Source organism: Vibrio tritonius (genome assembly GCF_001547935.1).
GTDB classification, from domain to species: Bacteria; Pseudomonadota; Gammaproteobacteria; order Enterobacterales; family Vibrionaceae; genus Vibrio; species Vibrio tritonius.
Window position 1 is genome coordinate 1 of the sequence record NZ_AP014636.1, and the last position, 230,686, is coordinate 230,686.

A 230,686-nucleotide genomic window follows, 5' to 3' on the forward strand; every position below is an offset into this window, starting at 1 on the left:
AAATCACATTAAATAGAAAAAATATTAGGTAAAAAATGAACAAGCATGAATTAAGTATACTTTTTGCGCTTTAAAACCTACCACCAACTAACCACATTCCGCCAAAGATTTAAAATGTTACATCGTCACTTATTTACAATGTAAACTGTTCAAACTGAGATTAGATGACTACTTGGCAAAATCTCATTTCCTCGGAACGATTAAGAATAGCACCTAACTTACGGGACCTGCAGTTTCGACATGAAAACAACAAAAATAACGACATCTACGATACCGATTTTAAGCGAACCACCTCCACTAGTGCATGTAATGCCAATGTTAACAAATGACGCCGTATTTAAAGTCAATTCTAGGAAAGATGATCAAGGTGTCTATCATGATCATGCTTCCGAATGAAACACGCTATAAAGGAACGATGATCAAGGAGAAATAGAGATCATTTGTGAAGGCTGTTTCATTTTGATCAAACGATCTTTTCCCGGATCAATGATCAAGTGTTATATTAGTCCGGAAGCATGGAAATTACAGAACGAATTACGGTGTATGTCCGATGAATTCTAGCTTCTAAGCTATAAACTAAGAAACGACTGACAATTCAAACTGCATAAATCGATTTCTACATCGATAGAAATAACCTTGATCATGCTTTCTTTGAATATCTCTCAGTGCAGTGATAACCGTACAGCTCAAATTATTGTTCGTTCAATTTAAAAAGTGATGAAAAAGAAAGCAAAAGTGATAACTTTTACTTACACTTGATCATGCTTCCTAAGACATAAATGCGCAAACAAGAAGAGTAAACATGCTTTTGGGGGGTAATAGCGCATTAAGATAAACAAAATAGTCACTCGGATCCGTTGATCTTGTGGATAAGTTGTGTAGTGATGATGATCATGTTTTGGGGAACACTTTGATCATCTGTTCGAACGTCTCATGATCATTGATCTGTATGTTATTGATCATGCTTTCAATGAGATAATGATCATCGTTACGGACGCACCATGATCATGCTTTTGATCGCGTGTTTTAAAAGACCTTTAAAATCATAACCTTAAACGAACTTTGATGTTCAGATCATAAGATCACTTTAATCAGTATTAATCAATATAATCAAAAAGATCAGTTATTTAAAAGCAACAAATTTTTCTTTATTTATGATCCGATTTTCTTTATTCTTTTGGAATCATGGCAATATTACGGCTAGTGTGATACGGATCTAAACATGACCTCTGAAGAAAAATTATTGATCAAAGCACCAAGAAACCACAAAGATGGACACCTCTTTGAAGTTTCAGAGACAGCTGTTGATTGGATCGAACAATACCAACATTTCAAAGGTGTTACTAAAAGCATCATTGAACTACTCAATCTTATTTCACTTCAAGGTTTTCGCAGTAAAGATGGATTAGTATCAACAACCGAACTTATTGAAGCTACTGATGGTAAATTAACAAGAGCAGCTATTCAGCAACGTTTACGAGCCGCTGTAGCGGTGGGTTTATTTAAACAAATACCTGTTCGTTTCGAAGAAGGATTGGCAGGTAAAACAATGTTGCACTGCTTTGTTAACCCAAATCAGCTAATATCCGTTTTAGGAGCAACGAGTTTAGTCACTGAATCTGTAAAGCAAACGGAAAAACGAAAGCGCTCAAAAGCACTTGCTCAAACTCAAGTAAATCAGCGGCTTCTTCACGAACATGGCTTAAATACGCCACCAGCGATGAAAGATGAAACCGAGCAATTTGTTGTTTCTCCAACCAATTGGGCAGGGATCATTGACCAAGCGCTTGCCCCCCCTAGAACACGGAAAAGCTACCAGAAATCGATGGTGTCGATTTCTGGTACACGAGCTGTGATCGAAACTCGATCTTCAAAGAATATTATGACGGTCGACGATCTGATGACGCTGTTTGCGTTGTTTACACTGACGGTTCAATACCATGATTATCATCAAGATGATTACCATTTGAATGCACGTCAGATGCCGAATAAAACGCCCTTGTACATAACGGATATTCTCCAACTTCGCGGTAAAAAAGACAGTGGTCCGGCACGCGATTCTATTCGAGACAGTATTGATCGTATTGAATTTACCGATTTTCAATTGCACGAGTTAACCGGACGCTGGTTAAGCGAGAACATGCCTGAAGGCTTTAAAAGTGATCGCTTTAGATTTTTAGCCCGCACGATCACGGCTTCAGAAGAAGCGCCAACGGAAGGCAGTGACGGTGAGATCAAGATCAAGCCCAATCTCTATATTCTCGTTTGGGAACCTTCGTTCTTCGAAGAACTGTTAACTCGTGATTACTTTTTCCTTTTTCCTCCGGAAATTCTGCGTCAGCATACTTTGGTGTTCCAACTCTATTCATATTTTAGGAGTCGGATGTCACGTCGTCATACAGATGTCATGCTGCTCAGTGAGTTGAACCAAAAATTGGCTCGCAATATTGAATGGCGTCGTTTCTCGATGGATTTGATCCGCGAATTGAAACGGCTGTCAGAAGGGAAGGGCGATGATCATGTGTTTATGGTCAATCTTTGGGGCTATCACCTGACGATCACTGCGCTAGTTGAAAATGATAAGATCCACGATTATGAAGTTGACATCAAATGTGATGTTGAAGAGGTTCTACGTTTTTCTCGAGCGCGCACGACCAACGCTGGTAAGAGAAATATGGCCCCAACGCTGCCTAACCCGCTACGTCATGAAATGGTATCAAGGCAGAAGCTCGAAGAGTTGGCCGAAGTTATTGATGGTGAATTTGAGCCTATACAGCGCAAAACTTCGTCTCCGCGAGGAAATTTAGGCCGCCGCGTTAAGTTACGTAAGCACCTTGTTGAGATCAATGCTGATGAGATTACCATTACTCTGTCTAAATATACCTCCTCAGAGGCTCTAGAGCGCAGCATAACGGCTTTGGCTGCAATGACTGGACACTCACCTGCATCTATTCGTTCTGAGTGTGTAGAGCTCATTGAAAAGCTTGATTACCTACGAGTAGGTAACGATGTTGTTCCTTATGAGACGTTGAGCAAGCTTATTGAACTTTACAATAACCAATCAAACCATCGTCACCTCTCGATAGAACGTTTAATTTCTGGTTTAGCAGTGCGCCGTAAGGTTTGTAAACAGGTTTATGAGGGGCACCTGGATGATTCGGTGTATCGTACGTTAGATGAATTAATGACCGAAGTCTGAGAAAGTGACTGACGTAATTGACCAAACAAACTTTGAACAGAAGCCTGACGTCACTCTGACATTTACCCTAAGGGTGGCGGCTACTATTTATCTCGAATAGACAACCTTTTGTCCTATCTGATGAATTAATAGATTGGCTCATATTGTTACATTCATTCTGAATAGTTTGCGAGTTCTCCCCAAGAGCTCGCTTTTTTTTGCCTTGAATTTCTCCTTGATCATCTTTCCGTAAATATGATCGCTTTTGACCATTACTGCGTAAACTAAGGGATCCAAGTTCGATTGTACTTCATGATCATGCTTCCGTAACAATGATCAAGTAGGCATTTATGGTGGTAGCTGTATAAGCGTAAGCTATTGGAAGTTCTACTAAAGAGGTATAAAAAGCCCAGCTATTTTTCATGAGCGAATCTTTTAAATGTACAGCTCTATGATGGGCTAATCAAAATGTATATGCCATTGAATGGCACTATCTTTCCGAACTCACGATTGAATCACATTCCTTATCAAAATCTCTTAACAACAAGTACGGCGTTTGCTAAAGAATACGTGTCCCAAGCATGGTTTTGATCGGAGGTGTTTATGTCAATTAATTCTCTTGACCATGATGATATGGCGAACGTTTCGAGTAAGTGGGACTTCACGGATGAAGTGGATACTCAGCAACGCCGCCCTGGTAAAGATTTGAAATCTGCTGAAGCTCGTCGTCGCATAGAGATGCTACGTGAAATTCGCGAAAGTGGATTAACCATTGAAGAAGCAAAAGAGCTTGGTTTACTTCATTAACTCAAATCAGTTATTTCTCTGAAGGGTGGCCCATGCCACCCTTCGCATTTTTAGCCCTTTCTTGATTTATCCTAAGTAAACTCACATTTTGACTCTTAATTTTTGTCGTTCGTATGATATATTGCGCAGCAATGTTTTTAACTAAGAGTGTAGATTCATGTCTTATAACCTTGCTCTGTTAGACGCCAAAGAGAAAAATAAGGTAGAGCTTGATAAACAGGCTTCCTACATCGTTTGGAAGTTAAAGCAGGCAAAAGCGGGACCTGAAGAAATAACTCGCAAGCTTAAATCCATTCGTTCTGAAGAAGAGCAAGAGTGGTTTGAGCAATCTGTTGAAAAATACAAACGAGTGATGGGCGTAGCATAGCGCCTGTATCTTTGCAGGGGGAAATTGAAAAGATCCTCCCTTCTGTTAAAATCCTCCGCAATAAATAGAACCAGAGAGAAAATCCCGATGGGAAGAAGTTTTGAAGTGCGCAAGGCCTCAATGGCAAAAACTCAAGGCGCAAAAATTAAAGTTTATTCCAAATACGGTAAAGAAATTTACGTTTGTGCAAAAAATGGCGGCGCAGATCCTGATGCAAACTTGTCTCTTCGTGCTCTGATCACAAAAGCTAAGAAAGACCAAGTTCCAGGTCACGTTATCGATAAAGCACTAGATAAAGCAACTGGCGGGTCTGGTGAAGATTATCAACCTGCACGTTACGAAGGTTTTGGCCCTGGTGGTGCGAGTGTGATCGTTGACTGTCTAACAGACAACGGCAACCGTACTTTCCAAGACGTTCGCCAATGCTTCGTTAAAACGGGTGCTAAAATCGGTAGCCCTGGCACTGTTGCACACATGTTTGAACACCAAGCGGTATTCCAGTTCAAAGGCGAAGATGACGAAGCGATTTTCGAAGCTTTGCTGATGGCTGATATCGACGTAACAGACGTTGAACTTGAAGATGGTGTGATCACTGTATTTGCACCTCACACAGAATTCTTCAAAGCAAAAACGGCGTTGAATGAAACTTTCCCTGATTTGGAATTGGATGTGGAAGAAATTACGTTCGTCCCACAAACCAACACTGAAGTATCAGGTGAAGATGCAGAGAAATTCCAGAAGTTCCTTGATCTTCTAGATGACTGTGATGACGTTCAGCAGGTTTACCATAACGCTGAAATCATCGCTTAATCACTCTGTGATTTGGTATCATACGCCGAGCACATGCTCGGCGTATTTGTGTCTAAACCTCTATACCTAAGTAACCTCAACAAACCCATTTCTGTGCCCAATGCCGTTGAAAGGGAATGACCATTCCTGCCCATTGAGCACGGCCTGTGCCCGTTGACGAAACTCTGAAGTCTGCATCTTGAGGTCATTTGGGTATAATAACTATTTGCCCAGCCAATTTGCTAACTGCCTAACTTTAGGCAAAATGGTAAGGTTTAAAAACAACGCAAGTGGCCATGCAACACAAAAGCCAGTTTGCCAGTTTTCTTTCCATTGTGGCCAATCAAATCCAATTCGGTAGCCCGATAGCACACCAGACATAATTGTCCCCATCACTAAAGATGAGAAAATGGCGGATAGCCAGAATTGTTTTTGGTTCACTCAATCACACTCTTTACTAAAGTTACTTGCCCAAAACCACTTTATATCGATTCAATAATGAAAAACATTGGCAAGAAATGAAATATGAATTCCATATATGGAAACATCGATGACCTTTACCTATTTTTCTGTGTGGTTGAAGAGGGGTCATTACAAAAAGCATCGATAAAACTGCATCAGCCTATTTCGACGATGTCGCGTCGTCTATCACTGCTCGAGCAACGATTAGGCTTTAGATTACTTGAGAAGCGTGGTAGAGAGCTTGTTGCAACAGAGAGTGGGCATATTGCATTCTCCTCAGTAAAAAGCGTTATGGAGCATTTAGAATACGCTTTTGATGATATTCAAACACAGACTAAGTTGGTTTCAGGTACGTTAAGATTGGCGCTACCCAATAACTTCTATCGAACGTTTGTCGCAGAGGTCGTTGAGCAGTTTATTGAAACTTATCCCTTAGTGAATATCGAGTTGATGCTAAGCCGTGATCTATTAACGCCGGCTAGTGACCGTGATCTGACCATGACGTTTGATTTAACTGGGATGGAAGATATGGTTGCTCGTCCGCTATTCTCATCAATACATCAGTTTTATACCAGTCAATCCTATCTGGATCGTTATGGACCAATAGAAACATTACAAGAGCTTGCTAGTGCAGATTGGGTGTTGACGGATAGTACTGACGTTATAACGGTATATCGAGGCGAGCAGGTCGTTGACGTGATGCAAATCAAGCCTAAGTTGGTGATTAATGATATTAATGCCGTGGCACGAGCTGTTGAAAAGGGCATTGGTGTTACATCGTTGCCAGTGCATAAATTAGCAAAACAGCTGGACTTGGTGCCGATAATGGCCAACCACAACCGAGGAGCAAGGCAAGCTTACTTGGTATATCGAGCTAGAAAATATCAACCCAAGGCACTAGCGCTTTTTATTGAAGCTTTGATTACGGCCGCTAAAACTATCGCCGAAGAAGCTCCGTTGATTGATGGTGCATCTTGAGGTGATTTGAGTGTATTTAGTCACGACTATTTACACTGTAAAACAGAAGTCTCTATTCAGTCTTTATAGCAGGTTGAGCTGTTGCATTTCGCTTTACCTGTTAAGAGCTTAGAAAATCGATAGCGATTACGGGCGAAATAGAGATAGAGAACATCAAAACCTTTACTCCACATTCTCCACCGAGTTATTCCGTACCAGTGACCTTTTTCCACGGATTTCCATGCACAATGTAGACCGTCTAAACCGTATAACATCACTCCATTTTCATTAACAACGTGTATGATTTTTCGTGCTTCAACTATATTGATTTGATTATAAATTGTGTCTTCTAACTGGTTGATATCAATAGTTGTTATTATATTGTGAATATCATACTGTTTAAGTTTGCTCATTTCATATACACACAGAGGACACTGACCATCAAAAAAGATCTTAATTTGTGACATCGTCTACTCGATAAAAAAATGGTTTTAGTCCACAAAAATAGAATTGTTTTTGATCTAAATCAACGGTGAAAGCCTATAATTACAAGCGATTGAGGGGGAATACCTCAATAACGTTATGGAAATGTTTTAATATTATTTCCAATTATGAAAGGTAAGATTGCATTTTAATCTGCTGTGATTGATGGTTTTTGTAAGCATAATGCGCCGGATGTAACAGTTTGTTTTCGATTGTGACATTTGTGTTTTTGTGTGTTGGTTGGGTGTTGGACGTAAGTCGAAGTTTCTGACTAACGTGCGCTCAAATGTTGTCTTCGGAATCGTTGCTACAAGCTCAACACATTATAAAAATCATATGTAAATCCACCGCAGAATCCTAAAGTGCTCACTTTTGTTCTTGGAGTCTGCAAATAATACAGTCGAGAAAGTCAATGGAAGCCTCAAGATATAAAAGCATCATATCGAAGGCAGGGATACTTATGTTAGCCCTTGCACTATCGGGATGTAAATTTGTGCTGCTTGACCCGAAAGGCGATATTGGCGTTCAGGAGAAGGAGCTGATTCTTACAGCTTTGGTCCTGATGCTAATTGTTGTCATTCCCGTGATTCTTATGACGATTTACTTCGCTTATAAGTATCGTGCTAGCAATACAAAACAAGAAGAGTACGCGCCAGAATGGTCTCACTCCAGCAAAATTGAATTTGTTGTGTGGGCAATTCCTATCATCATTATCGCAGTTCTTGCGACTATCACCTGGCGGTCAACCCATCACCTTGAACCTTCAAAGCCTATCGCAAAAGAAGGTCAACATACCATGACGATTGAAGTGGTAGCGTTGGATTGGAAATGGCTCTTTATCTATCCCGAAGAGAAGATCGCAACTGTCAACTACGTTGCATTCCCTAAAGATGTTCCTGTTAAGTTTAAACTTGTAGCAGATAACATCATGAACTCATTTTTTATTCCTCAATTAGGAAGTCAGATCTACGCGATGCCAGGCATGGTAACTCGCTTACATTTGATTGCGAACGAGGCTGGGACCTATAAAGGGATTGCCGCAAGTTACAGTGGCGAAGGCTTTTCGCATATGAAGTTCTCGGCTCACGCTTTGCCGAATGAAGAAAGTTACGCTCAGTGGGTTTCTACTGTGAAAGCCTCAGCGCAAACGATACAAAGTTTTTCTGACTATCAATCTCTCGCTAAGCCATCTATCGATGAGCCTGTCGCCTACTATGCATCGGTCCCTGATGGTTTATTCAATCAGGTTGTTATGCAGCATCCTGGTGGTTCGATGAACGCCATGATGGGCATGGAACATTCCTCAGAAGGGCAGGGTGAAATGCCGTCAATGATGATGGATAAACAAAATAGTCATGAGCCGATGACTGAACACAAGGGTAATTGAGATGTTTGGAAGATTAACTCTAGAATCCATTCCTTATCACGAGCCAATTGTTATGGTGACGCTGAGCGTCATCGCGATTGTTGGTCTGGCTGTCGTTGCGTTGATTACACGCATGGGCAAATGGCAGTACCTTTGGAATGAATGGTTTACTTCGGTAGATCATAAAAAATTAGGTTTCATGTACATTGCCGTTGCAATGGTCATGTTGATTCGTGGTTTTGCTGATGCAGTGATGATGCGAAGTCAGCAAGCGTTGTCTGCTGCCGGTGAGGCGGGGTATTTACCTCAGCATCACTATGACCAGATCTTTACAGCCCACGGCGTGATCATGATTTTCTTCGTTGCGATGCCATTGGTTATCGGTTTGATGAACATCATTATCCCGCTGCAAATTGGTGCTCGAGATGTGGCTTTCCCATATTTGAACAACCTCAGTTTTTGGCTGTTCATTGTTGGTGTCATCTTAACCAATTTGTCGCTTGGTTTAGGCGAATTTGCTCGTACAGGTTGGCTTGCTTATCCACCGTTATCTGGCATTCAGGCGAACCCGGGGGTCGGGGTCGATTACTGGATATGGGCGTTGCAGATATCGGGGGTGGGCACCACATTATCAGGTGTTAACTTCTTCGTTACTATCCTGCGTATGCGTGCCCCAACCATGCCAATGATGAAAATGCCAGTGTTTACATGGGCTTCTCTGTGCTCAAACATTTTGATCATCATCTCATTCCCAATCTTAACTGTGACTATCGCGTTGTTGACGCTTGACCGTTATCTAGGTTTCCACTTCTTCACCAATGATATGGGTGGGAACATGATGATGTACGTCAACTTAATTTGGGCTTGGGGTCACCCAGAAGTTTACATTCTGGTTCTGCCTGTGTTTGGTGTGTTCTCAGAAGTTACTGCAACCTTCTCTCGTAAGAAACTGTTTGGTTACACGTCGCTTGTATGGGCAACCATTGTTATTACGATTCTTGCTTTCATCGTTTGGCTGCACCACTTCTTTACCATGGGTGGCGGTGCAAACGTGAATGCCTTCTTTGGTATTGCAACCATGATTATCTCCATCCCTACCGGGGTTAAGATATTCAACTGGTTGTTCACTATGTACAAAGGTCGTATCCAGTTCACAACACCTATGATGTGGACCATTGGTTTCTTAATTTCCTTCAGTATTGGCGGTATGACCGGCGTATTGATGGCGGTTCCTGGTGCCGATTTCGTACTGCATAACAGTGTGTTCCTGATTGCTCACTTCCATAACGTGATTATTGGTGGTGTAGTATTTGGATGCTTTGCTGCTATCACATACTGGTTCCCTAAAGTGACGGGTTTCACGCTTAACGAAACGTGGGGTCGTCGTGCTTTCTGGTTCTGGTTAATTGGTTTCATTCTAGCGTTCTTGCCACTGTATGCTCTTGGCTTTATGGGTATGACTCGTCGAATCAGTCAAAATATCAACCCAGACTATTTCCCATTCCTTGCTGTTGCAGCATTTGGTACGGCATTGGTTGCGGTTGGTGTTCTATGTCAGTTCGTTCAGTTCTACGTCAGTATCCGTGACCGTGAACAAAACCAAGATGTCACTGGTGACCCTTGGGATGGTCGTACTCTTGAATGGGCGACGTCATCACCACCACCTTTCTACAACTTTGCAATCATTCCTAAAGGGGATGAGCTTGATGCTTTCTGGTATCAAAAAGAGCGTGGTGAACACGACATTAGCAAAGAAGTGAAATACGAACGCATTCATATGCCAAAGAACACACCAACAGGTATGTACGTTTCTTTCTGGTCACTGCTGCTTGGTGTTGGAATGATCTGGTACATCTGGTGGTTAGCTATTATAGGTTTCGCAGGGTGTATCATCACTTCGATTTGGCATAGCTTCAATGATGACGTGGATTACTACGTTGAAGTTGAAGAAATTGAAGCAATTGAAAAAGCGCACCGAGAACGTGTACTAAAGATGAAAGCTGAAGAGAAAGATGCGGAGGTGAATTATGCAGGCTAATGCGCATGCTCATGATCACCATGATGCGGGTAGTAACAAACTATTCGGCTTTTGGATCTATTTAATGAGCGACTGTATTTTGTTTGCAAGTTTGTTTGCAACTTATGCAGTACTACGAGACGCCACTGCTGGTGGCGTGTCTGGCAAAGATATTTTTGAATTGCCATTTGTGTTTGTTGAAACCATGTTACTGCTTCTAAGTAGTATTACGTTTGGTTTTGGCATTATCGCGATGAAACGCAAACAAGTTGGTGCTCTCAAACTGTGGATGGTTATTACCTTCCTGTTTGGTGCCGGTTTCATCGGAATGGAAATTTACGAGTTTCATCACTTGATTGCTGCTGGGCACGGGCCAGATAGCAGTGCTTTCCTATCATCGTTTTTTGCGCTGGTAGGGACGCATGGCTTGCACGTTACGTTTGGTCTGATTTGGTTAGCGGTGGGATTGGTTCAACTGTCTACGAAAGGTCTTACAGACACTATGCAAACACGTTTTAACTGTTTGAGTTTGTTCTGGCACTTCCTTGATATTGTTTGGATCTGTGTATTCACATTTGTTTATCTAGTAGGGGTGATGTAATGAGTAGTCAACACGCCGAATCCAGTGTGAAAGGTTATGTGATTGGTTTTATCGCGTCATTGCTACTAACCATCGTACCTTTCTACTATGCGGGTACTCAAAGCCTGTCTCAAGCAGCAACCTACGCGATTCTGTTTGGCTGTGCAATCGTTCAAGTTATTGTGCACTTCATTTACTTCCTACATATGGAAATAAAGACAGACGAGGGGCGCTGGAACTTCATTTCGCTGATGTTCTCTGCGATTGTTGTGTTGATCGTTATTGGCGGTTCTATTTGGATTATGTGGAACCTCAATATCAATATGGCAATGTAGGCGGGCATCATGCTTAAAGGTTACCTTTCTATCACCAAACCAGGGATTATTGTTGGTAATCTGATTTCTGTAGCTGCGGGGTTTTTCCTCGCAGCTCAATCAGAAGCTGCCAATGGTATGTTGCTGTTGAACACTCTGCTTGGGGTAGCGATGGTGATTGCCTCTGGTTGTGTTGTTAACAACATATTTGATCGCGATATTGACCGAAAAATGGAACGTACTTGCAATCGAGTGTTAGCCAAAGGTGAAGTAAACCCGGATCACGCGTTTATCTTCTCTTTGGTGTTGCTGATTGCTGGTACGGCTTTGATCTACCGTGAAGCTAACCCACTTTCGGCGGTGGTTGTGCTGTTGGGATATGTATTTTACGTATTCTTCTATACCATGTGGTACAAGCGTACTTCTGTGTATGGCACCCTCGTCGGTAGTGTTTCTGGGGCAGTACCACCACTCGTTGGTTATCTTGCTGTAACGAATTACATCAATATTGAAGGTGTGTTGCTGTTTGCTTTGTTCTGCATTTGGCAAATGCCACACTCTTACGCTATTGCGATGTTTCGTATGCAAGATTACCGCAATGCCAATATTCCGGTATTACCGGTTGTGGCTGGGATTGAAAAAGCTCGTAAACATATGATGGCTTACGTTGTTGCATTCAATATGGTTGCGCTTGCGTTGTTCCTTGTTGGTGAGGCTGGCTATGAGTATCTTGCGGTGGCAGGTGCCGTCTGCTTTATGTGGACCCGTGTAACGTTTAAACCGGTCACTCAAGAAAACTATGTGGCGTGGTCTAAATCAGTATTCAAAGTCTCATTGGTGGTTGTCATGGGAATCAGCTCTGTTTTAGGGCTAGAACTGATGACTACAGCGATTTAAATCGTCGAGTTTTCAATACAGTAAGGGCACTCTTTGGAGTGCCCTTTGTTTTTCCATTTCAGTGGCGTTGAGTAAGGTGTTATACTGCGCGCCGTTTTCTCCAACAGAGCTGAATCAAATGAGCTTAAAAACAGAACTGCAACAATTAAATAACCGCTTAGACACTCGTCGTCATAAGTTGGATACGGCTCGTCTTCGTGGCGATCAAGAACTCATTTCTCGCTTTACTGATGAAATTGATCAGCTCACTAAGAAAATTAGCCAGTTAAAACATAAGCAAGAATTCGAAGTGAACAAAACACGTCGTACTTTGAATCAAATGGAATTTTCTCGTGAACTGACGAAAGCTGAACAGGCAGACCTTGGTAAACTGAAAAAGTCAGTGAAAGGTTTAGTGGTAGTTCACCCAATGACCAAAGAAGGTAAAGCACTAAAGTTAGAAGTGATGACAGGTTTCGCTCCTCGTCCGTTCTAAGCCTACTGTTTTACTCTGTGTCGACGGTAGCCATTAATGCTACCGTTAGGCATAGCCCATCATTTCCACCAACTTTTCTGCTGTTGTCAGTGCTTGACGTCGGTTCGAGATATTCAGCTTTTGATATAAGTTACGAATATGCGTTTTCACCGTCGTACCTGCGACATCCATTTCTTGTGCGATTTGTTCATTACTCAGTCCTGAGTAGATAAGCCCCAATACTTGCCATTCTCGCTGCGTCAGTGGGCTCTTTCGTATCATTTCCGGAGTATCCGTGCGATTCATTAGCTGGTGGATAAAATCCTCGTCAAAGTGAATAGAGCGCTTATTTCGCACATTTAACATATTCTGGAGTATCTGGCTGCCTCTATGTCGAGCAATATCGCTTAACTTGGTGCTCTGTAACGCCCGTTCCAGCGCGGGAGCAAGTTCTTCGCTATCGAGCAGATAATTGCCCATCATGCCATTTTGCACCGTCAGTGTGAGTGCGTGTTCCAGTGCTTGAGTGGCTAATGCTTTTTTCTTTTGCCTTTGGGCAAGCCCTGCTTGCACCACCCAGTTTCGATTGGTGTCGGTGGTGAGTTGGTAGTGTTGTGCTTCGTTTTGAATGAAGTCGAGTGCTGCTTGCGCTTGGCTAAACTGTCCAAGTGCCATATGAGCGCGAGCGATATTTCGCCACTGTAGCTGGGTGAAATGGTTGGAGCCATGCGCTGGGCAGTCGGCGTTTTCTAGCCACTGCTGAATGGATTGTTGATCGTCATTATTTTGCCAATAAAGCAGCTGCACTAAGGAAGCGTGCGCGGTCCAATCGACATGATAGGTGGAGGTTTGCAATCGTTGCTGGATTTCATCAATAAAGCGTCCTGCTTTATCCATCTCACCGCGTGTCAGAGCAATAAGCGCCAGTAATGAATAGCAATGTAAGTGCTTACTATTCATTTCATCTCCAAGTACATCGAGCCCTTTATAAGCCGCCTCTTGTGCTTCATCGAGACGATTCCAACACCAAAGTAACTGACCGCGGATACGCAGTAAAAATTCATGCAAGGGTAATTGCTGTAACTGATGTTCTTGGATAAAGAGCAGGGCAGTATCTTGGATATCGTAGGCGGCTTGTGAATAGCCTTGCGCTAATAATATCTCGCTTTGTTGTGCCATTGCCCAAAGTGCTTGTGGATACACCTGATATTGACGAGCGAGTTTTTCCGTTTGTTGCATCATGGATAAGCCGCGACTCAAATCGCCTAACACATGGTTCACCTCACCAACGACCGATGTCGCGACAATGCGGCTTTGATAAATGGTGCTGTCCAAAACACTTAATGCTTGCTCTGCAAGGGAGAGTGCCGATTCGGGTTGGTTTTGGTTAATGGCGATTTGCGCTTTTAAGGCGTTAAATTCGGCTTGTTCTTTTTCGGTTGGATGCACATCTAAACGCTGCATGTGATGATCGGCTTGCTGCAGTAGACTTTCTACTTCGTCATAACGATGCTGGCTTTGGGCGAGCCAAGCTTGCATTAAACACAGTGAGGGTTCTCGGTAGAGGGTGTCTTCATCTAAGGCATTGATCCCATGCTCAAGAGCTTCTAATGCGCCTTGATTGAACATGGCCCAACCATAGTGTTTCAGAATCTCTGTTTGGACTGCTATATCTTGAGCAAAACTGGCATGGCAAAGGGCTAGGTTGGGATTGTGTTCTTCAAGCCAAGCTTGGGCGGCTAAACGGTGTAATTTAGCTTCTTTGTTGGCCATTTTGGCTTTACGTTGATGGTTAAGAAATTCTGCAAAAAGATGATGAAAACGAAACCACTCTTCTTTGCCCCTATGGTGTGCGGGAATGGTCGACATTGGCCATATAAACAGGCCTGAGCGAATTAGCTGTTCAATTTTGCTAAGGGAATCAGAACATCCCGTGATTGTTGACGCCATGCTCGCCGTGAAATATTCCAGTACCGAGCACTGCATCAAAAACGTTTGGGTAGCAGGATCGATACGTGAAAACACTTCTTCCATCAGGTAATCCCACAGATGGGCATGATCTAAAGGTAAAGATTGTAATGAATAGTCTGCCAGTTGAAAGTGAGAGGATCCGGCTGGTGGTGACTTAAGATCGTTTAGCCAATTTGCGGTATTCGATTGTTTGTTTTGTAACGCTACCAATTGCAAGGCTGAAGGCCAACCCTCGATGTATTCACACAACCGACTCGCGCAGTTTTCCGAGAGTTTCTCTCCTGTACGTAACTGCATAAAACGAATGGTTTCGTCGACATCAAACGCCAGTTGCTGGTGATTGACTTCAATCATCTGGTCGCGAACACGTAAATTCGCTGTGCCAAGCGGAGGCAAAACCCGTGAAGTGATCACGATAGTAATATGGTGTGAGACATGTTTGAGGAAAAAACGCATTGCTTCGTGCAGTTCATCATTATTAATTTGATGATAATCGTCGAGAACCAGATAAGCATGCTGTTGAAAATTATCGAGTTCAGCAAGCAACGATGCGAATAAGGCAGTGAGAGAAGCATATTGATGTCGCTCCACCAGCATCTGAGTGTCTAAGCAGCTATTGTTGGATGCCTTATTTAATGCCCTAACGAAATAATTAACGAAGCGATAACTGTCGTTATCACTTTCATCAATACTGAACCAACCTACCTGTTCGTTGTGATTCAACCAGTCCAACACCATGGTGGTTTTGCCATAGCCTGCTGGTGAGCGAAACAACACTAATTTGGATTGGGCAGCCTGGGTTAATAACTCAAGAATGCGGGGCCGCTCGATAGTGTTATTTTGATGTTCTGGTTGACTCAGTTTTGAAGGGATCCACATGATTTATCACCATCATGACGCTTGATCACTACTGATGATCCAGCGTCTCTATCCATAGAGATCGCAAATGTTTGCGTGAAGACGATCACAACCATCGATCATGGGCTGGGTCAGTTAGAATGCTTGGTGATCAACGTTCGCTGATCATTCGGTCTTAAACGGCTAACTACGCCCTATTTATGTGACTAAAATCACTTTTCATTACCGACTGACACGCCAAATCGATTAGTACTTGTACAGGAATAGCTGAAAATCGAACAAAAAATAACTTATTTTTGTGATGGAGTATGCATTTCGTACAGATAAAACCACCTCTCACTGCCTATGCAACGAAAAGCAGAGCTAATGTTATCAGATACACATTGATTAGTTAGGGTGGGAAAGTGTGCTCATTCAACCATCAGTGTGTCACTGGTACGGCATTTCTACGCCTTCTGATCTCCTCCTTGTTGTATCACTGGGAGGAGGAGGTGTCTTAATCAAAAGAGATGCACGATATGTCTCAGATGGATAAAACCGAAAAGTGAGATTTCTCGATGAAACCGACTCAAAAGTACCCCTTTGATAAAGCGCTATTTCAAAACAACGTTAAGCGTCACCTCAATGCAACCTACGCAACGACGGTAGAGCATGCATCAACTCACGCGTGGTATTTGGCAATGGCCCGTGCTTTGGCTGAACTCACCATGTTCAACTTGCTGGAAACGGAACAAGATCCGCAGATCGTCAAAGCGAAAAGCCTCAATTACCTATCGTTAGAGTTTTTGATCGGTCGTTTAACGGGGAATAACTTAATCAGTTTAGGTTTGTATGAGCCGGTCGCTGAAGCGATGGAAGGGTTAGGACAAAACCTGACAGACTTGTTAGAAGAGGAGCGTGATCCCTCCCTTGGTAATGGTGGTTTAGGACGACTAGCCGCCTGTTATATGGATTCTTGCGCGGCATTGGAATACCCCACGGTTGGTTATGGTTTGCACTACGAATATGGTTTATTTAAACAATCGTTTGACCATTGCCATCAGAAGGAATCGCCAGACGCTTGGCAAGGGATTGAAGGGTATCCATGGGAAGTGGCTCGTCCAGAATTTAAGCAAGACATCGGTTTTTATGGCCATGTTGAAGTGACCCATGTCGATGGTGAAGAGAAACGTAACTGGGTGCCAGGTATGCTGATTCAAGCCATGCCATGGGATCTGCCCATTGTAGGCTATGAAAATGATACGGTTTATCCACTGCGTCTTTGGGAAGCAAGAGCCATTGCACCTTTCTCGCTAGAGAGCTTTAACAACGGCAACTATTTTGAAGCGCAGCACGCTTTGATCGACGCCGATAACATTACTAAGGTATTGTATCCCAACGATAACCATGAAAAAGGCAAAACGTTGCGCTTAATGCAGCAATACTTTCACAGTGCTGCTTCTATTCGCGATATTTTACGCCGACATATCAATGCAGGTTTTTCGATTGAAGAATTGCCTGAACATGAAACCGTACAACTAAATGATACGCACCCAACCATCGCAATTCCTGAATTGATGCGTATCTTCATCGATGAAAAAGGGCTTTCATGGGACAAAGCGTGGAGCATTTGTAGTCGTACTTTTGCCTATACCAACCACACTTTGTTACCCGAAGCATTAGAAACGTGGGACGAAGGCTTGATTCAGCGTCTATTGCCGCGCCATATGGAAATTATCTATGAAATCAACCGCCGTTTCTTACTTGAAGTGAGCGCGAAATGGCCGGGGGATGTGTCAAAACAGCAAAAACTATCGATTATTCAAGATGGCTTCCACCGAATGGTACGCATGGCCAACTTATGTGTGGTCGGTTCTTATGCGGTGAACGGCGTTGCCGCTTTGCACTCCGAGTTGGTTAAACGGCATCTGTTCCCTGAATTTCATGAGCTGTATCCAACTCGCTTACAGAATGTGACTAACGGGATCACGCCACGACGTTGGCTGAAGTTCTGTAACCCTGGGTTATCTGATCTGATCTCAGAAAAGATCGGTGACCAATGGCCATCCGATTTGGATCAACTGCAACGGATCGCCAACTACGCCGACGATGAAGCCTTCCAAAAACGCTTTATGGAAGTCAAAAAAGAAAACAAAGAGCGTTTAGCGGCATGGGTAAAAGAGCACATGGATATCACGCTAGACACCAACGCCATTTTTGATGTTCAGATCAAACGTCTGCATGAATATAAACGTCAGCATTTAAATATGCTGCATATTTTGTCGCTTTATCATCGTCTTAAAACCGATCCTACTTTTGACATGCAACCTCGGGTGGTGTTCTTTGCCGCCAAAGCCGCTCCCGGTTATCACTTGGCTAAAGAGATCATCTATGCAATTAACAAAATTGCCGAGAAGATCAATGCAGACACCAGCATCAATGACAAATTGAAAGTGGTCTTTGTCCCGGATTATCGAGTCAGTATGGCGGAAATTATTATTCCTGCTGCGGACGTTTCGGAACAGATCTCTACCGCAGGTAAAGAAGCGTCAGGGACAGGCAACATGAAGCTAGCCCTCAATGGGGCCTTAACCATAGGTACGATGGATGGGGCGAACGTCGAAATTCGCGAAGAAGTGGGCGACGACAATATCTACATCTTTGGTTTGGATATCGATGGCGTGCACGAACTTCGTTCTCAAGGCTATAACCCATACGATTTTTATCAAGCGGATCCATTACTCAAAGCGTCGTTAGATTTGTTAATTGGTGAAGAGTTTACCCCAGGTGAACCGGGCAAATTGCGGGCAACTTACGACAGCTTATTAAACGGCGGTGACCCGTATTTGGTATTGGCGGATTTTGCTTCGTATGTGGATGCGCAGCAACAGATTGACCAAGATTATCGCGACGCGGCGGGATGGGCGAAAAAAGCGATCATGAACACTGCGCAAATGGGCAAATTCAGTTCCGATCGTAGTATCCGTGATTATGTGAATCAAATTTGGCAGTTGACGCCGGTAAAACGTTAGTTCTGCTTAATGAGACACGCTGTGCCAAAGACGATGGATGATTGCTACTCGCTAGCAATAAAAGAAGCGTAAGGATGCGCTTCGGGGTGATAAATGATTGACTTAAATGTATTAAAACAAGCCGCTGAGCAGGTTAATATCGCCGACAGTTACATCAGTGCATGGGGAATACACACGGATGTTAAACCAGAGGTGATAGAAGGCTTGCTTGCCAGTTTAGGCTACGATACCAGCAGTGACGAAGCACTGCTGGCTTCTGTTGAAAAACAACATAAATCAGAGGTGTTAGAGCCTGTTTATGTTCTCCATGATGATGAGCCAATGGATATTGGGTTGCATCTGGCGGTGGGGGGGCGAGAGTCTGATTTTCAATGGTATTTACTGACTGAGCAGGGTGAAACGTATTCTGGTGATGTTTCTCAAACCTTGCAGCGGGACGAGCGAGAAACCAACGAAACGCTTTATTTTCGTTTACCCGTGACGCTGCCTTTGGGGTATCACCAACTTACCTTGACTCGTAAGAGACGCAAAGCTCCGTACAGTGCAACTATCATCGTCGCACCGAGAGACTGTTACAAACAGCCAGCACTACTGCAAGGCAAAAAAATGTGGGGGCCGAGTGTTCAGCTCTACACCTTGCGCACGCAGCATAATTGGGGAATGGGCGATTTTGGTGATTTAAAACAACTGGTTGCCGATATTGCGTCTCGCGGTGGTGATTTTGTTGGTCTAAACCCAATCCACTCACTCTTTCCTGCTAACCCTGAGGCGGCCAGCCCATACAGCCCATCATCTCGCCGCTGGCTGAATATTCTCTATATCGATGTTAGCTCCGTTCCTGAATTCTCTTTAAGTGCTCAAGCGCAGCAATGTGTCGGTAGCCCTGAGTTTCAATCTCGACTGCAAAAAGCCAGAGAAACTCACTGGGTGAATTACACAGAAGTAGCGCAATTAAAAATGAGCGTATTGCCTTTGCTGTATCAGGAGTTTCGTCATCGTCATTTAGAGTTAAATAGCGAGAGAGCACAACAATTTAAAGAATTTGTCGATACTGGTGGTGAGAGCCTGCGCCAACAAGCGGTCTTTGATGCCTTACATGCTTACGTGAGCGCGAAACAAGAACACGTTTGGGGCTGGCCTGCGTTCCCAGAGGAGTATCGACGTTATGAAAACGCCGATGTTCAAGCCTATGCAGAGCAGAATCCTGAGCATGTCGAGTTGTACCTTTACTTGCAATGGGTTGCCGATGCTCAGATTAAAGAAGCTCAGCAACTGGCTATTGAAAAAGGCATGGTGGTTGGTCTCTATCGTGATTTGGCGGTTGGCGTGGCCGATTCCGGTTCAGAAACGTGGTCGGATAACGGTAATGTGGTGCTGGGGGCAAGCGTTGGCGCTCCGCCTGATGTGCTTGGTCCGTTAGGTCAAAATTGGGGCTTACCGCCATTAAACCCAGAAAAATTGCGCGCGACAGGTTATCAGCTTTTCATTCAACTGCTGCGCCGTAATATGCAACATTGTGGTGCACTGCGTATCGACCATGTGATGGGATTACTGCGGTTATGGTGGATTCCACGCGGTGAAAGTGCCACCAACGGGGCATACATGTATTACCCGGTGAAAGAGATGCTGGCAATACTGGCGCTTGAATCTCATCGGCAGCAATGCAGTGTGATTGGTGAAGATTTAGGAACGGTGCCGGAGGAAATGGCGCAATTATTGCGTGATGCAGGAGTGCACTCCTATAAGGTGTTCTTTTTTGAAACGTCCAAAACCGACGGTGGGTATATTTCTCCTGCGCATTATCCAGCGCAATCGATGGCGACTTTATGTACTCATGATATGCCAACGCTGCGCGGTTTTTGGCACTGTGAGGATCTCAAGTTGGGTGGTGAGATAGGGCTCTACCCTGATAAAGAGCAGTTGCAGAAGCTATTTGATGATCGCCTCAAATGCAAGCAAGGTATTTTAGATTCCGTCGCATGGCATGGACGCTTGCCCGAGGGCGTAGGACGAGATGCATTCCATGTCCCGATGGATTCTTATTTGAGTGAAGCGCTGCAATTGCATGTGGCGGCCGGGGCGTCCGCTCTGTTGAGTGTGCAATTGGAAGATTGGCTTGAAATGGATCAACCCGTCAATATTCCCGGCACCGTGAGTGAGTACCCTAACTGGCGCCGTAAATTGTCACTCAATTTGGAACAGATGTTTGCCAAAGAAGAGATTAATCGCATTAGTCTGCATTTAACTGAAACGCGTCAAGGTGCATCAAAGCAATAGCGAGATAAAAATATCACCAGTATATTGAATTAATTGATGAAATAGAGAAGTTGAGTCTAGGTCACTCTTCCTTGCATCAGAGTCCGTTAATATGACTTAGGATGCGTAATCTAATCCGACGATTAGGTGTTGAATCGTGGAGGATTTTTCATTAGATAAGAGAAGTCGTCAGTCATGGAAGAGAGTAGGACCAATGCCAAAGATTCGGTAGAGGTTTAGATTAGGAGTTGTTCTACATTGAATATAATGAAAAAACCGTCAAAGTTGCAGCTAGCGTATCATGCGTTAGAACAGGCCAGTTTCTCTGACTCGTTTGGCTTTCTTGGTCCTTATGTGGCAGATGAGTCAATAGCGCTACGTGTATGGATGCCGGGTGCTGATAAAGTCGAAGTGCTGATTGAGGGCGAACCACGTATTCCACTGGAGTCGGAATGGCTCGGTGGTTTTGTATTGCGTTCCAATCGCGATTTGCGGTTCACGCACTATCGCTTGGCGATTGATTGGGCGGGAACTGAACAAATTCTTGATGATCCTTACCAATATCATGAACTCTATGATGAGTACGAAGATCTGCACACGCCCGTGAAAATGTATCACCATATGGGCGCGCAGTTCGTTTCTATTCAGCGCGATGGTCGAGAAATTCAAGGTACTCGTTTTTTGGTTTATGCGCCCAACGCCTCTGCTTGCAGTGTGATCGGTTCACATAACGAATGGGATGGCCGAAGAACGCCGATGCAGCGTCTTGATTACGGTTTATGGGGCATTTTCATTCCAGACCTCCCTGAAGGTTCGCAATACAAATTTGAAATCAAAGGCCCTAATGGTGAAGGTTTGCCTCATCGCGCCGACCCGTGGGGTTTTTACGCCGAACAATACCCTTCTTTTGCTTCAGTGACCTACGATCACCGCCGTTATCACTGGCATGATCAAAAATGGCAGCAAAGGGAAGTGACGGAAAAACGTAAGCAGCCACTCTCGTTTTATGAGCTGCATGTGGGCTCATGGCGCCGTGGCGACAACAACCGTTTTTTAAATTATCGAGAATTGGCGGATCAACTCGTCCCATACTTGATGGGGATGGGCTATACCCATGTTGAACTGATGCCGATTGCTGAATACCCATTCTATGGTTCTTGGGGCTATCAACCTGTTGGGCTGTTCGCGCCAACCAGTCGTTTTGGTAACCCAGACGATTTTAAATATTTTGTCGATAAATGCCATCAAGCCAACATTGGCGTGGTACTTGATTGGGTGCCGGCACACTTCCCATCAGACAGCCACGGTTTAGCCAATTTTGATGGTACGCCGCTCTATCACGACCCTGATCCGCGTCGTGGCTGGCACCAAGACTGGAACTCCTACATCTACGATATGGGTAAAGAGCATGTGCGTCGTTTCTTAGTCTCGAATGCTCTGTATTGGTTTGAGCAGTTCCATATCGACGGTATTCGAGTCGATGCGGTGGCTTCGATGCTCTATCTCGATTACTCACGCAGTCACGACCAGTGGATTCCTAACGTGGATGGCGGACGTGAAAACTACGATGCCATCGCGATGCTCAAATGGATGAACGAAGAAGTGTATCGCCATTTCCCAAATGCCATGACCATTGCTGAAGAATCAACAGCCTATCCGGGAGTTTCTACTCCGACATTTCTTGGTGGGCTAGGCTTTGGTTTTAAATGGAACATGGGCTGGATGCACGACAGTTTGCAATACATGCATGAAGACCCTATAAACCGTAAATATCACCACAATACGATTACCTTCCCACTGATTTATGCGCACAGCGAAAATTATGTGCTGTCTCTTTCTCATGATGAAGTGGTGTATGGCAAGCAGTCTCTTATCTATAAAATGCCCGGCGATGAGTGGCAACAAACCGCTAATCTGCGTGCGTTCTTTGGTTATATGTATGGCCAGCCCGGCAAGAAACTGAACTTTATGGGGGCTGAATTTGGTCAAACCAGCGAGTGGCAACATGACGACCAGCTGCAATGGTTCTTGCTTGATTTTGCTCGGCATAAAGGCCTCCACAAATTAATGCATGATCTTAACCACATTTATCGTAATGAGCCTGCGCTTTATCAATTAGACAATGAACCGAGAGGGTTTGAATGGCGACTGTCTGATGCGGCTAATGCGAGTGTGTTGGCGCACGAACGCATGGGTGAAAATGGTGAACGGATTTTAATTGTTACCAACTTTACGCCAGTGCCACACGAGCGTTTTAGATTAGGAATGCCGAATGCGGGCAACTATCAACTGATTTTGAATACCGATGATCGTCGTTACGATGGCAGCGATTTTATGGTGCGCAGTCAGTTACAAACTGAAAAAACGGAGAGTGAAGGTTTACCCGACTCATTGCTGTTGCGTTTACCACCGCTAGCGACGCTCTACTATAAGTATCAAGCTTAATTTCTGACGTTTCAGACATTAGATTTCAAACAAAAAAAGCGCGATTTATACTGTAAATCGCGCTTTTTCTTAATCTAAGATAATCTCTAATTTAACTCGGTGACATTATGCTTCATCGCCAAGCAGAGTAAGTTGGTGATAAATGTGATCGGCATGAAAACGTACCTGTTCGGTATCGCCAGTTAGCTTATGCGCAACGTTAAAAGCAAAATCAAATACTAACCCCAGCCCTTTACCGCTAAGTAAATTGCCATCTTCTACTACCGCTGCATCGACATACTCACCGTCGGTTACGCTTTGGTAAAGGTCTCCAGAGCAGACATAGCGACGACCTTTGAGTAACCCGTGACGCCCGAGCACTTTTGCGGCTGCTGAACAAATTGGACAAATCCACTTTCTTGCTTGGTCATGGCGGCGAATAAATTCAATTACATCCTCATTGGCCGTGAGGTTATCCGTGCCTTGCGGTCCACCGGGAATGACAACGGCATCAAACAGGACATCCATTTTTTCACAGAGTAGATCGTCGATAAGTACCTTGATATTGTGATAACTGGTGACGGTCTTTTCCGTGTGACAGGCAATTTTAGTGACCGAGATATCAAGGCGTTCTAATACGTCTAACGCCATAAAGGCTTCTGCTTCTTCAAAACCTGGGGCAAGTAGTAAGGCTACGCGATGAGTCATAGGTTGAATCTCCTCTACCCACAGCGCCGCAGAGCCTATGGGATACGATAATTAAATGGTAAATACCATTGAATCACCTTCACCGCTCAATCGCATTGAAATCCCAGCCAAATCTAGGGGGAGGAGTGGCCCAAAAATCAAGATAGATGAAGGGAAATCATCGTTTGAAGCAGGATCACAGAATCACTTTTCACTCGTTGAACGATCTTTGCCCAGCAAGCAAGATCTTGCTCGACTATAGGCAGCTTATTGCTTTAATAATGGCTAAGTAATTATAAGTAATTGATTTATATGACCTGCTATTTTGGCATCGACTTTGCTCTTTCTTTTACGACACCGCGCTATGCGCATCAACTCAGTTTTTAGAAAGGAATTTGCAATGCCAACTCCATGTTATATCTCTATCGAAGGTCAAACTCAGGGTCTTATCACTGCTGGTGCGTGCACAGCAGATTCTATCGGTGACTCATTTGTTGAAGGTCACGAAGATGAAATGCTGGTTCAGCAATTTGACCACATCGTTACTGTACCAACTGATCCTCAATCTGGTCAGCCTTCTGGTCAGCGTGTTCACAAGCCATTTAAATTCACAGTGTCTTTGAACAAAGCTGTTCCACTACTGTACAACGCGTTAGCTTCTGGCGAAAAAATGTCTTCTGTAACGCTAAAATGGTACCGCACTTCTATTGAAGGTAAACAAGAAAACTTCTTTACTACCACTCTAGAAAACGCGTCTATCGTGGACATTCAATGTGAAATGCCACACTGTCAAGATCCTGCAAAATCTGATTTTACTCAAAATCTAACGGTTTCATTAACTTACCGTCAGATCACTTGGGACCATATCAATGCTGGTACTTCAGGTTCTGACGACTGGCGTAAGCCTGTCGAAGCGTAATTTACTGCGCGAATCGACTCATCGCCCACTCAAAGAGTGGGCGACATTTGAACCTTAAGCACAGGGCATCGTAGTGGTGTTTTGCGCTTAAGGTTTTACTGTTTATAAAAATAAAGGAAAACAGGATGGCTAGGCTAGGTTATTCAATAACAATTAATGGGTTAGAGGACGACACTCTGGTTGTTCGTGGTTTCGAAGGACAAGAGTCGTTATCCGATAGTATGTTTAAAGGCAAGCCATGCTACGGTTTTAAGTACCGCGTGGAATTGGCAAGCCGCAAATCGGATATCCTGCCTGAGCAGATGGTCGATCATGTCGCTGAGTTAACTCTGTACCGAGACGATGTGTTGGTGCAGCGCATAAACGGTGTGATCCGCAAATTCAGCCAAGGCGATATCGGCCATAACTACACCTATTACGAAATTATCCTAGTCCCGGCGCTAGAAAGGTTATCTCTGCGCCAAAACAGCCGCCTGTTCCAACTGAAAACCGTTCCTGAAATCATTTCTACCTTACTCCAAGAAATGAACATCACCGACTTTGCGTTTGATGTGCAGCGTGAATGCGCACAACGTGAGTTTTGTGTGCAATACCGAGAGACTGACCTTGCCTTTCTGCACCGTCTCGCTGCAGAAGAGGGATTGGTGTATAGCTTTGTCCATGAAGAGGGCAAACATACCGTATTGTTTACTGATGCGACGTCTAGCTTGCCATCCATTACCGATGCCATTCCATACAACACGCTGGCAGGTGGTGTGAATGACACACCTTATATTTGGAAATTTGCCGCGCATACGCAAAGTGAAGTTGCCACCACTGCCATGCAGGATTACAGCTTCAAAAAGCCGGCGTATTCCTTTGCACAAAGTGCGCAAGGCACCTCAATGGATTACCAACTGGCGGATTATGAACACTTCGATGCGCCAGGGCGTTTTAAAGATGATGTGAGCGGCAAGGCGTTTACGCAAATTCGCCAAGAGTATCTTCGCCGCAACGCACAAATCGTGATTGGCAAGAGTAATCAGCAACTGATGCGAGCTGGCTATCAATTCACCCTCTCAGACCACCTTAACGAGGCGATGAACCAAAGCTATGTGACCGTGTTGATTCAGCATAAAGGTGAACAGCCACAAGCGGTGGAAGAAGAGGGGGGTAGCGGTTCAACCACTTACGTGAACCAATTTAAAGCCATTCCATCGACGTTTACATGGCGCGCGACACCTCAGCCAAAACCCCAAGTGGATGGCCCAATGATGGCGTTTGTCGTGGGGCCAGAAGGAGAAGAGATCTTCTGTGATGAATTTGGTCGGGTAAAAGTGCATTTCCCATGGGATCGCTATTCAAATGCCAACGAGCAGAGTTCGTGTTGGGTGCGAGTTTCTCAAGGTTGGGCTGGCCCACAATATGGCACGCTGGCGATCCCTCGTATTGGTCATGAAGTGATTGTGTCATTCCTTAATGGCGACCCTGATCAGCCCATCATTACCGGCAGAACCTATCACGCCACCAATACTCATCCGTATACATTGCCTGATAACAAAACCAAAACCGTGTTGCGCACCGAAACTCACCAAGGGGAAGGTTACAACGAAGTGAGTTTTGAAGACCAATCAGGTAGCGAGAAGATTTTTGTGCATGCACAGAAAGACTACGAAGCCTTGGTAGAAAACGACCATATTCAAGTCATCAACCATGACAAACATCTCACCGTGGATAATGATGCGATAACTAAGGTCAAAAATAACCAACACCTGACGATCAAAGGCGAATCACGCACTAACATCAAAAAAAATAACAGTATTAATGCAAGTGGTTCAATACAGCAGAAGGTGGGCGATAAGACCATCATCGACTCTGGTAGTGAGGTTCATCTAAAAGCTGGCAATAAAATCGTACTCGATGGTGGTGATGAACTTACCATCGCGGCATCAGGCAGTTTTATCAAATTAGACGCTTCCGGTGTCACCGTAGTGGGGTCAGCAATCAATCTGAACTCCGGCGGTAGCGCGGGCGCAGGATCAGGCTACGCAGGACTAATCGCCAAATTACCAACATCAATCGCAGAAGCGGTGGCACTAGTGGCCACCGAGGCTGAGAGTGTGGTGGGGCTAACGCCTGCCGATCCAAAACTTTATTCTTTAGCTAATCCCGCATTAATCAGCCTTGAAGCCCTAGAACAAATTTCAGTCGCTAATGTCCCATTAGCAAAAATGTGTCAAAAGCAGGCTGATGGGAGCTGTTTACGTACTGATTGTAAATGTATCCATTCTGAGGAGGGGGCATGAGTCTATTCAGTCAATTAAAAACAGTTCAAGGTCAACAATGGTTGGTTGTTGATAAGGTAAGAGTGCCTGATATAGAAAAATTGGCCTATCTCTATATCCCCAATGTAGAAGTAGTTCAATTGTTTAAAGGTACACCCTTCGAACATTTGAATGAGATCGGTCCCGTAGCGATTAAGTATACGGCAGTAAGCGAGTTTGAGGCATTATTACAGACAAATTCTGATATCAGAACAAGTTGTGTCCTATTCTCGGTACGTGATAACCATGAAGAAGAAAGCTTAATCCAACATTTTCAAGCTTTACACTACGTAATTATTGATGATGCCCCCCTATTTTTCCGATTTTATGCGGAACCTACTTGGGAAATTGTTGAGAGTAACATTAGTGATGAGGATGTTAATACAATTTTGGGACCGTTTGATGCCCTAAGCTGGATAGATAGCAACCTGATTGTTAAATCAATAAAACGAAAAGAAAATAATATAAACAAAAAAATAAAATTACCTTATAAATTAACGTCGAACTTTGGTAAGGAATTAATATAATTATGGCTAGTGAATATAAGAAGTATACTATTGAGAAAGGTGACTGCCTTTCATTATTAGCACAGAAATTTAATGTTACCGTTGACGAGTTAAAAGAACTTAATTCTGAACAAATTAAAAACATCGATTTAATTTACACAGGAAAAGAGATTAATGTTCCTGGCGGTAGTCCAAATCAGCCGATAAAAGATGGAGCTACCACTGACCTTCCTAGCCCTCCATCTGACTGTGCCTCAGGGAATGATCTGTGTAGTTCTTCTCCTGAATATGTTGATATTCTCTATGTACCAGCACATCCTAAAACAGGTAAAAAATGCTACTACGCAATAACCAAAGCTGCTCAAACAGCCATATTGCAGGAACAGAAAACGTTGGTCAGTGCGATACATCCAAATGACAGCGAGAAAACACTTCAAGATCTTAATGATTTAGGAGTGTTTGCGAACTTTTATACATCTCCACATGGTCAATTTTTAGATATTAAAGATCGAGATAGATATGATTACCTTGTTATTGCTTTAAAGACAATACAATCAGGAGCTTATCAAACAAAAGATGGTTTCTTAGAGAACTTGTCTGAACAAGAGCTAAGTAAAGAGGATTTTGCATTTCTATATCATGAACAACTAGAAAAGTATGAGCTACAAATTGAATTAACTAATAATCCTAGTTATTGGGGAATCGCTTATGGAGGTTCTTCTGCAATAGAGCACGTAAAAAAAACGGCTAAACTTGAAAAAAACAAAGAAAAAGCAAGACAGAAAATAAAAGATAAATTAATTAATGACTTAGAAAGAAAAATAAAATCTTTTGAAGATAAAGCACAAAAGAATGCTGCAAGAATAGAAACAGATGATGGTTCTTATTATGTATATGATAAGGATAGAAAGTATTACACGAGTAATACTGAAAAAGAAATTGAGTCTTTATTTAAGTACATAATCAAAAGTAAAATTGATAACAAGATTTACTTTGAATCTTTTACTGATGATGCAATATCACTGTCTTCCCATCGTGAAGCAGATAGAAAAATTAACAATTTTGATAATCTAATGTTCAGTTCACTACCAGATAATCGGGATAAAGATTTTAAAGAAAAGTTAAAATCCCTTAATACTCATGGTTTTGTAATAAAAGAACAATGCTTAACCTATGATGAATTAGAAGGTAGTAACGATGATCTTCGAGGACCTAAAACTTTCAGACAGGAATTTGACGATTGGCGTGCAGAAGGTGCAAAAGGGTCTGGACTACCTATAGAAATTACTGAAGCTGAGAGTCTAATTGATAAACTATTTAATGATATCAGTGTGGATTTTTCCAAAATAAGTAAACGAGATCTTAGCGGTAGGATTACTCTTACGGATGAAGATGCTTTAGACAGGATGCTAAAGGAAACTGGTGCAGATAAATGGGCCTATTATCCGTCAATAGCCTTAATTAAAGTTATTGATTCTACATTTATCAAATGGAATTCTGATATTAAAAGTTTGTTAGAAGTTAATTCTAACCGAGATGTTAATAATGCAAAATTTCCATTACCTAAGATATTCTCTGGTTTACTTTGGGTAAAGAAAATTGCGCAAGAGAGAATTAATAGGATTAAGAAACTAGCTGAGGAAAGGGCTAATAAAAATCAGAATATAAAATTTTTGAAAGATTTTACTGAACCAAAAAGTTCATTTGTTGTTATTTGGGATGATTCAAATTATATAGCAAAGAAAAAACAAACATCTGAGATAAAAAAAGGTAATGATTTTATAAGAGTCATCGAATGTGTCTTAATGTCTGTGGGAACATTAGGTTGGGTTCGTGGTCCTAGTTGGTATTTGCCAGAAACTTATTCTGATTTAAGTAGTGCAAAGGGACATGTTAAAGAAATTACAAAAAATGTTTCAGTAGTTAGTCACTTGTCTGGTAATTCATCACTGAAAGGTAAGCAAGCGTTAACAAATCTAACCAGTGCTATGGACGTAATAAAGTCCGATTTTTCAAGCACTGCCTTAAAATCGATGAAAGAAAATGTTATTGGCGGTAAGTTTTTATTAAATCCATATAATCTAACTAATAAAAAAGAAATTGTTGATAGTGCTTTTTGGTCGAACAATTACCATTGGGAAGATGGGCTAGGTCCTAATAAAATTGATTCGCAATATGTTGTCGATGCATCAGCACAGCTACTGCGTTTTACTGCCAGTTCTCAAGAAAATTTAAATGTTCCACTGAGCAAATTTAAAAGTTTTGAACCGAATAGTAATACGGAATTTTCTGGTCAAATGAACATGTCATTTGATCTCTTTCATAGTCAAATGCGATTTGATGCTTGGTATCCTATACAAAAATACCAAGAAGATAATACTGAAAGTAAAGGGCAAGAGTTTTTACTATATTACAATACCACAGAGAGTAATAAACCAGAGAAGTACTCTTTAGGTTACTTTTTCTTTCATTTATCAGCTGTAATTTATGCAACAGCAGCTGCAAGTATTGCTGTATCGAGAAATATTCAATTTGGTTTTGCTGATACAGCGGATGGCAAAATTGGCGTGAGAGGTAGTGCTTATTCTGAAAGTGATTATGTTTCAGAAGATGGGGCTGAACCTAAATTCAAAAAATACGAAAGAACACGTATCAATGTGCCAAATAGTACCAAAAATACAAATCTAGTAGCAGCAGATGCAAATTTTAAGGTTGATATGTTTGCCGGCGTCGAGACTGGTGGGATGGTCGAGGGAGAGATATATTGGCAGCCTCCACAGGTGAGTTTCAACGGTTATGAGGTTCAGGATAATATCATGCGTTTGGGTAAGCTGTCCGCCCAAGCTGCAGTGAGCTATGGCGCTGGATTATCTGCTGAGTTTCGTATTACACTTCACAACGGTGCGATTTATATGATCGTTGCCGCTACATGGGTTACCGGGCCTGGCGCATCAGGAAAGATCGCAATCGAATTAGATTATCTGAGTATCGATAGGCTTTTTAAACACATTTTGAACGTGTACTACCAAAACGGATTTGAATCGCTAAGTAGTGTTGGTGAGTATAACAGTACCTTAGTGAATAAAAATACCCCACAACTTAAAGACTTAAACAACCTATTAACCAGTGCACTGTTTTTGGGACTTAATATAGGTGAAGTACTTCTTTTACCGGCTAAATTTATAGAAAATAAAAAATATGAGTCACTAAAAGAGGATTATGGGCCGATGTTGGCAAGAAATATTATCGACAAAGATAATCAAAAGAATACCCAAATGTGGGTTGAGCAGCTTTCACCAGAAGTGTTAGCTAAGTTATTGGATTGTTTATCTGATGTGGATGAGTTATCATCGTTAAGTCCAAATAATGCAAAAAGTCTAGTGGAAAAATTGGAAGCAGTAGTTAAAGTACTTAATTGGATTAATGAAAGTGAAGGAGATAAATCAAAGTCTTTAAAACAATATGAACTAACATTATCTTTATTAGGTGGTAATTACACACTGAGCAATAATACATACCTTTATTGGTTGAATATCTACAACGGTTGGATTAAGTTATCAAAAATAATAACCACAATAAAATGGCAAATTGAAATTTCAGCTAAGATAGATGAAAATAATATAAAACGTAGAGTATCTAGCCCTGAAAACTTATTAAATACAATTAGAGTTCTTAATAATGTAAAGGTCAAACCTATTTGTAAATCATATAATGAACTAATAGCTAAGCTATCTTTAAATATTAAAGTATATACAAATAATAGTGATTATGATGTTTATAATTATCTTAAATCAAAATTATCTTATAGCGTTGAAAATCTTGCTGATTATAATGAAGTTATCGTAATTCTAGATCCTGTTGATGGTGAAAGTGGTCAGGTTAAAAAAGATAGAATTGATTTACAGAAAATAATAAATAATGGAAAATGGGAAGAGAGTAAAAAAATATGGTACATTTAATAAGATTTAGAATATATTATGCTCTATTTTTAACTTTATTTTTCATCACGGCGTGTAAAAAAGAAAATAATACATCTCAAAATGAAAATGTAAATGATAGTGTACTTGTTAAGTATGTGCAAAATAATATTGATACTACTGTTGATTATTATTTTACTAGCACATACAAACCTGACAATCCTCTTTATCAACCTGTGTTGGCTATTCAAAGAGAACGATGGGATATAGCTGTCCCATTGTTGGAAAAATTAGTTAAAGAAAACAATCCAGATGCTATGTATTGGTTGGCAACTATATCAGGAGGAAGTGTATTCTCTGGTGATTTAAAAGCTAAACTTTTTGAAAAATCTGCTGAACTAGGTAATCCATATGCAGCACTAAGATTAAATGAAGGTTCAGATGATTGTGAAACTTACTTAAAAGGTATTTGTAGTAGAGAATGGGGAAAGAAGGCAAAGGAGTTATTTGAAAATAGAGCAAGTGAAGGTGATTTAAAATCAAAGTATTTCCTTCAAAAATTGGAAGGGGAAAAAGTTAATAATCTACTTGAAATTGGCATTGAAAATGCGAAGCATGGCTATTTTTATCCATTGTATGAATATGTTTTTTATACTAGAAATCTAAATTTAGATTTAAAAAAGAATTTATATAGAATAATGGTTAAAAATCATTTTACCCCTGTAGCTAATCTCATGTATTTAAACTATAGAATAGATAATCTTAATAATGAATTTTATATAGATATGCTGGATGATTTGGAGATGTTTGACGGGGTATGGAATGCTAAGGTTAGCTTTTATGAAAGTTTTATCGAAAAGAAACCAACGGTAGATTATATTAAAAATTATATCGAATCATCTTTCATATTAGAACTTATTAAAAAAGATAATTATAGTAGTCTTGATAGTTCAATTGACAAAACAAATGTCGATATTTCATATGAGAATAGTATTTTGAGTGAAAATGGATTAAGTTTATTAAATGGTAGTGATATTAATAAAATTAAAAATGATGCAGTAAATAAAATTAACAACTTAAAACCTATAATTTTCATAGATGAATTCTATTATTCTATGGATAAGCTATGATATCGATTTAATTTTATAACTTTGACGATCATAAAGGTCTGCCAATTGTTATTGTTATTTAAATAAATTGAAATCGTAACTATATATTAAGTTCATAATATGAACTTTAATTTGGGATAAATGAATTATTTAAATAAAAATAAAAGATGGTTCCTTCTCAGGGCGAATGCATGAATCGCCTTGGTTTTAAAGGCCTCTAGAAAAAGTTATTTTTTGAAGAGTTATTCGCTTTACCATCATCAAATAAAGCTTAAATCCCAATAATTTAATTGATCATGATGATCAACAAGTTCCTCAAGAAAACCGCATGAACATCCTTGATTTTAAAGGGCTGAACTAGCACGATGGCATTTCACTTTTTTGGCTATTTCAGAAACTGAAATTCCCCGTTCCAAAAGGGGAGGGTTGAAATCTGGTATCTTCTCCCCTCGGTCAACTGCTGATAACTCATAGTAGTACTGCTTGTTTCTTTGGCGAGAAGAGCGTACCACTTTCAGCAGTTGGTTTCCTCGTCTATGCCTTTCCATGAGTGTCGCAGTTATAATCTGAATTCTGGGATAAAGATGATTTACAATCAGTTGACTTACGAATAATGAGAAACTTTTCAAGCGAGTTAACTGTTGATAGTAAGGATTAAAAATGACCAATAGTGTTTTTTTTGCAGGACAGAAAAAAAACAAGTATGTTAAGGGGAGCCTAATTTTAAGCCCTATCCCTGTAAAAACGAACGTACCTATTTATAGTAATGAAGATATTATTATGAATAAGGATGATGTTACTCTAGAAATCGGAGGAACATCAGGTATTATTTTTCATACTCAATTGAATTATTTTCTTTTTATTTTTGCCGCTCTTTTTGGCTGTTTGTTACCACTTTATTTTTTTGGTGGTATTTCTGGTATTGTTGATTCATCAATACATACTGAATTTATTAATGGGGGGTATGAGAGAAAATTTAGTCTATATGACTTTATTGGATTCTTTCTTTTCTGTTTTGGCCCATTTACAGTCTTTACATCAATCAGCCTTTACAACATATTTAGCTTTCACATCATGTCTAGAAGGATCTTGCCAATTCGTTTTAATCGACAACGGCGAGAAGTGATATTTAGTATTTGGAATAAAGAGACTAAGTCGACGGAGTATCGCTTTTTTCCTTGGGAGAGAGTGTGTGCGTTAGTCGGCGGGCAGACTTTTTTATCTACAGCTGGCGTGGCGACATCATCTGGCCTCTTAATTGGTGTGAGTGATGAGCAAAACGAAGAGCAAATGTGGTCTGGGATGAGCTTTAGTGCTATCAGTGAACTTCATGCTGCGGGGATGTGGGAAATGATCCGATGCTTTATGGAAGAACCTAACGGTTATAAAAAAATCGGTAATCCAAGGCCTTATACTCTCGATGGTTTGATCGAGGAGTATTGTCAAAGCCAAAACATAGATAAAAAGAACTTTCCTCTTAGTACTAAGATATGGTGGATGCTAAATGGCACTTATCTTGGGGTACTTCGTATCAAGTGGGAACAAAAATCCATGATGAATCGTGCTGTCAAATTTCCCGAAATTATAGAATGGAGCAAACCTATCCCGGAAAGCGAATGGGCCAAACCCAGTGAAGAGTTGTGTTACTACAATCGGATGCTTGAGCAAAATGATTACGCTATGGGCGACACTATCTTCAACGTCGGAGACCTTCGTGAGAAATATCGTTACAAAGCAAAGTCGTAATTCCTTGGATATTCGACGCTCACGATTCGTTTTCACCATCGGATGTTAAAACGAATTTAGTTTTTCATTTGTAGTGACTTCATAGGATGGATTTGATCTCTTTAATAACGTCATCGTTGTGAGGGGTTTACGCATAGCACCGAGAAAAATGATGGGTTCTAACGCGTTAGTTGAGATGACGATAACCTGATTAAGACTCAGAAATAAACAATAGAAAAAATGGGCCATGATTGGCCCATTTTGCATTTGATTTAAAAACGTAGTTATAGCTGCTCTGCCAATACCCCATCGGCTTCTTTTTGGCGTTTGGTTTTTGTTATGTATGCTATGGCCATTGCGCATACCCAAACTGGCAGCAGATACACTGATAGGCGCATGCCTGGGGTCATAAACATGATCACTAAGATGCCAGCTAAGAAGAACAAACAAATCCAGTTGGTGATTGGGTATCCCCAAGAAGGATATTGTGTTTTCTCGCGCGCTTTGATTTTGGCTAGTTTGAACTTCATGTGAGTAATGGTGATCACAATCCAGTTTAGGACCAAAGCGGATACGACGAGCGCCATTAGGAAGCCAAATGCTTCACCTGGCATAAAGTAGTTAATCAGAACACAACAACCCGTTGAAATGGCAGAAATGAGCAATGCTGCGAGTGGCACACCGCGACGGTTTACTTTTAGCATAGCTTTCGGTGCATTGCCTTGTTTGGCAAGGCCGTACATCATACGGCTGTTGCTGTACACACAGCTATTGTATACCGATAGCGCTGCCGTCAGGATAATCACGTTCAGTACGTTCGCCACCCAATCGCTGTTTAATGCGTGGAAAATCATCACGAATGGACTGCCACCTTCTGCCACTTTTTGCCAAGGGTAAAGAGACAAAAGCACGACTAATGAACCGATATAAAACAGCAGAATACGGTAAATCACTTGGTTGGTTGCACGAGGGATGCTTTTCTCTGGGTGCTCTGCTTCAGCGGCGGTTATCCCGATAAGCTCTAAACCACCAAATGAGAACATGATAGCTGCCATCGCCATGGTCAAGCCACTTGCTCCGTTAGGGAAGAAGCCGCCGTTTTGCCACAGGTTAGCAATAGTTGATGTATCGCTATCGGCAAACACCAAAATATATGCCCCGTAAGCAATCATGCCCACAATGGCGAGCACTTTGATAATAGAGAACCAAAACTCCAGCTCACCGAACATCTTAACGTTAGTAAGGTTTATGGCGTTAATGACCACAAAAAACACCAGTGCAGAAACCCAAGTTGGAATGTCTGGCCACCAGTATTGAACGTAAATACCGATTGCAGTGAGTTCGGCCATGCCCACAAGAATATAGAGCACCCAATAGTTCCAGCCGGATAGGAAACCCGCAAAATCATGCCAATATTTACCAGCAAAATGGCTAAATGTACCGGCGACTGGCTCTTCAACCACCATCTCGCCGAGTTGGCGCATAATAAAGAAAGCAATCAAGCCTGCGACGGCGTAGCCCAAGAGAACGGATGGGCCTGCTGATTGAATGGTTTGGGCGATACCCAAAAATAATCCGGTACCAATTGCGCCACCTAGGGCTATCAACTGAATATGACGGTTTTTTAAGCCCCGTTTTAGCGGAGCATGAGAGTCACTTCCTTGCATTTCTACGATCCTGTCAAAAGTTAAATACCCTCAATATTGTTATATGGCTTCCTTGAGGGAGTAGCATAACGAACAATGTCTAATCAAATCATTCTGTTATAACAATGGAATAGCAAGTCATATGCCATAGCGTTCATTTGCGCTATTTTTTGTGAAAATGCGTGATTTTGTAGAGATTGGCTACAAATCGAAAGGAATTATGCGAAATCTATCGGTTGGATGGAAGAGGTGGAAAATAACACACTGCACTACAATGGGGTGTCGTTGGATCCATTTGGTGCGCTAATTTATTAGATTACGCATGCTAAATGTAGATAAGCATTAATAAATGCAAATTATGATTATTGATTAGCCTTGTTATGCGAGAGATATGTTTGGAAATATTTTTTTCGTTTTGGGTATATATGCTGAAAATATCGCCAAAAGTGGCGATTATCTTCAGCGACCAGAATTAAAACAGATTTAAGCTAGAAAGTACAAAGATACCTATTGTACATGTCAGCAGCGAAAAGACAGTGGTTACCGCGATAATATTCGCTGCTAATGTGTAGTTGCCGCCCATGGCTCGCGCCATCACATAACTTGCTGCAGCAGCCGGCGATGCGCTCATCAAAAATATGATTCCCAGTTCTTGTCCCGAAAATCCACACATAACGCCACCTAGTGTGATAAACAGTGGCGCAAAAATGAGTTTGTTCATGCTTGAGAACCAAGTAGGCCCTTTATCTTGATTCATGGCTTTGAGGTCTAGGGAACCACCCGTGCAGAGCAGAGCTAAAGGCAGTGTCATATTGGCAAAGTAATGCCCCGCATCAGACACAATTTTCGGAATTGGGATTGAAAGTAAGTAACAGATTAGCCCTGCAACAATGGAAATAATTAACGGGTTCTTGCGCAGAGTATTGAGCATAACCTTGAGTGCTTGAGTACCATTACTATTGCCTTTTGGCGTTAGCGTAATCACCGCTTGAATGTTATAAAGCATGGTCGTGGCTGCGACGTAAATTGCAGCAAGTGCAACACCAGAATTACCATAGGCGTTAGCCACGTACGCAAGCCCAACGATAGCGGAATTCGAGCGAAACCCACCTTGAATAATAACCCCTTGGTCGGCCGCATTTTTGAAAAACTTTTTGGTGGTCACCGTCGAAAAGAGAAAGAAAACGATGTTAGCGACCACTCCAAAAATAATGAAAGACATGCTGTTAGAAAAGTCATGCTTTGCTTGGACAATACTTAAAAACAGTAGGGCAGGTAAGGTAACCTGAAACACAACTTTGGATGCCACATCAATGAAATTTTCATTGATCAATTCGATACGCTTAAAAAAGACACCGAGAGCGAGCATGACACAGATTGGACCGGTAATTGAGATAGAAAACGCCAATTGGTCTAAAAACGAGGACATGTAGAATCCTTTCAACAAATTTTGAACAACCCCTCTTTCCCTTTACTCGGAACATAAAAGGCCAAGCCAGTGAAGGGGGATAACAACTCAATAAAGAAGAACTCGATTTTTGCACAGATCAGCAGCCTTTAACATCGCTAAATAGTGATCTTTTATCAATCAAGTAACAATTGGTGATAAAAGCAGCTAGGTGCTCTTGTGGCACGAAAAACACAATAATGGCAAAAATGTGCAATAACATATTTTAATTGTATGAAAAATATAATAAATATTTCCCAATTTTTCTGTCGGTTAAAATTCAATCCATGCTGGTGAGGGGAAAATACCCATAAGATGTGTTAATAAATAGTTACTCGTATTCTTTTTGTCGATATTTTGAGCGTTTTTATTTGTTGCCTGGTTATTATGATGTTAACGAAATGCTATTATCTTGATAAGCTTAACAAACTTAAGGTCATTTTTATTTTATAAATAAGCTGTCTGTGAACCTATAAAGGCAATAAAGCCATCTTCACAAGGAAGCATAATAATGAATAGAAACGACAGTGTCCCTCTACCTACGAATACACGGGAATGGCTAATAAATCGCAATAGCTTGATTGTTATTGCCGATATTGTGCTGTTTGCCGTGCTTTACTTCTCACTCCCATTTGACCCTAAAGTGGTTTTAGGGTTAAGCATTTTGGCCTTTGTGGCGGTGTTATGGCTGACTGAAGCTTTGCATGTCACCATCACGGCAATTTTGGTGCCCGTTATCGCAGTGCTATTTGGCGTATTTGATACCCAAGCTGCCTTAAATAACTTCTCCAATTCCATTATTTACTTGTTTCTTGGTGGCTTCGCTTTGGCGGCAGCAATGCACAAGCAAGGTTTGGATCAAGTGATTGCCGACAAGGTGCTGATTTTGGCCAAAGGCAAACTCAAATCAGCCGTGTTTATGCTGTTTGGCGTGACTGCGCTGCTCTCAATGTGGATTAGTAATACCGCAACGGCAGCCATGATGCTTCCTTTAGTGTTGGGTGTTTTGGCCAAAGTTGATGGAAAGCAGGGACATAGCACCTATGTTTTTGTCTTGCTAGGAGTTGCTTATAGCGCCAGCATTGGTGGTATTGCCACTCTAGTGGGCAGCCCACCCAATGCGATTGCTGCTGCCGAAGTGGGTTTGTCATTTACCGATTGGATGAAATATGGCTTGCCAGTTGCGGTGATCATGCTGCCTATCGCGATGTTCATTCTGTATTTGGTGACCAAACCAGACTTGAGTGGAAGTTTTGAATTGAATCATGAACCGGTCGAATGGGATAAAGGTAAAGTGGTGACATTAGGTATTTTTTGCCTGATTGTTTTCATGTGGATCTTCAGTAGCCCATTGAACAAAGTGCTGGGTGGTTTTAAAGCGTTTGATACGCTTATCGCTCTTGCGGCGATTATCCTTGTTAGCTTTGCGCGCGTGGTGCATTGGAAAGACATTGAAAAAACCGCGGACTGGGGAGTGCTATTGCTGTTTGGGGGCGGTATTTGTTTGAGTAACGTGCTAAAACAGACTGGAACCAGTGTGTTCCTCGCGCATGAATTAAGTAACTTGATCTCAAACTTAGGTGTGTTCTTTATTGTATTAGTTATTGCGGCCTTCGTGGTGTTCTTAACCGAGTTTGCGAGCAATACGGCCAGTGCCGCGCTGTTAATCCCAGTGTTTGCAACCGTAGCTGAAGCCTTTGGTATCAGCCCTGCATTGCTTTCGGTTTTAATTGCAGTTGCGGCTTCTTGTGCTTTCATGCTTCCTGTTGCAACGCCACCCAATGCGATTGTATTTGGTACAGGTCATATTCAGCAGAAAGAGATGATGCGTGTTGGCTTGTATCTCAATGTTGCTTGTATCGCATTGCTCACAACGATCGCGATGTTACTATGGTAGAGACGAATTAACAGAAACGAATTAACGTTAGCCATCACTTAAAATGGTGAAAAAAAAGCGGAACCCATGGTTCCGCTTTTAGTTGTTTGTCAATTTATCCCCAATTCACGCTGAAACAGCATCTTGAAGTTAGTTGGGTATCTAAATTAGTTTTTGTTCAAGTATGCTTTGAAACGTGAGCGAGTTTGCGCATCTGCTTTGTTGTACCAGAAGTGCAGCATCTGTTCTGCTGTATTGTCACCTGGTTTTGCCGCAGGGGCAGGTGCTGGAGCACTGGTATAATTGATTTCAGGTTGAACAACACCCACTGATGCAATACGACCGCTGCGGTTATACTCGTCGATTTCATCACGGAAGTTACGTCCGATCTGCATGCCTTCTTTGATTAACTTGTCTTGTTTTACACTTACCGCGTTACCTGACTCATCGGTAAGAGACCATTGCATGCTCTTAATATTTTTTTCAGCGTCCTTAATATCACGATATTTTGGTAGCTGGAAAGAAAGTGATTCATTGGTTGCTGTAAACGTGGCAACAATAGGATCGCTTTCGGTTGAATAACGTTCTTGTCCTTCAGAAAAAACAGGTTCGTAGCGGAAAAGGATTTGATGTTGACCATCTTCTAGTTCAATTGTCTTTGTCGCAGAAAGGAAACTGCCTGTTTCGTGAGGTTTTGCACCATCAACGACTAACATATCTACGTTGCTTGGAACTTCAATTGATACTTTTGCCGATGCAGAAGCCGCGAATACCATAGCCAAAATACATGGTAACGTCTTGATTGTATTCATTAGTTTTATCCTTTTTATCGCTTACGCGTATAGGGACAAAAGGGTGCCCATAATTGAGAACAAAAGCAAGTGTTGTGGTGTTAACTTAGCGCTAAATTCATCAAAATTTCATCTTCATTCACACTCTTAGCGTTTTTATTGTTAAGACCATTAGATCTCAATGCCTAAATGTGAATTGTTCCGGCAAGATTGAATGCGCACTCGCATAACACCGCCTCTGGCTAAGAAGGGCTGCTTATCTGCATCCGCCTGATTATCAGAAATGGAGCATCATTGGGAACAGTTATTTCGTCGATCTAGCAATTAAATACGCCCAAGCCAATGAACTCATTATTACTTTGATACTCCAAAAAGCATCTTGAGGTCATTTGGGTATATCATGAAAATAAACCTAACACATGGGCCACAGGAGTATTTACACTGTAAAATCTACGCTGTTGAAGGTTATTAAGAAATGAAATTGATGCTGCCATTACTTTATCGTGAATGTACTAAACAAAAGTGGTTATTGAGTGGGCCTCTGTTTTTGGCTGTTGTGCTCGGTATCTTCTTCTTTTTGGCTTCTACACAGGGACAGTTGGCAAACAACGTCACTTTAACGATGAATTATTCTGGCGATTTTGATTTGACAAACTTAGGCCATGGAGCATCTCCAGAAAGTGTCGCAATCAGCTTTGCAGGGATGTTATCGCTTACACTGAGCTTTTTGTATTTGGCTAAAGCGTTATTGACCGCCACTCGGTTGGAACAAGAAGATCCCAAAATGGCGGTTCGTTTACACCTCTTTAAACTGCTGTTTGCTTTCATCATCATTCCTCTGTCTTGCTTGCCTCTACTTGGGGTAATGCACTACCTATTTTGGCAATTGGCGGCATTTGTAGGCAACATTGAGCCGGTATCTTTGTTTCAACAAACGGTGTTTATGTTTGGTCATTACATGGAGCGCATGTTTTTAGCAGGGTTGTTAGCACTCCCTATAGGGCTGCTGGTTCTTTGTGTGTCTCAGCGTACATCTGCACCTTTGATTTTATTACTGGTTCTCGCCTACGCAATCAAATGGTTGTCGCCTATGTTGCTAGGCACTGAATGGTTTAGCCGTTATGTGTCGCTGGTTATGTCCGCCCCTTCCGACGTGATATCGGGTTCTAGTGTCACTCATGCGTTAGCCGAGTTCGGCGCGGTATACGGCAGCCTTTATGTTCTGATGGGAGCCATTGCTGCGTGGTTAAGTGTTCGCCGCCTGCAATTTAAGGAGCAATGTGCGGTTTAAGCCTTATTTTATTTGGCTAACATTCGCACTCTTCTTTTTCTGTTGGAGAGTGCTTTTAATCTATATCAATGTTTACTAATGTTATTGGTTTGTATAGGGAATAAGGCCATTTTTCGTTAATCGAGTCGCATTAATTCACGCTCAAAAAAATATAATAGTAGCAAATACCTAGGTGACATCGTGCCGTTGTCCTCGGTTTCATGCTATTGACTTGTACGTTGATTATTTGGGTATTGACAGAATAACAAAGAGACCCAAATAGGAACGTAGATGTTAAAAGCCATTTCTTTAAGAACTAAGCTCGCAGTTGCGGCTGGTTTTGCCATCATTTTAGGTGCTGTGATTGTTGAGTCACTCTCTTTTCGAGCTTCTTTACAGCGTTTGGATGAGCAGGTGGATCAAAACGTACAAAGTACCATAGCGTCATACAACCAATATGTGACGGATTGGTTGAAATCCAAAGAGCGCTCACTTACCTCTTTATCCAGTGATGTACAGCAAAATCAAATCATTAACCAACTTATTCAAGTCAAAAAAGCCGCGGATTTTGATAATGTATTTCTTGCTTACCCAGATGGTTCGCAAGTGAACGCCAACAATGTGAGCCTTCCACCAGACAATAACGATCCACGTCGCTGGGGCTGGTATATCAACGGTAAAGCGAATCCAGACCGAGTCTTTATGGATAACCCAAGTGTGGCTGCTGCTACGGGAGCGAATGTCGTTTCTTTGGGTCGAGCGATCACCATTGGTGGTAAGCAACTCGTTTTAGGGGCGGATATGGAAATCACCGACATCCTAAATACGATGAAGCAAGTGATTTTGCCGGGCGTTGGGGATATGTTTATCGTCAATAGCCAAGGCAATATATTCACTCATAGTGATACCAAGCTGCTTAATCAAAGTGTTAGCAAATTGGGCATCCGTTATGATGAGATTCAAAGCAGCGTTGCCAAACAAAGTGACGAGCTTGTTGAAATTCAAGGTAAGCCCGTATTGTTATACGCGAGCAAAATTGCAAATACCGATTTAACCAGTGTTGTGATGATTGACCGTGATTCATTAGTTGCACCGTTGTTTGATGCGCTTGGAGGACAAATTATTGCAACGTTGGTTGTGGTATTGGTGTGTGCGATCCTATTCAACTTGCTTTGTAACGTATTACTCCGTCCATTAAAAAATGTCTCTTCAGCGCTACAGGCAATCGCAAATGGTAACGGCGATTTAACAGTGCGAATCCCAGTTGAGAACCAAGATGAAATTGGCCATTTGGCAGAAAATTTCAACCAATTTATGTCAAGTTTACAACAGCTTATTCAGCATATTCGCCAGCAAGCAGATGAACTGACAGGACAAGCGAATGAAGGTTCTCGTAACGCGAATCGCTCGGTATCTGAATTGGGTGTCCAACAGCAAGAGGTGACACTGGTGGCGACGGCGGTGACTGAAATGGCATCGGCCACTCAGGAAATTGCAGCTCATGCAGAGCAAACCGCTCGCGCGGCTCAAGAATCGACAAGCAGTTCTATTGAAGGGTATCAATTGGTAGGCAATTCTCGCCATTCGATAAATAAATTGGCAGAAGAAGTCCAGCATGCAAGCAATGTGATTGCTGAGCTAAATCAACACTCACAAGAAATTTCTACCGTGTTAACCTCGATTCAAGAGATTGCCGAACAGACCAATCTTTTGGCGCTCAATGCGGCGATTGAAGCTGCCCGAGCTGGCGAGCAAGGTCGAGGGTTTGCCGTTGTTGCTGATGAAGTACGAGTGCTTTCTCAAAGAACGCATAAATCAACAGATGTGATTAAATCGACCATCGCAACTTTGCAAAACAGTACGTTAGAAGCGGTAAAAATGATGGAAAGCAGCGAACTTATTGCACAAAACGCAGTAGTGGATGCTGATAAAGCTACTTCTTCTTTAGAACAGATCAAAATGTCAGTGAGTGAAATCAGTGATATGGCAACGCAAATTGCCACTGCTGCTGAGGAACAAACCCATGTAACAGGGGAAATCACGCAAAACATCACAGCGATAAAAGACGTCACAGATCAGTTGGTGACGGGGGCGCAAGACAGTTTAGATCAATCAAAACAATTGCATCACCAAGCTGAAGCGTTACAAGAGAAAGTTGGAATGTTTAAATTGGCGTAATTGTTTGTTCTGATCCACTTAGTGTGACTGTTAAGGCCTTCAGCATTGTTGTGACATGTTGAAGGCCTTTCTTTTTTATCGGTTATAAAACGATCATATTTTGTCATTACGCTTTCTAACCAGTGAAGTTGTATGAATATAGCAATCTGAGAGAATATTGTTCTAATTCTCGCTATATGATAATGAAATCCTTTAATTCAAATTAAATTCTCGTTATATAAGAATAGTGATTTGAGGTGGTGGACAATAAAGGCTAAAAAGAACACATGAAAGAATCCAAAGCTGTAGCTAACCCAGTTAATGAGAAAGCACTGCAACTGCTGATGCAAGTTGCGGTTAATGTAGAGCCGGTGCCGGCAAAAGTACTCAGTGAACAACTTCAAGTTCCGCTCAGTAGCCTTTACCGCCATCTGAAATTGCTCAAAGAGTGGAACCTTATTGAAGAGAGCTCTCACGATAAGACGTTAATCATTGGCCCGGCTGCTTTGCTGTTGATGAGAAGTTACGAAACCAGTCAACATAACTTAGATGAGGTTGATGCGGTATTAACTCGTTTACAAAAGCAAACGGGAGAAATGGCTGCGTACATGGTCCCTGTCGGTTACCGAGCACTTTGTGTGAGCCAGAAAGAAAGTATGCAGGCGCTTCGTTGTAGTTTCGTCCAGGGTCAAAGTCAACCGTTGCTTCGTGGCGCCTCTTCTAAAGTGATGCTGGCATATATGCCTGCTCAGCGCTGTGAAAAGATACTTCGCTATTTCGGTGAAGATAGTCACATGGATAAGTGGGAAACAGAGTTGGATAAAATTCGTCGTCATGGTTATGCCGTGAGTACATCTGAAATTGACCCTGGTGTATCAGGGATCAGTGCTCCGGTAATGAAAGGGAGTAAGTTGATCGGTGCAATTTCTGTGATGGCGCCAGCCCATCGCGTTGAAACTCATAAGCAACGGATCATTTTACATGTGTTGCAGGCCGCTCGCGCGTTGCCACCAGAAAGGTAATTCAGTAAAGGTAATGTCATCATGTTAAGTTTGTTCAAACGCTACCGCTTAAGTCGTCATTCAGTTGCTCACGTATCACCGTTTACGTTTTTAACCGTATGTGAGCGTATTAAGCCGATGTCGTTGGTGGAGTTTGAAATTGCCCAGCAGAGTTTAGAATTTGCGTCAGATTGGTTGTATCAACAGCAAGCAAATCCGCAGTACTCCGATGCCGGTCATATTATCTTGCGTGATGATGCCGATTACCGTTACCAAGAAATGTTAGCGCGACATATGGCAATGAGCTCTGTGCCTGTTGTGCTAGCGAATTGTCATGAACTTCTATTAGAAGCGATGCCTGTGCTTTCTGCGGAAGAGGGAACTCTCGGGTTTATTCACGTAGGTAATAGCTTTCAGCTAAAACAAACATTAGATCCACAGTTAGGTTCAGCCTACCATTTTGTACTGTCTCGTTATTCAAATACCCAATTGTTTTGTATCGGGGTCGATGCAGAACACGAGCCGAGCCATAGTTTTGAATACGCAGAAGATTTGGGGTGCGATTGGTTAACTGCCGATGAAAGTGGTTTTGGATATCGTAGTCAGCTTAAGAGCCAATTAAGTCATTATCTTGACCACTGTAACCAAGTCGTTCTGACTGTGGATCTAGCCTCTTTAGTGCCAAGTAATGGGATTAGTGAGCATAAAACATTAGACAACCAAATGGTGATTAGAACCATTACGCAAGCGGTTAATTCTGGAAAACTGAAAATGATTCAGTTGGTGGGCGCAAAAGATAAATTAATTTACTCTCGTCAAACGAAAGAGATCATTGATGAGCTTTGTCATTTAGCCGCACAAGTGATGCATGTCGGTCTTTAAATAGTTTGTATTGTTATACCCAAGTAACCTCAAGATGCGGTTTCAGTGAGAATGTACTCGCTCATAGTCAAGGCACCGATTTGAATACCTAGTTATTCTACGTAGAAAATCGCATAAACGGGGCAATACAAAAAACTCCCTTATCATGAGGGAGTTTTCATTGGTCTTAAGGGGCCATCATTTGTTGTGCTAGCTCTTTACCGCTGCCCCGTACTGAGTCGACTTTCTCTTGAAATGTCGCTGAAAGTTTCAGAATCTTGCTGTCTGGGTGATCGGCTATAAATACGACTCGTTGTTTCTCATCGTTCATCTCATCCCAGTAGCGGTTAATGTCGCGTGAGAAATGTAATGCATAGGCAAGTTTAGGCGATATTTTGGCTTGAATTGGATCGTCAAAGTGACCAATAGCATCGACCATCTCTTCTGGGAATTTCCAGCTCTTGGCCAACATTGCTCCTAATCTTGGTGAAGATACACCTAATACTTCTTCTTCAACCCAAATGGCGTTTTCACCGGCTTTTACTCGTTCATGAATCACTTTTGCTTGCTCTGGAAGCAGCGAATGAATCATCAATTCTCCAATGTCATGGAGCACGCCTGTTGTGAATGCTTCACTGGTATCTATGCCGATTTGAGCAGCGATATTCTTAGTAATGAGGGCCGTTTCAAAGGTGTTTGTCCAATACTCATCGAGATCCAAGGTTTCAATATCGGCAAAGGTGTTTGAGAGCACAGAGGCGACAACCAATGTTCTCACCGATTCCATGCCGACACGAATCAATGCATCCGACACAGAATGAACGTCTCGTTGTCCACCAAAGTAGGCAGAGTTAGCCATCCTCAAAAGGCGAGCACTTAAGATCTGTTCCAATTCCATTTTTTGTGAAAGCTGTTTGAAATCAATATCTTCTTTATTTACTAAATCGAGCAGATCTTGCAGCACTTTCGATAATCTTGGTAACTCGTTTAAACGAGAAAGTATTTGAGTTTGGATCATGAGTGGTCTCCTCATTTAATGGCTTCTTTAATATAGGTCAATAAATCAACAACTGACAAAATAGAAAAAATATCTAGGGAGAATTTGATGATTTTCGATATGAAATACCTCTAAATGAGCAGTGAAATACTCGGCTAGGAAGAAAGAATTACATAATCTTCGTTATGTGTTGGAGATTTGATGAATATGACAGGGATTTTACACATAGTTGATAAAAAACTATTGGCAGGCGATTTACAATGCTGCCCTTGTCTATGGGGGAAAGTATTATGTCACTACACTGGCGAGGAAAAAGAAACAGTTATGGTTTTTTAATACTTGGTTTTTTTGCCGTTTTGCTGGCCCCTATCTCCTATTTTATGTTTCCAATAAATCTGATGGGTTCTGTGCCTGATTGGCTTGGCGCAACCATGAGTTATGTCTCCCATACCGCGGCTGGCATCGGGGGATTAGGAACCTTGCTTGTGATCTTGATTTGGTCTTTCTGGCGCTCAGGTTACACTCCCCTAGAGCGTATTAACTTTATGCTGCAGCTAGGTGTTCTATTGGCTCTAGCATTAATACTTAAAACAGGTATTAAAGAGTTAACTCAAAGTCCGCGCCCTTTTACACAAACGATGACACAAGCGTTGGTGTTACCTGAACCAAGCCATTTTTATAAGCTAGATGAGGCGCAAAAAGATCTCGCACTTAAACGAATGGAGCGCAAAGTGTCTGAGTGGCGAATTATGAATTGGCATGGTGAGATGAACTACTCATTTCCATCAGGACACACTGTTTTTGTGGCGATTTGCTTAGTTTTTTTTGGGTCACTTTTACTAGAGCAAAAGCGTTATGTAAGTGCAGATATTCTTTTGATTTGGGCTCTGCTGGTGGCGTATTCTCGGTTATGGCTAGGTATGCATCGACCTGAAGATTTGTTTGGTGCCATTGCCTTGGTAGCATTTATTTACTGGTGTGTGCCGAAACACTATCCGGTGGAGCACCCCAAATTACAGCCTATTTGGCGAATGCTGCGCATTCAGTCCTAAATGGGCACCCATATGCAGTTATATAAAGAAGGGAGCGATGATGGCTCCCTTTTTATTTTGATGCTGTTAACGCGCTCATGACGCGTGAGGTTTGTGGCTGATACCTCTATTCATTTTAGGCGATTAAGCTCGATACAACGCCAATTAAGCCGCCAAACACGCCACCCCAAACCACAAGCCAGCCCAAGTGTTCGCGAATCATTTTTTGCACCATCTCTTTAACCAGTTGCGGGGTTAATTCGTTCAGACGCTGTTCAATGATACTTTCGATATTTTCTTGAATGGAGTCTTGGACCGATGAAGAACTGAGCTGCTCTTTTAATGCGTTTTTAACCGTCTCACTTTGGCTGATATCACGCATAGAATCCTGCATTTTTTCCACAAAAGGTTGTTTAAGAGGCTGCAGTGCATCCGTGCCGCCAAACATGGATAACATTCCGCCAAATGAAGATTGGCTGATGACGTCCACAAGTGAATCAAAGGTGGGATTAAAGTCGACACTGGCTATCACCGGCTCTAAATCAAAATTTTTGTCAGCGCCTTCTTTATCTAAAAAGCGTTGAATGTTTTCTGCGGTGAAAAACTGCTCCATCATCAGAGTTTTAATTGCGGCTTTAAATGCTTCAAAGCGCGCAGGAATAACGCCAGAACCATATAAGCCAGGCACTTTTTCAAACAGCATGTGAATCGCAAGCCAGTTGGTGATGGCGCCAGAAAAAGCGAATAAGCCAGCGTAAAGAACGATAGAGTTATGAGTGTAATAGCCTACTGCTAAGAGTATTAGCGAAAGCGCATTGGTGATTAAGCTTTTGTTCATTGTCGATTCTTTTAATGATGAAGAAAAATAATGTTCAAGATTTTATGCAAAAATAGGCGCTGGGAAAAGGCATTCTCAATATGGTTTTCTCTCTAAGAGCAAAGAGTGTTGTTATGATGTATACCCAAGTAACCTCAAGATGCGGTTTCAGCGAGAATGTATTCGCTCATAGGCAAGGCACCGATTTGAATACATAGTTATTCTACGTAGAAAATCGGTAACGCAGCATAGGAGCGAATACAACTCGCCCCTTGGGAGCTCATCAACAAGCCCATTTCTGCGCCCAATTACGTTGAAAGGGAATAACCATTCCTTCCGTCATTGAGCTTGACCTGTGCTCGTTGATGAAGCTCTGAAGTCTGCATCTTGAGGTCATTTGGGTATAGTTATAAAACTCATGATAAGAAAAAGCCGCGAATAAACGCGGCTTTGGTTAGGTACGATCGATGAGATTGGCACAGGACGACGAAGGCCGACACTCATCGATCGTATTGGATGTTTGATTAGTAAACTAACTCTGGTTCAACCATTTTTTGAGTTAGATAGAGAACATTGTCTAAACCTTTCAACTTATTTTCTTTGAATAGCAGGTCGATCTGCTCATCGTTAAAGTTGTCTGTTTTATAACCGATGATGTGCATCACATCACCTGGTTGCAAGAAGTTCGCTTGACCCCAGTCAGTGTAGTTAGGCGCGCCAGTGTAAAGGATGAGCTCTTCTGGGTAACCATGTTTAGCTAGCACAGGTAAAATCTGGTCAAACATACCGTGCTCTTGTTGACCATTGATTGCTTCTACCATCCAAGTAGATAGTGCATCACCAAACAATTTCATTTGGTCGATTTTCAGTGGCTCCGTTGCCATGTGCTTTTGACCATCACGTTCGATGTAAGAGACTAGGCTTAATGTATCTAGGCTCTCCAATTCATTGAGCGACCACCATGTTGGATGGATACCCTTTGAGTTATCTCCCCAAGACTTGCGAGTACTGATTTTTGTTGCACCTTCAAGGCTACGAATAGTGACATCATTACCGATAGTAATACGATGAGGGATCACTTTAGCAACTTGGTTGTTTTCGTACTGAATGGTGTACTGAATAACAAATTCTGGTTCGATGTCCACTTTGCTACCTTGGGCTGGGTAGAACGTGTTGTCACCATGAGTCAACGAGCTTTTGTTGTGATCGATAACGAAGATGCCGCTAGGTACTTCAGATTCGTGAACATTTTCCGCACTAGAAAGGTGGCCAAAGTAATTACCAATGACTCCAATTGTAATAGAACTCAAAATAACTCCTAAAAACTAGATCTTATTAACAACAAAATTCTCTACAATCACGGATTATTTATCTCTGCGATGTAAGCATGATTTTGTCTTGGTTTTAATAAATTTAAATTAACATAATTTTTTTAAATTTTTATTGTTGTACCAATAAAATAAGTGCGTAGATTATCACACAATGGTGTGGTTAAAACGTGCTTTATGACTTTTATGGATTTTATTCTTTTTCTAGGCAATTTTGAGTAAAAAACGCTGAGAGTAAGGTGTTTAAACGCCTTGGCTTGGTAGATTCCCCTATGGTTTTACCATTGCAAGCGCATAAAAAAAGCAAATTTTTTTGTTTCCATTGGGTTTATGTCGAAATTGTGCTTAATAGTAAAATATATTGTCGAATATGATGTGAATATTAATCGTTTATTACTTACTCATTTTATTATGTTAACTCTATTTTCATTATTTGAGAATATGGTATTGACAATGGTTTTATTGGAAATGATATCGCGTTGAATAAGTGAATAATACGGTGATTAGTTGATATACCCAAATGACCTCAAGATGCAGACTTCAGAGCTTCATCAACGAGCACAGGTCAAGCTCAATGACGGCAGGAATGGTCATTCCCTTTCAACGTCATTGAGCGCAGAAATGGGCTTGTTGATGAGCTCCCAAAGGGCGAGTTGTATTCGCTTCTATGCTACGTTACCGATTTTCTACGTAGAATAACTATGTATTCAAATCGGTGCCTTGCCTATAAGCGAATACATTCTCGCTGAAACCGCATCTTGAGGTTACTTGGGTATAGCATATCATGTGCAATGAGTTTACTTGGGTATATGTTCCCCATTAAGTATGCTAGTGGCATCGAATTAGTGTCATTTATGTTAGTGTAAGCGTTTACAGTGATTTTGATAAAATCGCTCGGACGATTGCGTTATTCAAATGTTAATAAAGTGATGTGTGTCACTTTTTTTATAAATCGCACTTTGTGTTTTTATTTTTTAATCCTTTTAAATCATAATCTTAATTGTCATGTTTAACGATGAAATGCCCTTTTCATTGTTGTGACTGATGTTACATTTTGTTGCTTTGGAAACGTTTACAATCCCTGCCGTTACCTCATGACTATTACACCAATAACAACAGGACCAAAATAATGTCGAACATAGAACATGGTTTGGGATTTATCGACATCTTGGTATTTGCCATTTATGTCGCAATTATTATCGGGGTTGGCCTTTGGGTTTCCCGCGATAAGAAGGGCTCTCAAAAAAGTACTGAAGATTATTTCCTCGCGGGTAAATCACTGCCTTGGTGGGCGGTAGGTGCCTCGCTTATCGCTGCTAACATCTCTGCTGAACAGTTTATCGGTATGTCGGGCTCGGGTTTCTCCATCGGTCTGGCTATCGCCTCTTATGAATGGATGTCGGCGCTTACCTTAGTGATCGTGGGTAAATACTTTTTGCCTGTATTTATCGATAAGGGCATTTACACCATTCCAGAATTTGTTGAAAAACGCTTTAACAAACAGCTCAAAACCATTTTGGCTGTGTTCTGGATTGCTTTGTACGTATTCGTTAACTTAACGTCAGTACTCTATCTAGGTGGTTTAGCACTTCAAACCATTTTGGGTATTCCTCTGATGTATTCCATCATTGGTTTAGCGTTGTTTGCACTGGTTTATTCTATCTATGGTGGTCTGTCTGCCGTGGTTTGGACCGACGTTATCCAAGTGTTCTTCTTGGTGCTTGGGGGTCTATTAACGACTTACATGGCGGTTAACTTTATTGGTGGCACCGATGGTTGGTTTGCTGGATTAGATAAGATGATTGAAGCGGCGCCTGGTCACTTTGAAATGATCTTGGATCAAAGCAACCCTCAATTTGCTAACCTACCGGGCATAGCAGTGCTTATCGGTGGTCTATGGGTTGCGAACTTGTACTACTGGGGCTTCAACCAATACATCATTCAACGTACTTTGGCGGCTAAATCCGTTCCTGAAGCACAAAAAGGGATCATGTTTGCAGCTTATCTAAAATTGGTTGTGCCATTCCTTGTAGTACTGCCAGGTATTGCGGCTTTCGTTATTACGTCTGACCCTGCGCTAATGGCGTCCTTGGGTGATGCGGCACTACAAAATATTCCAAGCCTTGCTCATGCGGATAAAGCGTATCCTTGGCTAACTCAATTCCTACCTGTGGGTGTTAAAGGGGTTGTATTTGCCGCTCTGGCTGCTGCTATCGTGTCGTCTTTGGCTTCAATGCTGAACTCTACTGCAACTATCTTCACCATGGATATCTACAAAGAGTACATCGCTCCTGAAGCTGGCGACCATAAATTGGTTAACGTTGGTCGTATTGCTGCGATTGTTGCGCTTATCATTGGTTGCTTGGTTGCGCCATTGCTGGGCAACATTGGTCAAGCTTTCCAATACATTCAAGAATATACAGGCCTTGTTAGCCCAGGTATCTTGGCGGTATTTATGTTGGGTCTTTTCTGGAAGAAAACCACCAGTAAAGGTGCCATCATCGGTGTTATCGCATCCATTCCATTTGCGCTGTTCTTGAAATTGATGCCACTGCACATGCCATTTATGGACCAAATGTTGTACACCTTGCTTATGACTATGGTTGTCATTGCATTTACCAGCTTAAGTACATCTGAAAACGATGATGATGCTAAAGCGATTACGCTAACATCAAAAATGTTCCATACAGAACGCAGTTTCAACCTAGCGTCGTATGTCATCATGATCATCCTAGCTGTGCTGTATACCATATTCTGGTAAACGTTCACTATCTTCTCTACCAAGCCCCAATATACACTATTGGGGCTTTTCTATTTTTATCGGAGGAACTGCGGGATGGAATCCACGTTGTTGCCTAATATTGTAGTGTTTCTACAGAACTTATCGCCTTTTCAACAGCTTCCCAACGAAACACTGGAGAACATTGCCAGTGATATCGATATTCTCTATTTGGGGAAGGGGGATAAGTTAACTAACGATGATTCACATCTTCGCCATCTCTATATCGTGCGAACCGGCTCAGTTGAGCAGCGTTTCCCCGATGGCGGATTACGTTCTCGCCTTGGCGAAAGCGACCTGTTCGGTTTTAGTTTAAATACCGAGGATGACACACCCGCTTATCAAACCATTGCACTGCAAAATACCTTGCTGTATCGCTTGGATTATTCTGCATTGCTAGATGATGTCTCAGATTATCCAGAAGTGACAGAACAGCTTGCGCTAAACGCCAACATGCGTATGCAGTCGAGTTTGCATGTGCAATGGAATCAAACCGACAAAGGACTTTTTTTTGAGCCTATTGCTAAAGTAGCGAGTTCAAGGATAGCCATTGCAACGCCACAAATGACCATTCAGCAAGTAGCGCACTTAATGCGTCATCAGCTCAACTGTACTTGTGCCGTCATTGTAGAAAATGATCAGTTATTGGGTATGATCACCGACAAGGACATGACCAAGCGTGTAGTAGCAGAAGCAATTGATGTTACGCTGCCCATTACCCAAGTGATGACACATCAACCATGGACGGTATCACAGGACGAATTGGTGCTCACTGCGGTTGGCATCATGATGCAACATAACATTCAAAACCTGCCAGTGGTCAATGAACAGCATCAGGTTGTTGGGCTTATCACTCCTCAGCAGTTGGTCTTACAGCACAGTGTGCAAGCCATTTTCTTGATTGAGAAGATCAGCCGAGCGGAATCGATTAGTGAATTGGTGCCGCTCGCACTTGAGCGTCAAGCGGTGTTTGAAGCGATGGCGCACGCCAATCTGCCAGCCAAATTGATTGGTCGAGTATTGAGCATGATTTATGACGCCTTTACCCGCCAAATCATTAAGTTTGCGGAACAAGCACTTGGTAGTGCTCCGTGCGAGTACGCATGGCTTGCGGCAGGCTCTCACGCTCGTGAAGAGGTTCACTTAGGCTCAGACCAAGACAATGCCTTGTTGTTAGATAACAGCGCCACAGAGAGCGACCGAGCCTATTTTAGCCATTTTGCGATGTACGTATGTAAAGGTTTGGATGAATGTGGTTATGCTATTTGTTCTGGTCGTTTTATGGCGGCTACGCCTAAATGGTGTCAAACCCAACATGTGTGGCAGCAGTATTATCGCAAGTGGGCGTCTAACCCTGAGTACGACTTGTTGCTTAACTTAACGGTCTTTATGGATATTCGACGTGTGTCTGGTAGTGAGGTTCTATTTCGACAGTTAGATGAGTTTCGCTTAGAGCAGGTCAACGGCAATGGAAAGTTGATGTCTGCTTTAGTGCGCAACACTCTTAGAACTCGCCCACCGCTTGGCATCTTCAATAACTTAGTGCTAGAGAAAGATGGCAAAAATGAAAAACGCCTAAATATCAAAAAGGCTGCTGTCAATTGTTTGGTTGATTTGGCGCGGATCTATGCCTTAAACGAGGGGGCGAGGAGTCTAAATACCGAAGAGCGTTTTCATGATGCTTGGCAACAAGGTGTGGTGAATGAACATTCGTATCAGGATTTGATAGGGACTTACCACTTTGTGAACCAGTTGCGTTATCGACATCATTTGGAATGCTTACGCAAAGGGGAAGCGATCAGCAATTATCTGTTGCCAGACCATTTTAGTAGTTTTGACCGTCAGCATCTTAAAGACGCATTTCGTATTATCTCAGGCTTTCAAGATGCGATAAAAATGAAGTTTGGGGGCTAATACTTATGTGGCATTGGTTTAAACAAGACGAATATCAGAAATTGGAGTCGTTACACTCGCAAACGGTGACGGAACCTCTGTTGCAGCCTTTTTTTTCTATGCCCTTGCCTGAACGTGATGAGGATATCCGCTGTCGAGATACCTTGGTATTGGATTTTGAAACCTCAGGCTTTGATAGTCAGACCGACCAAGTGCTCAGTATGGGGTGGGTTACCATCACCCATGGCCAAATTCAGCTGAAAACCGCTCGTCATATTCTTATTGCCAACCATCATAAAGTGAATCCGGAAGCGGCCAAAGTCCATCACCTATTACCCGAAAAACTGAACAAACAAGGTGTGAGCTTAGTTGAGGCTTTTTCCGAGCTATTGCTTTCGATGCAGGGGAAAGTTCTGGTGGCCCACGGTTGTGTGATTGAAAAGTCGTTTATTCAAGCTTATTTGCAACGTCATTATGGTGTCGAACAACTCCCCATCTTATGGATTGATACGTTAAAAATTGAACAAAAGAGACAGGCGCTGCGCAAAGACCGACCTGATTTTCGTTTGGCGGCAGTACGTAAGCGTTATGGTTTGCCAGAGTACATGGCGCACCATGCGCTGGTGGATGCGGTGGCGACTGCTGAGCTTTACCTTGCTCAACTGCACGGCTTATTTGCACAAGAAAAAGCGACGGTACACTCTTTATTGACATTTTCTCAGCGTTAAGTTGGTTTGTTATTGGTAATAAAAAAGAGCATTGGTAGCAATGCTCTTTTTTCGTTACAGGACAAGTTCGTTACAGGGAAAGCGTCAAATTATTTGAAGTCGACGTACAGGGTGCGGTCTTCAATTTTAACGTCAGTTTTCCCTTGAATAGGTGTCGATTGATCTTTGTATTTCACTGTGATGACCGCATCTGGCCAGCCCTGTTTATAGAAGAATGGGCGTATCATGTGATATTCCAAGTTAGCGAGATTTTTAAAGGTTCGTGAGCCTGTTTTATCCAGTAGCCAAGCACTCATTTTCTCTTTATCGACCGTCGCAACAATATGATCATATTGGTCTTTTGCATCGATATAATCGTGAGTATCGTTACTGGTTATCACGCTTTCCATTAACGTACGCGTATTGTTGTAGTTGGTGTTATAAAAATTCGTTTGATAAGCCAAAGGAATCAGTAATAACACGATATTGACGTAACGTAACCATGGTGTCTTGACTAAGAAAATCACCATCACAATACCGAGTGGTAATGTGATGCCCGAACGCAGAGGCACATGAACACCCAGTACAATCACACTCGCATAAATCGAAATAATCACCGCCAGTAACACCAGATAATATTTGATGTTTTCTTTTAACGTGATGAGTGTGATACCTAATGCTGGCAAATAGAACCATGCGCTTAAGGCTGAAATGTAGTTAGCGTTTCGAATGAAATCACCCACACTTCTATCCGTGTTGGCAAGTAAAGAACTCAACCCTGTTAGTGGGTTTTCTTTACGCCATGATGCCATTTGCATAAAGTGAGCATTGCCTTCAAAGATCCAAGTGTACAGGTAGACCAAACCATTACCCACGGCATAGCCTAAGATGTAACCCGCCGCCCACCATAGCATGAATATCAGTAGCTCTTTGTAAGTGCCTTTACGTAGATCTGCTAAGTAAATAAGTGGCATAACAAAGTAAAATGCAGGGTAGGTGGCAAAGAGCAGTACGCCCGCTAGCAGCAGCATTTTAGGCACCGAAATACGGTGACGATAATAACTGAATACCGCCAGCATAAAACAGCCTGGTAACAGTGTCATCGGCCATTTAAACAGCATGGTGAAATAAGGAATATTCATCACAGCCATCGCAAAAAACAGCGCTAGCCATTTGTCCTTTTTCATTGCCATTGACACGTTGTAGCCGAACAGTCCAATAAACAGATAGCATAGGGTATTGGCTAGTTGGGCATTTAAATTACGGCTGATCTCAAATAAGGCAAAGTTTATCCAGCGGCCTTCCGATGTAAATTTATCGGTGTAAGTTGCCATGTAAGGTAAAGCGTCGTGTGCAATGTTCACCAAAACAGAGGTGTACATATTACGGGCGGTCACACCGATGCAGAGTAACATCACTAGGGCTCGTAATACGCTATACACATTGATTGTGCGGTTATCATCCATTGCCAAGCTAAACAAACTGCTCAGGTTGAAACCTTTTTTGAAAACTCGTTGGTAGCCTAGATAATTCATAATCATTGACACAAATATGCTGAAGAATTGCCCTATATAAGCGTTTAAATGCAGCCCTGTCACCATTAAGTAGAGTGCTAGAGTGCTTGCACCAAGTGAGGATAAATTAACCAATACAAATGATATAAATTGTCCTGACTGATGCTGACTATTAAAGACAAATCCTCGGTTAAGTAAGAAACTGCACAACACACCAATGCAGTACGCTAAGACAGATGCGAGTAGATAGTTGTGCAACTGCTGGTATATTGCAACGAAAGAGAGGTAAGAAACGGCGGTATTAAAACCGCCAACGATGACGAATCTCATCTTTTGTTGCAAGTTAGTACAAATGAATTGATTAACTTGAGCTAGACGCTTCATCATCTTTTTTCTGCCCTAAGTTTTTTTTCACGATATAGAGTGGACGGTTTTTAGATTCATTGTAAATACGGGCGATATACTCACCCAAAATACCGATGGAAATTAATTGCACCCCACCAATGAACAACAACGCAACCAGCATAGAAGCCCAACCAGATTGCCATTGATCCGTCGCCAAACGCACATAGACGGTGTAGATCAGCATCAACAAAGCAATGCCTGATGAAAGAAAGCCCATCACAATCGAGAGTTTTAGTGGTTTAACAGAGAAAGAAAGAATACCGTCGAGCCCAAATTTCAACATCTTACGCAAAGGATACTTTGTTTCTCCTGCAAAGCGCGCATTGCGTTGATAACGGATAGAGGTTTGATTAAAACCGATCCAACTAACCATGCCGCGGATGAAACGGTTTTTTTCGGGCATCGCATTGAGTTGGTCGACGACTTGGCGGTCCATTAAACGGAAATCACCTGTGTCTAATGGTATAGAAACCTCTGATAAGTAGTTCAAAATGCGGTAGAACCATTTTGCAGAAGCAAGTTTAAAGCGTGATTCGCCTTCACGGTTTTCACGTGTTCCGTAAACGACGTCGTAGCCTTTTTCCCACAGTTCAATCATGTCTTTAATTAAGTGTGGTGGATCTTGGAGGTCTGCATCGATCAAGACAACCGCATCACCCGTCGCCGCTTCAATGCCAGCGGAAACCGCAGGTTGGTGGCCAAAATTTCGAGAGAACGAAATTAAGTGTACCTTGTCATGTTGTTGGCTGTAGTTGAGAAGCTTTGCTTCTGTATCGTCTGCACTGCCATCGTTAACGAAAATCAGCTCAAACTGATAACCTTCGATACTGTTTGTGACATTGAGCAGTTCTTCAACTGTGTAGTCAATCACTTCACTTTCGTTGTAGCAAGGGATGACGACTGAAACCGTTTTTTGCATATTCGTTACCTACATCATTTCCCAATAGGGACGCTAAATAATAACTTGGTAAACAAGCTTTTGAACAGTAAAAACAATGAGTTATATCTGTTATTTTTGGTTTCCTGGTTGACGTTTGTGTATTTTTTGTCAAAGCCTTACGTGAGTTATTTATACAAACAATAAAGAAATATATATCTATTCAGCCAGAAACTACCAGTCTATTTGAGCAATCTAATATCAGGGGAAAAACAGCGCTTTGTTAAGAATCTGCCACGACTTAGCGGTCTTTTTGTTTGATATGTGATTTGTTGTTTATGATGTGGTGATGGGCGGAATGAAATTGATAGCGTTCAATAGTTTTGCTGTTGGGAGAGGGGTGATTCCCATCAATAACAGCGACTTAGGAACTGCAAAATTATTTGGGCTAAGTCGCTGGGTTAAGCGGTTACACCAATCACCATTATTTATTCTCTTGTGAGGAGGTTTGGGCGTTGGGATTAAAATAGAGAATTGACATAGAGACGGGCAGTTGCATCCGTTCTTTCTCAATGTCTTGCGAGAGCTGATTGTGCATATCGTTGGTATCACACAATAACTGCCAACGCTGATCGCGATCGGTCGGCAGGCTAAATCGTGCAGGGGCGCGTGTTTGGTTTATGAGATAAAGGAGTTCTTCACCATCTTCTCCGATGCCTAAATGCAGAGAAACGCTCGACAAGCGGTTCCAATCTTCTTGCTGCATCATCTCGCCGTCAACTCGTCGCCAAAATACTCTATTGTGGTTGCGTCTTTCACCACTAAATGCACGAATAAACGGCACCATGTAGGTTTGTCTTGCGTGAATCAATTTACTTAACCAACGACGAAACGCATTTTTGGTTAACGTTTCTTCCCAGTTAATCCAACTGATATCGTTATCTTGACAGTAGGCGTTGTTATTGCCTTTTTGTGTATGAGACAAAATGTCGGCAAAAAGCAGGTGTGGAATACCAAATGAGAAGAGCAGTGTTGCTAATAGGTTGCGTTTTTGTCTTTCACGTTTGCTTTTTATTGTGACATTGAAGGTTTCGCCTTCCTCGCCATAGTTTTCTGAGCGGTTATCTCCGTGACCATCTCGGTTTTGTTCACCATTCGCTTCATTATGTTTGTGCTTGTACGACACCAAGTCCTGCAGCGTGAAGCCATCATGGTAGGTGATGTAATTTACGGTGAGTTTAAATGGCCAATTAGCTGCGCTGTAAAGATCGCGAGACCCCATAAGTCGAGTGGCGAGTTCTTTTAAATAACCGCTGTCTCCACGCCAAAAGCTGCGGGCGATATCCCGCAATTTGTCGTTGGTTTCATTCCAACCAAACGGGAAGTTACCCACCTGATAACCGTTTGGACCGATATCCCAAGGTTCTGCAATCAGCTTAACCTGTTTTAAGATGGGATCTTGTGCCACGGCTTTAAAGAAGGCGGCATCTTGGCTGAAATTGTCGCCATTACGGCCTAATGTCGCGGCAAGGTCAAAACGAAAGCCATCGATTTGATAGGCTTGCACCCAATATCTTAGGGTGTCCATAACCAAATTTAGCGATGATTGTGACGAGAGATTAACCGTGTTGCCGCATCCGGTAAAATTAGCAAAATGGGTACCGTGTATTAAGTAGTAATTAGAGTCTAACGCTTTCAGATTAAAAATAGGGCCATTTTCGCCCCCTTCTGCGGTGTGGTTGTAAACCACATCGAGGATCACTTCGATACCGGCGCGGTGCAGTTCTCGTACTACGGTTTTGAACTCATTAACCGCATCGCGGTGCGCGTACCTTGGGTCGGGAGCCATAAAAACATAAGGGTTGTAGCCCCAGTAATTGACTTTATCCATTTCCAATAAATGAGGTTCATGCATACAGGCGGCAATAGGCAGTAATTGCAACGTATTGATCTGTTCATCTTTGTAGAAAGTGAGCATGGCTTCACTAATCAACCCAAGATACGTACCTTGATCTTTGGGGGCCACGTCGGGATGCAATTTTGTTGCTCCTTTGACATGAGTTTCAAAGAGCACCATTTCATCGAGTGGACGATTGGGTTTGGGTACGTCTTGCCAGTCAAATTGTTGGTCATCGACCACAACACATTTGGGGAGCGCTAGGCTTTGTTGTGAGTCAAAAGGCGGTTGATAGCTTAAAGCACCGGAGAGTGCTTTGGCGTAGGGGTCGGCTATATAGTGTGGCTCTCCGTTATGTTCAATTAAAAAACCATAACGCTGACCAGCTTGAATATTCTGGACGAAAGTGTGCAACACCCCTGCATAGTTATGTGGGAAATTTACGGTGCGATAACTGTTATCTTCATTAAATAACACCAACTGAATCTTGGGGTTCGCTGGAGCGTAAATCGAAAAATTGCACCCGGTTTTAGAGAGAGTCGCACCCAGAGGGTAAGGACGAGAAACCATATCATTCATACGCTTATTCGATGTTGTTATTCCGTGTTTGTCACTAACGCCAACTGCTACTTCTAGTTAAAGGCTTTGTTTTCAATAGGTCAAGCTCGTTGTCTAAAAATTGACATGCAACCATTAGAATACTGCGTCCATATCACGGTATTAGAGAGCAAATGAAGTAGCAAAAAGATCGTCGTATTGCCTAGGAGAGCGAATACATTCTCGCTGAAACCGCATCTTGAGGTGACTTGGGTATAATATAGCTCATTAACGGCTTGGTTGTTGCGGCCTACGTCTTTTAAGTTGTTAAAGCGTGGAATGTGACATTGTGTTTAGGAATGTTTCTACTGATCAATTTACTGTTTTCTCAAGAATGAAACATCGATAACATAGAGTCTTTGGCCATTCCGACCATTTTTACTTTAGAAGCTTCGTTTTGTGATCTTGAACTGTGAAGAAAATAGACAAGAAAGACGAAGTCTTCACTAGGAAGCAATCAAGTAATATTTAAATGTTAGAAATGATCAAAAATAATCAAATCAAAGCCTTATTTCAGAGTGAATAGATTCTCGCTTAAACGGCATCTTGAGGTCACTTTGGTATATAAGCATTAAAGCTAAACATTAACTAAAAATTGATAACTATTCGCTTCTGCCACTTTAATCAATACTAAGGTAGTATAGAGCGGGTCGATAAATACAACGTCAGTGAGACCAGTCATAAGATGTCCCTCACCGAGTAGAGAAAGAAAACAAGCAGATGAATACCATTGGGATTGCCATCGGGGTACTTGGTCTTTCGCTCATTCTTATTTTTGTTTGGATGATTACGCTATCTATGCGTCGTCGTCGGATGGAAACAGAAAAAATAGCGAAGGAAGAAGCTTATCGCCGAGCACTACAGCGAATGCGGGATCAGGAACGAAAAGAACGGCTGTTTAAGGCTGAGTCTGGTCATATCCCTACGATGCTTTATCTTGCCAAAGAGGCGGAGCGCACTAATTATAAAGAAGCGTTTTTCTGGTATGAAAAAGCCGCGCAAATGGACAATTTAAATGGGATGTATGGATTAGTACGAATCTGTCGTCGCATGAAGGACGATTTGGTGCTGCGAGAAAAGCTACATTTTTGGGAAACTTACATTCGTGCGAATGAAGGTGATTTGCATGCTAAATTGGATGCAGGTAAAGCGCTCATTTATGGGCGTGGAACGGATGTCAATGTTGCAAAAGGCCTAACGTTGATTCACGAAGCGGCCGATCATAATTTGATGGACGCCATTATTTACATGGGAGATTGGAGTGTTTCTAAAGATAACATATCCCAATCACCTTCTGATTCAACTTATTGGTATAACAAAGCTGCCAAAATGGACAGTAAGGTTGGGATGATGAAACTCGGCCTTAACTATTTGAAAGGTGTCGGAGTATCGATCGACCATCGCAAAGCCTGTTATTGGCTTGAACGAGCGTCAGAGCAAGGCAGTGCTGAGGCCATGTATTACGCTGGTGATGCTTGGATGGACTTTGGTGTGAATGGCAATGCTGTGGCCTACATTTGGCTCTTTTTATCCGCCCATTTTGGCTATGAACCTGCCAAATTAATGCGTGATAACGTTGGGACCAAAATTGGGGTTGACTCTGTGGTAGGGTTGCAATCGCTGGCTAAGCCACTGCAAAAGAAAATTGCTTCCGGTGCTGTACATCCTCACTCGATTATTCGAGCGTTAAACAAGCTTTATAAGCGACCGATTCCTATCCCACACAAGGGCGAAGAGGTGGATGATGGCGAAATTATTGAGAGTCCAACAAACGACATTTTTGAATCCATAGATGGGGAAATGGAAATTCCGTTTGAACAGCATGAGCAAGCTGAGGTGGAGAAAGTAGAGAGTACACCAACAGTGAAAGGCCAATATGACGAAGGGTTTCAGCAACAGAAAAGTGTTTCATTCGATTATACACCTCGTTAGCCTCCTGCCATAAATGTAAAAAACCCGAGTTTAAACTCGGGTTTTTTTGTTTGCCCTAGAACAGCAGTGATTAGTCTTCCGCTAACTTATACTCTTTTTTTTGCTGACTTTGGCATACCGCTGCAGTAAATACGACATCCGTTGAACTGTTAAGCGCTGTTTCTGCTGAATCCTGAATCACGCCAATGATAAAACCAACCGCCACTACTTGCATCGCAATGTCGTTAGAAATACCAAATAGGCCACAGGCTAGAGGAATCAGTAGTAATGAACCACCTGCAACACCTGATGCGCCACATGCTGAAATTGCCGCAACTAGGCTCAGTAATACAGCTGTCATCAGGTCAACTTGAATTCCTAAGGTGTTTACAGCAGCTAACGTTAGAACGGTAATCGTAATTGCTGCACCACCCATGTTGATGGTTGCGCCCAGAGGGATAGATACGGAATACGTATCTTCGTTCAAGTTCAGTTTACGACACAAGTTCATGTTGACTGGAATATTTGCCGCACTCGAACGTGTGAAGAAAGCGGTGACACCACTTTCACGTAAACACTGGAATACCAATGGGTATGGATTAGAACCCGTTTTAACGTACACAATTAATGGGTTAACCACTAGAGCAATAATTGCCATTGCGCCAAGCAATACGGCTAATAAGTGCAGGTAGCCTGAAAGAGCTTCGAATCCCGTGGTTGCAAACGTAGACGATACCAATCCAAAGATACCAAATGGTGCCAAGCGAATAATAAAGCGTACGATTTGTGACACACCGTGGCTTAGGTCTTCGAACAAACCTTTTGTACTCTCTGATGCATGGTTCAAAGCAAGACCAAGACCTACCGCCCACGCTAGAATACCAATGTAGTTGGCGTTCATAAGTGCACTGACTGGGTTATCAACCAGTTTGAACAGGAGTGTTTGTAGTACTTCTAAAATACCCTGTGGAGGTGTTGTGCCTTCTGCGCCTGAGACCAATGTAAGTTCTGTTGGGAAAAGGAAACTTAGTACAACGGCAGTCAGTGCTGCAGCGAAAGTGCCCAACAGATAAAGAACCACGATAGGTCGCATGTAGGTGCTTTTGTTTTTATTTTGATTAGCGATAGAGGCCGCGACCAGAATAAAAACCAAGATTGGAGCTACGGCTTTAAGAGCTCCGACAAATAGACTACCAAGTAAGCCTACGCTTTTCGCAAAGTCCGGTGCTACGTTCGCGGCGAAGATACCAAGAATGATACCTGCCAAGATCTGAAGCACGAGGTTACCTTGCACAAAACGACTCAGTATATTGTTGCTTTGCATAGTTATCCCTGTATTAAATCAAATGTCTGTCTTTCTTTTTAGTGCCTGCCACTAAAAGTGGTCAATATTAACGTTACCAGACATTGTGTCTAGGTTTTATTGCTCCATAGCAAAAAAAATTGCCTATATCGATTGTTAAAACATGTTTTCGATGAAAGGTAGGTGAAATTCGGAAGGATTAGCGGTGGCTAAATTAGAGTGAAGGTTATCGAATGAGCGTTGTTGTACCAATGAAGTTTGAGAAAATTACTGAGGTATTTAACTGATGCCAACATGCATAAAAAATCATTCTGTATTTTTTGCTTTCATGTGCATAAAGTCGGTGATTAGGAAGGTGACAGGAACTCTAACAGGCACTTTTTGTCCATCCTTAAAGATCAAGGTGACATTAATATGATCGTTCTTTTCGAGAGGCTTAATCAAGCCAAGTAAAACAATATGTTGAGTACTAGGTGAGAGTTCTAGCGTACTTTGCGGTGGAACTCTAAAGAAAGGGGCGTTCCGAGTTTCGTTAGCACTTCCGCGGCTTACAACCGTACGTAATTCTGCTTTTGATGCAGCATCTGTTTGTGCTGCCACAAGATAACGATCTTCTTTGGTATTGTTGACTAACTGTGCGTAAACGGAAGCGCTTAAATCGTTGGCTCGAGTGACATTGACATAAGGTTGAATGACCTTTATTTCAGCGGCGAACACCGATGTGCAAAATAAACATGCAAAGAGAACGAGGGTTCGGTTGCGAAGAAATGGCATATTGGGTATCCACTAGGTCATGAAGTCAACATTAAACGCCAACATCATAGCATGAACAAAAAGATGTTTGTGTGAGTGAGCATGCAGCACAAGGCAGGGAATCACCCTGCCTTGAATGATAAATCACTATTTAGAAGGTTTTGCTGCAAATTTCTCTAACCCCAGTACCACACCGATAGCGCATAGCATGAGAAGGATTGCGACAAACAATTGAGATGGTTGAGCGGTAACTGATTCAAATTCGAAAGGTGATAAGTTGTGCTGCAGTAGTGGCACCTGTTCACCATGCGAATTGGTTCTCCAAGTCAATGTCTCTTTCCATGGCCATATTTTAGGCAAAGTACCAAGCATCAATCCAGTAAGGAACATTAATGTGGTGTCACGATGGCGTTTAAGAAGCCACGATAGCAAGTGAGAAAAGCTAAGCAAGCCAATCACACAGCCAATTGCAAATAACCCCAGTGTACTGACTTGCATGCCTTTTACCGCGCTAAGAATGGGAGCATACATGCCGAGAAGCAGTAGGATAAAGCTGCCCGAAATGCCAGGAAGAATCATGGCGCAAATTGCTACGGCCCCACAGATTAAAATGTTGATGCTGGTGGGATCCATGGCGACAGGCTTAAGTACCGTGATGCTGTAAGCCAAAGCCACACCAATAAACAAAAAGCCCCATTGCACCCATTGTCTATGTTCTACCTGTTTTAACATGTGATAGACCGATACCAAAATCAGACCAAAGAAAAACGACCAAATCGGAATAGGGTGTGTAACTAAAAGCCACGAGATAAGTTTTGCGAGCGTTAAAATGCTGGTCAAAATACCCGCAAATAGAGACATCAGAAAGAATAAGTTGATGTGTGCACAGACCGCTTTAAAGCCTTGTTGTCGCCAAAGCGTAAATAAACTTGGGTTGATGCGACGGATGCTTTCTAGCAACGTATCATAAACTCCAGTAATAAATGCGATAGTGCCACCTGACACGCCAGGGACAACATCGGCTGCACCCATTGCGATGCCTTTGAGGTAAGTACTTAAGTAATTCATTGAATACCTTAACATGCCAAACTGAGAGCTGCAGTATAACGAACTTTTTTCATAGTGACTGCTTTGTCGTGATGGCTTTGCAAAGAATTTGCGAAACAGTAAGAAGAGATATTTGCAAAATGAGACAGATTGGTTTGCATATTGCAAATAATAATGGGATATGAAGATTGAATTACGCTTTTATGAACAAAAAATAATCAAAAAGTAGTATTAAAAAGTTGGCACGCTTACTGCATATATAAATACGACCCTTATTAAAGCCGAGGGTCACCTAGCCAACTGACGTTGTTAGTGAATAGTATTGTTCACAAAATATCTAAGCCAATCGTACCTTATTTACGATTGGCATTTTTTTTGTCTTGAATTTGGTGGTGGACGTTAAGTCGCTAACCGAAAGAGAGCCTGCTTCCATTAAATCGCAACTTTTTCAGTAGAATTTGTACATTGGTACGCCCTTCTTCATTAAACTGTAATCCATAGAGTAAGTTATGCCCTGTGTGGCCAACATTACAAATTAACCCCTCTAATGGTGGTAAATCATGTTTTATTGCGGATGAATCGCAAATCTCAATAGTTAAAGGTTCTCCCATATAAAACTGATGACCCAGTTTAGGCAGTGAAAACTGACATCCGTTTTTAGATAGATTACGAATTTCACATTCTCTTTGAGTCGATGAGTGAATGATCCTTCCAGTGATTTTTACATCATAACGAGGTTCTTTTCGTAATTGGCGAACTTTCATGGAATGAGGAATGGATAAGGCGATGAGTGGAAAAGGATAACGTTGAATAAACTTGATTTGACTCCGAAAATGGATAACGGCCCCAAATCCTTTTTGGCCGATCGCTTTCGCGTTAAGCCAAAAGCCTTCTTGAAAATAGTCATTCCAGTCTTCAAAAGAGAGTTGTGGTGGCTCAATAAATACAACTGATGAAGAGTGAGGGCCGATAAAGCGTGCGTGACAGAAAAACTTTCGTCCTACAGGTGTGGTAATATTGAGTGTAATGTCACTACTGTGCTCAATGAGCTCAAGAGCTTCGCTACTATGTAATGTCGATTCTTCGGTTAGGGATGGGGTGTTATCAGCTAAATCAGTCAGCTGGGAATCCATGGATTCATTTTCCTTCGTCTGCATGCATATTTTCAAATGCGCCTACAACTTTTATTTCGATTGGCTATTATACCCAAGTAACCTCAAGATGCGGTTTCAGCGAGAATGTATTCGCTCATCAACAAGCCCATTTCCGCGCCCAATTACATTGAAAGGGAATAACCATTCCTTCCGTAATTGAGCTTGACCTGTGCTCGTTGATGAAGCTCTGAAGTCTGCATCTTGAGGTCATTTGGGTATAGTACCTAAAACAAAGTTGGTAAGCCTTTTAGAGAACGTTGTAGGTTACAACTTATAGTTGCATATCATAACGCTTTGATTAATTTATGAAAGGGGAAATTATGTTCAACAGCTATACGCATGGAAAAACGAGCAGCGCTTGGCGAATGATTTAAACTCAATCAGGCTAATTTAACCAACGTTATTTAAGAGGAGTTGCACTGCTAAGAAGTAGGGCTAGGTCATATTGGACGTGGTGTAGTGGTTATTTTAACGATGAATGGGATGAGATAATGCCTAAGTGTTACGTGTCTAGGCATCATCTTAAATGACCTGCACAGTAGCAAGACTCAGCGTACTAGTGCTTGCGAAGCATTTTTCACCTTCTGATCGGGTTTACATCGCTCAATCACTTCAGGGTTACGGTGTATTTGTTCAATTAACTTCCGATCTCTTTGCGAAAAATAGATATTTTCAGCAGCTTGGCCACGCAGTTTCATTGTTTCAACAAAATCTTTCATCATGGTCACTCCAACTCATCTGGTTCGCTAACTCCCTTGATTGGGGAGGAGGATTTCCCGCCATACTGGCTGGCTTTAGACCGAGTATAGTTGCAAACTTGTTAGTTTAAAGTGCTATTTTGTTAAAGAATATTTGCTCTAGAGAGTGGCTTTCAGGGTTAAGCTAACGACAGCATGATCACTGGCATAGGCATCATCATCGAAATTAGGGTTGACCAGATGTTTATCGAGAACTTGATAATGGATGAGCTCTGCGCGGGGAAAGTCAGATGAGCCATGCAGCTCCCAAGAGAGCAATATGTAGTCTAATACATTGCCTTTTGCGCCATGGTAATGGGTGGCAGGTCGCGACCATGGCTCTTCATGAAACCAAATGGCACCTGCATCAATGAGTTGATAAGGCGCGATTTGTGTTGGTTCATCGGTTCTTGGGTGCGCATGAATGTTGAGAGCGGCTAACTCACTATTGGCTAAGCTTTGATTAAAATCCCCCATTAAAACAACAGGGTGTGCGGTTTGTTTTTTACGTTCAACAATTGAATGGTAAAGAAGATGACACTCCCAGCCTCGTTGAACTGTAGATAACCAACGACCGACACAGGCTTGTTGCCACTGATCTAGGCTAGTGGTGTCATTTGATTCCAAATTGAGCGCGTTATCCATTGGGCGTTGAGATTTAAAATGCACAATGTAGACATCAATTGTGCCCAGCTCGGGCAGGGTGATTGTTGCTCGTAAAGGTTGACGACGATAGTCCTGCTGGTTTTGGGTTAGGTTGGATGGGTAGTCGACGGCACACACTTCATCTAAAGGGTAACGGCTTGCAATGGCGACGACAGGAGCGGTGTAAAGATACTCCTCTTCTATCGTAGGATCGGTTACGGTGGCAAAGTGTGGGTAACCGAGTTTCAGAACTTGTTGTTTTAGCTCTTCACTGCTGAATACTTCTTGAAAGGCGATAATATCAGGGCGTACCTGTTCTATTTGCTTTGCGATCCATTGCTGCTTCTTTTGCCACTGTTCACTGTCGTAGATATTGTGAAACGCATAGCAAGCGTTGGGTGGTGCCGCGTAATTGAGTAAATTAAGGGTCGCAAAAGTAAAGTTCATGAACCGATCCTATGGAGATAACAGATGGTGTTAATAAGATGTGACAGAGTCTTGTTAAACAGAAGTGTATACCCAAATGGCCTCAAGATGCAGAATCTAGCGCTTCATCAATAAGCCTTAGTCGTGCTCAATTACGGAAGAAATGGTCATTCTCTTTCAACGTCATTGGGCGCAGAAATGGGCTTATTGATGAGCACCCAAGGGGCGAGCTGTATTTGATCCTATGCTGCGTTATCGATTTTCTACGTAGAATAACTATGTATTCAAATCGGAGCCTTGCCTATAAGCGAATACATTCTCGCTGAAACAGCATCTTGAGGTTACTTGGGTATATTAACCGAAAGGATACCAAAACAACTCGGTTTGCAAAATACGTTTGGTCAGCGCCAACAAGACAATAATCACTAAGGCGGTTAACCAAGCATAGTCGGTTTTAGTCATGGGTTTGAGACTATACCAGGTGCGAGTTTTCTGACGGCCAAATCCTCGCAGTGTCATTGCATTTGAAATGTCTTCTGCTCGGTCAAGGCTAGAGAAAATTAATGGTCCAAGTACCTTAGAGACGTTTTTCATGCGCGTAAAAAACGGTGTATTGGCCGAGAGGTCAACCCCTCGAGCTTGTTGGGCATGCATGATATTGACGAAATCCTTTTTCACTTCGGGCAAATAACGAAGGGTTAAGCTCACCGCATAAGCAATTTTATAAGGCACTCCTAAGCGATTTAAGCTGGCAGCAAATTCCGTTGGATGGGTGGTAAATACAAACACCAACGCAATTGGGAACATAGAAAAATACTTAAGGGTGACTGTAACTAAGTAAAAGAGGGTTTCTTGGGTCAGGCTATAGTGTCCTGGAAGTTCAAGAAGCACATGCGCCGCGTTGAGGTACTGTGAACCTTGTTGTGGGGCAAGCAAATACATGAACAGTGCATTCATTAGTAGCACTGTTCCGGTACCAATTAATAACGGACGATAAACCGACATAGGGACTTTAGTGATTTTTAACAACACTAAACCTACTGCCAGCAGCGAGCCAATTAGACGCAAATCAAATGTTGTGAGTACCACGGTGATCCAAGCGATAAACAGCACAAATTTAGTTATGCCATTTAGGGCATGTAATGGCGAGTCGGTATCAATATAACTGATACCAAACTTCATTTTTTCGCTTTTCATAATGCCGCTTTCTCTTGTTGAATAAAGTGGGTCATAAAATTCAGAGGATCGCTAGTACCTAATCGGCATGAAAGCTCGTAGAGACTGGTAGTGGTTAAATTCGCTTTAGCCAATAATTGTGGTTGAGTGAAGACTTCTATCATGGCTTGGTCGGCTAAAAGACGGCTGTCCGCGATAACGATAGAACGAGTGGTATATTCCAACACTAAATGCATGTCATGGGAGATGATCATGACAGTGATATCGAGTTTGCGGTTAAGCTCTTCAATGAAGCTTAACATGGCTGTGTAATTGCGATAATCCTGCCCTGCTGTTGGTTCATCAAGAATCAGCAGTTTCGGTTCCATGACCAAAATAGACGCAATGGTAACGCGCTTCTTCTGCCCATAACTTAATGCTTCAATTGGCCAATGGCGGAATTTACTTAAACCACAGAGTGTCAGCATTTCATTGACTTTCTTTTCAATGCTAGCTTCATCATCCCCACGATTACGTAAGCCAAAGGCGACTTCATCAAAAATCATATGATGGGAAATCATATGATTTGGGTTTTGCATCACCACGCCGATTTTTTGGCTGCGCTCGAAGATAGAAAGGGTCGCTAAATCGATACCATCGAACATCATACTGCCCGCATCGGGTTCGATAACCCCCATAAGCAGCTTGGTGATGGTGGATTTACCGGAGCCGTTTTTACCCAATATTGAGACAAACTCGCCATGGGCAATATCGAAAGATAAGTCGTCTAGCGCTTGGCGCTTTCCATCGTAGGAGTAGCTTAAACCGCGCACCGATAAAAGAGGCGATAGGGATTTTGCTGCGGTTTTATCAATGGCGTGCACTCCCCATTGCGTCATCGCAGCACGGTATGGCTCAAGATTTAATTGGGCTAATGATTCTGGGTGATGTTCTGCCGCTATCTGACATCCTGCTGCTTTTAATGCCGACAAATACAGGGGTTCACGAATGCCGTGTTTTGATAGTAGGTCGGAGGAGAGCAGTTGGGCTGGCGTCATGTCTGCGACGATTTCACCTAGCTCCATCAATATAATGCGATCAACCGGTCGATGCAGTACATCTTCAAGACGGTGTTCAATAATAATGATGGTTTTACCTGATGTTTGATGCAGTTCATCAATGATTTCAATCGTTCGTTTGCCTGACACGGGATCCAGTGACGCAAGCGGTTCATCAAACAGCAGTGTTTCTACATCGTCAACGAGAATGCCCGCTAAAGAGACGCGTTGTTTTTGGCCTCCCGACAGGTCATCAGGTGCTTGTTGTATAAGTTGTTCTAGATCGACCAACTGAGCGGTTGATTTAACCAGCGGGTACATTTGCGCAGGGCTCAAATTTTGGTTTTCTAGAGCAAAAGCAATGTCTTCACCAACCGTTAAGCCAACAAATTGGTTATCTGTATCTTGTAATACAGTGCCAACTTGTTCGGTGAAGTTATCCATAGAAAAATCGGTGGTCGCGTGATCATTAAAGGTAAGACTGCCCTGAGTCTCACCTTTGATGCTGTGCGGAATTAACCCATTTAAACATTGGCCTAGGGTAGATTTGCCACTACCACTAGGTCCAATGATTACGATTTTCTCGCCTTGCTCTATCCTTAGATTGATGTTTTTTAGCGTCGGTTTGTCCAGTGACGCGTAACGAAAAGAGAAGTTAGAAAACTCGATGGTCATGCCCGATTATGCCTCGGTCAGATTGCGACTTTGTTTGTTACGTTTCGCTAGGGCTTTCAGAATAAAGTAACCTACGATTGCGATCAGTACCGTGTTGCCCACAGCGACAATCGCCATCTGTGTGTACACTTTGGCATCTGGTTCGCCATAAAGAATACTGTCTAGGAATGCAGAACAGCCGTAACCAATTACGTTACCAGCCAGTGCAAGGCCAACAAACAGGATGAAATCACGGATAGGGAATAGTCCTTTCTCTAAGTTTCGTTGAGTAAGGGAAGGGAACATGCCCATCACAAAGCCAACGATGCCTGAGCCTAATACCCAAGTTAACCAAACACCCCATCCGGCAAATAGATCCGTTACCCAGTGGCCAATAAATCCGACTAGGAAGCCAACCAAGGGACCAAACATGACGGAGAATAAAGCCAGCACAGCCATCGCTGGTTTCAGGGTGGTATTAGCGAAAACGGGAATACCAAACATAGGCAGTCCACCAATACCATAAAGAGCAGCACCAATCGCAATCACTACGACAGTTTTCGCGGAGAGATTCATAACGGATCCTTTGTTTAAAGAACGATTATTACAATCGATATTTTTGCTGACTGTAAAATTAGGGGGCGCATTATATACTCATCTACTATCAAGATGCTATTTGTTCACAGAATTTCGCGTATGAAATTTGTTCACTTAACGGCAACTTTATCAGTCGATTCTGTTTATTAAAGATAAATGTGTTCATTTGACGCAATCCGTTGCGTATAAACAGACAGAGTCTTCGGTTTATTCAGAGCAGACTTGGTTGCGACCATTGGCTTTCGCACGGTAGAGCGCTTTGTCTGCACGGTAAAACGTTCTTTGGGTGTTTTCGCCTAAACGATGCAGGGTCACGCCCACACTTACGGTTAATCGTCGTTCACCAAGTACTTCTTTCCAATCCAGTTGTTCTATGTTTTTACGCAGTTCTTCGGCGTGCACTAAAGCTTGGTTTAAGTCTACATTTTCGACTATGACTAAAAACTCTTCACCACCGAAGCGCACACAATGATGACCCGGTCGATTAAATTGCTGCAGAATTTGTGTGGAGACGTTAACGATGGCTTTATCACCGGCAAGATGGCTTAGTTCATCGTTAATGGATTTAAAGTGATCGATATCGACCACCAGAAAAGCAAACTCAGTTTCATGGATTAAAAGCTCTTTTAAGCAACTTTCCATCCAACGCCGGTTTTTTAATTGAGTGAGAGGGTCGGTAAACACATCTTGTTGTAGCTGAGCTACTTCGTGTTTTTGGCTTTCGGTTGTCTCTTTCAGCTCCCGATTTTCCATTTCAGATAGGATCAGCTTGAGTTGCAAATCGAAGCGTGCCAAACGGCGCAGTTGGTTTGCTCCCAAATCCGCAATTGGAATTTGAGAAATAAGGTGAGACTCGGTTTCAAATCCCAATTTTTCGTAAAAGAGTGACTCTTTATACAAACCTCGCTCTGCGTAGATGTCACTGTAGGCTTGGTAAAGCTCAATCTTTAGTTCAGGTTTACTGCGATGTTGTAAACGACGTTGTGCGTTATCGAGTAAGTAAGTTGCGAGGGCTGGGCGAGAAGGAAGTAAACATCGTGCTTGTTCAATCCTACTTTTACAGGCAAACCAGTTAGAACGAATATTACCTACGGCATAGGGAATATTCGCTAATATACGCAAAGCCTCGCTCAAGTTGCCGTGCTGACGATGCAACTGAGATTGGTAAAGCATGATCTGCCCAGTCAATAGCTTATCACTCACCAGAATCGACAGCTCTTCACATTCTTTTAATATTTCGCGTGCCGCGGGCAGTTTGTTCAAGGTAACAAAACAACTCAGTTTGTGCAGTTTGTAGTGTAAGCGCAAGCTGCGGCTGGATAGAGCATGGTCAACGTGATCTATTTTTTGATAATAGCGCAGTGCTCGATTTGCATCTCCAAAGCTTTCACACAGTTTTCCCATGCCCAAGATAGCACTGGCGTAGGTATCTATATCGCCATGCTCAATTGCATATTGAGTGATACTGACGTATTCCTTCAATGCCTGAGCGTAGTCACCCTGAGTGAGGTAGCGTTCGCTTAATGCGTTTTTTGCCATCAGCACCAAATCGGCTCGACGGGCGTAACTAGAGTCAATATTGGTCAGTATGCTAAGTGCTTGATTCAGCTCGTCAATACTTTTCGAAAGCTGTTGTATGCTGAGTTGATGTTCCGAGCTAATGATATGGCAAAGCGCTTGCTCACTAGGTTCAGTTGCCACCTTGATTCTGATTTCATTCCACATCTCGATCGCTTGAACACCTGAAACGGTGGTGATGTCGTAGCCGGCATCTTGTACTTTATTCAGTAGAGCTTCCATTTAACGATCTCCTTGCTGTTCATCTTCTTGTTCAAGCTGTTCGAGGGTAAATGGAAAGGTCAAAAGATCTTGAATCTTGATGGTTGGTAAGTTGGGGGCAATCCCTTTACGTTGCCAAGGGTAAATTGCCATCATTTGGTTTAAAATCCGATACAGTTCTTCTGCAGAAGCGCTTTGCTCATCCACCAACCATCCTAAACGGTCGCTACTGATTTGCGCCAGATAGTCCCCTTGAGTACACAAAGTGTGGGCGATTTCTGCGCATGCATCGATGCAATCAGGGTTTGGGTGACGAATGGTAATGACCGAATAGTTGGCTTTTGTCAGTTGAGTTTTTAACTGGACTAATTGCTCCCACCATAGGGTTTCTGAAATTATCCGATTAAAATGTCGACCAGATTCATGAGCGTGTTGAGCGTGGATACGATTGATCAGTTTTCGAGCTTTTTTCTCTAATTGGTGCTTGGACAGGCGCGCCTTATCGGAGCCTAACTGTAATGTGCGGGCGCGGATATGTTCAATTGAGTGATGACGATACAGTTTAAAGCTGTTGAGCGCTAAATCCATTTGCTCACTTTTCTCATGAGCTAAGGATTGTTTATAGTAAATACGTGCTAAAAGGCTGGCGTAATTAGCATGGCATGCCTTAGCTAACCCTTCTGCTTCCTTCAAGAACGTAAGCGCAAGTTGAGGCTCTTCTCTTAGTAGTTCAATACGAGCTTTACTCATTAAAGCGAGCGTTTTCATCCAAATATGCTGTTGTTTATCAGCTAAGGCATAGGCATTGTCGGCTGCATATTCAGCTTCATCAACATGTTTTAACCCAAGTAAAGCAACCGCTCGAAAATCCCATAACTGCGCTTCTTGTGCATTATTGGGTGTTCTTTTGAGAAGGTCTTCGGCCCCTTGCAATACGGTGAGCATTTCTGCAAACGACTCAAGAAGATGGAGGTCCCATGAGAGAAGGATACGAGATTGAATCTCTAAGTTTTCATTGCGAGTAGCGTTGGCGACGCGAACGGCAAGTTCATGGGCTATTTTTGCTAACCCATACTCTTCAGTTTCTCGCCAGACGTTACCTAATCCGATAAGAGATTCAATTTGGACACTCACACCGTCTGACCATGCGGATTGTTCTAACGATTGAATCCAAAAATGTTGTGCAGAGTAGTATTGTGCTTGATGCCAGTAAATCAACGCATGAATGTGAAGGATTTCAGCAAGATTGTCATCGTTATCCAGTGTTTGTTGAAATTTAAGTGCGGCTTTGATGTGTTTGGTGCTGAGTTTTAAATCGTCGAGTTGCAGGGCTGCACGCGCTGCAATGATCAGACACTGCAACACCGCATCAGGAGAATGCTGCTCTTTGGCGGTGATTAAACAGCCTTGAACATTCGATAACGCGCTTGCAGGTTCAATAGTCAACTGATCGTTCAGTTGCTGAATTTGTTGCTCTAGAGAGAGACTGCAATTACTCAAACTTCAACATCCTATGGCGTAGTGGTTTATGCGTTCCATGCATACACTGGGGTTTGCTGGCCCGCTAATAGCGCTCTATTTGGGCTCAGTCTTTATATCGAAGATTATAGATAACATAAGCGCATATTGCTCCTATGGACTCACCCTTGGATATTCAATATTTAGCACAAAATATGCCAATCACAATTATGATAGTAAGCAAAAAGAAAAGTGCTGAATTCTCATAAGGTTGGTTCATTATATACTGAACTGCCGATGAGATGCCTTAGATTTTTATGCATGTTGTAGAGTATCAATTCGACAAACTATTGACATGTGTTATACCCCCTGTTTTTAAGGAATTATGCATCATATAGTCAATTTAATGACTGTTTCTCACCTAGTGTTGACACCGAAAGCTGTACAACATTTTTTTTTGTATAACTCATTTTTATTGTGCTATATATTATACAAATTAGTTTTTTGTACAATGGTGGTGTCATGGAATCGGATTCTATTCTTATCGGTGTCAGTGCTTGTGTTGTCGGTGATGAAGTGCGTTTTGATGGTGGGCATAAAAGTAATAACTTTGTCTCTAAGGAATTGGGGCAGTTTGTGCGATATGTTCCAGTCTGTCCTGAGGTTGGTATGGGAATGCCCGTTCCTCGGCCCACTATTCGCTTGGCTTATTCTGGGGACGCGATTGCTTTGGTTGAAACGAAGAAACCGAGTAATGATCACACAGAAGCCATGCTAGCGTATTCCCACAAGAAGGTTAATAAATTGATGGAGCAGCCATTATGTGGCTATGTGGTTTGCGCAAAATCCCCCACTTGTGGCATGGAAAGAGTCAAAGTCTATCGAGAAAACTCCGCGGAGAAAGATGGAGTGGGTCTGTATACGCAGGTACTCAAACAGCAGATGCCTTGGTTACCCATTGAGGAAGATGGCCGGTTAAACGACCCTGTACTGCGAGAAAATTTCGTCACACGTATTTTTTGCCTACATGATTTCTACGAATCGATGGGAGAAGTGCCAACCGCAGGAAAAATCGTCGAGTTCCATAGCCGTTACAAATTGACACTGATGGCGCATCACCCTGATTCGTATCGCTCTCTTGGTAAGCTTGTCGCTAATGTTAAACAGTATGAGACACAAGAGTTTGTTGCGCTGTATCGCCTTGGTTTGATGCAAGCTTTAAGTGTTAGAGCGACCCGGAAAAATAACACCAATGTGTTGATGCACATCCAAGGTTATTTCAAACGTGCCTTGGATAAACAGCAAAAGGCTCAATTTACCCAAGTGATTCACGACTATCGTGAAGGGGTGCTACCACTACTAGCCCCCATTACCTTAATTAAACATTATCTTTCTCTTTTCCCTGATGACTATTTAAGTCAACAAAGATATTTAACCCCTTATCCGCAGGAGCTGAAGTTACGTTATGGGTTGTGAATTAAAATGGTATGCCATTCGTGAAGTTGCTGAATTGACAGGTGTTAAGCCTGTAACCTTAAGGGCGTGGCAGCGTCGTTATAATTTAATCAAGCCGCAACGCACGGATAAAGGGCATCGGCTCTATTCAGAGCAAGATATTAGTGAGATTCGACAGATCCAAAGTTGGCTCGCCAAAGGAGTCGCAATTGGTAAGGTGCCACAGCTGCTGGCGGGAGAGAATGCCGACATGTTAGCGGCAGATCCCCTAGCACGACTTGCTGAATGTGAAACGGTGCTGATGAGTCTTGCTCAGTTACAGCGCCAAAAAGTGCAGCAAACGATCTCTTCGGTATTAAAAGAGTACCCGTTGAATATCGCTGAAAACCAGTTTGTAGGGCCGATTGTTGAATCGCTAGAGCAAGTTAAAGCGCCAATAAGAACCTTGCAAAAAGCGCTATTTCAAAGCGTGATGCTCAGTCGGTTGTCTGCCATTTTGGAATCGGAAAACAAGGCGGCCAAAAAGGGGCGCTGTTTATTTGTTAACCTCGATTCGGTGGGGAACCTATTTGCTTGGCTGCATGCGGTAGAAGTGAGTAGCGAAGGCTGGAATGTGACCATGCTAGATGGCGTTGACGAGTTGTCTGCTTTGATCGAGCACGGCTGTTTGGATGACATGAGTTCGCTGGTGTTGTTTTCCAACCGGCCTGTTCCCGAAGGGCAAATGGAGCTCATTGACCAACTCATGACTCGTTTTGGCAGTCATGGCCGAATTGGTGGTGCGTTACACACCTTTTTAAAGAGGGATAAATGATGCAAATTGTCTGGTTACGTCGAGATCTTAGAACGATAGATAACAGTGCTCTTAATAGAGCGATTGCGACACAGCAGCCTACGATAGCAGTGTTCACGGCGACTCCAGAACAATGGGCATCGCATGACATGGCCCCGATTCAAGCCGATCTTATTTATCGCCGTTTGTTTGAGCTTAAAGACGAACTGTCGCAACTCAATATTCCCTTGTGTTATATCCAAGTGCCTGATTTTGTTCAAGCATCGCACTGGGTTGCTCAATTTGCCTTTCAATTGGGTGCTCAGCGTGTATTGGCGAACAAAGAATACGAAATTAATGAAATTCGACGTGATGAGCTTTGTGAGCAGAAATTAGCCGAGCAGGGTATCGACTGGTTAGCGCTAGAAGATAAGTGTGTGCAAGCGCCCGGCTCGGTAAGAAATAAACAAGGTGAATACTTTAAAGTGTTTACCCCATTTAAACGTGCTTGGTTAGCTCAAATGCAACCGATTAAAATTACAAAGACCATTGCCGCGAAGAAAGTAGAGAGTTGGCCGGAGGCTATCTCATCCTGTTTGTGGTCCGATGGTCAAGATTTTGACTACCCTCGGCTCGATAGCAGTCACTGGGGAGTGTCGTTCGATGATATTCGTCAGCAGCTGCGTGAGTTTTGCCGGGATAAGGTGGCCAATTATCAGCAGGAGCGTGATTTTCCTGCATTGGAATCAACCAGCCAGCTTTCTCCTTATCTTGCTCTAGGGTTTATTTCTGCTCGTCAATGTATGGCCAGACTTTATGCAGAAGCTCAGCCAACCGGTTTAACGCCGGGTGCAGAAACTTGGTTGAGTGAGTTAATCTGGCGCGAGTTTTATCAACACCTGCTGCACTTTGAGCCTAAACTTTGTCGCCACCTAGATTTTAATGCGTGGGGAAAGCATGTGCCTTGGTTGAACGATAAAGTGTTATTCCAAGCGTGGTGTGAGGGAAGGACAGGGTATCCGATAGTCGATGCGGCAATGCGTCAACTTAATTCAACAGGATGGATGCATAATCGTCTGCGTATGATTGTGGCCAGTTTTCTGACTAAAGATCTGCATATCGATTGGCGGTGGGGAGAGCGCTATTTTATGCGTCAGCTTATTGATGGAGATTTTGCCGCTAATAACGGTGGTTGGCAGTGGTGTGCGTCTACCGGATGCGATGGCCAGCCCTATTTTCGTATTTTTAACCCTACCAGCCAAAGTGAAAAGTTTGATGGTGAGGGCCATTTTATTCGTCGTTGGATTCCAGAGCTGAAAAATATAGAGAGCAAATGGATACACGAGCCATGGAAAGCCCCGAACTTTTTCTCCTTCGCTTATCCTAAACCGATCATAGATCATAAAGCGGAGCGCGAAGTGGCGTTGGCGAGTTATAAACAGGCGAAGGAGTATTGATTCATAGGTCAAAAGCACAGTAACCTAACTGCAGTGTGTAATACCTAGGATAAAACAATCAATGCGACGTAAATTACTGTTATTCGTCAGTTTAGTGTTGTGCAGTAGTGCATCGTCATCCTGGGCGGCTACCTTCAATTTGCCGCCCAAAGGAAGTCGGATGGTGGGTGGATTGCAATATCATGTGGTGAAACCTCATGAAACTATGGCTCAGATTGCTAAACAGTATGATGTGGGTTTTTTGGCGCTTATGGCTGCTAATAAAGGCGTGGACCCATTTTTGCCCCAAGAAGACTATGTGTTGACCATTCCATCGCAAATTATTTTACCTAATGCTCCGTATCAAGGCATTGTGGTTAACTTGGCAGAATTGCGCTTGTATTACTTTGAACCCGCTCGTGGAGTGGTGCATATTTTCCCTGTGGGTATTGGTCGTATCGGGCGGGATACACCAGAAATGGAGACATCGATTAGCCAAAAACGTCCTCATCCTACTTGGACTCCTCCTCAGTCGATTCGTAATGAATATCGAAAGCAGGGTAAAGAACTTCCTGCGGTGGTGCCAGCAGGTCCAAATAACCCACTTGGAGACTATGCGCTTCGTTTGGCTTATGGTCATGGAGAGTACCTTATTCATGGAACCAACAAAGATTTTGGGATTGGTTTACGGGTCAGCTCTGGATGTATTCGCATGGAGCCTAAAGACATTGATTGGCTGTTTCATCATGTGAAGACTGGCTTAAAAGTGAATATTATTAATGAACCGATCAAAGTGACATTAGAGCCTGATCGCAGTGTTTATGTTGAAGCCCACGAACCGTTAACTCGCAGCAACGGTGTTAAGAAAAAACTGGTTGTACCGATGGAGCTTGGTTGGTGGCTTGATGAATTTGGTTTATCGGATGCAAAAGCAGAGGCCGTCATTAAAGCGCAAAATGGCGTACCAGTAATGGTGGCGGCAACGGAGCGCTAGCTTTGTGAATAACGAACAATAAAAAAGAGTCAGCATTGCTGACTCTTTTTTATAAAACTAATGACTTACTTGGTGTAAGACTGTGCGATGTTATCGATGCGTTCGTTAGCACGAGCGGCTTCTTCTTGGGCTGCGGTTGCTGCATCAGAAGCTTGGTTTGCTTTAGAAGCTAAAGCAGCGTGTTCACTTTTCAATGACGCGACTTCATCGTTAAGCTGGCTTACTTGATTACTCAGCTCGTCCAATTTTGCAGTGGTTGCTGAATCTGGTCCAGACGCACAACCGGCCAGTAGAAGAACCGATGACGTTGCAGCTGCCAGTAACATCTTGTTCATATTGAACTCCTTGATAGGTGGTTTTTTTCCAAAAGCCCTATATCTTTCTTTTCGCAATATAGTGACGAATTAAGTGTAGTGCCAATTTTAAGTGACCCGTTAAGGGATACGTCAAAATAACCCAAAAATTTTATCAATAAAACAATTAATTGTCGTGTGCCGAGTGCAAAAACTCAGAAGTGAGTAATGAATCAAGTTGAGTGAGTCATTTATTTCCAGATGCCATTTCTGCGAGTCCGCGTTCAGCATTTGCCTAAATGATTTACATTGATGAGCAGCTATTTAGAAAATCAGAATATCCATGATGGAATATTTCCGATCTTTTCTATGCTTAAAAAGGCAAATCGCGGTAATATACGCTGTTTTTGATAGCAACCCCTCTCTGCCAATAATAAGGTGGCAGTAATACGTAATTGGAGAATCCTTTGCAGTTTAATGAATTAGGCTTAGATAACCGTCTATTGAAGAACTTAGCCCACTACAACTTCAAGCAAGCGACTGATATTCAGAAGCAAGCTATTCCGTACGCGATTTTGGGCAAAGATTTGTTAGCATCTTCAAAAACGGGGTCAGGTAAAACACTGGCTTTCTTGCTACCTATGCTGCACAAGTCACTAAAAAATAAAGCGTTATCAGCAAAAGATCCGCGCGGTTTGATCCTGGTGCCGACGCGCGAGTTGGCGAAGCAAGTGTATGGCGAATTACGCTCTATGCTGGCGGGGATGAGCTACAGTGCGACATTAATTACTGGTGGTGAGAACTTTAACGACCAAGTAAAAGCGTTGCGTCGTTACCCACGTTTTATCGTGGCAACGCCAGGACGTCTTGCGGATCACCTTGATCATCGTTCCCTATTTTTAGATGGATTAGAGACTCTCGTTCTCGATGAAGCCGACCGTATGCTGGATTTAGGTTTCGCTCCTCAGTTACGTCGCATTCATAATGCTGCCAAGCATCGTCGTCGCCAAACGTTGATGTTCTCAGCAACCTTGGATCACGGGCAAGTGAATGATATCGCGTCAGAAATGTTGAACGATCCACGTAGCATTTCGATTGGCGTCTCAAATGAAGTTCACACTGATATCACGCAGCGCTTCTATTTGTGTGACCATTTAGATCATAAAGAAGCGATTTTGGACCGTTTGATTGAACAAGAAGATTATCGCCAATTGATTATCTTTACTGCGACTCGTGCAGATACGGAGCGTTTAACCAAAAAATTGAATGAACGTAAACTTAAAGTGGTGGCACTCAGTGGTGATCTGAACCAATCTCAGCGTAACACCATTATGAGCCAGTTTGAGCGAGTGGTGTTTAAGATTCTAGTGACAACCGATGTGGCTTCACGTGGTTTGGATATCTCTAACGTAACCCACGTGATTAACTTTGATATGCCAAAACATACCGAAGAATATGTGCATCGTGTTGGTCGTACTGGTCGAGCTGGGGCAAAAGGTGATGCGATTTCTTTAGTTGGCCCTAAAGATTGGGACAGCTTTAAACGTGTTGAGCGTTACCTTCGCCAAGACATGCGGTTTGATGTATTAGAAGGCTTAGAGGGTAAATTTAAAGGTATTAAACCTCGTAAGCCAGTAAACAAGAAAGCGAAACCTAAATATAACGCCAAACCTAAAGCGAAGACAGCAGCACCAAAACAAGCGAAGCGTGATAAGAGCTTTTATCAAAATGTCGCGGTGGGAGATAATGTCTTTATTCCGAAGAAGAAAGTTGCCCCGAAAGTGGATGATGAGTAATCACGTCGGTTATCCGTGTTATTGAAGTAACATCAAAAGACAAAAAGGCAGCTTACGCTGCCTTTTTCATTTCTGTTGTTACCGATAGGCTGAACCTAGGTTCTCACTGAATCTCAGCGTTATACCTACACTTTAAAGTAACTCAGTTCCTGCTTCTGTTGTTCAGCTAAGCTAGACAACTCTTGGCTTGCTGCAGCAGATTGAGTAATACCTGTCACATTTTGGCTAACTAACTCGTACATGTTGCTTAAGTTACGGTTGATGTCACCAGTCACTTGGCTTTGCTCTTCTGCAGCACTCGCCACTTCAGTGTTCATCACACTTAAATCTTGGATCGATTGGTTGATAGAATCTAATGATTGGCTCAACTGTGTGGCGAGATCTTGGTTGTCTTGCAACGTATTTAAGCTCGACATCACGCTATCATTCGCTGCACCCGATTGAGATTGCAGCTCTTCAATAATCGCTTGGATCTCTTTGGTTGAGTCTTGAGTACGCGCTGCCAACATTCGCACCTCATCGGCTACCACGGCAAATCCACGCCCTGTTTCACCAGCGCGAGCCGCTTCAATTGCTGCGTTAAGCGCCAGAAGGTTGGTCTGTTCTGAAATGCCTTGAATCACTTCAATCACCTGACCAATTTTTTCCGATTGGACTTTTAAGCTATTAACTACATCAGCAGCGACACTGAGTTGGTCCACCATTTTGCCGTTGGCGCGATGACTTTGTTCAAACATCGATAAGCTTTGTATCGTTAACTCTTTTGCTTGTTGTGCCGCTTGATCAGCTTGATGTGCATTATGCGTTACGGTAGTGGCAGCCCCCTCAAGTTGATTAACAGCAGAGGCAACTTGTTCTACTTCTTGGCGCTCTTGGTCTGAGTTGACCGTTGATTGTGTCATTACGGCGGCTAGCTCTGTTGCAGCAGAAGCCACATCTGTACTAATCCTTACCAGAGAACCTACGGTATTTCTTAGTTGCTCAATCGTGATGTTCACATCACGTGATAGGTCAGCGATTTCGTTGTTGCCATGCACTTCTGCTTTTTCGAGTAAATTGCCTGAAGCGACATTACGCATGGTTTGTTGCAATTGGCGAATGGGTTTGACAATAACACCCGCCAAAATCCAACTGGAAATCGCGGCGAGTATCAAAATAACGATTAAGCCGATAATACTGCTTTGCATAACTGCAGAGTGACGTTGACCGTTACGTTCCATATTCTCAAGTGCGATATTGTTGAGTTTGGTTGAGAGCGCATTAATTGCTGCCACCATATCTTGGCCTTCTTTACGATACAAAGCGGAAGCTTGCTCATAGCGTTGGTCGAAAGCCGCATCGGTGGTGTTGTTATGCTTGAATTGCAGCAAAGGAATCATGGTTTCTATGGAATAGTTCACATATTCGTTCATTGCACCGCGCAAAGTGTCCACTTGTGGAGATAACTCAGATACGTCATTAAGCGATGTAAGATACTGATTATTCTGAGCTTGCTTTTCCTGAAGTGAAGACTTTAGTTCTGCAACATCTTGCGCACGAAACAAGCTGTATATCGCCTTGATTCTCATACCGTAAGTATTGTCTATAATCTTAATGACTTCTTCTTTATGACGAATTAAATCTTGAGTTGACTTTGATACGTCATGAAACGCGTCCTTTAACGTCGAAGTGCTGTAGGTAATACCGATGATGAGTAGCAGCATCGTGATAAATACCGGCACTACGACTTGTAACTTGATAGACAAGTTACTGAGTAACTGGCGCATAAAGTGATCCTTTTCCCTTTGACATGGAACTGTAATGAAAATGAATATTAATATACCCAAATGACCTCAAGATGCAGAATTCAGAGCTTCATCAACGAGCCCAGGTCAAGCTCAATGACGGAAGGAATGGTTACTCCCTTTCAACGTCATTGGGCGCAGAAATGGGCTTGTTGATGAGCTCCCAAAGGGCGAGTTGTATTCGCTCCTATGCTGCGTTACCGATTTTCTACGTAGAATGACTATGTATTCAAATCGGTGCCTTGCCTATGAGCGAATACATTCTCGCTGAAACAGTATCTTGAGGTTACTTGGGTATAACGAAAATAGCGCTAAATAATAACGGTTATTAATCGGATTTCAACGCAATTTTTCAATTCGTTATAACATTAGATTATATACTCTAACCATGCTCACAAATCACTAATAATCAAGATGTTGAAATAATAGTTATATTAGCTATAGGTAATGTAAGTCGAATTTTATAGGTGTTTTTATTCATATCGAGGGGGACATATTCTCTCAATATGAGGATGATAAATAAAATTCACAATTGTCATATAGGGTTCAATTTTCTGAAACATAACTGTCATATTTCACCCCTAAAGTGGGCATCGTTGATTAAGACAACGGCGTATAGCCTCTTAAAGGAAACATGTGATGAAAAAAACGGTATTCGGTGCTATTGCTCTATTGGGCGCACTTGCTTTTAATCCTGCATCAGCAAACGAAACTATCTCTGCAGTCGGTTCTAGCAGCGTGACTCCTCTTATGGAGTACTTTGCAGAAACGTACATGAAATCTCATCCTAAAGTGTTTATCGAAGTTCAAGGCCCGGGTTCATCTGCGGGTATCAAAGCGGCTAAAAACGAAAGTGCCGACATCGGCATGTCTTCTCGTGGATTAAAAGCCTCTGAAAAAGAAACTAACCTTGTTGAAGAGACGATTGCTCGTGACGGTATTGCAGTTGTAGTTCACCCTAGCAACAAAATTAAGGGGCTAACTGCTGAGCAAATCTCTGAAATCTATAAAGGTAAAATCTCCAACTGGAGCCAAGTGGGCGGCGAAAACAAACCTATCGTTGCTATCACTCGTGATACGGCTTCCGGTACTCGTGGTGCGTTTGAAGAAATTTTGGAATTAAAACGCAAAGTGAATGGCATGACTGTTTCTGCAATTTCGCAACGCGCTCAAGTGGCGAACGGTAACGGTGGCCTAAAAACAATGGTGGCATCTAACCCTTACGCTATTGGTTATATTTCACTAGGCTCAGTTGACAAGTCGGTTCATGCATTGGCGGTTGACGGTGTGGAAGCAAGTGTTGCTAATGTGAAGAACGATACCTACAAAGTAGCTCGTCCTTTCCTAGTGCTTTACAAAAAAGGTAAACCTTCTGCTGAAGCGCAAAAATTCCTAGATTGGATGCTAACACACGATGCTCAAGCGATTGTTAAACAACATGGCTACATCGACATCCACTAATTAAATGACTTTTTTGCTCAGCCTAAATTTGGGCTGAGCTTTTTGTTCTCACTATTTTAACTATAGTTGAGTATTGAATATGACCATCGCAAACAATAGTGAAAAGCTTATGACTGGTGAAAAAGCACCTATCGTTCCATCAGGCCTGCGAGCAAAAAAACGCATTGATTGGAAAGAACGAATTTTCCACGGTTTGTTTCTAACCAGTGCCGTGATTGGCATCGTTTCCTTGGCCGTTATTGCCTACTTTATTATTCGCGAAAGCCTTCCAGCATTTAAAGAAGCCGGAATTACAGGCATCGTATTGGGTGAAGAGTGGCTCCCTCCTGCATTGTATGGTGTCGCAACCATGATTGTTGCGTCCGTTGTTTCGACGTTTGGCGCTGTTGTTTTAGGCGTGCCGATTGGCGTGTTAACAGCGGTATTTATCGCTGAGATTGCACCTAAACGCGTAGCGGATATTATTCGTCCTGCAGTTGAATTGCTGGCGGGGATTCCGTCGGTTGTTTATGGCTTCTTCGGTTTGGTCATTATCGTTCCTTTGATTCAGCAAGTATTTGATGTACCAGCGGGTAACACTATATTGGCTGGTATCGTTGTGCTTGGAGTGATGATTTTACCAACAGTGATTACGGTTTCTGAAACGTCTATTCGCGCTGTGCCTGCCGCTTATCGTGAAGGATCGCTTGCGTTAGGCGCATCGAAAATCTATACCATTTTCAAATTGCTTGTACCAGCTGCTCGCTCTGGGATCATGACAGCTGTGATTCTAGGTATTGGACGCGCGTTGGGGGAAACCATGGCGATTATCATGGTTATGGGGAATGCACCTGCAATGCCACAAGGCATTTTGGATTCGGCACGTACCTTAACTGCCAATATTGCGATTGAAATGTCATACGCTAGCGGCGTGCATGCTAATGCACTCTACGCCACCGGTGTTGTGCTGCTGGTATTTATTATGATGCTGAATGCTGCGTTGTTGTATTTGAATCGTGAGAAAGCGAGGTAATTGGTATGGATCGCGCAAAATTAAAACAAGCTCGTAAGAACAAAGATACATTGCTAAATGCTCTTATCTGGCTTTCTGCCGCACTTACCGTTGGCTTTTTATTCTGGATTATTTGGTACATTCTCTCTAACGGTTTGCGTTTTGTCGATTGGCACTTTATCAGTGACAACTACACTCGTACTGGCGATGAACACGGTATTTTCCCAATGATTGTCTCCACCATTTACATGGTGATTGCATCGATTGCTGTGGCTGCTCCGTTAGGAATTATGACCGCTATTTACCTGACTGAGTATGCGAAAGTCGGCAGTAAATTGGTTAAAGTGATTCGTTTTTGTACTGAGTCACTTGCTGGTATACCTTCGATCATCTTTGGTCTGTTTGGTATGACTTTCTTTGTGGTTATCTTAGGTTTTGGCTTCTCGATTTTATCGGGCGCACTGACATTGAGTATTTTGATTCTTCCGGTCATCATTCGCACCACGGAAGAGGCATTAATGTCGGTTCCACACACCTATCGAGAAGGCTCATATGGTTTAGGTGCTTCAAAAATCTATACTATTTGGCGTTTGATTCTACCAAGTGCGATGCCAGGGATTCTAACTTCTGTTATTTTGAGTATCGGTCGTGTGATCGGTGAATCTGCTCCGGTCTTTTTGACCGCAGGTATGGTGGCACGTATTCCAGACTCTTTAATGGACTCTGGTCGTACACTCACGGTTCACCTGTACAAGCTGACCACGGAGCTTTTTACCGTGGAAGAGTGGAACCAAGCTTATGGTACGGCAACGGTGCTGATTGTGGTGGTGTTACTGATTAATATGATCACCAAATTCATCGCAAGTCGTTTCAATTCTGCAACTTACTAATCACGCAGCGTACTAGACCGAATTTAGAGATAAAAACAATGAACAAATTTAGCATCGAAAAATTGAATCTATTTTATGGCGAGAATCAGGCTCTTAAGTCGATTGAGCTGGCGATTCCTACTCAACAAGTAACGGCACTTATCGGCCCATCTGGTTGTGGTAAATCAACATTATTGCGTTGTTTGAACCGTATGAACGACTTGATTGAGGGCGTTCGCATTACCGGTAAAGTGGCGATGGATGGTGAAGACATCTATGGCGATGTGGATGTCGCAGACCTGCGAATCAAAGTGGGCATGGTATTCCAAAAACCAAACCCATTTCCGATGAGTATTTATGAGAACGTAGCCTATGGTTTACGTGCGCAAGGTATCAAAGATAAAAAACACATTGATGAAGTGGTTGAGCGTTCACTTCGTGGTGCTGCGCTGTGGGATGAAGTTAAAGATCGTTTGAAATCACATGCCTTTGGCTTGTCTGGTGGTCAACAGCAACGTCTGTGTATCGCGCGTACTATCGCGATGGAACCTGAAGTGATTTTGATGGACGAACCGACCTCAGCACTAGACCCGATTGCGACCAATAAGATCGAAGATTTGATGGAAGAGTTGAAGAAAAACTACACCATTGTCATCGTGACACACTCAATGCAACAGGCTCGTCGTATTTCCGACCGTACCGCTTTCTTCCTTATGGGAGAGTTGGTTGAGCATGGTGAGACTGCGCAGATATTTAATGAACCGAAAGATGAACGTACTCGTGGTTACGTGAACGGTGATTTCGGTTAATAGGACGAATTATAACTATAATGCGATGGTAAATTTGCCCCTCCAGTGTGAGGGGCTTTTTTGTTTTTCTAACGAATTTTTAGATAAATAAAGAGATTAGGGAATTTTGTACCGCGGATTTGGTCTATATATTAGTAATATACCCAAGTAACCTCAAGATGCGGTTTCAGCGAGAATGTATTCGCTCTTAGGCAAGGCACTGATTTGAATACATAGTTATTCTACGTAGAAAATCAGTAACGCAGCATAGGAGCGAATACAACTCGCCCCTTGGGAGCTCATCAACAAGCCCATTTCCGCGCCCAATTACGTTGAAAGGGAATAACCATTCCTTCCGTAATTGAGCTTGACCTGTGCTCGTTGATGAAGCTCTGAAGTCTGCATCTTGAGGTCATTTGGGTATATACGCTCAATGCCTTGGTTGTTTGTGCGAGTATTGCGGTATTTCATTCCGCTTAAAGTCATGTAAGGGCCAACAACCTGAGTGAGTTGAGTGTATGCGTTTAAGAAGGGACTCTTTCTGAAGTTCTGTCATTTAACAATGAAGAGATCGATAACGTGTTTGAATCTTTTTTCCCCAAACCTAAGTGGTTCTTCCTTTCTTTTATTTTATGGGCCTTAGTGTGTGTAGTCTCTTGGTATCTACTTATTCAGGGCATCGGCCCTAAGCTGAGTTTAGGTAGCTGGTTTGGCTTTGGTTTTCCTCAACCATTCAAAGAGGGAGCTTCGCCAGCGATTCAAGCCGCATTTGCCGCCCAGCAAGATAAAGCATTGGATGCGTGGTTGTATCAGTACATGGCTGTCTGTTATGCCTTGTTCTTAGCGGTCTGGATGAAAATCAGTACCAATAAATGGGCTAAATGGTCGGTATTGGGTTCGGCCTTAATTGTATTTATCACTTGGTTCCAAGTGGAAGTGAGTGTGATTTTGAACGAATGGTACGGCGAATTTTATAACTTAATCCAAGATGCGCTCGCAAAGCCCAATACCGTAACACTCACGAAGTTTTACAGTGAACTGATGACAGTTGGCACCATTTTAATGATTGCGATTACTGTCGCGGTGTGTAACGCGTTTTTTGTCAGTCACTACGTGTTCCGTTGGCGTATGGCGATGACCGAATACTACACAGCAAAATGGCAGCATGTGCGCCATATCGAGGGGGCATCCCAGCGTATTCAGGAAGACACAATGCGCTTTGCTTCGATAATGGAAAGTCTTGGTGTGAGTTTCCTCAATTCGGTTATGACTCTTATCGCGTTCTTGCCGATTTTATGGACTCTATCAAGTTACGTAAAAGAGCTGCCTATCATTGGACCTGTATCACAAGGATTGGTTTTTGTAGCGATTCTGTGGTCGATTTTTGGCACCTTGTTACTTGCTTTTGCGGGGATAAAACTACCCGGATTAGAGTTTAAAAATCAGAAAGTTGAAGCCGCATATCGTAAGGAGTTGGTGTTTGGGGAAGATAACGAAAACCGAGCGCAGCCGGCAACATTGAATGACCTATTTGAACATGTACGGAAAAACTACTTCCGTCTGTATTTGCATTATGTCTATTTTAATGTGGTACGTTACGGCTATTTGCAGTTTGGTACCTTTATCCCGTTGATTGTGTTAGCACCTTCGATTGTGGGTGGGGTGTTTACTCTGGGCATTATGCAGCGCATCTTAAACGCTTTTGGCAAGGTAGAAGATTCTTTCCAATACCTAGTGAATTCATGGACAACCATTGTAGAGTTGTTATCCATTCATAAACGTTTGAAAGCTTTTGAAGCGACCATTAGGCATCAAGAATTAGATGCCGTTGAGTCTGAAGAGATTGCATAATTTGCTGTCCTGATTTTATAAAAACAAAAGGCGCCCAAGTTTCCAAGGGCGCCTTTTTTGTAAACTCGTCGTCTTTAAAACAGTAGGTTAGCAACCAACACAATCACTGGTAATGTGATCAAGGTGCGAATGATGAAGATAAAGAACAGTTCAAAAATGTTGACTGGAATCTTGCTACCAAGCATTAGTGCGCCGACTTCCGACATGTAAATCAACTGAGTAACAGACATTGCCGCGACGATAAAGCGAGTCATTTCACTGTGAATTGAAGTCGCTAGAATCGCAGGAATAAACATATCAGCAAAACCTACCACGATTGTACGAGATGCCTCGACCGCTTCTGGCACGCCTAGCAGCTTCAAATAAGGAATGAAAGGCTGACCGAGTAGAGAAAATACCGAAGTGTGCTCTGCTATCATCAATGCTGCCGTACCCAAGCCCATAACGACTGGTAGCACACCAAACACCATATCAATAACGTTACGTACGCCTTCTGCAAAAATGGATTTGAGTGATTTGGTTTGTGCCGCTTTATTTAGAGCAAGTTTTAGGCCCCAAGAAAAAGCCGTTTCGCCTTGTGGAATTGCATCCGCATCAGGGCGTGGCTTTGAGCCGTCGATGTAGATGTCTTTTTTCCAGCACAAAGGTGGTAAACGTGGAATGATAACCGCCGCAACCACACCCGCGAGACAAATTGCGCCATAGAAAGGCAAGAACATTTGCTCAAGCCCAACTTGTGCGATAACAACAAGACTGAATGTGATCGATACTGCTGAAAAAGTGGTTGCCACAACCGCTGCTTCACGTTGAGTGTAGAAACGTTCTTCGTATTGTTTACTAGTGAGCAAAATCCCCACGCTGCCATCGCCAAGCCAAGAAGCCATACAGTCAATGGCGCTGCGACCCGGAAGATTGAACACTGGTCGCATGATTTTACTTAACAAGCTACCAAACAGTTCCAGTAAACCGAAGTTGAGCAGTAGTGGTAAAAGTAGGCCAGCAAAGACGAATACGGAGAATAGAGTAGGTAGTAAGTCTCCTAAGACTAGTCCGCCAGTGTTCTCTTCCCAAACCATATTGGGGCCAACATTGTAATGGGTCATAACAATTGCAACGCCGCCAAACAGACGCACAATAAGCCAAATCCATGAAGGGTTGAATAAACCATTCAAAAATGGCTTTTTAGTAATCGCTTTCGGTTGGAAAAGTTTAACTAGCAGGGATGCGACTGCCATGAAGGCTACGATACCAGTAATCATTGGTACAAGGGCATCGCCGAGTAAGGCTTTAAGAGATTTAGCCAATACGGCTACCGGAATGGTATACGAACCTTGGTAGTGTATTGGTGCCATAAACAAAAGAATCCCAATAATAGACGGGATTAAAAAGCGCCATACGGTAGCTGAAGTATGAGTTTGCTCCGTATTTGTTAGAGCTTGGGCGTTATCTTGCATCGTTTATCTCATGTGACTATTGTATTTTCCCTCCATGGAATATTCATTCACTTAATGTCCGTATTTAATCGGAACGCAAGGATAGCTACTTTTATATTAGGATGCAATACTATTCACCATACAACCTTAACTATTCAAATTAATTGTCTTTAAAATGATAAAAGTAAAGGATATGTATTTTATTACACTTTGCTAACAGAACGTGTTTTTATGCAATCGATTACTTTATTTAGCTACTGGCTGGAGTAAAAAGTACTGAGGTATTTCATAAAGATGAGTTCGGTCTAGTCGATAAAACCGAACTCAGAGAAGTGGTGTTGCGATTGTTTTTTTAACGTATTAATAACAATCAATCGGACGCAATATCACGACAGGCGAAGCTTAATGCAGAGTCAAATTGAGCAAAATAATGCTCTTCTCCAATCAATGCCACAATACCAGCACGATGCAGTTTGTGGTCTACGCGGTTATTCGCTCCAGAAATGCATACCTCAACCCCTTTTTTATGAAAACTACGAATAATGTCTTCCAGTGATTGCAGGCCAGTAATATCCATAAAGGGCACCCATTTGAGGCGAATGATCAGAATCTTTGGTGACTCTTGAATCGAGTTCATCACACGTTCGAATGTTTCTGCTGCGCCAAAGAAGAATGGGCCTTCGAGAGCGTATACGGCCACTTCTCGCGGTAGATGAGTATGGCCATTTTTCGCAAGTACGTGAGACACTTCTTCAGAGGCATCCACTTTCACTTCAACACTGGTCGCCATGCGACGCACAAATTGCAAAATCGCGATGATTACGCCGATATTAACGGCGACCACTAAGTCTGCAAATACCGTTAATAGGAAGGTGGTCAGCAAAATCACAACGTCAGCATGTGGGGCTCGACGAACCAGTTTTACGAAATGGCGCGCTTCGCTCATGTTCCACGCCACAACAAATAAGATAGCGCTCAATGTGGCTAGCGGAATATTGACCGCAAGAGGAGCGAGCACTAATAGAATCACCACTAAGGTTATTGAGTGCACTACGCCTGAAATAGGACTGTTCCCCCCATTACGGATGTTGGTTGCGGTGCGCGCAATGGCACCCGTTGCAGCAATACCACCAAACAGTGGCGTGACCATGTTGGCGAGCCCTTGACCAATCAGTTCTTGGTTAGAATCGTGTCTGGTGCCTGCCATTCCATCTGCTACTACAGCTGAAAGCAGTGATTCAATCGCACCAAGCATGGCAATAGCGAAAGCTGGGCCGATAAGCGCAATCATGTCAGAGAAAGTGACATGCGGTACGCTGAATTCCGGTAGTCCTTCTGGAATGCCACCAAATGCAGACCCGATGGTTCTGACACCATCAAACTGCATCACGTATTGTAGTGACGTTACCACCACTAATGCGAGTAGTGGACCTGGTACTTTTTTCAGCCCGGGCACTTTAGGCCCCATCAACACCAAAAATAGCGACAGTGCCGCCAGCAGAGTGGTGGTGAGGTGCAACTGTGGAAAGACTTGGATAAGGGCCAATAATTTCTGGTGGAAATGTTCACCGGTAATGGCTGGTAAGCCAAAGAAGTCGCGCCATTGACCAACCCAGATGATCACCCCGATACCGCTGGTAAAACCAATAATGACAGGGTCTGGGATAAAGCGAATGATGGTACCTAACTTAGTGATACCCAATAGTAGCAGGATGACTCCAGCCATCATGGTGGCAATTTGTAATCCTGTGATGCCGTACTGACCCACAATTCCAGCAAGGATGACGATGAAAGCACCCGTAGGCCCTGCGATTTGGATGCGAGAGCCGCCAAACAGAGAAACGATGATACCGGCAAAAATGGAGGTATAAATGCCCTGTTCGGGTTTCACACCAGAGGCAATAGCGAACGCCATGGCCAGAGGGAGGGCAACCACACCAACAATCACACCTGAGCTGAGGTTTATCAGCCAATTAGAGCGTTTTAGTAGCCCGGCACGGTATGATTCATAAATGGCAAGCATAGTTGATTACCTTATTCATAAAAGAAGGAGAGAAAACGCGGATTCTACGCTCATTCCCCCCTCTGTAAAGTGGGATGTAACCCGCTGGTAAGATCTGTTGATGTTAATCAAAATAGTGGACAAGAGGTTAGTGTTCACTAGCTTTAAATCAACTTACTCATGATGAATATTGTTTGTGTTCGAAAGCCGTTGTATGCGAGCTGGCTCAGTAGCTATGCTTCAAGGTTGAGAAAAAATAGCGCCGATTCATAGAGAAATTCACCACGAGGCACTTCAATATTGTGCATATGGATGAAATTACTTATGATTAAGTTGGTTGGATATTTTCTATACAGAAACGGAGTTTGTCATGATCAACAAGCGCTTTTTTAAAACTAAAGATGAAGTTGAAGTCACTTTCGAAGTAGAAGCACCAGAGACCACCTCTCATGTCGATATCGTCGCTGATTTTCTTGATTGGCAGCCAGAGCCAATGAAAAAAAGAGGCAAGACTCAGGTTTTTAAATTTAAAACCCGTCTCCCTAAGGGTGCCGAGTTTCAGTTCCGTTACTTGGTCGATGAAATTGAATGGGTGAATGACCCTAAAGCGGATAGTTACATCCCTAACGGTTATGGCCAAGATAACTGTTTAGTATCGACTCACGAATAGGCGCTTAGATTCATTTAGCGTTTTACTTATATTTCAATGTTATCAGTGCGTTTAACTCGATAAACCGCAGTGATATTATGCTCATATATATCCAGCGATATTGACAAAAAAGGCACTTATTGTGCCTTTTTTGGGTATTTGGTGACAGGAGCTAGGTGACTTTTTTTTGAGAAACCCGTACTCTTGTCGCAGTTTTATATTGAATACACGGGTCGGATAGTGCAAACAAAATCTCTAATGCTCCGATTTGCTGAACTTTCTAAACCGAAGAAAGCATCAGTTATCGGCTTTCCATTGCTTGGATTGGCAATTTTATCTTCCGCTCTTAATAATAATGGATTGCACAAAAGCGTTCAGATAACCATTCCTGAAAATCAGATTGTTGAATCCATTCTCACGAACAACGCTGAAGTAAAACATGATATTCCAGCGTTTGAGTATGAGATCAAAGAAGGTGATAACCTAAGCACCATCTTCACGCATCTTGGTTTTAGCTATCAAGAGCTGATGAAAATCATGGAAACGGATTTAAACTATTTGGCGCTGGACACCTTGCAGCCTGGTAACACTTTACGTTTTTGGCGAGCAGACGATGGTCAATCCTTGCAAAAAATGGAGCTGGTGTTTGGTATCGCGCACAAGGCAGTGTATAGCCTCAATAGTGATGGCGGCTATGATTTCGATGATATCAAGATCCCTGGCACCTGGCAGGAACGTCCTTTATTGGGTGAAATTCAAGGCAGCTTTTCTCAATCAGCTTATAAACTGGGTTTGAATAGTTCAGAGATTGAGCAGATCGTGAGCTTGCTTAAAGACAAGCTGAATTTTGCGCGAGATTTACGCGCTGGTGATCGTTTTGAAGTGGTGCAATCTCGTCAATTTGTCGATGAGCAACTGACTGGCGATCGTGAAATAGAAGCGATTAAAATTTTCACCCATCAAGGCATGATTGCTGCTTATCTAAACAAAGACGGTCAATATTATGATGGTCGTGGTGAGAGCTTACAAAAAGCGTTTCGCCGCTTTCCTACCACAAAGCATTTTCGTATTTCCTCGCCGTTTAACCCGCATCGAGTTCACCCTGTTACTGGGCGCTTAATGCCGCACAACGGAACAGACTTTGCTGCTCCTGTAGGTACCCCAGTGCTTTCTACGGGGGATGGTGTCGTGATCTTGACCCGTAAACACCCGTACGCCGGGAATTATGTAGTGATAAAGCACGATAACACCTATACCACTCGTTATTTGCACCTCAGCAAAATCTTAGTGCGTAGAGGTCAGCATGTGAAGCGTGGCGAAAAAATAGCGTTGTCAGGCTCAACGGGTCGAGTGACTGGCCCTCACCTGCATTACGAATTAATCGTACGTGGTCATCCAGTTAACGCAATGACAGCGAAAATTCCTATGGCGCGTTCGGTGCCTAAAGGCGATATGAAACAGTTTAAGAAGCGCCGTGATGAGCTGGATAAAATGTTGGGAGATCAAGAGCAACTGCTTGCTGCCAATGAGAAGAACAAAGCGAACGCTAGCTAAAACAAAACCCACCTTTCGGTGGGTTTTTCTATTCTGTTTTATCGACTGCGGGATAAGGCTCGTCATAAAACGGTAACTTATTTGGCATGTCTTGCGGTTTGAGTGGTCGTGAGAAATAAAAGCCTTGAATTTGCTGGCAACCCATTTGATAGAGCTTGTCCAGCGCTTGTTTGGTTTCAACACCTTCGGCTATTAAATCCACATCCAACTGTTTGGCTAATTGAATAATCAGAGAAATAACACGTTCTGAGGTTTGATTAGTGAGCATGTTACGTACGAAAGTTGCGTCAATTTTAATACAATCGATTGGGTAACTATGGATGTAGTTAAGGCTGGAATAACCTGTACCGAAATCGTCCAGTGCAATCGTAAAACCGAGCCGTCGCAACGTATCTAATCGATAGACAATATCGGTGGTTGGCGACAGAAGTACCGATTCTGTAAGCTCGATAGTAAATGAACTCGGGCTGAATTGATAACGAGCTAAAGTGGTCGTTAAAAATTCTATGTAATTGGGTGTGTGCGAAAGTTGCTCTGCTGAGCAGTTAATCCCTAGTTTTACGGGATAGCCTAACGAAGTCTCTAACTCTTTCTTGGCTAAGCAGGCCAGTTCAATGATTTTTTCGCCTAGCTGGATGATCAAACCTGATTGCTCTGCGGCTTCGATAAACTCCAACGGACTGACTTCTCCTAAAAGAGGTTGGTGCCAACGAGCTAATACTTCAAAATAGTTCCAGTGGTGCTCATCCTTTGTCACGATAGGTTGAACAACGACATACAGTTCTTGCGTTTGTTCTAGGGGCTTATTGATTTCTTCTTTAAGTAATTCAATAAGCTGTGTACGACGCATGTATTGCTGGTTGAGATGAGAATCAAACCAGCGAATGACCTCCCCTCGATGAGTTTTGCTATCGTTAAGCGCAATGCTGGCGTTGGCAATGAGCTGTTCTGCGCTGTGTACTTTGTGGGTATAGCTTGCTAACCCCATGCGAGCGCTCAGCGAAATTTTGTGGGGCCCAACATGAAAGCCACGCTCCAATGTATCATGCAGCTCATAGCAGAGCATTGATGGATCATCGTCGGTAAGGATAAACGCAAATTCATCGCCAGATAACCGAAAGCGCTCGTGCTCATTTGGCACTATTTGGCATATTTCTTGTGCTATATGTCGGAGTACTTTATCGCCAACATAATGACCATGTAAGTCATTGATTTCTTGAAAATGGTCAATATCGAGAACCACTAGGATAAAATTGGCTGACTTTGATTCAATGAGTCTCTCCAGCTTGTCTTCCATGTAATTACGATTCATCAAATTAGTTAAATTGTCATGAGAGACTTCATGGCTGAGTTGGTATATCAATGAATCGGTGCGGTCGAGAAGGCGTTGATGCTCAAGACTATGCGAGATAAAAAAGGAAATGACACGATGAAAGTCTAATCTTTCGTTATCAAGCTCTACGTGGGAAGAAAACACCGAAACAAGGGCACCAATAATGTCTCTTGTGGAAGAGCGTAACGGAATAATTAAATAATTGACTGGTGTGTTATCCGTTGTGACTTGAAGTTCCGTATTGGTTCCCCAAAAATAGTCACTGTAGGGTTGAGACAAGGCAACGCTTACCAGCGAGTCGGCCAGAGGGTGGGCATAAAGCGATTCTGCCAATAGGTGATTCTGTGCTAAAGCTAATGAGTGCCCCATTACGCCGAGCCTATCAAACTCGACAAGCTCACTGTAGAGACTGTCACATGCTTTATGGAGTGTGAGTGTTGCTTGCTCTAATATCGATTTACCACGGCACTCAGTAAGAGCGCTTAGCGTTTCGACGTTGATTAAGGGAGTATTTTTCGGTGTTGTTATCATAGCGGTTCTATCTACCTTAACCGACTTTCCTAGAATTAGATTGAGCTGAGGGCTATCCCAACACTGACGGACGCTTTAAATAGGCGCTTAATTACTATGAAACAATGTGTGGTTATTTTCCACTCAATAGCCGGGGCGAGAAAATGTGATACTGGACAAAAACAATGAATTTCAGATTGATAGGTGAGGTGAAGAATATGGACCAATTTGCTTACATGTGACATTGATCCTATATTCTTTCGCTGCGTTACTTGTTCGTGGAATCATCATGAGAGAGCTGCTCTCGCAGATAATCAAGAAACAAACGAGTCCTAGTGTGTTGATAGTCGAGTTTAGGATAATAAGCGTAGACGGTCGCTTGATCTAAGGTGACATCCGGTAGAATACGGACCAGATTTCCCTGACGAATTTCATCTTTTAGCATCACGTCATTGGTGACGATAATGCCCAAACCGCTTTTCCCAGCATAATAGAGCGCTTCTGGGTTGGTTGTCGCAAAGTTCCCACTAAGAACAATGCGTTTCCCTCGGCCTGCTTTCACTTCAGTGTGTGGGCGCTCTCCCCAGCACAACACATTATGCTGCGTGAGTTCTTCTAATGTTTTTGGGGTGCCATGTTCTTCAAGGTAGAGAGGTGAAGCATAAAATCCCGCCTTATGAACAAATAGTGGTGTGGTTTTAAAACTCAACGAATTAAGTTGCTCAATCTCTCGACTGATAAAGAGATCCAAATGCAGCTCCGGCAATTGGCCAGGGGTAGTGGTGATGAGTTGAATTCGAATATCAGGATAACGTTTTAAAAAACCATCTAAATATTGCATCAGAAATTTTGAACCCACTGCGAGCGTTGCGCCGATTTTTAATAAACCTGCGGGGTTAAGGTTAACAGATCTGGTTTCGTCGAGTACGGATTGCCAGCTTTCTATTTGTGCTTTCGCTCGTTCATAAAAAAGGACGCCGGCTTCTGTTTGCGTGACAGAGCGGGTGGTACGTTTTAGCAACTGCACGCCAATCCGTTCTTCAAGCCAATGGATACGCTTACTCACAGCGGAGCTGGTGGTATTAAGCTTGCGAGCTGCACCGTTAAAGCTACCCTCTTCAACAACACGAATGTAGGTGTGGGCACTTTGAAGCCAATCCATTTTTTCTCCTTCTTAGAATCATTCCCTATGGGAACTAATTCATTTCCAAAATCAGTGATTATCAAAATTCGAGCTCCAATATACTATACCAGTCTCGCAACGCCTATTGCTAAACATGCGCCAGTTATTTCCTTGGTCTGGTACTACTTTTCTTTTCTGTTAAGAGCGCACATGAACTTATTGAGCACTGATCGCTTTCGTAAAACCCCTCTTCTTTTAGCAATGATGATCATTGCAACAGGTCAGGTTGGGGTGAGTATCTATTTGCCATCACTTCCATTGATCAGCCAAGATTTGCTCGTAGGTCAGGCTCGTGTTCAGATGTTAGTGACTCTATTTCTTATTGGATTTGGCGGATCTCAGCTATTTTACGGTGCATTATCGGATGCAATAGGCCGCCGCCCAGTATTCTTGTTGGGGCAGGGAATTTATCTACTCGGAACCGTTATTTGTGTGGTTTTGGCAGACCAATTTTCGACACTTGAATTTGGCCGGCTTTTACAAGGTCTTGGGGCGGGCAGTGCTTCGGTATTAGGGCGCAGTGTTCTCCGCGATTGTTACGATGGCCCTTATTTAACGAAAGCACTTTCTTACATGTCGGTAACCGCTTCTATTATGCCGATTGTTGCTCCGGTTCTTGGTGGATGGCTTGCGTATCAACTCAGTTGGCATGCGGTGTTTGTTTTTGTTTTATGCTATATCAGTGCGATTTTCGCCTTGGGGATGTTTATTCTTCCTGAGACGTTACCTTATGAGAAGCACCGTTTTGAGCCAATCACCGTGGTGAAAAACTACGTAAGTTTACTGACCAATGTGCAAGTGATCAGCAGCGCCAGTTACAACTGGATTAGCTACTTAGCTGCGATGGTCACTTTGTCTGTTTTACCCTTCTTAATGCAAATTCAGCTCGGTATGACTGCAGCGGATTACGGCACCTTGATGATTGTTCCTTCGTTGGGTTTGCTAAGCGGGAGTATTGCAGTAAATGTTTTGCATCGTTATTACGGTATTAAACCTATCTTCTGTTTGTCTATTGGGCTGATATTTGCCTCGGCTGCGGTACTATTGCTGGTGCCTTTTTCAGTGGTTGGATTAATTATCGCATTTACGGTGCTGTCTTTTGCCCAAGGCATCTCCTTTCCAATGGCAACAACCATGTTGCTTTCACCACACAAAAAACAAGCAGGCGCAGTGGCCGCTCTGTCTGGCTCGGTACAAATGTGCTTAGCGGGGATATTTGGTGGTTACGTGGTTGAGCATTGGGTCACTAGCCAGCATTCCCTAGGTGTTTTCTATTTGCTGGTTGCTATTGCTACTGGAACTATTTTTGTCACTACCTTCCGTTACCAAAATGTCGCGGCACCGGCGCATGCCGCTTCTTAGCTGTTGCCTATAATAAGTCTCCTTGTGTCGATATTCGTATCCTTGAACGACCATAGCAAGCTCAATCAATTTCAGGGTATAATCCGCGGCGAACTGACTGAGGAACTTTCATGCAAGCAAATGAGTTTGAAGCTTTAGTAAAAAGCTTATGTGAACTAGGGGCGCTCCCTAAAGCACTTGAACAACTGAAACTGAATGAAGATGTGGAGGTCGCACAAGCGGCTCAATCTCTCGCTGGCCAGTTTGTCCTAGCGGAAGTAGAGAACGAGCAGCGTATTTACCACATGACCGTGGAAGCGGATGAACAAGGCGTTGAGCAAGAGTATCTCGAACACGTAATGAACGAAGGCGACGATGTCATCAAGTTTGTTGCTTGGTTCTTTGAGTCATTTTTCGAGATGAAACAGAAAGACGTTTACCAAGCCGCGGGTAAAACATACAAACAACCTAAACGCAGCTAATTCGTAACATTACGAAAAATAAATGTGACCCAAGTCTTGTTTTTGGCTATTTTGGTGCTAAGATCACATTGTTTGGTTATTAATTAACAACAATGTGAGGAGTGCCAAATGGATAACAACATGGGTTCATCTTTATTAGGGCTCGCTTTAGCCAAAGAAATGGTTCACCCAATCGAACAGGCACAGCGCCCTGCAAAAATGTCTGTGCTTGCCATGCTTTGGAATGCGTTGACTCGCTAAGCTATTAAAAAATAGGGCCTTGAGTTTTCAAGGCCCTATTTTTATCTCACTTCATCGTGAGCTTATACGGTTTTTACTGCAAGTTGTGCCTGTTTATTTTCCCATTGAGTAATAAACGCAACCGATAGGACAATAATGGCAGCGCCTAACCACAAGCGACCAGGTGGTACCCAGCCAAAAACAACCCATCCCGCAATGACGTTCATTGGTAGTTTAGCGTGGTCAAACGGCTGAACGAATGAGGCGTCGGCAATAGAATAGGCTTTCACAATCGCCCATTGTGCTAAGGCCGTCAACACTCCTGCCGCAATCAAAATCAACCATAATGAACTATCGGTTGGTGTTTGCCATTCTGGAATCGCCAGTACTAAATTAAATGGGGTCATCAGTACTAAAAGGTAAATCACCATAGTGGATGGTGAATCATCATTGGATAGCTTTTTCACCATCAGTGAATAACACGCCCAGAAGAACGCCGCTCCAACGGGAAGTAGGGATGCCCATGAAAAGGTATCGGACCAAGGTTGCAGAATAATCATCGCACCAATAAAGCCACTTAACGTCGCTCCCCAGCGGGCCATGCTCACTTTTTCTTTAAGAAGCAGCCCTGAACCTATGGTCGCGAACAGAGGTGAGGTCATTAGTAGTGCAATGCCTTGCCAAATCGGCACAGGATAGGCTAATGCCCACAACCAAAGCTGGATACCTATCACGGCCAAAAAGACGCGGAAAACATGTAAGCTAAAGTGAGAGGTGCGCAGCGATTGTTTAAATCCTAAAGAACGCAAATAAGGAATCATCACAATGATGGCAATGCCATATTGAATCAGTGCAACAGTGGTTGAAGGCAGTCCAAAGCGGATACTTGCTATTTGTGTGACGCTGTTGACCACAGAAAACGCAAGCCCAGCGGTTAACATCCAGGCTGCCCCATGGATGGGTTGATGGGAGTTTTGCATAACATTTGCTCAGAATAAGAAACTGATTAAATATTACTCTGCTTCGTTTCTTGCGCCAACTGGCTTTTGTCTGTCAAGTCATTCGAATAAATTGAATATACCCAAGTAACCTCAAGATGCTGTTTCAGCGAGAATGTATTCGCTTATAGGTAAGGCACCGATTTGAATACCTAGTTATTCTACGTAGAAAATCGGTATATAACCTGTTCTTGCTGATGAAACTCTAAATTGTGCACTTTGAGGTCATTAGGTTTATTTGCAAAAAAAAACCTCCCACATGGGAGGTTAAAAACATGAAGTGACCAGTGATTTCTGCCTTATCACTGAAAAGAAGCACAAACGCTGCCTGCATTTGTAGTTTTACTAAAGCAGTAAGTGTGCCAACTATTATTTATAAATAAAAACAGATACTTATAGTGTTTTGTTACTATAGCAGTGGGCGAGATAATGCTTTGTGATGGGGCGCGATTGGCGTAAATTGGTGCAACAGAAATAAAAATGGCCTGATAGCAGTCAGGCCATAAGAAAAGGACATATTAGGACAGTTGGTACTTAGAAGGCGTATTTTAGACCAACGCGGTAAGTATCATCAGCGTTATCAACTTGGTTCAATTTAAGAGCAAGGTAAGTTGATAGGTTAGAGTTAAAGCTGTAGTAACCGCCTAGCTCAACGAAGTCTTCGTTATCGATATCAGATGCACCGTCTGGCTTGTCAGTATCTTTACCGTAGATAGCTTGAACTTTAGTTTGGTCGTTGATTTTGTAAGAGGCTGCGATTTCAATCACGTCGAAGTCTTGGTCGTCAGTGGCAGTATCACCAGTAGAGTAAGTAGCACCAAGGTATAGAGCGTCGATTGAGTAACCCAAACCTAGCAAGAATTGATTTGCTTTTTGGTTACCAGTAGTACCTTCTGCGTCTTCTTGTTCACCAGTGTAGGCTGCACCAAGTTTTAGACCCATTGGCAGTTTGTACACAGCAGAGATGCCGTAACCATCAGCGTTATCGCGGTCGCTAGATAGTACTTGGTAAGTTGCTTGTACGTTAAGTTCATCAGTGATTTGGCCACGGTAAGCAATCACGTTTTCTTCGTGGTCGCTAGACGCAGAAAGTTTTTTCTGGATACCAGTAAATTCACCGATATCAGAGAATTTTGATACTTGAACAGAGGCAGTATCTTGTGAGCCAAAAGAAAGTGCGTGACCGTCGAAATCAAGGCCAGCAAACATGTAACGTTGAGTGAATGTAGAGCCAGCAGAGCCATCTTTTTGTTCGTTTTCGTAACGAGCAAAGCCGCTCAAACCTTCAGAGATTTCGCTTCTACCTTCGATATTTAAACGAGCACGAGTGTTATCCACCATAGTGCCTTCGATTTCAGTGCCGTCAGTTTTAGCATTGAAGTCACCACGGAATTCAACACGACCGCCAACTTTAAGTTGAGTACCATCTGCATCGTACACAGTTGCTGCTAGAGTTGAGCCGGACACTAGTGCGGCGAAGATAGCGCTTGCGAGAACTGCCTTTTTCATTTTATTACCTTATTTATTAGTAGATGAGCATCAATGCTCTAACGTTTTGGTAGGCTCAAAATTAGTAGGATTAAATGACGGTTTCATGACTCGTTCTTGACGTTTCTATGTTGTTTTTATGGCTTTTGTGTAAAAAAAGAGCATAGAAAGAAAGAGTTGCAGCAGATAGTGGAAAAGTAGTAGAACCCTATCAATAACCTAACTTATTGATAGGGAAGATTTTTAATCGTGGTGGCTTTAGGCGATAGTGTGCCCGTTGACGGAAAGATGAACATCAATATTGCCACGAGTCGCATTTGAGTAAGGGCATACTTTATGTGCGGTTTGAACCAATTCAATTGCTTGATCTTCAGGCAGATCTAATTGTGCAGCCAGAGTGACCGAGAGTTGGAAGCCACCGTCTTGATTCATCCCAATTCCTACCTCTGCAGTCACAGGGGCAGATTTCAGCGCTATTTTGGCTTCGCGAGCCACATGCAAAACAGCGTTAGAGAAACAGGCGGCATAACCTGCAGCAAATAGCTGTTCTGGGTTAGTCGAATTGCCATTACCACCCATCTCTTTAGGGTAAGCTAAGTTTACAGACAGTAAACCATCATCAGTTGCTACTTGACCATTACGACCTGCAAGCGCAGTTGCTTTTGTTGTGTAAAGAGTTTTCATCTCGGATTCCTTATTTAAGTTGTGCACAATCTAATTGCTGGCAATCTTATATCGATCTTTACCTCGAAAGCAAGTATATTGTGCACAATTTAATTGCGAGTTATCTAACACCATGACCCAGTGCCAAGTATCAGACCATCAGCCAGATAATCACTCCGATGAGTTATTGCTTCTGGAAAATCAGCTTTGTTTCCCGCTTTATAGTGCAGCGAATGCCGTGGTGAGAGCGTATCGTCCATTGCTGGAGCAGTTGGACCTCACCTATGTGCAATATTTGGTGATGATGGTGTTATGGCAGAGTAACGGTATTAGTGTTAAAACCTTAGGGGAGAAGCTCTATCTTGATTCAGGTACCTTGACTCCCTTGTTAAAGCGTTTGGAAAGCAAAGGTCTAGTTGAGCGTCGACGTAGCGAATCAGATGAACGAGTCCGCGAACTGTATCTCACCGAAAAAGGTACTGAACTGCGTAGTAAAGCGCTCTCTGTTCCTAACGAAATGTTGTGTAAATTCAAGCTTGAGGTAGATGAGTTAATTGCGTTAAAGCAGTTGTGTGAAAAAGTGCTGTCTACCTTAGGCCAATGACCTAAATTTCTCTCTGTCACTATGATTTTTAAGATCAATTTTCAGAAATTAATCTTCTAAACTATTGTGAATTGACGCAATAAGTTACACTCGGCATTCAAACTTTGTTCAAGGAAGAGCCTAATTATGAATGCCATTCGATTTGAAGAGCAGTTGATCACTCCATCAAAAATCCTCTGTGTTGGTCGCAATTATGTGGAGCATATTCAAGAGCTTAATAATGCGGTCCCAGAACAAATGGTGGTGTTTCACAAGCCTAACAGTTCGATAAGCAGTACATTAAACGCGGTACACGAAGAAACGTTGCATTATGAAACAGAAATCTGTTTTTTGATTAAAGACGGGCAGTACCACGGAGTCGGTTTGGGTCTTGATTTAACTAAGCGTGAGCTGCAATCTTACTTAAAGGCGAAAGGATTGCCTTGGGAAAGAGCAAAAGCGTTTAATGGCTCTGCTGTGTTTAGTAAGTTTATTCCGTTAGATGAGCTAGAACTGACCTCTTTGCAATTGGAACTCTACATTAATAGCGTACGAATCCAGTGTGGCGGTGTGCCACAAATGATGTACAAACCGAATGCCATCCTTGCCGACCTTGCCTCTTACACCACCTTAGAAGATGGTGATGTCGTGATGACCGGCACACCTAAAGGGGTGGGTGAGGTTCATAAAGGCGATGTCTTTTTAGGACGCTTAAAAGCGGGTGATGAAACACTTATCGAAATTGAATGGGTTGCTGAGTAGGTGCAATTTGAGCTTGATATAAACGTCTGGCTTACATCATATTATCTGTTTTCAATTGACCAGTTTAATCCAAAAAACAAAGTCCCTGTAAGGGACTTTTTTTGTGGAAACGATCAGGCGTTGTTCAACCAGCCTAGATTCACTCGTTCATCGTTATCACCAATGCACTGATTGCTTATTCGGCCATATTGACAAAGTAGCCTCCCTATTGGTTTATGCAAACACCCACAAATTGAGCACCAAAAATACCACCATGCTAATCACTGTGGTGAGTAACACATTCCGGGTTTTCCAGGCGATGAGCGCGGCTAAGATAGCGGCCCAGAGGTAAGGGTTATGCGTATGCAGTTGTAACTGATGATCGTTGGTAAAGACGATTGGTGCCCAAATGGCGGTGAGAACCGCAGGGCTGGAATAGGTGAGTAGGCGCTGCAGTTTTGCACTCATTTTGAGGGGCAATTTAGGTTCGAGAAACATATAACGGCTGATAAAAACCAGTGCAGCCATGGATAAAATGGAGAGAAGCACCATATTATTTTTCTCCTACCCAAGTTTCGCAGAGGTAGCCAGCAATCATTGCTGCAAGGCTTGCGATCATTAAGCTGCCTTGGACTTGATAGGTTTCTAGTGTGACGGCAAGCACCAATGAGACGAGGACACACACCAAAACAGGAAAGGTTTTGGTATTGGGAATCACAATGGCGATGAAGGTCGCCGCAACCGCAAAATCTAAACCGAGTTGATTTAAATTTGGAATATAGTGCCCAGCTAAGATGCCGACCAGTGAGGCGATGTTCCACACAATATAAAAACTTAACCCCGCTCCGAGAGCATACCAGCGATTAAACTGCTCATCTTTTTGCTGTCCACAAATAGCAAACAGTTCATCGGTGAGCAAAAAGCCCAACGACCAGCGCCAACGTTTAGGTAACGAGCTGATTTTACTGCGCATCGATACGCCATAAAGGAAGTGACGAGAAGTAATAAAAAAGGTGGTCAGCAACATGGTGAAAAGACCGACACCGCTTTTGAGCATGCCGATGGCAACCAATTGCGCTGCGCCTGCATAAAGAATGACAGAGAGCATTTGGCTATCAAAAGGGCTTAAACCTGAATCGACCGCGTAAGAACCTGCCAATAACCCCCAAGGAAGTACCGCGATGCTCAGCGGCGAAATCGCAATAGTGCCTTTAATAAACTGTGTAAACGGTGGAGCGTCATTGTCATTTACATCCGGTTGGGAAGTCATAAGCGTCCTTGATTATGTGCATGTTGTTGAGAATAAATGGGGATGAAAGGTGGTGATTTCAATCAGTTATAGCACAGAAGATAAGATATTAGTTTTGAGTAAAACTCGACATGAAACTTGTGTCTTATCCTGTTTTATGTTGATTTTTTAATATAAATTATTGTTGTGTGGAGTTTTATTGGAATTTTGTTTTGATTTGTTGGCTGTATTTGCGATAGGATGCGCCGTTTTTTCTCAATACCAAAGATTATGATCGACTACACCATTCTTCCCATGTATTTGGTTGCGGTACTTGCGCTTTTGTTAGTTCCTGGGCCAGACATGTTATTAATTTTGAGTGCCAGTCTGAGCTTTGGTCGTCGAGTAGGGATATTTGCCAGTTTAGGGAATGCAACGTCAGGTTTAATTTTGACGTGTTTGGCCGCGGTCGGAGTTTCAGCATTAGTGGCAGTAAGCCCCTTAGCATTAGAACTTTTACATGCTATCGGTGGGCTGTATTTATTAAAAATGGGTTGGGATTGCTATCACGCTGATGTCGGTGATGCGCCAACAGTAACCGAACCGAAAGGGTTGGCGAGCCAGTTTTATCGGCGAGCCATGTTGAGTAATTTGCTCAACCCCAAAGCGCTGTTGTTCTTTGTGATGTTTTTGCCACAGTTTGTCTCAGCCCATATCAGCAGTTCTTCCGCACAGCAGATGTTTGCCTTGGGCATCATTTTGAATGTGCTAGGGTTAAGCTTCAATTTGCTGCTGGTGGCGTTGGTGGGCTCACTTGGTAAAGGGCTGTTGCACAATACAACCTTTAGACGCTACCAGTATAAGGTGATGGGGGCGGTTTTCTTTACGTTGGCAATCTGGTTGCTTTCGGGGCTGCTCTAGTTAAACGCCTGCTGTTGGGGTGTAGGAAGAGCGATACGAGTCGTATCGCTCTTAATTGGCTAGTGTTTGGTATAGCTGATCGGCTAGTCGTTTTAATACACCGGGCGCTGGTTTCGTGTGGGCATATGAGCGTAGGCCATAGATACCCATGATAAAAAACTCACCCAATTGCTGACAGTTTTTGTCTGCCGCAATTTCTTCTCTTTGTTGTGCCAGTTCTAATTGAGTTTGTATGCCATTCTTCCAGATTTGAATGATCTGACATACGGCTTGTTCCACTTCATCATCTTGTTGCGAAAACTCACTCAAGGATTTTTGCAGCAAGCAATCTTTGATTTGTTCGCACTCACATTCGCTGATGATGTGTTCTAAATAGCGACGAAAGCCAGCTAAAATGGTCTCTTCTGCTGAGAATATGCTGGTAAATTCATCTTCTCTATCTTTTGCGTATTGCTCTAATGCGGCCATGAGTAAGCCGCGCTTATTTTCAAAAGCACAGTAGAGAGAGCCAGGGTGTAAACCTGTAACACGTTTTAAGTCTTGCATACTGGTTTTGTTATAACCCTTGGCAATGAACTCATTCATCGCCGATTGCAATACTTGTTCTCGATTAAATTCAGCTACTCGCACTGTATACGTTGCTCCTCGATTCTGATGGCGCTCATATTACCTTGATTCACAGGCAGTGACAAAGCGAGATGTGAATCTAATTTGAATGATCATTCAAAAAATATCTTGAACGTTCATTCAATAATAGGTTAGCATGTTTTACATCAACTGAGTTGGGATAAAACATCATGACTAAAGTATTGTTTGAATCTGTGCCGCTTAATGGCACGTTAACGTTAAAAAACCGCATAGTAATGGCACCACTTACTCGCTGCATGGCAGACGATAACTTGGTTCCAACGCAAGCGATGGTTGATTATTATGAGCGTCGTGCGGATGCGGGGTTGATTATTTCTGAAGCCACGATCATTCGTCCTGATGGTCAAGGTTATCCAAATACCCCTGGTTTATTTACCCAAGCGCAAATTGAAGGCTGGAAGAAAGTTACTTCAGCAGTGCACAGCAAAGGCGGCAAAATTTTTGCTCAGTTGTGGCATACCGGGCGCGTGGCTCATCCTGCTTTCTTTGATGGTGAGTATGTCCTTGCACCTTCAGCTATTGCGTTTGATGGTACTGTGCCACGTCGTCGTGATTTGGTTTACACCACACCTAAAGCGGCGACGAGTGAAGAGATCGCTCAATTAGTTAAAGATTATGCTCAAGCTGCGCAAAACGCGATTGATGCAGGTTTTGATGGCGTAGAAATTCACGGTGCAAATGGGTATCTAATCGACCAGTTCTTGCACTTTGATTCGAACCATCGCCAAGATGAGTTTGGTGAAACACCGGATAACATGGCGCGTTTCCCTCTGCAAGTTGTTGATGCTGTGATCGCCCAAATTGGTGGAGACCGCACTGGTTTGCGTTTATCTCCAGGGGGTTATGCTCATATGTCTGCTGACTCACGCGATCGCGCTGTATTTGATTACTTATTTGCTGAGTTAGAGAAACGCTCACTTGCTTATGTTCATGAAGGCATGTTTGATGATTCGATGGAATTCGATTTTCTCGGCGGACGAGTGTCTGAGTACATGCGCAGTCAATACTCTAAAACCTTGATTGGTGTTGGTGGTTACTCAGCTAAAACTGGCGCTGAAGCTATTGAGGCCGGTAAGTTTGATTTGATTGCAATTGGTCGTCCATTTATTGCCAACCCAGATTACGTGGCTCGCGTTGAGCAAGGCGAACCAGTAAAAGAATACGATGCAGCAATGTTAGATGAGCTGATCTAAGGTTGCTGTGCGTAGCGGACTAGCGTCCGAATTATTCGCTTAACCGATTGAGATGACTTATCAAAGAGATTATTGCTGGTCAGTCTCGATAACCTCCACGGCTGAAAAGTATTCGAAATGGTTGAGAGAATAATGCTTCTCTACGTAATAAAAAGCCTCCGCAAGGAGGCTTTTCTTCATTTTTTGCCGGAAAATTGTACCCAAACCCAAGATTAGGTCGCTTAGTTCAAGCTGTGTTGATGCTCTGCGATCAGCATTGCCATTTGTTCTTCAGCTTGCTGTTGAGCTTGCTCAAAACTGAGTTCTGCACCAAATTCACCGACCACTTCGTAGTAACATTTGAGTTTAGGTTCCGTACCTGAAGGTCGAACAATGACTCTCGCACCACCTTCTAAGTGGTAAACTAATACGTCACTGGCTGGCATGGCAATCAGCTCTTTATCACCATTAGCAAAGTGACGCTCACACAATTTGTAGTCTTCTGTGACTTCAACTCTACGTCCTGCGATCTCTTTTGGTGGCTGGTGACGCAGCGTATCACCCACAGGTGGCGATTTTGGATCTAAAGCGATGCTGCGTTGGGCAGTGACATACAAACCATGTTGACGATAGAGATCTTCTAACGCATCCCAAACCGTTTTACCCTGCTGCTTTAACTGAGCTGCCAATTGGGCAAAGGCAACCAGTGCGGTTAATCCGTCTTTATCCCAAACCGTTGTGCCAATGGTGTAGCCCAGCGCTTCTTCATAAGCGAATAGAAACTCATGGTCAGCGGTTTGCTTTTCCATCGCGACATTGGTAAGCCACTTAAAACCGGTTAGGGTTTGGTAGTACTGTGCACCTTTTGCTTGGGCGATTTTGCTTAATAGGCTTGAAGAGACGATGGTATTTCCCACCAACTTGGTTTTTGCATCGCAGTTATTTAGCAAATACTCGCCAAATAGAGACCCCACTTGGTCACCCGTCAGCATTTGATAGGTGCCATCGGTTTTACGCGCTGCTACGGCAAAACGGTCGGCATCTGGGTCATTGGCACAGGCGATATCGGCTTGAGTGTTTTTACCCAATGCCATCACCAAATCCATCGCTCCAGTTTCTTCTGGGTTAGGGAAGTTGACGGTTGGGAAGGTGCCGTCAGGCTCTCTTTGCTTAGCAACGCTATGAACCTGAGTGAACCCTGCATCGGCTAATAGGGTTTCTGCCATGTCAGCGCCCACGCCATGCATTGCTGTGTAAGCAATAACGAGGTCTTTTGGAGCTGAGTGATTGTTCAGTAACGGTTGCTGATGAGTTGCTTGGCGATACGCTTGGTAATACTCATCTTTAAGCCATACCAACAGGCCTTGTTGTTCTGCTTGTTCAAGACCCAGTTGATTGATTGGCTGAGTTGCCGCTACATCAATTGCCGCAGCAATGCCTGCATCATGAGGTGGAATGATTTGCGCCCCATTTTCCCAGTAAACTTTGAAGCCGTTGTATTCAGGTGGGTTGTGACTCGCGGTGACCACAATGGCGGCCGCGGCTGAAAAATGCTTTACACCAAAGGCGACAACTGGCGTTGGCGCAACTTTATAAGTGAGATAAACCTTAATGCCATGGGCTGTTAGTACACTTGCTGCATCTTGAGCAAACTGTTGTGAATCAGGTCGGCCATCGTAGCCAATCACTACACCACGCGTTTTCGCGTTGCTTACTTGTTTAATCAAATAATCCGCTAACCCAGCAGAGGTTTCTTGAATAACTAAGCGGTTCATACGGTTAGGACCACAACCCACTTTACCACGTAAACCAGCGGTACCAAATTGAAGGCGTGTGTTGAAACGATCTTCTAGTTCAGCAGTCATCTGTTCTTCAACGAGATACTGCAATTCTTCACGAGTTTTGGGATCAGGGTCTTTCTGTAGCCACTGAGTGACATAACGCATCATAAGTGTCACCTTGCTTTGTTAAAGGATTGTATCAGTGTATGTGAATTAGATTATCAATAATGCGCGCGCAATCGATAAACGTTTTGTAAGCACACATCTTAAGTTAGGTAAACTTGTGTTGCACCCACAAATTTGGTTTTTGTGTTGAGTGAAAGTCGCATAATTATGTGATCTCAAGTGGGATTATTTCGGCGACTATGGTGTGAAGTTGGCGATACTGGCTTGTGCAAAGCGTTAGGCTCTTTCCGTATAAGTTAAGTTTCTTTGTTTTGTGAAGGTAAAGTAAAAGTATTTAAGATCAATATCTTAATTCGTATTTTGTTAACGATTTCACCAAGCGATAATGGGTGTAAAATAAAATTTACACAATAAGTTTTTTGTAAACAAAGTGCTGTTATTGCGTTTTGTAAAAAATAATGCTTGCGATATTTCGGTTAAGTCGATAACTTACAAGGACAGCAGACAGACTGCATGAAGTGATTCATAACTCATAAGCGAAATTTCGTAGCGCACAACAGGATGAAGTAAGCGATGTACCAGAACGATGATGTAAAAATTAAACAAATTAAAGAATTATTACCTCCAGTAGCGGTATTGGAGAAATACCCAGCTACTGATGTTGCTGCTTCTACTACTTTTCAAGCGCGCGAAGCTATTCACCATATTCTTGAAGGAAAAGATGACCGTCTACTTGTGATCATCGGTCCTTGTTCTATTCACGACACCAAAGCTGCCATTGAGTACGGTAAACGTCTCAAAGGTTTACGTGACGAGTTGGGTGACAAACTTGAAATTGTGATGCGTGTTTACTTTGAAAAACCTCGTACGACCGTAGGTTGGAAAGGCCTAATTAACGACCCGTATCTTAACGATACTTACGAAATTAATGACGGTGTGCGTATTGGTCGTAAGCTTTTGCTTGATTTGACTGATATGGGTATTCCGACGGCAAGCGAATTTTTGGATATGATTACGCCGCAATACCTTGCAGACTTAATTAGTTGGGGTGCGATTGGTGCTCGTACTACTGAATCGCAAGTACACCGTGAATTGGCTTCTGGTTTATCTTGTCCTGTTGGCTTTAAAAATGGTACGGATGGCAACATCAAAATCGCTGCGGATGCAATTCGTTCTGCCGGTTCATCGCACCATTTTCTATCAGTTACCAAGTATGGTCATTCCGCTATTGTACAAACCAATGGTAACCCATACTGCCACATCATCTTGCGTGGTGGTAAAGAGCCAAACTACAGTGCAGAACATGTTTCCCATGTGAAACAGAAACTGGAAGAGATCAACTTACCGCAGAAAGTGATGATCGATTTCAGCCATGCAAATAGTTCTAAACAGTACCAACGCCAAATGGTGGTGGCACAAGACGTTGCCGACCAACTAAAAGCGGGCGAAGATGCTATCTTCGGCGTGATGATTGAATCTCACCTTGTTGAAGGCCGCCAAGATTTGGAAGAAGGCAAAGAGCTGACTTACGGCCAATCGATTACTGATGCCTGTATTGGTTGGGATGATACTGAAAAAGTGCTACGTCAATTAGCAGACGCTGTTGAAGCGCGCCGCAATCGCTAATTTCGTGTAAACCGAATGCCAAGTAAAAGGGCTTAGCCATGTTGTGGCTAAGCCCTTTGTTATTTTTCACTCGAAATAGTATTTATCCAGCGTCTGTTTCATTGCGGATGATATTGTGTAATGTTCGGCGGTAGATGGTGTATGCAAACATCCCTGCCAGCACGTTACCGCATAAAGCGCCGATAAATAGACCATGTAGTCCACCTATTTGTGCTCCTAACCATAAGCAAGGTAGGAAGAAGGCGAATAAACGCAACGCAGAGATAAGTAACGCAACATAGGATTTTCCTAACGCGTTTGATACCGACACCATTAACATACAAATACCCAATAAACCTAAACTAAACGGCACGATAGTGAGATGGTAATGGAGGATGTCACGCACTTCTGGTTCGCTTGTCATCACATGGGTTAGTGGGTTTGCCAGCAATAAAGAGAGCAAGGCAATGACTAACTGAAAGACAAATATGAACTTAACTGCGATAGAGACTAAGGTACGAATGTCATCGAGTTTTCGACCACCAAGCAGCCTACCCACCATGGGTGGCATCGACATAGTAAGCGCTAATACGGCAACAATGGAGAAGAATTCATAGCGAGAACCGAGTGCCCATGCCGCGACTGCTTCTGTGCCAAACGACGCTAATAGTTTTGTTGCTAACATCGAAGAGAGTGGCGGAAGCAACTGGCTGAGCATCGCAGGACCCATAATGTGGGCAATATCGGCCATGCTATGCGCGATATTGAGATCGCTCCAATCAAAGCGCATCCAATGGCGTGCCGAGACTTTGGGAGCAACGTAAAGCACACCTAAACCAAAAGCGATCGCGGTAGCAATCGCAGCGCCATTGATGCCCATATCTAGAGTGAAAATAAACAGGGGATCGAGTATCAGGTTCAGTACGCTGGTCACCATCATCATCGACCCTGGTAGCATAGTATTGCCATTGGCTCGGCAGACGCTATAAAGAAAGTACAATACAGCACCAACCCAAGAACTCACTAGCCACCAAATCCAGTAGCTATCAATAATGGGCAATACGCTTTCAGGGGCTCCAAGCAGGTTCAAAATAGGTTGACGTAGCAAATAGATAATCACGCCAAAGAGTGCGACCCCGACGCCTCCCATTACAATCACCAACCCACCGAGCTGTTTAGCATAATCGGTTTTACCGGCGCCAATTGCTTTTGCAATGACAGCGGTGGTAGCAATACCTAAACCAACCTGTAGGCCAATAATGATCATTTGAATGGGCATAGTAAACCCTTGGGCAGCCAAGGGAAGAATACCCAGTTGTCCGATAAACGCACTGTCTACGAGCTGAAAGCTCATCAAGGATAGTACGCCGAACATCATTGGCCATGTCATATTAAACAACTGTCGGCCAAGTGATAAAGATGTAGAAGATGTTTGCATTCGGGTTCTAATTGCCAGCGTAAAGTAATGAATTATCTGCACTTTCGTTGTTGATCGATGAGTCGTTTATTTGCGATAAACAGACATCCAATCGGCGAGCAAGATAATATCTTATTGAATTAGTCAGGTTTTGAGCGCGTATAGTAGCAATCAATGATGCAAAGGGCTATCTCTGTCGCTATGCTCAAGACTTAGTTTGCAAGATTGTGAGTAGTAATCTGCGAAAAAACAAGCGACTATAATAAAAACGAATCAAACCACGAGTCTTATGCTCAACACTGACTCTAAGAACCGAAAAATAGGCCGCAAAGGATAATTACAATGGCGACAGATTTACGCAAAGATTGCCACACATTTCTCTCTGGCAATAGTGAACTTACTCCGGCTGAGCTGTTTACCCAAATGGCGAAGTGGAGTGAGCTACATCATGCCGACCATGACAGCTATGGTGACGGCAAAACCATTGCTCAATTTGAAAAGAAGATTGCAGATCTTCTCGGTTTTGAAGCCGCTGTGTTCGTTATTTCCGGCACTATGACGCAACCCACCGTTTTACAAATTGCCTGTGATGAGCGACGTTGTCGCAATGTGGCACTGCATGACACCAGTCATATTACCCGTCATGAAGGGCAAGGTTATCAGTTGCAGCATCGCTTTAATGTGTTACCGGTTGGCGATCGTTATCGCCCATGGACAGTGCAAGATTTAAAGGCATGGCCAGATGAAATTGCTGCTGCCGTATATGAGCTTCCGATGCGTGAACTTGGTGGCCAATTACCTGGGTGGACGGCATTACAAGAGATCAAACAACACTGTCATAGTGAAAATATCCATCTACACATGGATGGTGCTCGGTTGTGGGAGGCTGCGGCCTTTTATCAGCACAGCTACGCAGAAATAGCCAATGGTTTTGATTCCGTTTATGTATCGCTTTACAAGGGCATTAATGGTTTGGGTGGCTCGGTGTTGCTCGGTAGTCAAGCTCTGATTAATAAGGCTAAAATGTGGTTTCGTCGTCAAGGTGGCAATGTGTTCCACCGCTCGCCTTATGTGATTTCGGCTGCGATGCAGTTTGACCACAGGTTGGCGCAAATGCCGGCTTTGTTCGAGCGTACTCAACATATTTATCAGATCTTTAATGATTACGACGATTTTGAACTCAATCCTAAACAACCCCAAGCGAATATGCTGCACTGGTATTTGCCGATCAGTGTCGAAAAGGCCAATATGCTGCGTGATAAAATGGCGGCGGATTTGGGTATTTGGTTAGGTCACCCACAAAGTGCTCCTCAGCCTGATCGCAGTTTTATTGAATGGTATGTTGGCGACCGTTTGTTGAATATGACCGATCATGATTTAATTGAAATTTTAGAATGGGTTAACGACCATGTGCATGCCTAACCGCAATGGCACGTGGTCGAGAGTAAAATTATGTTAGACAAAGAACACATCCTCAAATTAGCTCGCATGCAGATGCCATTTGGTAAATATGCAGGGCGCTACTTAATTGATTTACCAGAGGCGTATTTGCTTTGGTTTGATAAAAAAGGGTTTCCTGAAGGTGAACTCGGCGAACTGCTGCAGCTCTGTTTAGCATTAAAAATCGAAGGATTAGATAGCGTAGTTAAACCGCTTAAACGCATGTAAACCGCAATGACTTATTAAGACAAGGCTTATTGAGAATAAACTTATGTATTCGTCTTAAATATGCAACAGGTTTTGCTATTGATCTAATTGACTCTTTAACTCGTTAATAAGAATATCTTTCCTGTATCTACAGTGAAACGAATATTGATACATCGCTCGGTGAATGTTTTGTCACCGAGCTTTTTTTTGTCTGACGTTTCAAATTGGGATGATGTGAACCGTATTCATCCAACCGCTCATACTATAGTGGGCCTTCAGTGATAAGTTGAGGAAGACGGCTTTTGAGATAGTCGAGAAACAAATTCACTTTTTGCGGCCGTAATTTCTCTTCATTAGCTAAGAGCGCAACAATGTCGGCACTCGCAAATTGATACTCAGGAAGCAGTTCAACTAACGACCCTTGACGTAGCTCTTCGGTCACATCCCAGTATGAGCGTTGAATAATGCCTAGTCCCTGAACCGCCCACTCACGAATAATGTGTCCCACATTACTGGCTAAGCAGGGTCGAATACGAATATTGCTCTCTTCACCTGTGGCATGGTGAGTAAAACGCCATAAAGTGGCATCTTCCTGATTTTCTCTAAGTGCAATACAGCGATGGTTGGTCAGATCTTCAGGATGATTGAGGGGCGGCGCTGAGGCCAAATAGTGAGGAGCTGCCAACAATAAACGACGGTTTTTCACTAATACCACTCGTCTTAATGACGAATCTTTTAAATGGCCGATGTAGAGCAAAATGTCGGGGCTATTAATCGGATCCCATCGTGGTGATTCGGATAAATTCAGCTCGATTTCTAATTCAGGATAACGCTGTTGGAATTCGCCGATAATTAAGCCGACGTGCTTCATACCTAAACCAAAAGGTCCATCAATTCTTAACTTACCAGAAAGGGATTCTTTATGGTGAGCAAGGTCGTCATAAAGAGCGTCAAACCCTGCCAGTAGCGTTTTTCCTCGCGTGGCGAGCAGCTTTCCTTCTGCGGTTAAGGCAATGGATCGAGCGCTGCGCTCGACTAACGTTACCCCCAGTTTCTGCTCAATATGTTGTAGGCGCTGTGAAACGCTCGGTGGAGTCACATTCATTTTTCGCGCCGCTGCCGCTAGGGATGAGCTAGAAGCGATGGTAATAAAAAATGCCACTTCCTGTGAGTTAATCATTAACCATTTCCTTAATGTATGAGTTAATTATGCTTAATTTAACTACATGTTAGCCCATGTTACAAATGGCTCACGTTACTGAACTTGGGATGAATCACTTGAGCGAACTCTTTACCTTATCTTTTGATATCTATGCCTTTCTTTTTATTGTGGCGGTCATCGCAGCCATTATTGACGCCATTGCTGGTGGCGGTGGGCTATTGACGGTGCCTTGTCTATTGTTTTGTGGATTGCCACCGATGTTGGCACTGGGAACCAACCGATTTCAGGCGGTGATTGGGGAGTCTACTACGTCGCTCTCTTTTCTACTTCATCAACAAATCAATCCGCAAAAATTGGGCTTAGGGATAGCCTTTACTAGCCTTGGGGCAATCATAGGTACCTTCGCCGTGGATGCTTTGGATAAGGCGTTACTAGAAGCATTGATTCCAGCGCTGATGATTTTAATCACCATCTACTCTATCTTTTCCGGGCAACTTAAGAAGAATCAAGCCAGTGAACCTAAAATGTCGCTCAGCCTCTTTATGTGTTTAGGTGGATTGGTCTTGGGTTTTTATAATGGCTTCTTTGGGCCTGGCACAGGTTCTCTTTGGATGGTTGCCTTTATTGCTTTGCTTGGTTATACCGCCAAAGGCGCTTCGATGATGACTAAGCCGCTCAACTTAACAGGCAATGTTATCTCATTGGTTCTTTTCATCTATTTAGGACATGTAGACTATGTTCTTGGTATCGTAATGGGCATCGGACAGATCATTGGCTCTCTTGCTGGAAGTCGCTTGGTAATGTCCCATGGACATCGCTTGGTTCGTCCCGTATTTATCACGGTCACGTTAGCGATGACATTGAAATTGATCTACGAACAATTCCCAATGCAGGATTTAGCTTTCTTATGAATATGCAGCAGTTTTCTTCCGTCACTGGTCTCAGTGCTCATACGCTTCGCTACTATGAAAAAATCGGCTTGCTCCGTAATATTCAACGTAGCAAGAGCGGACATCGTGTTTACACGGAACGAGATTTAGCTTGGGTTGAATTTGTTCTCAAGTTAAAAGAAACAGGAATGCCATTAGAGGGCATTTTGCGTTATGCCTCTCTTCGTGCCGAAGGAAGCCACACCGTTCATGCTCGCCAAGCGCTGTTAGAAGAGCATCGTGAAGCCTTGTTGTTACACATTGAGCGGCAAAAAATGTTACTGACCGCTTTGGAGAAAAAAATCGATTTATATCGAGAAAATAAAGTGGCTTGACTTAGAGTGAACTCTAACTTGTAACCTAGTGGTTCTTTAATTGAAAGGAACCAATAATGAAAGACTTACGTTTTGAAAAAGGCTTGGAACTTCTTAATACCATCGATGGTGAAGCAGGGCATCAAGTCATAAACAGCTTAAAAGATATCTGCCCAGATCTAGCCAAGATGACAATAGCTTTCCCATTTGGCGATATTTATTCTCGAGACGGTCTTGATTTGCGCTCCCGTGAGATTGCAACTGTGGCGGCATTAACCGCGATGGGAAGTTGTCTTCCTCAATTGAAAGTTCATTTAAATGCAGCGCTTAACGTTGGAGTTACAGAAGATGAGCTAAAAGAAATTATCATCCAAATGGCAGGCTATGCTGGCTTCCCAGCAGCACTTAACGGCATGTTTATGCTGAAAGAAGTGCTGGCAACGCGCTAATTTCTGCGGTGCCATTATCAAGTTTGCAACAAGAGGGATGTCATTTCTCGTTAAATTGGATTTTCGATCCCAAGGATGGCATCGCCTTAGTTCATTTCTGTTTTCTTCATTCCAAGCATTAATTGCATGAATCATAGAAAGTGATTTTATATCTTACTATATGCATATCCAATGTGTGGATATAGGGAAATAGAAATGAAAAAAGTAACTCGAATCACCCCTTCGGCTCTTGCGCTTGCTATGGCACTTATCAGTGGTAGTGCGCTGGCAGATGTCCCCGCTTTAACGGTCAGTGGTAATCAAATTCTCAGTGGCGGTGAAGTGAAAAGCTTTGCTGGTAATAGCTTCTTTTGGAGCAACACTGGCTGGGGACAGGAAAAAATGTACAACGCCAGCGTTGTTAAGTGGCTTAAAGACGATTGGAAATCTTCCATTGTCCGTGTCGCGGTAGGCGGTGACGAAAGCGGTTCTTACCTTGAAGATCCATCGGGTAACCTTACTCGAGCTGAAAAAGTCATTGATGCAGCGATTGCCAATGATATGTATGTGATTATCGATTTTCACACACACCATGGTGAAGATAAAAAAGCATCGGCTATTGAGTTCTTCAAAACCATGGCGACGCGCTATGGTGACAAAAATAACGTCATTTATGAGATCTACAACGAGCCACTGTCTGTCAGTTGGTCAAATGTCATCAAACCTTACGCGGAAGATGTTATTTCCGCTATCCGAGCAATAGATGCCGACAACTTGATTGTGGTAGGAACGCCAACGTGGTCGCAGGATGTTGATGTGGCCTCGCAAGACCCTATCGACGGTACGAATATCGCGTATTCACTCCACTTTTATGCAGGAACGCACGGTCAATCTTTGCGTAATAAAGCCATTACCGCGTTAAATAACGGTATTCCATTGATGGTGACCGAATGGGGCGCTGTTAATGCAGATGGTAACGGTAGTGTTGCTGAATCTAGCGTTGATGCGTGGATGGATTTTCTTAAAACCAACAATATCACTAACCTAAACTGGGCAGTGAGTGATAAGAGTGAAGGGGCTTCTATCATTAATTCCGGTGCCAGTGCTGAGGGTAATTGGTCGGCAAGCGATCTGACGGCCTCTGGTACTTATGTGAAAAATATCATCTCAAACTGGGGAACCGAAGTTGCCAGCACAGATGATGACAGCAGTTCTGATAGTTCCTCTGATTCTTCAGACTCAAGCAGTGACACAGGAAGTGACTCGGGCACCTCGACCGGAGATGATTCAAGCAGCAGCGATAGCGGTACATCAACAGAAACGGCTTCATGTCAGCATGTGATTACTTCAAGCTGGTCAGGCGGTTTCCAAGGTGCAATTCGCATCACTAACACCAGTGATAGCACCATCAATGGTTGGAATGTGAATTGGTCATATACCGATGGCACCACAATTACCCAAAGCTGGGGGGCAACCTTAAGCGGCTCTTACAGTGCAACCAATTTGGATTGGAACGGCAGTATTGCGCCAAATGAAACGGTAGAAATCGGATTTATTGGTAACGGCAATGGTAATGCTTCTGCAGTAACTGGCGATGTGTGCCAATAAGAAATAAGCCCTGCGTTTATTAAAGCGCAAACCGAAAACGAATAAACAGCAGTGTTCTATGGGCACTACTGTTTTTTAAGTATCTGTCCCGCTAATCGACCGCTGCTAATTTGATCAACGGAACATACCCCAAGCGCAAAACTTGTCCTCCCCCCTGCAATAAAATCCCGTTTAATGATGTAGCCAAACCAGGGGGGAGTTAGAGGGGGGACGTCAAAGAATTTGCGCGGAAGGTAACCAATTTGCGTATTTCGTTTACGTTAATAGTGCCCTGTTTGATCTCGTAAATATAAGTGATGTGTAGTGGCATAGTAAACTTGGCCTCTAGATCTGGGGGGCTATAATCCAAGTCATCCTTGAAACGTTGATTTAGTAAGACCGCTAAAACGCCTCGGCCTAATACTCATTTAGAGTCGATTCCCAATATAAAAAAACGCCCATTCAGGGCGTTTTAAGTGAACAAGGTATGAAGCGGTGTGTGAACTAAAACGCCGGTTCGATGGTGCCTTTGAATGTATCTTGTAGAAACTGTTTTGTGGCTTCAGATTGGAAAATCTGCATAAATTTTTTGTAGTTAGCGTTGTCTTTATCTTCAGCGCGGGCTGCAACCACCATTACGGCAAGTGGTGCGTCTTTAGGTTCCATGTAAATACCAGTTTGCTTAGGATCAAGCCCTGCCGACATCACGTAGTTCATGGTAATGGCTGCGGCATCAACATCGTCTAATGTGCGAGGTAGCTGAGCTGCATCGATTTCAAGTAATTCAAAATGTTTTGGATTATCAATCACGTCGTTCACTGTGGCGTTATAACCAATCCCTGTTTTTAGACGGATCAGTTTGGCACTTTGCAGTAACAGTAGGCCACGACCACCATTGGTAGGATCGTTAGGAATCGCGATACGCGCATTGTCTGGTAGTTCTTCTAACGATTTGTATTTCTTAGAATAAACGCCCATACGCATTAAGATTGATTGACCAACAGAAACCAAGTTACTGTTATGGTTAGCATTGTAGTTCTGTAAGAACGGTAAGTGTTGGTAGCTGTTTAAATCAATGCTGCCATCGGCAAGGGCGGCATCTGGCGTAACGTAATCATTGAATTCGACGAGCGTTACCTTGAGACCTTGTTTGGCGGCTTCTTTTGCTACCGCTTCAACCACTTGAGCGTGTGGTCCTACCGTTGCACCGACTTTAATTTCTTGAGTATCTTCTTGTCCACACGCGGTTAGACCTGTGATTAAGGCCGCAGCTAAACAAAATTGGCTAATGACTTTTATTCCTTTCATGACTTCCTTCCTGAGTGTTGAGACGTATGGACATCTAAACGCCCATAGTACGGATCAAATCGAAAGTTGCAATCACTATTTTTATTCCAGTTAGTTATGGTTAAGAAGCGCTTGAAAAATAGCCTCAGCTCCCATATATCAATCGATAGAAGCTTATATGCATATTAAGACCGGGGTGTTGAGAACCTTGGTAGCGATTAAATATTCAACATTATTCTTATTGTTGAGTCGGTGTAGGAGCGAGTTATGAGTGCAAAGAATCCTCTGTATAAAGTCTCTTTTATTCAAGCTGGTCAAAGGTATGAAGTGTACGTCCATGAAGTAGTGACCAGTAGCTTGTTCGGTTTTATCGAACTGGGTGATTTTGTGTGGGACAACCACACCACCATAGTCGTCGACCCAAGTCATGAACGGCTAAAAAACGAGTTTGCGAAAGTGGAACGAACTTATATCCCATTGCACAGCGTGCTGCGTATCGATCAAGTGGCAGAACAAGGCTCGGCAAAAATTGTTGATCTTGGTGATAAAGTGACGCAATTCCCCAGCCCAATTTACACCCCATCTCGTTAAGCGTGATTGAGCTGCGCCTTAATCAGCGAAGACAACATTTTTATCGCTCGAATGCGCGGTTCAGTGAGTTCAAATGAGGTATTGATGCGAAAGCAATGACTGAACTCTTCCATGGAGGAAAACATTTTCCCTGGCGCGATGGTGATCATCTTAGCTAACGCATCGTGATAGAGCTTGAGCGTATCGACTTGCTTAGGCAGTTCAACCCAAACAAAGTAGCCGCCAGCGTTGACGTGAATTAGCACATCACTCGGGAAATGCTGCTGCAGGCATTTTACAGTTTGCTGCTTACGCAGATGCAGTTTGCGTCGTAGTTGGCGCAAGTGACTTTCATAATTGCGGGTACTGAGATAGTGCGCTAGCGAGAGCTGAATGGGTACGCTGGTGGTCACCGTCGTCATTAATTGCAGCTTTTGAATTGCCAACGCCTGTTTGCCCGCGGCTACCCAGCCAATCCGAAAACCTGCCACGAGTGATTTGGAAAATGAGGAGCAGTGCATGATGTTCTCGTGACCAAAGGCTTTGGCAGGCAGAGGTAACTCTTCTCCGTTATACAATTCACTGTACACGTCATCTTCAATCAATGGGACTTGATAGCGTTGTAGCAGTTCGACCAGTGCTCGCTTTTTCTCATCGGATAAGGTGTATCCCAGTGGGTTTTGCATATTGGTCATCATCCAACATGCCTTTACGGAGTGGGTTTGCAGCGCTTGCTCTAACGAGTTCAAATCCATTCCCAGTTTGGGGTCGGTTTGTATAAAGAGCGCTTTGAGACCTAAGCGTTCTAGTGTTTGCAACGCCCCATAAAAGGTAGCGCTTTCAACAATCACCCAATCTCCCGGCTGTGTGACCGATTGAAGGCTAAGACTCAACGCCTCTAATGCGCCAGCGGTAATCACTATCTCATCTGGGGAGATGTTCATCCCTTTAGCTGCATAGCGTTTGGCAATAATGGAACGAAGCGTGTCATTTCCCGGTGGAAGATTATCAAGGGCATTAGAGACTGAAAGATCGCGAGCTGCAGCGACTAACGACTTATTCAACTGTTGACGAGGGTAGAGGCTAGGATCGGGATACGCATAACCAAAGCTCACCATGTGAGGATTACGAGTTGCTTGGAGCACGTCAAAAATAAAGTCATTAATATCAATCGATTCTATCGAGCGAATTGCTTTGATAGGGGATGTAGTGACGTTTTCCATCCGTGGAGCAATACTGTAGCCTGAACGGGATTTGGACGTGACCCAGCCTTGCGATTCCAGCATCTGATAGGCGTGTAACACGGTCATCAAACTCATGCCACTTTGCTCTGCTTGCTTACGCAAGGAGGGCAGCTTGTCGCCGATTTTCCAGACGCCAGATTCAATTTGATGTTTGATTTGCGCGACCAAACTTTCGTATTTAGCCATGATGAGGTACGTGCTTGATTGTTAATATGATCACAATATTAGGCTCAATCTGTTATAGATTTATAGATCAATTCTGTATCTGTTATATCTAAAAGGCAAATTTTACCATTCCGAAACTATAACAAGAGTTACCGGAAGGAAGTTATGTTCAGTCTCGACGCTTATTTACTGGCGAGGATACAGTTTGCCTTTACTGTGTCCTTCCACATTATTTTCCCTGCCATTACCATCGGACTTTCCACTTACCTCGCAGTATTGGAAGGGTTATGGCTAAAAACACGTAATCCCGATTACAAAATCCTTTATCACTTTTGGTCGAAAATCTTCGCTGTCAACTTTGGAATGGGCGTTGTTTCCGGCTTGGTGATGGCATACCAATTTGGTACCAACTGGAGTGGTTTTTCCAAATTTGCCGGCAGTATTACCGGGCCGCTATTGACCTATGAAGTGCTGACGGCGTTTTTCCTTGAGGCAGGTTTCCTAGGGGTGATGCTGTTTGGTTGGAAACGCGTTGGTGAAAAACTGCATTTCTTTGCTACTTGCATGGTGTCGTTAGGCACGATTATTTCCATGTTCTGGATTCTCTCTTCGAACAGTTGGATGCACACGCCGCAAGGCTACGAGATCGTGGATGGCCGAGTGATTCCTGTGGATTGGTTCAAGGTGGTGTTTAACCCATCGTTCCCATATCGCTTATCTCATATGGCAGTTGCTGCGTTTTTAAGTACTGCACTTTTTGTTGCCTCATCAGCGGCATGGTTACTTCTGAAAGGCAACACAACCGCCCCCGTGAAAAAAATGTTCTCAATGGCGCTAGGCCTTCTCGTGGTCGTTGCTCCATTGCAAGCCTTGGTGGGAGATGCCCATGGTTTGAATACGTTGGAGTATCAACCTGCCAAAATTGCCGCAATTGAAGGTCACTGGGATAACGCTGACGGTAAGCCTACGCCACTGATTTTGTTTGGTATCCCAGACATGGAGGCCGAAACCACGCACTACAAATTGGAAATCCCATACTTGGGAAGCTTGATTTTAAATCACAGTCTGACCAAACCGATTCCAGCACTTAAGTCGTTTCCCAAAGAAGATCGACCTAATTCGACCGTCGTATTTTGGTCGTTTCGTATCATGGTTGGGCTTGGCTTGTTGATGATTTTGCAAGCGGTTATCAGTCTCTGGCTGCGCAAGCAAGGGTCGTTGTACGAAAACAAGTGGTTTTTAACATTCTCTTTGCTGATGGGACCATCAGGTTTGATTGCCATTTTGGCAGGGTGGTTTACTACCGAAGTTGGGCGACAGCCTTGGGTGGTGTATGGCGTGCAACGAACACGTGATGCGGTTTCTGCTCACGGCGATCTGCACATGAGCATCAGTTTGATCTGTTTCATTGTTGTTTATAGCTGCGTCTTTGGTATCGGGTATCTCTACATGGTTCATCAAATCAAAGCAGGACCAAAAGATCATGATGAAGTTGAACATGAACTACCAACGCTATCTGGCCGAATTTAATCAAGAGGATAACTAAAGATGCATATTGATCTTTCTGTCGTCTGGTTTGTCATCATTGTGTTTGGCACCTTGATGTACATTGTAATGGACGGCTTTGATTTGGGGATCGGGATTCTTATGCCTGTGACTCGTGATATACGTGAACGTGACACCATGGTCAATACTGTCGCACCAGTATGGGATGGTAATGAAACTTGGTTAGTGCTGGGAGGCGCGGCTTTATATGGCGCGTTTCCGCTGGCCTATTCGATCATTGTCGATGCGTTAACTGTACCGCTGACATTAATGCTGGTGGGGCTGATTTTCCGTGGTGTGGCCTTTGAATTTCGTTTTAAAGCCTTTACCCAACATCGCCAGTTTTGGGATCGTGCATTTATTGTTGGATCTATGGGAGCTACGTTCTGTCAAGGAGTTGTGGTTGGCTCTGTCGTTCAAGGGTTTGATGTTCAAAATCAGACGTTTGTAGGACACGCATTGGATTGGCTAGCTCCCTTCCCTCTATTTTGTGGCCTTGGTTTGATGGCGACCTACGCGTTGCTAGGGGCAACTTGGCTCATCATGAAGACCGATGGGCAAACTCAGCAACACGGTTTTGCTTTAGCGCCAAAACTGCTGGCATTGCTACTTGTGTTCGTTGTTGTCGTGAGCTTATGGACATTGCAAAGTCAGCCGCGTATTGAAGCTCGTTGGTTCAATGCAGAGAACGCTTATGCTCTGTTACTGGTGCCATTGTGTACTTTGATCGCGGCATACTGTGCGCTACATGGCTTAAAACATAAGCAAGAAAAAATGCCCTTTATCTCTTCTCTTGTCATTGTACTACTTGGATTTGTTGGTCTTGGGATCAGCTTGTGGCCAAACATCATTCCCCCTTCGGTATCGATTTGGGATGCGGCATCTCCTGAAATCAGCCAAGGCTTTATGCTGGTGGGTGCACTGTTCATTTTACCGGTGATTTTGATTTATACATTTTGGAGTTACTACGTCTTTCGCGGCAAAGTCAAAGAAGGTGAGGCATACCATTAATGGTGGAGGAGATGATGAATCATACACAAAACGCTCAGCCCGTTTACAAAAAATGGCTATGGTTATTCGCCATTTGGGCTTCTAGTGTCGTTGCACTAGGTATTGTTTCAATGGGCTTTCGTCTATTGATGACTGCAGCCGGACTCAAAGTGTCTTAAGTGGCTGCTTGATGTGTTGAGCTTGCGCATCGCAGGCTTTCTTTGCCCCATTTTCGTGGAACTGGGGCTTTTTTGTTCCGGCGTCGGCGATTATGTTATTGGGTTTGTCATATAACCAAAATTATATAAAAATTTCTGTTATATGATTTTATGTTAGTTCTGTATCTACTTGAAACCAAACAGGAGTGCTAATTTTTTCCCATCATTTTGACAATGGATAATAGATGATGAGCAATGAAAAACTCTCCGATAACGAACGTATGAAAAGTGAAAGTCACTTACTGCGCGGCACGATTACAGAAGACTTAAAAGACAGAACGACGGGTGGGTTTACTAACGACAATTTTCAATTAATCCGATTTCATGGAATGTATCAGCAGGATGATCGAGATATCCGTACTGAACGTAGCAAGGAAAAATTGGAGCCATTACATACCGTTATGCTAAGAATTCGCCTACCTGGTGGCATTATTACTCCGGAGCAATGGTTAGGTATGGATACGTTTGCTTCTTCTCACACTCAATATGGTTCAATGCGAGTAACGAACCGACAAACGCTACAGTTGCATGGGGTGTTGAAACACGATATTCAACCCGTGCATCGTCTCCTACATTCGTTAGGCTTAGACTCTCGAGCAACGGCTGGCGATGTAAATCGCAATGTTTTATGTACCTCTAATCCTGTTGAAAGCTCTTTGCACGAAGAGGCTTATGAATGGGCAAAGAAAATATCTGAACACCTTTTACCGCGCACGCATGCTTACGCGGAAGTGTGGCTAGGTAAACAAAAGCTGGATTTGCAGCAAGAGAGTGAGCCGATTCTAGGCAGTAGCTATTTACCTCGCAAATTTAAAATTGCAGTTGTCATCCCGCCACAAAATGATGTTGATGTTCATGCGAATGACCTCAGTTTTGTTGCTATTGAAGAAGAGGGACGCTTGGTTGGTTTCAATGTGTTAGTGGGTGGTGGCTTAGCCATGACACATGGAGATCAATCAACGTATCCAAGATTGGCAAGTGATTTTGGCTTTATCACTTTAGAAGAGACGCTGGATGTCGCTGCAGCAGTGGTATCTGTACAGCGTGATTGGGGAAACCGTTCTAATCGTCGTAATGCCAGAACCAAATACACTGTCGATCGTGTGGGTATTGATACTTATCGATCAGAGGTCCAACAAAGGGCAAAAATGACTTTTGCTCCTGTTCGCCCTTATCATTTTACAGCACGTGGCGATCGTATTGGTTGGACTAAAGGGGTCGATGGAAAGCATCACTTAACTCTTTATATTCCAAGTGGGCGTATTTTGGATGTTCCCCATTATCCAGTCAAAACAGGCATGGCTAAAATTGCTGAAGTTCATCAAGGTGATTTTCGCTTAACACCGAACCAAAATGTGATCATCGCTGGCGTCGCTGAACAAGATAAGAGCATGATAGATAATTTGGCTCACCAATATCACCTAATCAACGATGCGATGACCAATCAGCGTAAAAGCTCAATGGCCTGTGTATCTTTCCCTACGTGTCCACTTGCGATGGCAGAAGCAGAACGAGTATTACCAGATATTTCCGCTTATGTGGATAAGTTGCTGGCAAAGCATGGCATTTCGGACCGTTCTTTTGTTTTTCGTGTGACAGGCTGCCCGAATGGCTGTGGTCGCGCTATGTTGGCCGAAGTGGGTTTAGTGGGGCGTGCGATAGGTCGATATGATTTCTATATAGGTGGTAATGCTGAAGGTACAAGAATCCCCCGTTTGGTGAACTCTAATCAGTCAACTGAAGTGATTATGAATGAACTTGATGGTTACCTTGCCCGATGGGCTGTAGAGGCTGAATCGCATGAATCTTTTGGTGATTTTTCTGTGCGGGTCGGCATCGTTAAACCGGTGTTAAACGCGACAATCGATTTTTATAACGTTGTGGACTAGGTGAATGAGATCCTCATCTAGTAGTAATTTGGTCATTTTCCTCCAGCTTGATAGGCCAAGGGACGCAGCATCGATGCCACTTGGGGAACATTCCCAGTGGCTCAGTCATGCGTTGGGTTTGGACAATAATCAGTATAGTGTGGTTGAATCCGCTCTTCAGTTGGATGCGATACCGTTAGAAACGGTTGATTGTGTCGTTGTTTGTGGCTTGTGGTACAGCGAAGACTATGAGTTGTACCGCCAATCGATGCTGCCTTGTTTACGTCAGTTATATGTAAACGATATTCCGTTGTTTGCTTTTGGCGAAGGGCATCTTTATTTAGCTGAAGCCTTAGGTGGGCAGATTACTAAAGTGAGTGAGCCTAATCAGGTGGGACTTATGCTGCTTGAGATGCCAGCATCTCATGATGCAATGTTGGTCATGACCCCTGCGTATTGTGTCAGTTTTTCCACATTACAGTATTGTGTTAAACAGATTCCTCATATTGCTAAGTTATTATTAAGCAGTCCTTTTATTGCTAATTACGCATTGAAATATCGAGAGAACTGCTATTCGATTCACTCGCAGGTAGGTTTCACTTGGTCGGCTATGGTGACTTGGTTGGTTCGACGGCCTCAATATTGGCAAGGAAATGAAGCGGTTTTGGAATTCCAGCGTGAGGAAATTTGGGGGATAAACATGCTCAGGCGGTTTATCGCAACTTACTCTAGTGTTCACCCTCTAGTGAGCTAACCGCTCTTATTGGGTTCTTACAGTGAGTTATCCCTTTTGTTGATTTAAAAAACAGACCCAAATCATTCCCTAACTTGATGATTAAAAATGGTCAAATATGCACAGTGAATTTGAATTTTCTTCATGATCAATATGAAAAAAATTGGATTAACAGCCGTCTAGCCATCTATTAGGATGGTTTCATAATCACAGGATAACTATAAATATATGAGGTAACTTTCATGGCAATTCGTCCTCCTTTCCGTTCAGATGTTGTAGGTAGCTACTTACGTCCAGACTATTTACATCAAGCTCGTGCTGATTTTAAAGCGGGTAACATTTCTCAAGGTGATCTGACCGAGGTGGAAAACCGTGCGATTACTGAGTTAGTTGAACAGCAAAAAGCGGCTGGCCTAAAAGTGATCACCGATGGTGAATTTCGCCGTGGTTTCTGGCATATCGATTTTCTAGAAAACCTAAATGGTATTGAAGGTTACGTACCAGACCAAGGTTACAACCAAAAATTCCATGGTAAAGCTGCGCCTTCATACAACATCCGTGTGATTGACCGAGTTTCTTTCAATGCAGATCACCCATTTCTTGGTCACTTCGATTTTCTAAAGAAAGCGGCTGAAACCGACGACTCGTTTGTCGCGAAAGCAACAATTCCAGCCCCAACCATGATTTTGCGTCAAGAAGTATTGGCTAACAACGATACGTCTAAACTGCTTGAAGTTTATCCAAACCTTGATGATTTCTATGCTGATTTGGCGAAAACGTATCGCGATGCGGTGCAAGCGTTTTATGCGGCTGGTTGTCGTTACCTGCAGTTTGATGACACAAACTGGGCATTTTTGGCCGACGCCAACAAACGTGCAGAGTTAAAAGAAAAAGGCATCGATGTTAACGATATCGCTAAAGTGTGTTCAGATATCATCAATGGAGCACTCGAAGGTAAGCCAGAAGATATGGTAGTGACCACTCACATTTGTCGTGGTAACCATGCTTCTTCATGGTTGTTCTCCGGTGGCTACGAGCCTGTGGCTGAACAGTTGTTTGCGACTAACTATGACGGCTATTTCCTAGAGTACGATAACGATCGTGCTGGGGATTTTGCGCCACTGCGTCACTGGGCAAATAACGGTAGCCGCATTGTGCTTGGCTTAGTGACTTCTAAGTTTGCTGACCTAGAAGATAAAGACTTAATTAAAGTTCGTATTCAAGAAGCTCAAGAATACGTACCACTAGATAACCTGTGCTTAAGCCCTCAATGTGGTTTTGCATCAACGGAAGAAGGTAATAAACTGACCATCGACGCTCAGTGGGCCAAAATTCGTTTGATCAATGACATTGTTGCAGAGGTATGGAAACAAGCGTAATTTCTTTTTAAAACAGCCAAATAAAACACTATAAAAACAGATCCGACATCTTTCGCGGTTGATTGCCCTCCCATTGGCTATCAACCGTTTTTTATTGTGCGTGACTTAAATACTTAATTCCTTGCCAATTTCCCCGTGATATCATCACTTTTTATTGTTTGTGAACGAACGGCTGAGGAGAAAAGAGCGTAAATGGAAAATGCAAAGCACCATTTTATGATTGGCTTATTGCTAAGTTCAACTACCGCTTTGTTTTGGGGCATGATTCCCATTGCGTTGAAATTATCGAGTGGTTTTGCTGACCCCGTGACCCTCACTTGGGCGCGCTTTACTTTTGCTGCTGTGGTGGTGTTTTTGTGGCAATGGCAACATCATAAACTCTACGAACTTCGGTCACTGAATCGTGCTGAATGGTTTCGTCTTATTGCTTCCGGACTGTTTTTAATTGTTAACTACACACTGTTTGCTTGGGGGCTGACTTATTTACGCCCTGAGGTTGCTCAGCTAGCAATGCAAGTCTCGCCTATTTTTATGGCATTAGGTGGCTATGTCTTTTTGAAAGAGCGTATTTCTCTTCCTCAAGCGGTTTGCTTTGGTGTGCTTATCGTTGGGTTGTTGATTTTTTTCCATCCAGTCTTGATGGGAACCTACGAGGGAGATATGCATACGCTTATCACGGGGTTAGTGATTATTTTTATTTCGGCGTTTAGCTGGTGTATTTATGCGCTTACCCAGAAAACGCTGTTTCATAAGTTGAGCTCATCCAATATCTTATTGATGATCTACATTCTCGCTACAGTCACGATGGCACCTTTTTCAACACCAAGTAAATTGATGACGATGAGTAGCGATGATACATGGGTCATGCTGTTTTGTTGTATCAATACCATAGTTGCCTATGGCGCGTTTACCCAAGCGTTACGTTATTGGCAAACTGTGCAGGTGAGCGCGGTTATCGCACTGGTTCCTGTGGTGGTGTTTGTGCTCACCGAGCTGTGTGTATTGTTTGGTTTGTGGTCAAATATCATTAGTGAATCCCATCTTGATTGGATAAGTTATTTAGGAATGATCCTTGTTGTTATGGCTGCTGTAAGCGTGCAAATTGTGAGTGCTCGGGCAGGACGTAAGAAAAAGGCCAAAGCCAAAGTTGTTGAAGCGCGTGCGGTGTAGATCCGCTATTTGGTAGAGGCAAATAGAGTAAAAAGGCAGATATGATTCTGCCTTTTTACGTTGGCTTAATTTTGTTCAATCAGTCAAATGTTGTATCTGGAAAAATCCACAAAGCATACCTAATGCGAGGGGTTACTACTTTATTGGATTACGCTTCAACCGGCTCTTTTGCCACATCAATCCACTTGGCAAGGCAAATCTCAGCTAAGCGCTTGGGCGTAATTTTGACTCCTGAGTTAGCATTGCCACCTGCTGGTAGAACGAAGTCGTAGCTTTTTAAGCTCTCATCACAGAATACGGCGACACCCACTTGAGTGGTGAAAGGGCAAACTCCTCCGGGGAAGAAACCGGTCAATGGCTGCACTTCTTCGCCCTTTAGCATCCGCGGTTTTAAACCAAACAAACGTTTAAATTTGCCGTTATGAATTTTGGCATCGCCAGCCATAACAATAAGAGCAACACCTTGCTCCAAATGTACCGATAAGGTTTTTGCTATTTGCCCCGGCTCGACACCAAAAGCTTGTGCTGCATCGGCAACGGTTGCGGTGCTTTCTGCTAATTCGGTGACTGTGATCTCTGGTGCTCGCTCAGCGAGAAATGATTTCACCTGTTCTACGCTCATAAGTTCTCCTTAACTTTGATTCAAGTGAGCCAAATTGATGCCACTATTGTGGCGGTATTAATCCATAATGCTTTTCGACTTAATTGCCTTTTTAGCCAATTCTTGGGCAAAAATACGGATGTCATTTTCAATAGCGATCGTTTTGGTGCGAATCTCATCTTCATCTATGTTGGTGAGTTTTCGGTTGGCCATCACTATTTTGCCATTAACAATGGTGTACTCGACGTTCGAAGGATTAGCTTGATATACCAAAGTAGCATAGGGATTGTAGTTTGGCATCATGTTCATCGAATGGGTTTCCACCACAATGACATCGGCTTTTTCCCCGGTTCTAATGAATCTATGTGATGTTGGTTTTTATAAGCCCCAATTACCTCATATATACAGAAATGGGCTTGTTAATGAACTTCCTAATGGAGAGTTATATTTGCTCCTGTTCTTTATTATTATCTATATGTTTTTATTGAGAATATTTATATTTAAGTACTACTTTATAGGTATGTACTCCTTTGTAAGTATTGGCTAATAAAGTTAATTTAAATCAATGATCCATTCGTATGCATCGTTAACACTGAACCCAATAAGAACTGTGTTGAGAGTGTTAGCAATGAGTACAACAACAAAACTGGTGATTGTCGGCAATGGTATGGTTGGCCATCGGTTCATCGAAGATTTAGTTGAAAAAACAGCGTTAAAAAATATCGAAGTGACGGTATTTTGCGAAGAGCCTCGTGTAGCATATGACCGCGTTCACCTTTCATCTTACTTTCATCATCACACTGCAGAAGAATTGTCTCTCGTTAAGCCTGACTTCTATGAGAAAAATGGTATCAATGTACTGATTGGTGAAAAAGCCATTCATATCAATAGAGAACGGAAGCTCGTTTTGTCTAACACGGGGCGCGAAGTTAAATACGATAAACTGGTATTGGCGACAGGGTCTTACCCTTGGATCCCTCCAGTAAAGGGATCTGATAATAAGGATTGTTTTGTTTATCGAACCATAGATGATCTTGATGCTATTGAACAGTGTGCGAAAAAGAGTAAAAGCGGTGTTGTGATTGGTGGTGGACTGTTAGGGTTAGAGGCAGCAGGTGCACTAAAAGCGTTAGGTGTTGAAACTCATGTTATTGAATTTGCACCAGTTTTGATGGCTGAGCAGTTAGACCAGCAAGGTGGTAAGCAACTGTGCAAAAAGATTGAAAGCATGGGCGTTCAGGTACATACCAGCAAAAATACCCAAGAGATCGTCTCGAGTGGCCATTGTGCACGAAATACACTCAAGTTTTCAGATGGTAGCGAATTAGAAGTGGATTTCGTTGTTTTCTCTACCGGTATTCGACCTCAAGATAAGCTAGCAAAACAAGCCAAACTTGAATTAGGTACACGAGGAGGCATTGCGATTAATGACCAATGCTTAACCTCCGATGATTCTATTTATGCGATTGGTGAATGTGCGTCTTGGAGAGACAAGTTTTTTGGGTTGGTTGCTCCGGGTTATAAAATGGCAACGATTGCGGTCGATCATCTGCTCGGCGGTGATAGCCAATTTACGGGTGCTGATATGAGTGCCAAATTAAAATTGCTTGGTGTGAATGTTGGTAGTATAGGTGACGCAAATGGACGTACTCTTGGTTGTCGAAGTTACGTCTACTTGAATGAACAAGAGGAAATCTACAAACGGGTTGTTGTTTCGCAAGATGGCTCCAAATTATTGGGTGCTGTGATGGTCGGGGATACATCCGACTATGGTGATTTGCTGCAACTGATGTTAAATGAGATTGAGTTGCCTGAACACCCAGACACGCTTATTTTGCCAGCCCATGCAGGGGCTGAAAAACCAACGTTAGGTGCTGATGCTTTACCCGACTCTGCTGTCATTTGCTCATGTCTTGATGTTACTAAGGCCCAAATTATCCAAGCTGTTGCGGATGGGCATCAAACCATAGAGGCGTTGAAAGCAGCCACGGGAGCTGGCACTGGATGTGGCGGTTGTTTGCCATTAGTTACATCGGTATTGAATGCTGAACTGCAAAAATCAGGAGTAGAGATTCGTCATGATCTTTGCGAACACTTTGCTTATTCCCGCCAGGAGCTTTTCCATCTCATTCGTGTCGAAAATATCCGAAGTTTTGAAGAACTGCTCCATAAGCATGGGCATGGCTATGGTTGTGAAGTCTGTAAACCAACGATAGGTTCGATTTTGGCCTCTTGTTGGGGAGAGCATATTCTAAAGCCGCAACATCTTGCTTTGCATGATACCCACGATAATTTTCTGGGAAATATGCAAAAAGATGGAACCTACTCAGTCATTCCTAGAATGGCTGGAGGAGAAGTAACACCGGAAGCTCTAGAGGTATTGGCACAAGTTGCAAAACAGTATGGATTATATACCAAAATAACAGGTGCTCAGAGAATTGGGCTATTCGGTGCACAGAAAGATGATTTACCTGCTATTTGGAGACAACTCATAGCAGCAGGATATGAGACAGGGCAAGCCTATGCTAAAGCTTTGCGAATGGCGAAAACCTGTATTGGGAGCACTTGGTGTCGTTATGGTGTTCAAGACAGTTTGGGGTTAGGAATTAAAATAGAGAATCGTTACAAAGGAATAAGAACGCCACATAAAATGAAGTTTGGAGTCTCGGGATGTACGCGAGAGTGTGCTGAGGCCCAAGGTAAGGATTTGGGAATAATAGCAACCAGTGCTGGATGGAACATGTATGTTTGTGGTAACGGTGGCATGACCCCTCGTCATGGCGACTTATTAGCATCGGATCTTGATGAACATACGCTCATTCAATACATCGATCGATTCATGATGTTTTACATTCGTACAGCAGATAAACAGCAACGAACTTCGGTATGGTTATCGAATCTTGAAGGCGGTATCGATTACCTGAAAGAGGTGGTCATTCACGACAAGTTGGGCATTAATCAGCAACTTGAAGAAGACATCATGTCCTTGATCAATACTTATCAATGTGAATGGCAAGAAACCTTGAATAACCCTGAGCAATTAGCACGTTTTTCTCACTTTATTAATAGTGATAAGCGTGATGACAATGTAGTGTTTGTTTCTCAACGTCAGCAACATAGACCCGCTACATGGACCGAAAAGCACCCTAATTTGAAAGGCAATATTTTGCATGTAACGGTAGAGAGTGAATTATGAGTCATTGGCAAAAAGTGTGTAAGAAAATACAAATTGTTCCGGGAACTGGAGTTTGTGCATTAGTCGAGTCACGACAGATCGCTATATTTCGTCCTGATGATTCGGACCAAGTTTTTGCGATCGACAATCAAGACCCATTTGCTCAATCAAATGTACTGTCACGGGGTATCATTTGTGAGCATAATGGGGAACTTTGGGTGGCTAGTCCATTGAAAAAGCAGCGTTTTCGATTAAAAGATGGGGTATGCATGGAGAACAAGGATATGAGTGTTCATGCTTATTCTGTAAGGGTCAATGAAGGGATGGTTGAGATTGATACGTCAGCCATGATGAATTGAACATTTGCGTTTATTTACACTGATATAGTGTGATGATTTTAAGGGTCTTAGTGAGGCACATTGATGCCGACTAAGACCCTTTTTTATCGTCGATATAAAGAAAGTAGTCTATGCAAAACTCACCCTATGGGGTTCGGCTGAAGGTCAATTTGATGACCTACTCCTTAATAGATTTAGTATGGTGTTTTGTCTGTTTAATATTTGATTTATTCATTTAAAATATTGAATATATAGAACATTTGCATGACTCAAAACTACTCCTAAGGGAGTATATATGGTGTTATGGAGCCATTTCATCACACGACTACATTGACGTATATCAACTATAACCTTGCTCGTTGTAGGTACAAATTCACACAGACTTAATGTTACTGAGGAACGAACAATGTCTCGTGTGTATCCCCAATCTAACAATGAACAAAGTAAAACTCTGACCCATTGGCAACCAGAAGATGAAAAATTTTGGTCAACACAAGGTGCTGGTATAGCGCGTCGAAATTTGTGGATTTCTATTCCGTGCTTACTCCTTTCATTTTGTGTTTGGATGCTTTTTTCTGCTGTTGCTGTAAACCTAAATGCTGTTGGCTTTAATTTTTCTACTGATCAATTATTTCTTTTGACTGCGTTACCTGCTGTGTCTGGAGCGATTGGTCGAATTCCTTATTCATTCATTGTTCCACTCATTGGTGGACGTCGTTGGACGGTAATCAGCACTCTTATTCTCATCGTGCCTTGTTTGTGGCTTGCATATGCAGTGCAGCATCCACAAACGTCGTTCGTCCAATTTGTCATGATTGCCCTGTTATGTGGTATTGCCGGTGCCAATTTCGCGTCTAGTATGGCCAATATCAGCTTCTTCTATCCAAAAGTTCAGCAAGGTAAGGCTCTCGGATTGAATGGCGGTCTTGGAAACTTAGGTGTCAGCGTAATGCAGCTTATTGTGCCATTGGTCGTAACATTGGGGCTGTTTGGTGGAATTAGCACTGGTGTTTTGCAGCCTTCAGGTGATGTCCTTTATTTAGCTAATGCTGCTTTAGTGTGGGTTCCATTTCTAATTGTGTTGTCGCTTATTGCTTGGTTTGGGATGAATGACCTTAAAACCGCTCAGGCATCGCTACGGGATCAGTTACCAGTGCTAAAGGAACCCCATCTTTGGAGCCTTAGCATATTATATCTGGCGACATTCGGTTCTTTTATCGGGTTTTCTGCTGGGTTTTCTATGTTATCCAAAACGCAGTTTCCTGATTATCACATCATGACTTATGCCTTTTTTGGACCACTAGTTGGCGCGTTGGCAAGACCATTAGGTGGTGTTTTATCTGATCGCTTTGGCGGCATTCGAGTGACGATTTTGAATTTCATCGCTATGGCACTACTAACTGCTGGCATTTTTATCACATTACCATCAACAACGCAGGCGGGGTCATTCTACCTATTTTTCGCTATCTTCATTGGTTTGTTTGCCACATCAGGATTAGGGAGTGGATCTACGTTCCAGATGATTGCGGTCATTTTCCGACAAATATCATTAATGAAAAGCCGTTCGTTGAATTTAGATGAGGAGACGTCGTTACGCAAATCGTCTACTGATTCTGCTGCTGCACTTGGTTTTATTTCTTCAATCGGAGCGATCGGGGGGTTCTTTATTCCTCGAGCCTTTGGCCTATCTCTGTCGTTAACAGGTTCCGTGTTGATTGCGATGAAGGTATTTCTCGTATTTTACATTGGTTGTGCCTTGTTGACGTGGTGGGTTTATGGTCGACGCCTGACCCAATTTGCGACCAAGAAAAAGGTTGCGTAAGAGAGCTACTCACTAATAGTTCTACCTCTCTCATACCTAATGTAATAAGTAAATTAATATAAATTAATTAAATAAAAACAATACCTTAAATATATTTATTGCCATACCTAATTAGGAGTAGCTGGTATAGATGTTAGTCAGTGTCGCTTGGCGATTTTGATGTAAGTCAAAACTAGAGGTTCGAGCGACATTATGCTGCCCAGTCATCACTGATAGGTATTGCTATCTGAAGCAAAGGAGACAGCTCTATGAGCAAATTTCTCGATCGTTTTCGTTATTTTAAACAGCGAGGCGACACTTTTTCGAACGATCATGGGCAAACCTATGATGTAAACCGTGATTGGGAAGACAGCTACCGTAGCCGTTGGCAACACGATAAAGTTGTTCGTTCGACTCATGGAGTGAACTGCACAGGTTCGTGTAGTTGGCAGATTTTTGTTAAAAACGGTTTGGTTACATGGGAAACACAACAAACGGATTATCCCCGCACTCGTCCCGATTTACCAAACCATGAACCTAGAGGCTGCCCGCGAGGTGCGAGTTACTCTTGGTATCTTTACAGTGCTAACCGAGTGAAATATCCCATGATTCGGCAACAATTGCTCGAATTATGGCGAGCTGCTAAGCAGCAATATACGGATCCGGTCGAGGCTTGGTCGTCTATCGTTGAAGATAAAACCAAAACAGCAGCGTACAAGAAAGTTCGTGGGCGTGGTGGAATGGTGCGTACAGATTGGAATGAAATGAATGAACTCATTGCAGCAGCCAATGTATACACAACTAAAACACATGGCCCTGACCGTATTGTGGGTTTTTCGCCAATCCCTGCAATGTCAATGATTTCGTACTCTTCTGGAGCGAGATACCTTTCTCTAATTGGTGGTACAACACTTAGTTTTTATGATTGGTATTGCGATTTACCTCCAGCTTCGCCAATGACTTGGGGAGAGCAAACGGATGTACCAGAATCAGCTGATTGGTATAACTCGAGCTATATCATTGCTTGGGGTTCAAATGTTCCACAAACCCGTACACCGGATGCGCACTTTTTTACGGAGGTTCGCTACAAAGGTACCAAGACGGTCGCCATAACGCCTGACTATGCAGAAGTGGCCAAATTATCAGATGAATGGCTCAGTCCTAAACAAGGCACGGATAGCGCGTTAGCATTGGCGATGGGACATGTCATTTTGACCGAATTCCACCAACGCCGTTCGGTTCCATATTTCCAAGATTATTTGCGTCGTTATTCAGATATGCCAATGCTTGTTTTGTTAGAGAAAGACAAGAGCAATGGGTATATGGCGGGGCGTTTTTTACGTGCTGATGACTTGGTTGATCATTTGGGTGAAAAGAATAATCCTGAGTGGAAAACCATAGCTATTGATAGCGAGACGCAGCAAATGGTGGTCCCACAAGGGTCGATTGGATTCCGTTGGGGAGAAAAAGGACGATGGAATCTTGAAACGGTTGTTGGAGAAGATAAGCGGGACGTCACATTAAGTTTAGGAATTCAGCAGCCGGACACCTATGAAACGGTGAAATTCCCATACTTTGGTGGTATTGAGTCCGAGAATTTTAAATCAGTAGCACTGACCGATGTGATAGAACATCGTCTACCAACTAAATCCATTACTTTAAGTAACGGTGATGTCGCTCAAGTCACCACAGTCTACGATCTTATGCTTGCCAACTATGGTGTCGATCGTGGACTGGGTGATGATGCATGCGCTCACGATTATGATGAAGTAAAAGCGTATTCACCAGCTTGGGCCGAAGAAATTACTGGCGTAAAACGTGAGCGTATCATCCAGCTGGCAAAAGAGTTTGCTTCAAATGCGGAAAAAACACATGGTCGTTCGATGATCATTGTTGGCGCTGGTGTTAACCATTGGTATCACATGGATATGGCTTATCGTGCCATGATAAACATGCTCGTTTTCTGTGGTTGTGTTGGCCAAAGTGGTGGTGGCTGGGCTCACTATGTTGGACAGGAAAAACTGCGACCACAAACTGGATGGTTGCCACTAAGTTTTGCCTTGGACTGGCAAAAGCCACCACGTCAAATGAATACAACCTCGTACTTTTATAATCACTCAAGTCAGTGGAGGTATGAAACGGTTGCAACCAACGATCTCTTATCTCCACTGGCGAACAAAGATAAGTACAGCTCTCATTTAATTGATTTGAATATTAAGTCAGAGCGGATGGGGTGGTTACCATCTGCGCCTCAGTTAAATGTTAACCCCTTAACGATCGCGCAACGGGCGAAAGAAGCAGGAATGGAGCCTGTTGATTATACCGTTGAGGCGTTAAAAGCGGGTGATATCCGTTTTGCTTGTGAGCAACCAGAACAACACCATCCACGTAACATGTTCATTTGGCGCAGTAATTTGCTTGGTTCGTCAGGTAAAGGGCATGAATACATGCTCAAATACTTGCTTGGAACTGAGCATGGTATTCAAGGAAAAGATCTCGGTTCTTATGCTGATACTCGTCCACAGGAGTTAGAGTGGCAAGAGCAAGCGAAAGAAGGGAAATTGGATCTTGTCGTGACATTGGATTTCCGTATGTCGAGCACATGTTTGTATTCTGACATCGTTTTGCCAACGGCAACTTGGTACGAAAAGAACGATATGAACACTTCGGACATGCATCCGTTTATTCACCCATTCTCTCAGGCAGTTGACCCTGCTTGGGAAGCTAAGTCCGATTGGGATATCTATAAAGATATTGCCAAGACTTTTTCTAAGGTGTGTGAAGGGCACTTAGGCGTTGAAACCGATGTCGTGACACTAGCCATTCAGCATGATAGCGAAAGTGAAATAGGGCAAGCATACAGTGGACTCGATTGGCGTCACGGTGAGTGCGATCTTATACCAGGAAAAACAGCGCCGAAAATTATCCCTGTTGAACGTGATTATCCAAATACAGGTGCACGTTTCTGTTCAGTTGGTCCTCTGCTTGAGAAACAAGGTAATGGTGGTAAAGGAATTAGTTGGAATACAGAAGTCGAAGTTGATCTGCTGAAAAAACTTAATGGTGTTCATAATGATGGCCCGACAAAAGGTCGTCCGAAATTGAACTCAGCGATTGATGCAGCGGAAATGATTTTATCGTTAGCTCCTGAAACTAACGGTGAGGTTGCTGTGAAAGCGTGGCAGGCATTGGGGAATATTACTGGGCGAGATCATACTCATTTGGCCGTTGGAAAAGCCCACGAAAAAATTCGTTTTCACGATATTCAGGCTCAACCTCGTAAAATCATAACAAGCCCAACTTGGTCCGGTATTGAAGATGAACATGTTTCTTACAGTGCCTGCTATACCAATGTGAATGAACTTATTCCGTGGCGCACGTTAACGGGGAGACAACAGTTGTATCAAGACCATCAGTGGATGCGCGATTTTGGTGAAAGCTTAGTTGCCTATCGTCCGCCGATCGATACTCGTGCCGTAGAACAGATTAATGAACGTCACTCTAATGGCAACCCAGAGCTAGCTTTAAACTTTATTACGCCACACCAAAAATGGGGAATTCACTCAACCTACAGCGACAATTTGCTGATGCTGACTCTCTCTCGTGGTGGTCCCATTGTGTGGATGAGTGAAGATGATGCTAAGACATTAAATATTGCAGATAACGATTGGATTGAAGCGTATAACGCGAACGGTGCATTAACGGCCCGAGCAGTCGTGAGTCAACGTGTGCCGAAAGGACTAGTAATGATGTATCACGCCCAAGAGCGTTTAGTGAATATTCCAGGCTCTGAAGTTACTGGTCAGCGGGGAGGTATTCATAACTCCGTGACGAGAATATGTCCTAAGCCAACCCACATGATTGGGGGGTATGCGCACCAATCGTATGGATTTAACTACTACGGGACGGTTGGATCAAATCGTGATGAATTTGTCGTCATTCGTCGCATGAATATCGTGCAATGGCTTGATGATGAAAATGAGTCATCGGACATCCAGCAACCGTCAGTGAAGTAGGAGATAGCACTATGAAAATTCGTTCACAAATTGCAATGGTTCTAAATCTAGATAAATGCATTGGTTGCCACACGTGTTCGGTTACCTGTAAGAACGTATGGACCAGCAGAGAAGGTATGGAATACGCATGGTTCAACAATGTAGAAAGTAAACCTGGAATTGGTTATCCGAATGACTGGGAAAATCAAGAACGCTGGAAAGGTGGCTGGATTCGAACACTCAAAGGACCTTTGAAATTACGGCAAGGCAACAAAATTGGGATTCTATCCAAATTGTTTAACAATCCCCATATGCCAAGCATAGATGATTATTATGAACCGTTTACGTTCGATTATGACCATCTACAAAAAGCACCTCAAAGTCGACATCAGCCCATTGCTCGTCCTCGTTCATTGCTCACGGGTCAGCGTATGGAGAAGATTAATCATGGGCCTAACTGGGATGATGTTCTCGGTGGCGAGTTTTCTAAACGGGCGGCTGATTACAACTTCAAGCAAATGCAGGAACAAATGTATGGTGAGTTTGAAAATACATTCATGATGTATTTGCCTCGTTTATGTGAGCACTGCTTAAATCCGGCCTGTGTGGCAAGTTGTCCTAGTGGCACTATCTACAAGCGTGAAGAGGATGGAATCGTCCTTATCGATCAAGACAAATGTCGTGGATGGCGAATGTGCGTGAGTGGCTGTCCGTATAAAAAGATTTATTTCAACTGGAAAAGTGGGAAGTCAGAAAAATGCATTTTCTGTTACCCGCGTATTGAAGCTGGTATGCCAACGGTTTGTTCTGAAACATGTGTTGGGCGTATTCGTTACTTAGGCGTGATGTTGTATGACGCCGATCGAATTGAAGAGGCTGCGTCGGTTGAAAATGAGCAAGATCTCTATGGTAGTCAACTTAGTGTCTTTTTAGACCCTCACAATCCTGAAGTAATCCAAAAAGCTCGTGAGCAAGGACTTGACGAAAGTGTGCTTGTTGCAGCGCAGCAATCGCCTGTATACAAAATGGCGGTTGAATGGAAGTTGGCATTACCGCTGCATCCGGAATATCGCACCTTGCCTATGGTGTGGTATGTGCCGCCATTGTCGCCAATCCAATCGGTGATTGACGCTGGTTATATACCAACAGAAAACGGATTGCCGGATATTGATAGGTTACGAATTCCGATGAAATATTTGGCTAACCTGATGACTGCGGGTGATACCAAGCCAGTGGTGCATGCCATAAAACGTTTGATGGCTATGCGTCATTACAAACGCAGTGAAACGGTAGAGAAAAAAATTGATACGACCGCTATAGACGAAGTTGGTTTAACAACAGAGCAGGTTGAAGAAATGTATCGGTATCTCGCTATTGCCAACTATGAAGATCGCTTTGTTATTCCTTCAGGCATGCGTCATCAAACAGAGAATGCGTTTTCAGAATCGAACGGTTGTGGATTCAGTTTTGGGGATGGTTGTCATGGTAGTGATAATCGCGTGAATTTATTTAATAGCAAGCGAATTGATGCAATTGATATTACGTCGAGGGAAAAATAATGCTGAGTTTACGAATCATTTCTCGCTTACTTGATTATCCCAATCAAGAGCTATGGGAGCATTTATCAGAGATATTTGAGAATGTAGATGAATGTACTGAGCTGACCGAAGAGAACAAGACGAAATTAAAATTCTGGATAGCACAGAATAAACAAACACGCTTATTTGATGCACAAGCGGAATATTGTGGATTGTTTGATCGGGGACGAGCGTTGTCGTTATTGTTGTTCGAACATGTTCATGGCCAGTCACGTGACCGCGGTCAGGCGATGGTTGATTTGATGCAACAATATCAGCAGGCTGGGTTGGAATTGGATGCAAAAGAATTACCTGATCATTTACCTTTATATCTTGAATACTTGGCAACATTATCGCAAGAGCAAGTGGAACAAGGGCTAAATGATATCGCGCCTATTCTCGCACTATTAGCAGAGCGTTTGAGCCAAAGAGAAAGCCATTATTCGTTGCTAATGATGATATTGCTATCACTAACCACAGTGACGTTAAATCAAAAACCACTAAGTGAAAAAGTCAGTAAAGAAACACGAGATGATACACCTCAAGCACTTGATCAAGTATGGGATGAAGAACAAGTTACCTTTATGGATAATGCTGCGTGTGATTCTAACACGCAGCAACATCAGAGGCGTTTTGCCAACACTATCCAACCACAATATTTGGATATCAACTCATTGATGGGGGAAGAATAATGTTACTTTTGAACGAGCTGTTGTTCGGAGTGTATCCCTATATCGCTGTTGTCGTCTTTCTAATAGGTAGTTGGCTGCGATACGATTATGGGCAGTATTCATGGCGAGCCGGCTCAAGCCAGTTATTGGATAACCATGGAATGCACATTGCATCTAACCTATTTCACATTGGGATCATTGGTGTATTAGGTGGTCATGCTTTTGGTATGTTAACGCCGCACTGGGTTTATGCTGGATTTTTATCAATCGCGTTAAAACAAAAATTGGCCATGTTTGGTGGAGGGTTCTTCGGACTATTAACCCTGATTGGCGGATTGTTACTATTAAAACGTCGCCTATACAATCCTAGAGTGAGAGCATCTTCTTCATTCGCTGATATTTTTATTCTCCTATTGCTTGTGGTTCAAGTGAGTTTGGGGTTATTGACGATTCCATTTTCAGCTCATCACATGGATGGTTCTGAAATGTTGAAGTTTATGGAGTGGGCTCAAGCAGTTGTATACTTTCGAGACGGAGCTGCGGAACATCTGATTGATGTTGCGTGGGTATTTAAACTGCATATTATTTTGGGTATGACACTGTTTGTCGTCTTTCCATTTTGCCGTTTAGTTCATGTATGGAGTGTGCCCGTTGAATATATAACGCGTCGCTATCAGGTAGTTCGCTCCCGTCGTTGATTTGAATAAAAAATATGTTGTAAAAAGGGGAAGCTGATTAGTTTCCCCTTTTTTATTTATTTTATATTTTGTTCTAAAGCCCACACAGCGGCTTCTACGCGCGATTTTAATTGCAATTTCTTCAGTAAATGTTTCACATGCACTTTTACGGTGCTTTCAGCAATGTTAAGTTTTCTTGCTATTAATTTGTTGGGAAGTCCCTTTGCTAATAACTTCAAAATATCCAACTCTCGTGCTGTTAACGCATCCACTTCTCGTTGAGATTGAGCTTTATTATTTCTTAGTTGTTTAGCTAAAATGCTTGTCAGCTGAGGGCTGACAACAATCTCTCCCAAGCATATTTTTTCAACAGCATGTAATAACTCTTCGGCTTCCATATCTTTGAGTAAATAACCGTCAGCACCATCTTTCATTGCTTTGATTAGATCTTCTTCATAGTTTGATACAGTAAAAATAATGATTCTACTGGTGACGTTATTATCTCTAAGGAGTTTTAATGTTTGTAGCCCATCAATATCAGGCATATTGATATCTAGTAAAATGACATCGGGTTCATTTTCTAATGCCAATTCTAATGCTTGGTGACCATTATTCGTTTCAGTTATTACTTGAAGTTGTGGATTAATTTGTAGTAATTGCTTTAGCCCTTGGCGTAACATAGGGTGGTCATCCACTAACATAATAGTAGCGGGAGACAAATCTTCTGATGATAATGAGTTCATGTTACTCCTTTAATTGTGGGGGAAACGATATAGAAATGTCGGTTCCAGTTGTTGGGTCGGAATGAATCTCTAACTGCCCAGATAAAGATTTGACGCGATCTGCGATAATAGTCAAACCGAAATGGTTGGATAGTTCTTTTGCATTAGGGTCTAATCCAATTCCATTGTCGGAAATCGTCAAGTAACACTCTTGATTGTACGTTAAGTGAATTTTAACTTCTGTTGCATTTGCATGTTTATAAATATTACTTAGAGATTCTCTAATAATCTGTAAAATATGAATTTCATGTCGAGGGGGAATAATATTATCTGGCCAATTATTTTTGAAATCAATTGTCAACCCGAGTTTTTTGTTATATTCGTTAATGCTATTTACAATCGCAGTTGATAATTTTGTTTCGTCTAGTTTTAGGCGAAATGTCATTAATAGTTCGCGAAGTTGTGTATAGGCATTATTAATTTCTTTACTAATATCTTGCAATGTTTGATGCTGTTCTTCACTAAAGTTGGCGCTATTTATGCGCAGTATTCCACTTTTTATCTTTAGATAAGACAGAGATTGCGCTATAGAATCGTGTAATTCGCGTGCGATAGTATGTCGTTCTTCTAAGACCAATAATTGGTGCTTGTGTTGATCTTGCATCAAGGACGATAAATATTGAGTGAAAAAATCACAAAACGTTTCAAGAAACTGTAATTGCTCCGGCGGTAGCGAGTCAAATTTTGGGTATATAATGATGCTTCCACACTCTTGACTTTCGTCATTCAATATCCAATTCAGTGGCGTGTTGCGTTTACTTATCTGTGTTGATGCTTGACAATCCAATTTGTCACGCATGAGATAATGTAAACTTTCATTCGGATAAAAAATGATGCGATTGATCTCTAAAAGTTCTAATAATTCGAGAAAAAGTGGTGTTAGTGTCTCTATATCTAAGTAGTGATGATTGAATGTGCGACCACTGCGATAGAGAAAATCAAGGTATTGGTTTTGCTGTTTTAGTTCGTTAGTTTTTTGTTGTACGCGTTGTTCTAAGTCTGTATACATCAAGCTGAGATCGTGAGCCATGCTATTTAGTGCGCTACCTAGCTCTGCCATTTCATCACGATATTTTTTGGACTCAAAACGTAAAGAAAAATCACCGCCACGCATTGTATTTGCCATATGGAGCAGTTTTCGCCAAGGAACAAATAGACGTTTATGCAGCCCTGTAAAGGCTAGAATAAGGAATAATACCGTTAATATCATAAAGACTTTTTGCGTAATCGAGATAGTTAATATTTGCTTCTCTGTGTGCTTGTCTATTTGGGATATTAAAACATTTAGTTGGGTTACAAATTGTTCAATGCTCTTTAGTTTTGTATCGAGGTTTTGTTTAGAGAGCAACTCAGGCTTTGTTGTGTTGTACCACAAATTAATAATAGCTTGGTAAGCTTTGCCAAATTTTTCATGGCGAATAAATTTTTGAAATGAGGGGGCTGTCAGCTCATTTTCTAAAGCACGAATTTCTTTATTTGCGTTATCGTGGATAACATCTAGCGTTAGAATACGATAGCTTTGCATGCGTATCGAGCCAACGCGATTAATCATATGCGCATTGCCTTGAATGCTAGCACTTGTATTCTCACTGATTATCATTCCCGTGACTGATAGGAGAGCAAGAAGTAGCATAATAAGGCTGATTTTTCTTACTAAAAAGAAGCCGTACCAGAAAGACTTAGTTCGAAGTCGCATAGCTCAATTATCGGTAAAATGGATGAGTGGGGAGTATAACATCAATAATTGAAAGGTCATGTTGGAAAGGATGATATCCTGATCTGGTTCAATACCTAGAGAGTTTTCAGTGAAGTGAATTAAACGGTTGGAAAAGACAGGGGACAAGTAAGTATCGACATAATTAAAGCGGTGCATAATACACCGCCTCATATTCGTGTTACTTCGAATAATCACTCATAAGATTTGATCAATACGGACGTATCCATACGCCCCAAGCCTTTTTCCTGTAACTGTGCATAACGTTGGTCGACTTCTTCTGTGAGTGGTAAAGTCAATCCATTACGTTTCGCTTCGTCTAAGCAGATACCCAAGTCTTTACGCATCCAATCAATCGCAAAACCAAAATCGAATTTGTCTTGTGCCATGGTGACAGCGCGGTTTTCCATTTGCCATGAACCCGCAGCGCCTAGCTTAAGCACATCTTTCACTTGTTCAATGTTGAGTTCGGCTTTTTGTGCGAGAAGCAACGCTTCGCTAAGACCTTGTAAAACACCGGCGATACAAATTTGGTTCACCATTTTACAACGTTGGCCTTGGCCATTGACGCCCATTAGCGTAACTTGTTTGGCATAGCTGTTCATTACTGGCAGTGCTTGTTCATACACACTTGGTTCACCGCCACACATTACGGTTAATACGCCGTTTACTGCTCCGGCTTGACCCCCAGATACTGGTGCATCAATAAAATGTACGCCTTTTTCTTGGCATGCTTTCGCCAGTTCTTCCGCCAGTTCCGCAGACGTTGTGGTGTGATCAATTAGAATGGAACCGGCTTCCATTGCGGCTAATACACCTTCTTCTCCATACACAACACTACGCACGTCATCATCATTGCCTACACACATGGCAACCACTTGAGCACCTTGAGCTGCCGCGAAAGGCGTTACATGGTAAGAGCCTGAATACTCTTGTGCCCATTGTTCTCCTTTGGCTGACGTACGGTTATACACCTGGGTATGAAATCCAGCTTTAGACAGATGACCAGCCATTGGGTAACCCATTACTCCAAGACCAATAAATGCGACGTTGTGTATAGTCATGTGCTTATTCCTTTATTGAATTGACTTAATTAACCTATGTCAAATTAATGGTTTTTCCATGATGAATTGATTTGGTGAGGAAAATCATTAAAACGCTTAGTGAATGTTCTATTACCATATTCCTATTCATTGACATATGTCAATGAATTAAATTTGATTATTTCAATTTGAAGGTGAGTTCATACACTAGACAAGCAGAATAGATTAAAGAGTTATTGGGTGAGTCGCTGTGAGCGAGACCAAGTTCAAACACATCTTTGAAGAAAGAGATGTTTTCTAGTTGCAGATGTAGGCATGCGCGGAAGGAAAAGCGCAATCATTTAGGCGATTAAAAACAAAAGGGCTCTGCAGCCCTTTGTTGTATTTGCGTAATGAGTATCAGGTTTAGCGTGATAACCAAGCTGGGATGATTTGTGTGCCTTTGCCAAGCATGTATCCGAAGTGAATGTTCATGTAAGCCAGTGGTTCAAGGTAGCGTGCGTTGGTTAAAGCACCTGCATCCACCCCATCAAACCCCGCTTCGTTTGCTAAGGTTACTACTGTCTGTTTGGCACTTTCATTGTCGCCTGCAATGAAGGCTTGCGCTTTACGGCCTTCAAATTCCAAACCTTGTTCATACACTTGGGCAAACACAGTATTGAAGCCTTTTAATACAGAAGCCTGTGGCAATAACTTTTGAATTTCTTCTGCTGCTGATGTGTCAAAACCAATGCTCAAACCAGAGAAGTCGGCTTTCACTGGGTTAGTGACGTCGACCACCACTTTGTTAGTAAAGTCAGCCGCTTGCGCCAAAGAAGCAACTGCGTCATAAGGAGTTGCGATGAACACCACATCTGCGCCTTTAACCGCATCGGCGATACTTGCTGCTGTCACATTGGCTTTTGCCAGTTTGTCCGCAACACTTTGAGCAGATGCTTGATTACGAGAAGCGATGGTGACGTTATAAGCCGTTTGACCGAAAGTAAGAGCTAGACCAGAACCGATGTTACCTGAACCAATGATTGCGATATTCATAATGTATTCTCCATTTTCTTGTTTATTTAGGTGCGATGTTGTTTCGCTGTGATGACAGTATTGCTCTCGTAGCTTTTCAACACAATGGAGATTATGTAGAATAAATTTCTACATTTTGTTCTTAATTGGAGGTGGGGATGGATCTGGTTGATGGATTAAAAGCGTTTGTTATTACCGCACAAACGGGGTCGTTTACCGATGCGGCTAATCGGTTAGGTATATCAAACCGCTTAACCTCCAAATACGTTGCTCAGCTAGAAGATAAAATTGGCGCGCGATTATTACAGCGTACGACTCGCCAGGTGGGGTTAACACCACAAGGGGAAGAGTTGCTGGCGCGAGCTCCAGCACTATTGGCGGAATTAGATGATCTTTTAGGGTCTGTTTCAGAAGATGCCAAAGGGTTAACGGGACTATTGCGCATATCCGCTCCGGTGACCTTTGGCGAAATGTACATCAATGAGATGTTAAGCCGCTTTGCCGCACAGCATCCCAATCTTTCGATCGATTTGCGTTTAAGCGACACTCATGTGGATTTGGCGGCAGAGGGAGTCGATATCGCCTTTCGTATCGGTTCGCCCGATCTCAATACGCTCAAAGCACGCAAGCTAGGCTCAATAACCAGTGTATTGATCGCAGGTCAAGATTATGTCGCACAACATGGTGAACCTCTCACCCCAGAAGAGTTGGCAAACCATATCTGTATTCAAGACACTAATATGCGTGAAGCTAATCGCTGGGTGTTTTGCAAAGATGGGCAGGAGTTTGTGTTCCATCCATCACGCAATTTTACGGTCAATAATGCGCGTATTGCTAAAGATTGGGCGCAAAATGGGCTAGGTATTGCGCTTTGCCCAAGCTTTGTGTTGCAAAAATATCGGGAAAGTGAAAATGGGAAATTAGTACGTTTACTTCCCGATTATTCGATGAAAACGTTTCCTCTTTGTGCGGTTTACCTTAACGGTAAAGTGATACCGAAGAAAGTGCGAAGCTTGATTGATTTCGCGGTTAAAGACTTCGAAAACAGCAATTTATCGGTGTATTGATCGGATAAAGAACACTATCCCAGTAAATTAAACGTTTTGTATTTAGTGAACTGATGAATCTCATCAGCGGCAATGGGTGCGCTGCAAAGGCCAATCAGTTCATTTTGGTAGTAGACATCTTTAAAGGAAATTCCTGAGGTTGCAAGCAATTCGCGTACTTCAAGAAACTTACCGACTTTTTTGGTGCCAACCACGGTTTTGCCAAAAGAAGAGGTGATCCACTGATATAGGGCGCTGTGTTTGTCTAAGGACAGTTCACCATCCTTCATATCAGCAAGAATCATGGCAAGGCTGGCAGAGGCGAGCGAGGCGATCACATCCTCGTCCGACATGGCAAGTTCAGCACAAGCTTTACGATTCACAAAAAAAGCTTGTTTGTATTCAATGATCTCATCATTGAATGGTAGTCGTCGTTCTAATGGTAACGCTTCACCTAAAATCGGGGCGTAAGCGACACAGGTTTTGGTTGGATGTGAAAATAAGGTTCTACCCGCATCGATGATCTCAATAAAATCAAGGTCTTCTTCGGGGAGTATTTCGCTTGAGCAGGGGACGATATTGGGCACCATCGCTTGCTGGTTGATGAAAGCTATACGGGCGTCATCCGTTAACGATAGGTGTATTTGAGCATCGGTTTTTGCCGTGATTTCCATTCTCGCTAACCAAGCCGCTCCAACTGCATGTGCGACTTGTGCGATGGATTTACCTAAGGTCATACCAATGTCGTTTGCCAAATAAACGACTAATTCATCTTCGTTCCATTTTTCTGTCATTTCATCAACCTTTACTGCATCCACCTCAAGTATCTGCTGATGGTATGAGGTAACTCATTCATATTCAAATTAAATTTTGCGCCTAGTTTGTCTGCGAAGAGGGCACTGTTAAACCTTTGATGATGAGTTTGTTAACGAGAAAATTGGGTGATTTAAAAAAAGTGGCGGGAGGTTTTTCCCTGCAGTGCTAGAGATTTGCAATTAACGGTTGCGAGCGCCTCACGAAAGCCTCAGAATGTCGCACTTTTCGTACCGATAATATAGGTGCGTTGTTCTTATCATTGTTAATTGAGAATCAATATGGGTTTTACCTCGTTAGGTCTATCTGCTCCAATCCTTAAAGCCGTCGAAGAAAAAGGATACACCACACCTTCGCCAATTCAGGCGCAAGCCATTCCTGCAGTTTTGGAGGGCAAAGATGTGATGGCAGCAGCACAGACAGGTACAGGTAAAACGGCAGGTTTTACCCTGCCGATTCTCGAGCGTTTGGTTAATGGCCCGAAAGTGCGTGGTAATCATGTGCGTGCTTTAATCTTAACGCCAACCCGTGAACTCGCTGCTCAAATTCAAGAGAATGTCGTTACCTACAGTCGTTACGTGCGTTTAAGTAGTGCTGTCGTGTTTGGGGGCGTGAAAATTAACCCTCAGATGCTGCGTTTGCGTAAAGGTGCTGATGTATTGGTGGCGACACCGGGGCGTTTGATGGATCTTTACAATCAAAATGCCGTGAACTTTGACCAGCTTGAAGTGCTTGTGCTGGACGAAGCTGACCGTATGTTGGACATGGGGTTTATTCGCGATATTCGTAAGATTCTTGCCTTGTTACCAAAACAGCGCCAAAACCTACTCTTCTCTGCGACCTTCTCTGATGAAATTCGCGCGTTAGCAAAAGGTTTGGTCAACAATCCAATCGAAATTTCCGTGACGCCAGCAAACTCTACGGCAAAAACCGTTGAACAGTGCATTTACACGACCGATGTAAAGAAAAAAGCACCATTGCTTGTTCGATTGATTAAAGAGGGCGATTGGCATCAGGTGTTAGTGTTTACGTCAACGAAGCATGGCGCAAACCGTTTAGCGACATTACTGAATGATGCTGGCATTACCGCGGCGGCGATTCATGGTAATAAGAGCCAAAGTGCGCGTACCAGCGCTTTAGCAAACTTTAAATCAGGTGACATTCTCGTATTGGTAGCAACAGATATTGCTGCCCGAGGGATTGATATTCCACAATTGCCTCAAGTGGTGAACTACGATTTACCAAAACAGGCAGAAGATTACGTGCACCGTATCGGCCGCACTGGTCGTGCGGGTGAGACGGGTAAGGCCATCTCATTAGTCGCGGCGTTAGATGCCGATCACCTATTCTCGATTGAACGTTTGATTCAACAGTTGCTGCCTCGTCACGAACTAAAAGGGTTAGAAGCAACGAACAAGGTACCTGAAAAAGCGCTAGATACTCGTCCTATCAAAGCGAAAAAACCGAAGAAGCCGAAAAAAACCAAATTGGCGGGTGAGGGCGCGGATAAACCAGCCAATGCTGCTGCGAAGAAAAACAGGCCAGCTCAGGGCAAAAAGCCACAGTTTGCGAAAGAGAAAGCACAAGCGAACTCGTATAAAGCAGGATCGGCTAAGGCTGGCGCGGCCAAATCGGGTTCTTCTAAGTCCGGATCTTCTAAGCCACAATATGCAAAATCAGACGCTTCTAAATCCAATAAGCGTTCTTCTGGTAATGGTAACCGCTCTGCAAATGGTAGCCGATCAGCGAATGGTAATCGCCCGGCTAACGGAAGTGGTCAAAAGCCATCTGGGCAGAAGCGTCGTCCAGCGCCGAACAAAGCTCAGTAATACATTTTTTAAATAGACACGAAAGTTTTAAATAGACACACAAGCCCCAACGGATTCCGTTGGGGCTTTTTTCTTCCGCTGTGATAACCACTCTCTTTATCACCGCATGAATGCCTGCTATTAAGCACGCTTATGGTTTTCTCTACCTATAACACATTGTTTTATAATAAATATCTATATGTAAATAATAGGGTTTATAGTTGCTCACTATCCTTGATGGTGCTAGTTTGGGCTGGTTATAGATATTTGTGCTAGGGAGATGAGCCGTCGGATTCTCCTTGGTGTTTCGCGTGGCTCTGGCGAATTTTGTGAAATCTTTTAGAGGCACGGTCTTCTAAAGGAATCGCGAAATGATTGCCTCTTCTGCTTCTAAGCCGCAATTGACGTCGACCACGTTGTTGCGTGGTTACAGTGCATTGTCTCTCTTGGTCCTTCTCTCTATCGCCGTCGCGGTAATCTCTTTTCTTGTTGGGCGCTTTACGATTCCATTTTCACAGTTTTGGGCAGCATTGACTGGGCATGGTGTTGGGTCTTTGGTGTTACTTAAGGTGCGTTTGCCGAGAATAGCCGCTGGCATGGCAATTGGTGCGTCTTTGGCGGTTTCGGGCGCGACTTACCAAGGTATATTTCGTAACCCTATGGTTTCTCCTGCGATTTTGGGCGCAGCTTCAGGTGCTGGGCTTGGAGCCGCTTTTGCCATTTTGGGTTCGATGAATTTTGTCATGGTGCAATTTATGGCGTTTGTCTTTGGTGTGGTAGCCGTGCTCATTACCTATTTTGTTGGCAATGCGGTCAGCCGTAATAACGACTCTTTACTGAGCTTGGTTTTAACTGGGATCGTCATTTCTGCGCTCGCATCGGCCATCATTTCACTGATTAAATATTTGGGTGACCCTGAAGAGAAGCTACCGGAAATCACCTTTTGGCTCATGGGCAGTCTTTCCTCCGCTAATTCGACCAATATGACATGGATGATTGCACCTTTAATCGTTGGTCTGCTGCCGATCATCCTGTTGCGTTGGCAGTTAAATTTGCTGTCACTTGGCGATGAAGAGGCATCAGCACTCGGCGTGAACGTGAAACGTACACGAGTGGTATTGATTTTGGCCGCTACATTGCTCACTGCGGTGTCAGTTGCAGTGAGTGGCATTATTGGCTGGATCGGACTTTTGATCCCCCATTTAGCCCGTATGCTGGTGGGGCCGAATCATCGCGTTTTAATCCCTGCGAGCCTGTTTCTCGGTGGGTCTTACTTGATGATAGTTGACGATTTAGCCCGCTCTCTTCTGCCGATGGAGATACCGATAGGCATATTAACTTCGTTAATTGGTGCTCCGTTTTTCCTCTATCTGATGGCTCGACGCAAAGGTTTATAAAACATGAATCCCATGATGACTCTTGAAGTAAATCACCTTTGCTGCGGCTACGCAGATAAAGTGATCGCCAGTGATATTTCATTTTCAGTGCAAAGTGGTGAGGTGCTGTGCATTCTTGGCCCAAATGGCGTAGGGAAATCGACACTGTTTAAATCGATGCTCAATTTGATTCCTAGCCTTGGTGGAGAGATTTGTATCAATGCAGAGTCGATTCATAGTTGGTCGCGTAAACGCTTAGCCACTGTGCTCGGGTATGTTCCTCAGGCGAGCTCGACCCCTTTTCCTTTTTCTGTACGAGAGATGGTGGCGATGGGGCGCACTGCGCATTTGGGTGCGTTTTCGTTTCCGAGCAAAGGCGATTGGCAGCAGGTTGATCAAGCTTTACATCGGCTAGGGATTGCTCAATTAGCCGAGCGCCGTTTTACAGAACTTTCAGGGGGAGAAAAGCAGATGGTGTTGATTGCCAGAGCCATCGCGCAAGCTCCAGCCCTGCTGGCGATGGATGAGCCCACAGCCAGCTTGGATTTTGGTAATCAAGTCGCGGTGCTGCGTCAAGTTCGTCAGCTGGCAACGGATGGATTTGGCATCATTATGATTACCCACTCCCCTGAACAAGCCTTTTTATGTGCCTCTAAGGTACTGTTATTTAGACGAAATAAACCCTGTTTGTTCGGCTCGGTTGAGGAGGTCGTAACCGAGGCTAACCTGCGTGATGCTTATGGCGTGGATGTTCAAATTCATCAAATCGGTGAGAGGGATGGCCAACCGGTGCACTCCTGCACGCCTGTGGTATGACATTTTCTCGTTTTCAGTAAGGAATACTTATCATGGCTTTTACAACAAAACTGCTCGCGACGTTGGCGAGTTTATCCATGCTTTCAACAGCGTATGCAGCTGATGTTCAAACGGTAACAGATGCCAGTGGTACGCAAGTGGTGGTTCCATCGCAAATCCATGCGATTGGCGATGCATGGCCTGCTCATCTTGAAGTGCTGGCCATGTTAGGGGCGGGGGACAAGGTCGTCTCTTACGTGAATGTGGATTCTCCGCAAAAACGCCCTTGGTTGGCGGTGGTAAATCCTCAAATGCATCACGCTTCACCTGCGTTTACGAAAACCGATGTAAACGTTGAGGAGATGCTGAAAGATAAACCGGATGTGGTTTTCTCTATCGTCACTCCGCGTATGCGCACTAAGCTTGAGGAGCTGAATGTGCCCAACGTGCAACTGACCTTCACGAATTTTGCTGAGTTGGAAAAAACCTTTGATCTGACGGCGCAAATTCTCGGTCCTCAAGCGCAGCAGCGTGCGGCGGATTTCAATGCCTATTTGGAAGAAAAGCTGCAAATGATACGCTCTTATAGCGATACGCTTTCTATACAACAAAAACCGCGGGTGCTTCATGTTGTGCAATTAAACCCATTAACGATCGACGGTGGTCATTCATTGATTGACGCATGGATTCAGGCTGCGGGTGGGGTGAATGTTGCGCAGGATGTTCATGGCAGCTTAAAAGTGACATCGAAAGAGCAGATGTTGGCATGGAACCCAGATGTGATTATTTTTGGCGGCAGTGCAATGCCAGATCCTGCTACTCGCGCCAGTGATTTAAAAGCATTAGAAAACGATCCTATGTGGTCGAGTGTTAACGCGGTAAAACATCACCAACTTTATATCAATCCTAATGGTGCGTTCCTGTGGGATCGCTATGGTGCTGAAACCGCGTTGCAAATTCAATGGGCTGCAAAAACATTGCATCCAGAGCACTTTAAACAACTGGATATCGCGAAAGAGACCAAAGCGTTCTACCACCGTTTTCTTAACTACGATCTCTCCGATACTCAAGTGAATGAAATTCTGCAAGATTTGCCGCCAAAAACGTTGTAACTTGGCGTTTATCTGATTAAGGTGAAGCCCCGAATTTTTCGGGGCTTATTTTTTGATTTTTATAACAAAAAGAGATGTCAGTACACCGAATATCTCTTACCTAAAACCGCTTTTAAATAACAGACAGACACCTTCAAAAAGGAAAAAAAATGGGAAGTTCCGTATCGAAACGCGCTGTATTCAGTGCCATGTTAATCGTGAGCAGTGCGCTCTCTACCCGTGTTTGGGCAGGCAGCGGGATTTATGTTCAAGCCTCTAAAGGCAGTTTCAATAACGAAGCGATCGATAAGCTATTTGAGCAAAGACCTCAACTGCAGCATGACACTATCTACGCTGGTACTCCGCTTAATGTGTTGAAATCGGCAAGTGAAAACCATGCGTTTGCATTTAGCGCTGTGGACAACACTACCATCAATGGCAAGCTTGTGCAGGCAACCGTTACTGCGTTTGAGCAATACAAGCCAACCGAAGTGATCGCTTATGTGACTATGCCAATTGAGATGTGCGTACTAATGAACAAACAAGATGTGCAATCTCAAGCGCCGATTACTCTGATTGCCTCTCATCCTGCAGCGTTGAAACAAATTGATCGTTGGAAGCAGAGTATCAAAGGGTTAGCAGAGCAAGAAATTCCAGCAGGCACTGCAGAAGCAGCACGCAAAGTCGCTCAAGGTGAGATGCCAAAAGGCACAGCGGCGATCGGTTCTTGCGCGCTGGCTTCTCTATATCCAACGCTTTCTGTGGTGCAAAAAGGTGTGCAGGATAATAAAAATAACGCGACGTCTTTTTTAATGATGAAAGTTGCGAAACGTGACAAACCAATCAGTAAACAAGCTGCGCGTCATGAGCTTAATGCTGCCATCGCTCAAGGCAAAAAAGCGGATTTATTGCTGCTTAATAAGTAATCGCAACACTTAATTAGTAATCAAAGTACTTAATAAGTAACTAGAGTTCGCCAATAATAAAAAAGCAGCCAAGGTTGGCTGCTTTAAATGCTTAATACTTTCAAAAAAGGATTAACGACGTTTACCTTCGCGTTTTGCTAGCTCAAATTCAAACTCGTCTGGGTAAAGCACAATGCCTTCACCTTGTGCGTCAGGAAAAACGATAATCGAAAGTTCGTCTTCTTCTAGACCTTGAGTCCAGCGGCTTTTCCATTTAGCGACTGAAATCGCTTCCGTTTGAAAACCTTCCCATTCGTCAGTTGCCCACAATGCCGCATGTTCTTGGCTCGGCCATACTGGAACACAATCTTCATCGTCGGCACTGAGAAGCACGCTGCCATGCTCATCAATCAAAAGCCAAATTTTAAGATCGGTGGCTACCGCGTTGAAGAATTGGTTCATTCGTTCAGTTGGATCTTTAGCAAGAGTGTCTAAAGAGATAGTTGCTGTCATGAAAAGCCTTTGCTTCTATTTTCTGATGGACTGCGTTTAGTATAACGGCATGTGCAAGGTTTTTAGAATGTTTTTACAGCTCTAGCTAAAAAAGCGAATTATCTGGTGAAACTGATGACAAAAAGTACTATTCATCTCTTTTTTATGCATTAGTTAAAAATGAAATGCGCATCACATTATGACCAATGTCATTTCACTATATTCGCGATGAAAACAGGCTTGTTCTTCTTTAGCTAGTTGATTGGGAAGTGGGATGTACACTTCCTCTTCGTTGGTCTTGCCAGCGTTCGAACGGATTCAACGTGAAGCGAAAGTTAATGCGTTAATTGCGTGCTTTAGAGGTGTGGTTATGAAAATCATCATCGTTTTATTAGGAGCATTATTATTTACTATTGCCAGCTTTGCTTAAGGTAATGCTGGAAGAATAAGTGTTCTCCTATTGAAATAAAGCAGTGGTCTTTTAAAGTGATGATCGCTGCTTTACTTTATATTACTTGCTGCTCTAATTTAGAGACAATACTTACCCAGTTTGCACCTTTGCCACAAGGGGCTTCACATTCACGCTTTAAATATCCAGTAGCGCTATTAATAGCGTAAAGTCCGATAACCGAGGCTTGTTCGCCAGTGACGATCAGCCATTGATCATCCGGAGTAATAGCAAAACTTCTCGGGCAGGACTCGACGGGGAACGAACTCACATAACGCATTGACACTGCATCGATCTCAAACAAGGAAATGCGGCTGGTGGTTCTCTCTGAGGTATAAAGAAAACGCCCGTTATGAGTGAGATGAATATCCGCCGCCCAGACCCGAGGTTGGTCATCGTTCTGGCGTTTCTCTGGTGCAAGCCCAGGGGCTAGACCCATTTCTGCAAAAGGCAATATGGCACAGCGCTCTCGTTCGATAAGTGACGGAGGCGAAATGTCATCTTTACTCGCTGCTTCAATACGGTAACGGATCACTTCTCCTGACATTTCAGTTAAGAGATACAGTTCATCTCCCGCGGGTGAAAAGACAAAATGGCGCGGGCCAGACTCCGGCGTGACGTTAATGTGCCTAGGTTCACCACGCTCTGCGCCATAAGAAGATATTTGCAGCTTATCGCTACCTAACTCACTATGAATTAACCATTTTTTATCTGGACTGATGTGGATCGCATGCGGATGTGAGCCACAAGGGAACCAATCTGTTGTGTTATTACTTGCGTCTTGTAAACGGGTCTGTGCCCAAAGGTTATCGGCAAAAGAGACGCTATAGGCGGTTAAGCCATCTGGGCTTAGTTCGATATTTGCCATGCTAGCGGGTAATGGCCACTCTTGAGTGAGACTTAATCCTTGAGGCTCAATGCGATATTGCAATAATCGATAGGGCTTGGAGCGAATAACAGCATACAAAAGCGCGCGTTTTTCGTCGATGGTCATCGGCATTACGAGAGGTGCGGCTGAAACATCCGTAACCCAACGCAACTTCTCCGTTGTATTAGGCGTACAGGAGTCGAGTTCGTAACAGGAAATCGTTCCAGATTCGGCATTGGAAACAAAGAGTTGGTAGGGCATCGGCACATCTCGCAATCATTTTGATCTAGTATATCAATCCGGTAATGAAAGGCAGTAGTCATCTATAAACAATCACTGACCTTTTGAGAGGTATCGCATTTTTCCGTTCATATAGACTAAGCGATGGTATTTCCCCAAGAGAGACTTATTCCTTTTATTTAGTACGTGTTAATATGCACAAACTAAATCGTTGAGGTGTTAATAAGTTATGGCAACTATATTGGATGTGTCTCGCCGGGCAGGAGTGGCAAAGTCTACGGTTTCTCGCGTATTGAGTGGTCGTGGTTACACATCAGAAAAAACGCGTGATGCAGTGTTAAAAGCGGCTCAAGAACTGAATTATCGTCCTAATGTGCTTGCGCGTAATCTAGCTCGCCAAACATCAGATACGATAGGGTTAATTTTACCTGCCGGGGCGAACGTTTCACGCTATTTGGCGTCGCTGATTGATGAAATCCATAAGTCGGCTCATGCGGCGGGAAAAGATGTCATCATGAGACACGTCGAAGATTTGCCCGGACAAGCGGTATCGTCTATCTATGATTTGATCGACCACCGCTGTGAAGCTGTGCTTTATTACAATGCTTCTAGTTCGGCTCATTATGAAGAAACCATTGCAGTGATCGATGAGGAAATTGAAAAATTTCCAGTTCCTGTCATGTTACTCAACAGCTATTTACCTAAACACCCTAACTATTGTGTTTGGTATGAGCACGAAAAATACGCCGCTAAACCGGTCGAATATCTGATTGAAAAAGGGCATCGTCAAATTGCCTATCTTAGTTGCTCGTTAGTTCAACGTACTGCACAGGCGCGTCAGATTGGTTATCAGCAAGCATTAAGCCAAGCTGGGATTGAATACGATCCTCAGCGATTTATTGAAGGCTTACCCGTAAGTGAAGATGGCACTGTGCCGCGAGATATGTGTGAAGTGGGGTATTTGGCGTGTAAGGAGTTACTTGCTCGTGACGTGTCATTTACCGCGATTTGCTGCGTTAACGATCATCTCGCAATTGGTGCGTTAAAAGCGCTGCAAGAATACGGACTGAATGTGCCTAATGATGTTGCTTTGTTTGGTTTTGATGACAGCCCAGTGCTCAACTACTTTACGCCATCCATAAGCTCAGTGATTCTTCCATCGGCAGAATTGATCAGTTACGCCGTGGCATTGTGCTTTGCTCATCTAAATAAAACACCATTTCCTGATTATCAGCAGCATCACATTGACGCACAGTTGGTAATTCGCGACTCGGTTACGAATAGATAAGCGTAACGACGATAGAGATTGAGCGACAAAAGCTGCAGGCATTGAGTTCCAATACCGTGTATAGAGTTCTAATACAAGGTGGATTCATGGCTGCGGCTTTTTCGTTTGTGACTATGGCATCGCTAGATAGCCGCATTGCCATAGAAACTTGAGCCGCACATTGGTTGGATTTGTTGATAGAGTGAAGCTGATTTCCACTCAAGATGACATGCCATTCTAACGACCTTTTTCTCAAGCAAATTTCGATTGAATCACAAAAGATCAATTTTTCGACAAAAATGTGGAAACGGTTTCCTATCGGTTTTGGGGTGTGCTAGATTAATCGACACAGTAACCCGAATGGGTTGCCGGTTTCATTTTTCAAAGCGTGATAAAGTTGGAGGTCAACCTGCTAGGTTGAGTTTCACTTCAGCTACCCTACCCATTAAGCGAATAGAGAAGTCGCTTTTATTATCGCCATAAATGGAACCGGTTACAGTTTTGAGTGGATCAACGTGAGTTTTGCTCTTTTGATTTAACACATTGAAATATGGAGAAATAAAAATGACAACATCTGTTTTCCCTAAAGATTTCTTGTGGGGTGGTGCAACAGCGGCAAACCAATTTGAAGGTGCTTGGGACGTTGATGGCAAAGGTCCAAGTTGTAGCGATATGTTAAGCGGAGGGACACACACCACACCTCGTCGTATTACCCGTACGATTGAACAAGGCGTGCATTACCCTTCTCATGAAGCGATTGATTTTTATCACCGTTACAAAGAAGACATTAAGTTGTTTGCTGAAATGGGCTTCAAAACATTCCGTCTTTCCATTAACTGGTCACGTATTTTCCCAACCGGAATGGAGCAAGAGCCAAACGAAGCCGGTTTGCAGTTTTACGATGATGTGTTTGATGAACTGAAAAAATACAACATCGAACCACTCGTGACCATTTCTCACTACGAACTGCCATTTGGTTTGACTCAAGAGTACAACGGTTGGGCGGGTCGTGAAGTGATTGAACACTTTACTCGTTACGCAGAAACCCTGTTCACTCGTTACCAAAACAAAGTGAAATACTGGTTAACCTTCAATGAAATCAACTGCGGTACAGCAGAATTCGGTGCTTACTTAGCGCTAGGTATTTTGCACAAAGACACCAAAGATTTCTTACACCAAGTGGATGAACCAGCGGTACGTTTCCAAGCGCTACACCACCAATTCGTAGCCAGTGCTCGTGCGGTTCAAATCGGTCACAAAATCAATCCAGATTTCAAAATCGGTTGTATGATCGCCTACATGACCACTTACCCATACACTTGTAACCCTGAAGACATTTTGTTGGCGCAAGAGTACAACAACATTCGCAATAACTACTGTGGTGATATTCAAGTTCGTGGTGAATACCCTCACTACGCCAAACGTTTCCTAAAAGAACACAACATCGAATTGGATATTCGTGACGGTGACTTAGAAGACATTAAAGCGGGTACAGTAGATTACTACACCTTCAGTTATTACATGTCGAACTGTGTATCAACCGATCCTAAGTTAGAAAATACCTCAGGTAACATTAACGGTGGCGTGAAAAACCCATATTTACAAGCGTCTGATTGGGGATGGCAAATCGACCCTAAAGGCCTGCGTTACTCATTGAACGAAATCTATGGTCGTTACGGCATTCCAATGATGGTGGTTGAAAACGGTCTCGGTGCATTTGATACAGTTGAAGCTGATGGCTCAATCAACGATAGCTACCGCATCGATTACCTAAAAGAGCACATTAAACAAATGGGCGAAGCGATTAAAGATGGCGTTGAACTTTGGGGTTACACACCTTGGGGTTGTATCGACCTTGTGAGTGCTTCAACCGGTGAGATGGAAAAACGTTACGGCTTTATCTATGTTGATAAAGATAACCAAGGTAAGGGCACATTGGATCGCAAGAAAAAAGCTTCTTTCTTCTGGTATAAAGACGTTATTGAATCTAATGGTGAAAACTGCTAAAAATAGGTGAAGCCTTGATATGATGAGCACTTGTATGCGTAAGTGCTCTTCATGTCGGCTGAACTAAAAAAGCCAGCTCACGGGGAGGTGGCTGGCTTTTTTAACAAGAACGGAATCAGCGACGTTTTTTCGGTCCGTAGCGAACCATGTCTTTACCATTCTCATACACGTCTTGAGATACCCAACGACCCAAAACCAGTTGGTGCTTGTCGTCTAATACGGCAACAAAAGGGCGTCCATCGGCGTTATTGGTAGCAAGGGCAACACCTTCTACATTCTTTAGACCTAAGCCACCCTTTTCAACCAAGATTAGAAAGGTTTCCAATTCTTCTAATGTGTTGATTACATCATTGTCGTTGATCATAACGCTCTGCTCATGTTCTAGATTAGCCGCCAAGCATACCAGTTTTCGGTATGGCTTCGAACCTTTCTGCTTTCGCTTGATGAAAGTTTAGGCGTTTTACAGTGTAAACTTTAGCGCCAACAACTCATATTGTTTTGAATCTCTCAACTTTAGGCTGCTGATATTTTTCTATTTTTACTAATGGTTTAATGAAATCAGTGAGTTGAAATTACTTTGGGTATATTATGAGCACACAGGAACATGCCGCATAGAGAGGGAACAATGCACTACGATTTTGATGAAATAATCAGTCGTGAAGAGACCAATAGTTTGAGCTTTGAAGGTTGGAAATCTTATATTTTCAAAGGTCGCGACAACATCAATTTTCAGTACGAAGATAAAGATTATATAAGGATGTGGGTGGCGGATATGGACTTTGCCACACCCGCTCCTGTGTTAGATGCCATTCGTGCCCGATTGGACCGAAAAATATTAGGTTATACCCAAGTCTTTGATCCTAAATATTTTGCTACGTTAGAAAGTTGGTTTCGTCGTCACTATGATGTGGTGATCAAAAAAGCGGAAGTGGTGCTTTCTCCAGGTGTGGTTCCGGCACTAAAACACCTTGTGCCCTTGATCATGCAAGCCGATGAAAGTGTTTTAATTTGTACGCCATCTTATGCGCCGTTTAAAGTGGCGGGAGATTTTAATAAACGCCGAGTGTTGACCTCCAAACTGGTTAATACCAATGGGGATTACCGCATGGATTTTGCCGATATTGAGCAGAAAATCGCGAATCCAGACAACAAGATATCCCTGTTTATTCTATGTAATCCTCACAATCCTACCGGCCGTGTATGGAGCAAAGAGGAATTGGCTCGCCTAGGGCAGATCTGTGTTAAGCATGGTGTATGGCTAATTTCTGATGAGATTCATTGCGACTTACTGCGAGCAGGAAAACAATTTCTATCCATGGTAAATGTGTTGCCAGAGTATAAAAAACTCATCACCTGCACTGCGCCGAGTAAGACCTTCAATCTTGCGGGTAACTTGGTCTCTCATATCTTCATTCGTGACAGCATACTGCGCGCCAAATGGTTAGAGCGCCACAACGACATTCAAAATCCGCTAGCGTTAGCGGCGGCTCAAGCGGCCTACCGTGATTGTGATGAGTGGTTGGTCCAACTCAGAGGTTATCTCGATGAAAACTTCGCACTGGTTGAGCAGTTTTTACAAACTCACCTTCCAGCAGCCAAGTTCAAAGTGCCTGAAGCCACTTACTTAGCGTGGATCGACTTTTCAGCTTATCTAAGTGCAACCGACAGTTTTTCTGAGCCAGCCTATTTCTTTGCTAAGGAAGCGGGCGTGTTACTTGAGGGCGGTAATATGTTTGTTGATAACGGTGATGGGTTTGTTCGCCTCAATATTGCTTGTCCGCGTAGTGTGTTACAGGAAGGGCTAGAACGTATCCTGCAAGCTTTGGTGAAACAAGAAATCTAACCTATCACTGCCTAGGTGGTGCTTAAGGACTAAGCACTGCCCATTTTCTGATCATTGTTCCAATTTCTCAATCTAGCGGCTTGATGCTACGAGTAGTGTCCACTAACGTGACGCTTTATTCAATAAATAACAAAAATAGGTCAGGTTTGGTTATGGTAGATGATTCGGCATTAGCAATCGGCATTGATTTGGGGACGACCAACAGTGCGATTGCGATTTGGCGAGATGGTAAGGCGCAGCTTATCCCCAATGCGTTGGGAAGTTATTTAACACCATCGGTAGTGAGCATAGATGATGATGGTCATGTGTTGGTAGGTGAGGCGGCTAGAGCGCGTTTAGTCACTAAGCCGACAGAAACGGTTGCCGCATTCAAACGTTTTATGGGGTCGGAAAAGCAGTTTACCTTACAAACACAGCAGTACACGCCAACGGAACTGAGTGCGTTGGTACTTAAATCGCTAAAAGCTGACGCAGAAGCGTATCTAGGATGCACCATTCGCGACGTCGTCATTTCAGTGCCAGCTTATTTTAGTGACCAACAGCGTAAGCAAGTTTATCAAGCGGCGGAACTGGCCGATTTGAATGCGGTACGCTTAATCAATGAACCCACGGCAGCATGCCTTGCCTATAGCCTACAACAGCAACAAGAGCGGCGTTTCTTGGTGTTTGACCTTGGTGGCGGTACGTTTGATGTTACTGTAGTGGAGTATCAAGACAGTTTTGTTGAGGTACGTTCTTCTACCGGAGATAACCGGCTAGGTGGCGAAGACTTCACTGAAGCTTTGGTTTTACATGTTTTAGGCACTCTTAATCTGTCGCTTGAAACCATTGACGTCAGCGATTTGGCAAAAATTGTCAGTGTCTGTGAACGAGCGAAAAAACAGAGTAACGACCCGCTCGTGCTTGAATTACCAGAGCCATTCAACCAAACATTAACGCTAAATAACAAAGCGTTGGAAGAGGTTTGGCATAACGTGTTAACTCGCTTGGCATTACCGCTAAAACGAGCGTTAAGTGATGCCAAAATGACACCGAGCGAAATTGATGAACTGATCTTTGTCGGTGGAGCAACACGTTTACGCCAAGTTCAACAATTGGCTAACCGGCTGCTGGGTCGGTTTGGCAGTCATGAACTTGATCCTGATTTAGTGGTCGCGATGGGAGCTGCGACCCAAGCGGCTTGCCGTTTACGCGACGAGGCGGTTGAAGAGCTCATTTTAACTGACGTGTGTCCATTCTCTTTGGGAATAGAAGTCGGGACGAATGAGCACTCAGGCGTGTTTAGCCCGATTATTGAGCGCAACACGGTGATTCCAACCTCGCGCGTTGAGCGTTATTTCACTTCACATGATGATCAAACCCAAGTTGATGTGTCGATTTATCAAGGTGAGCGGTATTGGGCGAGAGAAAATATCTTCATTGATACCTTAACCGTTGATGTTCCAGCAGGGAAACGAGGTGAACAACAAGTTGATGTGCGTTTTAGTTACGATATCAATGGGTTACTCGAAGTGGATGTAACCGTTGTTTCAACACAAAAGACCACGCAAAAGGTGATTGACCGTTCACCGATTGGCATGACACCAGAGCAGCAGCAACTGAGCCGAGAGCGTTTAGAACGTCTGAAAGTGCATCCTCGTGATCAACTACCCAACATCACCTTAGCTGAAAAACTCAACCGTCTATATGAAGAGTTACTGGGCGATCAGCGCGATGCGGTAGGTGAGATGATTCGCTTTTTTACTAATGCGATTGACAGTCAAGATGACAAGGTGATTCGTGATGCTCGTAAAAAGATAGAGTCACATCTGAAGGCGTTTTTGTTTATCTAGACATCTGTGCTTCAATAAAATGCCGCGGGAGAGCATGGCTCTCCCGCGGCTTTTTTGATTTCCCCCAACCATTGGATACGGTTACTTCTCTACTTCTCTACTTCTCTACTTTGATAAAGGGGATTTTAAGTAGTGAGTTAATGTTGATTTGGCCTTTCTTAATAATGCGTTTATTCCAGCGCTGATTGGCATAGGCCGAGCTAATTCGCCATGTTTGCCCGAAGTGAATAACGCATGTTAATCCCGCAAACCACGAGCTACCAAATCCCATCGCCAAAAGATAAAGTGGCCAAACCGTGATCCGATAAAGCCTCTTTTCACTCTTAAGCGGCATGGCCCGACAAATCTTTATCGTCAGTGCCAATTGAGCAAACGTCATCATCAGTATCGAAACTAGGTTGGCGGTTGAAAACAGAGGTTGCTTACCTAGCGTGGCGTCAAACAGACCAAACCATAGTAGAGCGAATAGAGTACAGGTTGCCAATAAACTCAATCGACCAAATTTCTTGACCCGTTTTTCCTTCACTTCGGTGGTAAAGCGCTCTTGTAAGCGTTTATTGACAAGATCTATACCGAGGCTGATCGCATGTTTTTCTTCCTCACTGTCATTCTCTTCATGTTCTTTACGAAAATTGGAAAGAGGAGCAAGAGAGTAACCTTGTTCTGGTAAGCCATGAATCAGGGTACTGAGTAAATATCCTATCGGATGATGGAAGCGTTTAGCATCGTCATCGGGGAGACGGTTACCGATTTCATCAATTTGGGGGATATCATTTATATTTTCATTGAGATAGAGAGCATACGCATTGTATTCACCTAGATCGTAAGTCTCTTTTATCCACTCTTTCTTATTTGCTTCGCCCACCAAACAGTTATTTAGTGTGGTGAGTAAAAAGAAATAGATAGGAGTGCTGCTAACATTAATCCGTAGCAAGTTATAGTAGAAGATGGCTAATTCGAGTCGGGAATAACGATAGCGCAGAGCCAACATCGCGTAGGCTTCTGGCCGATGTTGTGCTGCTAGTTCTTGGAGTGATTGAATCTCATGCTCTTGATGTTGTTGAAGTAGGGTGTTTTCGAGTAACAGTTTCATGAGAAATTGTGAGCTATTTGAAACCTGTTCCACAAGATAAGTGACTCGCTCAACGCCTTGATAAGAGAAGCTGTTGGCCAGTTCTCCCAATGGGCCGTTTTGCTGCTCTTCAGGCAAGGTTTCTAATTGTGTTAGACACTCTTGACCTGCAATGCCTACCTGTTCATCGCCGCTACTGTGGTAAACCAACAACCAGCGAAATACGCCAGGAAAGGGCTTATTAAGATAGACACTGTTTATTTGATGGCGTGTCTCCGAGATCCGGTAGAACAGTGTTTCGTAGGCCCAGCGCGGGGTTAGGTCAAGATCATTGAGGGTTGGAATATCGATGCAGTTGCCCGTAAGCAATTGCTCCATCCAGTGATCGGGGATTAACGGATGACGCATGAGACACTCGGCCCATTGTTCCATAGTGAGAGTGTTTAGCTCTTCTTGCGTCAGGGGAGGTGAACTCAAGAACTCATCTGTTTCGTAACGGTGCAGCTTTTCCGTAAGTGAGGTGCAAAGTGACTCTTGGTGAATCATACTCTGCTCACACCAGCAAAAGGCCAAATAAGCGATTAGCTGTTCAAATGCCGAAATGTGCTCTGACAAAGCTTGTAGTTCTGCCAATTGGGAGCGTTGCCATACCAAACTGCCATATTTTTCTGCCCACAAACTTTGGGTTACAACACCAATAAAATCAACATGGTCTTTAAAGTCTAAATAGTGCCTAAAGTCATGATAGGAGCGTTCTGTAAGTTGGCGATAAAGCCAAGATTGAGGTAATACAGATGATTGATCTTCGTTGTGTAGTGGATTGATGTGGTACTGACAACGCCAATGGGCCGTTGGTAAGGGATTCCATCGCTGCAACAAATAAGCCGTCAATAGGGTGAGGTCGTTATCTTGAGCGCTAAGTGCAGTTTGGTGCAACAAATCAGCAGCCAAACCGTAGCTTTGTTGATTGATCATGTTGGTACAAACATCGATGATCACATCGATATTGCGCATATAAAGTGCGACTGTACCTAATACTTCGATCTGCTCAGTGGTATAGCGTTTTAAACGTTCATCGCTGGTTAATGTCGGTAACCAGCTTTCAATGAAAGGGGGATACCATTGAAAGGCATTACAAGCTTTGAGAATTAATAAATTAAAGGCGTCATCGTCACACCAAGGAACGCAAGTGCTTTGCAATAACCAGTACTGGAGTGCGCGTATTTCGCCATTGTTTAACGCCCGAATGATTGGATTAATAAACTGAAACACTGCTTTTTGGGCGTTATCGGGCAATTGAGATACGGCGACAAAATCACTACCACTTTGCACTGCGCTCCTACGTTTGAGATAGTCGGCGAGCTCAAGTTCTTCTTGCGAACCTGAAAAAAGCTCATCCCAGTCACACGCTTCCCAGAATAGGGTAATAAGTTCGCCCGGTAACCAAGGCCGCTCAAGAATATCGTCGCGAACTTGCTGTGACACTTGGCTCTGCACATCAATAGTTTGCCAACGAAGTTGTTCTTCCCATTTACGCCACTGAGTCATATTAAATCGGGAAGCTGGGTCATTCATTTGCTGCAAATAGGCAATGTAAGACTCAGATGAGGTGGTTTCAGGGACGTTCTGGATTGGCTGTGATGCTTCACGTGACGATAAATCAATTGAAATCGGCTGTGGAGTAGATAGCTCAGAGAGCAGCGTTTCGTAGGCCGCGCGTACTTGTTTAAACCCTTCCGGGTCATCTTCTGGGTGATGAGCTTTTAAGGCGATGCGATACGCCTTTTTTAACTCAGCTAAGTCGGAGGTTGGGTCAATACCTAAGATTTGCCAGTGGTTCATTGAGCGGCCTCCTGCTGGGCTGAGATGGTATCCAGTACCTCTTGTAAAGATTTTGGCATGCTGATGTTGGGTAGTGGGGTATTCCAGTCTACATGATTAAGTGGGAAGGCTTTGTCATTGTGCATAAGGTCAAAATAGTTATCGAAGGTTTTTCCCAAACCTTTATTGAGTAGTTTGTCGAGCTGATTAAGCTGTTCTGCTTCATCAGCTTTGCTGTAAACCCAATAAGCACGACCAAGAATAAAACTGCGGATATAGTGCGCCCAATCGGTAAAGTTTTGGCGAACATTTTGGCTAAAGTAGTTCAGCAAAAAGGCACCTTCCTCATCGCTAACCAATCCAAATCGGATTCCTGCTCTGGTTAAAAATGAACCACGGCAGTAGTCCCAAGCTAAGAAACCTTGCGTGCCAACTAAACGAAACACCGTATCTGCAAATCGTAATTCTCCTTGGGCTACCGCATTGGTTTGTTGTGCGATGAAGTTTTGCCATTCACCCGCAGTGTTGCAAGCGCGACGAGCAAATAACCCCGACCAAGCATCTCCATGCACTTCTCCATGGGCGAGCCTACGAATCATGTCGTGCCACTCTTCGCGAGTATCGATTCCCCATGATTCAATAAAGCCTTCTTTCCATTCTTCGTCGGTTTCAGACCAATCTAAACGCTTCATTCCGAGTTCGTTGTAGTCAGACCATCCTTCGCAATAAAGCAATTGGGGAGCCGTAACACCAAACCAAAATTGGCAATGGGGTAAGTTTAAATCAAAGGTATTTGTGGTGGACATGGTGACCTCTCGTGTGATGACTGGCAAAGAGTATCTTGAGTCACTGTGTGGGGAAACGGTATTTTGGGGCGTCAAATGGGTTATGAGGTCTTGATCCAAAAATGCGTATCTGTTTGTTTTCAAATCAGCAAATTGAGTGGAAGAGCTAAGGCGCTGACGTTAGCCGTCAATGACATCTCAGCGGGCAAAGGATGGTATTTCTGGGCAAAAAGTTGCTTAAGAAAAACAGAAAAGTTGCCCTAAAAACAAAATTATTTTTTTAACTAATTGATTTTTATAGATGCCAATGTTGGCATCGAGCTTGCTCTTTAATTGGCATGTAGCGAAAAACGCACACCCTAATCATTTAAGAGGAATTTGCAATGCCAACTCCATGTTATATCTCTATCGAAGGTCAAACTCAGGGTCTTATCACTGCTGGTGCATGTACATCAGATTCAATCGGTGACTCATACGTTGAAGGCCACGAAGATGAAATGCTAGTACAACAATTTGATCACGTAGTGACTGTACCAACTGACCCACAATCTGGTCAGCCTTCAGGTCAACGTGTTCACAAACCATTCCAATTCACAGTGTCACTAAACAAAGCAGTTCCTTTGCTATACAACGCATTGGCTTCTGGCGAAAAAATGTCTTCTGTGACTTTAAAATGGTACCGTACTTCTATTGAAGGTAAACAAGAAAACTTCTTTACTACCACTCTAGAAAACGCATCTATCGTTGATATCCGTTGTGAAATGCCACACTGTCAAGATCCTGCGAAATCTGATTTTACTCAAAACCTAACGGTTTCTATGTCTTACCGTAAAATCACTTGGGATCACGTTAACGCTGGCACATCTGGTGCTGATGACTGGCGTAAACCTGTCGAAGCTTAATTCGCATCGAACATCACAAGAAAAAGCCGGAGCACTGCTCCGGCTTTTTATTTAAATCGTTCCATGTTTACAGTGCTGCTGCACAGATTGTCCATCTTTACTTTCAAACGGTTTTATACCCAAGTAACCTCAATATCCTGTTTCAGCGAGAATGTATTTGCTTATGGGCAAGGCACCGATTTGAATAGCTAGTTATTCTACGTAGAAAATCGGTAACGCAGCATAGAAGCGAATACAACTCGGCCTTTGGGAGCTCATCAACAAGCCCATTTCTGCAGCCAATGACGTTGAAAGGGAATGACCATTCCTGCCGTCATTGAGCTTGACCTGTATTCGTTGATGAAGCTCTGAAGTCTGCATCTTGAGGTCATTTGGGTATATTAGAGGTCATTTTACCGCCGCGAAGTTTGATGATCTCTCCGCACTTTTTACACATATACACTTCTTTAACACCTGAGAGCTTATCCCATACATTACGATGTTGGCGAATGAGTTGGTTTTTATGATCACATTGATCCATTTCAAATAACCTTAAACCTATGATTATTGATGAAGCGGTAATCTTCACACTGAATTAATACTGCTTTGTTTGGATATCGGCTAGGTGAAGCTTCATTCCGTTCTGTTTTTGTTTGTTTTATTTAAGTGTCATTATTTTGACATTCATCCTAGATACTTATGATTTCAATCTGTACCTCGAGTTGGTATGGCATATGGTAACGATGCGTGTTAACTGACAGGACAGAACTAAGTTACTTCACCGTAAATTTACTGTTCAAAATGTATGAGAATGTATGCCAAATGCTTCCGGAGGTGCAGGATTAAGAGTGTAATAATTTTAGTTGGAATAGAATATCCCTGATATTAGGTAAATAGACTTTTTCTCAAAAATCACACACATAAGAAATATTCTTTGATTTTTAATGAGGGAGTTTGTCAATTAATTAATAGACAATGATAATTTTATTAAATCGGATTTGAGATTGTGGTTAAGAGATTAGCGACATACTATAGAGCTGCCTAAAAAGAAAACAGGTAATTCCTTGTGCGCTTTGGTTGAGTCAGCACACTTCTACCTGATCAAAGTATGAGAGCTGTATATTATAGTTATTGGGTTGGGGTTGGTTCCCCAATTTTTAAAGGCGATGGTAATGAGCCTTTTATATTTACTGACGCTGTTATATTTATGAGTAATATTTTATTTGGTTGCCAACCAACGCTGTTATTGTATTTTGCTTATCTGCTGTTGCTGAGTAATCTATCAATCCAGCTGACTAATCAATATAATCCTTCCGGGTTAAATTATATACAACCTCAAGCTATTCTATTTAACAGTATGATTTTGCTTAATTATATTCAATGATTAATCGTTTGCTATTTCTTTTGTTAGTCAGTTAGCGGTTTTATTTAATGCTATTCAATAAGTTATCATGTGTTTATATAAACAGGTTGTATATATTTTTTGGTGTTAATACTGAGAAGTTGTTCATCACTTGAGTTAAATATGTGATATGAATCACTCAACTAACGCGTGGTGAGTGAGTCAATATGTCTCAATATCCGTGGGATTAGCGGTATTTTAACGCCTGTAAATCGGTTGCTAACGGATGGATATTTCGATGCTTTCATGAGCGTATTCTGGCAAGAGTTCGATCATGACACGCAGTTGTGGTGTCATTGAGTTACGGCGCCATATTAACCACGTGGTGAGGTGATCCCACTCTTTCCCCAGTGAATGTATTTTTACTTGGTCATGACCGGGCATAGTGTTTAGTAAGCTTAATGGCATCATAGCGACGCCAGCGCCTGCTATCACACACGCTAACATGCCATGATACGATTCCATTTCAAAAATCTTGCCGGGTTTAGCGTGGTCGGCTAAAAACCAATTTTCAAAATGGCGGCGATAAGAGCAGTTGGAGCGAAACGCATAGATGTTATGCCCAGTAATATCACGAGCGCGTTGGATGTCAGTGTAGCTGGTGGGGCTTATCAGCACTAACTCTTCAGTAAATACTGGCATGCCATCGATGGCTGGGTGCAATATCGGTCCATCAATAAACGCTGCTGCTAGTTCTCCTTCTAATACTTGATCAAACATAGTTCCTGAAGGTCCTGTCACCAAATCTAACTGGATATTAGGGTAGGTTTGATTGTAACGGGCTAGGAGGGGGGGAATACGTACCGCAGCGGTACTTTCTAGCGAACCTAAATGCAATCGGCCTTTGGGGGCTTTGCCTGCAACAGCCGCTTTGGCTTCTTCCACCAGCTGCAAAATTTGATGGCTGTACTCCAACAAGTTATAACCGGCAGGGGAAAGGCGTAGCCGCTGGTTTTCACGAATAAATAGCTCAGTACCAAGGTCGGCTTCTAATTGACGAATACGAGTGGTGACATTAGATGGTACGCGATGTACGCGTTTGGCTGCATCAGTTATCGACCCGGTTTCAGCCACCGCATTGAACATTTCTAACTGAGAGAGATTCATGGTTGTTCTCATTTTGAGAAAAAGATTGTCAAAATTATTCACTTTTTTGTTGTACCTGACAAGGGCAAACTACAACACACATGAGGTACGAGAGAAACGTATACTTTTCCAGATGAAAGTCAGACTCGCAAGAGGAGTTAAGTAAATGACACAAGCGATCCCTATGGCTAGTCAAGCCAAATCGATTAACCCTGCCAATGGTGAAACCATTGCGACTTATACATTTGATTCCAATGCGCAGGTCATTGGTACGTTAGAGCAGAGCTTTCAGGCTCAACGTGAGTGGCGTGAGTTAGCTGTGTCGGAGCGTGCGCAGACATTACGTAATATTGGCCAAGCGATTCGTGACCATGGTGAAGAAATGGCGCAAATGATGACTCGCGAAATGGGTAAGCCGATTGCGCAAGCGCGTGGTGAAGTGGCGAAGAGTGCCAACCTATGTGATTGGTATGCTGAACATGGTCCTGCCATGCTTGCGACTAAGCCTACCATGGTAGAAAACCGTCAAGCGGTATTGGAATACCGTCCGCTGGGTGTCATTTTAGGTATTATGCCGTGGAATTTTCCATTGTGGCAGGTGATGCGCGGCGCCGTGCCGATGCTACTGGCAGGTAATACATATGTACTCAAACACGCACCAAATGTTATGGGGTCGGCTTATTTAATTGAAAAGATTCTCAATAGTTCCGGTTTAGTCAAAGGCGCTTTTTCCGTTGTTAATGCGACCAACGATGATGTCGCCGCCGTGATCGCCGATGACCGCCTTGCTGCGGTTGCTTTCACTGGCAGTGTACGCGCTGGTAAAGTCATTGGTGCATTAGCTGGCGCAGCTTTGAAGAAATCGGTCTTAGAGTTGGGTGGTTCGGATCCTTTCATTGTTCTTGCAGATGCCGATATCGATGAAGCCGTGCGAGCAGCGGTTATTGGACGTTATCAAAACAATGGGCAAGTCTGTGCTGCCGCCAAACGTTTTATTGTGGAATCTTCCATTGCTCAAGAATTTACCGACAAGTTCGTTGCTGCTGTCACTGCGTTGAAAATGGGAGAGCCAACACAAGAGGAAAACTACGTCGGCCCAATGGCGCGTTTTGATTTGCGTGATGAGCTGGATCAACAAGTTCAAGCGACCATCAAACAAGGGGCGACTGTCCTTGTTGGTGGTAAACCGTTGCAAGGAGAGGGAAATTATTATGAGCCGACTGTGTTAGCCAATGTAACACCGGACATGACGGCATTTCGTGAAGAGATGTTTGGCCCTGTGGCGGCGATTACGGTTGCTAAGAGCGCTCAACATGCTATTGAACTTGCCAATGACAGTGAATTTGGTTTGTGTGCGACCCTCTACAGTGGTAACGAGGTGTATGCAGAAGAACTGGCTGCGCAGTTAGAATGTGGCGGAGTATTTATTAATGGCTTTTGTGCCAGTGATCCTCGCGTTACCTTTGGTGGTGTGAAAAAAAGTGGCTATGGGCGTGAGCTTTCCGAGCACGGTATGTATGAATTTTGTAACGTGCAAACGGTGTGGAAAAACCGAAAAGGTTAGAGTCATTTTTTCAAAAATCAGCTGGTTGCAAAGATAAAAAAGCCCCTACAGAAATCTGTAGGGGTGTTGCTATGAACAACGAAGGTTGCGTTCTAGAAACTTCTAGTGGAATAAGTATCGCTCTGCATTACAAAGGCAAAGCTGCTCGGCTGAGACGGTCGTTAACCGCGTTCCACGCCTCCCCTTGTGGTGGACGCTCGAGCCAAATCTCATCCAGTTGCAATTTGTCTGCATCTGCAAGAGAGCGATAAAGCTTTTTGCCATAGCTGGCTGCATCCAATGGCATCTCAAATGATGCAATGCCATTGTCATCTACCAACTCGGACGTATGTATCACTGCGTAGGTCGAATTTTTGTCTCGATTCATTACTGCTTGTACTATGTTATCGACTAATCGAAGCAAAGTTTTAGGCTGATAATGACTTCCAACATTTCCTGGCACTGACATTGAATGATATTTAGGGTAGTCGACAGGTTCGCCTAACACCTGACTTAATTCTTGTGCTGTGATCGGTCCTGCACGCAATACGCGAATTTGCTCCGTGGTTAAGTCAACAATGGTCGATTCCAAACCAAATAGGCAGTCACTGCCATCCAATACCGCATCAATCTTGCCATCTAATCCTGTAATCACTTGCTCTGCAGTGGTAGGACTGAGTTGCTTGTATGGATTCGCCGACGGCGCAGCAACTGCAAGTTTGTGTTCTTTTAAGATAGACAAAATTACTGGATGGGCGGGCATTCGAATAGCAATCGTATCCAATCCACCTGTAACGATAGATGAGGCCTGCTTTCCCTTGGGGAGTAATAATGTCAATGGCCCTGGCCAAAACGCTTTTGCTAAGGCATAAGCTTGTGATGGAATATCTTCAGCCCAATCAGTTAACTGACTCATTTCGCCAATGTGCACGATCAGCGGATGATTAGCTGGGCGACCTTTGGCGGCAAAAATGTGTTTTACCGCATCTGGTTGTGTTGCGTCCGCGGCCAAGCCGTAGACCGTTTCTGTTGGTAATGCGACCAGTTTACCTTGTTTTAGTAAGCATGCTGCGTGTTGTAAATCTTGTGCCTTATTGGCATTTAGTCGAAGCGTATTCAACAAATCATCTCCGTAATAATAGAACCAATCGTAGTCTTTAATTGACCATCTCGTTATTGTGATTGGTGATAGGTAACCACTGGTTTTTCACGTATTGCCAGATACGTTGCTGTGCATCGACTTGGTAGAGAAATAACCAGTTATTGTTCACTAATGAGGCGACGTCTTGATGACGCGCTAAGATCATTTCGATAGCTTCTTTTGGCGCTTGAATAAAGGTGCTCAAACGTACGGGTTGATGACGATACTGTTTGCCATCGTGAACCGATTGGTTAGATAAACCGATGCGCAAGTCACCGCCATTACCTTCAAATACCCCAATGTGACCGCCAACCACGTTATGAAGTAATTTGTTACCACTCCCATATTTATCTGGCACGGTGACAGAAGCAAAGTATTGCAAGTTGATCCAGTTCATAACAAGCAGTGGCGCAGTCATGATGCGTTCTAGTTGGGTATAATTCGGATCTTGGTCTACATGATATTCGTGTAAGAATGCGCGACCAGCAAAGTCTAAGTTACGGGTTAGAGCACGCGGAGCGATAAATACGCCAGCGTTATTACACAACCCCCATTCAGGTCGCATTTGTGCCCAGTTAGTCGCTCTTTGCTTAAAGAAACGATTCACTTCACCGCTGCTAGGGGCGGTTGGCCCATCAAATTGCTGTACGCGAGCGTGCCGTGCTTGTTGGCTTGCTTGAATCAAGGTTTGACGCCAAGGTGCTGATGGTGCATCAAACACCTTAAAGTCATCGGTGGTCGTATTGTGCATCGCTGCATAGAAATGGGTATCGTCTGGAACAGTGACGCCAAATTCTGGCATGTGCCCTCTCACCACAGGATCGTTGAGCAGGCTTGCGAGAACCTTGACATTTACTTCACCGGTTTGTCCACCACACGCACCACAGTCGAGGCTTGATGAAGTGTGGTTATTGCAGGTTTGGCTACCATGTCCCGTGAGCAGCACAATAGGAGCGAGACGCTGGCTAAAGCCCATTGCTTTTAGAATGCCGGCACCCAATTTCGCTTTTTCCTGCGCGGTGAGTGGCATTTGATTGCGTTTTAGCTCCCATTGGTCATTCGGTCTTGCATCACGGTTTACAGGGTTTTCGGTGCCTTCTTGCATCACTGCACGTTTGAATAGGCTGACCAATTTGAGCAAGCCACCGGCTTCCACCATGCCTAGGTTAGACGAGGGTTTTTCTAGGCTATTTTGCCAGCCTAACTTGGTCATTCTTAACCAGCGCTCCGGACGCATACGGGTTTGCTGAGCAACCATTGATGGTGCCAACAGCCCAGGTAGTTGTGGGCGCAGAATACTGTCATCGCGAGTTTGATAAGCAATAGGAATACCAAAGAAGCCGGCAAATCCAACGGTTTCTATGCCAGAGTTTTGGGCTTCAAGTGCCCGGCGCATCGGCTCTGATCGAACATCAATACAAAATACAGCTTGGAGTGATGGGCGTATTTGCTGCTGAGCTTGTTGCACATGTTCAACTTGCGCTATCCAATCTGTTTGGATACTTAATTCCATCGCACGTTGCCACACCCACAGTGGCTCAAGTTGCTGTTTAGCCAAATCATACAGGTGGTTTACTTTGCTTGATTGCACAACCAATGCACGTTTGATGATGTTGAATTCGTCGTTTTTTTCGTTTTGCAGCCATTGCCAAAGCACATAGTCCCAAGCGAGTAAAATAGTGGTTAAACCCAATGCATGTGGCACTTTTACCTCGGTGTTGGCCAAATTAGCTTGCCAATCTAACCATGCTTGCCAACCAGCCCAGCCTGAAAGTTGATGGAGAGAGGCTTGAGCAAAGGCAAGCGCGCCTTGTTCGTTGGCTAACACATCTTGCCACTCACTGCCGGCAATTTCGAGCATGGTGAACAACTCATTGGGTAATTGAGCAAAGTAAGGCAGTAAATCGACACCAAGCAGTGTACGAATACCTTTATCGCGAGTGACGACCTCAAGCCAGCTTTGGTAAAGGTGTTCTCCGTTTTTACCGTTAGAGTCAAAACGTTCCGGATATTGGTGATAAAGCGCAATAAACTGGCTCACCTGTTGCTGAATTTCTTGTACCCATGAGTGACCTTGAGCAGAAGGCACTTTATCGTCAAGCAGCATGGCAAGTGTTTTCCAACGCGGTGTAGGTTGCTCTGGGCGTTGTAAGTCAGTAATGACCTGCTCTTTGCTGAGCGCAGAGCCTAGCGAGATTAGTGCTTTTTCTACATGTTGTGGTTGAATTTGTTTCTGCCATAGCGACTGATAGTAGCTTTTCTTCATCAGACCGGTTGAACCAATTAACACCGCTTGCTGCGCAAAGACGTCGTTAATCGTTTGATGACGCTGAGGCCACCAAGGGTTAACCGCAATCGACTGGTCTAGAGGCCATGCTGGTGCAATGGTTTGTGCTGCTTGTTGAGCTAACGTTGCGAAAGGGACGGCGATATTTTCTAAAATCATTATTTTACCTCGGTTTCGACTTGCCAGTGCGCATGCTGCAATTTAAGAAGTGACTCACTTGGCCACAATTTTAAGGTTAGGCGGGTTGCCCATTCATCTAAGTAAGCACCTGCGTTTAGCCATATAAATAAGCGCTTTACCCAACTCACATGAGGCCAGTATTGTAATGCGATAGAGCAGGCAAAGAGGCTCACGAATAAACAAGCAACGACAATGTCTGCGACTAGATTAAGTGGCGCATTTAAGCCCACTAGAGCCGCGAGATGATGTTTTGCGGTGGTGTACAAGGTCAACAGTATCACGGCAAATCCGAGTGATATTGCTAGGCGAGCTGGCGTGCCTTTATCAAAGCGTGTAATCGTTGGTAGCAACAAAGTGCTTAGTGCTAGCCAAACTAATATGGTGGCTGCAAAACTGGTCATGACAGCAAATTCCCATTGTGCAGCGGCTAAGATAATGAGTCCGAGTGAGAGAGCGATAGACCAGTGGCGAACCTTGGGTTTCACTTCACCTGCGAGCTTGGCTGCCAAATAGTGGTTGACGGTGTTGCCACTGTTGAGAAACGAATAGGCTTTGTAGAATGAGTGGGCGAAGAGGTGCAGTAGCGCCATTTCATATAGGCCTAACGCAATTTCTACCAGCATTAATCCCATTTGTGAGCTCGTCGACCACGCTAGTTTGACTTTAATACTGATGCGTGTGGTACTGACAAGCCCTGCGATAACGGTACTGATGCCGGCTAAAATGATTATCATCCAGCAAGCAAATGCGCTTGATGCAAGAATAGGGGCAAAAAACAGCAGCAAAATACCCCCCAGGTTAACGATGCCGGCGTGTAGCAGAGCTGATACCGGCGTCGGGGCTTCAACCACCTGAATAAGCCAGCCATGCATTGGCAATTGAGCGCACTTAATCAGGGCAACCAAAGCCAACATAATCGCAGCAATCGTTGTCGTGGTGGTGCTATGAGTAAATGATGTTTGCGCAAGGATATCGTTGATATAAGGGGTTTGATATTGGGTGTACAGAGCTGAAAATGCGATAGCCAACAGAAGCTCACTGAGACGCGCGAGTAAGAATTTTTTATGTGCGGCAAGTTGAGCTCGAGGGCGCAGCGGGTAAAACAAAATCAAACGGTGCAGAGATAGGCTAACCGCAACCCATGCAGCCCAAAAGAGTAAGAGGTGGTTACTCACAATCACCAGCACAACGGCTGCTATAGTCATTAATAGTGAACGCAAGAATCGTGGACGATCCGCTTCGCCACTAAAGGCAACCCAACTATAACGAACAATGGTGAACCCTAGAATCGCAATCAAACCGAGTAACATTAGTTTGAGCGGAGTCACCAAAAAAAGAGAATACATGACAAACCTCACACTTTAAAACGTGATGCCTATTGTGTGATTCTGTCATCGTTAAGTAAAATACATAATAAATTAGTTATCGTTCTGTTTTATAGAATCATGAGTCGACTCAACTACCATCATCTCTACTATTTTTGGCAAGTAGCCAAGCAAGGTAACCTGACGCAAACAGCGCAGAAGTTGCATATTTCACAATCGGCACTTTCTTCACAAATCAAACAGTTAGAGCAATCTATGGGGGTTGATCTGTTTGTGCGAAAAGGGCGTTCTTTGAGCCTGACCGAAAGTGGTTACCATGCCCTCAGTTACGCGGAAGAAATCTTCCGTAATGGTGAGGAGTTAGAAACATTATTGACGAGTGGTAAGACCTTACCAGGGGCAACAATTCGTATTGGCATTCTTTCTACCATCTCAAGAAACTTTATTGAGCAGTTTATTCAACCGCTTATCAACCAAAGTGATTGCCGTTATGTACTGCAATCGATGAGCCAAACGGGTTTGCTCAATGCATTAGCTGAGTTACAACTTGATGTGGCACTAACCAATATTCCGGTGCGTGGTTCGAATAAACAGAACTGGCAAAGCCGAGTGCTTGCTCGTCAGGCGGTGGCAATCATTGGTCCTCCAGATTTGGACCTGAAAGAAGAACTGGGGGAGAGTTATCGTAATCGCCAGTGGGTGTTACCTTATGGGGAAAATCCCTTGCGAGCGGCATTTGATGCTTATGCGGCACAATATCAGCTGCAGCCAAACATCATCGCTGAGTCAGACGACATGGCGATGCTACGTTTGTTAACTCGTGATACTGGGGCGTTGGCGGTTATGCCTGAAGTGGTGGTAAAAGACGAACTGGATCATGGGACATTAAAGCGCTATTTGCTATTGCCTAACGTTTACGAAAACTACTATGCATTAACCGTAAAACGGCGGGTGGTTCATCCGAAATTGGATATGTTGCTGCGACCGATTTAATGGTTTACCACTCGATTGAAATTGGGGTTCCGACGGGAACGAGAGTAATAAACTCATCCATCTCGTCATTGGTTAGGGCAATGCAGCCGTTGGTCCAATCAAAACTTTGAACAAACTCAGGGCGTGCCGTCGTTCCGTTTTTTAGCCCATGAACTTTGACATCGCCGCCAGGATCGAGATCATGCAGTTTTGCGTAGGCGATGTCCTGCTTATTGGGATAGCTAATATGAAACGCTTTATAGAAGTGGGTTTGCGCTGAGATGTTGTCGAGATAATAGAGGCCTTCTGGTGTACGTTGATCTCCCTCTTGGTGTTTATGTCCTTTAGGTTCCTTACCTAAAGCAATCCGATATTCACGAACGAGTTCGCCGTGTTCATAGAGATACATGCGCCGTTTAGACTTATCGACCTTGACCCAATCCACCGCTGCCATTGTAGGTAAGGCGACCAAGCAAAGCAGTGCAAACCAGACTAACTTCATTGTATTCCACAAAATGATGAAAAAGTGAACGTTATTATGGAATCTTTGTCCCTCTCTGCCTAGCGAGAAACCTTGCGAAAGCGAACAAAGTCACGCTCCTCGATAAAGGACACTCACCTTTATTCAATTCACATTTTTGGCTCAGCAATGCAAAACATCGCTAGTGATTCTTTGAAGCGTTTCCAGTAATCACTTGCTTTCTCTTTTGCTCACTTCAGAAAATCGTCACGCTAAGGCTTTCTATTTTCTCGGAATCGTAATTTATGACCACTGCTCGTTCACAGCTGATTTGCCCAGACATCACACCGTATTATCACTGTGTGTCTCGCTGTGTTCGTCGCTCGTATTTGTGTGGTGTCGATAACCTAACGGGAAAATCTTATGAGCATCGTCGAGATTGGATTGAGCAACGCATTCTTAATCTTGCCTCCATTTATTTCATTCAAATCTGCTCTTATGCGGTGATGAGCAATCACTACCATTTGGTCGTTCGAATTGATAAAGAGGGTGCTCTTGCTTTATCTGATTTGGAAGTGGTTGAGCGCTGGCATGCTGAGCATCAACTGCCTCCAATTATTCAACGTTGGTTAGCTGGAGAGATAAAATCGGACATAGAAAAAGAGGTGTGTAATCAATTCATTAACGAATGGCGAGAGCGACTTTATTCCCTCAGTTGGTTTATGCGTGAGCTTAATTACGATATTGCGGTTCAAGCCAATAAAGAAGATCAATGTACAGGCCGGTTTTGGGAAGGGAGATTCAAATCTCAGGCACTACTCGATGAAAAAGCCTTGCTGGCAGCGATGGCGTATGTTGATTTAAATCCTATTCGAGCCAAGATGGCCGACACACCTGAGCAGTCTGACTTCACTTCAATAAAAGCCAGACTAACGAGTTTAGAGAAAGGAGACATCACCACACCATCGCTCGCCAATTTTATGGGCTACGAGCACCAGAATAAGACCCAAGGTATTCCTTTTAAGCTCAGCGACTACCTCGAGCTAGTGGACTGGCTTGGCCGACATATAAGGCCAGATAAGCCCGGTTATATCCATGATTCTCATCCGAATATACTGATCAGGCTCTCTCTAGCGCAAAAAGACTGTTTAGCACTTTGTACCAAGCTAGAGAAAAAACCACGTGTTTGGGTAGGAACAACAGCATGCTTACACCACGCCAAAAAGGCTCTAAACAAAAAACGGATGGTCGCGCTGCATATTGCGTAAATCTTAACCTTGGTGTTTTTTTATTAAATCCTTCCACTAAAATTCTTTTAGAACGATATATCGCAAATCGCATATTTCAAACCACGACAAATTAGCCTTTAGTCCTTAGTGCAAACCAGATTAGTCACCAAAGTTGAAAGCCGAGTGATGCTCTTTGGCAGCTTCGAGTGCTTTTAGGGACGGTGAGTGTCCTGCTAAAGTAGTTTCTTTGGCAGCTTCGAGTGCTTTTAGGGACGATGAGTGTCCTGCTAAAGTAGTTATAACAGTGTGTGTCCCACTAAAAAAGCGAGTGTCCTTGATAAAAAAGAGAACGGCTAGGCGTTCTCTTTTGGTGAAGCGAATGACTAAAGGCATGTTATAGCGGGGGTAACGTACTATCGTCCTTTGAGAGTTTGCTTTTTTTCTTCATACGCTTTTCAATGCGACGAATTAGAGCGAGCAGGGCTTTACCATCTAAATCAGATCCTTTATTGGAGTAGAGCGCTTGGTCGAGGGCGTTTTTCTCTTGGGTTAATTCCGCTTCCTCTTCACTCGTTAGCGTGACCGTTTGACGCCACTGACTGAGTGCTTGGCTAATAGCAATCCCATTTTTCGCGGCAATGGCTTGCTCTAACGTCAGTGATTGCGCGCTTGCTTGCGTTGGCTTATCGTCGACCTGTTTCGCTACAGGTGTTTTACGCTTCCAATAGAAAGCTAAACCTAAAGTAGCTAGCCACAGCACCACAAATAAGCCAGTGAGGTATGGCCAGAATCCTGCATCCTGTTTAGTGACCACTTTTACCTGTGCTGGCGCGCTTGGCGCTGGATTCACAGCTGGCAGAGGCTGAGCGTTATCGCCTGGCGCAACGGAGAGAGTCAACCCGCTCAATTTGGCTGTTTGTTCTCGTTTGGCTGTGCTGTTCCACCAATTCAGTGACACGCTTGGTAGTTCTAGATTACCTGTTTTGCTTGGAATCACTACTTGCTTGAGCGTCATCACCACATCGCCATTATCCTGCGTTTTAAAGTGTGGCTTTTCTGCGTAAGTGCGCACACCAACTGGATTATTAATGATGATATCAGGCAGTTCATTTTGCGATACGCCAGACACTTCTAACGTTATCTCTCGGTTTAATGAATCGCCAACCTTAGTTTTAAAGGTGTCTTGAATGATTGGGTTACCTTGTCCATCAGTCCAACTTTGTTTCAGCGATAGATGGGATGTAGGTAGCCATACCCCTTTATAATCTTTAGGTTGTGGTTGTACATGAATTTGATAGGTTTTCGGCGTGGTTTCTACTGACACGATGCGTGTACTACCGTTGTAGTCGTTGCCGTATAAAATCGAGCCTTCAAATTTTGGTTCGCTTAAAGAGAAGGTTCCGGGCTTGGTGGCTGTAATCCGAAAGTTCTGATCCACAACAGTGACTTGCAAACCATTGAGAACCGCTTGGTACTGTTTCGGCTCGCCAGTCGATTTTAATTCCATTCCGTCGACTTTTGGTGGCTCGATGTTGGTACTTTGCAAGCGGCGTGGGTCGGTTTTGACGATCAAACGGGCTTTAAGTAGAGCAGCTTCTTTCGGATAAAGCGTAGTTTTATCCAGATGGCTGGTGACTTCCACCAGATCTTTTGTTGCTGGAGCATTAGTGTCCTTTTGCACTTGCAAAGCAATGGCCTGTGTTTTGTCGCCATTAAGCGTAAAGCTAGGGATGGTAATTATTCCGGTATGCTTAGCCGCTAAAGAGACAGTCCATTGTGCGGTGGCCGAACGAGACCCATTGATGATACTGACTGATGTACTAAAGCTTGGCTGGCCCATCACAAAGTCTTTTTTAAGAACAGAGAAATCGAGATCTCCCGATGAGGCTTTACCGTCTGTAGTGACTTCTAACTGAAACACTTCATTTTGCACGACACGGTTTTTACTGACCGTCGCATAAAAGTTGTCGGCGAATGCATTCACACTGAGCAATGTCAGGGCGAGTAGCGATAACGTCCGAATTAAATGAGAAAAGAGAAATTTCATAATTACCACTTCTTACCTTGCGTATCGGTTTCACCTTGGTCTTGAGCTTGCAAATAAAGTTGAGCACGCAGTAGCTGACTCGGATCGCGCACGCTTTCAACTTGATCCAATTTACGCAGTTCCGGATCGACCTCTTTTGCAGAGCTGTTTTGTGCGACGTTTGCTTGAGCTTGCTGCTTTCCGCCATTTGGTTTAGCCCCGTCTTGCGCCGTTTGTGGCGAAGGGATGGCTTGTTGGTTACTGCCTTGTTTATCTGCGCTGTTTTGCTTGTTATTACCGTGATTTTTTGCGTCTTTATCTGCAGACTTTTGGCCCTTATTGGCCTGTTTTTGCTTTACCTGACCAGACTTCGGATTTTTTTTGGTTTGGTCGCCTCCCTGCTTATCCGCCTGAGACGTGTTATTGCCTTGAGCGGAAGAGGATTGGTTTTGAGTTCCTTGCTTATTACCGTGGTTGTTATTTTCGCCTTTGTCAGATTGCTTTTGGTTTTGTTGCGAATGTTTGTCACCTTGTTGCTCATTCGGTTTTGATGAGTTGTTTTTCGATGACGATTGATTATTTTTCTGCTGTTGCTGTTGCTGTTGCTGTTGCTTTTTAGCTTGTTTTACCACTTGCAAATTATGTTTTGCGTCAGCGTTGTTTGGGTCGTCTTTTAAGATCGATTCATACAGCTCTTGCGCCTTATCTAGCTGTTTGGCTTGGGCATAAGCATTGGCAAGATTATAGTGAGTGTCCTCGTCCGGGTTTTCTACTTGAGATAACGCGTCGATGGCACCTTGATAATCGCCGGCTTGATAACGAGCTGCACCAAGCCATTTGGGATCTTTAAACTTCTGGGCAGCGCCATTGTAATCTTTATTTTGATAGGCTTGATAGCCTTCTTGATCCGGCGTTAGCCATGGGGAAGCATAGGCGTGATTTGGGGCGAGCGTAGGCAGCGCCATAGCGATAAAGATAAACAGTACCCCGCGACGAAACAATAACAGAGCGAACAGCAGGATTGGAAACAGAAGCCAATAGCCATTGTTGATGCGTTCGGTGACCGTTTTTGTACCGTTCTTTCCTTGAATGGCTTGAACCGCTTTAGTGGCGCTCAGTAGGGTCGATACATCTTGCTCATCACCACGATAAGGAACAAAAACACCGCCTAAATCTTGTGTAAGCGTACGCATGGTATTGAAATCCACTTTTGCTACGATGGTGTCGCCTTGCCCATCTTTCATCAACGAACCATCACTTAACTGAATAGGCGCGCCTTGTGGGGTTCCCATCGCTAGCACCATGAGTTTCCAGTGTGTCCCTTTAAGCAGAGAGACTAACTGCGCACTTTGGTTTTCATCTATGTCATCAGTGAGCAGTACAATATCGCCTTTACCCATTCTCGCATTGGTCATCATTTCGATGGCTTTTTTTACACCTGCAACCACGTTAGCCCCTGGGGTTGGCATGATTTGTGGTGCTAGGTTAGGCACTAAATTAGCGATGGTTGCACTGTCACTGGTCAGCGGGCTAACGGTGTAAGCTCCGCCCGCAAATGCGACTAAACCGGTATAGCCATCTCGCCAGCCTTTGAGTAAATCAAGGGCTTTGTAGCGCTGTTGGGTTAAGCGGTTTGGGGAGATATCGGTAGCATATTGTGACATCGACATATCCATTACCAAAACACGAGCACTCCCGTTGCTGTAGGTTGGGCGCGCTTGTTTTTGTATGCTTGGGCCTGCTAGAGCGACGGCAGCTAACGTCCAAACTAAAGCCAATAGTGAGAGAGTACGACTGCGTTTACGCTGCACTCCTAATCCCATCGCCTGAGCAAGATGGGGGGCAATTAACGTCTGTTGATGTCGACTTAAACTAAGCCATAGTAATACCAATCCCAGTGGCAATAAGGTCAGTAGCCAGTAAGGAGAGAGAAAAACAAAATCAGACATGATTTCTCCTAACGATAAACAGAACCACAGAAAGAACTAAAGCGATGGTAAGGGGCAAACCAAACCACTCTGTTTGTGGACGCCAAGTCTGGCTGGCTTTTTCTACGGGCTGTAACTGGTTAATGGTGTCGTAGATGTTGGCTAAGTCCTTGGCATCACGGGCTCGGAAATAGCGACCACCGGTCATTTTGGCTATGGCCGTTAAGGTTTTTTCATCTAGATCTTTTGCGGTATTGACTCGTTGTGAACCAAAAAAGTTGCGCACGACCATTTCACCAGCACCAACACCAATGGTGTAAATGGTGGTGTGGTATTTTTTGGCAATTTTAGCCGCTTCGATGGGGTCCATAACACCAGAGTTATTACTGCCATCACTAAGTAGAATCATCACTCGCTGTGGTGCATCGCCATCAATAAAGTTTTTGGTGGCAAGACCAATACCTTCACCTATCGCCGTTTGCGTGCCAATCAGTTTGAGTACTGCATGATTGACTTGTTCTTCCACCGTGTGAAGGTCGAAGGTTAATGGTGTTTGCAAGTAGGCGTGATCAGCAAAATAGATCAAACCGAGCCGGTCGCCTTTTCGTTTAGCAACAAACTCTTTGAGGACCTGTTTTACAGCCGTTAAGCGATCGATAAAATCATCCCCTTGTTGCATGTCTTTTTGACTCATGGAGTAAGATAAATCGACCACTAGCATCATATCGCGATGTTTTGGCGAGACATTTACCGGTGCGCCATACCATACTGGACGAGCCAAAGCGGTGACCAGAAAAACCCAAGTCGCAACCGCCAGCACTTTGGCGAACATGTTCGTCGGTGCTGCGATAGCTGGTTGAGTTGGGAGGTAGGGCAGTGAAATCGCTGCTTTTGATTTTACCGAAGGTGCAAATTTAAATACGAGTAACGGAAGTGGTAGTAGGCAAAATGCCCACCACCAAACAAATTCAATGTTTGCCAACGCTGACATGTCTCCTTTTCTTTGGCGGCAAAGCATCATTGATCCACTGATAACAATCTTCTACTAATGCTTTAGTATCCACAGCGGACTGTTTTTTATAGAGTGCTTGCTGCCATTGAGTTTCGTTGGGGACGAACAGAGGTCGCCCGATTTGGTCATCTAAAAAGGCATACCACTCTTTTCCAGTAAGGTGTGCAATATCTTCGCGAGGGTAGTAGCACAAAGCAGCTTGGCGTAGCAGTTCAATGGCAGACGAAGGCGTTTGAATGCCTAACGATGGAGTCAGTAAGCGCAAAGCCGTTTTCTTAGGCGCAAGACGCTTACGTTTCCAGCGAATAACCAAAACCACAATAACTACGAAAGCCACGATACTGGCGGCGGTTGCCCACCATCCCCAAGCTAGGGGCACCCACGACGGTACATCGGGTAGATGTAAATCACTGAGTTGTAATGGTGCTGATGATGATTCCTGCATAGTATTTATCCGGCTAGTTGTTGTAGCAAAGGACTGTCGCTCGATAGAGCGTGATAATCCATTTTCATTGACTGACACAATAATTCTAGTTTTTCTTTATGAGATTCAAAGGCTTTTTTGATCCCATTCCGAGTACTATTTAACGAAAAGTTGAGCCAACGCTCGTCTTTTTGGTCTGTCACCAGCTCGGTACCACGAAAAAGAGTGTTCCCTTGCTCTAGCGGGTCATAAATATGAATGAGGCGGACTCGATTCCTCCGGTGCAATTGATTAAATAATGGTTTTAGCTCGGTACGATAGCGAATAAAGTCACTGATCAATACCACTTCGCTTCCTTTGGGGCACAGACGGTTGAGAGCGACAAAGGCTTGCTTCATGTCACGCTGTTCCGGTGGCGTTTGACCGCTCAGCAGCTCTTTTTGCAAAGCTACTAATTGCGCAAGAATCGTTAATGGGCCTTTGGTCCGGCTGGTGGGTTTGAGCTCCACCAGTTTGTAGCCTGTATCAATCACAGCACCAATACGATCTTTCTGTGCAATTGCTAGCCAACTTAGCAACGAAGCCAAGTGGGCAGCCTGTACGGATTTAAATAACAACGTCGAACCAAATTGCATGCTGGCACTTAGGTCGATATAGAGCACAACAGGCTTTTCACGTTCTTCCGTGAACAGCTTAGTGTGAGGTTTCCCTGTGCGTGCAGTCACCCGCCAATCAATAGTACGAATGTCATCGCCTGGCTGATATTGGCGCACTTCGGCAAAATCCATGCCTCGTCCAAGTTGTCGGCTTTGATGCTGCCCAAGCATTTGTGACCACAAGCTCTTTGCTGGTGGTAACCACTTCGCTGTATGTTGTTGGTAAGGAAGCAGCTCATCGAGACACAAATGCACACCATCGGCGTGAGTCGGTAGTGAGTAGTTCATTGTTACTCCTTACGCGCTACCTACCAATGAGAGTAAATGAGCAATAACTTGATTGGGATGAACATTCTCTGCTTGCGCTTGGTATGAAAGCAATAAGCGATGGCGCAGTACCGGGAAGATCATGGTTTGAATATCTTCAGGACTCACAAAATCACGCCCATTTAGCCAAGCATGAGCACGGGCGCAACGGTCAAGTGCGATGGTCGCTCGTGGGCTAACCCCCATCTCTAACCACTCTGCTAATTTCGCATCGTATTGGGCTGGTTTACGTGTGGCCATGATGAGACGAATTAAATAGTTTTCAATGGCTTCAGCCATATGAACATTCAATACTTCTTGGCGCGCAGCAAAAATCGCATCTTGTGAAATGCGCGGTTTTTCTTGTGCTGTTTGGCCTTTCGCTTCGCCACGGTTTAAACGCAAAATGGCGAGTTCGTGTTCTGCATCGGGATAATCGACATCAAGATGGAGTAAGAAACGGTCTAATTGTGCTTCAGGAAGTGGATAAGTTCCTTCTTGTTCAATCGGGTTTTGTGTTGCCATCACCAAGAATAATTTAGGTAAGGCATAGGTTTTGCGACCTGCGGTAATTTGTTTTTCTGCCATAGCTTCAAGCATGGCTGCTTGAACTTTGGCTGGAGCACGGTTGATTTCATCAGCCAACACCAAAGAGTTAAAAATTGGCCCCGGTTGGAAAGCGAATTCCCCGGTTTCTGGACGATAGATATCAGTACCGGTTAAATCAGCAGGAAGTAGGTCTGGGGTAAATTGAATTCGATGAAATTTTCCTTCGATGCACCCAGCTAGCGCTTTTACCGCTCGGGTTTTGGCGAGTCCAGGTGGACCTTCAACCAGAATGTGTCCATCGGCAAGTAGGGCGACCAGTAGCTGCTCTACCAAGGCATGTTGTCCAATCACTTGTTGGTTCAGATAATTCTTGAGTGTTTGAAAGGTTTCTGACTGCATAACATCCTAGTCTCTTTAGCTTATTCAGAAGTTAGTGAATCTTACCGAGAAAAAGTTCCGTAAAAAATCGTCACAAAATGTGTTTGCTGATTAATTAATCATTTCTCGCCCCTTATTGCAAAAGGTTTGGTGGCTATTTATACGGTTCAAGCTGAGAATGACATTTTGCGGTAAACATTTTTGGCTATTTCAGCTACAATCCCGACCCCTTTGACCAAACAACATTTCTAATTTAGCGGTTGCTAAATGGTGTCTGTCAATTTTTGGTCATGATCAAAGTATAAAAAGAAAAGCCATATCGCCACTTAGAGGCCATGATGTCATTACACAAATTAAGTATTAAACAAAAAGTGATCATTGGGATCACTCTCGCTGTACTCGCTTCCACTATGGTGGTTGGCATGATAGCGCAGCGTCAAACTCACGAAGTTTTACGCCACCGTTTGGTGGATGTGGAACTACCTTCTATTTTGAATCAGATTGGTGATGAAGTAGATGGACAAGTATCGGTATTGCTCAACGCTGCTCGTCAATTGGCTAATAACGAATTCATCAAACAAGCGGTTGATGATAAAAACATTGACCCGACTCAAGAGAGCATGGTGGTTAAAACCTTAAACAATGTTCGCAGTCAGTATTCGTTAAATGATGCATCGGTTGCTAACCGCCAAACCGCTTATTACTGGAACCAAAATGGCTTTTTGCGTCAGCTAAACCATCAGCAAGATGGATGGTTCTATGGTTTTGTTCAATCGAACAACCCAACGATGGTAAGCATGTTCCAAGAGGCCAATGGCGATGTAAAAATGTTTGCTAACTACCAGAACGTGTCTGGTAGCACTTTATCTGGTGTGTCTAAGTCTATGGACGATATGGTGAAGTTCTTAAACGGCTTCCATATTGAAAAAACCGGTTATGTGTTCCTTACCGATGCTCAAGGTAAAGTTCAAATTCACCGTGATACAAGCAAATCTCACAATACCCTAAGCGATTTTTATGGCTCTAGTGCGAGTCAATTGCTTAACAAAAGCGGCTTTAATTTGATTGAAACCCAGTCGAATGGTCGCGATGTATTTGTGGGTAGTCTTTACATTAAATCGATGAACTGGTTCGTTATTGGTACTGTCCCAGTTGCAGAAGTGTTTGCCGATGTAAACAGCGTTACGCACCGAATTCTGCTGATTACCTTGATTGTGGCTGTCATCTTTATTCTTGGTGGTATCTGGCTGGCGAATAGTATCGTGAACCCAATTCGTTTGCTGGCACAGCGCTTTACTGAGCTGGGTCGTGGTGATGGTGATTTATCACAACGCATCACCGTTGAAGGTCATGATGAAATTGCACAGCTTTCTCAAGGATTTAATGGATTTATCGAGAAAATTCATGTGTCTATGCGAGAAGTTGCAGAAACGAGTAATGCTTTGCAAAGCGCGGCTAATCGTGTGGCAGAAAAAGCATCAACAACGCATGATAACAGCCAAGAGCAGCGTGATCAGACCTTGCAAGTGGTTGCTGCGATCAATGAAATGGGCGCGACCATTAGTGAAATCGCATCTAATGCCTCAACGGCTGCGGAAACGGCAACCGATGCGTCGAGAAATACCGATACCGGTCGTGACGTCGTGAACAAAGCGAAAGATGTGATTGGTCGCTTGGCAAATGATATGGAAAGCAATGGTCAAGTTGTTAAACAACTTGCCGACACTACGCAAAATATTGGTTCCATTTTGGAGGTTATTCGTGGCATTTCGGAGCAAACCAACCTATTGGCGTTGAATGCTGCTATTGAAGCTGCGCGTGCCGGTGAACAGGGCCGAGGTTTTGCTGTAGTGGCTGATGAAGTGCGTAATCTAGCGGGTCGTACAGCTAGCTCTACCGATGAAATTCAAGCGATGATTAACCAATTACAGTCGGATGCAAAAGACGCAGTAGAAGCCATGCTAGCAGGGCAACTTGTCACTCAAGATGGTGTGAGCGCAGCAGATGAAGCTGTAGGGGTATTAGCAAATATCTCGGAGCGTATTCACGATATTTCTGATCGTAATATCCAAGTTGCTACTGCGACAGAAGAGCAGTCTACCGTGGTACACGCGATAAACGTTAATATTGAAGAGATCAACTCAATCAATGAGATGACGACCAATACCGCTGAGGAATTGGCAGACGCAAGCCATGAATTGCAAGATCTTTCATCACGTCTTGATCGCATGGTTGGCAGCTTCAAACTGTAAACCCTAGCATCTGCATGGGGAGTTGGGTAAACTCCCCATCAGTGTAATTTAACTAGGTCACCGTTTATTAGGTCACCATTTAACTAGGTAACAATCATGAGCGATTTTGAAAAAGAACTAGAACTAATGTCTCAGGAACTGGGTGATGAGCCAGAAGTAAAACTTCCTTCACTTGATGAGCAGCAAGCGATTGTTGCCGAGCTAAAACAGCTTGAAAAAGAAGGCAAACTGACACCTGAAGTGTTAGAAAAATTCTTTGGTAAGTACTACGCTACGGCAGAAAAATCGGTTCATTAATTGCTGCTGAACTCGATAAGGTCGCCTTGTGCGGCCTTTATTTTTAACTCGTTTTTTCATTGGTTACTTTTAATCCATCATCACTATTTATGGTGATGTTTATCGTCCCTCTCCTCGTTTTGTATCCAAATCACACTCTACCCATCAAGATTTTGTGCTGAAAGTGATTCAGCAAGCAAAATTTATGCACTCTTTCTGACTTCCTATCACCATGATCACGATGTGCATTTTTGCATATTGAATCCGTTACTCATGAGCGTATTCTTTTTGCTGAATCGATTCAGTCCAATAAAAATGCAGAAACTAATAAGGAAAATCTATGAAAGTGAAACTAACCCTTGCAGCGATAACCCTTGCGCTGGCTTCTCTCAATACTCAAGCGGCTGAATTTTTATTAACTGATGCGGCGACCGGAAGCGATGTGGGCAACTGGCAGGTCACCAGTAGTACGTTGGGGATGACATCGGGTCCGGCATTCTCTGTTGAAAAACGTCGATTACATGGCGGGAAACAAGAGGGAGTTGATGTTTTGGTGGTAAACAATGGCGAGCTATCGGTCACCTTGGTGCCAACACGTGGTATGGGAATCTATCAAGTCACTCGTCAGGGGCATCGTATTCTAGGTTGGGATTCGCCAGTAAAAGAGATTGTTAACCCAGCCTACATTGATTTAGAAAGCCGTAATGGTCTTGGTTGGCTTGATGGCTTTAACGAAATGATGGTGCGTTGTGGCTTTGAGTGGACCGGTCACCCTGGTTATGACGATGATGGGCATCTATTAACATTACACGGTCGTGCTCAGAATACGCCAGTTTCCATGGTTAAAGTGATTATTGATGATCAACCGCCACATAAAATCACGGTTCTAGGTCAGGTTGCTGAACGAACCTTTAAGAAAACCCAACTGGTTACCATGACCGAATTACAAACGGTACCGGGATCGAACGCGTTCTCTATTCATGACAAACTCACCAATGTGTCGGATTATGACGATGAATACCAAATTATTTACCACTCCAACTTTGGCCGTCCAATCTTAGAAAAAGGCGCAAAAGTCACGATTGCCGCGTCGGAAATCTCGCCATTTAACGACTATGCAAAAGCGGGTTTAAAAGAATGGCAAACTTACCTCGGCCCAACGAAAGGCTTTGATGAGATGGTGTTTAACTTAAAATCGCTAGGGGATAGCAAAGGTAATACACTGGCAGTGCTAAACAATAAAGCCGCCAATTCTGGGGTATCTATTCATTACAATGTAAAACAACTTCCGGTGATTGGCCTGTGGAAAAACACCGACACAGAGAGTCAAGGCTATGTGACTGGTATTGAACCTGGAACCAGTTATTCCTACAACACCAAGCTTCAGCGTCCATTGGGATTGGTGCCTACCATTAAAGCGGGTGAATCGAAGCACTTTGATTTGACATACACCGTGTTACGTTCATCAGCTGAAGTGAAAGGGGCGTTAAAAGAGGTTGCCAAAATCATGAAGGGCAAAGAAGTGAAATTGGTGAAAGAGCCTCTCGCGAAAGAGTAGTTTCTTGATTCGATGAACTAAATGAAAAAGGCTCATCTGGTATATACCCAAGTAACCGCATCTTGAGGTCATTTGGGTATAGATGGGCCTTTTCTTTATGGGAACAATAATACCAGTGATTATGGTAGTTTATTCACCAAGTTCGTTTTGTGCGTGTCTAGGTCTGATTGTACGACCGTTGGCCACCCTTGTTTCCAATGGATAGGCAGAATACGCAGTTTCTGAAGTGCGTTATCAGCGGTTTCATAGGCATGAAAGACCATGTAATCTTTTCCTTTGAAGGTGTAAGCCGCATTATGCCCAAGAGCAACCCAGTTCTTATTTCCTTTTAAAACCAGAGTACCACCGCCTTCAAGCATCGATTTCCCCGCTTTGTCATAGTATGGACCTTGGATGTCTTTACTTCGTCCGACACGAATATTGTAGGTACTGTCCATCCCGCGACAGCAAAGATCAAACGAGACAAAAAGATAGTAATAGCCGTTTTTGTAGAAGATAAAAGGCGCTTCTATTGCCCCGTTCCCTGCTTTAGCTTCATCGCTTTCATTATTTGGACGACGCGCAAGGTTATACCACTCTTCTGGCTCTGCTATTTTTGTCAGTGAAGGATCCAATTTCACCAGTTTTAATCCGTTCCAAAAAGAACCAAATGCTAACCATGGGGTTCCTTTTTTATCAAAAGCTACTGCTGGATCAATCGCATTCCAATCGTCGCGATTAGGTACCGATTGCAGCACAATGCCCTGGTCGACCCATTGATAATTTTTTGCTTGTGGATCCAAGGTTGGAGTTGTGGTGACGCCAATAGCCGATGTATTTTTGCCAAACGCAGACACAGAGTAGTAAAGGTAAAACTGCCCGTTGTGGTGGACCACATCAGGAGCCCATAAGTGGCCATTGAACTCAGGCGCTACTTTTTTAGCCCAGGAAGGTTCTGTAGCGAAAGCTCGGCCCATGAGTTGCCAGTTTTTCATATCCTTTGAGGCATAAAAAGTGATACCGGGGCCAGTACTAAAAGCGTAGTAAACACCGTTATCAACCGCCATGACAGGGTCGTGTACTTCTACTTGTTTGGCAAGCACGTTATAACTGGCACTGCAACAGACGAGCAGCGGTAGGAGTGCTGTGCGAAAGAGTCTCATCAAACTGTCCTTTGTTATTGGAATTGAAACTCTACTGTATTGAATTCCTTATAGTAAGACTGAGATCTTGATGCCGATTGAAGCATGAGTTGAACATGCTTATCTCAATTACGAGGGACGCATGCAAATTAATTAGTGGGCTCGGGAGCGGTTAGAGTGAGACGCTATCTCTCTAAGCTGCTTAATAAGCACACCTTCGCTTTGTGCGCCTGACATAAGATGTACTTCATTGATGATCATGGCGGGTACAACTTGAATGCCCGCTTGCAACCACTGCCTTTCAATGCTGGCAACAGCGCCTGACCAAGAAGGCTCTTTGATGACTTGCTCACAAAGCACTCGGTCTAGCCCTAAATCTGTCGCTATATTAAGTAACACTTCGTCATTATCCAGGGGGAGATGATGGTAGAAATAGTCATGAAACAGACGTTCAATCATGGGTTGCTGACAGTGGTTTTGCATTGCCCACTGCACTAATTGATGTGCTTTGCGGGTATTGTAAATGGACATGTCATCATCAAAATCGAACTTAATGCCTAATTCATAACCAAGTTTGGTGACATGCTCTTGTAGCTCACGGCATGCTTGCTCTGATGTTTTATATTGACGAGCAAGATACTGTAGTAACGATTCGCCACCCGGGACAATGGCAGGATTAAGCTCAAAAGGATACCAGTAGAGTTCAACGTCGATCTCTTCTTCAAGGTGCTTAATGGCTTTTTGCAAGCGAGCATAACCAATGTAACACCATGGGCAGACCACATCGGCAACAATATCAATTTTAATTTTGCGCATAGATTTTATCCCGTTCTTCTCATCGTGAGTTGCTGTTGTCATCAAATGCTGAACATTTGTGTTCTCTATTCCTTGTTGCTATGAAAACAGCACATCCAGATGCAAACCCTGAGTGTCAAAATCTATCGTGATTGTCTAGTTTGTGGGTCAACGCTTATTTCGTGCTAAAACCTAGTGTTATTACGTTACTCTTGGTTGTTTTATGAACAAGTGAATTTCAGCGTAGCGGGTTATGGTTATCATCTCAACTATAAATCGTGCTACTTAGCTAAAGAGAATAGCGAATAAATGGTCGACTTGTTGATTGATAAAGTGTTTTTGAACGGAGACCTTGTTATACCTAAATGAGCTCAAGATGCAGAATTAAGATCTTCGTCAACGAGCGTGGGTTAAGCTCAATGACACAATGAATGGTCATACCCTTTCAACGTGATAGGGTATATAAATTTCTGTTAACGATTTTAGGTCATTCTATACTGATGGTTACATACTGCTAAGCCGCGTTTTTCATTGTGATTTCGGACGGATAGCGGATTTCAAGAGGTTGCCTTTATGACTGCTCAACCAACAGATGTCATTTTACATGCCTTCGATTGGCCCTATGAGATGATTTGCGCTAGGGCAGAGAGTATTGCGGCTTGTGGTTACCGCAGTGTTTTAATTTCCCCACCAATGAAATCGTTTAAACATCCATGTGGCACACCGTGGTGGCAACGTTATCAGCCGCAAGATTACCGTGTTATTGATAACCAACTGGGTAACAAGGAAAGTTTGAGTGTCATGATCGACCGGCTTGGGCAGGTAGGGGTGCGAGTTTATGCTGATGTGGTATTTAACCACATGGCGAATGAATCTAAGTGGCGCAACGACCTAGTCTACCCTAATCGCCGCGACCTTCGCGCCTATCAGCAAGATAATGACTATTATCAACGACAACAGTTGTTTGGTAATTTGAATGAACCCTTATTCAGTGAAAAAGATTTTGTTGCTGAGTTTGGCATTCGTGACTGGAAAGACAAGTGGCAAGTTCAAAATGGACGCATTACTGGTGGTCCACATGATCGCGGTCTGCCGACCTTAAAAGACTCACCGTATGTGATTGAACAGCAAAAGGCGTTTTTATTAGCACTAAAGGCATTGGGTATTCAAGGATTTCGTATTGACGCCGCCAAACACCTTACGTTAAACCACATTAAGCAGGTATGGAGTGAAGAGGTAGTGCAAGGAATGCATATCTTTGGTGAGATAATCACCGATGGAGGTGCGACCAAGCAAGAATATCAACTGTTTTTGCAGCCCTATCTCGCCCAAACACCGTTGAGTGCCTACGACTTTCCTCTGTTTCAAACCCTGTTTAACGCCCTGCAGGAGCACGGTAACTTAGCGACCTTGGTGGACCCATATTGTTTTGGCGAAGCGCTGTCAAAAGAGCGTGCAGTGACGTTTGCTATTACCCATGATATTCCAAACAATCAGGTATTTAGAAACCTAATTATGACAGAGCAACAAGAAGCGTTAGCCTACACCTATCTTTTGGGGCGTGATGGTGGTGTTCCTCTGATCTATAGTGATCTCAATACGAGTGGTGTGGTGAACTCAAATGGACAGCCAAGGTGGCTAAATCAGTGGAATCATCATGCTATGACAGGAAAAATTGAGTTTCATAATCGTATGCATGGTTTAGCGATGCATACCTTGTTAGCGGAAGATGAGTTCTTGGTCTTTGCTCGAGAAAAGCAAGGTTTGGTGGCAATGAATAAGTCTTCTTCAGAACGAGAGTTTACTTTTGCCACGAAGCAAAACTGGGTGGATTTGATCATCGGCGACTCTTTCTCTCCTGTGGGCGATGGCATGCTAACGTTTTCGGTCGCTGCGCAAAGCAGTCGTATGCTATGTGTAGAAGCTTGATGCTCAGTGGTACTAAATAATTTTTGCTAATGTCATGTGTTTCTCAGTTGGATTTTGAGACAAAAAAAACCGCAGCGGAAGGTAAGCTGCGGAAATCAAAGGCAGTGGGGGAGCCTAGTATTGCTAGGACGAGATTATTTTGACTTGAACCCCCCAAGAATGTGTCTTTTTTAAGACACCTTTTTGTCAATTATTTCCCAAATCTTCTGCAAATCGTTGTACAAAAAAAGCAGGTATAGCATCTGTATGTACTTGGTCTAAATACATTTAAATGAATAACTAGCGAAAAAAGAAAAGCCTCAAGGGCCTTTTTACAGGCCTCATGAGGCATTATGACGTTGCTAGTAATTGTAATTCGGTTCTGAAATTCAGAGGCTGAACTAACCCTAGTTGGTTAGTTGAGTTATTGCAAAGTACATGTTGATGAAATTAATCAGTTTCGTTCCGCTATGTGATGTGGCTTCAGGGAAGAATGCAATAATGTATGAAAATCCATAATATATTTCACGATTAATAATGCATTTAAATTCATTGAATCAATGTGTTGTGAAGCAAATTTGAGTTATGACACTAGTTTCTAATTCAACAAAAACTGATTTGCAGCAAACTATCTTTGTGCAAAATGCGTAGTATGAAAGGCATAAAGCTGCTTTAGCAGCATTTTCTTCCAGCTAAGGTGTCCCTTAGGCTGAGTCTTGACTGAACATGAGTACCTGCAATGGAAAATCTTGTTGAGCGTTTTTTGCGCTATGTAACGTTTGAAACCCAATCCAAACCCAAAAATCATCATTGTCCGAGCTCTACTGGGCAGAAGGTGTTTGCACAAGCACTTTATCAAGAGTTGCAGGATCTAGGCTTGGCTGAGGTGAGCATTGATGACCGTTGCTATGTGATGGCAAAACTCAAATCTAACGTGGCTTTTCCCGTCCCCGCTATTGGTTTCATTTCCCATATGGACACGGCACCCGATGCTTCTGGCAAAAATGTGAAGCCACAGATTGTTGAAAATTATCAAGGTGGCGACATTGCTTTGGGTAAAGGTGATGAAGTTTTGTCACCAATACAATATCCAGAGCTGCACTCGTTGCACGGTTATAATTTGATTACCACCGACGGTACGACGCTCCTCGGGGGTGATGACAAAGCGGGTGTGGCTGAGATCATGACGGCAGTAGAGTATCTCATCCAACATCCTGAAATTCCACACGGTGATATTTGCATTGGCTTTACTCCAGATGAAGAAATCGGACGCGGTGCCAACCATTTTGATGTGGAAAAATTTGGTGCACAGTGGGCATATACCATTGATGGCGGTCCTGTTGGTGAACTGGAATTTGAGAACTTCAATGGTTCGACTGCTGAAGTGATCTGTCATGGGGTCAGCGTTCACCCAGGTACAGCAAAAGGTAAACTGGTGAACTCAATGCACATTGCTGCCCAGTTTATTCAAAGTATGCCTGCAGAACAGACACCAGAACATACAGAAGGTTATGAAGGTTTTATCCACCTGACTTCGGCAAAGATGGGGGTGGCACGTTCAGAGCTGACGTATTTCCTTCGAGACTTTGAAGCACAAGGTTTAGAAGAGAAAAAAGCCTTAATGAACGCTAAGGTTGAACAGCTAAATCGAGAGTTACGCAAAGGTTCTGTGAGTTTAAATATCACCGACAGTTATTCCAATATGCGCGATATGGTTGAACCGCATCCACACATTATTGAGATTGCTAAAGAGTCGATGATGGCATGTCACGTTGAGCCATTAATTAAACCGATTCGTGGTGGTACGGATGGAGCTCGCCTCTCTTTTATGGGGTTACCTTGCCCTAATATCTTTACTGGTGGCTACAATTTCCACGGTATTCATGAATTCATTACGATTGAAGGCATGGAACAAGCAGCGAATGTGATTGTCAAAATTGCTGAACGGACAGCAAGCCGTTATCAGGCTTAAAAGAACCGTCCTATTTTCCTTACGTTTGGCGATGGGGTTACTCATCGCCTTTTCTTTGCTCCTATTCTTGTATCCCACTAAAGTATAAGAACTTTTGCCTTTTTATCTCCCTCTTATATGCACCAAGTTGCTTTTCTTGAGTGAGAACATTTGACCTAACACGTAATTTCACCATCTTCTTACGTGATTTTCTGTGTACTCAGCTACTATGCTCTTCTCAGTGGGTTAGATGAATAATCCGCTGCATTTATCTGGGGAGAAGAGTTTTGGTGGATAAATTTAACGCGGTAGTGGCGTTTTTAATGACATATAAGTTGGTATTTACCGCGCTAATTTTTATAGTTATGGGGATTGCTCGTCGTTTATTACTGAGTATGATTCGCGGCGATGTCTCGTTTTTAAGTGATGATCAGCGCAAATGGATGTCGCGCACCAAAAACGGTGTGTTCGCTGGTACGTTAATCGCCTTATTTATTTTATGGCAGTCTGAAATCAATGAATTTGCTCTTTCTGTTACCGCTATTGCTGTTGCTATCGTGGTGGCATCGAAAGAGATCATCTTGTGTCTTACCGGTTCCATTCAAAGAGCGAGCTCTCGCTCCTTTCGGGTCGGCGATTGGATTGAAGTAGGGCAGCTTTGTGGGGAAGTGATTGACCACAATATGATGGCTACTGTTATTCAGGAAATCGATTTACTTCATGGTCAATACCACTACACAGGTAAAACGGCGACATTGCCAAACAGTATGTTTTTTACCTATCCGGTGAAAAATCTGAATTTTATGAAACGTTATGTGTTTCATAACTTTAAAATTGTGGTGCCCCATTTTGTGAATTTGTTTCCGCTGCTGCCAGAGCTGCGTACGCGCATTCAAGAACACTTTAGTCACTTTATCGATGTGGCTCGCCGCTACAACAGCATGATAGAAAAACACGCTGGTGTTGACTTGCCTAGTGCCGAACCACATATTGAAATAACCAGTACCAACGCGGGTGAATTAGTCGTTCATTTCATGATCTTTTGCCCAACAGAGCGAGCCAATCAGTTTGAGCAGATGATTCGTCAAGACTTCATGGAAATATTTGCCCATGCCTTTCCTGATCTGTCAGCCACACCGAATGTCGCAGAGTTAACGACTGAAGTGATCGAGTCGGAAGAGGAACCGCTCAAGAAGAAGTTTAAGCCACAAGGCGCACTGATGTTAAAAGTGCGCAATTATGTTAATACTTTTTGGAACAAGTAATCGTATGTTGGCGTGAGACTTCAATACCTAGCCTTTTCGCTAAACGAGTTAAATTCGCCCGGTCAACCTTGAGTGTCCGGGCAGCCTCTGCCCAGTTCATCTGTGCTTCTGTTAGCGCTTCAATGACCAAGTGACGCTGGAACTCATCGGTAGCTTCTCTTAGTCCTGTCTCTTCATTTAAAAGACCAATATGGTTCTCTTGGTAATGATGGTTTGCATCTTGTATCGAATCATTAAGATCATCATCCAGTTGCCCGATATCTTCGCTGGTGACGGTGACGCGCGATTTGTCACTCATACGTGCTCGAGCTTTCAATGCAGCACGATTAATCACATGTTCCAATTCACGGACGTTGCCAGGCCAAGGGTAGTGCATTAAGTGATGCAGGGCGGAAGGAATCATCTTGAGTTGTACAATCCCCAATTTGCGGCGTGCTATTTCCAAAAAGTACCCTGCAAGTAAGGAGATATCGCCCGCACGTTCTCGCAGTGGTGGTACGAAAATAGGGTAAACACTTAATCGATGATATAAATCCGCACGAAAGCGGCCCTCTTTCACCTCTTGTTTTAAATCTCGGTTTGTGGCGGCTAAAATACGGACATTCACCGTCTCGACTTTATCTTGTCCAACCGGTTGTATTTCGTGATTCTGTAGTGCTCGTAAAATCTTGCTTTGTGCTGCAAGTGGAAGCTCGCCTATTTCATCCAAAAACAGTGTACCGCCATCGGCCAAAGCAAACTTACCTAGCCGGTGGCGATCAGCTCCGGTAAACGCGCCTCGAACATGACCAAATAACTCACTTTCTACCAGGTTTTCCGGTATTGCCGCACAGTTCACGTAGATTAATGGTTGGCGAGCTCGGGGGGATTGCGTATGCAATGTGCGAGCTACTAACTCTTTGCCAACCCCGGTTTCTCCATGAATGAGGATGTTAAAACTCGATGGTGCGACCACATCAATATCCGACTTCATAGTGAGTATGGCTTCACTGGCGCCAATGATTTCGCCGCCATTTTTTTCTGATGCTTCTTGGTTAAGTTGCTCAAAACGCAATTGAGTTTGGCGTGCTTGTGCCTCCAATTGAGAAAAGGTAAGTGCCATTTTTAAGCTAGAAGCAGCGATAGCCGCAAGACCTTCTAAACTGCGTTTGGAGAGATGGTCAAACATATTGGGCCTTAAGCTGTCGAGTGTCAGAACGCCTAGAAGTTCTTCGCCAAAGATCAGCGGTAATCCCATGCATGAGTGCATCAAGAGTTCATCATCATGGTCTAGTAGTAAACCATCAAAGGGATCGGGAAGTTCACAATCAGCGTCAAATAGAGTCGGACTATTTGAGTGGCAGATCTGCTCAAGACGTGGATGATCAGACACAATAAACCGGCGGCCTAAGGTATCTCTAGTGAGGCCTTGCATCGCTAATGGCACTAATGTGTCGCCTTGTTTTGACATCAAAACCACACAATCGCATTGGATGGTTTTACGCACCGCATCGAGTAACCGACTAAATCGGTCTTGGTCGCTAAGTCCGCTAGCGAGGCCTACGGTCATGTCCACTAACGTCGAAATTGAGAAGTCTTGCATAACAATCTGCATATTGGTTTTTTCGATATTATGCAGTCAAAAAGACTTATTTGCAATTTGTCAAAATGACATGAATTAAACTTTAGAAATAATGTAATTATATATATTTCATATAGTTATATTTTGGCATGCGGTGTGCAATCTAAGTGTAGGCTAGAAAACTGTGAAGAAGGTTCACAGTCAATTTTGGTTCAATAAAACTCAGCTATAAGAGGAAAAATCATGCTCAGTGAACACCATATTGCGGTGATTAAAAATACCATTCCACTATTGGCTTCTGCTGGTCCGGAACTAACCCGACATTTTTATCAACGTATGCTTAGTCAGAATCCAGAGTTAAAACATATTTTTAACTTGTCCCATCAAAAAAGTGGTCGGCAAAGTGTCGCTCTATTTGAAGCTATCGCGGCGTATGCGAAAAACATTGATAATCTTGCCGCGTTAACCTCTGCGGTGGAGCGCATCGCGCATAAACACACAAGCTTCAATATCAAGCCAGAGCACTATCAAATTGTAGGATATCACCTGATAGAGACGTTGCGTGAGCTTGCTGGTGAGGCCTTTACCAACGAAGTTGAAGAGGCATGGACTGCGGCTTATCTCTTCTTAGCAGAGGTGTTTATTCAACGAGAAGAGCAAATTTATACTCACAATGAATACTCGGTTGGTGGATGGCGAGGTAAACGTCGCTTTGTTGTTAGCCAAATGCAGCGAGAATCTCAAAGTGTCATCAGCTTCATTCTGGTTCCTGAAGATGGAGAAGCAGTGATGGATTATTTACCTGGTCAGTATTTAGGCGTTGAAGTTACACCACCTGACAGCAGTTATCGTGAAATTCGCCAATATTCACTATGCTCTGCACCGAATGGCCATTCCTATCGTATCGCAGTGAAAAAATTGGCTGACCAACATGGTGGAGCTGTATCTCGGTTTATGCATGAGCACCTTTATGTCGGCTCGGTGATTGATGTCTATCCTCCAGCTGGAGATTTTTACTATCAAGAGCGAAATAAGCCCGTGGTTTTCATCTCAGCTGGCGTTGGTGTCACTCCTATTCAAGCGATGCTGCATTCCGCTGCTAAAACAGGTAAAGCAGAGCTGACGTACCTCTACGCTTGTCCAACTGAAGCGGACCATGTATTTCGTCAGGAAACAGAAGATGTGGTCTCTAAGCATGGTTGGAGACAACAGGTTTGGTACGAGCAGGGGGCAATTCAAGGGCAGAATTCGGGGTTGATGAATTTAACTGAGCAAACTTTTCCAGAGCAGGCAGATTTCTACTTATGTGGCCCGCTGCCTTTTATGCAGCATATTATAAAACAGCTTTTGACGTTAGGCATTGCCAGTGAATCGATTCATTATGAAGTGTTCGGTCCGTTTGCGTCTGCTGATGTCTAATCAAAGCCGTATTGGTGTTAGAGTCGTTATGGGGGAATAAATCGAATTCTGTAACGATTCAAAAAGTAGGAAAGAATGCTTGAAATAAACGATGAGGATTATGTTAAAAATTTAATTAATAAAAAATAGTTTAATGATCTAAAGTTATTTTTATTTAATGCCGTTTCATTGCCCATTGAAATTTAACGTATTAAATGATCTAAAAAATAAACAAAAAAATAGCCAGCTAGAAGCTGGCTATTAGAAATTCGTTTAAGAATTAAAGTACTTTGATGCTTTCAGCTTGAGGGCCTTTTTGACCTTGAGTGATTACGAACTCAACTTTTTGGCCTTCAGCTAGAGTGCGGAAACCGTCACCAGTGATTGCACTGAAGTGTGCAAAAACGTCAGGACCGTTTTCTTGTTTGATGAAGCCAAAGCCTTTAGTTTCGTTGAACCATTTAACTGTACCAGTAACTGGAGTAGACATATGTATATCCTAATTTAACTATAAAATATTGGGCCGATTTCGGCGCTGATAGCGTGGAAAAGTAAATTGCTATTGCGTACGACACGACGGGGGAGTTACAAGTAATCCAACGAGGCAATGTGTATACAAAGAACTTCATTTCTAGCTGATGTCGAGTCTAGAGTAATCCTTGGGGTTGTCAATCGAATATTTTGATTAATAGGCGACTAATGCTTAAATTTCGGTAAATATTTGCTCTATCATTCGTTTCCATGTAATTAACCTTTTTCTCATTTCCTAAAATAGGATCCAAGATTAAATTTTTGTTGACTTAATCTGGAGATTGAAGAAAATCAGTGGCGATAAAAGCATCATTGTTTGGAGTAACAAATGGCACATAAAACGAAAGTGAAATCGACCGATTCGCAATTAGATATCGAACTGGGTCGTGGACAGATAAAAGATAATGCTTTGAAGGCGTTAGTGACCAGCCAAGTCTTTCACACGCGTGTAGTGAAGGCGAAAAAAGGCAAAGGTAGTTACAATCGTAAAGCAAAATTTAAGGGGCAAGAGTCCTATGCAAAAGCGGCCTAAGGGCTTTTTTGCATAGGATTCTTCCTCTCTGGCGTGTTGTTATTATTTGTATGCGACGCGACGAAACATGAAGACGTATTGGTAATAAAAAGAGTCGCATTTGGGCGACTCTTTTTTTGTTTCTAACTATGTCAAAACGCCCATAGTTAAGTCGGTATCATCCCTAATGATGCACTAGCACTGATCATCAGGCGGATGCTGATAAGTAGACCCTCTTTGCCAAGGATGGCAAAGAGGAGCCCCATAAATGGGTTGATGCGAGTCTGCGTTCAGCATTTGCCTAAATGACTTACATTTAGCCAGAGTGATTTAGTGGTCTATCTTGGGTGAATAAATTGAGTAAGCGGTTACCTGACCGGCCACAATCGCGGAGAACATAAACAGCGCAGAAAGGCCAATACTCGGAATCGGCAGAATCGATTGTTCGAACAGTGATTGACTCGCACTAATCAAGACGCGACTCCCCGGTACAAGAATAATGATGCCTTGAACGATGTAAATGGAACCTGTGAGCTCCATCTTTTTTGCAATCCAAGTGCCGTACAGAGTAATCAATACGGTGGTCACCCAAGTACCGACAATCCACCCTGCATCAAACCCCAAATAGAAGGGACCCCACATACCAAGCACGGCAACAGGTGCACCAAGCAAAATATCTTTGATCCGCGCGTTAAATAAAATGCCAATGGAGCCAGACAGTAAGAACAGGCCAAAAATATGTAAATAGATTGGAATCTCATTATGGTAAGCCATCGCTGGCGCTTGCCCCCAAATCGATTCACCGATGTTGAGCCCCATAATGATGCCGACAAAGAGTTTAATCAGCACTAAACCACTTTGTCCAAGTAAGCTGGTTCCTGAGACGAGGTCATTAAATGCCAGACACTCGAGCGAGTTTGCTATGGATAGACCGGGCACAAATAAGATGACGGCTGCGATGCAGAGTGTCCATACCGGAATGTGTAATCCAGTATGAGCCAATGCCGCAACAACAATACCGGAAAGTAATGCGGCCAAAAATTCAGCGGCTATCGCACGGCGGCCACTGCAAATCAGCTGAGAAATCCACACAATGAAACCCAAGATAATTGAAATCAGCGTGGCTTCAATAGTGCTACCAACCAGCATGAGATAGGCGGGAGGAATGCCCATGTTAGCGATCGCAATCGCCCACCAAGGATAACCGACCGGTTCAGGGACAGGTTCATTACTTGGCTGATTAATGCGAATAATGGTATTGGCTAACAAGCTAAGGTTAATGGAAGCGGGCTTGAGGCGCTTCATCACCACGATGTTATTGTCATCCGGAAACTGATAGTTGATCTCAGTCGGTGTGGCTTGAACCATAACATCTACACCATGCTTACGTGCGTAATACTGAGTGTATTTTTCTACTTTATAGGGAGCACAGCCGCTGCGGTGCAGGGTGTCGCCAATTTCTACAATTTTATTTATTCGATATTGTGACGGCATAGTGAGCTTATGTTGTCAAAGGGATGAGAAAAAATTCGGCGTAAATTATCAGAGCAGTAACCAATTAGCGAGCTAATTTATTTACAATTTCACATTAGTCTAGCTAATAGTAGAGCGTACGCTATCCCCAATACATAAAGTGGTCATTTGTATGCCCAAGTAACCTCAAGATAAGTGGGGAACCAGTTGCTTAATGGGTCTAACCGTTTGTGCTGAGGTCGTTCTTCTTTTAGAGGTGACGATTTGGCGACAACATTGTTTAAATAAGCTTTTCAGTTGGAGTAACTGACGCGATTGTGGAATGTCGCGACGAGTCACCAAAACCAACTCGAATGGTAGACGTTCAACGATGGGGACGATGTGGACATCTTTGGCATAACGTTGTGCAGTAAAGAGATCTACCACCCCAACACCGCCACCAGAGACCACCATATCCGCGATCACTGAGTAGGTCTTAATACACAGCGGATTTTTTGGTTTGATACCTGCGTTTGCCATCGAGCGGTGCAATATTCGACCCAGAGGGTCATTTTCTTGCATCATCAGAAAATTATGCTGATTGAGCCAATCTAAACTCACACTGGCTGGTGGCGTCAACTCTTTGGGTAAAATCGCGACCATGTCGGCTTGAAAGAGCGGTTCGGCAAACAGCGATCTGGGAACATACTGACCAAACACCAAAGCGACATCCAGTTCGTTATTCAGCACCGCTTGTTGTAGTGCGGCGAAATGTTCTGTGACCAGATCAACATGAACATCCGGTTGTTGTTGACGATATTCAACCAATGTCGGAGCCACTACCATATGCGCACAAGCATGAGCTGCACCAATTCGAATCGTCTGTTCTTTCTTTGTGCGCATCGATTCAGTTAAAGCGGCAATACTTTGCAGATGACGAGTGAGTTGTTCAACCTCGGGCACTAACTGTTGGCCCTCTTTGGTCATCACCAGTCCTTTACTGCTTCGGTCGAAAAGAGTGAAACCTAACTGTTGCTCGGTATGATTTAAAACGCGACTGACATTGGGTTGTGACACGTTTAATAAACGTGCTGCTCCGCTAATGGTTCCCGCTTGGATGATGGCATGAAAGACTTCAATCTGTCTTAATCGCATTGCTGTTCCCTCGCAATTGGCTGACCTCACGTAACGTATACACATTCCTTGTTATACGTCCCTCTCACCTGTTTAGAATTGCCACTTTTTAAGCAAGGCTGCAACCCCTTTGGTTAAACTAGGTGTTTGATTTGAACAGAGGCTTACGCATAACTCAGCAAAAATTAAGCCAATACTCAATAAGCCAAAGCTTGCTCGCATCGGGGTTACGTATCTTTCAATAATCTCATAACCATAGTGAGAGGTATAACTTAAGGTTATGGGACTGCAACAAACAAGTATTCGTGGCTGCGGTTTTGTTCATGCCATAGTGAATTTCATCAATGAATGACAGTAGCAAGAGACATGGACATGCAAATACCTCAACCTTATCTTCTTTTCCTCGGTGATGTAGCCGACCCCCTTTCTGCAAAAACTGCTCGTGGTATTCACGCTTGGCGCCCTGATTCTTGTGTTGGGCAAATGCACTTAGAAGGTTGCCACGTTTCTCTTGGTTTACCAGAACTCACACCTTTTCAAGCCAAAGAGCAAGGCGCTAAAACGTTCGTACTTGGTACGGCTAACGCAGGTGGTTATATCCCTGAGCATTGGATGACGGTGATTAAGGATGCGATTGAGGCAGGTCTCAATATCGCCAGTGGTTTACACCAAAAATTGGTGGATGTGCCTGAGCTGGTTGCTTTAGCCAAACAACATAATGTTGCTCTGTTTGACGTGCGTCATCATCAACCTGCATTAAAAGTTGGCTCTGGTTTACCTCGCGGTGGTAAACGCGTGCTGACCGTCGGGACCGATTGTGCTGTAGGCAAAATGTACACCTCATTAGCGCTTGAAGCGGCGATGCAAAAACTAGGTATGAAAGCGGAATTTCGCGCGACAGGTCAAACCGGCATTTTGGTTGCGGGTGCGGGCATTCCGATTGACGCGGTTGTGTCTGACTTTATCTCCGGTGCTGCTGAGTGGATTTCTCCTACCAACGATGCGGATCATTGGGATGTGATAGAAGGTCAAGGCTCGCTGTTTCATCCATCTTATGCGGGCGTGAGTTTAGGTCTACTGCACGGTTCTCAACCCGATTATTTAGTGATGTGTCATGAAATGGGCCGCCCACATACACGTCATTTACCGCACCATCCTTTGGTTGAAATGGAAGATTGTGTCTATCTCAACTTGTATAACGCTCGTCTGACAAATCCGAATGTACAGCTGGCTGGTATTTCCGTGAACACGTCTAATTACCCTGAAGAAGAAGCGAAAGCTTATTTGGCTCAACTCACGGAAAAGTTCCAAGTGCCAGCCACCGATTCAGTGCGTTTTGGTATCGACTCGATCGCAGAGTTTCTTCTCCATCAAGTGAACTAAGAAGGGGAAGTTATGTATACCGTGGATATTGATGTGGTGGAATTGCCACTTTCAAGACCGTTTACCATTTCGCGCGGTACACGCACGGCGGTTACCGTCGTCCGTGTGAGTTTAGAGCAAGAGGGATTCGTTGGTTTAGGTGAATGTACGCCAACCCCGCGCTACAACGAAACGCTAGACAGCGTCGTGGCACAAATCCAATCGGTCGTACCGCAATTGCAAGAGGGAATTTCCCGTGAGGCGTTGCAAAACCTGTTACCCGCAGGTTCGGCTCGTAACGCGTTGGATTGTGCTCTTTGGCGCCTAGAGGCACTCAAAAAGCAGAGCACCTTATGGCGCTTGACCAATATTGCTCAGCCTGAAGCGATCATCACCGCGGAAACCATCAGTTTAGATACGGTTGAAGCAATGACCGCAGCAGCGAAATCCGCTGCAGAGCGCGATGGCATTCTGCTTAAGATAAAACTGAATAGTGAACAGATCGTCGAAAAAGTCGCCGCCATTCGTTCGGTAGCACCGAAAGCAACGTTAATCATTGATGCGAATGAAGCGTGGACCGATTGCAATTTACCGGAACTGTTTGACGCGTTACTGCCATTTGATATCACCATGATTGAGCAGCCGTTACCTGCTGGCAACGATGACGCTTTAGCTGATTTCGCCCATGTGATTCCCGTGTGTGCCGATGAAAGCTGCCATACCGCGACCGACATTGCCGCGCTAAAAAATCGCTATGAGTTCATCAACATCAAACTCGATAAGTGTGGCGGCTTAACTCAAGCCCTTGCCATGGTGGAAACGGCTAAGGCATTGAATATGCGCTTGATGGTCGGCTGTATGCTTGGCTCGTCGTTAGCGATGGATGCTGCCTTACCGATAGCCGCTCAGTGTGAGCTGGTGGATTTAGATGGTCCGATTTGGCTTGCGATGGACAGTGCGCCTTATCTGGAGTATCGCCAAGGCAAAATTTGGATTTAATCAGGAGCGGATCAGGGATGACTTTTCAAGCAAGTAAACCACTGCTCGCGGTGGAAAACCTCAGTGTTGGTTTTCGTAGCCACGAAGGAATGAACTCAGCGCTGCGTAACGTGTCGTTTAGCATCGAACGAGGTGAGATCGTGGCGGTCGTGGGGGAAAGCGGCTCTGGCAAGTCAGTCACATCGCTGACCATTATGGGGTTGTTGAGCGATAACGCGGTGATTGAACAGGGAGAAATCTATTTTCAACCGGCGCAATATCGCCAAGATTTGTTGCAATTGACCCCAGGTGAGCAACGCCAAATTCGTGGCAAAGAGATTGCCATGATTTTCCAAGAGCCGATGACCTCGCTCAATCCCGTATTGCGCATTGGTGACCAGCTAACGGAAGCCTTGCTCGATCACCAAATTTGCAGCAAAGCCGAAGCGTACAGCAAAGCTTGTGATTTACTTAAACAGGTTCATATCGCTGATGTGGATCGGGTGATGAAAAGCTATCCCGATGCGCTATCGGGTGGGATGCGCCAACGCGTGATGATCGCTTTGGCACTCACTTGCGACCCTCAAATGCTGATCGCCGATGAACCAACCACGGCTCTGGATGTGACTATCCAGTCACGCATTTTGAAAATTTTGAAAGACTTACAAGCGAAGCGCGATATGTCGGTAATGTTTATTACCCACGACATGGGCGTCGTTGCTGAAGTGGCTGACAAAGTGGTGGTGATGTTTCGTGGGGAAGTGGTGGAAACGGGCAGTGTGGAAGAGATCTTCCATCGGCCGCAACACCCTTACACCAAAGCGCTACTCGCTGCCGTTCCTAAACTGGGCGATATGACCGATAGCTACTGGCCAAAGCCGTTTGAATTGGTTGGACAGCCGGCACTGGTTGGGGACCAAGAACATCGCACTGCAAACTACGATGGCAAACCGCTACTTGATGTCCGTGGGCTCAAAGTCTATTACCCGGTTCGCAGTGGCGTGCTATCTCGAGTGCGTCATGAAGTGCATGCGGTGGAACAGATTGACTTTAGTTTGTGGCCGGGAGAAACCTTAGCCATCGTTGGTGAAAGTGGCTGCGGAAAATCGACCACCGGGCGCTCGCTGTTGCGTCTGATTGAAAGCCAATCAGAGAGCATTCATTTTCAAGGCAAAGAGATCTCTTTGTACAACGAAGCCAAATTCAAACCGATTCGCCGCGAAATGCAGATGGTGTTTCAAGACCCTTATGCCTCGCTCAATCCTAGGTTGACGGTGGGTTTTTCGATTGCCGAACCTTTGCTTATTCACGGCTTAGCCAAAAACTTAGCAGAGGCGACCCCAGAGGTAGAAAAGCTACTGGTGAGTGTCGGCCTAAAACCAGAACATGCGCAGCGCTATCCCCATGAATTTTCTGGCGGTCAGCGTCAACGTATTGCGATTGCCCGCGCGATGGCGCTCAAACCGAAAGTGATCATCGCTGATGAAGCGGTGTCTGCGCTGGATGTGTCGATTCAGGCGCAAGTGATCAACTTAATGATGGATTTGCAAAAGCAAACCGGCGTGGCGTGGATTTTCATCTCCCATGACATGGCGGTTGTGGAACGCATCGCCAACCGAGTCGCGGTGATGTATCTCGGCAACATTGTTGAATTTGGCAGTCGTCAGGCGGTTTTTAACCATCCACAACACCCATATACGCGCCGTTTGCTTGATTCGGTGCCGATTGCTGATCCGAACCTACGTAAAGAGCGTCAATTTGATGATAGCGAATTGCCACCATCACCTATGCGCCCTGTCGGGGTGGAAGGAACCAAATTGAATTACCGCAAAATCGCCCCAGAGCATTGGGTGGCACAATCGGTCGATGAATCACTCGTAGTTTAGCTAAACCCCATTCCCTAAAAGAGGCTTTGAGCTGTTTCTCTTTCTCTGGGACTGACATTTTGATTATGGATAATCAGGAGAAACCCATGAAATCATTATTTACCCGTTCAACGGTAGCCCTTGCGCTCGCCCTGAGCTTTTCCGGTGGCGTGCTCGCCGAAGATCTGAAAATCTCGATGTATGCGGATATTACCGGTCTTGATCCACACGATACCTCTGACAATGTGAGTTACTCAGTACAAAGCGGCATCTTTGAGCGTCTGTTCCAGTTTGATAATCAGATGAAACTGATTCCTCAACTGGCGACCAAATACACCAGCAATGCCGATGCTACCCAATTTACCATCACCTTGCGCGATGGCGTGACCTTCCAAGATGGCACACCATTCAATGCGGCGGCGGTGAAAGCGAACCTTGATCGTCTGTCAGACCAAACCAAAGGTTTGAAACGTAACAGCTTGTACAAGATGATCGAGAAAGTCACCGCAGTTGATGATCACACCGTTAAAATCGATTTAAACCAATCGTTTGGTGCTTTTATTAACACCTTAGCTCACCCATCCGCGGTTATGTGGAGCCCGGCCGTATTGGCCAAATACACCAGTGAAGCAGAACTGCGCATGCATCCAACCGGTACGGGACCGTTTAAGTTTGTGGAGTGGAAACCGGGCAAAGATGTCAAGTTGACGAAGTTTGATCACTACTGGAAACAAGGCTGGCCAAAAGTCGATAGCGTGACCTTCTATCCAGCGCCAGAAGATTCCACTCGCGTAGCGTCATTGATTGCAGGGCAAGTTAACGCTATCTATCCTTTGCCTGCCGATATCATCAACTCTGTTACCAAAGACAGCAAACTGGCGGTACAACGCGACCCTAGTATTTACATGATGTACATGGCGATCAACACCCAACATAAAGCGTTGGCAGATGTGCGTGTGCGCCAAGCGATTAACTACGCATTGAACCGTGATGTATGGTTGAAAATCAGTGCCGCTGGCATGGGCGTTCCTGCGCACTCAGCTATTGCTCCGAATGTGCAGTTCTACTCTCAGCAAACTTCTCCTGATTACAGCTACAACCCTGACATGGCGAAAAAACTGCTGAAAGAAGCGGGTTATGACAAAGGTCTATCGCTCAAGCTGTGGACTTCCAATGCAACCACAAGCGTGCGCTCAGCTCAGTTTGTCAAACAGCAGTTAGGCCAAGTAGGCATTAACGTCACCGTGGTGCCGATGGATTCTGGTACACGTAACTCCAAGTTGTGGAGTGTTAAAGATCCGAGCAAAGCTGAGTTCGACCTCTACTACGGTGGCTGGTCTCCATCTACTGGTGATGCCGACTGGGCTCTTCGTCCTTTGTTTGCTACCGAATCATGGACGCCAACCGCGTATAACGTCTCTTACTACAGCAACAAGGCCGTCGACAATGCCATCATGGATGGTTTGAAAACCGCTGATCCTGCTGCACGTGCGAAAGCTTACGCCAGCGCTCAATCGCTTATTTGGAAAGATGCGCCAATCGCGTTCTTAGGTACGCCAGATAACTTGGTAGGTAAACAGAAAAACCTCACTGGCGTTTCGATGCTAGCCGACGGTTCACTGCTGTTTAACCAAGCGCAATTTAACTAAGCGGTAGAGGAGAGCACCTTGTTATCGTATGTTGTTCGTCGATTATTAGAAATGATCCCGGTACTACTGGTGGTCTCCTTATTGGTGTTTGGTTTTATCAAACTGTTACCGGGAGATCCAGCGCGCGTCTATGCCGGGGAAGATGCCACATTAGAAGCGGTGGAGGCGGCGCGGATCCATTTAGGTTTAGATAAGCCATTACCACAGCAATATTTTCATTGGCTCAATGGGTTAGCTCATGGCGATTTAGGTGTGACCTACCGAACTCGTCAGCCAGTAAAAGAAGTGATTGCTGAAAGCTTTATGCCAACCTTCTGGTTGGCATTAGCGGGATTCGTTTGGTCGGTAATTCTGGGTTTAGTGGTGGGCGTATTTTCTGCTTTGAAGCGCGGTAAATGGCAAGATTGGACCTTAATGAGTGCCGCGATTGGCGGCATCTCAGTCCCGCCATTTTGGCTGGGCTTACTGCTCATTCAATTTGTCGCGATGCCATTTGGGATTTTCTCGGTCAGTGGATTTAATCAACCCAGCGATATTATCTTGCCTGCATTAACGCTCGGCGCTTCGGTAGCGGCAGTGATGGCGCGTTTTACTCGCTCTGCCTTTTTGGAAGTGGCACAAGAAGATTATGTGCGCACCGCGAAAGCCAAAGGTTTACGTGCTCGATTAGTTACGTGGAAACACGTGATGCGCAATGCGTTAATTCCTGTGATCACCATGCTCGGTCTGCAATTTGGCTTCTTGCTGGGGGGCTCAATTGTTGTTGAGCGAGTATTTAGCTGGCCGGGACTCGGATGGCTTTTGATTGAATCGATTCAAACCCAAGACCAGCCCGTGATTCAAGCGTTAGTCATGCTGTTTGTTCTTGAATTTATTGTGATTAATTTATTGGTGGATCTGCTTTATGCCGTAGTGAACCCAGCGATTCGTCTGCGTTAGGGAGAAGCGTAATGGAAAACACTTTATCTATCAGTACTCAAGGACCGATTCGTTCTCCTTGGCGTGATTTCTGGCAACGTTTCTTGCGTAACCCAATGGCACTGGCTTCTGGCGGTTTTGTGCTGCTACTGGTGTTGGTTGCGCTGTTAGCACCATGGCTTGCCCCCTATGACCCGATGATTTCTGATTGGATGGCGATCTCCTCACCACCCAGTTGGGCACACTGGATGGGTACGGATGATTTAGGCCGTGATGTGATGAGCCGGATCATATATGGCGCGCGAATCTCCATGTATGTCGGAACGTTTTCGGTCACTCTAGGCATGGTCGTTGGTATTGTCTTAGGGCTTGTTGCTGGCTATTACGGTGGCAAAGTCGACATGCTGATTATGCGTGGCGCGGATGTGCTGTTTGCTTTCCCCGGTATGCTGTTGGCGATTGCGGTCGTGGCGATTTTAGGTCCAGGCCTAAATAACGTGATCGTCGCTGTGGCTGTGTTTAGTGTGCCGGTATTTGCGCGGATTGTGCGAGCATCGACATTATCACTGAAACAATCGCCTTATGTGGACGCTGTGAAATGTGTCGGCGCATCCGACAAATTGATTCTGTTTCGCCATATCTTGCCGGGTACCTTATCAAGTGTGATTGTCTATTTCACCATGCGTATTGGTTCGAGTATCCTAACCGCCGCGAGTTTGAGTTTTATTGGCTTAGGACCTGAGCCTGATGTACCTGAGTGGGGTAACATTTTGGCGATGGGACGTAATATGATGATGGCAGGTATTTGGCATGTCAGTGTATTCCCCGGTCTCGCGATTTTTCTCACGGTACTGGCGTTTAATTTGCTTGGCGATGCTCTGCGCGATACCTTAGACCCGAAATTGAAATGATCCCCAAACAGCTATCAACCTGTGCTTTAGGCACACTGAGTACACATGGACAGTTTACAAGCACGAATCTCCTTACTTTTAGACCGTTGGCGCGCAGAGCGCCAACTGGGCTTTCGCCATTTTGCCAGTGGCAAACATGATCGCATCACTGATGTTGCAGGAGTGACTGTCGGTCACCACACCTTAAATGACGGTGAATGCCAAACGGGCGTCACGGCGATTTCACCCAAAGCGGCGGGTATTTATGCTGAGCCTTTACCGTGCGGTGTGGCGGTATTAAATGGGTTTGCCAAACCTATCGGGCTGGTTCAAATCGAAGAACTTGGCCGCTTAGAAACTCCGATAGTGTTAACCAATACCCTCTGTGTTGGCCGAGCGTTTAGTGGCACAGTTCGCTATATGGTTGAGAAAAATCCGCAAATCGGTCGCACTTTACCCACGGTTAATCCTCTGGTGTTGGAGTGTAATGATGGTTACCTCAACGACATTCAGGCGCTAGCGATCACCGAAGAAATGGTGATGGACACTTTGAATCATACTGAGACAGAATTTGTTCGTGGCAGTGTTGGGGCTGGGCGCGGCATGAGCTGCTTTGCCTTAAAAGGCGGTATTGGTACCAGCTCTTGTGTAGTTCCTAGCCTTAATGCCACTCTAGGTGTGTTGGTACTTGCTAACTTTGGCGCCCTTAGTGCGCTTCAATTAGAAGGCATTCCAATGGGCGAAACGCTGCAAGCGCTGCTCAACACTTATAGCGAGCAACAGGATAAAGGCTCGATCATCATAGTGATGGCAACCGATGCGCCGCTCGATGCGCGTCAATTGAAACGGGTGGCAAAACGTGCTGGGGCAGGGCTTGGACGTTTAGGCAGTTATTGGGGGCATGGCTCTGGTGATATTGCAGTCGCTTTTTCTACCCAGCCACAAAGTCAGAATATCGAGGATAGTGAATTGGACCCAATGTTGCGTGCCGCAGCCGAAGCGACTGAGCGCGCAGTTTTGGATGCCTTAATGCAAGCAACCCAAGTAACCGGATTTGCTGGACATCAACGTCCAGCGTTAAGTGATCTTTTGGACCAGTTAGTTGTTCAACGGAATTAGCAATTAAGTGAAGGATGCATAATGAGAATTTTTATTTCGGCCGATATTGAAGGCATAGCTGGTGTCGTAGCTTCGCAGCAGTGTCGCGCTGGCAACGGTGAGTACGAACTTGCCCGTGCCCTGATGGAACAGGAAGTGAATGCAGCGATTGCTGGTGCGTTCGATGCGGGAGCTACTGAGGTGGTGGTGGCGGACAGTCACGGTCCTATGACCAACTTACGTGCCGATTACCTTGATCCTCGAGCGGAGCTGGTCTCCAGTAAACCTCGGCCATTTTCTATGGTCGAAGGCATTGACCACCAACCTTTTGATGGTCTGTTTTTGATTGGTTACCACAGCGCGGCGGGTGAAAAAGGCGTGTTAGCCCATACCATCAACGGCTCCGCTTTCTATCGCGTCTGTGTTAATGGTCTGCCGATGGCTGAAGCCGATCTCTACACATCTTCTGCCTTAGAACATGGCGCTCCTTTGTTACTGGTATCGGGTGACGATCAACTGCAAGGCTGGATTGCAAAACGTTATCCCGGCGTAAGCTATGCTTGTGTGAAACGCGCTATTTCCACTACTGCGGCTCAATCGCTCAGCCCTAAAGATGCGCAAGAAAAAATTCGCGCAGCGGCTTTTGATGCGGTAATAAATTGCACTAAAACTGAGCAACGCTTATTAACGCCACCTTATGTGTTGGAATTAAGTGCTACAAAACCGGTGATGGCAGACCTGTTTGCTTTGATTCCTGGTGTGGAGCAATTGGATGCGCGTACGGTTACTTATACTGCCAATGATATGAAAACACTGATTAGCTTATTGTGTGCATTTTCCTACCTAGGTACGACGCAAAGTTAAGTTAGTTCGACGTAAAACTAAAGTGTGAGTTGATATGCAATTTGGTGCAATTTAACGCCATTTTGCATAAATGTAACAACCAAGCCGTAAAAAGTTAAATTGTAATTTATATGTTAAATTTTGTTTTGTGAGCTTAGTTAGCAGCGAATTTTCTATGAAGAATAATAGGTTGTTTACCCCTTTTGTGTAACATTCCGTTAACGTGTTGTTGTTTTGAGCGGTTTTGTAAAAAATTGTCACAATTCCCTTTCTGCTAACGATTGAAAATAGTTTTTTACGGGCGACAATACCCCTGTCTTGGGCATGGATAGCAAGATTCTCACTCACTGGATCGAGCTGTCTTTTGGGGGGCAAGCTATGAAACTTTTATTGGTCTTGATGACATCAGTGTCGGCGGGCGTTGCGTCAGGGGATCATTTCCACTCTTTTTTACTGGGGTTAGGTGTTGCGACTTTGGCAGTAGGTTGCTGCCACTGGTTTGCATTTCGTAGCAGTAAATTTCCAGAGTTAGCACTCTTTTTGCTGATTTGCGGCTTGTTAGCGAAAATTGCCATCACAGTTGTAGGAGTGATGTGGGGACTCTCACACGACCTAATTACCTCCCCATTGGTATTTGCTTTGTCTTATCTATTCTTTTCTATCGTGGCAACTTACGTATGGTTCCGATACCAAGAGTACTTACTAACGATTAAGCAAAAGGTGCGGGAAAAGCTGGCATAACCATCACCACCATACTCCTAAATAAACCACGTAAATGGCTCCGTTGTTCACGGAGCCATTTTTGTTTGCGTCTGTTTTGACTGACATTTACCCATTTATACCCAAGTAACCTCAAGATGCAATTACTGTTTGACTTGAAATTGTTTATCAAGCCAGTTGAAGGCAGCTTCTTGCATGTCTTGGGTAAAAATGTGCGATTTTTCCGGCCAAACCTTAGTTACTAATTTATTATCGGCCTTATTGGCTTGCCAGATACTGTGTAATTTACCAAACGCTTCTTTAACCGCGGTAACTGGGAAGAGTGGGTCTTTTCCTCCGGCAAACACTAGCATAGGTTTTGGTGCGGCAAGTCCGGCTACATCTGGGTAATCGAGATAGCGTGCGATGTATGGATGCAGCATGGTAAATGATGACTGTCCTTTAAGTTGGTTATTGCCCGGAACCATGAGCCCCTTCATTGTTCCCATCCAACAATCTACGATGCTGGCTTTGATGTCTGGCGAAAGCGCAGCGACTTGCCATGAACGAAATGCCCCCATGGAAAAACCGATTGAAGCGACCCGTTGTTTATCTACGTTGGGTAAGTGGGCTAAAAATTTTGCCGCACGCAGATCATCAAGAGCGATAACACCGGCAAACGAGCTGCCTAGATTAAATAAATTGGATGCTAACGCTTGTTGTGAATCGGTTTTAAAACCAGCAACAGAACGATCTCCCCAGCCTAATGCATCTATAGACAGCACAACATAACCGCGTTTGGCTAACTCATCCCCGGGGAAACGGTCGGTGAAGTATTTGTGTGCCCACTGTTTTGATGAGGCTAAGCGTGCATCGTCGTTCCATGTTTCAACGAATTTCTCCTTGCCTATATCGAAGCGAGCACCATGGTCATGTAAAAAGAGTGCGGCGGGGAATGGACCTTTTCCCTTTGGAGTGAGCAGTAATGCCATGACGCGACTTTCATTACTGATGTTAAATACCACCTTTTGTGCGAGGTAACTTCCGCGATCGATTTGGTCAATCACCACTGGGTTGAATGGGGTGTTATCGGAGTAGGGCAGAATAATGTCTTGCGCCTTAGCAAACGCTTTTTTATGCCAAACCGCTGGATCCATACCTTTATGCCACGCCAGAGCAAAAGGCATGCGGTGATCTTTCAGTTTTTGGTAAAACAGTGGAAAGCTGCGGTCTGGTGAGTCGATTTCTTGGTGAACATAGTCTTTGCCTGTAGCGCCCTGACTGGCCGCATTAGAGATAGGACTGAGCAGGCAGAATGTACTGCTAAGCAGTATGCAGAGGAGTTTCTTCATCTCGTGATCCTTGTTATAGAGATTGTGTAGGGTTAGGCACAATAAATTAAAATATGAAACGATGTTTTAATTTACATTTTGAGGTGAGGATAGTGAGTTAGAAAGATCACAATTGTTTATTTTTTCTACGGTTAGCCGTTGGTTTACGACTTTAGTGCTAACGACAGCAAGGCGATCTAAATCTATGCTTAGAGGGTAAAAGTGATATCGAACAGAGATTGAAGTTATACGCTATCGAGTTTCGTAACTCACCACGCTTGTGAATCTAAGGATGGAATTATGGCGATCACGTTATTTTGGTTGGAAAAAGGCATTCTGCTCTTAGGTATTCTATGTTTATTAACAGGTATCTTGCAGTATGGACGGCGTAGTCATGACTGGAAAGGTGTGATAACCATGTTCTACAAGCGGGTGCCGCTCTCTGTGACGGAATTTAAATGGTATCGAAGTGGCATTGCTTTTGTGTTAATTGCCGTGGTGTTGAAAGTGTTGCTTTTCACCCTTTGGCCCCATCAAGTGGTCTAACAAGTGATTGATTTATAAAATATTACATATTGTCGTCTGCCGTCTTAAACGATTTAGGTATACAATTTATTAACTTATCAGAATAGAAGGGTGGTGGCATGTCGTTCCCCGTACTTATCTGTGATGACTCTGCTTTAGTTCGCAAGCAGATGGCGCGCTCTTTGCCTGCGTCTTTAAATGCAGATATCAGTTTTGCTGTGCATGGCTTAGATGCGCTAGCTCAGCTTGAACAAACTGAGTTTAAATTGATGTTTCTTGACCTTACCATGCCCGAGTTGGATGGCTATGGCACGCTTGAAGAGATGCAAAAACGCGGCATGAGCACACCCGTAGTTGTCGTTTCAGGTGATATCCAACCTAAAGCGAAAGAACGTGTACTAGGGCTCGGAGCGAAAGCCTTTATTCAAAAACCAATGGATAAAGCGACGCTCAATTTGGTACTGAAAGATATCGTTGAGGCGCCTGCCCAGCCTAAGCTCGTCACGCCGGTTTCCATTGATTTACCCGTGCTCAAACGCCGCGATATTTACATGGAAGTTGCCAACGTGTCTATGGGGCGTGCCGCTGATGCACTCGCTCGTCATTTTGATGTGTTTGTTAATCTACCTTTACCAAACGTCAATATCTTTGAAGTCAGTGAGCTGCATATGGCTCTGCGCGATATTGCCGACAATGATCAGGTCTCTGGTGTTTGTCAGGGGTTTAGTGGTGAAGGTATTGCTGGAGAGGCTTTAGTTTTACTCAGTGATTCCAGTGTGTCTGATCTGAAAAAATTGATGAAAGTACCAGCAGACAGTGAGGAGCTGGAAGAGCTTGAGCTGTTGATGGATGTATCGAATATTTTGGTCGGCTCTTTTTTGAATGGGTTAGGCCAACAGGCGGAAGTCCGATTTTTCCAAAGCTCTCCGGTTTTGCTCGGACAGCACATCTCGATTGAATCGGTAATCTGTAACACATCCGGATCTTTTCATAAAACCATGACATTTGAAGTGAGTTACACCATTGAAGGCACGTCGATTCGTTGTGATTTATTGTTTATGTTTGTTGATGAGTCGCTCCCATTACTCGACAACAAACTCTCCTATTTGATGGAGGATTTCTAATGCTGACACTGCCTGCTGAATTTGAGCAGTTCCATTGGATGGTCGACATGGTACAAAATGTCGATATGGGACTGATCGTTTTGGATCGTGAATACAAGATTCAGGTGTGGAACGGTTTTATGACCCATCATAGCGGCAAGCAAGCCCATGATGTGATAGGCAAAACCCTGTTTGAAATTTTTCCAGAAATTCCCCAAGAGTGGTTTAAATTGAAAACTAAACCTGTGTATGACTTGGGATGTCGTAGTTTCATTACGTGGCAGCAGCGACCATTCCTCTTTAAATGTCGCAACGTACGCCCTGTGACACAACAAGCAGAATTTATGTATCAAAACATCACACTTAACCCAATGCGAACGCCAACTGGGGTAGTCAGCTCGATGTTCTTATCGATACAAGACGCAACCTCGGAAGCGCTCATCTCTCTTCAATCTCGATAAAGTGATATATAAGCCAAGGAAAATCTTGGCTTTTTTTGTACACTAGAGTCAGGCTTTTTCGACAATAGGGTAAGCATATGCCACTGCCAAATTCGTTCTACACTGCGCAACAAGTTAAACAAGGTGAGGTCCAAGCTGCAAAAGCAAAGGGCCTTGAAATGTTCAGTTTAATGGAAAGAGCGGGACAAGCGGTCTTTACCATTGCACTGGCGCAATATCCTTCTGCTCATCACTGGTTAGTGTGCTGTGGCGGTGGCAATAACGGCGGTGATGGCTATATTGCTGCTTGTTTAGCTAAGTCGATGGGGCATCAAGTCACCGTTTGGCAAATTGGCGACCCTGAAAAGTTAAAAGGGGACGCGCTCACTGCTTATTACCATTGGTTGGACCATGGCGGCGATGTTTACCCTATTGATGATCGAATCCCCCGAGATGTTGACTTGATTTTGGATGGGTTAATGGGCACTGGGCTAAACGGTCCGGTACGCGAGCCAGTAAGCGATGTGATCGATACCATAAATCAAAGTGGTAAGCCGGTTGTCGCTATTGATATTCCCTCTGGTTTGAGTGCTGATACCGGGGCGGTTCTTGGTAAAGCGGTACGCGCTCAACATACCATCAGTTTTATTGGACTCAAGCAAGGTTTAGTAACGGGCGAAGCTCGCAATTACGTCGGTAAGCTTCACTTTGCGGGATTGGGAGTATCGGAAAGCTTTGATGAACAGAATATCCCCACGTTAAAAGCGATAGATAGCCGTGTAATGAAGTTATTCTTGCCACGTCGTGCTGCCAGTTCTCATAAAGGTAACCATGGCAAAGCATTGCTCATTGGGGGGAACGCAGGGATGGGCGGTGCGATGATGCTATCTGCTCAAGCCTGCAGCCGAGTAGGGTGTGGCCTAACTGCCGCTCTTGTGCATCCGGAGAATACGACGGCAATGTTGATCTCCGCGCCAGAAGTCATGTGTGCCGGGTGGGATGATGAGCGACTAGCTCAACGCTTAGATTGGTCGGTAGTGATTGGCCTTGGCCCCGGACTGGGGCGAGACGAGCAGAGCCAGCACCTATTTGATGTCGTGACAAAGAGTGACAAGCCCAAGGTCGTAGATGCCGATGCCTTGTTTTTGTTAGCTCATTCACCTAATTATGATGACAAACGTATTCTTACTCCACACTCAGCAGAAGCGGCTCGTCTGCTCGGTGCGAGTGTTGATTTGGTGGAAGCGGATCGCTTTAAAGCCGTGACAGCACTACAGCAAAAATATGGCGGCGTTGTCGTATTAAAAGGAGCTGGAACTCTGGTGTGTGATGGTAATGAAACGTTTGTTTGTCTAGCAGGCAATCCAGGGATGGCGACAGGTGGCATGGGGGATGTGCTTACTGGTGTTATCACATCATTGCTTGCGCAGGGGTTGACTCTGTTTAATGCAGCTAAGGCCGGCGTTTTGATTCACAGCCAAGCGGCTGACAAAGATGCTGAGCTAAAAGGTGAGCGAGGTTTACTGGCAAGCGACCTTCTGCCGCACTTGAGAACGTTGGTAAATTAGTTGCATATTTAACTGGCAACGTCGCGGCTGTTTCCTTTCAATCAAGTATGTAATGGGGCTGATTGGAACGAGATTCGCCAATAAATCGCCTGTTGAAAGTGACAATTAGGTGTCGATAAAGAGTGATTTTCATCACAATTTTTACTTCAGTCAAGAGTATGCTTAAACAGTTGTGCGTAGTTCAGGAAATGCTAAAGGCGATTCGATTAGTTTAATTCTTTGATTTATATAAATTAATCATAAGGATTAACTAAGTAGTGATGCGAGGATATGGAATCTTCGTGATGGTATCACAAAAAAAATACAAATATCAGACTTGCCGGAAAAAAAACGCAGCCTATAATGCTGAAAACCGGAGCGTCTGCCAACGCTCCGGTTTTTTTGTGTCCGAAATGTTCTGATGTCTGCCAACATTGGAACTACGCACCACGCGAGACACAACAGTGAATCAGACTAGGAAAAGCATAATGCGTATCGAACAAGAACTTAAGTTAGGTTTTAAAGATGTATTGTTTCGCCCGAAACGTTCAACCCTTAAAAGCCGTTCCCAAGTAAATTTAACCCGCGAGTTTACATTCAAGCACAGCGGTCGTCAATGGTCTGGTGTACCTATTATTGCAGCAAACATGGATTCAGTAGGTAGTTTCGCTATGGCGAAGGCACTTGCTAAGCACGGAGTGATGACAGCAGTACACAAACACTACTCAGTTGAAGACTGGGCTGAGTTTGTAAAATCTAGTGATAACAATACCTTAAATAAAGTAATGGTATCAACGGGTACATCGGACGCTGATTTTGAAAAAACCAAAGAGATCCTAGCATTAAGCGATGAAATTATTTTCATCTGTATCGATATTGCCAACGGGTACTCAGAGCATTTAGTGGATTACGTAGAACGTGTACGTGCCCAATTCCCCGATAAAGTCATTTCTGCAGGTAACGTTGTGACTGGCGATATGGTGGAAGAACTTATCCTTGCTGGTGCAGATATTGTAAAAGTGGGTATTGGCCCTGGTTCTGTGTGTACCACTCGCGTAAAAACAGGCGTTGGTTACCCGCAACTTTCAGCCATTATTGAATGTGCTGATGCAGCACATGGCCTTGGTGGTCGTATTGTCGGTGACGGTGGCTGCACCTGCCCTGGCGACGTCTCAAAAGCGTTTGGTGGCGGTGCCGATTTCGTGATGTTGGGTGGCATGCTAGCGGCTCATGAGGAGTCAGGCGGTGAGCTTATCCAACAAAATGGCGAAACGTTTATGAAGTTCTACGGCATGTCTTCACAAAGCGCGATGGACAAGCACTCCGGCGGCGTTGCAAAATACCGCGCAGCGGAAGGAAAAACCGTACTATTGCCATACAAAGGCCCAGTAGAACACTCCATCCAAGACATCCTTGGCGGCGTACGCTCAACCTGCACCTACGTAGGCGCAGCGCAGCTTAAAGAGCTAACTAAGCGCACCACTTTTATCCGCGTACAAGAGCAAGAAAACAACGTGTACGGGAAAGAGTAACACCGCAATACTTCGGAAAAATCGAACGATTAAAAGCCGCTGAAAAGCGGCTTTTTTTATGCCCCAAAACAAAAAATGGCGACAAAGTGGCGACAGCTGAAAAAAATTTTGGTGGCGACAGTTACAACTGGGCTAATGGATTTAAAGAAATGGCTTCGGAAAGGTGAGCGGGGGCGAAGTGCGCATAACGCATTGTCATGGAAATATCGGCGTGACCAAGAATGTCACGCAGGACAAGAATATTACCTCCGTTCATCATAAAGTGACTGGCGAAAGTATGACGTAAAATGTGTGACGCTTGGCCACTCGGAATTTCAATGTCTAACTTGTTCTTGAGAATGTAGCAAAAAGGGGTGTAGCACTCTTCAAACAGTTGACCTGTCATTGGCTTATAAATTTCTTTGTATAATTCCTCAGAGATAGGCACAGAGCGGTTTTTCTTGGTCTTAGTATTGGTGAAGGTTACTTTGTACTCAGAAAGCTGGCTAGAGTGCAATTTGGCGGCTTCGTTCCACCTTGCTCCAGTGGCTAAACAAAGTTTAACGATCTTAATCATGTCTGCGCGTTCATGCTGACCAACCAACTCAAGAAGTAATTCAATCTTATCGGTAGGCAAAAATTCCATGGTCCGCTCGTTTTCTCGAAATGGTTTGATATCATCCAGTGGATTTGGCAATGACCATTCGCCAAGTTCTTTGAGCTTATTGAATACGGCTTTAAAGCGGGCCAACTCAGAATTGAGCGTAGAAATGCTAGGCTTACCACGATTCCAACGTTTTTCGTCAACAAACACAACTTTTCCTGACATTCGTTTGCTGCGATAGTCGGAATAATGTTTAGCTGTAAACGCAGAGGCTAATGGGTTGTTCATCGATTCCACCATATGGTGAAACTTATTTATAATTACGTCTCCATTCACCAAAGAACGGCCATAGTGGGAATACCAAACGGTAATAAGATCACTTAGTCGGCGACTATCTAGCTTTTCACCGAACCAGGGCTTCTCATTGACCTCTCGCATGACGAATTTTTCAAAAGCGGATGCTTCCCCTTTAGTCGCGAAGTTTTTGCGTACACGCTTTCCTGAGCGCCCATTCGGGTAACACTCGCATAACCACGGTTTTTTACTGTTGTCTTTTAGATTACGGATTGCCATAAAATCAACTCAAGATGCTGTATATATAAACAGTATCAATCAATGAGTTATGAATCAATGTGCGTTTTATGTGGGGAGATACAAAGCAGAAATGGGACCACCGACAGTTGTCAGATATTGACCAATGTCGTTGAATCATAGATTATGTGTGTTGTTGATTATGTTCGCGTATGGCGAAGCTCAATACTTTTGGGGGAAAATAGAAAAATCAGTATGTAAATTATAAAAAATTGTTTAAAAGGACTATTCAAAAACTAATGAGGTAATATCATGGGAATTGGATCAAATTACTATGTGAAAGTAGCAGAAGACGAATATAAAGAAGAGTTGCTAAAAGAGATTGCTAGGGATGCTGCTGTACATGTAGTAAATGGCATTGATCGAAGTGCGGCCATAAAAAAAGCAAAGGCAACAATAGAAGCTCAGCAAGAAGCCATTGCTATGCAAGAATACTATGAAGACGAAGATGGAATAATTCGATTTTTTGATTCGTCAATTGAAAGCCCCCAAACGCCAACTGGTAAACATCATCAGGTAGCCACTGTCGCGAAAGAATTGAAAGATACAATTGGCTAAAAAAGAAGGTGAAGCAATAAACTGGTTAAATTTTAACAGTGACAACTGTCCTGCCAGAGGGGGGTAGTCATAACCTTCAAAATGCCATAAATAGTTAGCGTATCCATTTTCTTTAAGGCAAACAGGACATACCGGGATGATATTGGTCCTTAGTAAAGATCGTGGGAAAACCTCGCAACCGCGGATAAGTGCAGTTACTGATGGGGAATATTTAAGTGGTGAGCGATTAATAGCTAACTTCAGTAAATCAACGGGCTCAGTAAATGTTAATTGACTTATCTGATGGAGAGCATGACTTCTAGCTGCTGAGCTATGTTTTGATGAATATGGGTTTATTCGACGGATATCAGTGGGGAATGAGGAAAATCTCTCAGAATCCCCATCGCACAAATAGTGTTTAAGTGCAGATAAAAAACGATCGAAATCTTGGTAACCATTTTTGTTTGCGATTCGGATTAAATAGCTCTCAAGACTTTCGTCTTCGAATGGCTTTGGTGGTTGCAGTAACATCGTCTTCATCAATATCCCACCCACTTGCATTAAGCTCAGCTAAAGCTCTTTGAGTTGAATGTTGATACTTAACTCTTGATTTAATTAATGCGAATAGTTTTACGTCATTTTGTGGCTTTGATCAAAATAATGTTTTGAAACAAGTAGTTACTGAGATTTCAATATTTAGCGTTGATGATGTTTGGAGAATTTTGGGGATTAACTAACGATCTCGCGAAGTTCTCAGAGTTGGGGGGATTAAGAAGAGGGAAGGAAATATTTCCCTCCCACGATACAAATTAGCTAATTTTTATATCACCGCGGCGAACTAGCATACAGAATCTTGCATAATCCTGATTGTATACAAATACTCGGTGCGGGACACTAGCGCCAGCCATAAACTTATCAAATGCAGTAAGAGTTTTTGTAGGTAGACTAGAGGGACCTACGACTTTAAAAGGCACATCTGCCATACTGAACTCTTCCAAGTTTGGTAAAAGCTCGTCAAATTCATTCTTCATACAGTACACCGAATGGTAGTTAGGTTCGGCCAGATTCTATTGATTATGGCTTAAATGGCAAGGTGCTGATTAACTTAGTTTATTTTTACACGATTTGGAAAATTACATGATTCATGTAATTCTTAAAATCGTGTAATTTTAGTGAGCTTGTAATAAAAAATAGTCGGCATATAAGATCTTTTAATCGTAATTCAGATGTGCAGACAACAGCATGCTCAAGGTTTAATTCTATTTCAGCATCGATCATTGAATGAAATGCGCTTGTCCAGTTTGCGAAAAAATGGGTGAATGAACCATGGTCGAATTTATCGTCATTAAGGTGTGTCCACCAATGAATCAAGCCCCAGCGATAGCTCTTTGGGAGGTTGGGCAGCTCTTCAGAGCCGTTGCCAGCGAGCCAATTTGCAACGTTGTATGCCAGCTTGGGTTCCCTGCCTCTACTTTTTGTCGCGATAGGCTCCTTGCAATTGCTGCAAACTCCTTTTAACTCAGATACTCGATAGTCAAACTCGTTGCCACAGCTACAAGAGGTAATTAAAGGTACGTTATGAATATGACAGTGATCGTAACCCTTCAAATGCCATAGGTAACTGGCGTAGCCATTTTCTTGTAAGTACAATGGGCAGCAGGGGATGGACTTTGTTCGGGGTAAACTACGAGGAAATACTTCAGAACCTCGTATCACAGCACTGGTTGATAGAGAATATTTTAAGTTTGTTCTGTTTATTGCTATTCCAAGTAACTTGAGAGGTTCGTTAAACGTCGATTGGGCGAGTTTCAAAAATGAAGCCGCTCGGGAACTGGAACGTAATTAGCCGAGCACGGGTTTATCCTCGTGATGTCCGTAGGAAAGGTTTGATAACCTTGATGGTTCAATGTCTTGTAAGAAGCGTTTGGTGGCTTCTAGGAAACGATGGACATCATCACATCCATTTTTGTTTGCCACACGGATAAAGAAGCTCTCTAGGCTTTCATCGCTATAAGTTTTAGGTCTTTAAAGAAACATAATACACTCCTCCTACAGTACATATAACTGTAGAAATGAACAGTTGACCTGAGTATTCGTATATTAACTAATGAACAAGTTTTTGATAGTGGTCGCAAAACTCTGCGATGTGGGGGGGACGATCGGTGAGTTCGTCTAGGTGGGTCATGAATTTGCGGAAGTAAGCTTGGCTCATAAAAGGTGTTTACTTTAGATATCACTATTATTTATCAGCGAGACCAAGTTAAACCTTTCGAATTTAAATTAATAGGTAGCCCTTAAAAAATGTAGTCGACAGCTATGATGACACGGGGAGCTACTTACGAGATATATAATTGTTTTTAAAGTGCTTAGTAGTGTATTGTTGTGTTTGTGTTGTCATTTGTTGCCACTTATTTTGTATTGTTATTTTTGTGTTGATTTTTATTTAGAAATGCTACATAAACTCCGGATAGTATAGCAATTGATTTGTGTCAAATTCGATGCATACAAGATGAAAAGGGAGTTTACAGTGACAAGAAATGGTAACGAGGTTGCGATTATAGGCTTTGCCATTAATGTTCCAGGTGCAAACGATGTTGATGCGTATTGGAAAATGATCTTAGAAAGGGAAGAAGCGTTGTCAGACATATCAGATGACGTTTTGCGCTCTAAAGGTGTTAGCCCTCAACTACTAACTGACAAAAACTATGTTAAAAAAGCGTTTACCGTACCTGACTCTGATAAGTTTGATGCGGCTTTTTTTTCTATGTCAGCGCGTGAAGCGGAAATACTAGATCCACAACAGCGTATGTTTTTGGAGTTATGTTGGAAGGGGTTAGAGTATTCAGGTTACACGCCCTCAACATATAACGGTCGTATTGGGGCTTTTGCTGGTGTTTTTTCAAGTTCATATTTAATGAACTTATACAGTCATCCCGACCTTATCGCCTCAATAGGTGAAATGTCAATCCGACATGGCAATGATAAAGACTATTTAGCTACACGCTTAGCCTACAAACTAAACCTAACTGGTCCTTGCCTATCAATCCAGACTTCTTGTTCATCATCGTTAGTGTCCGTTCATGTTGCAGCTCAATCTCTTTTATCTGGCGAGAGTGATATGGCTATTGCAGGTGGTGTGTCTGTATTGACAGATCAGGAAGTTGGCTATTTATATCAAGATGGGGGGCTAACCTCTAAAGATGGACGTTGCAGACCTTTTGATGCTGATACTAAAGGGACTGCATTTAGTAACGGTTTAGGTGTTGTAGTGCTTAAGCGACTGGATGACGCAATTCGTGATAACGACACTATTTACTCTGTAATTCTTGGTAGTGCTATTAATAATGATGGATCCAACAAAATTGGGTTTACAGCGCCTTCTTCTGAAGGGCAGTCGGAAGTGATAGCAGAAGCACTGGAAATGTCAGGTGTTAATGCCAGAAGCATAGGTCTAGTTGAGGCGCATGGTACAGGTACTCCATTAGGTGATCCAATCGAAATTGACGCCTTGAGCAGTGTGTATCGTAATCATACGAAAGAGAATCAATACTGCGCTATCGGGTCGGTTAAATCTAACGTAGGGCACCTCGGTGTAGCTTCTGGTGTAGCAGGACTAATTAAGGCAAGCCTAGCATTGCATAATAGAATCTTGCCGCCGAGCATTAATTTTGAAACTCCTAATCCAAATATAGACTTTGAAAACAGTCCATTTCAGTTAAATACGGAATCGAAAGAATGGATACCTGATGACGAAGAGATACGCCGAGCGGCGGTAAGTAGCTTTGGTATGGGAGGGACCAATGCTCATATGGTACTTGAAGAATATCGAGAGGATATGAGCAGTTCGATGAACAAAGAGCCACAGCTGATGGTGGTTTCAGCTAAGTCTGAAAGTGCAGCTCAGGCTATGGCTAACCAGCTTCAGCACTGGCTTTCTGCATCCACCATGCATTCATTAGAAGATGCGGCCTACACATTGTCACAAGGTAGGGATACCTTCCCTTTTCGAGTGTCGTTAGTTGCATATGGAGCGAGAGATGATACCCAAACTTTGAAGGTTAATGAAGCATTTGAAGACCCAGCTGTTATTTTTGCGTTTCCAGGTCAGGGAAGCCAGTTTTATTCGATGGGACAGGATCTCTACCAATCAAATGAGTTGTTCAAACGTGCTGTCGATGATTGTTTAGCTATCGTAGAACAATACTCAAAATTGCCAATTCGTGAATTGTTCACAGGTAAGCGATGTGATGTCGACATCAATAGTACTGAAGTTGCACAACCTGCGTTGTTTATTTTTGGGTACGCTCAGGCTATAGGTTTACAACAAATGAACGTTGTACCTAACGTTGTCATGGGCCACTCTATTGGTGAGCTGGTAGCTGCAACTGTCGCAGGTGTTTTTGACTTAGCATCTGCAATTCAAATCGTACTCAAGCGTGCTCGACTAATGCAATCCATGCCAGCGGGTAGCATGGTTTCGATCACTGCGTCTCAAGATGAGGCCGAGTCCATTATCGCTCCTTATGAAGATGTGTCTATCGCAGCCATCAATACAGGAGATACTTGTATTCTTTCAGGTCCAGATGCCTCTATTGAAAGTTTGCTGAGAATTTGCGCATTACAGGGTATCGATACTCGCCAGTTACATACATCCCATGCGTTTCATTCGGAAATGATGACTGAGGCTGCGAATGAGTTTGAAGCATTTGTTTCAGGTTTTGCACTTTCGTCACCAAAGATCCCTGTGATTAGTAACATTAGTGGTCAAGTGTTAACTGAAACTGAAGCGACAGATCCTGCCTATTGGTCGAAACATATTATCTCTCCTGTACTTTTTGCTAAGAGCCTACTTTCTATAATGCAGTTTGACACTCCAGTTATTGTTGATTTGGGGCCAGGGACAAATATTGCAGGCTTTGTGCGTTCAAGTCCTGCTCTTAATAAAATGATTAAGGTGATTACGCTACATAAGCATCCAAAAGATCAAAGTAACGAACAAATTGGTTACCTTAAAGCTGTTGGTGAGCTATGGGAGTCCGGTGTCGATGTCGACCTAGCCCAGCTCCATAAAAGGCCAAGAAAACGTGTTCCAATGCCTACTTATGTTTTTGATAAACATAGCTACTGGATAGAAAAGGCAAACTCAGCTTTGTACTTTTCTGGTACTGCTGCGACCAAAGAAGAAAGCGAACTGGGTGCGCGTCCTCCTGTTAGCAATGAGATAAATGAAGTCCCAACACTGACAGAGTATGAAGAAGTTAACATTAATCTATCAGGTGATATTGAAGGTGGATTGAAAAAAATATGGTGTGGTTTATTTGGGGTTGATTTTGTTGGATTGGATGAGGACTTCTTTGCACTGGGTGGAACCTCGTTAGTAGCAATCCAATTAATGTCTCAAGTTCGTAAGCAATTTGGTGTAGAAGTTGACGTCGAAGCTTTGTTCGATGATCCAACGATAAACGGCATAGCTAAGCAAATTAGGATCAGACAGGATGTTACTCAAGTCGATCAGGATGAGTTGTTGCGAGAGCTATTAGAGTCTGAAGACATCGACCTAGAAAAAATATAATGGTGAAAAGGATTACCAATGAACTTTAAAAAGAAATGGACATCAGTATGCAAGATCTAGAGCTTACCCAGTCAAACCTTCCCGAAAGGTTACCATTATCTACCGATCAATACCGAATTTGGTTCTTACACCAATTAGATGGCTCATTGAATCACTTTAATATCAACTTTGCGTTCAATATTGAAGGCCCCCTCAACCTAGACTCTTTACACTCGGCGTTAACCGACTTGGCACGACGACACGAAACCATGCGAACATCATTTCTTTCACAAGATGGTGTGCCTTATTTAAATGTTGCGCCGGAAAGTGACTATCAAGCAGACATGCCTGTTTATGAACTTGACGCAACACAATGGGGTGACTCTGGAGAGTTGGATAAACATATAAGAGACGAGTTCAACAAATTAGGCAAAGAGCCGTTTAAACTCGATCGGGACCATATGTTTCGAGTGACAGTATATAAATTGTCAGAAACCAGCTTTCGCATGCTTTTTACTATT

At 43.5% G+C, this 230,686-nt stretch carries 188 protein-coding genes and 4 pseudogenes (1 of these 192 cut by a window edge); 113 read left to right on the top strand and 79 right to left on the bottom strand.

Annotation, left to right across the window (positions count from 1 at the left end; all coding sequences use genetic code 11):
* Positions 1-1,222: 1,222 nt before the first annotated feature.
* The 4 genes from JCM16456_RS15345 to JCM16456_RS15360 all read left to right on the top strand — a co-directional run bounded on the left by JCM16456_RS15345 (position 1,223) and on the right by JCM16456_RS15360 (position 5,162).
* Positions 1,223-3,199, top strand: a complete 1,977-nt coding sequence (locus JCM16456_RS15345; protein WP_068716119.1) for a replication initiator protein RctB domain-containing protein — start codon at positions 1,223-1,225, stop codon at positions 3,197-3,199.
* Between the two features lie 582 nt (positions 3,200-3,781).
* The gene (locus JCM16456_RS15350; protein ID WP_068716121.1) at positions 3,782-3,985 is read left to right on the top strand and encodes a PA3496 family putative envelope integrity protein; all 204 of its coding nucleotides are present in this window, start codon (positions 3,782-3,784) and stop codon (positions 3,983-3,985) included.
* Positions 3,986-4,142: 157 nt separating this feature from the next.
* Positions 4,143-4,352, top strand: a complete 210-nt coding sequence (locus tag JCM16456_RS15355; protein ID WP_068716123.1) for a DUF3283 family protein — start codon at positions 4,143-4,145, stop codon at positions 4,350-4,352.
* Between the two features lie 87 nt (positions 4,353-4,439).
* Complete coding sequence (locus JCM16456_RS15360) at positions 4,440-5,162, top strand: YebC/PmpR family DNA-binding transcriptional regulator (protein WP_068716125.1); 723 nt, start codon at positions 4,440-4,442, stop codon at positions 5,160-5,162.
* A 201-nt stretch (positions 5,163-5,363) separates the two neighbouring features.
* Here the strand turns inward: JCM16456_RS15360 and JCM16456_RS15365 are convergent, their stop codons facing one another.
* Positions 5,364-5,582, bottom strand: coding sequence for a DUF2798 domain-containing protein (locus JCM16456_RS15365; protein ID WP_068716127.1), 219 nt, complete (start codon positions 5,580-5,582; stop codon positions 5,364-5,366).
* An 84-nt stretch (positions 5,583-5,666) separates the two neighbouring features.
* Between JCM16456_RS15365 and JCM16456_RS15370 the strand changes: the two genes are divergently transcribed.
* The gene (locus JCM16456_RS15370) at positions 5,667-6,581 is read left to right on the top strand and encodes a LysR family transcriptional regulator (RefSeq protein WP_068716129.1); all 915 of its coding nucleotides are present in this window, start codon (positions 5,667-5,669) and stop codon (positions 6,579-6,581) included.
* 56 nt (positions 6,582-6,637) lie between these two features.
* Here JCM16456_RS15370 and JCM16456_RS15375 read toward each other — a convergent pair whose 3' ends face one another.
* The gene (locus JCM16456_RS15375; protein WP_068716131.1) at positions 6,638-7,027 is read right to left on the bottom strand and encodes a thiol-disulfide oxidoreductase DCC family protein; all 390 of its coding nucleotides are present in this window, start codon (positions 7,025-7,027) and stop codon (positions 6,638-6,640) included.
* 428 nt (positions 7,028-7,455) lie between these two features.
* Between JCM16456_RS15375 and cyoA the strand changes: the two genes are divergently transcribed.
* The 6 genes from cyoA (at position 7,456) to JCM16456_RS15405 (ending at position 12,692) form a co-directional block, all read left to right on the top strand.
* The gene (cyoA, locus tag JCM16456_RS15380; RefSeq protein ID WP_082712332.1) at positions 7,456-8,430 is read left to right on the top strand and encodes a ubiquinol oxidase subunit II; all 975 of its coding nucleotides are present in this window, start codon (positions 7,456-7,458) and stop codon (positions 8,428-8,430) included.
* Between the two features lies 1 nt (position 8,431).
* Positions 8,432-10,447: a cytochrome o ubiquinol oxidase subunit I gene (gene cyoB / locus JCM16456_RS15385; protein WP_068716135.1), complete on the top strand. Its 2,016-nt coding sequence runs from the start codon at positions 8,432-8,434 to the stop codon at positions 10,445-10,447.
* Positions 10,437-11,027 (top strand): cytochrome o ubiquinol oxidase subunit III, encoded by a 591-nt coding sequence (gene cyoC, locus JCM16456_RS15390; protein WP_068716137.1) that lies wholly within the window; start codon positions 10,437-10,439, stop codon positions 11,025-11,027. Before cyoB ends, cyoC begins: the two co-directional genes overlap by 11 nt.
* The gene (gene cyoD, locus JCM16456_RS15395; protein ID WP_068716139.1) at positions 11,027-11,341 is read left to right on the top strand and encodes a cytochrome o ubiquinol oxidase subunit IV; all 315 of its coding nucleotides are present in this window, start codon (positions 11,027-11,029) and stop codon (positions 11,339-11,341) included. Before cyoC ends, cyoD begins: the two co-directional genes overlap by 1 nt.
* Positions 11,342-11,350: 9 nt before the next feature.
* Positions 11,351-12,217 carry a heme o synthase gene (gene cyoE, locus JCM16456_RS15400; protein ID WP_068716141.1) on the top strand — a complete coding sequence of 289 codons (867 nt, stop codon included), beginning with the start codon at positions 11,351-11,353 and terminating at the stop codon, positions 12,215-12,217.
* A 118-nt stretch (positions 12,218-12,335) separates the two neighbouring features.
* Positions 12,336-12,692: a YibL family ribosome-associated protein gene (locus JCM16456_RS15405; protein WP_068718965.1), complete on the top strand. Its 357-nt coding sequence runs from the start codon at positions 12,336-12,338 to the stop codon at positions 12,690-12,692.
* Between the two features lie 45 nt (positions 12,693-12,737).
* On the opposite strand, the gene malT is transcribed toward JCM16456_RS15405, so the two are convergent.
* Positions 12,738-15,521 (bottom strand): HTH-type transcriptional regulator MalT, encoded by a 2,784-nt coding sequence (malT, locus tag JCM16456_RS15410; protein ID WP_068716143.1) that lies wholly within the window; start codon positions 15,519-15,521, stop codon positions 12,738-12,740.
* A 536-nt stretch (positions 15,522-16,057) separates the two neighbouring features.
* Here malT and JCM16456_RS15415 point away from each other — a divergent pair.
* From JCM16456_RS15415 to glgB, 3 genes are all read left to right on the top strand, one after another.
* Positions 16,058-18,511, top strand: a complete 2,454-nt coding sequence (locus JCM16456_RS15415) for a glycogen/starch/alpha-glucan phosphorylase (RefSeq protein WP_068716146.1) — start codon at positions 16,058-16,060, stop codon at positions 18,509-18,511.
* Between the two features lie 93 nt (positions 18,512-18,604).
* Positions 18,605-20,788: a 4-alpha-glucanotransferase gene (malQ, locus tag JCM16456_RS15420; protein WP_068716148.1), complete on the top strand. Its 2,184-nt coding sequence runs from the start codon at positions 18,605-18,607 to the stop codon at positions 20,786-20,788.
* A gap of 237 nt (positions 20,789-21,025) precedes the next feature.
* Positions 21,026-23,212: a 1,4-alpha-glucan branching protein GlgB gene (gene glgB / locus JCM16456_RS15425; protein ID WP_179946811.1), complete on the top strand. Its 2,187-nt coding sequence runs from the start codon at positions 21,026-21,028 to the stop codon at positions 23,210-23,212.
* A gap of 105 nt (positions 23,213-23,317) precedes the next feature.
* On the opposite strand, the gene JCM16456_RS15430 is transcribed toward glgB, so the two are convergent.
* Entirely contained in the window at positions 23,318-23,899 is a 582-nt protein-coding gene (locus tag JCM16456_RS15430) for a DJ-1/PfpI family protein (protein WP_068716152.1), read from the bottom strand.
* Between the two features lie 379 nt (positions 23,900-24,278).
* Here JCM16456_RS15430 and JCM16456_RS15435 point away from each other — a divergent pair, with 379 nt between their 5' ends.
* From JCM16456_RS15435 to JCM16456_RS15455, 5 genes are all read left to right on the top strand, one after another.
* The gene (locus JCM16456_RS15435; RefSeq protein ID WP_068716154.1) at positions 24,279-24,797 is read left to right on the top strand and encodes an Hcp family type VI secretion system effector; all 519 of its coding nucleotides are present in this window, start codon (positions 24,279-24,281) and stop codon (positions 24,795-24,797) included.
* A 125-nt stretch (positions 24,798-24,922) separates the two neighbouring features.
* Positions 24,923-27,082, top strand: coding sequence for a type VI secretion system Vgr family protein (locus JCM16456_RS15440; protein ID WP_068716156.1), 2,160 nt, complete (start codon positions 24,923-24,925; stop codon positions 27,080-27,082).
* Positions 27,079-27,627 (top strand): DUF4123 domain-containing protein, encoded by a 549-nt coding sequence (locus tag JCM16456_RS15445; protein WP_068716158.1) that lies wholly within the window; start codon positions 27,079-27,081, stop codon positions 27,625-27,627. Before JCM16456_RS15440 ends, JCM16456_RS15445 begins: the two co-directional genes overlap by 4 nt.
* Before the next feature lie 2 nt (positions 27,628-27,629).
* Positions 27,630-31,565, top strand: a complete 3,936-nt coding sequence (locus tag JCM16456_RS15450) for a LysM peptidoglycan-binding domain-containing protein (protein WP_068716160.1) — start codon at positions 27,630-27,632, stop codon at positions 31,563-31,565.
* The gene (locus JCM16456_RS15455; RefSeq protein ID WP_068716162.1) at positions 31,553-32,653 is read left to right on the top strand and encodes an SEL1-like repeat protein; all 1,101 of its coding nucleotides are present in this window, start codon (positions 31,553-31,555) and stop codon (positions 32,651-32,653) included. The genes JCM16456_RS15450 and JCM16456_RS15455 overlap by 13 nt, the downstream gene beginning before the upstream one ends.
* 335 nt (positions 32,654-32,988) lie before the next feature.
* Here the strand turns inward: JCM16456_RS15455 and JCM16456_RS24555 are convergent.
* Positions 32,989-33,104: pseudogene (locus tag JCM16456_RS24555) on the bottom strand (IS30 family transposase); the annotation flags it as partial.
* 188 nt (positions 33,105-33,292) lie between these two features.
* Between JCM16456_RS24555 and JCM16456_RS15460 the strand changes: the two are divergent.
* The gene (locus tag JCM16456_RS15460) at positions 33,293-34,378 is read left to right on the top strand and encodes a hypothetical protein (protein WP_068716164.1); all 1,086 of its coding nucleotides are present in this window, start codon (positions 33,293-33,295) and stop codon (positions 34,376-34,378) included.
* Between the two features lie 263 nt (positions 34,379-34,641).
* Here the strand turns inward: JCM16456_RS15460 and JCM16456_RS15465 are convergent, their stop codons facing one another.
* Positions 34,642-36,024, bottom strand: coding sequence for an amino acid permease (locus tag JCM16456_RS15465; RefSeq protein ID WP_068716166.1), 1,383 nt, complete (start codon positions 36,022-36,024; stop codon positions 34,642-34,644).
* A 451-nt stretch (positions 36,025-36,475) separates the two neighbouring features.
* Positions 36,476-37,432 carry an AEC family transporter gene (locus JCM16456_RS15470; RefSeq protein ID WP_068716168.1) on the bottom strand — a complete coding sequence of 319 codons (957 nt, stop codon included), beginning with the start codon at positions 37,430-37,432 and terminating at the stop codon, positions 36,476-36,478.
* A 529-nt stretch (positions 37,433-37,961) separates the two neighbouring features.
* Between JCM16456_RS15470 and JCM16456_RS15475 the strand changes: the two genes are divergently transcribed.
* The gene (locus JCM16456_RS15475; RefSeq protein WP_068716170.1) at positions 37,962-39,347 is read left to right on the top strand and encodes an SLC13 family permease; all 1,386 of its coding nucleotides are present in this window, start codon (positions 37,962-37,964) and stop codon (positions 39,345-39,347) included.
* A 146-nt stretch (positions 39,348-39,493) separates the two neighbouring features.
* Here the strand turns inward: JCM16456_RS15475 and JCM16456_RS15480 are convergent, their stop codons facing one another.
* Positions 39,494-40,138, bottom strand: coding sequence for a DUF2057 family protein (locus JCM16456_RS15480; RefSeq protein ID WP_068716172.1), 645 nt, complete (start codon positions 40,136-40,138; stop codon positions 39,494-39,496).
* Between the two features lie 454 nt (positions 40,139-40,592).
* On the opposite strand from JCM16456_RS15480, the gene JCM16456_RS15485 reads away from it, so the two are divergent.
* From JCM16456_RS15485 to JCM16456_RS15500, 4 genes are all read left to right on the top strand, one after another.
* Positions 40,593-41,408, top strand: coding sequence for a hypothetical protein (locus JCM16456_RS15485; protein WP_068716174.1), 816 nt, complete (start codon positions 40,593-40,595; stop codon positions 41,406-41,408).
* 270 nt (positions 41,409-41,678) lie between these two features.
* Entirely contained in the window at positions 41,679-43,565 is a 1,887-nt protein-coding gene (locus JCM16456_RS15490) for a methyl-accepting chemotaxis protein (protein WP_068716178.1), read from the top strand.
* A 266-nt stretch (positions 43,566-43,831) separates the two neighbouring features.
* Positions 43,832-44,566 carry an IclR family transcriptional regulator gene (locus JCM16456_RS15495; protein ID WP_068716179.1) on the top strand — a complete coding sequence of 245 codons (735 nt, stop codon included), beginning with the start codon at positions 43,832-43,834 and terminating at the stop codon, positions 44,564-44,566.
* Positions 44,567-44,587: 21 nt separating this feature from the next.
* The gene (locus JCM16456_RS15500) at positions 44,588-45,427 is read left to right on the top strand and encodes an arginase (RefSeq protein ID WP_068716180.1); all 840 of its coding nucleotides are present in this window, start codon (positions 44,588-44,590) and stop codon (positions 45,425-45,427) included.
* Between the two features lie 166 nt (positions 45,428-45,593).
* On the opposite strand, the gene JCM16456_RS15505 is transcribed toward JCM16456_RS15500, so the two are convergent.
* On the bottom strand, positions 45,594-46,424 hold the full coding sequence (locus JCM16456_RS15505) for an HDOD domain-containing protein (protein WP_068716181.1): 831 nt from the start codon (positions 46,422-46,424) through the stop codon (positions 45,594-45,596).
* A 269-nt stretch (positions 46,425-46,693) separates the two neighbouring features.
* Between JCM16456_RS15505 and JCM16456_RS15510 the strand changes: the two genes are divergently transcribed.
* Complete coding sequence (locus JCM16456_RS15510; RefSeq protein ID WP_068716185.1) at positions 46,694-47,455, top strand: phosphatase PAP2 family protein; 762 nt, start codon at positions 46,694-46,696, stop codon at positions 47,453-47,455.
* A gap of 115 nt (positions 47,456-47,570) precedes the next feature.
* On the opposite strand, the gene JCM16456_RS15515 is transcribed toward JCM16456_RS15510, so the two are convergent.
* Both JCM16456_RS15515 and JCM16456_RS15520 read right to left on the bottom strand, forming a co-directional pair.
* Positions 47,571-48,272, bottom strand: coding sequence for a DUF445 domain-containing protein (locus JCM16456_RS15515; RefSeq protein WP_068716188.1), 702 nt, complete (start codon positions 48,270-48,272; stop codon positions 47,571-47,573).
* A gap of 503 nt (positions 48,273-48,775) precedes the next feature.
* Entirely contained in the window at positions 48,776-49,561 is a 786-nt protein-coding gene (locus JCM16456_RS15520) for a DUF5718 family protein (RefSeq protein ID WP_068716190.1), read from the bottom strand.
* Between the two features lie 549 nt (positions 49,562-50,110).
* Here JCM16456_RS15520 and JCM16456_RS23755 point away from each other — a divergent pair.
* From JCM16456_RS23755 to JCM16456_RS15535, 4 genes are all read left to right on the top strand, one after another.
* A complete protein-coding gene (locus JCM16456_RS23755; protein WP_156430510.1) occupies positions 50,111-50,278 on the top strand; it encodes a hypothetical protein in 168 nt (55 codons plus the stop codon).
* Positions 50,279-50,708: 430 nt separating this feature from the next.
* A complete protein-coding gene (locus JCM16456_RS15525; protein ID WP_068716192.1) occupies positions 50,709-52,340 on the top strand; it encodes a sodium/sugar symporter in 1,632 nt (543 codons plus the stop codon).
* Positions 52,341-52,415: 75 nt separating this feature from the next.
* Positions 52,416-54,272: a putative nucleotidyltransferase substrate binding domain-containing protein gene (locus tag JCM16456_RS15530; protein WP_068716194.1), complete on the top strand. Its 1,857-nt coding sequence runs from the start codon at positions 52,416-52,418 to the stop codon at positions 54,270-54,272.
* 5 nt (positions 54,273-54,277) lie between these two features.
* Positions 54,278-54,979, top strand: coding sequence for a 3'-5' exonuclease (locus tag JCM16456_RS15535; RefSeq protein WP_068716196.1), 702 nt, complete (start codon positions 54,278-54,280; stop codon positions 54,977-54,979).
* 89 nt (positions 54,980-55,068) lie between these two features.
* Here the strand turns inward: JCM16456_RS15535 and JCM16456_RS15540 are convergent, their stop codons facing one another.
* The 3 genes from JCM16456_RS15540 to glgX form a co-directional block, all read right to left on the bottom strand.
* Positions 55,069-56,859, bottom strand: a complete 1,791-nt coding sequence (locus tag JCM16456_RS15540; protein ID WP_068716198.1) for a GtrA family protein — start codon at positions 56,857-56,859, stop codon at positions 55,069-55,071.
* Positions 56,834-57,796, bottom strand: coding sequence for a glycosyltransferase family 2 protein (locus tag JCM16456_RS15545; RefSeq protein ID WP_068716200.1), 963 nt, complete (start codon positions 57,794-57,796; stop codon positions 56,834-56,836). The genes JCM16456_RS15540 and JCM16456_RS15545 overlap by 26 nt, the downstream gene beginning before the upstream one ends.
* Positions 57,797-58,238: 442 nt before the next feature.
* Positions 58,239-60,230, bottom strand: coding sequence for a glycogen debranching protein GlgX (gene glgX, locus JCM16456_RS15550; protein WP_068716202.1), 1,992 nt, complete (start codon positions 60,228-60,230; stop codon positions 58,239-58,241).
* A 738-nt stretch (positions 60,231-60,968) separates the two neighbouring features.
* Here glgX and JCM16456_RS15555 point away from each other — a divergent pair.
* Positions 60,969-62,180, top strand: a complete 1,212-nt coding sequence (locus JCM16456_RS15555) for a tetratricopeptide repeat protein (RefSeq protein WP_068716204.1) — start codon at positions 60,969-60,971, stop codon at positions 62,178-62,180.
* A 70-nt stretch (positions 62,181-62,250) separates the two neighbouring features.
* Here the strand turns inward: JCM16456_RS15555 and sstT are convergent, their stop codons facing one another.
* The 11 genes from sstT to JCM16456_RS15605 all read right to left on the bottom strand — a co-directional run bounded on the left by sstT (position 62,251) and on the right by JCM16456_RS15605 (position 74,967).
* Positions 62,251-63,483, bottom strand: a complete 1,233-nt coding sequence (gene sstT / locus JCM16456_RS15560; protein ID WP_068716206.1) for a serine/threonine transporter SstT — start codon at positions 63,481-63,483, stop codon at positions 62,251-62,253.
* Between the two features lie 285 nt (positions 63,484-63,768).
* Positions 63,769-64,236, bottom strand: coding sequence for a copper chaperone PCu(A)C (locus JCM16456_RS15565; protein ID WP_068716208.1), 468 nt, complete (start codon positions 64,234-64,236; stop codon positions 63,769-63,771).
* Positions 64,237-64,362: 126 nt separating this feature from the next.
* The gene (locus tag JCM16456_RS15570; RefSeq protein WP_068716210.1) at positions 64,363-65,283 is read right to left on the bottom strand and encodes a DUF368 domain-containing protein; all 921 of its coding nucleotides are present in this window, start codon (positions 65,281-65,283) and stop codon (positions 64,363-64,365) included.
* 386 nt (positions 65,284-65,669) lie between these two features.
* Positions 65,670-66,419, bottom strand: coding sequence for a PilZ domain-containing protein (locus tag JCM16456_RS15575; protein ID WP_082712334.1), 750 nt, complete (start codon positions 66,417-66,419; stop codon positions 65,670-65,672).
* A 545-nt stretch (positions 66,420-66,964) separates the two neighbouring features.
* Positions 66,965-67,138 (bottom strand): hypothetical protein, encoded by a 174-nt coding sequence (locus tag JCM16456_RS23760; RefSeq protein WP_156430563.1) that lies wholly within the window; start codon positions 67,136-67,138, stop codon positions 66,965-66,967.
* Positions 67,139-67,273: 135 nt separating this feature from the next.
* Positions 67,274-68,245 carry an endonuclease/exonuclease/phosphatase family protein gene (locus JCM16456_RS15580; RefSeq protein WP_068716213.1) on the bottom strand — a complete coding sequence of 324 codons (972 nt, stop codon included), beginning with the start codon at positions 68,243-68,245 and terminating at the stop codon, positions 67,274-67,276.
* Positions 68,246-68,578: 333 nt separating this feature from the next.
* On the bottom strand, positions 68,579-69,421 hold the full coding sequence (locus JCM16456_RS15585) for an energy-coupling factor transporter transmembrane component T family protein (RefSeq protein ID WP_068716215.1): 843 nt from the start codon (positions 69,419-69,421) through the stop codon (positions 68,579-68,581).
* Entirely contained in the window at positions 69,418-71,112 is a 1,695-nt protein-coding gene (locus tag JCM16456_RS15590; protein ID WP_068716216.1) for an ABC transporter ATP-binding protein, read from the bottom strand. The genes JCM16456_RS15585 and JCM16456_RS15590 overlap by 4 nt, the downstream gene beginning before the upstream one ends.
* Before the next feature lie 6 nt (positions 71,113-71,118).
* Positions 71,119-71,667 (bottom strand): ECF-type riboflavin transporter substrate-binding protein, encoded by a 549-nt coding sequence (locus JCM16456_RS15595; RefSeq protein ID WP_068716218.1) that lies wholly within the window; start codon positions 71,665-71,667, stop codon positions 71,119-71,121.
* 228 nt (positions 71,668-71,895) lie between these two features.
* On the bottom strand, positions 71,896-73,488 hold the full coding sequence (locus JCM16456_RS15600) for a GGDEF domain-containing protein (RefSeq protein WP_068716220.1): 1,593 nt from the start codon (positions 73,486-73,488) through the stop codon (positions 71,896-71,898).
* Positions 73,489-74,967 (bottom strand): ATP-binding protein, encoded by a 1,479-nt coding sequence (locus tag JCM16456_RS15605; protein ID WP_068716222.1) that lies wholly within the window; start codon positions 74,965-74,967, stop codon positions 73,489-73,491.
* Between the two features lie 480 nt (positions 74,968-75,447).
* On the opposite strand from JCM16456_RS15605, the gene JCM16456_RS15610 reads away from it, so the two are divergent.
* The 4 genes from JCM16456_RS15610 (at position 75,448) to JCM16456_RS15625 (ending at position 79,582) form a co-directional block, all read left to right on the top strand.
* Positions 75,448-76,401, top strand: coding sequence for a YbgA family protein (locus tag JCM16456_RS15610; protein ID WP_068716223.1), 954 nt, complete (start codon positions 75,448-75,450; stop codon positions 76,399-76,401).
* A complete protein-coding gene (locus JCM16456_RS15615) occupies positions 76,391-77,194 on the top strand; it encodes a MerR family transcriptional regulator (protein ID WP_068716224.1) in 804 nt (267 codons plus the stop codon). Before JCM16456_RS15610 ends, JCM16456_RS15615 begins: the two co-directional genes overlap by 11 nt.
* Positions 77,194-78,609, top strand: coding sequence for a deoxyribodipyrimidine photo-lyase (gene phrB / locus JCM16456_RS15620; protein ID WP_068718967.1), 1,416 nt, complete (start codon positions 77,194-77,196; stop codon positions 78,607-78,609). Before JCM16456_RS15615 ends, phrB begins: the two co-directional genes overlap by 1 nt.
* Positions 78,610-78,670: 61 nt before the next feature.
* Positions 78,671-79,582 carry a L,D-transpeptidase family protein gene (locus JCM16456_RS15625; protein WP_068716225.1) on the top strand — a complete coding sequence of 304 codons (912 nt, stop codon included), beginning with the start codon at positions 78,671-78,673 and terminating at the stop codon, positions 79,580-79,582.
* Between the two features lie 65 nt (positions 79,583-79,647).
* On the opposite strand, the gene JCM16456_RS15630 is transcribed toward JCM16456_RS15625, so the two are convergent.
* The gene (locus tag JCM16456_RS15630; protein ID WP_068716226.1) at positions 79,648-79,917 is read right to left on the bottom strand and encodes an Lpp/OprI family alanine-zipper lipoprotein; all 270 of its coding nucleotides are present in this window, start codon (positions 79,915-79,917) and stop codon (positions 79,648-79,650) included.
* 413 nt (positions 79,918-80,330) lie between these two features.
* Here JCM16456_RS15630 and JCM16456_RS15635 point away from each other — a divergent pair, with 413 nt between their 5' ends.
* Positions 80,331-81,671: a DEAD/DEAH box helicase gene (locus JCM16456_RS15635; protein ID WP_082712335.1), complete on the top strand. Its 1,341-nt coding sequence runs from the start codon at positions 80,331-80,333 to the stop codon at positions 81,669-81,671.
* A gap of 125 nt (positions 81,672-81,796) precedes the next feature.
* On the opposite strand, the gene JCM16456_RS15640 is transcribed toward JCM16456_RS15635, so the two are convergent.
* Positions 81,797-83,437, bottom strand: a complete 1,641-nt coding sequence (locus JCM16456_RS15640; RefSeq protein WP_068716229.1) for a methyl-accepting chemotaxis protein — start codon at positions 83,435-83,437, stop codon at positions 81,797-81,799.
* Positions 83,438-83,508: 71 nt separating this feature from the next.
* On the opposite strand from JCM16456_RS15640, the gene JCM16456_RS23765 reads away from it, so the two are divergent.
* From JCM16456_RS23765 to pstB, 5 genes are all read left to right on the top strand, one after another.
* Positions 83,509-83,676 carry a hypothetical protein gene (locus JCM16456_RS23765; RefSeq protein WP_156430564.1) on the top strand — a complete coding sequence of 56 codons (168 nt, stop codon included), beginning with the start codon at positions 83,509-83,511 and terminating at the stop codon, positions 83,674-83,676.
* A gap of 418 nt (positions 83,677-84,094) precedes the next feature.
* Positions 84,095-84,916 (top strand): phosphate ABC transporter substrate-binding protein, encoded by an 822-nt coding sequence (locus tag JCM16456_RS15645; RefSeq protein ID WP_068716231.1) that lies wholly within the window; start codon positions 84,095-84,097, stop codon positions 84,914-84,916.
* Positions 84,917-84,995: 79 nt separating this feature from the next.
* On the top strand, positions 84,996-85,928 hold the full coding sequence (gene pstC, locus JCM16456_RS15650) for a phosphate ABC transporter permease subunit PstC (RefSeq protein ID WP_068716232.1): 933 nt from the start codon (positions 84,996-84,998) through the stop codon (positions 85,926-85,928).
* A 5-nt stretch (positions 85,929-85,933) separates the two neighbouring features.
* Positions 85,934-86,797, top strand: coding sequence for a phosphate ABC transporter permease PstA (pstA, locus tag JCM16456_RS15655; protein ID WP_068716234.1), 864 nt, complete (start codon positions 85,934-85,936; stop codon positions 86,795-86,797).
* A gap of 38 nt (positions 86,798-86,835) precedes the next feature.
* The gene (pstB, locus tag JCM16456_RS15660) at positions 86,836-87,585 is read left to right on the top strand and encodes a phosphate ABC transporter ATP-binding protein PstB (RefSeq protein WP_068716236.1); all 750 of its coding nucleotides are present in this window, start codon (positions 86,836-86,838) and stop codon (positions 87,583-87,585) included.
* 306 nt (positions 87,586-87,891) lie between these two features.
* On the opposite strand, the gene JCM16456_RS23770 is transcribed toward pstB, so the two are convergent.
* Positions 87,892-88,035, bottom strand: a complete 144-nt coding sequence (locus tag JCM16456_RS23770; protein WP_156430565.1) for a hypothetical protein — start codon at positions 88,033-88,035, stop codon at positions 87,892-87,894.
* Positions 88,036-88,143: 108 nt separating this feature from the next.
* Between JCM16456_RS23770 and sbmA the strand changes: the two genes are divergently transcribed.
* Complete coding sequence (gene sbmA, locus JCM16456_RS15665) at positions 88,144-89,415, top strand: peptide antibiotic transporter SbmA (RefSeq protein ID WP_068716238.1); 1,272 nt, start codon at positions 88,144-88,146, stop codon at positions 89,413-89,415.
* A 74-nt stretch (positions 89,416-89,489) separates the two neighbouring features.
* Here the strand turns inward: sbmA and JCM16456_RS15670 are convergent, their stop codons facing one another.
* Both JCM16456_RS15670 and JCM16456_RS15675 read right to left on the bottom strand, forming a co-directional pair.
* A complete protein-coding gene (locus tag JCM16456_RS15670) occupies positions 89,490-90,869 on the bottom strand; it encodes a YjiH family protein (protein ID WP_068716240.1) in 1,380 nt (459 codons plus the stop codon).
* A gap of 349 nt (positions 90,870-91,218) precedes the next feature.
* Complete coding sequence (locus tag JCM16456_RS15675; protein WP_068716244.1) at positions 91,219-92,871, bottom strand: SulP family inorganic anion transporter; 1,653 nt, start codon at positions 92,869-92,871, stop codon at positions 91,219-91,221.
* A gap of 349 nt (positions 92,872-93,220) precedes the next feature.
* On the opposite strand from JCM16456_RS15675, the gene JCM16456_RS15680 reads away from it, so the two are divergent.
* Both JCM16456_RS15680 and JCM16456_RS15685 read left to right on the top strand, forming a co-directional pair.
* Positions 93,221-93,520, top strand: a complete 300-nt coding sequence (locus tag JCM16456_RS15680; RefSeq protein WP_068716246.1) for an isoamylase early set domain-containing protein — start codon at positions 93,221-93,223, stop codon at positions 93,518-93,520.
* Positions 93,521-93,739: 219 nt separating this feature from the next.
* Positions 93,740-95,053, top strand: coding sequence for a peptidoglycan DD-metalloendopeptidase family protein (locus tag JCM16456_RS15685; protein WP_169795771.1), 1,314 nt, complete (start codon positions 93,740-93,742; stop codon positions 95,051-95,053).
* Positions 95,054-95,081: 28 nt separating this feature from the next.
* On the opposite strand, the gene JCM16456_RS15690 is transcribed toward JCM16456_RS15685, so the two are convergent.
* Together JCM16456_RS15690 and JCM16456_RS15695 are read right to left on the bottom strand one after the other, a co-directional pair.
* Positions 95,082-96,917, bottom strand: a complete 1,836-nt coding sequence (locus JCM16456_RS15690) for a putative bifunctional diguanylate cyclase/phosphodiesterase (protein WP_082712337.1) — start codon at positions 96,915-96,917, stop codon at positions 95,082-95,084.
* A 247-nt stretch (positions 96,918-97,164) separates the two neighbouring features.
* Entirely contained in the window at positions 97,165-98,058 is an 894-nt protein-coding gene (locus tag JCM16456_RS15695) for a LysR family transcriptional regulator (RefSeq protein ID WP_068716248.1), read from the bottom strand.
* Positions 98,059-98,229: 171 nt separating this feature from the next.
* Here JCM16456_RS15695 and JCM16456_RS15700 point away from each other — a divergent pair, with 171 nt between their 5' ends.
* The 3 genes from JCM16456_RS15700 to JCM16456_RS24365 all read left to right on the top strand — a co-directional run bounded on the left by JCM16456_RS15700 (position 98,230) and on the right by JCM16456_RS24365 (position 100,142).
* Positions 98,230-99,441, top strand: a complete 1,212-nt coding sequence (locus tag JCM16456_RS15700) for a multidrug effflux MFS transporter (protein ID WP_068716250.1) — start codon at positions 98,230-98,232, stop codon at positions 99,439-99,441.
* Positions 99,442-99,551: 110 nt separating this feature from the next.
* On the top strand, positions 99,552-99,902 hold the full coding sequence (locus tag JCM16456_RS15705; RefSeq protein ID WP_068716252.1) for a hypothetical protein: 351 nt from the start codon (positions 99,552-99,554) through the stop codon (positions 99,900-99,902).
* Between the two features lie 108 nt (positions 99,903-100,010).
* Positions 100,011-100,142 (top strand): hypothetical protein, encoded by a 132-nt coding sequence (locus tag JCM16456_RS24365; RefSeq protein WP_269450984.1) that lies wholly within the window; start codon positions 100,011-100,013, stop codon positions 100,140-100,142.
* Positions 100,143-100,204: 62 nt separating this feature from the next.
* Here JCM16456_RS24365 and JCM16456_RS15710 read toward each other — a convergent pair whose 3' ends face one another.
* The 3 genes from JCM16456_RS15710 to JCM16456_RS15720 all read right to left on the bottom strand — a co-directional run bounded on the left by JCM16456_RS15710 (position 100,205) and on the right by JCM16456_RS15720 (position 103,291).
* Complete coding sequence (locus JCM16456_RS15710; RefSeq protein WP_068716253.1) at positions 100,205-101,101, bottom strand: DMT family transporter; 897 nt, start codon at positions 101,099-101,101, stop codon at positions 100,205-100,207.
* Between the two features lie 552 nt (positions 101,102-101,653).
* The gene (locus JCM16456_RS15715) at positions 101,654-102,628 is read right to left on the bottom strand and encodes a porin (RefSeq protein ID WP_068716256.1); all 975 of its coding nucleotides are present in this window, start codon (positions 102,626-102,628) and stop codon (positions 101,654-101,656) included.
* Between the two features lie 237 nt (positions 102,629-102,865).
* A complete protein-coding gene (locus JCM16456_RS15720; RefSeq protein ID WP_068716258.1) occupies positions 102,866-103,291 on the bottom strand; it encodes an organic hydroperoxide resistance protein in 426 nt (141 codons plus the stop codon).
* 112 nt (positions 103,292-103,403) lie between these two features.
* On the opposite strand from JCM16456_RS15720, the gene JCM16456_RS15725 reads away from it, so the two are divergent.
* Both JCM16456_RS15725 and JCM16456_RS15730 read left to right on the top strand, forming a co-directional pair.
* Positions 103,404-103,874, top strand: a complete 471-nt coding sequence (locus JCM16456_RS15725; protein ID WP_068716260.1) for a MarR family winged helix-turn-helix transcriptional regulator — start codon at positions 103,404-103,406, stop codon at positions 103,872-103,874.
* A 126-nt stretch (positions 103,875-104,000) separates the two neighbouring features.
* The gene (locus tag JCM16456_RS15730; protein WP_068716262.1) at positions 104,001-104,615 is read left to right on the top strand and encodes a fumarylacetoacetate hydrolase family protein; all 615 of its coding nucleotides are present in this window, start codon (positions 104,001-104,003) and stop codon (positions 104,613-104,615) included.
* Positions 104,616-104,828: 213 nt separating this feature from the next.
* On the opposite strand, the gene JCM16456_RS15735 is transcribed toward JCM16456_RS15730, so the two are convergent.
* The gene (locus JCM16456_RS15735) at positions 104,829-105,146 is read right to left on the bottom strand and encodes an AzlD domain-containing protein (protein ID WP_068716263.1); all 318 of its coding nucleotides are present in this window, start codon (positions 105,144-105,146) and stop codon (positions 104,829-104,831) included.
* 1 nt (position 105,147) lies between these two features.
* A complete protein-coding gene (locus JCM16456_RS15740) occupies positions 105,148-105,864 on the bottom strand; it encodes an AzlC family ABC transporter permease (RefSeq protein ID WP_068716264.1) in 717 nt (238 codons plus the stop codon).
* 249 nt (positions 105,865-106,113) lie between these two features.
* Here JCM16456_RS15740 and JCM16456_RS15745 point away from each other — a divergent pair, with 249 nt between their 5' ends.
* Entirely contained in the window at positions 106,114-106,743 is a 630-nt protein-coding gene (locus tag JCM16456_RS15745) for a LysE family translocator (protein WP_068716265.1), read from the top strand.
* 51 nt (positions 106,744-106,794) lie between these two features.
* Here the strand turns inward: JCM16456_RS15745 and JCM16456_RS15750 are convergent, their stop codons facing one another.
* Positions 106,795-107,373 carry a TetR/AcrR family transcriptional regulator gene (locus tag JCM16456_RS15750; RefSeq protein ID WP_068716267.1) on the bottom strand — a complete coding sequence of 193 codons (579 nt, stop codon included), beginning with the start codon at positions 107,371-107,373 and terminating at the stop codon, positions 106,795-106,797.
* A 167-nt stretch (positions 107,374-107,540) separates the two neighbouring features.
* Here JCM16456_RS15750 and JCM16456_RS15755 point away from each other — a divergent pair, with 167 nt between their 5' ends.
* Entirely contained in the window at positions 107,541-108,584 is a 1,044-nt protein-coding gene (locus tag JCM16456_RS15755; protein ID WP_068716269.1) for an alkene reductase, read from the top strand.
* Positions 108,585-108,805: 221 nt separating this feature from the next.
* Here the strand turns inward: JCM16456_RS15755 and JCM16456_RS15760 are convergent, their stop codons facing one another.
* On the bottom strand, positions 108,806-110,512 hold the full coding sequence (locus tag JCM16456_RS15760) for a phospho-sugar mutase (protein ID WP_068716271.1): 1,707 nt from the start codon (positions 110,510-110,512) through the stop codon (positions 108,806-108,808).
* Between the two features lie 531 nt (positions 110,513-111,043).
* Here JCM16456_RS15760 and aroG point away from each other — a divergent pair.
* Positions 111,044-112,096, top strand: a complete 1,053-nt coding sequence (gene aroG, locus JCM16456_RS15765) for a 3-deoxy-7-phosphoheptulonate synthase AroG (RefSeq protein ID WP_068716276.1) — start codon at positions 111,044-111,046, stop codon at positions 112,094-112,096.
* A gap of 82 nt (positions 112,097-112,178) precedes the next feature.
* On the opposite strand, the gene JCM16456_RS15770 is transcribed toward aroG, so the two are convergent.
* On the bottom strand, positions 112,179-113,513 hold the full coding sequence (locus JCM16456_RS15770) for an MATE family efflux transporter (RefSeq protein WP_068716278.1): 1,335 nt from the start codon (positions 113,511-113,513) through the stop codon (positions 112,179-112,181).
* A gap of 321 nt (positions 113,514-113,834) precedes the next feature.
* Here JCM16456_RS15770 and JCM16456_RS15775 point away from each other — a divergent pair, with 321 nt between their 5' ends.
* Entirely contained in the window at positions 113,835-114,914 is a 1,080-nt protein-coding gene (locus tag JCM16456_RS15775; protein ID WP_068716279.1) for a threonine aldolase family protein, read from the top strand.
* 30 nt (positions 114,915-114,944) lie between these two features.
* Entirely contained in the window at positions 114,945-115,160 is a 216-nt protein-coding gene (locus JCM16456_RS15780) for a DUF3820 family protein (protein ID WP_068716280.1), read from the top strand.
* 241 nt (positions 115,161-115,401) lie between these two features.
* Here the strand turns inward: JCM16456_RS15780 and JCM16456_RS15785 are convergent, their stop codons facing one another.
* Complete coding sequence (locus JCM16456_RS15785; RefSeq protein WP_068716281.1) at positions 115,402-116,319, bottom strand: LysR substrate-binding domain-containing protein; 918 nt, start codon at positions 116,317-116,319, stop codon at positions 115,402-115,404.
* An 89-nt stretch (positions 116,320-116,408) separates the two neighbouring features.
* Between JCM16456_RS15785 and JCM16456_RS15790 the strand changes: the two genes are divergently transcribed.
* The 4 genes from JCM16456_RS15790 (at position 116,409) to JCM16456_RS15805 (ending at position 119,580) form a co-directional block, all read left to right on the top strand.
* The gene (locus tag JCM16456_RS15790) at positions 116,409-117,212 is read left to right on the top strand and encodes a TSUP family transporter (protein ID WP_068718971.1); all 804 of its coding nucleotides are present in this window, start codon (positions 116,409-116,411) and stop codon (positions 117,210-117,212) included.
* Positions 117,209-117,565: a MerR family transcriptional regulator gene (locus JCM16456_RS15795; RefSeq protein ID WP_068716283.1), complete on the top strand. Its 357-nt coding sequence runs from the start codon at positions 117,209-117,211 to the stop codon at positions 117,563-117,565. The genes JCM16456_RS15790 and JCM16456_RS15795 overlap by 4 nt, the downstream gene beginning before the upstream one ends.
* Positions 117,566-117,621: 56 nt before the next feature.
* Positions 117,622-117,993, top strand: coding sequence for a carboxymuconolactone decarboxylase family protein (locus JCM16456_RS15800; RefSeq protein ID WP_068716285.1), 372 nt, complete (start codon positions 117,622-117,624; stop codon positions 117,991-117,993).
* 195 nt (positions 117,994-118,188) lie between these two features.
* Positions 118,189-119,580, top strand: a complete 1,392-nt coding sequence (locus tag JCM16456_RS15805) for a cellulase family glycosylhydrolase (RefSeq protein ID WP_068716286.1) — start codon at positions 118,189-118,191, stop codon at positions 119,578-119,580.
* A 483-nt stretch (positions 119,581-120,063) separates the two neighbouring features.
* On the opposite strand, the gene JCM16456_RS15810 is transcribed toward JCM16456_RS15805, so the two are convergent.
* Positions 120,064-120,867 (bottom strand): MetQ/NlpA family ABC transporter substrate-binding protein, encoded by an 804-nt coding sequence (locus JCM16456_RS15810; protein ID WP_068716287.1) that lies wholly within the window; start codon positions 120,865-120,867, stop codon positions 120,064-120,066.
* Between the two features lie 246 nt (positions 120,868-121,113).
* Here JCM16456_RS15810 and JCM16456_RS15815 point away from each other — a divergent pair, with 246 nt between their 5' ends.
* Positions 121,114-121,437, top strand: a complete 324-nt coding sequence (locus tag JCM16456_RS15815; protein WP_068716288.1) for a DUF1820 family protein — start codon at positions 121,114-121,116, stop codon at positions 121,435-121,437.
* Here JCM16456_RS15815 and JCM16456_RS15820 read toward each other — a convergent pair.
* Entirely contained in the window at positions 121,434-122,846 is a 1,413-nt protein-coding gene (locus JCM16456_RS15820; RefSeq protein WP_068716289.1) for an aminotransferase-like domain-containing protein, read from the bottom strand. The two genes, JCM16456_RS15815 and JCM16456_RS15820, sit on opposite strands and share 4 nt — an antisense overlap.
* Positions 122,847-122,990: 144 nt before the next feature.
* Here JCM16456_RS15820 and JCM16456_RS15825 point away from each other — a divergent pair, with 144 nt between their 5' ends.
* The 7 genes from JCM16456_RS15825 to JCM16456_RS15850 all read left to right on the top strand — a co-directional run bounded on the left by JCM16456_RS15825 (position 122,991) and on the right by JCM16456_RS15850 (position 130,728).
* Positions 122,991-124,355 carry a cytochrome ubiquinol oxidase subunit I gene (locus tag JCM16456_RS15825; RefSeq protein ID WP_068716290.1) on the top strand — a complete coding sequence of 455 codons (1,365 nt, stop codon included), beginning with the start codon at positions 122,991-122,993 and terminating at the stop codon, positions 124,353-124,355.
* Between the two features lie 18 nt (positions 124,356-124,373).
* The gene (gene cydB / locus JCM16456_RS15830; protein ID WP_068716291.1) at positions 124,374-125,381 is read left to right on the top strand and encodes a cytochrome d ubiquinol oxidase subunit II; all 1,008 of its coding nucleotides are present in this window, start codon (positions 124,374-124,376) and stop codon (positions 125,379-125,381) included.
* Between the two features lie 11 nt (positions 125,382-125,392).
* A complete protein-coding gene (locus JCM16456_RS23355) occupies positions 125,393-125,539 on the top strand; it encodes a DUF2474 domain-containing protein (protein ID WP_408068389.1) in 147 nt (48 codons plus the stop codon).
* A 227-nt stretch (positions 125,540-125,766) separates the two neighbouring features.
* On the top strand, positions 125,767-127,467 hold the full coding sequence (gene cysI, locus JCM16456_RS15835; RefSeq protein WP_068718973.1) for an assimilatory sulfite reductase (NADPH) hemoprotein subunit: 1,701 nt from the start codon (positions 125,767-125,769) through the stop codon (positions 127,465-127,467).
* Positions 127,468-127,471: 4 nt separating this feature from the next.
* Positions 127,472-128,200, top strand: coding sequence for a type 1 glutamine amidotransferase family protein (locus JCM16456_RS15840; RefSeq protein ID WP_156430566.1), 729 nt, complete (start codon positions 127,472-127,474; stop codon positions 128,198-128,200).
* A gap of 221 nt (positions 128,201-128,421) precedes the next feature.
* Positions 128,422-129,558 (top strand): 5-methyltetrahydropteroyltriglutamate--homocysteine S-methyltransferase, encoded by a 1,137-nt coding sequence (locus JCM16456_RS15845; protein WP_068716294.1) that lies wholly within the window; start codon positions 128,422-128,424, stop codon positions 129,556-129,558.
* A 192-nt stretch (positions 129,559-129,750) separates the two neighbouring features.
* Complete coding sequence (locus JCM16456_RS15850) at positions 129,751-130,728, top strand: DMT family transporter (protein WP_068716295.1); 978 nt, start codon at positions 129,751-129,753, stop codon at positions 130,726-130,728.
* A gap of 148 nt (positions 130,729-130,876) precedes the next feature.
* On the opposite strand, the gene JCM16456_RS15855 is transcribed toward JCM16456_RS15850, so the two are convergent.
* Together JCM16456_RS15855 and JCM16456_RS15860 are read right to left on the bottom strand one after the other, a co-directional pair.
* Positions 130,877-131,350 (bottom strand): YbaK/EbsC family protein, encoded by a 474-nt coding sequence (locus JCM16456_RS15855; protein ID WP_068716296.1) that lies wholly within the window; start codon positions 131,348-131,350, stop codon positions 130,877-130,879.
* A 57-nt stretch (positions 131,351-131,407) separates the two neighbouring features.
* Positions 131,408-131,686 (bottom strand): annotated as a pseudogene (locus JCM16456_RS15860) (amidohydrolase); the annotation flags it as partial.
* Positions 131,687-131,957: 271 nt separating this feature from the next.
* On the opposite strand from JCM16456_RS15860, the gene nirB reads away from it, so the two are divergent.
* From nirB to narI, 7 genes are all read left to right on the top strand, one after another.
* Positions 131,958-134,525 (top strand): nitrite reductase large subunit NirB, encoded by a 2,568-nt coding sequence (nirB, locus tag JCM16456_RS15865; RefSeq protein WP_068716299.1) that lies wholly within the window; start codon positions 131,958-131,960, stop codon positions 134,523-134,525.
* Positions 134,522-134,863, top strand: a complete 342-nt coding sequence (gene nirD / locus JCM16456_RS15870; RefSeq protein ID WP_068716301.1) for a nitrite reductase small subunit NirD — start codon at positions 134,522-134,524, stop codon at positions 134,861-134,863. The genes nirB and nirD overlap by 4 nt, the downstream gene beginning before the upstream one ends.
* A 385-nt stretch (positions 134,864-135,248) precedes the next feature.
* Positions 135,249-136,664, top strand: a complete 1,416-nt coding sequence (locus JCM16456_RS15875) for a NarK family nitrate/nitrite MFS transporter (protein WP_068716303.1) — start codon at positions 135,249-135,251, stop codon at positions 136,662-136,664.
* A 248-nt stretch (positions 136,665-136,912) separates the two neighbouring features.
* The gene (locus JCM16456_RS15880; protein WP_068716304.1) at positions 136,913-140,659 is read left to right on the top strand and encodes a nitrate reductase subunit alpha; all 3,747 of its coding nucleotides are present in this window, start codon (positions 136,913-136,915) and stop codon (positions 140,657-140,659) included.
* Positions 140,660-140,670: 11 nt separating this feature from the next.
* The gene (gene narH, locus JCM16456_RS15885) at positions 140,671-142,197 is read left to right on the top strand and encodes a nitrate reductase subunit beta (protein ID WP_068716306.1); all 1,527 of its coding nucleotides are present in this window, start codon (positions 140,671-140,673) and stop codon (positions 142,195-142,197) included.
* Positions 142,197-142,907: a nitrate reductase molybdenum cofactor assembly chaperone gene (gene narJ / locus JCM16456_RS15890; protein WP_068716307.1), complete on the top strand. Its 711-nt coding sequence runs from the start codon at positions 142,197-142,199 to the stop codon at positions 142,905-142,907. The genes narH and narJ overlap by 1 nt, the downstream gene beginning before the upstream one ends.
* A complete protein-coding gene (gene narI, locus JCM16456_RS15895; RefSeq protein WP_068716308.1) occupies positions 142,907-143,584 on the top strand; it encodes a respiratory nitrate reductase subunit gamma in 678 nt (225 codons plus the stop codon). The genes narJ and narI overlap by 1 nt, the downstream gene beginning before the upstream one ends.
* Before the next feature lie 56 nt (positions 143,585-143,640).
* Here narI and narL read toward each other — a convergent pair whose 3' ends face one another.
* The 4 genes from narL to JCM16456_RS15915 form a co-directional block, all read right to left on the bottom strand.
* Positions 143,641-144,306 (bottom strand): two-component system response regulator NarL, encoded by a 666-nt coding sequence (gene narL / locus JCM16456_RS15900; protein ID WP_068716315.1) that lies wholly within the window; start codon positions 144,304-144,306, stop codon positions 143,641-143,643.
* 1 nt (position 144,307) lies between these two features.
* A complete protein-coding gene (locus JCM16456_RS15905) occupies positions 144,308-145,945 on the bottom strand; it encodes a histidine kinase (protein ID WP_162266547.1) in 1,638 nt (545 codons plus the stop codon).
* 308 nt (positions 145,946-146,253) lie between these two features.
* Positions 146,254-147,123 (bottom strand): NAD(P)-dependent oxidoreductase, encoded by an 870-nt coding sequence (locus tag JCM16456_RS15910; RefSeq protein WP_068716319.1) that lies wholly within the window; start codon positions 147,121-147,123, stop codon positions 146,254-146,256.
* 384 nt (positions 147,124-147,507) lie between these two features.
* Entirely contained in the window at positions 147,508-148,137 is a 630-nt protein-coding gene (locus JCM16456_RS15915; protein ID WP_068716321.1) for an NADPH-dependent F420 reductase, read from the bottom strand.
* Positions 148,138-148,274: 137 nt separating this feature from the next.
* Between JCM16456_RS15915 and JCM16456_RS15920 the strand changes: the two genes are divergently transcribed.
* Positions 148,275-149,183: a LysR family transcriptional regulator gene (locus JCM16456_RS15920; RefSeq protein ID WP_068716323.1), complete on the top strand. Its 909-nt coding sequence runs from the start codon at positions 148,275-148,277 to the stop codon at positions 149,181-149,183.
* Positions 149,184-149,197: 14 nt separating this feature from the next.
* On the opposite strand, the gene JCM16456_RS15925 is transcribed toward JCM16456_RS15920, so the two are convergent.
* Positions 149,198-149,956, bottom strand: coding sequence for a peptidyl-tRNA hydrolase (locus JCM16456_RS15925; protein WP_068716324.1), 759 nt, complete (start codon positions 149,954-149,956; stop codon positions 149,198-149,200).
* Positions 149,957-150,256: 300 nt separating this feature from the next.
* Here JCM16456_RS15925 and JCM16456_RS15930 point away from each other — a divergent pair, with 300 nt between their 5' ends.
* The 5 genes from JCM16456_RS15930 (at position 150,257) to JCM16456_RS15950 (ending at position 155,971) form a co-directional block, all read left to right on the top strand.
* Positions 150,257-151,804 carry a DEAD/DEAH box helicase gene (locus tag JCM16456_RS15930; protein WP_068716325.1) on the top strand — a complete coding sequence of 516 codons (1,548 nt, stop codon included), beginning with the start codon at positions 150,257-150,259 and terminating at the stop codon, positions 151,802-151,804.
* Between the two features lie 350 nt (positions 151,805-152,154).
* Positions 152,155-153,180, top strand: a complete 1,026-nt coding sequence (locus JCM16456_RS15935) for a FecCD family ABC transporter permease (protein WP_068716327.1) — start codon at positions 152,155-152,157, stop codon at positions 153,178-153,180.
* Between the two features lie 3 nt (positions 153,181-153,183).
* On the top strand, positions 153,184-153,975 hold the full coding sequence (locus tag JCM16456_RS15940; RefSeq protein WP_197655232.1) for an ABC transporter ATP-binding protein: 792 nt from the start codon (positions 153,184-153,186) through the stop codon (positions 153,973-153,975).
* Positions 153,976-154,007: 32 nt separating this feature from the next.
* Positions 154,008-155,066, top strand: a complete 1,059-nt coding sequence (locus tag JCM16456_RS15945; RefSeq protein ID WP_068716331.1) for an ABC transporter substrate-binding protein — start codon at positions 154,008-154,010, stop codon at positions 155,064-155,066.
* 149 nt (positions 155,067-155,215) lie between these two features.
* Positions 155,216-155,971, top strand: a complete 756-nt coding sequence (locus tag JCM16456_RS15950) for a prephenate dehydratase domain-containing protein (protein ID WP_156430568.1) — start codon at positions 155,216-155,218, stop codon at positions 155,969-155,971.
* Positions 155,972-156,082: 111 nt separating this feature from the next.
* Here JCM16456_RS15950 and JCM16456_RS15955 read toward each other — a convergent pair whose 3' ends face one another.
* Positions 156,083-156,463, bottom strand: a complete 381-nt coding sequence (locus JCM16456_RS15955) for a DUF2750 domain-containing protein (protein ID WP_068716334.1) — start codon at positions 156,461-156,463, stop codon at positions 156,083-156,085.
* Between the two features lie 253 nt (positions 156,464-156,716).
* Here JCM16456_RS15955 and JCM16456_RS23775 point away from each other — a divergent pair, with 253 nt between their 5' ends.
* Positions 156,717-156,872 carry a hypothetical protein gene (locus JCM16456_RS23775; protein ID WP_156430569.1) on the top strand — a complete coding sequence of 52 codons (156 nt, stop codon included), beginning with the start codon at positions 156,717-156,719 and terminating at the stop codon, positions 156,870-156,872.
* 76 nt (positions 156,873-156,948) lie between these two features.
* Here JCM16456_RS23775 and JCM16456_RS15960 read toward each other — a convergent pair whose 3' ends face one another.
* Positions 156,949-158,019 (bottom strand): lactonase family protein, encoded by a 1,071-nt coding sequence (locus tag JCM16456_RS15960; RefSeq protein WP_082712339.1) that lies wholly within the window; start codon positions 158,017-158,019, stop codon positions 156,949-156,951.
* A 208-nt stretch (positions 158,020-158,227) separates the two neighbouring features.
* On the opposite strand from JCM16456_RS15960, the gene JCM16456_RS15965 reads away from it, so the two are divergent.
* Together JCM16456_RS15965 and JCM16456_RS15970 are read left to right on the top strand one after the other, a co-directional pair.
* Positions 158,228-159,286, top strand: a complete 1,059-nt coding sequence (locus JCM16456_RS15965) for a LacI family DNA-binding transcriptional regulator (RefSeq protein WP_068716338.1) — start codon at positions 158,228-158,230, stop codon at positions 159,284-159,286.
* Between the two features lie 543 nt (positions 159,287-159,829).
* Positions 159,830-161,272, top strand: a complete 1,443-nt coding sequence (locus tag JCM16456_RS15970; RefSeq protein WP_068716342.1) for a glycoside hydrolase family 1 protein — start codon at positions 159,830-159,832, stop codon at positions 161,270-161,272.
* A gap of 115 nt (positions 161,273-161,387) precedes the next feature.
* On the opposite strand, the gene JCM16456_RS15975 is transcribed toward JCM16456_RS15970, so the two are convergent.
* On the bottom strand, positions 161,388-161,636 hold the full coding sequence (locus tag JCM16456_RS15975) for a hypothetical protein (protein WP_068716343.1): 249 nt from the start codon (positions 161,634-161,636) through the stop codon (positions 161,388-161,390).
* Between the two features lie 261 nt (positions 161,637-161,897).
* Here JCM16456_RS15975 and JCM16456_RS15980 point away from each other — a divergent pair, with 261 nt between their 5' ends.
* Both JCM16456_RS15980 and JCM16456_RS15985 read left to right on the top strand, forming a co-directional pair.
* Positions 161,898-163,115: a MalY/PatB family protein gene (locus JCM16456_RS15980; protein ID WP_068716344.1), complete on the top strand. Its 1,218-nt coding sequence runs from the start codon at positions 161,898-161,900 to the stop codon at positions 163,113-163,115.
* A gap of 152 nt (positions 163,116-163,267) precedes the next feature.
* Positions 163,268-164,947 carry an Hsp70 family protein gene (locus JCM16456_RS15985; protein WP_068716346.1) on the top strand — a complete coding sequence of 560 codons (1,680 nt, stop codon included), beginning with the start codon at positions 163,268-163,270 and terminating at the stop codon, positions 164,945-164,947.
* A 97-nt stretch (positions 164,948-165,044) separates the two neighbouring features.
* Here the strand turns inward: JCM16456_RS15985 and JCM16456_RS15990 are convergent, their stop codons facing one another.
* Positions 165,045-167,861, bottom strand: a complete 2,817-nt coding sequence (locus JCM16456_RS15990) for a J domain-containing protein (RefSeq protein ID WP_068716348.1) — start codon at positions 167,859-167,861, stop codon at positions 165,045-165,047.
* Entirely contained in the window at positions 167,858-168,646 is a 789-nt protein-coding gene (locus tag JCM16456_RS15995) for a DUF1266 domain-containing protein (protein ID WP_068716349.1), read from the bottom strand. The genes JCM16456_RS15990 and JCM16456_RS15995 overlap by 4 nt, the downstream gene beginning before the upstream one ends.
* A gap of 362 nt (positions 168,647-169,008) precedes the next feature.
* Here JCM16456_RS15995 and JCM16456_RS16000 point away from each other — a divergent pair, with 362 nt between their 5' ends.
* Positions 169,009-169,527, top strand: a complete 519-nt coding sequence (locus JCM16456_RS16000; RefSeq protein WP_068716350.1) for an Hcp family type VI secretion system effector — start codon at positions 169,009-169,011, stop codon at positions 169,525-169,527.
* A 192-nt stretch (positions 169,528-169,719) separates the two neighbouring features.
* Here the strand turns inward: JCM16456_RS16000 and JCM16456_RS23780 are convergent, their stop codons facing one another.
* From JCM16456_RS23780 to ptrR, 3 genes are all read right to left on the bottom strand, one after another.
* Positions 169,720-169,887, bottom strand: coding sequence for a hypothetical protein (locus JCM16456_RS23780; RefSeq protein ID WP_156430570.1), 168 nt, complete (start codon positions 169,885-169,887; stop codon positions 169,720-169,722).
* Positions 169,888-169,894: 7 nt separating this feature from the next.
* Entirely contained in the window at positions 169,895-170,047 is a 153-nt protein-coding gene (locus JCM16456_RS24050) for a hypothetical protein (protein ID WP_169795772.1), read from the bottom strand.
* 1,080 nt (positions 170,048-171,127) lie between these two features.
* Positions 171,128-172,015, bottom strand: coding sequence for a putrescine utilization regulator PtrR (gene ptrR, locus JCM16456_RS16010; protein WP_068716354.1), 888 nt, complete (start codon positions 172,013-172,015; stop codon positions 171,128-171,130).
* A gap of 145 nt (positions 172,016-172,160) precedes the next feature.
* Between ptrR and JCM16456_RS16015 the strand changes: the two genes are divergently transcribed.
* Positions 172,161-173,558 (top strand): aldehyde dehydrogenase family protein, encoded by a 1,398-nt coding sequence (locus JCM16456_RS16015; protein ID WP_068716355.1) that lies wholly within the window; start codon positions 172,161-172,163, stop codon positions 173,556-173,558.
* A gap of 127 nt (positions 173,559-173,685) precedes the next feature.
* Here the strand turns inward: JCM16456_RS16015 and JCM16456_RS16020 are convergent, their stop codons facing one another.
* The 3 genes from JCM16456_RS16020 to JCM16456_RS16030 are packed head-to-tail and all read right to left on the bottom strand — an operon-like array spanning position 173,686 to position 178,491.
* A complete protein-coding gene (locus tag JCM16456_RS16020; protein ID WP_068718979.1) occupies positions 173,686-174,657 on the bottom strand; it encodes an L-threonylcarbamoyladenylate synthase in 972 nt (323 codons plus the stop codon).
* Between the two features lie 37 nt (positions 174,658-174,694).
* The gene (locus JCM16456_RS16025) at positions 174,695-177,124 is read right to left on the bottom strand and encodes a DUF2309 domain-containing protein (protein ID WP_068716356.1); all 2,430 of its coding nucleotides are present in this window, start codon (positions 177,122-177,124) and stop codon (positions 174,695-174,697) included.
* Positions 177,124-178,491 carry an NADH-quinone oxidoreductase subunit L gene (locus JCM16456_RS16030; protein ID WP_068716358.1) on the bottom strand — a complete coding sequence of 456 codons (1,368 nt, stop codon included), beginning with the start codon at positions 178,489-178,491 and terminating at the stop codon, positions 177,124-177,126. Before JCM16456_RS16030 ends, JCM16456_RS16025 begins: the two co-directional genes overlap by 1 nt.
* A 99-nt stretch (positions 178,492-178,590) precedes the next feature.
* Here JCM16456_RS16030 and JCM16456_RS16035 point away from each other — a divergent pair, with 99 nt between their 5' ends.
* Positions 178,591-179,463, top strand: a complete 873-nt coding sequence (locus JCM16456_RS16035) for a LysR family transcriptional regulator (protein ID WP_068716360.1) — start codon at positions 178,591-178,593, stop codon at positions 179,461-179,463.
* Between the two features lie 4 nt (positions 179,464-179,467).
* On the opposite strand, the gene JCM16456_RS16040 is transcribed toward JCM16456_RS16035, so the two are convergent.
* A complete protein-coding gene (locus JCM16456_RS16040; protein WP_068716362.1) occupies positions 179,468-179,944 on the bottom strand; it encodes a L,D-transpeptidase family protein in 477 nt (158 codons plus the stop codon).
* A 263-nt stretch (positions 179,945-180,207) separates the two neighbouring features.
* Here JCM16456_RS16040 and JCM16456_RS16045 point away from each other — a divergent pair, with 263 nt between their 5' ends.
* Complete coding sequence (locus JCM16456_RS16045) at positions 180,208-181,170, top strand: transposase (RefSeq protein WP_068716364.1); 963 nt, start codon at positions 180,208-180,210, stop codon at positions 181,168-181,170.
* Positions 181,171-181,525: 355 nt separating this feature from the next.
* Here the strand turns inward: JCM16456_RS16045 and JCM16456_RS16055 are convergent, their stop codons facing one another.
* Genes JCM16456_RS16055 through JCM16456_RS16080 form a run of 6 tightly spaced genes read right to left on the bottom strand, consistent with a single transcriptional unit; the run spans position 181,526 to position 188,431 of the window.
* Positions 181,526-183,178: a BatD family protein gene (locus JCM16456_RS16055; RefSeq protein WP_156430571.1), complete on the bottom strand. Its 1,653-nt coding sequence runs from the start codon at positions 183,176-183,178 to the stop codon at positions 181,526-181,528.
* A 2-nt stretch (positions 183,179-183,180) separates the two neighbouring features.
* On the bottom strand, positions 183,181-185,106 hold the full coding sequence (locus JCM16456_RS16060; protein WP_068716368.1) for a VWA domain-containing protein: 1,926 nt from the start codon (positions 185,104-185,106) through the stop codon (positions 183,181-183,183).
* Entirely contained in the window at positions 185,099-186,067 is a 969-nt protein-coding gene (locus JCM16456_RS16065) for a VWA domain-containing protein (protein ID WP_068718981.1), read from the bottom strand. Before JCM16456_RS16065 ends, JCM16456_RS16060 begins: the two co-directional genes overlap by 8 nt.
* Entirely contained in the window at positions 186,054-186,542 is a 489-nt protein-coding gene (locus tag JCM16456_RS16070) for a DUF4381 domain-containing protein (protein ID WP_068716370.1), read from the bottom strand. Before JCM16456_RS16070 ends, JCM16456_RS16065 begins: the two co-directional genes overlap by 14 nt.
* A gap of 5 nt (positions 186,543-186,547) precedes the next feature.
* The gene (locus JCM16456_RS16075; RefSeq protein ID WP_068716371.1) at positions 186,548-187,465 is read right to left on the bottom strand and encodes a DUF58 domain-containing protein; all 918 of its coding nucleotides are present in this window, start codon (positions 187,463-187,465) and stop codon (positions 186,548-186,550) included.
* A 9-nt stretch (positions 187,466-187,474) separates the two neighbouring features.
* Positions 187,475-188,431 (bottom strand): AAA family ATPase, encoded by a 957-nt coding sequence (locus JCM16456_RS16080; RefSeq protein WP_068716373.1) that lies wholly within the window; start codon positions 188,429-188,431, stop codon positions 187,475-187,477.
* A gap of 314 nt (positions 188,432-188,745) precedes the next feature.
* Here JCM16456_RS16080 and JCM16456_RS16085 point away from each other — a divergent pair, with 314 nt between their 5' ends.
* From JCM16456_RS16085 to JCM16456_RS16095, 3 genes are all read left to right on the top strand, one after another.
* Complete coding sequence (locus tag JCM16456_RS16085; protein WP_068716375.1) at positions 188,746-190,662, top strand: methyl-accepting chemotaxis protein; 1,917 nt, start codon at positions 188,746-188,748, stop codon at positions 190,660-190,662.
* A gap of 96 nt (positions 190,663-190,758) precedes the next feature.
* Positions 190,759-190,959 (top strand): chromosome partitioning protein ParA, encoded by a 201-nt coding sequence (locus tag JCM16456_RS16090; protein ID WP_068716378.1) that lies wholly within the window; start codon positions 190,759-190,761, stop codon positions 190,957-190,959.
* Positions 190,960-191,278: 319 nt separating this feature from the next.
* Entirely contained in the window at positions 191,279-192,496 is a 1,218-nt protein-coding gene (locus JCM16456_RS16095; RefSeq protein WP_068716380.1) for an aldose 1-epimerase family protein, read from the top strand.
* Between the two features lie 119 nt (positions 192,497-192,615).
* On the opposite strand, the gene JCM16456_RS16100 is transcribed toward JCM16456_RS16095, so the two are convergent.
* Entirely contained in the window at positions 192,616-193,638 is a 1,023-nt protein-coding gene (locus tag JCM16456_RS16100; protein ID WP_068716382.1) for an arabinan endo-1,5-alpha-L-arabinosidase, read from the bottom strand.
* A 132-nt stretch (positions 193,639-193,770) separates the two neighbouring features.
* The gene (locus JCM16456_RS16105) at positions 193,771-194,433 is read right to left on the bottom strand and encodes a DsbA family oxidoreductase (RefSeq protein WP_068718985.1); all 663 of its coding nucleotides are present in this window, start codon (positions 194,431-194,433) and stop codon (positions 193,771-193,773) included.
* Between the two features lie 552 nt (positions 194,434-194,985).
* Here JCM16456_RS16105 and JCM16456_RS16110 point away from each other — a divergent pair.
* From JCM16456_RS16110 to JCM16456_RS16120, 3 genes and pseudogenes are all read left to right on the top strand, one after another.
* Positions 194,986-196,341 carry an alpha-amylase family glycosyl hydrolase gene (locus tag JCM16456_RS16110; protein ID WP_068716388.1) on the top strand — a complete coding sequence of 452 codons (1,356 nt, stop codon included), beginning with the start codon at positions 194,986-194,988 and terminating at the stop codon, positions 196,339-196,341.
* 718 nt (positions 196,342-197,059) lie between these two features.
* Positions 197,060-198,292, top strand: a complete 1,233-nt coding sequence (gene pepT, locus JCM16456_RS16115; RefSeq protein WP_068716389.1) for a peptidase T — start codon at positions 197,060-197,062, stop codon at positions 198,290-198,292.
* A gap of 269 nt (positions 198,293-198,561) precedes the next feature.
* A pseudogene (locus tag JCM16456_RS16120) lies at positions 198,562-199,416 on the top strand (mechanosensitive ion channel family protein); the annotation flags it as partial.
* A gap of 97 nt (positions 199,417-199,513) precedes the next feature.
* Here the strand turns inward: JCM16456_RS16120 and norR are convergent.
* Complete coding sequence (gene norR / locus JCM16456_RS16125) at positions 199,514-201,130, bottom strand: nitric oxide reductase transcriptional regulator NorR (protein ID WP_408068390.1); 1,617 nt, start codon at positions 201,128-201,130, stop codon at positions 199,514-199,516.
* 210 nt (positions 201,131-201,340) lie between these two features.
* Between norR and hmpA the strand changes: the two genes are divergently transcribed.
* Positions 201,341-202,516 carry an NO-inducible flavohemoprotein gene (hmpA, locus tag JCM16456_RS16130; RefSeq protein WP_068716391.1) on the top strand — a complete coding sequence of 392 codons (1,176 nt, stop codon included), beginning with the start codon at positions 201,341-201,343 and terminating at the stop codon, positions 202,514-202,516.
* A gap of 259 nt (positions 202,517-202,775) precedes the next feature.
* Here hmpA and JCM16456_RS16135 read toward each other — a convergent pair whose 3' ends face one another.
* A complete protein-coding gene (locus JCM16456_RS16135) occupies positions 202,776-202,985 on the bottom strand; it encodes a cold-shock protein (protein WP_068716393.1) in 210 nt (69 codons plus the stop codon).
* Between the two features lie 369 nt (positions 202,986-203,354).
* Between JCM16456_RS16135 and JCM16456_RS16140 the strand changes: the two are divergent.
* Positions 203,355-203,549 (top strand): annotated as a pseudogene (locus JCM16456_RS16140) (alternative ribosome-rescue factor A); the annotation flags it as partial.
* 318 nt (positions 203,550-203,867) lie between these two features.
* On the opposite strand, the gene JCM16456_RS16145 reads toward JCM16456_RS16140, so the two are convergent.
* Together JCM16456_RS16145 and JCM16456_RS16150 are read right to left on the bottom strand one after the other, a co-directional pair.
* Positions 203,868-205,031: a threonine/serine exporter family protein gene (locus JCM16456_RS16145; protein ID WP_068716397.1), complete on the bottom strand. Its 1,164-nt coding sequence runs from the start codon at positions 205,029-205,031 to the stop codon at positions 203,868-203,870.
* A 165-nt stretch (positions 205,032-205,196) separates the two neighbouring features.
* Positions 205,197-206,144 (bottom strand): LysR family transcriptional regulator, encoded by a 948-nt coding sequence (locus JCM16456_RS16150; RefSeq protein WP_068716399.1) that lies wholly within the window; start codon positions 206,142-206,144, stop codon positions 205,197-205,199.
* A 351-nt stretch (positions 206,145-206,495) separates the two neighbouring features.
* On the opposite strand from JCM16456_RS16150, the gene dgcN reads away from it, so the two are divergent.
* From dgcN to JCM16456_RS16195, 9 genes are all read left to right on the top strand, one after another.
* Positions 206,496-207,506: an N-acetyltransferase DgcN gene (dgcN, locus tag JCM16456_RS16155; protein WP_068716400.1), complete on the top strand. Its 1,011-nt coding sequence runs from the start codon at positions 206,496-206,498 to the stop codon at positions 207,504-207,506.
* Positions 207,507-207,518: 12 nt separating this feature from the next.
* Positions 207,519-208,484: an N-acetyl-D-Glu racemase DgcA gene (gene dgcA, locus JCM16456_RS16160; protein ID WP_068716404.1), complete on the top strand. Its 966-nt coding sequence runs from the start codon at positions 207,519-207,521 to the stop codon at positions 208,482-208,484.
* A gap of 17 nt (positions 208,485-208,501) precedes the next feature.
* Positions 208,502-210,349, top strand: a complete 1,848-nt coding sequence (locus JCM16456_RS16165; protein ID WP_068716405.1) for an ABC transporter ATP-binding protein — start codon at positions 208,502-208,504, stop codon at positions 210,347-210,349.
* 86 nt (positions 210,350-210,435) lie between these two features.
* Positions 210,436-211,977: a glutathione ABC transporter substrate-binding protein gene (locus tag JCM16456_RS16170; protein ID WP_068716407.1), complete on the top strand. Its 1,542-nt coding sequence runs from the start codon at positions 210,436-210,438 to the stop codon at positions 211,975-211,977.
* An 18-nt stretch (positions 211,978-211,995) separates the two neighbouring features.
* Complete coding sequence (locus JCM16456_RS16175; protein WP_068716408.1) at positions 211,996-212,916, top strand: ABC transporter permease; 921 nt, start codon at positions 211,996-211,998, stop codon at positions 212,914-212,916.
* 11 nt (positions 212,917-212,927) lie between these two features.
* Positions 212,928-213,806: an ABC transporter permease subunit gene (locus JCM16456_RS16180; protein ID WP_068716414.1), complete on the top strand. Its 879-nt coding sequence runs from the start codon at positions 212,928-212,930 to the stop codon at positions 213,804-213,806.
* A gap of 45 nt (positions 213,807-213,851) precedes the next feature.
* The gene (locus tag JCM16456_RS16185) at positions 213,852-214,904 is read left to right on the top strand and encodes a DmpA family aminopeptidase (RefSeq protein ID WP_068716415.1); all 1,053 of its coding nucleotides are present in this window, start codon (positions 213,852-213,854) and stop codon (positions 214,902-214,904) included.
* A 21-nt stretch (positions 214,905-214,925) separates the two neighbouring features.
* Positions 214,926-215,747 (top strand): M55 family metallopeptidase, encoded by an 822-nt coding sequence (locus JCM16456_RS16190; protein WP_068716419.1) that lies wholly within the window; start codon positions 214,926-214,928, stop codon positions 215,745-215,747.
* Between the two features lie 357 nt (positions 215,748-216,104).
* A complete protein-coding gene (locus tag JCM16456_RS16195; RefSeq protein WP_068718989.1) occupies positions 216,105-216,467 on the top strand; it encodes an NADH:ubiquinone oxidoreductase in 363 nt (120 codons plus the stop codon).
* 122 nt (positions 216,468-216,589) lie between these two features.
* On the opposite strand, the gene JCM16456_RS16200 is transcribed toward JCM16456_RS16195, so the two are convergent.
* Positions 216,590-217,777: a dienelactone hydrolase family protein gene (locus tag JCM16456_RS16200; RefSeq protein WP_068716421.1), complete on the bottom strand. Its 1,188-nt coding sequence runs from the start codon at positions 217,775-217,777 to the stop codon at positions 216,590-216,592.
* Positions 217,778-218,056: 279 nt separating this feature from the next.
* On the opposite strand from JCM16456_RS16200, the gene JCM16456_RS16205 reads away from it, so the two are divergent.
* The 5 genes from JCM16456_RS16205 (at position 218,057) to JCM16456_RS16225 (ending at position 222,903) form a co-directional block, all read left to right on the top strand.
* Entirely contained in the window at positions 218,057-218,302 is a 246-nt protein-coding gene (locus tag JCM16456_RS16205; RefSeq protein WP_068716427.1) for a hypothetical protein, read from the top strand.
* A 98-nt stretch (positions 218,303-218,400) separates the two neighbouring features.
* Positions 218,401-219,405, top strand: a complete 1,005-nt coding sequence (locus JCM16456_RS16210; RefSeq protein WP_068716428.1) for a response regulator — start codon at positions 218,401-218,403, stop codon at positions 219,403-219,405.
* Positions 219,405-219,845 (top strand): PAS domain-containing protein, encoded by a 441-nt coding sequence (locus JCM16456_RS16215; protein WP_068716429.1) that lies wholly within the window; start codon positions 219,405-219,407, stop codon positions 219,843-219,845. The genes JCM16456_RS16210 and JCM16456_RS16215 overlap by 1 nt, the downstream gene beginning before the upstream one ends.
* A gap of 77 nt (positions 219,846-219,922) precedes the next feature.
* On the top strand, positions 219,923-221,392 hold the full coding sequence (locus tag JCM16456_RS16220) for a bifunctional ADP-dependent NAD(P)H-hydrate dehydratase/NAD(P)H-hydrate epimerase (protein WP_068716430.1): 1,470 nt from the start codon (positions 219,923-219,925) through the stop codon (positions 221,390-221,392).
* A 467-nt stretch (positions 221,393-221,859) separates the two neighbouring features.
* Positions 221,860-222,903, top strand: coding sequence for a GMP reductase (locus JCM16456_RS16225; RefSeq protein ID WP_068716432.1), 1,044 nt, complete (start codon positions 221,860-221,862; stop codon positions 222,901-222,903).
* 121 nt (positions 222,904-223,024) lie between these two features.
* Here JCM16456_RS16225 and JCM16456_RS16230 read toward each other — a convergent pair whose 3' ends face one another.
* On the bottom strand, positions 223,025-224,059 hold the full coding sequence (locus tag JCM16456_RS16230) for a phage integrase (protein WP_068716434.1): 1,035 nt from the start codon (positions 224,057-224,059) through the stop codon (positions 223,025-223,027).
* 270 nt (positions 224,060-224,329) lie between these two features.
* Between JCM16456_RS16230 and JCM16456_RS16235 the strand changes: the two genes are divergently transcribed.
* Entirely contained in the window at positions 224,330-224,635 is a 306-nt protein-coding gene (locus JCM16456_RS16235) for a hypothetical protein (RefSeq protein WP_068716437.1), read from the top strand.
* Here JCM16456_RS16235 and JCM16456_RS23360 read toward each other — a convergent pair.
* From JCM16456_RS23360 to JCM16456_RS24415, 3 genes are all read right to left on the bottom strand, one after another.
* A complete protein-coding gene (locus JCM16456_RS23360; protein ID WP_331710536.1) occupies positions 224,552-225,175 on the bottom strand; it encodes a TniQ family protein in 624 nt (207 codons plus the stop codon). The two genes, JCM16456_RS16235 and JCM16456_RS23360, sit on opposite strands and share 84 nt — an antisense overlap.
* Before the next feature lie 248 nt (positions 225,176-225,423).
* Entirely contained in the window at positions 225,424-225,645 is a 222-nt protein-coding gene (locus JCM16456_RS16240) for a hypothetical protein (RefSeq protein ID WP_068716439.1), read from the bottom strand.
* 85 nt (positions 225,646-225,730) lie between these two features.
* Positions 225,731-226,426: a TniQ family protein gene (locus JCM16456_RS24415; protein WP_331710537.1), complete on the bottom strand. Its 696-nt coding sequence runs from the start codon at positions 226,424-226,426 to the stop codon at positions 225,731-225,733.
* A 715-nt stretch (positions 226,427-227,141) separates the two neighbouring features.
* On the opposite strand from JCM16456_RS24415, the gene JCM16456_RS16250 reads away from it, so the two are divergent.
* Both JCM16456_RS16250 and JCM16456_RS16255 read left to right on the top strand, forming a co-directional pair.
* Positions 227,142-230,186, top strand: a complete 3,045-nt coding sequence (locus JCM16456_RS16250; RefSeq protein ID WP_068716443.1) for a type I polyketide synthase — start codon at positions 227,142-227,144, stop codon at positions 230,184-230,186.
* Positions 230,187-230,233: 47 nt separating this feature from the next.
* Positions 230,234-230,686, top strand: partial view of a non-ribosomal peptide synthetase gene (locus JCM16456_RS16255; RefSeq protein WP_162266548.1) — the 5' portion only. Its footprint extends 3,567 nt past the window's final position; 453 of the gene's 4,020 nt are visible here — the first part of the coding sequence; the start codon lies at positions 230,234-230,236; its stop codon lies off the right edge, out of view.

Bases quoted from the DNA above. Each gene is read 5' to 3' on its own strand.
- JCM16456_RS15670 (WP_068716240.1), bottom strand. From the start codon at position 90,869: ATGCAAGATAACGCCCAAGCTCTAACAAATACGGAGCAAACTCATACT.
- cydB (WP_068716291.1), top strand. From the start codon at position 124,374: ATGCATATTGATCTTTCTGTCGTCTGGTTTGTCATCATTGTGTTTGGC.
- JCM16456_RS16080 (WP_068716373.1), bottom strand. From the start codon at position 188,431: ATGCAGTCAGAAACCTTTCAAACACTCAAGAATTATCTGAACCAACAA.
- cyoE (WP_068716141.1), top strand. From the start codon at position 11,351: ATGCTTAAAGGTTACCTTTCTATCACCAAACCAGGGATTATTGTTGGT.
- JCM16456_RS23355 (WP_408068389.1), top strand. From the start codon at position 125,393: ATGATGAATCATACACAAAACGCTCAGCCCGTTTACAAAAAATGGCTA.
- JCM16456_RS15525 (WP_068716192.1), top strand. From the start codon at position 50,709: ATGTCGAACATAGAACATGGTTTGGGATTTATCGACATCTTGGTATTT.
- narJ (WP_068716307.1), top strand. From the start codon at position 142,197: ATGCTGAGTTTACGAATCATTTCTCGCTTACTTGATTATCCCAATCAA.
- JCM16456_RS15450 (WP_068716160.1), top strand. From the start codon at position 27,630: ATGGCTAGTGAATATAAGAAGTATACTATTGAGAAAGGTGACTGCCTT.
- JCM16456_RS15755 (WP_068716269.1), top strand. From the start codon at position 107,541: ATGACTAAAGTATTGTTTGAATCTGTGCCGCTTAATGGCACGTTAACG.
- nirD (WP_068716301.1), top strand. From the start codon at position 134,522: ATGAGTCATTGGCAAAAAGTGTGTAAGAAAATACAAATTGTTCCGGGA.
- JCM16456_RS15980 (WP_068716344.1), top strand. From the start codon at position 161,898: ATGCACTACGATTTTGATGAAATAATCAGTCGTGAAGAGACCAATAGT.
- JCM16456_RS15455 (WP_068716162.1), top strand. From the start codon at position 31,553: ATGGTACATTTAATAAGATTTAGAATATATTATGCTCTATTTTTAACT.
- JCM16456_RS15805 (WP_068716286.1), top strand. From the start codon at position 118,189: ATGAAAAAAGTAACTCGAATCACCCCTTCGGCTCTTGCGCTTGCTATG.
- JCM16456_RS15850 (WP_068716295.1), top strand. From the start codon at position 129,751: ATGGAAAATGCAAAGCACCATTTTATGATTGGCTTATTGCTAAGTTCA.
- JCM16456_RS15880 (WP_068716304.1), top strand. From the start codon at position 136,913: ATGAGCAAATTTCTCGATCGTTTTCGTTATTTTAAACAGCGAGGCGAC.
- JCM16456_RS15350 (WP_068716121.1), top strand. From the start codon at position 3,782: ATGTCAATTAATTCTCTTGACCATGATGATATGGCGAACGTTTCGAGT.
- JCM16456_RS15745 (WP_068716265.1), top strand. From the start codon at position 106,114: ATGATCGACTACACCATTCTTCCCATGTATTTGGTTGCGGTACTTGCG.
- JCM16456_RS16220 (WP_068716430.1), top strand. From the start codon at position 219,923: ATGCCACTGCCAAATTCGTTCTACACTGCGCAACAAGTTAAACAAGGT.
- malT (WP_068716143.1), bottom strand. From the start codon at position 15,521: ATGTGGATCCCTTCAAAACTGAGTCAACCAGAACATCAAAATAACACT.
- cyoC (WP_068716137.1), top strand. From the start codon at position 10,437: ATGCAGGCTAATGCGCATGCTCATGATCACCATGATGCGGGTAGTAAC.
- JCM16456_RS15925 (WP_068716324.1), bottom strand. From the start codon at position 149,956: ATGACAGAAAAATGGAACGAAGATGAATTAGTCGTTTATTTGGCAAAC.
- JCM16456_RS23760 (WP_156430563.1), bottom strand. From the start codon at position 67,138: ATGATGAAAGATTTTGTTGAAACAATGAAACTGCGTGGCCAAGCTGCT.
- JCM16456_RS15725 (WP_068716260.1), top strand. From the start codon at position 103,404: ATGACCCAGTGCCAAGTATCAGACCATCAGCCAGATAATCACTCCGAT.
- cyoD (WP_068716139.1), top strand. From the start codon at position 11,027: ATGAGTAGTCAACACGCCGAATCCAGTGTGAAAGGTTATGTGATTGGT.
- dgcN (WP_068716400.1), top strand. From the start codon at position 206,496: ATGCAAATACCTCAACCTTATCTTCTTTTCCTCGGTGATGTAGCCGAC.
- JCM16456_RS15440 (WP_068716156.1), top strand. From the start codon at position 24,923: ATGGCTAGGCTAGGTTATTCAATAACAATTAATGGGTTAGAGGACGAC.
- JCM16456_RS15675 (WP_068716244.1), bottom strand. From the start codon at position 92,871: ATGCTTGCCATTTATGAATCATACCGTGCCGGGCTACTAAAACGCTCT.
- JCM16456_RS15415 (WP_068716146.1), top strand. From the start codon at position 16,058: ATGAAACCGACTCAAAAGTACCCCTTTGATAAAGCGCTATTTCAAAAC.
- JCM16456_RS16170 (WP_068716407.1), top strand. From the start codon at position 210,436: ATGAAATCATTATTTACCCGTTCAACGGTAGCCCTTGCGCTCGCCCTG.
- JCM16456_RS23360 (WP_331710536.1), bottom strand. From the start codon at position 225,175: ATGCAAGTGGGTGGGATATTGATGAAGACGATGTTACTGCAACCACCA.
- dgcA (WP_068716404.1), top strand. From the start codon at position 207,519: ATGTATACCGTGGATATTGATGTGGTGGAATTGCCACTTTCAAGACCG.
- JCM16456_RS16025 (WP_068716356.1), bottom strand. From the start codon at position 177,124: ATGATTTTAGAAAATATCGCCGTCCCTTTCGCAACGTTAGCTCAACAA.
- JCM16456_RS15595 (WP_068716218.1), bottom strand. From the start codon at position 71,667: ATGAATCTCTCCGCGAAAACTGTCGTAGTGATTGCGATTGGTGCTGCT.
- JCM16456_RS16240 (WP_068716439.1), bottom strand. From the start codon at position 225,645: ATGAAGAATGAATTTGACGAGCTTTTACCAAACTTGGAAGAGTTCAGT.
- JCM16456_RS15810 (WP_068716287.1), bottom strand. From the start codon at position 120,867: ATGAAAGGAATAAAAGTCATTAGCCAATTTTGTTTAGCTGCGGCCTTA.
- JCM16456_RS16015 (WP_068716355.1), top strand. From the start codon at position 172,161: ATGACACAAGCGATCCCTATGGCTAGTCAAGCCAAATCGATTAACCCT.
- JCM16456_RS16215 (WP_068716429.1), top strand. From the start codon at position 219,405: ATGCTGACACTGCCTGCTGAATTTGAGCAGTTCCATTGGATGGTCGAC.
- JCM16456_RS15825 (WP_068716290.1), top strand. From the start codon at position 122,991: ATGTTCAGTCTCGACGCTTATTTACTGGCGAGGATACAGTTTGCCTTT.
- JCM16456_RS15800 (WP_068716285.1), top strand. From the start codon at position 117,622: ATGAAAGACTTACGTTTTGAAAAAGGCTTGGAACTTCTTAATACCATC.
- JCM16456_RS16200 (WP_068716421.1), bottom strand. From the start codon at position 217,777: ATGAAGAAACTCCTCTGCATACTGCTTAGCAGTACATTCTGCCTGCTC.
- JCM16456_RS16035 (WP_068716360.1), top strand. From the start codon at position 178,591: ATGAGTCGACTCAACTACCATCATCTCTACTATTTTTGGCAAGTAGCC.
- JCM16456_RS16075 (WP_068716371.1), bottom strand. From the start codon at position 187,465: ATGAACTACTCACTACCGACTCACGCCGATGGTGTGCATTTGTGTCTC.
- JCM16456_RS15735 (WP_068716263.1), bottom strand. From the start codon at position 105,146: ATGGTGCTTCTCTCCATTTTATCCATGGCTGCACTGGTTTTTATCAGC.
- JCM16456_RS15515 (WP_068716188.1), bottom strand. From the start codon at position 48,272: ATGAACAAAAGCTTAATCACCAATGCGCTTTCGCTAATACTCTTAGCA.
- JCM16456_RS15460 (WP_068716164.1), top strand. From the start codon at position 33,293: ATGACCAATAGTGTTTTTTTTGCAGGACAGAAAAAAAACAAGTATGTT.
- JCM16456_RS15950 (WP_156430568.1), top strand. From the start codon at position 155,216: ATGGGAAGTTCCGTATCGAAACGCGCTGTATTCAGTGCCATGTTAATC.
- JCM16456_RS15920 (WP_068716323.1), top strand. From the start codon at position 148,275: ATGGATCTGGTTGATGGATTAAAAGCGTTTGTTATTACCGCACAAACG.
- JCM16456_RS15705 (WP_068716252.1), top strand. From the start codon at position 99,552: ATGCAAGCAAATGAGTTTGAAGCTTTAGTAAAAAGCTTATGTGAACTA.
- JCM16456_RS15960 (WP_082712339.1), bottom strand. From the start codon at position 158,019: ATGCCCTACCAACTCTTTGTTTCCAATGCCGAATCTGGAACGATTTCC.
- JCM16456_RS15630 (WP_068716226.1), bottom strand. From the start codon at position 79,917: ATGAACAAGATGTTACTGGCAGCTGCAACGTCATCGGTTCTTCTACTG.
- JCM16456_RS15355 (WP_068716123.1), top strand. From the start codon at position 4,143: ATGTCTTATAACCTTGCTCTGTTAGACGCCAAAGAGAAAAATAAGGTA.
- JCM16456_RS15435 (WP_068716154.1), top strand. From the start codon at position 24,279: ATGCCAACTCCATGTTATATCTCTATCGAAGGTCAAACTCAGGGTCTT.
- sstT (WP_068716206.1), bottom strand. From the start codon at position 63,483: ATGCAAAGCAACAATATACTGAGTCGTTTTGTGCAAGGTAACCTCGTG.
- JCM16456_RS15430 (WP_068716152.1), bottom strand. From the start codon at position 23,899: ATGACTCATCGCGTAGCCTTACTACTTGCCCCAGGTTTTGAAGAAGCA.
- JCM16456_RS15370 (WP_068716129.1), top strand. From the start codon at position 5,667: ATGAATTCCATATATGGAAACATCGATGACCTTTACCTATTTTTCTGT.
- JCM16456_RS15610 (WP_068716223.1), top strand. From the start codon at position 75,448: ATGGAATCGGATTCTATTCTTATCGGTGTCAGTGCTTGTGTTGTCGGT.
- cysI (WP_068718973.1), top strand. From the start codon at position 125,767: ATGAGCAATGAAAAACTCTCCGATAACGAACGTATGAAAAGTGAAAGT.
- JCM16456_RS15970 (WP_068716342.1), top strand. From the start codon at position 159,830: ATGACAACATCTGTTTTCCCTAAAGATTTCTTGTGGGGTGGTGCAACA.
- nirB (WP_068716299.1), top strand. From the start codon at position 131,958: ATGAGTACAACAACAAAACTGGTGATTGTCGGCAATGGTATGGTTGGC.
- glgX (WP_068716202.1), bottom strand. From the start codon at position 60,230: ATGAATGATATGGTTTCTCGTCCTTACCCTCTGGGTGCGACTCTCTCT.
- JCM16456_RS16225 (WP_068716432.1), top strand. From the start codon at position 221,860: ATGCGTATCGAACAAGAACTTAAGTTAGGTTTTAAAGATGTATTGTTT.
- JCM16456_RS15820 (WP_068716289.1), bottom strand. From the start codon at position 122,846: ATGGCTAAATACGAAAGTTTGGTCGCGCAAATCAAACATCAAATTGAA.
- phrB (WP_068718967.1), top strand. From the start codon at position 77,194: ATGCAAATTGTCTGGTTACGTCGAGATCTTAGAACGATAGATAACAGT.
- JCM16456_RS15770 (WP_068716278.1), bottom strand. From the start codon at position 113,513: ATGCAAACATCTTCTACATCTTTATCACTTGGCCGACAGTTGTTTAAT.
- norR (WP_408068390.1), bottom strand. From the start codon at position 201,130: ATGCAGATTGTTATGCAAGACTTCTCAATTTCGACGTTAGTGGACATG.
- JCM16456_RS15840 (WP_156430566.1), top strand. From the start codon at position 127,472: ATGAGATCCTCATCTAGTAGTAATTTGGTCATTTTCCTCCAGCTTGAT.
- JCM16456_RS24050 (WP_169795772.1), bottom strand. From the start codon at position 170,047: ATGGATCAATGTGATCATAAAAACCAACTCATTCGCCAACATCGTAAT.
- JCM16456_RS15540 (WP_068716198.1), bottom strand. From the start codon at position 56,859: ATGATGAAGCGTCTAGCTCAAGTTAATCAATTCATTTGTACTAACTTG.
- JCM16456_RS15935 (WP_068716327.1), top strand. From the start codon at position 152,155: ATGATTGCCTCTTCTGCTTCTAAGCCGCAATTGACGTCGACCACGTTG.
- JCM16456_RS23780 (WP_156430570.1), bottom strand. From the start codon at position 169,887: ATGCAGACTTCAGAGCTTCATCAACGAATACAGGTCAAGCTCAATGAC.
- JCM16456_RS24365 (WP_269450984.1), top strand. From the start codon at position 100,011: ATGGATAACAACATGGGTTCATCTTTATTAGGGCTCGCTTTAGCCAAA.
- narL (WP_068716315.1), bottom strand. From the start codon at position 144,306: ATGAACTCATTATCATCAGAAGATTTGTCTCCCGCTACTATTATGTTA.
- JCM16456_RS16030 (WP_068716358.1), bottom strand. From the start codon at position 178,491: ATGTATTCTCTTTTTTTGGTGACTCCGCTCAAACTAATGTTACTCGGT.
- JCM16456_RS15445 (WP_068716158.1), top strand. From the start codon at position 27,079: ATGAGTCTATTCAGTCAATTAAAAACAGTTCAAGGTCAACAATGGTTG.
- JCM16456_RS15930 (WP_068716325.1), top strand. From the start codon at position 150,257: ATGGGTTTTACCTCGTTAGGTCTATCTGCTCCAATCCTTAAAGCCGTC.
- JCM16456_RS15535 (WP_068716196.1), top strand. From the start codon at position 54,278: ATGTGGCATTGGTTTAAACAAGACGAATATCAGAAATTGGAGTCGTTA.
- JCM16456_RS15720 (WP_068716258.1), bottom strand. From the start codon at position 103,291: ATGAAAACTCTTTACACAACAAAAGCAACTGCGCTTGCAGGTCGTAAT.
- JCM16456_RS15580 (WP_068716213.1), bottom strand. From the start codon at position 68,245: ATGAACTTTACTTTTGCGACCCTTAATTTACTCAATTACGCGGCACCA.
- JCM16456_RS15505 (WP_068716181.1), bottom strand. From the start codon at position 46,424: ATGATCCAAACTCAAATACTTTCTCGTTTAAACGAGTTACCAAGATTA.
- JCM16456_RS15790 (WP_068718971.1), top strand. From the start codon at position 116,409: ATGAATCACTTGAGCGAACTCTTTACCTTATCTTTTGATATCTATGCC.
- JCM16456_RS15375 (WP_068716131.1), bottom strand. From the start codon at position 7,027: ATGTCACAAATTAAGATCTTTTTTGATGGTCAGTGTCCTCTGTGTGTA.
- JCM16456_RS16165 (WP_068716405.1), top strand. From the start codon at position 208,502: ATGACTTTTCAAGCAAGTAAACCACTGCTCGCGGTGGAAAACCTCAGT.
- JCM16456_RS15740 (WP_068716264.1), bottom strand. From the start codon at position 105,864: ATGACTTCCCAACCGGATGTAAATGACAATGACGCTCCACCGTTTACA.
- pepT (WP_068716389.1), top strand. From the start codon at position 197,060: ATGGAAAATCTTGTTGAGCGTTTTTTGCGCTATGTAACGTTTGAAACC.
- hmpA (WP_068716391.1), top strand. From the start codon at position 201,341: ATGCTCAGTGAACACCATATTGCGGTGATTAAAAATACCATTCCACTA.
- JCM16456_RS15585 (WP_068716215.1), bottom strand. From the start codon at position 69,421: ATGAAAAGCGAAAAAATGAAGTTTGGTATCAGTTATATTGATACCGAC.
- JCM16456_RS16055 (WP_156430571.1), bottom strand. From the start codon at position 183,178: ATGAAATTTCTCTTTTCTCATTTAATTCGGACGTTATCGCTACTCGCC.
- JCM16456_RS16090 (WP_068716378.1), top strand. From the start codon at position 190,759: ATGAGCGATTTTGAAAAAGAACTAGAACTAATGTCTCAGGAACTGGGT.
- JCM16456_RS16230 (WP_068716434.1), bottom strand. From the start codon at position 224,059: ATGGCAATCCGTAATCTAAAAGACAACAGTAAAAAACCGTGGTTATGC.
- JCM16456_RS16195 (WP_068718989.1), top strand. From the start codon at position 216,105: ATGAAACTTTTATTGGTCTTGATGACATCAGTGTCGGCGGGCGTTGCG.
- JCM16456_RS15700 (WP_068716250.1), top strand. From the start codon at position 98,230: ATGAACTTATTGAGCACTGATCGCTTTCGTAAAACCCCTCTTCTTTTA.
- pstB (WP_068716236.1), top strand. From the start codon at position 86,836: ATGAACAAATTTAGCATCGAAAAATTGAATCTATTTTATGGCGAGAAT.
- JCM16456_RS15570 (WP_068716210.1), bottom strand. From the start codon at position 65,283: ATGAATTACTTAAGTACTTACCTCAAAGGCATCGCAATGGGTGCAGCC.
- cyoA (WP_082712332.1), top strand. From the start codon at position 7,456: ATGGAAGCCTCAAGATATAAAAGCATCATATCGAAGGCAGGGATACTT.
- JCM16456_RS15510 (WP_068716185.1), top strand. From the start codon at position 46,694: ATGTCACTACACTGGCGAGGAAAAAGAAACAGTTATGGTTTTTTAATA.
- JCM16456_RS16040 (WP_068716362.1), bottom strand. From the start codon at position 179,944: ATGAAGTTAGTCTGGTTTGCACTGCTTTGCTTGGTCGCCTTACCTACA.
- JCM16456_RS15990 (WP_068716348.1), bottom strand. From the start codon at position 167,861: ATGAACCACTGGCAAATCTTAGGTATTGACCCAACCTCCGACTTAGCT.
- JCM16456_RS15615 (WP_068716224.1), top strand. From the start codon at position 76,391: ATGGGTTGTGAATTAAAATGGTATGCCATTCGTGAAGTTGCTGAATTG.
- JCM16456_RS15600 (WP_068716220.1), bottom strand. From the start codon at position 73,488: ATGGAAGCTCTACTGAATAAAGTACAAGATGCCGGCTACGACATCACC.
- JCM16456_RS15345 (WP_068716119.1), top strand. From the start codon at position 1,223: ATGACCTCTGAAGAAAAATTATTGATCAAAGCACCAAGAAACCACAAA.
- JCM16456_RS15955 (WP_068716334.1), bottom strand. From the start codon at position 156,463: ATGACAGCAACTATCTCTTTAGACACTCTTGCTAAAGATCCAACTGAA.
- JCM16456_RS15915 (WP_068716321.1), bottom strand. From the start codon at position 148,137: ATGAATATCGCAATCATTGGTTCAGGTAACATCGGTTCTGGTCTAGCT.
- JCM16456_RS15545 (WP_068716200.1), bottom strand. From the start codon at position 57,796: ATGCAAAAAACGGTTTCAGTCGTCATCCCTTGCTACAACGAAAGTGAA.
- JCM16456_RS16060 (WP_068716368.1), bottom strand. From the start codon at position 185,106: ATGTCTGATTTTGTTTTTCTCTCTCCTTACTGGCTACTGACCTTATTG.
- JCM16456_RS15945 (WP_068716331.1), top strand. From the start codon at position 154,008: ATGGCTTTTACAACAAAACTGCTCGCGACGTTGGCGAGTTTATCCATG.
- JCM16456_RS15995 (WP_068716349.1), bottom strand. From the start codon at position 168,646: ATGTCCACCACAAATACCTTTGATTTAAACTTACCCCATTGCCAATTT.
- JCM16456_RS15710 (WP_068716253.1), bottom strand. From the start codon at position 101,101: ATGCAAAACTCCCATCAACCCATCCATGGGGCAGCCTGGATGTTAACC.
- JCM16456_RS16145 (WP_068716397.1), bottom strand. From the start codon at position 205,031: ATGCCGTCACAATATCGAATAAATAAAATTGTAGAAATTGGCGACACC.
- JCM16456_RS16085 (WP_068716375.1), top strand. From the start codon at position 188,746: ATGATGTCATTACACAAATTAAGTATTAAACAAAAAGTGATCATTGGG.
- JCM16456_RS15975 (WP_068716343.1), bottom strand. From the start codon at position 161,636: ATGATCAACGACAATGATGTAATCAACACATTAGAAGAATTGGAAACC.
- JCM16456_RS15875 (WP_068716303.1), top strand. From the start codon at position 135,249: ATGTCTCGTGTGTATCCCCAATCTAACAATGAACAAAGTAAAACTCTG.
- JCM16456_RS16000 (WP_068716350.1), top strand. From the start codon at position 169,009: ATGCCAACTCCATGTTATATCTCTATCGAAGGTCAAACTCAGGGTCTT.
- JCM16456_RS15940 (WP_197655232.1), top strand. From the start codon at position 153,184: ATGAATCCCATGATGACTCTTGAAGTAAATCACCTTTGCTGCGGCTAC.
- JCM16456_RS16070 (WP_068716370.1), bottom strand. From the start codon at position 186,542: ATGCAGGAATCATCATCAGCACCATTACAACTCAGTGATTTACATCTA.
- JCM16456_RS15775 (WP_068716279.1), top strand. From the start codon at position 113,835: ATGGCGACAGATTTACGCAAAGATTGCCACACATTTCTCTCTGGCAAT.
- JCM16456_RS15480 (WP_068716172.1), bottom strand. From the start codon at position 40,138: ATGAATACAATCAAGACGTTACCATGTATTTTGGCTATGGTATTCGCG.
- JCM16456_RS15645 (WP_068716231.1), top strand. From the start codon at position 84,095: ATGAAAAAAACGGTATTCGGTGCTATTGCTCTATTGGGCGCACTTGCT.
- JCM16456_RS15500 (WP_068716180.1), top strand. From the start codon at position 44,588: ATGTTAAGTTTGTTCAAACGCTACCGCTTAAGTCGTCATTCAGTTGCT.
- JCM16456_RS15815 (WP_068716288.1), top strand. From the start codon at position 121,114: ATGAGTGCAAAGAATCCTCTGTATAAAGTCTCTTTTATTCAAGCTGGT.
- JCM16456_RS15555 (WP_068716204.1), top strand. From the start codon at position 60,969: ATGAATACCATTGGGATTGCCATCGGGGTACTTGGTCTTTCGCTCATT.
- JCM16456_RS15795 (WP_068716283.1), top strand. From the start codon at position 117,209: ATGAATATGCAGCAGTTTTCTTCCGTCACTGGTCTCAGTGCTCATACG.
- JCM16456_RS15855 (WP_068716296.1), bottom strand. From the start codon at position 131,350: ATGAGCGTAGAACAGGTGAAATCATTTCTCGCTGAGCGAGCACCAGAG.
- narH (WP_068716306.1), top strand. From the start codon at position 140,671: ATGAAAATTCGTTCACAAATTGCAATGGTTCTAAATCTAGATAAATGC.
- JCM16456_RS15905 (WP_162266547.1), bottom strand. From the start codon at position 145,945: ATGATAATCAGTGAGAATACAAGTGCTAGCATTCAAGGCAATGCGCAT.
- JCM16456_RS15785 (WP_068716281.1), bottom strand. From the start codon at position 116,319: ATGATTAACTCACAGGAAGTGGCATTTTTTATTACCATCGCTTCTAGC.
- JCM16456_RS15495 (WP_068716179.1), top strand. From the start codon at position 43,832: ATGAAAGAATCCAAAGCTGTAGCTAACCCAGTTAATGAGAAAGCACTG.
- JCM16456_RS16105 (WP_068718985.1), bottom strand. From the start codon at position 194,433: ATGCGCAAAATTAAAATTGATATTGTTGCCGATGTGGTCTGCCCATGG.
- pstC (WP_068716232.1), top strand. From the start codon at position 84,996: ATGACCATCGCAAACAATAGTGAAAAGCTTATGACTGGTGAAAAAGCA.
- JCM16456_RS15470 (WP_068716168.1), bottom strand. From the start codon at position 37,432: ATGTCCTCGTTTTTAGACCAATTGGCGTTTTCTATCTCAATTACCGGT.
- JCM16456_RS15490 (WP_068716178.1), top strand. From the start codon at position 41,679: ATGTTAAAAGCCATTTCTTTAAGAACTAAGCTCGCAGTTGCGGCTGGT.
- aroG (WP_068716276.1), top strand. From the start codon at position 111,044: ATGTACCAGAACGATGATGTAAAAATTAAACAAATTAAAGAATTATTA.
- JCM16456_RS15405 (WP_068718965.1), top strand. From the start codon at position 12,336: ATGAGCTTAAAAACAGAACTGCAACAATTAAATAACCGCTTAGACACT.
- JCM16456_RS16110 (WP_068716388.1), top strand. From the start codon at position 194,986: ATGACTGCTCAACCAACAGATGTCATTTTACATGCCTTCGATTGGCCC.
- JCM16456_RS23775 (WP_156430569.1), top strand. From the start codon at position 156,717: ATGTACACTTCCTCTTCGTTGGTCTTGCCAGCGTTCGAACGGATTCAA.
- JCM16456_RS16185 (WP_068716415.1), top strand. From the start codon at position 213,852: ATGGACAGTTTACAAGCACGAATCTCCTTACTTTTAGACCGTTGGCGC.
- narI (WP_068716308.1), top strand. From the start codon at position 142,907: ATGTTACTTTTGAACGAGCTGTTGTTCGGAGTGTATCCCTATATCGCT.
- ptrR (WP_068716354.1), bottom strand. From the start codon at position 172,015: ATGAATCTCTCTCAGTTAGAAATGTTCAATGCGGTGGCTGAAACCGGG.
- JCM16456_RS23770 (WP_156430565.1), bottom strand. From the start codon at position 88,035: ATGAAATACCGCAATACTCGCACAAACAACCAAGGCATTGAGCGTATA.
- JCM16456_RS15695 (WP_068716248.1), bottom strand. From the start codon at position 98,058: ATGGATTGGCTTCAAAGTGCCCACACCTACATTCGTGTTGTTGAAGAG.
- JCM16456_RS15715 (WP_068716256.1), bottom strand. From the start codon at position 102,628: ATGAAAAAGGCAGTTCTCGCAAGCGCTATCTTCGCCGCACTAGTGTCC.
- JCM16456_RS15360 (WP_068716125.1), top strand. From the start codon at position 4,440: ATGGGAAGAAGTTTTGAAGTGCGCAAGGCCTCAATGGCAAAAACTCAA.
- JCM16456_RS15640 (WP_068716229.1), bottom strand. From the start codon at position 83,437: ATGCGCCAGTTACTCAGTAACTTGTCTATCAAGTTACAAGTCGTAGTG.
- JCM16456_RS15625 (WP_068716225.1), top strand. From the start codon at position 78,671: ATGCGACGTAAATTACTGTTATTCGTCAGTTTAGTGTTGTGCAGTAGT.
- malQ (WP_068716148.1), top strand. From the start codon at position 18,605: ATGATTGACTTAAATGTATTAAAACAAGCCGCTGAGCAGGTTAATATC.
- JCM16456_RS16045 (WP_068716364.1), top strand. From the start codon at position 180,208: ATGACCACTGCTCGTTCACAGCTGATTTGCCCAGACATCACACCGTAT.
- JCM16456_RS16135 (WP_068716393.1), bottom strand. From the start codon at position 202,985: ATGTCTACTCCAGTTACTGGTACAGTTAAATGGTTCAACGAAACTAAA.
- pstA (WP_068716234.1), top strand. From the start codon at position 85,934: ATGGATCGCGCAAAATTAAAACAAGCTCGTAAGAACAAAGATACATTG.
- JCM16456_RS16205 (WP_068716427.1), top strand. From the start codon at position 218,057: ATGGCGATCACGTTATTTTGGTTGGAAAAAGGCATTCTGCTCTTAGGT.
- JCM16456_RS15575 (WP_082712334.1), bottom strand. From the start codon at position 66,419: ATGCAGACGAAGGAAAATGAATCCATGGATTCCCAGCTGACTGATTTA.
- JCM16456_RS15690 (WP_082712337.1), bottom strand. From the start codon at position 96,917: ATGATAACAACACCGAAAAATACTCCCTTAATCAACGTCGAAACGCTA.
- JCM16456_RS15465 (WP_068716166.1), bottom strand. From the start codon at position 36,024: ATGCAAGGAAGTGACTCTCATGCTCCGCTAAAACGGGGCTTAAAAAAC.
- JCM16456_RS15965 (WP_068716338.1), top strand. From the start codon at position 158,228: ATGGCAACTATATTGGATGTGTCTCGCCGGGCAGGAGTGGCAAAGTCT.
- JCM16456_RS15565 (WP_068716208.1), bottom strand. From the start codon at position 64,236: ATGCCATTTCTTCGCAACCGAACCCTCGTTCTCTTTGCATGTTTATTT.
- JCM16456_RS23765 (WP_156430564.1), top strand. From the start codon at position 83,509: ATGCAGAATTCAGAGCTTCATCAACGAGCCCAGGTCAAGCTCAATGAC.
- JCM16456_RS16100 (WP_068716382.1), bottom strand. From the start codon at position 193,638: ATGAGACTCTTTCGCACAGCACTCCTACCGCTGCTCGTCTGTTGCAGT.
- JCM16456_RS15985 (WP_068716346.1), top strand. From the start codon at position 163,268: ATGGTAGATGATTCGGCATTAGCAATCGGCATTGATTTGGGGACGACC.
- JCM16456_RS16095 (WP_068716380.1), top strand. From the start codon at position 191,279: ATGAAAGTGAAACTAACCCTTGCAGCGATAACCCTTGCGCTGGCTTCT.
- JCM16456_RS15910 (WP_068716319.1), bottom strand. From the start codon at position 147,123: ATGACTATACACAACGTCGCATTTATTGGTCTTGGAGTAATGGGTTAC.
- JCM16456_RS16180 (WP_068716414.1), top strand. From the start codon at position 212,928: ATGGAAAACACTTTATCTATCAGTACTCAAGGACCGATTCGTTCTCCT.
- JCM16456_RS15590 (WP_068716216.1), bottom strand. From the start codon at position 71,112: ATGACCATCGAGTTTTCTAACTTCTCTTTTCGTTACGCGTCACTGGAC.
- JCM16456_RS15780 (WP_068716280.1), top strand. From the start codon at position 114,945: ATGTTAGACAAAGAACACATCCTCAAATTAGCTCGCATGCAGATGCCA.
- JCM16456_RS23755 (WP_156430510.1), top strand. From the start codon at position 50,111: ATGCAGACTTCAGAGCTTCATCAACGAGCACAGGTCAAGCTCAATGAC.
- JCM16456_RS16235 (WP_068716437.1), top strand. From the start codon at position 224,330: ATGGGAATTGGATCAAATTACTATGTGAAAGTAGCAGAAGACGAATAT.
- cyoB (WP_068716135.1), top strand. From the start codon at position 8,432: ATGTTTGGAAGATTAACTCTAGAATCCATTCCTTATCACGAGCCAATT.
- JCM16456_RS15760 (WP_068716271.1), bottom strand. From the start codon at position 110,512: ATGATGCGTTATGTCACTCAGTGGCTACAGAAAGACCCTGATCCCAAA.
- JCM16456_RS16210 (WP_068716428.1), top strand. From the start codon at position 218,401: ATGTCGTTCCCCGTACTTATCTGTGATGACTCTGCTTTAGTTCGCAAG.
- JCM16456_RS15530 (WP_068716194.1), top strand. From the start codon at position 52,416: ATGGAATCCACGTTGTTGCCTAATATTGTAGTGTTTCTACAGAACTTA.
- JCM16456_RS15475 (WP_068716170.1), top strand. From the start codon at position 37,962: ATGAATAGAAACGACAGTGTCCCTCTACCTACGAATACACGGGAATGG.
- JCM16456_RS16150 (WP_068716399.1), bottom strand. From the start codon at position 206,144: ATGCGATTAAGACAGATTGAAGTCTTTCATGCCATCATCCAAGCGGGA.
- JCM16456_RS15845 (WP_068716294.1), top strand. From the start codon at position 128,422: ATGGCAATTCGTCCTCCTTTCCGTTCAGATGTTGTAGGTAGCTACTTA.
- JCM16456_RS15730 (WP_068716262.1), top strand. From the start codon at position 104,001: ATGAATGCCATTCGATTTGAAGAGCAGTTGATCACTCCATCAAAAATC.
- JCM16456_RS15680 (WP_068716246.1), top strand. From the start codon at position 93,221: ATGATCAACAAGCGCTTTTTTAAAACTAAAGATGAAGTTGAAGTCACT.
- JCM16456_RS15485 (WP_068716174.1), top strand. From the start codon at position 40,593: ATGAAATTGATGCTGCCATTACTTTATCGTGAATGTACTAAACAAAAG.
- JCM16456_RS16190 (WP_068716419.1), top strand. From the start codon at position 214,926: ATGAGAATTTTTATTTCGGCCGATATTGAAGGCATAGCTGGTGTCGTA.